The sequence below is a fragment of the Mycobacterium zoologicum genome (genome assembly GCF_020181635.2).
GTDB classification, from domain to species: domain Bacteria; phylum Actinomycetota; class Actinomycetes; order Mycobacteriales; family Mycobacteriaceae; genus Mycobacterium; species Mycobacterium zoologicum.
Genome location: NZ_JAYJJS010000004.1, coordinates 1 through 230,686, shown reverse-complemented (window position 1 = coordinate 230,686; position 230,686 = coordinate 1). Strand labels below are relative to the sequence as shown.

Here is a 230,686-nt window from a genome sequence, read left to right as displayed (position 1 = left end):
TCCGGCTTCCAGGAATCCGTCGATGTCACCGTCGAGCACCGCCGACGGGTTGCCGACCTCGTATTCAGTGCGCAGGTCCTTGACCATCTGGTAGGGGTGCAGCACGTAGGACCGCATCTGGTTGCCCCACGAGCTGCCGCCGTCGCCCTTGAGCGCGTCCATCTCGGCGCGCTCCTCGGAGCGCTTGCGTTCCATCAGCTTCGCCTGCAGCACCCGCATCGCCGAAACCTTGTTCTGCAGCTGCGATTTCTCGTTCTGGCAGGTGACGACGATCCCGGTGGGGATGTGGGTGAGCCGCACCGCCGAGTCGGTGGTGTTCACCGACTGCCCGCCCGGCCCGCTGGAGCGATAGACGTCGACCCGGACGTCGCCCTCGGGGATCTCGATGTGGTCGGTGGTCTCCACCACCGGCAGCACCTCGACCTCGGCGAACGACGTCTGCCGACGGCCCTGGTTGTCGAACGGGCTGATTCGAACCAGCCGGTGGGTGCCCTGCTCCACCGACAGGGTGCCGTAGGCGAACGGCGCGTGCACCGCGAACGTCGCGCTCTTGATCCCGGCCTCTTCGGCGTAGGAGGTGTCGAACACCTCGACCCCGTACTTGTGCTGCTCGGCCCAGCGGATATACATCCGCATCAGCATCTCGGCCCAGTCGGCGGCGTCCACCCCGCCCGCACCCGAACGAATGGTGACCAGCGCCTCGCGCTCGTCGTACTCGCCGGAGAGCAGGGTGCGGACCTCCATCGCGTCGACGTCCTCGCGTAGCTTGGCCAGCTCGGCGTCGGCCTCGGCGACCTCGTCCGCACCACCTTCTTCGGCGGCCAACTCATACAGAACCGGGAGGTCATCGACGCGTTGGCGCAGTTCCTCGACCCTGCGCAGCTCGGCCTGGGCGTGCGACAGCTCGCTGGTCACCTTCTGGGCGCGGGTCTGGTCGTCCCACAGGTTCGGATCCGAGGCGTCGCGTTCCAGATCGCCGATACGACGGCGCAGTCCGTCGACGTCGAGCACCCGCTCCACCGTGGTCAAGGTGGCGTCGAGGGCGGCGATGTCGGACTGGCGGTCAGGTTCCACGAACGCCAAGGTTACCGGCGCCGGTGAATCCGGTTGTCACGGACCGATGCCGACCTGTATCGCCCGGACCCTGTGTGCGTTTAGCATCAGCGGGACAAGCCCCGAACAGAAAGCTGGTGCGGATGCGTCCCTACCACGTCGCCATCGTCGGCTCCGGCCCGTCCGGGTTTTTCGCCGCGGCCTCCCTGCTCAAGCTCGCCGCCGGGGGTGACGTCGACGTGCGGGTCGACATGCTGGAGATGTTGCCGACGCCCTGGGGGCTGGTGCGCTCCGGTGTGGCGCCGGACCATCCCAAGATCAAGTCGATCAGCTCGCAGTTCGAGAAGACCGCTGCCGATCCCCGGTTCCGGTTCTTCGGCAACATCACCGTCGGCGAGCACGTCACGCCGGCCGAACTCGCCGAGCGCTACGACGCCGTGGTCTATGCCGTTGGGGCGCAGTCGGATCGACACCTGGGCATCCCGGGTGAGGAGCTGCCCGGCAGCGTCGCCGCGGTGGATTTCGTCGGCTGGTACAACGGCCATCCGCACTTCGCCGACCATGCCCCTGACCTGTCCGTCAAGCGTGCCGTCGTGATCGGCAACGGCAATGTGGCGCTCGATGTGGCCCGCATCCTGATCACCCAGCCGGATGAACTGCGCCGCACCGACATCGCCGACCACGCCCTGGAGCGGCTCGGCCCGCGCGACATCGAAGAGGTGGTGATCATCGGGCGTCGCGGCCCGCTGCAGGCCACCTTCACCAGCCCGGAACTCCGGGAACTCGGTGAGCTGGCCGGCCTCGACGACGTCGACGTGGTGATCGAGGCGGCCGAGTTCGCCGGCATCACCGACGAGGACGTCGAGACGGCAGCCAAGCATCCCAAGCAGAACGTGAAGGTGCTGCGCACCTACGTGGGACGCGAGCTCCACCCCGGGCACCGTCGGATCGTGTTCCGATTCGCCACCTCGCCGATCGAGATCCGCGGCGACGGGCGGGTGCAGGAGATCGTGCTGGGCCACAACGAACTGGTCACCGACGACGAGGGCCGGGTCAGCGCCCGCGACACCGGTGAACGCGAGGTACTGGCGGCCCAGCTGGTGGTGCGCTCGGTGGGCTATCGGGGCGTGCCGACGCCGGGGCTGCCGTTCGACGAGCGCAACGCGACCATCCCGCACACCGACGGACGCATCGACGGCACCGACAACCAGTACGTGGTCGGCTGGATCAAGCGCGGGCCGTCGGGGGTGATCGGCAGCAACAAGAGCGACTCCCAGGCGACCATCGACACGCTGGCCGCCGACCTGGCAGCCCGGGACCTACCCGACGTCGGGTCCGACTACGAAGCGCAACTGCAGGCCTGGCTGCTGTCCCGGCAGCCGGAGCTGATCACCGACGAGCACTGGCAGCGGATCGACGACCATGAGCGGTCCGCCGGCGAGCCGCACGGCCGGCCGCGGGTCAAACTGGCCAGCGTGGCGGAGATGCTGCGCATCGGGCGCAACTGAGAGTCAGGGTTGATGCGGCGGTCGGGCCACCAGGTTCCAGTTGTCGGGGTTGCGCGGCGAATACACCACCGGCAGCAGGTCACCGATGCTCGGCCACCTGCTGACGTCGACGGCGAGGCGCTGGTAAACCTCGTGCTCGTCGAGGGTCGGGCCGTGCAGAATGCCGGCGATGGTGACGAACTGCTCTCCCTCGGCATCGGGCCGCGGGCTCACACCGGTGACTAGAAGGGTGCCCTCCTGCGCCGACCCGCCCGGGCCCGGCCGGAAGAATCGCGGTGCGACGAACATCGCCAGGATCGCCAACAGCAGCAGCAGTGCCCCGATCTCCCACATGGCGCCATGGTAGGACTGCACCCATGGCGCACAGCAACACCAAGCTTGACGATGACCTGGCCCTGGCCCTGACCCTGGCCGGCCGGGCGGACGAGATCACCCTGGATCGGTTCGGCGCACTCGATCTGCGGGTGGACACCAAACCGGACCTGACGCCGGTCACCGATGCCGATCAGGCGGTCGAGACCGCGCTGCGCGAGGTGCTGGCGGCCGAGCGGCCCGACGACCAGATTCTCGGCGAAGAATTCGGCGGCACAGCGATTTTCAGCGGCCGGCAGTGGATCATCGACCCGATCGACGGCACCAAGAACTTTGTCCGCGGAGTCCCGGTCTGGGCCACCCTCATCGCGCTGCTGGAGGACGGCGTGCCGCAGATCGGGGTGGTCAGCGCCCCGGCTCTGCACCGGCGGTGGTGGGCCGCGCATGGCCAAGGCGCCTTCGCCCGCGTCGGCAACGGTCCGGCGAAGAAATTGTCGGTGTCCTCGGTGGCCGATCTGGATGCGGCCAGCCTGACGTTCGCCGGACTGACGACCTGGGTGCACCGCGGCCTGCGCGAGCAGTTCCTCGACTTGACCGAGGCGGTGTGGCGGGTGCGCGCCTACGGCGACTTCTGGGCGTACTGCCTACTGGCCGAGGGCGCGGTGGACGTCGTCGCCGAGCCGGCGGTGTCGGTGTGGGACCTCGCCGCGCTCGACGTGCTGGTGCGCGAAGCGGGCGGGCAATTCACCGACCTGACCGGTGCATCGGGGCCGCACGGCGGCAGCGCAGTGGCCACCAACGCGGTGCTGCACAAACAGGTGTTGGGGCGTCTGACCACGGGCTAGGCTGCGCGCTGAGGGTTTCGTCACACCTTACTACCGAGTCACCTTACTTCGGAGTAAGGTGGAGCCATCCACGCTTGCTGACCAGTGAGGCTCTGACATGACTGACACCGCACCGGCGACCACCGGATCCAAGGGCCGTACCCGGCGGACCGGCCCCTCAAGTGCGATCGGACTCGGCTCGCACAAGCGGTCCCCGATCGCCACCGCGCTCGCCATCGTCACACCGCTGGTGGGCCAGGAGTTCCTGGACCGCCACAACCTGCGCAGCCCGCTCAACCGCGCCCTGAACTACGGGGTCAAGACCGTGTTCTCGGTCGGCGCCACCGCCGGTCGCGAGTTCAAGCGTGTTCAGACGCTGGGCAAGTCCCCCACCCGACTCAAGGCCAGCGGTAAGGACTACTTCGACCTGACCCCCGACGACGACCAGCAGATGATCGTCGAGACCGTCGAGGAGTTCGCCGCCGAACTGCTGCGTCCGGCCGCCCACGACGCCGACGAGGCCGCCGACTATCCGGCAACGCTGCTGACCAAGGCCGCCGAGCTGGGCGTGACCGCGATCAACATCCCGGAAGACTTCGACGGGATCGCCGCACAGCGCTCGGCCGTCACCAATGTTCTGGTCGCCGAGGCACTGGCCTACGGCGACATGGGCTTGGCGCTGCCGATCCTGGCACCGGGTGGCTTCGCCTCGGCGCTGACGCACTGGGGCAGCGCCGACCAGCAGGCCACCTACCTGCCCTCCTTCGCCGGCGAGAACGTCCCACAGGCCTGCGTGGCGATCACCGAGCCGCACCCGCTGTTCGACCCGACCAACCTCAAGACCACCGCGGTGCGCACCCCCAGCGGCTACCGCCTCGACGGGGTCAAATCGCTGGTCCCAGCGGCCACCAGCGCCGAGGTGTTCATCGTCGCCGCGCAGCTGAGCGGCAAGCCGGCCCTGTTCATCGTCGAGTCCTCGGCCAAGGGCCTGAGCATCAAGCCGGACCCCAGCATGGGAATCCGTGCCGCCGCCCTCGGCCAGATCGAGCTGAACCAGGTCTCGGTGCCCCTCAGTGCCCGCCTCGGCGAAGCCGACACGACCGAAGCCGATCACGCGACCAACTATTCGGAAGCCATTGCGCTGTCCCGATTGGGTTGGGGCGCACTGGCCGTCGGCACCAGCCACGCGGTACTCGACTACGTGATGCCCTACGTCAAGGAGCGCGAGGCGTTCGGTGAGCCGATCGCCCGCCGGCAGTCGGTGGCCTTCATGTGCGCCAACATCGCCATCGAGCTGGACGGGCTGCGCCTGGTGGTCTGGCGCGGAGCCTGCCGCGCCGAGCAGGGCCTGCCGTTCATCCGCGAGGCCGCCCTGGCCAAGCGGCTCGGCACCGACAAGGGCATGCAGATCGGCCTCGACGGCGTGCAGCTGCTCGGCGGCCACGGCTACACCAAGGAACACCCGGTCGAGCGCTGGTACCGCGACCTGCGGGCCATCGGCGTCGCCGAGGGCGTCCTGGTGATCTAAAAGCAGTTACCTGACCTCTCCCCGAATACCCAGACGAAAGATCTGTCATGGCAATCAATCTGGAACTCCCCAAGAAGCTGCAGAGCGTCATCGAGATGACCCACGCCGGTGCCGCCGAGATCCTGCGCCCCATCTCACGCAAATACGACCAGCGCGAACACGCCTACCCGGTCGAACTGGACACGCTCGAGACCCTGTTCGACGGCGTCTCCAAGGCGGGCGGCAGCGACCTGGCCGGCGCGGAGGCATTCCGCGACACCGCCGCCGCGGCGGGCAACCGCAACGGCGCCAACATGGCGGCGATGCTGCAGGTGCTCGAAATGAGCTGGGGCGACGTCGCTTTGATGCTCTCGATCCCCTATCAGGGACTGGGCAACGCGGCCATCTCCGGCGTGGCCACCGACGAGCAGCTCGAGCGGCTGGGCAAGGTGTGGGCGGCAATGGCCATCACCGAGCCGAGCTTCGGCTCCGACTCGGCCGCCGTGACCACCACCGCCACCCTCGACGGCGACGAGTACGTGATCAACGGCGAGAAGATCTTCGTCACCGCCGGATCGCGGTGCACCCATATCGTGGTGTGGGCCAGCCTGGACCGCTCGCTGGGACGCGCGGCCATCAAGTCGTTCATCGTGCCGCGTGAGCACCCCGGCGTCATCGTCGAGCGCCTGGAGCACAAGCTCGGCATCAAGGCCTCCGATACCGCGGTGATCCGGTTCGACAACGCCCGCATCCCCAAGGGCAACCTGCTGGGCAGCCCGGAGATCAACACCGAGAAGAGCTTCTCGGGGGTGATGGAGACCTTCGACAGCACCCGGCCGATCGTCGCCGCCATGGCGGTCGGAATCGCCCGCGCCGCACTCGAAGAGCTGCGCAAGGTGCTCGTCGACGCCGGGATCGAGATCTCCTACGACAAGCCGGCACACGCCCAGAGCGCACCGGCCGCAGAGTTCCTGCGGATGGAGGCCGACTGGGAGTCGGCGAATCTGCTGACGCTGCGTTCGGCGTGGCAGGCCGACAACTCCATCCCCAACTCCAAGGAAGCCTCGATGGGCAAGGCCAAGGCCGCCCGGATGGCCACCGACGTCACCCTCAAGACCGTCGAGTTGACCGGCACGCTGGGCTATTCCGAGCAGACCCTGCTGGAGAAGTGGGGCCGCGACTCGAAGATCCTGGACATCTTCGAGGGCACCCAGCAGATCCAGCTACTGGTGGTGGCCCGCCGGCTGCTGGGCCTGAGCTCCGCCGAGCTGAAGTAGCCTTCCCCGCGAGCGTGCAGAAGGGTCCGGCAAACCCGCAGGTGGGCCCGGACCTTGGTGCACGCTCGGCGCGAGTGAACCCTTGCGTCGGCCCGGCACAAAAAGTAAAATCAGTTTCACTTTTTGTGTCGAGCCTTGGGAGTCGCCGATGGAATCCTTCGTCCACCTGCGCAAAGGCACCACCCCTCGCCGCCTGCACGCCGACCTCGACGGCCTCAAGGACGACGAGCTGGGCCGCGGCGGCTTCACCGGACGCACCGCCAACCTGTACCGGCTGGGCGACCCGACCGCGTACCGGGCCGAGGGCCCGCTGCGGCCGATCGACGTGCTGTCGACTCAACTCGAGCCGGCCGACGCCACCGACCCGGCGGGGCACCCGCTGCGGTTGTTCCACAACGACGACTGCCGCATCTCGCTGTCCCGGCGCTCGGCGGAGATGCCGTATCACGTGCGCTACGTCGACGGTGATCTGTTGTTCTTCGTGCACACCGGATCCGGGCACTTGGAGACCGAGTTCGGGCCGCTGGACTACCGCGAGGGTGACTGGGTGTACCTGCCCAAGGCCACCACCTGGCGGCAGGTACCCGCGGCCGAGACGACGCTGCTGCTGATCGAGGCCACCGACGAGTTCCGGGTACCGCCACCGGGCCCGCTCGGGCGACACTTCCCATTCGATCCGTCGCAGGCGGTCATTCCCGAACCGGCCCCCATCGACGACGACGGTCGCGAGGAGTACGAGGTCCGGCTGATCCACGACGGTGGACCGACAACGCTGTACTACCAACACAATCCGATCGACGTGGCGGGCTGGCGCGGCGACAACTTCGCGTTCAGCTTCAACATCGCCGACTACAACGTCGTCACCTCCGACAGCGTGCACCTGCCCCCGACCGTGCACCTGTTCATGCAGGCCACCGGCGTGTATGTGATGAACTTCCTGCCCAAGCCCGCCGAAGGGGTGCCGGGCACCGAACGCACCCCCTGGTATCACCGCAACGTCGACTACGACGAGATCGCCTTCTTCCACGGCGGATCGCTCTATGGGATCCCGATGCCGCCGGGCCTGATCAGCCATGCACCCCAAGGTGTGCACCACGGCGCCCCGGAGGCCGCCCGCGAACGCGCCCGCCGCAAGTTCGACGACTATCCCCGAGTGGACTGGCAGGTGATCGCGATCGACACCCGCCGTCGCCTGGCTCCATCACCGGAAGTTCTCGCCAAAGACCTGGGACAGCACGCATGAAACACGACTACGAACGCATCCCCTATCTGATTGCCTACCAGAATGATTCGGGGGTCCGCGATGTCTACGGCGGGGTGGCCGAGCTGGTGGTGCTGGAGAGCTATCTGTTGCGCCCCAAGGACACCCCCAGCGACACCGTGCTGGTGTTCATGCACCCGATCGGCGGAGGCGCCTACCTGCCGATGGTCAATGCCCTGGCGCGCGCCGGACACCATGTCATCTACTGCAACAGCCGCTTTCGGGGCACCGACTCCGCGCTGCTGATGGAGAAGGTGGTCCAAGACCTCGGCGAGTGCATCAAAGACGCCAAGAACCGGCTCGGCTATACCAAGGTGGTGCTGGCCGGCTGGAGCGGCGGCGGCTCACTGTCGCTGTTCTACCAGCAGCAGGCACAGCACCCGACCGTGACGGCCAGCCCGTCCGGCGACGGCCCCGACCTGACCAAGCTCGGGCTGATCCCCGCCGACGGGGTCATGCTGCTGGCCGCCCACATCAGCCGGCACGGCACCATGACCGAATGGCTGGATGCCTCCATCCTCGACGAGACCGACCCGACCAAGCGTGACCCGGAGCTGGATCTCTACGACCCGGCCAACCCCAACCAGCCGCCCTATACCGCCGAGTTCCTGGACCGCTACCGGGACGCTCAGATCAACCGCAATCGACGGATCACCGAGTGGGTCAAAGAGAAACTGGCCGAGCTGAAGGCTGCCGGGCGTCCCGATGATGAGTTCGCGTTCGTGGTGCACGGCACCATGGCCGACCCGCGCTGGCTGGATCCGGCCGTCGACCCCAACGACCGCGTACCGGGTACCTGCTATCTGGGCGATCCGCAGGTGGTGAACATGAGCCCGGTCGGCCTGGCCCGGTTCTGCACGTTGCGCAGCTGGCTGTCGCAGTGGAGTTACGACGACGCCAACGGCGACGGGCTGGACTGCGGTGCCGACATCGCAGTGCCCACCCTGGTGATCGGCAACACGGCCGACGACGCCTGCACCCCCAGCCACACCCGGCGGCTCTTCGAGGCGATCGGCACCGGCGACAAGGAGATGCACGAAATCGCCGGGGCCAACCACTACTACGCCGGTGTCGACCAGCGCGGGGCGCTGCGACAGGCCGTCGGCACCGTCACCGATTGGCTGACCCGACATGACTTCGTAAGCTCAACCCTGTGACTGCGACGGGCGCACTGGACGGAATCCGGGTCGTCGAACTCGGCACCCTGATCTCCGGGCCGTTCGCCGGGCGCCTGCTCGGCGACATGGGCGCCGAGGTCATCAAGATCGAGCTGCCCGGCAAGCCGGACCCGTTGCGTACCTGGGGGCAGGCCGAACTCGACGGACACCACTTCTTCTGGACCGTGCACGCCCGCAACAAAAAAGCCGTCACGCTGGATCTGCGCAGCGAGCAGGGCCGCGAGCTGTTCCTCGAGCTCGTCGAGCACTGCAACATCGTCATCGAGAACTTCCGCCCCGGCACCCTGGAGCGTTGGGGATTGGGCTTCGACGTGCTGCGCCAACGCAACAAGGGCATCATCCTGGTGCGGGTCTCCGGCTACGGGCAGACCGGTCCGGACGCCGGCAAGGCGGGCTACGCCTCCGTCGCCGAGGCCGCCAGCGGACTGCGGCACATGAACGGCTTTCCCGGCGGGCCACCGCCGCGGCTGGCACTGTCACTCGGTGACAGCCTGGCCGGCATGTTCGCCGCGCAGGGCGCGCTGGCAGCGCTGTACCGCCGCACCGTCACCGGCGAGGGCCAAGTCGTCGACGTGGCGCTGACCGAATCGTGTTTGGCCATCCAGGAATCCACCGTCCCCGACTACGACGTCGGCGGCGTGGTGCGCGGGCCGTCCGGCACCCGCCTGGAGGGCATCGCCCCGTCGAACATCTATCAGTCCGCCGACGGCAGTTGGGTGGTGATCGCCGCCAATCAGGACAGCGTGTTCGCCCGGCTGTGCAACGCGATGGACTCCCCCGAGCTGGCAACCGACCCCCGGTTCGCCGATCACGGTGCGCGCGGCCGTAACCAGGACGTGCTGGACGACATCATCGGCGCGTGGGCCGCCCAGCGGGCGCCCGAGGACATCATCGCGACGCTCAGTGCGGCCGGGGTCATCTCCGGGCCGATCAACACCGTCGCCGACGTCGTCAAGGACCCGCAGCTGCGGGCCCGCGGCATGCTCGCCGAGCACTGGGACGAAGGCGCCGGGCGGAAAGTGTTGGGGCCGGGTGTCATTCCAGTGCTCTCCGAGACACCCGGCACCATCCGCAACGCTGGGTCGGCGCGGCCCGGTCAACACAACGCCGAGATCTACGGCGGGCTGCTGGGCAAGACCGACGCCGAACTCGAAGCCCTGCGTAGCGAGGGAGTGCTGTGATGACGCTGCCCGGCAAGGTCGCGATCCGCGAGGTCGCACTGCGCGACGGCCTGCAGATCGAGGAGCCGATCCCGTTGAGCGCCAAGCTGGAACTGCTGGCCGCGATAGCCGCCACCGGCGTCCGCGAGGTCGAGGTGACGTCCTTCGTGTCGCCGACCAAGGTTCCCGCACTCGCCGACGCCGCGGAGCTCGCCGCCGAACTGTGGCGCTACCCCGACACCGAGTTCTCCGCGCTGGTCGCCAGCCCGGGCGGGGCGGCTCGCGCGGTGGCCGCCGGGCTGACCTCGATCGAGTACGTGGTGTGCGCCTCGGATGCGTTCAGCACCGCCAACGTCGGCCGCTCGAGCGCGGAGGCCACCGCGGCGATCGCCGACATCGCCGGCATCGCCCACGACGCCGGCGCGACTGTCGAGGTGATCATCGCCACCGCGTGGGACTGCCCCTTCGACGGGCCGACTGCCCCGCGGCGTGTCAGCGACATCGCAGCCAAGGCAACAGAATTCGGAGTCGACCGGCTGGCCATCGCCGACACCATCGGCACCACCACCCCGCGACGGGTCACCGAACTGATCGCGGCGGTCCGGCCGATCATCGGCGGGATACCGCTGGGCGCGCACTTCCACAACACCCGCGGCGCCGGGCTGGCCAGCGCGTACGCCGCGGTCAGCGCCGGCATCACGCGGCTGGACTCGTCTGCGGGCGGCCTCGGGGGCTGTCCGTTCGCACCCGGAGCCACCGGCAACATCGCCACCGAGGATCTGGTCTACCTGCTGCACGATTGTGGTGTCGAGACCGGGATCGACCTGCAGGCCGCGATCGGGGCGGCACAGGTGGCCGGTTCCGTCGTCGGGCACGGCCTGCCCAGCGCGCTGCTGGCCGCCGGGGACCGGAAGCGGGACTGAGCCGGAGATGGCCGGCCAGCGGGAGCTCAGTACGAAGGGCCGCCAGACTCGCGGCGCGATCGAACAGGCTGCCCGGAAACTCTTCGCCGAGCGCGGCTTTCACGGCACCACCCTGGCCGACATCACCTCGGCGGCCGGCAAGTCGACGGCGGTGCTCTACCGATACTTCACCGACAAGGAGGACCTGCTGGCCGCGCTGGCCGAGTCGTTCCTGACCGACGTGGTGGAGCCGTCGGGCCTGAAGATGCGGCTACCGGACTCTCCCCCGCAAGCGGGAGGTACCCCCACGGGCGACACCGAGTTCTTCACCTCGGTGGTCAGCGCCTACTGGTCGATGTTCAAGCAGAACATCGGCGTCATGATCGCCGTGGCCCAACTGGCCTCCACCAACGCGCGATTCTCCGCGCTGCAGAACGAGTTCCGCCGCTTCGGCATGGACATCGTCGCCGCCTCGGTGCGGCACGCCCAGCAGCACGGCCACGGCCTCGACCTCGATCCCGACCACACCGCGGCGGCCATCGCCCTGCTGTTCGAGAACTTCACCGTCGTCTTCGTCGGCCCATCCGGTCCGGGATGGCGAATCAGCGACAGCGACGCAATAGCGACGCTGGCGACGATCTGGCGAAAAACCCTGTACGGCAACTGAAGGAGACGCAATGGACTTCACCCTGCCCGCCCACCTGCCGGACGTGCTCGCCGAGATGGACGCCTTCATCGAACGCGAGATCGCTCCGCTGCAGGCCGAGAACATGCAGTACTTCGACCATCGCCGCGAATTCGCCCGTACCGACATCGAGCAGGACGGCATCCCGCGCCGGGAGTGGGAGGACCTGCTCGCCGAGATGCGCCGCCGGGCCGACGCCGCGGGATGGCTGCGCTACGGGCTGCCGTCGTCGCTGGGCGGCCGCGACGGCACCAACATCGACATGGCCGTGATCCGGGAACATCTGGCGCACAAGGGACTCGGCCTACACAACGACCTGCAGGACGAGTCGTCGATCGTCGGGAACTTTCCGCAGGTCATCATGATGGAGCGATTCGGCACCGACGAGCAGCGCCGCGAGTTCTCCCAGGCCATGATCACCGGCGAGCGGTCCATGGCGTTCGGCCTCACCGAGCCGGCGCACGGTTCGGACGCCACCTGGCTGGAGACCCGCGCCGAGCCCGACGGTGACGGCTGGGTGATCAACGGCGCCAAGCGATTCAACACCGGAGTGCATCGGGCCACCCACGACCTGGTGTTCGCCCGCACCTCCGGAGAGGCCGGCGCCGCGACCGGCATCACCGCATTCCTGGTACCCACCGACACGCCCGGCTTCACCGTCCCGTTCTACTGGTGGACGTTCAACATGCCCACCGATCACGGCGAGGTCGAGCTCGACGACGTCCGGGTACCGGCCGCGGCGGTGCTCGGCGAGGTCGACCACGGCCTGGAGGTCGCCCAGACCTTCTTGCACGAGAACCGCATTCGTCAGGCCGCTTCCAGCCTGGGTGCCGCGCAGTACTGCATCGACCGGGCGGCCGAATACGCCGTACAACGCCGGGTGTTCGGCAAGCCACTGTCGATCAACCAGGCCGTCCAATGGCCGCTGGCCGAGCTGCAGACCGAAGCACAGATGGTGCGACTGCTGGTGTACTACGCAGCATGGCATCTGGACCGTGATCACCACCTGGAGGTCTCCGACAAGGTGTCGATGGCCAACTACCGCGCCAACCGGTTGGTGTGCAACGCCGCCGACCAGGCGATCCAGACCTTCGGCGGGCTCGGCTACACCCGGCACCAGCAGTTCGAGCACATCTATCGTCACCACCGCCGGTACCGGATCACCGAAGGAGCCGAGGAGATTCAGATCCGCCGGGTCGCGCAGCGGCTGTTCGGGTTCGACCGCCGACGATGACTTCTGACGAGTTGGCCGACAAGCTGGCCACGGTACTGGCACCGGAACTCGGCCCGGTCACCGTCGAGGGACTGCGCACCCTGACCGGCGGCGCCAGCAGAACCACCTGGGCCTTTGACGCCGTTGCCGCCGGCGATGCGCCGCAACGCCATGCGCTGATCCTGCGCACCGGACCACCCGATGAGATCCACGCCGGCATGGAGCTCGAAGCGGATGCCCAACGCGCCGCGCAGCGGGCGGGAGCCCCGGTGCCGACAGTTCTCATCGCCGACGATTCCACGGCGGCGCTGGGCAATCCGTTCCTGATCTGCGACGAGATCGCCGGCGAGACGGTGGTCCGCCGTATCGAGCGCCAGCTCGACGACACCGGCCGCGCATATCTTCTGGATCAGTGCGCCCGGGCGCTGGCGGCCATTCATCGGGCCGACCCGGCTGGCGTCGCACTGAGCTCTGAGGACCAGTTGTCGGCCTGCCGTGCGCAGCTGGATTCGATGCACGACACAACGGCCGTCTTCGAGTGGGCGTTTCGGTGGCTGGAGAGCAGACGACCTTCGCCTGCGCCCGCACAGCTGGTGCACGGTGACTTCCGGATGGGCAACCTGATCGTCAACGGGTCGACGCTGGCCGCGGTGCTGGACTGGGAGCTGGTGCACCTCGGCGACTCGTGTGAGGACCTGGCCTGGTTCTGCCTTCGGGCTTGGCGGTTCGGCGCTCCGCCGGAACGCGCCGCAGGCGGTCTGGGCGACATCGGCGGTTTCCTGGCCGCCTACGCCGACGCCGCCGGAACCACCGTCGATGAGGACCGTTTCGCCTGGTGGCTGGTGTTGGGCACGCTTCGCTGGGGCATCATCTGCCGCTACCAGGCGGAACGACATCTGAGCGGGCAGAGCCGATCGGTGGAATTGGCGACCATCGGCCGTCGGGTCAGCGAAACCGAGTGGGACCTGCTGCGACTGCTCGATCAGGTGCCGGCATGATCGGCCGTCGCCCCACCGCCGCCGAACTGGTTACCGCGGTCGCCGAGTTCCTCGACAGCGCATTTGCCGGCGGCGACGCCGGCACGCAGGGCCAGGTCAGGTTCCACGCCCGAGTGGCCGCCAACGCTTTGCGCATCGTCGAACGCGAACTGTCCGACACGTCCTCGGATGCGCCAGCACTGGCCGCACTGGGCTTCACCGACGAGGCCGCGCTGGCGGCGGCCATCCGGGCCGGTGACCTCGACGACCGTGCCGAGGCGCTCACCGACTGCCTCTACACCCTGGTCCGGCACCGGTTGTCAATAGATCATCCGGGGTACGACCAATAAGTGGCTGCGCGCCAATCACTTCGACGGCACTGTCCAAACCCGCTGATTTCCCTCGTCGCCGGATCTCTTGCTCGCGGAACTACACCGCTCGCCGAATCCGCCGAATCGCCACGACTCGCGCAGTAGCATCGGCCCCGTGTCTGACTCCACCGCCAAGCTGCGGATTCTTGTCTACAGTGACGACGCTTCGACCCGCGCGAAGGTGACGGCCGCGCTGGGCAAACAGCTGCATCCCGACCTTCCGGAGCTCAGCTATGTCGAGGTGGCCACCGAGCCGGTGGTGATCCGGCAGATGGATGCCGGCGGCATCGACCTGGCGGTGCTCGACGGCGAGGCCACCCCGGCCGGCGGTATGGGTGTGTGCAAACAGCTCAAGGACGAGATCACCCCCTGCCCGCCGATCGTGGTGCTCACCGGCCGCGCCGACGACGCCTGGCTGGCCCGGTGGTCGCATGCCGACGCCGCCGTGGCCCACCCGGTGGACCCCATGGCGCTCAGCCGCGCGGTCCTGGGTCTGCTGCGCACGGGTTAGGGCACCCTCAGGCGCGAAATCCCCTGTCGCCGTTGACCGGTGCGGGTGATGCCCGTCACAGTTGTCGGCAATTTCGGATTCTTCGCAACCGCCTGGTTGCCGCGGACTAGGCTGTGCGTGAACTCACATCGACGCCCCGGAAGGGAACAACGTCACAGCGCATGAACCTGTACCTGCCGATCCTCGCGCTCGCGGCACTCGCCGCCGGTTTTGCCGTATTTTCCGTGGTCGCAGGGGCGCTTGCCGGCCCGTCGCGCTACAACCGGTCGAAGCTGGAAGCCTACGAGTGCGGTATCGAGCCCACCGACCAACCGGTCAGCGGTCCGCATGCACCGCCCGGGCAGCGTTTCCCGGTGAAGTACTACCTGACCGCGATGCTGTTCATCGTCTTCGATATCGAGATCGTCTTTCTCTACCCCTGGGCCGTCGCCTTCGACGGGCTCGGGGTGTTCGCCCTGATTGAAATGGTGCTGTTCGCCGTCGTCGTCTTCGTCGCGTACGCGTACGTGTGGAGGCGCGGCGGCCTTAGTTGGGATTGAGTGGGCGGGGCTTTGCGATGGGACTAGAAGAACAACTGCCGAGCGGGCTCCTGCTGTCCACGGTGGAGGACCTGGCCGGGTACTTCCGCAAGGGATCACTGTGGCCGGCGACGTTCGGCCTGGCGTGTTGCGCCATCGAGATGATGTCGTCGATGGCGCCCGACTACGACATCTCCCGGTTCGGCATGGAGGTGTTCCGCGCCTCGCCGCGGCAGGCCGACCTGATGATCGTGGCCGGGCGGGTGAGCCAGAAGATGGCGCCGGTGCTGCGGCAGATCTACGACCAGATGGTGGAGCCCAAGTGGGTGCTGGCCATGGGCGTGTGCGCCTCCTCGGGCGGGATGTTTAACAACTACGCCATCGTGCAGGGGGTGGACCATGTCGTCCCGGTCGACATCTATCTGCCCGGGTGTCCGCCCCGGCCGGAGATGCTGATGTACGCAATCCTCAAGCTGCACGAGAAGATTCGCCAGATGCCGCTGGGAGCCAACCGGGAACAGGTGATCACCGAGACCGAGCAGGCGGCATTGTCGGCACCGTCCACCTGGCAGATGAAGGGGTTGCTGCGGTGAGCGAGGACACCACCGGTGACGGCCCGGACACCTCTGCCGACGTGATCAAGGTTCGCCACGGCCTGTTCGGTGCGGCCGGCAGCGGTGACACCTCCGGCTACGGACGCCTGGTGACCGAGACCGCGCTGCCCGCCGAGACACCGCGCCCCTACGGTGGCTACTTCGACGAACTGGTCGACACCCTGGCCGCGCGACTGCAGGCCGATGGTGTCGAATTCGCCGACGCCGTAGAGAAAGTCGTGGTTTATCGCGGCGAGTTGACGCTCCACATCCACCGGGCGCAGCTGCCGACGGTGGCCCGACTGCTGCGCGACGACCCGGACCTGCGTTTCGAACTCAGCCTCGGGGTCAGCGGAGTGCACTACCCCGGTGACACCGACCGTGAGCTGCACGCGGTGTATCCGCTGCGGTCCATCACCCACAACCGCAAGGTGCGCCTGGAAGTCACTGCCCCGGACGCGGATCCGCACATTCCTTCGCTGTTCGGGATCTATCCCACCTGCGACTGGCACGAACGGGAGACCTACGACTTCTTCGGGCTCGTCTTCGACGGCCATCCGTCGCTGACCCGCATCGAGATGCCCGACGACTGGCATGGCCACCCACAGCGCAAGGACTACCCGCTGGGCGGTATCCCGGTCGAGTACAAGGGCGCGCAGATTCCGCCGCCGGACCAGCGGAGGGCCTACAAGTAATGAGCACCGATACGCCCCGCACCGTGCTGAACGTCGGCGGGCAGGAATGGGACCAGGTGGTCGAAGCGGCCAAGGCCGCCGACCCGGGTGAACGCATCGTGGTCAACATGGGGCCCCAGCACCCGTCGACGCACGGCGTGCTGCGCCTGATTCTCGAACTCGACGGCGAGACGGTGACCGAAGCCCGTTGCGGCATAGGCTATCTGCACACCGGCATCGAGAAGAATCTGGAGAGCCGGTACTGGACCCAGGGCGTCACGTTCGTGACCCGGATGGATTACCTGTCACCGTTCTTCAGCGAGGTCGCCTACTGCCTCGGGGTGGAGAAGCTCCTCGACATCACCGACGACATTCCGGAGCGGGTCAGCGTGATCCGGGTGCTGATGATGGAACTCAACCGGATCTCCTCGCACCTGGTGGCACTGGCCACCGGCGGCATGGAACTCGGTGCGCTGTCGGTGATGTTGTTCGGCTTCCGGGAACGTGAGCTGGTACTCGACATCTTCGAGGCGATCACCGGGCTGCGGATGAACCATCAGTACATCCGGCCCGGCGGGGTGTCGGTGGATCTGCCCGACGAGGCGATCCCCATGATTCGCGACTTCCTCAAGCTGATGCCCAAGCGGCTCAAGGACATCGAGGACCTACTCACCGAGAACTACATCTGGAAGTCCCGCACCAAGGGCGTGGGCTATCTGGATCTGACCGGGTGCATGGCGCTGGGCATCACCGGTCCGGTACTGCGGTCCACCGGCCTGCCCTATGACGTGCGCCGCGCGGAACCGTACTGCGGCTACCAGGACTACGAATTCGATGTGATCACCGACGATGGCTGTGATGCTTACGGCCGCTATCTGATTCGCATCGCAGAGATCAAGGAGTCCCTGAAAATCGTCGAACAATGTGCAGACAGGTTGGTCAAGTCGCACGGCCAGCCGGTCATGGTCGCCGACCGCAAGATCGCCTGGCCGGCCGACCTGACTATCGGCCCGGACGGGCAGGGTAACTCCAAGGAGCACATCGGCTGGATCATGGGCCACTCGATGGAAGGCCTGATCCACCACTTCAAGCGGGTCACCGAGGATCTGTGGGTACCGCCGGGGCAGGTGTTCGTCTCGGTCGAGTCGCCACGCGGCGAGCTGGGGGTGCACATGGTCTCAGACGGCGGAACCCGGCCCTACCGGGTGCACTACCGGGATCCGTCGTTCACCAACCTGCAGGCGGTCGCCGCGATGAGCGAAGGCGGGCTGGTCGCCGACGTGATCGCCGCGGTCGCCAGTCTCGACCCGGTGATGGGCGGGGTGGACCGGTGAGCGAGACGGGCGGACAGGTCAGCAAGACCGGGCGGGGGCGGCTCATGCCGCCGACCGCCGGCACCGACGGCAACCGGGTGTTCCTGCAGCTGGGCCGGCCGCCGGAGGAACCCAATCAGTTCAACCACCCCGACGCGCCCCGGGCCTACTCCGATGAGGTGCGTGCCCGGCTGGAGGCCGATGCCAAGGAGATCATCGCCCGCTACCCGCAGCCGCGCTCGGCGATCATTCCGCTGCTGCATCTGGTGCAGGCCGAGGACTCCTACATCACGCCCGCCGGCATTTCTTTCATCGCCGAGGTGCTCGGAATGACCGGCGCCGACGTAGCCGGGGTCGCCTCGTTCTACTCGATGTACCGGCGCAAGCCCACCGGCGAATACCTGGTCGGGGTGTGCACCAACACACTGTGCGCGGTGATGGGCGGCGACGCCATCTACGACGCTCTCAAGGAGTACCTGGACGTCAACGATGAGCAGACCACCGCCGACGGCAAGGTCACGCTGGAGCGCATCGAGTGCAACGCGGCCTGCGACTGTGCGCCGGTGATGATGGTCAACTGGGAGTTCTTCGACCAGCAGACACCTGAGTCCGCGCGCGACCTCACCGACGCGCTGCGTTCGGGTGCCGAGGTTCGGCCCAGCCGCGGCCTGCCGCTGACCAGTTTCCGCGAAACCGCCCGGGTGCTGGCCGGTTTCGCCGACGGCCGTCCCGACGACGGCCAGGGTGGCCCGGCCGGGCCGACGCTGGCGGGGCTGCGGTTCGCCCAGGAGCACGGCATGGCAGCACCGGATTCCGACGGGAGCGCACAGTGAGTCCCTCACCGACCTCCCCGACTGCGGCAACCGCACTGACGCCGGTTCTGAGCAGCTACTGGGACGACCCCGAGTCCTGGACGCTTGCGACCTACCGCCGGCACGGCGGCTACCTGGGCATGCAGCGGGCGCTGGCCATGACACCCGACGACGTCATCGAGCTGGTCAAGGACTCCGGGCTGCGCGGGCGCGGCGGTGCCGGCTTCTCCACCGGAACCAAGTGGTCCTTTGTCCCGCAGGGCAACGACGGAGCGGGCGCCAAACCCCACTACCTACTGGTCAACGCCGACGAGTCCGAGCCGGGCACCTGTAAGGACATGCCGCTGCTGCTGGCAACACCGCACGTGCTCATCGAGGGCATGATCATCTGCTGCCACGCGATCCGGGCCCGGCACGCCTTCATCTATGTGCGCGGCGAGGTGCTGCCGATCCTGCGGCGGCTGCAGAACGCGGTGGCCGAGGCGTATGCGGCGGGTCTGCTGGGCACCGACATCGGCGGCACGGGCTTCGACCTGGACATCACCGTGCACGCCGGTGCCGGCGCCTACATCTGCGGTGAGGAGACCGCGCTGATCGACTCGCTGGAGGGCTACCGGGGCCAGCCGCGGCTGCGCCCGCCATTCCCCGCGGTCGCCGGTCTGTACGCCTCCCCCACGGTGGTCAACAACGTCGAATCCATCGCCAGCGTTCCGTCGATCCTGCGCAACGGGCCGGAGTGGTTCCGGTCTATGGGCACCGAGAAGTCCCGCGGCTACACACTGTATTCGCTGTCGGGGCATGTGAATCGGCCCGGCCAGTACGAGGCACCGCTTGGTATCACGCTGCGGGAACTGCTGGACTACGCCGGCGGGATCCGCAACGGCCACCGGTTGAAGTTCTGGACGCCGGGCGGATCGTCCACGCCGCTGCTGACCGAGGAACACCTCGACATCCCGCTGGACTACGAGGGCATGGCCTCGGCCGGTTCGATGTTGGGCACCAAGGCCCTGCAGATCTTCGACGAGACCACCTGCGTGGTGCGCGCGGCCCGGCGCTGGTCAGAGTTCTACAAACACGAGTCCTGCGGCAAGTGCACCCCGTGCCGCGAGGGCACCTACTGGCTGGTGCCGATCTACGAACGGCTCGAGACCGGCCGCGGCACACCCGAAGACCTCGACACACTGCTGGATATCGCCGATGTGCTGTTCGGGAAGTCGTTCTGCGCCTTGGGCGATGGTGCGGCTATGCCGGTGAAGTCATCGATCGAGTACTTCCGTGACGAGTACATCGCCCACCTCGACGGGGGCTGCCCGTTCGACCCGAAAGCGAGCATGTTCGTGCCAAACGGAACGCAAGGCGGTGCGGCATGACCGGGCAGCCGGAGAACCCGGAGTCGGTGACGTTCACCATCGACGACCGGCAGATCACCGTTCCCAAGGGCACCTTGATCATTCGGGCCGCCGAGCAACTGGGCATCGAGATCCCCCGGTTCTGCGACCACCCGCTGCTGGACCCGGTGGCCTGGTGCCGTCAGTGCATGGTCGAGGTCGAAGGTCAGCGCAAGCCGCAGCCGTCCTGCGCGGTGGCCGCCGCCGAGGGCATGGTGGTGCGCACCCAGCACACCTCCGCCGAAGCCGACCGGGCTCAGCATCTGGTCATGGAGCTGCTGCTGATCAACCACCCGCTGGACTGTCCGACCTGTGACAAGGGCGGCGAGTGCCCGCTGCAGAACCAGGCGATGACCCACGGCCGCACCGAGACTCGCTTCGAAGAGGCCAAGCGGACCTATCCCAAGCCGATCAACATCTCCTCGCAGGTGCTGCTGGACCGGGACCGTTGCATCCTGTGCGCGCGCTGCACCCGGTTCTCCGACGAGATCGCCGGCGACAAGTTCATCGAGATGATGGAACGCGGCGCCCTGCAGCAGGTCGGCATCTACACCGACACCCCGTTCGACTCGTACTTCTCCGGCAACACCGTGCAGATCTGCCCGGTCGGGGCGCTCACCGGCGCCTCCTACCGGTTCCGGGCGCGGCCGTTCGACCTGGTGTCCACCCCGAGCGTGTGTGAGCACTGCGCGTCGGGCTGCGCCCAGCGCACCGACCACCGTCGCGGCAAGGTGATGCGCCGGATGGCCGGCGAGGACCCGGACGTCAACGAGGAATGGAACTGCGACAAGGGCCGCTGGGCATTCACCTACGCCACCCAGCGCGACCGGATCACCACCCCGCTGGTCCGCGACGCCAGCGGGACCCTGGTGCCCACCTCCTGGCCGCACGCGCTGGCGGTGGCGGCGCGCGGCCTGGCGGCGGCCCAGGGCCGCACCGGCGTGCTGGTCGGCGGACGGGTGACCGCCGAGGACGCCTACGGTTACGCGAAATTCACTCGGGTGGCGCTGGGCAGCGACGACATCGACTTCCGGGCCCGCCCGCAGTCCGCCGAGGAAGCCGCATTCCTGGCGGCCCGGGTGGCCGGCCGTGGAATCGGGGTGAGCTACGCCGATCTGGAATCCGCACCGGCGGTGCTGCTGGCCGGCTTCGAGCCCGAGGAAGAGTCACCGATGGTCTTCCTGCGGCTGCGGAAGGCGGCCCGCAAGAAGGACACCAAAGTGTTCAGCGTGGCGCCCTTCGCCGATCGCGCGCTGACCAAGATGTTCGGCACCCTGCTGCCGACGGTGCCGGGCAGTGAGGCCGCGGTGCTGGACGGACTGCATGACGGCGAGGTCGGGCAGCTGCTGCGCCGGCCTGGCGCGGTGGTGCTGGTCGGCGAGCGGTTGGCCAGTTCACCGGGGGCGTTGTCGGCGGCGGCACGGCTGGCCGAGGCGACCGGCGCCCGGCTGGCCTGGGTGCCGCGGCGCGCCGGAGAGCGCGGCGCGTTGGACTGCGGTGCACTGGCGGGTCTGCTGCCCGGTGGCCGTCCGCTGGGTGATGAGTCCGCGCGGGCCGAGATCGCACGGACGTGGGGTCTCGACGGCCCCGGCGATCTGCCGGCGCAGACCGGCCGCGACACCGACGCCATCCTGGCGGCCGCCGCGGACGGCACGTTGGGGGCACTGCTGGTCGGCGGGGTCGAACCGGCCGATCTGGCCGACCCGGAGGCGGCGTTGATCGCGCTGGACACGGTGGATTTCCTGGTCAGCCTCGAGATGCGCCCCGGTGAGGTCACCGAGCGAGCCGATGTGGTGCTGCCGATCGCAGCGGCAGTCGAGAAGACCGGCACGTATCTCAACTGGGAAGGCCGGCCGCGCCGTTTCGGTGTCGCGTTGGGTGAGCGCGGTACCTTGTCCGACGTCCGGGTGCTTGACGCCATCGCCGAGGAAATGGGTGTGGCACTGGGGCTTTCAACAGTGGAGGCGGCTCGCGACGAACTCACCGGCCTGGGCACCTGGGACGGTGCGCGGGCGGACGGGCCTGATGTAGCCGCCGGCACCGCGCTGCAGCCCGCCGCGGGTACGGCCGTACTGGCCGGCTGGCGCATGCTGCTGGACAACGGATCGATGCAAGACGGCGAACCGAACCTTGCCGGCACCGCCCGTAAGCCGGTTGCCCGGCTGTCGGCGGCGACCGCGGAAGAGATCGGGGCGGCACCAGGGGATCCGGTCACCGTGAGCACCGAGCGCGGCCACGTCACCCTGCCACTGGTGGTCACCGAGATGCCGGACCGGGTGGTGTGGCTGCCGTTGAACTCGGCGGAATCGGCGGTGCATCGAGAACTGGGGGTCACCCCAGGCGCGGTGGTACAGATTGGACGCAGACCATGATCGATCCCCTGTGGTTGATGCTGGCAAAAGTGCTGTGCGTCTTCGTCTTCCTGGTGCTGACGGTGTTGTTCGCCATCGTCATCGAACGAAAGGTGCTGGGGCGCATGCAGATGCGTCCGGGCCCCAACCGGGTCGGACCCAAGGGCTGGCTGCAGAGCCTCGCCGACGGCATCAAGTTGGCACTCAAGGAGGACATCACCCCCGTCGGCGCCGACAAGGTGATCTACGTGCTGGCGCCGATCATCTCGACGGTGCCGGCGGTCACGGCGTTCGCGGTCATGCCGTTCGGCCCCGAGGTGAGCGTCTTCGGTCACCACACCACGCTGCAACTGGCCGACCTGCCGATCTCGGTGCTGTTCATCCTGGCGATGTCCTCGATCGGGGTGTACGGGATCATCCTGGGCGGCTGGTCGTCGGGTTCGGCCTACCCGCTGCTGGGTGGGATCCGTTCGACAGCGCAGGTGATCTCCTACGAGGTCGCGATGGGTCTGGCGTTCGCGTCGGTGTTCCTCTATGCCGGGACCATGTCGACGGCGGGCATCGTGGCCGCCCAGGACCGAGTGTGGTTCGCGTTCCTGCTGATGCCGGCCTTCCTGGTGTACCTGACCGCGATGGTCGGTGAGACCAACCGGGCCCCCTTCGACCTTCCCGAGGCTGAGGGCGAGCTGGTCGGCGGGTTCCACACCGAGTACTCGTCGCTGAAGTTCGCGTTGTTCTTCCTCGCCGAATACATCAACATCACCACGGTGTCGGCGCTGGCCGTCACCCTGTTCTTCGGCGGCTGGCACGCACCGCTGCCGCTGAGCCTCCTGCCCGGCGCCAACCAGGGCTGGCTGCCGCTGCTGTGGTTCACCGCCAAGGTGTGGGGATTCATCTTCATCTACATCTGGCTGCGGGCCACCCTTCCCCGGCTGCGCTACGACCACTTCATGGCCCTGGGCTGGAAGATCCTCATCCCGTCGGCGCTGATCTGGGTGCTGTTCGCCGCAGCGATGCGCAGCCTGGGCAACCACGGCTACCCGCACTGGGAAGCGATACTCGCCGCCGTCAGCACGCTGGCCACCGTGGTGGCAGTGGTGTTGCTGCATCGCCAATTCAGTGCGGTGCGCGGCGACAACTACGAACCGCTGCCGCCACCTGTCGCCACCTACGAGGGTTCATTCCCGACACCACCACTACCGCAGCGCAATTCGCCGCGGCTCAAGGAGGACGTCAATGGCTAGCCTGCGCGACGCCCTGGCCGGGTTCGGCGTCACCCTCAAGACGATGTTCAAAAAGCCGATCAACGACGGCTACCCCGAACACAAGAAGCCGACGGCCAAGCGCTACCACGGCCGCCACCAGCTCAACCGGCACCCGGACGGGCTGGAGAAGTGCATCGGCTGTGAGCTGTGCGCCTGGGCCTGTCCGGCCGACGCCATCTACGTCGAAGCCGCCGACAACACAGACGAGCAGCGTTTCTCCCCCGGCGAACGCTACGGCCGCGTCTACCAGATCAACTATCTGCGGTGCATCGGTTGCGGCCTGTGCATCGAGGCCTGCCCGACCCGCGCGCTGACGATGACCAACGAGTACGAGATGGCCGCCGACAACCGGGCCGATCTGATCTGGGAGCGCGACCAATTGCTGGCGCCACTGGAACCGGGAATGACCGCTCCGCCGCACGCGATGCCGCCGGGCGCGACCGACAAGGACTACTACCTGGGTCGGGTCAGCCCCGACGGGCTCGATGAGAACCCGGACCTGTTCGTGATGCTGGACCGCAAGAAACAGGGCAAGGCCTGATGAACACCGTGCAACTCGCCTCCGACGTCGTCATCCGCACCTCCACCGGTGAGGCGGTGGCGTTCTGGGTGCTGGGCACGCTGGCCGTCGTCGGCGCGCTCGGCGTCGTCACCGCCGCCAAGGCGGTGTATTCCGCACTGTTCCTGGCGATGACGATGCTCATCCTGGCGGTGTTCTACTTCGCCCAGGACGCGATGTTCCTGGGCGTGGTGCAGGTCATCGTCTACACCGGCGCGGTGATGATGCTGTTCCTGTTCGTGATGATGCTGATCGGCGTCGACTCCCCCGAATCACTGCGGGAGACGCTGCGGGGCCAGCGAGTCGCGGGAACGCTGGCCGGCACCGCCTTCGGAATCCTGCTGATCGCCGGGATCGGCGGCGCCACCATGCATCTGCGCCAGGTCGGTGCTCCGGGCGCAGCGGTCGACAGTGGCCAGGAATTGAATCAGAACAACGTGGAGGGCCTGGCGGCGCTGATCTTCACCCGCTACCTCTGGGCGTTCGAGCTCACCAGCGCGCTGCTGATCACCGCGGTGGTCGCAGCCATGGTGCTCACCCACCGCGAGCGGCTCCAACCGCGGATGACGCAGCGGGAGTTGTCGATCCGGCGATTCCAGGCCGGTCACCACCCGACCCCGCTGCCGACGCCCGGCGTGTACGCGCGCCACAACGCCGTGGACATCGCCGCGAGACTGCCTGACGGCTCGTTCTCGGCGCTGTCGGTGTCGGACACCTTGACGCACCGCTGGGTCGGCGCCAGCGGGAATGCCGCGCACGCCGACGGGGAGGGTTCGAACCAGTGAATCCGGAGAACTATCTGTACCTGTCGGTGATGCTGTTCACCATCGGCGCCACCGGAGTGTTGTTCCGGCGCAACGCGTTGGTGATGTTCATGTGCGTCGAGCTCATGCTCAACGCCGCGAACCTGGCGTTCGTCACCTTCGCCCGGCTGCACTCCGAGCTCGACGGCCAGATGGTGGCGTTCTTCACCATGGTCGTCGCCGCCTGCGAGGTGGTGATCGGGCTGGCCATCATCATGACGATCTACCGGGCCCGGCGTTCGGTGTCGGTCGACGACGCGAACCTTTTGCGCGGCTAGGGATTTGGGGAGCTCTATGACGAATCTGGGCCAGCTGAGCTGGCTTCTGGTGGCGCTGCCCGCGGTAGGTGCGCTGGTCCTGCTGGTCGGAGGACGGCGAACCGACCGGTGGGGCCATCTGCTGGGAACCGCCACCGTGCTCGGGTCATTCACGATCGGGCTGGGGCTGCTGGTCGACATGCTGGGCCGAGCGGGCGACGACCGGGCGATTCACACCCACCTGTTCAACTGGGTTCCGGTCGGTGCACTGCAGATCGACTTCGGGTTGCTGATCGACCAGCTGTCGATCTGCTTCGTGCTGCTGATCAGCGGGGTGGGCGCGCTGATCCACATCTACTCGATCGGCTACATGGAGCACGATCCCGACCGCAGACGCTTCTTCGCCTACCTGAACCTGTTCGTCGCGTCGATGATGCTGCTGGTGGTCGCCGACAACTACCTCGGCCTCTACGTCGGCTGGGAAGGCGTCGGCCTGGCGTCCTACCTGCTGATCGGCTTCTGGTACGCCCGGCCGTCCGCCGCGACGGCCGGTAAGAAGGCGTTCGTGTCCAACCGGGTCGGCGACTTCGGGCTGTCGCTGGCCATGTTCGTGATGTTCGCCGGGTTCGGCACGCTGTCCTACGACGGCCTGTTCAGTGCTGTCCAGGCCGACGGCCCGAGCGGTCTGACCACCGCCATCGGACTGTTGCTGCTGCTCGGCGCCTGCGCCAAGTCCGCGCAGGTTCCGTTGCAGGCCTGGTTGTTCGACGCGATGGAGGGCCCGACCCCGGTGTCGGCGCTGATCCACGCCGCCACCATGGTGACCGCCGGGGTGTACCTGATCGTGCGGTCCGGACCGGTCTATGACCTGTCCGCCGACGCCCGGCTGGCGGTCATCGTCGTCGGCGCGGTCACCCTGTTGTTCGGTGCGATCATCGGCTGCGCCAAGGACGACATCAAACGGGCTTTGGCGGCGTCCACGGTCAGCCAGATCGGCTACATGGTGCTGGCGGCGGGTCTGGGCCCGGCCGGCTACGCGGTCGCGATCCTGCACCTGCTCACCCACGGCTTCTTCAAGGCCGGCCTGTTCCTGGGCTCCGGCGCGGTGATGCACGGCATGAACGACGAGCAGGACATGCGGCGCTACGGCGCGCTGCGGACGTTCATGCCGGTGACGTTCGTGACGTTCGGAATCTGCTACCTGGCGATCATCGGGGTGCCGCCGTTCGCCGGGTTCTATTCCAAGGACGCCATCATCGAGGCCGCACTGGCCTCGGGCGGGACACGTGGCTGGGTGCTGGGCGCGGTCACCATCGCAGGTGCGGGCATCACCGCGTTCTACATGACCCGGGTGATGTTGATGACGTTCGGCGGCGAGCGGCGGTGGGCGGCGAACGAGAGCGAAGTGAGCGCCGAGCGGGCACTGCAACATCCGCATGAGGCGCCGCGGGTCATGACCTGGCCGATCATCGTGCTGGCCGCCGGCGCGGTACTCTCCGGCGGCGTGCTGGCGATCGGAGGGCGCCTCGAGCACTGGCTGGGTCCGGTAGTGACCCCGATCGCCGAGTTGGCCGAACATGAGGCGGCCCATGCTATCCCGGCCTGGCTCACCGGCGCCGTCACCCTGGGCGTCGTACTGCTCGGGTGCGCGGTGGCCTACCGGATGTACGGCCGAAAGCCGATACCCATCACCGCGCCCACCGATGTGTCCGTCCTGACGGTGGCCGCCCGCGAGTATCTCTACGGCGATGCCGTCAACGAGGAGGTTTTCATGCGTCCGGGTAACCGACTGGCGCAAGTCCTGGTCGACGTCGACGACCGCGCGGTGGACGGCTCGGTCAACACCCTGGCCGGTCTGGTCGCCGTCGGGTCGATCCTGGTGCGGCGCCTGCAAACCGGCTTCGTGCGCTCGTACGCGCTGACCATGCTCGCCGGAGCGGTGCTGGTCACCGCCGTAGTGCTGGCGGTGCACCTGTGAACGCAAACCTGCCCTGGCTGAGTCTGCTGTGGCTGGTGCCGCTGGTCGGTGCCGGACTGGTGATCGTGCTGCCCGGCGGCGCGACCCGGCTGGCGAAGTTCACCGGACTGCTGGTGAGTCTGGCGACGCTGGCGGTGGCGGTCGTGATCACCGTCGGCTTCGACACCACCCCGGTGGCGGCACCGTATCAATTCGTCGAATCCCATTCCTGGATACCGGCGTTCGGGGCCAGCTACACCCTGGGCGTGGACGGTATCGCGGTGATTCTGGCGCTGCTGACCGCCGGACTGATTCCACTTCTGATGCTGGCCGCCTGGAACGACGGAGGTGAGCGAAGTCGCGGCCCGCACGCCTACGTCGCTCTGACCCTGACCGTCGAATCCATGGTGCTGATCTCGCTGGTCTCGCTGGACGTGCTGCTGTTCTACGTGTTCTTCGAGGCGATGCTGATCCCGATGTACTTCATGATCGGCGGCTTCGGCAACGGCGCCAAACGATCGCAGGCCGCGTTGAAGTTCCTGCTGTACAACCTGTTCGGTGGCCTCATCATGTTGGCCGCGGTCATCGGGGTGTACGTGGTGAGCGCCCAGGAGGGCACTTCCGGCGGCACCTTCGACTTCCGCGAACTGGTCTCGGCGTTCTCGCCGGGAACCACCACCGTCGACCCGGGTGTGCTCAAACTGTTGTTCGCCGGCTTCATGTTCGCCTTCGCGGTCAAGGCCCCGTTGTGGCCGGCGCACCGCTGGCTGCCCGATGCCGCGGTGGAATCCACCCCGGCGACCGCGGTGCTGATGATGGCGATCATGGACAAGGTCGGCACCTTCGGCATGCTGCGCTACTGCCTGCAGCTCTTCCCCGACGCCTCAATCTATTTCCGGCCGGCGATCATCACGCTGGCGGTGATCGGGGTGGTCTACGGGGCGATGGTGGCGATCGGCCAACGCGACATCATGCGCTTGATCGCCTACACCTCGATCTCGCACTTCGGCTTCATCATCCTGGGCATCTTCGTGATGACCAGTCAGGGCCAGAGCGGCTCGACGCTGTACATGCTCAACCACGGGCTGTCGACCGCGGCGGTGTTCCTGATCGCTGGATTCCTGATCTCGCGGCGCGGCGGCGCCCGCAAGATCGCCGACTACGGCGGCGTGCAGAAGGTGGCCCCGGTGCTGGCCGGCACCTTCCTGGTCGCGGCGATGGCCACCCTGTCGCTGCCCGGCCTGGCGCCGTTCATCAGTGAATTCCTGGTGCTGATAGGCACATTCAACCGGTACTGGGTGGCTGCGACAGTCGGCACCACCGCCCTGGTGTTGTCGTCGATCTACATGTTGTGGCTCTACCAGCGGGTGATGACCGGCCCGATGACTGCGGGCAACGAACGCATCCGCGACCTGGTGCCCCGCGAGCTCGTCGTCGTCGCACCGTTGATCGCGCTGCTGCTGTTCCTGGGCTTCTACCCGAAGCCCGCGCTGGACATCATCAATCCGGGCGTCGACCACACCTTGACCACGATCGGTCAGACCGACCCGGCACTGCTGACCGCCGAGGGAGCGCATTGATCATGTCGAGCATGCCCACCCCATCCATCGAATACGCGCTGGTGCTACCGCTGTTGATCGTGTTCGGCACCGCGGTGCTCGGCGTGCTCGCCGAAGCGTTCGTCGGGCGCCGGGGGCGCTACCTGACGCAGGTGCTGCTGGCCGTCGCCGGATTGGCCGCCGCGTTCGCCGCAGTCGTCATGGTGGGCCGTGAGACACCCGCCGCAGGCCGCCTCGTGGTGCTGGGTGCGGTGGCAATCGACCGCCCGGCATTGGTGTTGCAGGGCGTCATCCTGCTGGTCGGGATCATGGCCGTCATCTTCATCGCCGAACGCAGTATCGGTACCGGTCTGCCGGAGGGGCCCGGTGCGGCGATCGCTCCGGTTCGCCCGCAAGCGGGTCTGGATTCGTTCACCCCGCAGGCCTCGGCCGTCCCGGGCAGTGTCAACGAGCTGGACGCGGCACGTACCGGGGTCACCCAGACCGAGGTCTTCCCGCTGACCATCCTGGCGGTCGGCGGCATGCTGGTGTTCGTGGCCGCCAACGACCTGGTGACCCTGTTCGTCGCCCTGGAAGTGCTCTCGCTGCCGCTGTATCTGCTGTGCGGGCTGGCCCGCCACCGTCGCCTGCTGTCACAGGAAGCGGCGCTGAAGTACTTCCTGCTCGGGGCGTTCTCCTCCGCGCTGTTCCTGTTCGGGATCGCGCTGATCTACGGCGCGACCGGGGCGCTGGCCCTGCCGGAGATCGGCGATCAACTGTTCTCCCACAGCGCTGATCCGTTGGCACTGATCGGCGCGGCACTGGTATTGGTGGGACTGTTCTTCAAGGTCGGCGCGGTGCCGTTCCACTCCTGGGTTCCCGACGTCTATGTCGGTGCGCCGACCCCGATCACCGGATTCATGGCGGCCGCAACCAAGGTCGCCGCGTTCGGGGCGATGCTGCGTATCGTCTACGTCGGATTGCCTGCGCTGCACGATCAGTGGCGTCCGCTGCTGTGGGTGATCTCGATCTTGACCATGCTGGTCGCCACCCTCGCGGCCATCACCCAGACCGACGTCAAGCGGATGCTGGCCTACTCCTCGGTCGCCCATGTGGGTTTCGTGCTGACCGGCGTGCTCTCGGCGATCCCGGCGGGAATCTCCTCGACGCTGTTCTACCTGGTCGCCTACAGTTTCTCGACGGTGGGTGCGTTCGCCGTGGTGAACCTGGTCCGCCGCTCCGGCGGTGCCGAGGAACTCGACATGTCGCAGTGGGCCGGCTTCGGCCGTCGTTATCCGATTGTGGGCCTGCTGTTTTCGATGTTCCTGCTGGCATTCGCGGGTATTCCGCTGACCAGTGGGTTCGTTAGCAAGTTCGCCGTGTTCTCCGCCGCCGCGCAGGGCGGCGCCGCCCCGCTGGTGGTGATCGGTGTGATCACCAGCGGTGTGGCCGCCTACTTCTACGTCCGGGTGATCGTGCTGATGTTCTTCACCGACAGCCCCGACGATCCGCCGCAGCTGGTGCCGCCCAGTGTGTGGAGCAAGGCAGCCATTGCGCTGTGCGCGGCGATCACCGTGACGTTGGGCGTGCTGCCGCAGCCGCTGCTCGAACTGGCCGACGCCGCGACACAATTCGCGCGCTGACAGCTCAGCTCGGCTGGCGCAACGGCAGACCGACGACGCGGTAGATCGCATCGATGACGGTCATGTTCTCGATCGCATCCGCAGGTGTCGTCCGCACCGGCGCTCCACGCAGTACACTGTCGGCGAAAGCGTCGAGTTGGTAGGCGTAGGACGCCTTGTGGTCGAATCGCTCGACGCGCTTGCCCTGCTGCGACTGGACCTTCAGCCGATGGAAGTACTGCGGCATCAGCGGGTTGAACGCCCGCAGTTCGCCGCGGTCACCGATCACCCGGGCACTGACCTTCAGCAGGCTCGACGACCACAGCGAACAGCTGATGGCGCCGGTGTGCCCCGCCGGGAAGCGCAACTGCGCGGTCATGGCCCGATCGATCGACGGGCCACGCAGTTTCGCCTGGGCGGCAACGACTTCCGGGGTGCCCCCACCGAAGGTTCGGAGCATGTGAATCGGATAGCAGCCGGCGTCCATCAACGCGCCGCCGGCGAGCGGGTACTGAAAGCGGATGTCAGAGGACTTGGGCACCGGGAAGCTCAGCGCGGCCTCGACCCGCTGCAGTGTGCCCAACTCCCCCGAGGCGATGATCTCCTCGATGCGCAGGGTCATCGGGTGGTAGCGGTAGTGAAACGCCTCCATCACCACCCGGTCGCTGCGCGCCGTCACCGCGGCGACCTCCCGGGCTTCGTCGGCGTTGGCGGTGAACGGCTTCTCGCAGAGCACATGTTTGCCGGCGGCCACCGCGGCCAGGGTCCACCGCCCGTGCAGGTTATTCGGCAGCGGGATGTAGACGGCGTCGATGTCCGGGTCGGCGATAAGCGCGTCGTAGCTGTCATGCACCCGGGCGATGCCGTGCTTGGCGGCGAAGGCTCGCGCCCGGTCGGGGTCGCGTGCCGCCACCGCGCTCACGACCACCTCGGCATTGGCGGCCGCGGGCTTGATCAGCGAGTCGGGCGTGATCCGCGCGGCACCGATCACGCCGATACGCAGTTGCCGGTCGGGTCCGCTCATCGCTGGGTGCTCCGCTGCAGGATGAATCCGGCCGCCGGCCCGCGCGCGTGACCCGACGTCGTCATCGCGACCACGGCGCCGGCCTGTTCGCGCACCGGGGTGGACGGGTCGAGTACCGACAGGTAGACCTCGTGCGCGGCCAGCGAATCGACTGCCGCGTCGAGGTAGTCGCCGACCATCTCGGCATGAGTGGGTTCCGGCCCGTTCTGGAACAACCACGGCGGCGGGTCCGCCAGCGAGTCCCAGGCGTCGGTGACCGCGGCCGCGAACTCGATGTGATCGCGTTGGTTGGGCGCTCCCGGCCTAAACTCCGCGCCGCCGTATATCGTCACCACCACGTCGGGCCGGACCTCGCTGATCACCGAAGCGATCTTGCCACGCAGCGCCGCCGTGTTGTGGATCTTGCTGTCCGGAAATCCCCAGAAGTCGACGTCTCCTACCCCCACGATCGCGGCGGCCCGCCGTTGCTCGTCCTCCCGCAGCGGCCCGGCCTGCTCAGGGGCCATACCGGCGATGCCCACTTCCCCGCTGCTGGCCAGGGCGTAACGCACGGCCTTGCCGGCGGCGGTCCATTTCGCAACCGCGGCGGCCGTGCCGTATTCGGGATCGTCGGGGTGCGGGACCAACACCAGCAGCGAGTCCCAGTCGGCCGGAAAGGGCAGTGGTGCGGCGGGCGCGACAGGCGTCGACATGGCCCTAGACCGCGACGCCGTGGGTGATGATGGCGGCGGTGCGCTCCACCCAGTCACCGTCCAGATCCTCACCGGGGCGCAGCATCATTCCCAGCAGTGTTGCGCCACCGATCAATTCGACCAGTCGATCGGGGTCCACGTCTGCGCGTGCGTCACCGCGGCCGATCGAGTCGGCCACCCAGTAGCGCATCACCTCGAACAGGCCCGCGAAGCGCTCCATGATGCGCGCGGTCAGCTCGGCGTTGCCGGCCATGTCCGCGATCAGACCGGGCAGGGCGGCCCGGACGACCGGGTTGGTGAACGAATCGCGCGCGCCTGCCATCATCGCCCGCAGGTCGCCGGCCACGTCGCCGGGCGGCGCGGTCACCGCACTCGGCGGCACCGCGAATGCGGCCTCGTGCACCAGTTCGGCCTTGCTCGGCCACCGGCGGTACAACGCGGTCTTGGTGGTCCCGGCCCGTTCGGCGACGGCCGCCAGGCTCAGATTCGAATATCCGACTTCGACAACCAGTTCCGCAGCGGCCCGCAATATGGCAGCGTCGATACGAGGGTCCCGAGGCCTGCCCGCCCCGGGTCCCTTGTCAACCGATGAAGCTTCTGGTTTCATAACGCTACCTGTCGTATCGTAATTAACTGACGGAGGATCAACCCGTGGTCGACCAACCGACTGTGGAGAAGGACGTCGGCCGGATCCAGCGTTCCAGCCGCGATATCACCACCCTGCCCACCGTAATGTCTCGCTGGCTTGCCACACAGTTGCCCGGCGGAATCACGCCGGAGATCACCGTGGAAAGCGGCGTCGACACCAACGGCATGTCGTCGGAGACGATCATGCTGACCGGCCGCTGGCAGGCCGACGGGAGCCCGGTCACCCAGCGTTGGGTCATGCGGGTGGCACCGTCTGACGAAGACGTCCCGGTGTTCACGTCCTACCGGCTGGACCACCAGTTCGAGGTGATGCGCCTGGTCGGTGAGCTCACGGATGTTCCGGTGCCGCAGGTCCGCTGGATCGAGAACACCGGCGAGGTGCTGGGCCGGCCGTTCTTCCTGATGGACCGCGTCGACGGCGAGGTCCCCCCCGATGTCATGCCCTACACATTCGGCAACAACTGGTTCGCCGACGCGACCGCAGCGCAGCAACGCACCCTGCAGGACTCCACCATTGAGGTTCTTGCCACCCTGCACTCGATCCCCGACGCGGTGAAGACATTCGGCTTCCTCGACGAAGGCGACCGCAGCGGGCCGACCGCGCTGCACCGGCACTTCGACCGAATCCGGGCGTGGTACGAGTTCGCGGTACCCGACATCGGCCGCTCACCGCTGCTGGACCGCAGCTTCGCGTGGCTGGAGGCGAACTGGCCGGCCGAGGCGGCCGCCGGCGACACGGTGCTGTGCTGGGGCGACTCCCGGATCGGCAACGTGCTCTACCGCGACTTCAGTCCGGTTGCCGTGCTGGACTGGGAGATGGTCTCACTGGGGCCACGCGAATTGGACGTGTCATGGCCGATATTCGCCCACGCAGTGTTCGAGGAACTCGCCGGACTCGCCGGATTCGCCGGACTGCCCCAGGTGATGCGCGAAGACGACGTGCGAGCCACCTACCGCAAGCTCACCGGCGTCGAACTCGGTGACCTGCAGTGGTTCTACGTCTACGCGGGCGTGATGTGGGCGATCGTGTTCATGCGCACCGGGGCCCGCCGGGTGCACTTCGGGGAGATGGACAAGCCGGAAGACCCCGAATCGCTCTTCTACCACGCCGGGTTGCTGAAAAAGCTGATCGGAGAACAGAACTGATGCTGGGCCCCCTCGACGAATACCCCGTTCACCAACTGCCGCAACCGATCGCCTGGCCGGGTTCATCGGACCGCAACTTCTACGACCGCTGCTACCTCAACGCCCACGACCGCACCGGCGACATCTTCTTGATCACCGGCTGCGGCTACTACCCCAACCTCGGCGTCAAGGACGCCTACGTGCTGGTTCGCCGCGGCGACACCCAGACCGCGGTGCACCTGTCCGACGCCATCGATCAAGACCGGCTCAACCAGCGCATCGGCAACTACCGCATCGAGGTCACCGACCCGCTGCGCTGCCTGCGGGTGGTCATGGACGAGACCCAGGGCATCGCACTGGATCTGCGCTGGGAAGGCCTGTTCGACCCGGTGCAGGAGCAGCGGCACATCCTGCGGACCGGCACCCGGGTGACCCTGGACGCGCAGCGCTTCGCCCAATTGGGCGCCTGGAGCGGGCAGATCGTGATCGACGGTGAGGAGATCGCCGTAGACCCCGCCGTCTGGATCGGCTCCCGGGACCGGTCCTGGGGTATTCGTCCGGTCGGCGAACGCGAACCCGCGGGCCGGCCCGCCGACCCGCCGTTCGACGGCATGTGGTGGCTGTACGTGCCGATGGCGTTCGAGGACTTCGCGGTGGTGATGATCATCCAGGAGGAGCCCGACGGCTTCCGCTCACTCAACGACTGCACCCGGGTCTGGCGCGACGGCCGCGTCGAGCAACTGGGCTGGCCGCGGATCTCCACCCGTTACCGCTCGGGCACCCGCATCGCCACCGGTGCCACCATCGAGGCCACCCGGCCGGACGGCACGCCGGTCCTCTTCGAGGTGGAATCCAAACTGCCGGTGCCCATTCACGTCGGCGGCGGGTACGGCGGCGACGCCGACTGGCTGCACGGCGAGTGGAAGGGCGAGAAGTTCACCGAACGACTCACCTACGACATGACCGATCCCGGCATCATCGGGCGCACCAGCTTCGGGATGATCGACCACGTAGGGCGCGCGGTGTGCCGCGACGGCGACGCCGCCCCGGTGGAGGGCTGGGGGCTCTACGAGCACGGTGTGCTGGGCCGCCACGACCCGACGGGATTCCCCGACTGGGTCACCATGGCGCCCTGACGCAGCCCTAACCGAGGTTGGCGACGATCTCGCCGATCACGGCCGGGGCGACCGGCGCGGCCTGGTAGACGCAGACGGTGTCGGAGATGCCTTCGACCCGGTCACGGATGTGGGCGGCCACCTGCGCGGGGGTGCCGCACGCGGCGATGGTGTGCAGCACGTCGTCGTCGATCAGCTCGCCCATCTGCGCCCAACGGCCCTGCTTGGACAACGCGTTGAGCTCGGGCTGCAGGTCTTCCCAGCCGTGCGCGGCGAGCACCGGTGCGTAGGCGGGGGTGGAGGCGTAGAAGCCGAGCAGCTTTCGGGTGGCGGCTTCGGCGGCTCGCAGTTCGGCGTCGGTGGCCCCGGTGGCCACGATGATCTCCGGGATCACCGCAAAGTCGTGCGGCCTGCGGCCGGCCCGGGTCAGCCCGGCATTCACCGCTGACATCGTCGAGTCTCGCAGGAATCGCTTGCTGGAGAACGGCATCACCAACAGCCCGTCGGCGTGCGCGGCGGCGGCACGGGTCAGGCGCGGGCCCAGCGCGCCGACGTAGATCGGCGGGGCACCGTAGGGGTTCGGCCCAGGACTGAAGGTGGGGGTCATCAGGGTGTGCCGGTAGTAGTCGCCGCGAAAGTCCAAGCGGGCACCGGTGTTCCACGATTCGAAGATCGCCCGCAGCGCCGCGACCAGTTCGACCATGCGATCCACCGGGTGGTCGAAGGCTGCGCCGAATCGCTTCTCGATCTGGGCGCGAATCTGGGTGCCCAGCCCCAGCGCGAATCGCCCGCCGCTGAGCAACTGGTGGTCGTTGGCCTGGTGCGCCAGGTGAATCGGGTTGCGCGGGAACCCGATCGCGACGTTGGTCATAAGGTCCAGGCCACCCACACCGGCGGCCAGGGTCAGCGGCGCGAACACGTCATGCGGGCCTTCGAAGGTGAAGACGCCGCTGACGCCGGCATCGCGCAACTGGGTCGCCTGCTCGACGACACCGGTCAGTCCGCTCAGCGCGGTGAGAACCCTCAACGCCGCTACGAGCCGACTTCGCGCTCGTCGGCCAGGCCGTCGGCGAATCCGGTGGCCAGCTCAACGAGGCCGCGAAGTTCCTTATTGACCGCCCCCGGGTGCTCGAGGATCGAGCAGTGCCCCCCACTCATCTCAACGAACTTGGTGAGACTCGGTGCGGCCGAGGCGATTCGCCGCGATGCGGCGATCGGCAGCAGCCTGTCGCGGGTGCTGCCGATGACCAGGGTGGGCACCGTGAGTCCCGCCAGGCTGATGTGCGACGGTCCGAGCGCGTCGACCAGCACCCGCACCCAGTGACCGCGGCTGGCGGCCGGGGTCTTGGCGAACAGGTCGCAGATCAACGCCGACACTGTCGGGTCCGCCTCGCCACCGACGGCGAGCATGTGCACGAACTGCCGGACCGCGAGGTTGGCCGGCCCGACGATCGGGACGCTGCCGAAAGCGAGCAGCGCTCGGCGTGCCGCCTGAACCCGGGTCTGCTGCAACGGCGGCGGCACCGGGAAGAGCTTGACCAGCTCGAGCAGCTCGCCGGTGGTGGTGTTGATCAGCGCGACCGCGTCGGCGCGCTCGGAAACCCGGTGCCGGTAGCGGTCCGACCAGGCGCTGATGGCGATACCGCCCATCGAGTGTCCGGCGATGACGGCGCGCTCCCCCGGCGCCAACGTGGCTTCGAGCACCGAGTCGAGGTCCGATGCCAGGTGGGTCAGGCTGTAGCCACCGCTCTTGGGCACCCCACTGCCGCCATGGCCACGGTGGTCGTAGGCGATCACCCGGAAATCGGAGCTCAGATCGGCGATCTGATGCCCCCAGACCCGGATGGCGCAGGTGATGCCGTGTGCCAGAACAATCGGATACCCGTCGGAGGGCCCGAAGACCTGGGTATGCAGTTTGGTTCCGTCGGCGGCGCGAACCGCAATGGTGCGACCGGGCGGCAACGCCGCCGAGGTCTTCTCATCACGGACCCGCCGACGGGATTTCGGAGAACTCATTGCCACCTCATCAGAGCTGCGGCCACACTGCCGCCTCGTGAGTCTACGCCCGGTGGTCTAGGTTTTTCGGTAGCCACTGCTGTCCGGCCGACGAAGGGACCCCGATGCGCGCGGTACAGATTTCCCAGCTCGATGGACCGTCGGCCGCCCGGGTGGTCGATCTCGATGAACCCGCCGACAACGGGGCCAGTGACGTCGTGGTCGTAGAAGTCCACGCCGCAGGGGTGGCGTTCCCCGACGTGCTGCAGTCCCGCGGGCTGTACCAGCACAAGCCCCCACTGCCCTTCGTTCCCGGCGGGGAGGCAGCCGGAGTGGTCCGCAGCGCTCCGCCGGGCGCCCATGTCCAAGCCGGTGACCGGGTGGCGGCGCTGACCATGCTCAACGGAGCGATGGCGCAGGTGATCGCGCTGCCCGCCGAGCAGGTGTTCAAGCTGCCCGACACGGTGTCGTTCGAAGCCGGAGCGGGTCTGCTGTTCAACGACCTCACGGTGTTGTTCGCGCTGACCACGCGCGCCGGGCTGACCGAGGGCCAGACGCTGCTGGTACACGGCGCCGCCGGGGGGATCGGCACGTCGACATTGCGACTGGCCGGGCCGCTCGGCGCGTCGCGGGTGATCGCAGTGGTGTCCACCGCGGCCAAGGCCGAGACCGCCCTGGCCGCCGGCGCCACCGACACGGTGCTGGCCGACGGGTTCCGCGAGGCGGTGTCCGGGCTGACCGGTGGGCGGGGCGTGGATCTGGTGCTCGACCCGGTCGGCGGCGACCGGTTCACCGACTCGCTGCGTTCGCTGGCCCCGGGCGGGAAACTGCTGGTGGTGGGCTTCACCGGCGGCGAGATCCCGACGGTCAAGGTGAACCGGCTGCTGCTCAACAACATCGACGTCGTCGGCGTCGGCTGGGGCGCCTGGGTGATGTCTCATCCGGGCGAGCTGCAGCGGCAGTGGTCGACGCTGGAGACGTTGTTGGCATCGGGGAAGGTGCCCGCTCCCCAGCCGGACGTATTCGGCCTGGAGCAGGCCGCAGATGCCTTGGCGGCGTTGGAGAACCGCACGGCGGCCGGCAAGGTCGTGCTGCGGATGCGCGACTGACCCCCATCCCGCACACGAGTTGACCAACAATATTGACCAACCTTGGTCAACCACCTAGCATCGGTGTCATGAAGCAGGTCAAGGTCCAGTATGCGAAGACACACCTGTCCGCGATGATCGCCGCCGTCGAGGGCGGCGAAGAATTCGTCATCGCCCGCGGCGACCACCCGGCCGCCCGACTGATCCCGCTCGCCAGCCCAGGCGACCGCGAACTCGGCTTCGTCGCTTATGTGGTTCCCGAGGCGTTCTTCGACCCACTGCCCGAAGAAGAACTCACCGCATGGCAGTGACGTACCTGCTGGACACCCATGCTGTGCTGTGGGCGCTCACGGCCCCGGCCCGCCTGGGACGCGAGGCTCGCGAAGTCCTCACCGACCGATCCGTCCCCATCGTTGTGTCGACGGTGTCAGCCTGGGAACTGTCCACCAAGCAGCGGCTGGGCAAGCTTCCTCAAGCAGACGCAATCCTTGGCGCCTATTCCAGGCATCTTGACCGCTTAGGCGCCACCAGATTGCCGATCACCGAGGAGCACGCACTCCTGGCCGGACGACTCGACTGGGACCATCGGGACCCGTTCGATCGCATGCTCGCGGCCCAGGCAATCATCGGATCCATGACCCTGATCACCGGTGATGCCGCATTCGCCGGCCTTGCCGGCGTTCCGGTGTTGTGGTGAGATCACGGGCCCGCCGGACCAGTACCTAGATCTTCGAAACGAGAGGAACCGCGATGCCGGACAGTAGTTTTCCGCATAGCTCCAGTGCGTTGCTCGACGCCGTCGAACAGTCGCCGAAGGCAGTTGCAGTACACGATAAATCGGCCTGGGTCGGGCTCTTCGCCGCCGACGGGCAGGTGAACGACCCCGTCGGGTCGACTCCCCATGTCGGCCCGGAAGCCATCGGGCGTTTCTTCGACACCTTCATCGCACCGAACACCATCGAGTTCGACGTCGCCAACGATGTGGTCGCGGGGATGTCGGTGTTTCGAGACCTCACGGTGCGTACCACGATGTCCACGGGTGTGACCATGCACATCCCGATGCACCTGCGCTATGACCTTGTCTCCGAAGGGCCGGACAACGCGCCGAAGATCCAGCGGCTGTTCGCTCATTGGGAACTGCAGAAGATGATCGGGCAGCTGCTGACCTCAGGTGGTCGTGGACTGTTGGCGTCGGTCATCCTGGGCCCGCAACTGCTTCGTCATCAGGGGCTCTCCGGCTGCGCCGGCTTCCTCCGCGGCCTGTCCGGGGTTCGCAAGCGTGGCAAGCGCCGGGTCGAGGATCTGGTCGCGGCACTGGGCCGCACCGATGTGCCAACGGTTTCCGCCCTGCTGGCACCGAACGCCACGCTGAGCACCGACGGCGTCACCAAGGCCACGGTTGCCGAGTTCGTCTCAACTGCACAGCATCTCGCGGTCGACAAGCTGCTTGCCGCCGGACACACCGTGACTGCCACGGTGCGGCTGAACGGCAGGCGCGGGGTGGGGTTGTTCGAGTTCGCTCGCGACTCCGCTGACCGGGGCGCGATTTCGGCTGTGCGCCTTTATATCTAGAGCAGGCCCGGGATGAGTGCCTTGCGGTTGGGCGGGTAGTCGGGGAACTGCTGCCGGTACCACTTGTGGGTCGCCATCGCCCGTGGGCCCAGGTTGGCGATGGAGAAGAGCAGGAAGATCAGGCCGGGAACGGTCCAGGCCATGATCGCCCAGCCCGCCCACAAGATGAGCTCACCGAAATAGTTGCCCGAGGACACCCAGCGATACACCCCGCCGTACGGGATGCTGTACCCGCTGCTGCCGTCGGCGCGCAGCCCGATCAGGATGCGGTCGGCCTGGAAATTGATCGCCCAGCCGATCACCGCGATCACCAGCCCCAGGATGAATCGGGGGTCGACGAACCAGCGCTCCTGCTGCAGGTGCGGGGCCAGCGCCACCGCGTAGCCGTTGGCGAAACCGTTGACGGCGTTGAAGATGAAGCCGAAGGCGATACCCGAGATGGGGAACCGCTTGCCATCGCCCTTGCGGCTGAGCGGATAGAGCAGTCCGCGGTAGAGGTAGTGGCACTGCCACAGCGCGTACAACACGACCGCCGGCGGTCCATGCCGGTGCGCCACGAGCCAGAACGTCACGGTGAACGCCCACCACTGCGGGCATTCGAACATCAGCCAGCTGATCTTGCCGGGCAGCGTGAAGCGCTGATCCGGGCCGGCGAACCGGCCGTAGGGATTGGTGAACCAGAAGCTGCCGGCGAAGGTGACGATCGTCAGGACGATCAGGAAGATGAGCGCGGCGTGGTAGAGACCGGCCATGGTGGAACCTTTCGTCCGGGGCGCTAGGCAGCGGGGTCTTGGCGCCTGCCCGGCGCGAAATGGTCGAAGGCGGCGCGCATGTCGGCGATGTTCCCATCGGTGTTCTGCAGCGTGACCGAAACGTCACCAAAGGTTTTCGTCCCCAGTCCCCGGGTTGCCCGTCGGATCCAGCCCGCGACGCCGTCGGGCGGGTGGTTTTCCGGGTCGTTGAGGTACAGGTAGGCGATCTGGATCCGGCCCATGTCGACGGTGGCTATGCGTTCGATCGCGCTCCACGGAATCACCCGTTTGCAGTAGCGCCGCCCGTAGACACCTTCGGCGTCGATGCGAACCTCGACGCCGGACTGGAAGAGCTGCGGAACCATCATCACCAGGCCGAGACCGAAGAACACGATCCCGATCCAGCCGATCACGTGCAGGGTTTCGGGTGGAACCCCACGCACCGCGTCGATCGGCCCGAAGCCTCCCGCGAGCCGCACCCCGCCCAGCAGCAACGCCACCGCGAGGGCGACTAGGCGCGCGACCCGCCAACGATTCAGATGTGCCTCGAACGGCATGCGCCCTCCCGGTATGTCGATGGGACGACCCTAGTGGACGTGCAACTGTGAGGTGACTATGAGTCACCGTCGGTATCGGCGATGCGCGCCTTGAACTCTGGGCACTCCACCAGCGGCGTGTGGGTACAGGTGACGGCATGGGTGAGGCTGTCGCGCATCCGGGTGAGACGCGCGATCTCCTCGTCGAGCTGACTGGCTTTCTCGGCCATTCGGACCCGCAGTTCGGTGTCGCTGGGTGTGGCCGACAGGAATCGCTCGATCTGGGCCAGGGTGAACCCGGCCGACTTGGCGCAGCCGATCAGCGCGAGCCGGTCGAGCACCGCCGGCTCGTAGGTGCGGCGCAGACCGTTGCGCTCCCCCGAGGTGATCAATCCACGCCGCTCGTAGAACCTCAGGGCCGATGACGCCAGGCCCGATCGCTTGGTCACCTCGGCGATGTCCAGCAGCATTGTCCGTTCCTTGACTTGAAGTGTGGTTCAAGTCAGATACTAGCGACACCCCCGCCCCCAGCGAAAGGAAACCTCCATCATGACGCTACATCCGCAGGTCAAAGCACATCTCGATCGACTGGCCGGCAGCAACTTCGCCGACCTGCACGACTTCACCCCGGAGCAGGTTCGCCAGGGTATGCGACTCATGACCCAAGCCCTGGGCCCCGGCGAAGCCGTTGCCGCCGTGCAGGATCACGTCATTGCCACCCCATCCGGTGAGTTGGCGATCCGGATCTATCACCCGCAGCCGGACCGGGCGCTGCCTGTCCTCGTCTTCTTCCACGGCGGTGGCTACGTACTCGGCGACCTGAACACCCACGACAGCCTGGCCCGAGCACTGGCCAACCGCACCAGTCGCGTCGTCGTCTCCGTGGACTATCCGCTGTCCCCGGAGCAAAAATATCCGGCCGCGATCAATGCCGGTTTCGCCGCCACGCGCTGGGTGGCCGCGCACGCGGCGGACTTCGGCGGCGACGGTACGAACCTCGCGGTCGCCGGCGACAGTGCCGGAGGCAATCTCGCGGCGGTGGTCGCACTGCTCGCCCGCGACGCCGGTGGCCCCGAGATCGCAGCCCAAGTGCTGATCTATCCCGACGTGGATTTCCGGCGCAGCAACGTCTCCATCCGGGAGTTCGCCGGCAAATACGGCAACATCAGCCGACCGACGCAGCAGTGGTTCATGAACCACTACCTCAACGCCGAGCATGAAAAGCTGGACGGACACGTCTCGCCGCTGCTGGCCACGGCACTCGACGGACTGCCACCGGCGCTGATCATCACCGCCGAATACGACGCATTGCGCGACGAAGGCGAGGAATACGGCACCCGGCTTCGGGCTGCTGGAGTTCTCACCACCGTCATCCGCTACCCGGGCATGATCCACGAGTTCATCCGCTGGCCCTTCGACGACGCCGCCCGCGCACTCGACGACATCGCTGCCGCGCTGCGGACGGCTGCAGTGTCTCCGCGTTGACCCGCCCCGGGCAGCCGCGGCATCTATCGTTGGCGCGATGACCGAGCTGCGAACCCGACGTCGGGGCGTCATGCAATCGCTCACCGGGCTCAGCGTCCGCTACGTCGAGCGCCTGATGCCCGACCCGTATCTGTTCGCGGTGATCCTGACGCTCATCGTCGCCGGGCTGGTCGCCGCGCTGGTGCCCGGAGCATCCGCCCACGGCATGCTGACGGCGTGGTACTCCGGCGTCTGGGGGCAGGCGAATATCTTCACCTTCGCCTTCCAGATGGCGCTGATCCTGGTGACGGGATACACGCTGGCCGAGGCACCGGTTCTCAAGCGAGCCATCGTTCGCGCCGCCGCGCTGCCGCGCACTCAGGCGCAGGGCGCGCTGCTGTGCTTCACCGTGAGTGCCGTTGCCTCCCTGCTGAACTGGGGCCTCGGACTGGTTGCCGGAGCGCTGGTGGCCCGGCAGCTGGCGCGGCGTTTCCCCGACTCGCATTTCGGCTACCTGATCGCCGCGGCGTTCATGGGTTTCATCGTCTGGACGCAGGGGCTCTCGTCGTCGATCGCGCTGGCGAACACCGATTCGGGCAGCCCCATCAACGTGATCCACAAGATCGCCGGCTTCACCGTGCCGTTGAGCCAGACCATCTTCCAGCCGTACAGCTGGTTGTCGGTGATCCTCGTGCTGGCGATACTCGGGCTCGCGGTGTGGCGAATGGAACCCTCCGAGAGCCTGGCCCCCGATCCCGCGGTGTTCGAAGACGAAGCAGCCGTTGATGTATCGGCCGGCACGACGTTCGCCGAATGGCTGGAGAACCAGTGGATCCTCAACGTGCTGCTGTTCGCCGCGGGCATCAGCTACTTCGTGGCCAGTGGTTTCGCGCTGAACATCTCGTCGATGATCATGCTGTTCACCATCACCAGCGCCCTGCTGCACCACACCCCGATCCGGTTCATCCGGGCGTTCACCGGCGCCGCGAAGGTATCGGGCCCGCTGCTGCTGCAGTATCCGCTGTACGGCGGCCTGGTCGGCCTGCTCGCCTATCAGGGCTCCGAGGGCTCAAAGCCGTTGCAAACACTGCTGGCCCAGATGCTCGTGACCGGCGCGACGCAGTACACGCTGCCGTTCTTGACGTTCCTGGGCTCGGTGATCATCAGCCTGTTCGTGCCGTCCGGCGGAGGGCACTGGGCGGTGCAGGGCCCGATCGCGGTCGACTCCGCGCTGGCGATCGGGCAGCAGTCGCCGGCCTATCTGGGATTGATCTCCATGGCTGTGGCCGTCGGCGAGGGCGTGGCGAACATGATCCAGCCGTTCTGGCTGCTCCCGCTACTGGCGATCGCGAAGCTCAATGTCCGCCAGGTGATGGGGTTTACGGTGGTGGCTTTCGTCATCGGGCTGGCGGTGTTGGGGGCGATGACATTGATTGCGCCGTGGGTGATTTGAGTGAGGTGGTTTCCACACCCCGCGCAACGATATCGACTGCTATCATCGTGAGATGAGCGATCTCCTGATCCGTGACGTTCCCGACGACGTGATCGCCCGCCTCGATGCACAGGCCGAGCGACTGGGCCTCTCCCGCGTCGAGTACGTGCGCCGCCAATTGGCGGCCACACCGGCCGCCCCGCGGCGGTCGATCACATCCGAGGACATGGAGCGATTCGCGCAGAACTGCGCCGCCCTCGCTGACGAGGAGCTGATGCGTAAAGCGTGGGGCTGGTGACCGAGCAGCAGTGGCTGATCGACAAGTCGGCCCTGGTCCGACTGTCGGCCTGCGCCGACCCCCGACTCTGGCACAACCGCATCGGACGAGGCCTCGTCCGAATCAGCACCGTCACCAGACTGGAAGTGGGCTTCTCCTGCCAGACCGGCGACATCGCCCGCCGCGAACTGCGTGAGCCACCGGTGTCTTTGATTCCGGTGGAGTATCTGCAGCCGCGAATCGAGGACCGCGCCCTCGAAGTACAGACCTTGCTGGCTGACCGCGGTCAGCACCGTGCTCCGTCGATCCCCGACCTTCTCCTCGCCGCGACTGCCGAACTCGCCGGGCTGACTATCCTGCACGTCGACAAAGACTTCGATCTGATCACCGCGATTACCGGGCAACCCACGGAGCGATTGCAGCTGGCCTGAGCTCGCCGCTCAACATCGAAGCCGCTGCTGCACCCACCCCCAGTCGATGCGCTCCTGCTCCAGCCTCACACGCTCCCCCAGCACGTCGGAGACCAGGTCGGCATACAGCTCTTGCTCGTCCGTCGCCAGCCGGGTGAGAGCCGAGTGGGCCGGCCGGTCCTCGGTCACCCACCGATCACAGTGCGCCAGCAGTGTCTCCCGGTCCATTAGCACCGAACGCGCCAAAGGCAACCAAGCCCGTAGCCGGTCGAGGATGGCGAACCCGTGCGTGTCGATATCGCCCCAGTACACGACGTCGGCTTCGGCCAGCCACGGCAATCGGCCCACGGCGTCTACCTCGAAACCCTTGCCCCAGATCACCACCCCGTCGTCGGGAACCTCAAGGCTCAGGTAGCTGATCTCGTTCTCCACGATGATCACGATCCCCGGTTGCACGTCCAGCCGCGCCAGCTCCTCGGAACGCAGCGCCAGCTCAGTCAACGATGTCGGGAACCCCAGTGACGGTGCGGGCCGCAGCCGCACCAACCCGGGTTTAGCCCGAAGTCCAAGCCCGGAAAGGAATCCCGACGCCGACGAAGGGACGCCCAGCATCGCCGCCAGAGCCGAGCGGTGCCGCTCGGCGAACTTGGTGTCCACACCGGGTGCGCTGATCTCTCGCAGATAGCGCTGCGAGCCCCGGTTCGTGTCCAGCCACTCGTAGGCGGCGATCAGCTGCGGCAGCTGCGACCCCAGGTCGAGGGCACGATGCGGATTGTCGACGATCCAGTGCCGCACCAGCGGATACCCTTGCGCGAGAGCCAAAAGCCCGTCGAACCGGCGCACCGATGCCGCCACCCCCAGCAGCACCCAGGCCTGCTCAATACCTGACACCACCGCACGAAGCGGCAGACGGTTGCGACCGACCGCCCTGCCGCCGATCGACTGCCAGACCAGCGTGTACCTTGTGTCGTCGCGCCGACCGGCATCCAGGGCCGCCACCCAGGCGCGGGCGGCGGAGATGTCGTCGCCGATCTGCGAGGGTTTCGGGCCGCGCAGCGGCACCTCGATCGGCGCGAAGGGCTCGCCGTCGGCGTAGCCGCGCAGTAGCGATCCGTCTGCCCAGCGGCGTCGGACCTTAGCGGCGATGTCCTCTGGCGTGGTCCACCCCATTAATGCCGTCCGTCGCGGCGGGTCCGGTACTCCTCGATCGTCATCGTTTGCAGCCGCGAGAACGTACCGCTCGGGTTGTCGACGAAACCGATAGCCTTCACGTACGGCTCGATGACGTGCACCTTCTGCAACGGGGTGACGATCAACAGCTGCAAGCCCAGCGTCGCGAAGAGATCAAGCGCGTAGCGGGTCGAGACGTCCGAGCCGCGCCCGAACGCCTCGTCGATGACCGCGAACCGGAAGTCGCGTGATCGTTCGACACCCCATTCCAGACCGAACTGGTACGCCAGCGATGCCGCGAGGATGGTGTAGGCGAGCTTCTCCTTCTGGCCGCCGGACTTGCCGTCGGAGTCGCTGTAGTGCTCCCACTCGATATCGGTGTCGGCGTCGCGTTCGGAGGCGGAGAATGCGAACCAATTTGCGTACATCGGTGACGCGCCGAGTCCAGTTCTTGTCGGATTCGGCGTAGCCGTCTCGGCCGCGGAATCGCTCGATGATCCGTTTGACATCGAGGAAGCGCTGCTCGGAGTACTGGTCCCCGTCGACGGCGAGGCTGTCGTTGGTCAGGTTGCGCAGCTCCGAACGGAACTGCGCAACATCGCTGTTGGTGGTGGGCTCTTTCTCCAGCTTGATGTAGCGGCCCGGGTTGTAGGGCACCGCACCGAGCGCTTCGTTGATGCGGTTGACCCGCTCGTCGATGGCCGCGGCCTGCCGACCCAGCCAGTTGTTGAACCCGGCCAGCTCCTGGATGGCGTTCTTATTGAGCTGCTCTTTGAACTCGGCTTCGAATCGCGGCAGATCGTCGTTGGCGACGCGGTCACGCAGCGCCAGGAAATCGGCGCGGGCCTCGACGGTGGCGTCCATGTCCGCACGGAACTCGGGCCAGCGGCGCAGGACGTCGCTCATGTACTGCCCCAGGTTCAGGGCGTGACCGTTGAGTTGGCCGGTGCGACGCTCGATCCGGCGGTGCAGATCCGCTGAGAGCGCGACCTCGGTGTCCGCGCAGTCGACCGCACGCACCGGACGGTTTTTCCCGAGCCGCTCACCAAGGGCCGGATACGACGCCTGGGCGGCGATCAGTTCCTCTTCGGGCCGGCCGGCCACGAAGTCGTCGTCACGCTTTTTGCCTTGCTCGGCTTGGATTTTCGTAGCCTGCGCGGTGGCCAGTTGTCCGGTGATCTTGTCGATCAACTCCCCCACCACGCGGGCCTGCTCGGCGTTATCGACGAGGGCTCGAGTGATTTCCGCCAGTCGTGATGACCCCTGCTGTAGTCGGACCCGTTCGGCGTCATGGTCTTTCGCACGCAACTCGGCTTCGTCGGCATCCAGGTCGGTCCAGGAGCCGAAGGTCTCCAGCCGGGCCAGCGCTTCCAAACCCGCTTGCAGCCCGTCACGCCGCGACATGAGCTGCGCGAGTCCGGCGGCCACACCGGCAAGCTCATCTTCGGCCTCGGTGCGTTCGGCGTACAGCGCGGCGATCTTTCGTTCGTTGGCCCAGCCCAGCACCCACCGGCGCGGGTCGTCGTGGCGGTGCCGGTCGTCCTTTTCGTGGCGCTCACCGGAGCGCACCTGGCCCTCGCGGGTAACGGCACGCTTGCAACTGCGGAACTCCGCCAGGTCAGCCGCGCAGCGGTGGTCGGCGCGCTTGGTCAGTTCATCGACCAGGTAATCCCGGAACGGTCCGTCCTTGACGTCGAGGCAGTCGGCGAGTATCAGCCTGTCGCTGACCGGTCGTTGCAGCCGAACTCGTTGCCGGGGAACCCGTTCGTAGACCAGCTTGGCGCCGGTCACCTGTCCGCCGCGGCCTCGGAAGGTGAGCCGTCGGCCGTTCACCCAGCCGGTGACGGCGTCGTAGTGTTGTTGCGGCACCAGCAGCGACAGCGCGAACCCGCGCAGCACCCGTTCGGCGGCGCCCCGCCATGGCGCGTGTTCATCGGCGACGTCGATGAGCTCACCGGCGTAGGGCAGATCTTCCGGTGTCAGTCCGAGGTCGGCGCAGAGTTCCGCGCGCACGTCGACCTGTTCGACAGGCAGGTTGCTGGTGCGGTTCTCCAAGCTGGTCAGTTCGGCGGCGAGCAGGTCACATCTCCGCTGCAGGTCCTGCTCGCGGCCGATCTGCTCGGAGGTGGCGGTGTCGAGGGCACGCTTGTCGTCGAGTCGATGCGTGCGTTCGGTGGGCAGCGCAGCGGTCAGCGCCGCGAATTCCGCACTGCCGGTGACGGGTTTCAGCCCCGCGGCGTCGACGGCCGCGTCGAACAGGGTGCGGGCACCGCGACGTTTGTCGGCTTGGGTTTGCGCCTCGCGGGCCAGCCGCTCCAACTCGCCGATACGGTCCCCGCCAGCCTTGGCACGTTCTTCGATGAGCGATTCGCGTTCGTCGGTCATCACCTGTTGCCGGGCTTTGGCGGTGTCCTGCTCGGCCAACAGCGCCGCGCCTTTGACCTCTAGATCCGCAATCTCGTCGGCGAACAGACCGGCGCGAAGTTCGGCGATGAACAGTGCGACCGCGGATCGTTCGCGATCGAGTGCGTCGCGTTCAGCAAGCGCGGCATCGTATTTCGCGGCGGTCGCCGCGATGGGCTCCAGAGCTTCCAACTGCTCGCGGGCGCGCTTCACGGCGTCGTGGGCCTTGGTCAGGTCGTCGAAGTGGGCGATGATGTCCGCGACACGCGCACTGGCGTCGCTGGGTTCGAGCATGTGGTCACGCACGAAGTCGTTGAGGTTGCCGACCGATTTCATCGAGACCGTCTGGTGGAACAGCTCCAGCGCCTGCTCCGAGCGCACTCCCAGTAGGCGACGCAACGACGTTGCGTATTTGGGGAATTCGTCGAAGATCTCGGTCCCCGACGCTCGCAACCTTTTGCGAAGATCCCGCAAGTCGGTGCCGAAGTCGGCGAAGTCCGTGGCGACCGAGAGTTCCTTGGTCGCAGTGACGTAGAAACGGTAGGGCTGGCCGGTGGGCTCCCGCTGTTGAAAGACCTGCGCCAAGGTCACTGTCTCGTTGTGTCCGTGGTTGATGAATACGCCGAGAATCACCGAGTAAGTGCGGCGGTTCTCCCGCAGTCCCTTGGGACGCGACTTGCTGGTGGCCTCGACCCGTTCCGACTTGTAGTGGCCTTCGACGTAGGAGCGCAGGGTGCGTTCCTTGGCGTCAGCGCCGGCGGCCTTGTTGTAGGCGGCCTTGTGGGCCGGCACCAGCAGTGTGGTGAGCGCGTCGACGACCGTCGACTTGCCTGAGCCGATATCGCCGGTGAGCAGGGAGGTTTCGGTGCCGGGGGTGAACCGCCAGATCTGATTGTCGAAGGTGCCCCAGTTGTAAACCTCCGCGTAGGCCAGGCGGTAGCCGGCCCGCGGGGCGGGGCCGAGCTCGACCGCGGAGAACAGTCCATCACTCATCGTCTACTCCCGCCCCGGCGTATTCCTCCAGTTTCGCCGCGAAGTTCGACAGCGTCGCAGCGTCGACATACGCCTTAAGGATTCGCCGTACCTCCCAGTGGTCACGCTGCCCGCGCATTTGCCGCAGAAAGCCCAACTCGGCCGTCTTCTTGATGGTGGTCTCCGCCTGGTCGACGACGCGGGCGTCGTTGGTGGACTCGGCCTGGAACAGCCGCAGCATCTCCACGATCTGCTCGGTGGTCAGCACCAGCCTGCCTTCGGCGCCGATGGTCTCGAATTCGACGAGCCGCTTGCGCAGCAACACCAGCAGCAGGCTGACGTTGTAGGTCAGTGCGCGCCGCCGGACCAGCCGAGGCAGCACGTCGTCGCCGTCATCCTGCGATCGGGACCGCAAATAGGCATAGCCTTCGGCGTCGTCAATGACCACGTCGACGCCGATGGTGGCGAAATGATCGCGGACACCGGCGCCGAGCCGTTCCAGCGTCACCCAGGTGTCCTCGTCGGACTCGCGGTAGACGACACCTTGCATCAGCCGGATGATCGCGCTGGCAACCGCGTGTTCATTGCTCATCGGCGTCGCACCGTCACTTTCGGCAGCCGCGCCCGCTTGATTACTTCTGGATCGGCGGGGTCGACGTAGTCCAGCAGCGTCTCGTCGTCCGCATCCATCTCGACCGCCACGTCGTCGTCGGCCAGCGCAAGGTAGCCGACGATCTCGGCCGCACCCTTCTCGATCGGATGGATCGCAACCACATCCGACAGTAGCGCCGAGGAACCCTCAGGCAGGACGTCGCGGATGATCTCGGTCAGGCGGGCCTGGTCGATGAAGGTCTGAGAGAACAGCAGATCGGCGTCCACTTCCTCGGTCCCCTGCTGGATCTTGCTCTCGACCGCTACGGCGACGGGGGGCTGATACAGCGGGCGCTCGAAAGGCAGTGCGATCTCGATGCCCGGCTGGTCGACTTCGAGGCCGAAGGGCGGAGGGTTGCCGCGAAGGTCAAGGGCGACAACCTCGACAGCCCGGACCAATTCCAGGACGCGCCGGTTCTCCAGCCAGACCTGGTCATCGAGGAAGCGGCGCAACTGTTCGGAGATCTGCCGGACGGTGCGCTGCGCGCGATCGGCGGCTTCCGACCAGTCGTGGTGAATGCCGCGGATCCGGTCATCGGCAGCGATCGCGTCCAGGGCTGACACCTTGGCGAGCAGCTCGGTGAGCTCGATCTGACGCGACTCCGACAGCAGGAATTCATAGAACGATCCGAAGCTGCGGCCCTGATCGGAGCCAGCGATCTGGGAGCGGCTGCCGACCAGCTCGGCCAACAATTCGCCCTTGGAGCCGTCCCAGGCGGCAATCTTCTCCCGTGCCGCGCGGTCGAGCAGCCGGAAGTTCTCCTCCACCTCACGGAAATCGGACAGCAGCTCGCGCGCGGTGGCCGACAGTTGCTGGTAGCGGTCGCGCACCGCCGTCGCATCCAGCAAGGTCAGCACGCCGGATTCCACCGCCGCGATCTGCGCATCGATCTCCTCGCGGCGACGGCGCAGCTCGGCTAGGCGCACATCGGCCTGCTCCTCGGTGCCGTGCACGATCTGCCGCAACAGTTCGACCACGGTGTGCAGCCGCGATTCGGTGCCCACGAAGGACCGTCCCTGTAGTGAGGTAACCCATGCGTAAGCCTTCTCGAACGCGGGCGTGACCTCGTAATGCACGTCGTCATCGCCGGGCGGGTAGTAGCGCCTCAGATAGCCGGCGTCGGTGGCCGCCCAATCCTCCAGGTAGGACCGCGGCTCTTTCGGAAAGCGCTGCTCGACATCATCACTCGCGGTGTTCAAGGCGTATAGGTGATCCCCCAGCGCCGCCGCGACCTCACCAGCCGGGCAGCCGCCCCGGTTGCTCTCGACGAAGAACGCGCCGAGGAAAGACAAGATCAGCGTGGCGTTGCCGGCGCGCAGCAGCCGCCACGCGGGGTGCCGCTCTCGCAGCGCGTCGATCGCCGGGTAGTCCACGTCCCCAGCGTAGGGAATGGCACCGACATTTAGCGTGTGAGTGGGTCCGTGGGCGGAAACGTTGTCGATGGCGGCAGTTCGTCGGCGTCGAACCTGCGTAGAGCCGTACCTGGGGCGCTACGCTGCTGTCTCGTGCAGCGGACACGCCTGGACACTGCCCGGATCCGAGCGGCCCGCGGGGTCATCGATCCGGCTTTTCTCGATACCCCGCTGTACCGCTGCGACGGGCTGGAAGCCGAACTCGGGTGCGCGGTGAGCATCAAACTCGAAACACTGAACCCGGTCCGCAGTTTCAAAGCCCGCGGTGCCGAGGTCGTCGCGAGCCGCCTCGTCGAGGACGGCGCGCAGGCGGTGGTGTGCGCCAGCGCAGGCAATCTCGGCCATGCCCTCGCCTGGTCCGGTCGACGCCGGGGACTCACCGTCACCGTCGTGGCATCGCATGCTGCGCCGGCCGCCAAGCTTGATCGCATCCGCGAATTGGGCGCCCGGCTGGAGTTGGTGGACGGTGACTTCGATGTGGCACGCGAACGGGCGCAGACCATCGCGCGCCACGAGGGCATCCGACTGGTCCAAGACACCGTGGACATCGAGACCTGCGAAGGCGCGGCGACCATCGGGCTGGAATTGGTGGACGCCGCAACGTCATTCGACGCGGTCTTGATCGCACTCGGCGGAGGGGCACTGACCATCGGTGTCGGTCATGTGATGAAGGAGCTGGCGCCCGGCGTCGAGGTGATCGGTGTTCAGCCGTTGGGCGCGCCTGCGATGACGTACTCGTGGCAGCAACGGCGCGTCGTCACCACGGACTCGACCACCACTATCGCCGACGGCGTTGCCAGCCGCAGCCCTATCCCGGCCGCATTGGACGATCTCCTGCAAGTCGCCGACGACGCCGTCCTGGTCCGGGAGAGCTCGATCATCGCCGGTATGCGACTGCTTCTCGATCATGCGGGTCTGGTCGTCGAACCCTCGGCCGCACTCGGTGTCGCCGCGATCCTGGAGGATCGCTCCCGCTTCGCCGGTCGGCACGTCGTCACCATCGTGTGCGGCAGCAACGTCGATGTGGCGACGTACCGTCGCTGGGTCGGCGTCGGGCCGTAGGAAGCTGAAAAAGTGGCCCCCGGAAACTTCTCCGGGGGCCACCTTCCACTAGTAGCGGGGACAGGATTCGAACCTGCGACCTCTGGGTTATGAGCCCAGCGAGCTACCGAGCTGCTCCACCCCGCGTCGGTAGGTACGAGGTTACCGAATAGGCGGCGACCGCGCCAAATCGCCTGCTGTCGAAGCCCTCGCCAGCCCGTCGTGGGAACGCAGCGGCTCAAATCGGCCTGTAATCAAAATTAACTAATCTGGGGCCCGCATCCACTTCTACCCAGCGCGTCCTGCGACTATCGAGGGCAAAATCGGGAATGCAAAATTAACTTTCCTCTTGCAGCGCGGCCTCGGCCGTGGCATGCTTCTCGCACAAGCCAATTGAGTCCTGCATCACATCCCGCTGCGGCGGGACCAGAAGAGTCGGGAGAACTTTCAGATGCCAGGCATTGTCGACGGCATTGGCCGTCTACTCAGCTATCGGATGAGCGTCGGTGAACTGATCGGCATGGGCCTGATCATCGGCACGCCCTACCTGATCATCGGGTTGGTCTGGTCGTTGACCCACACCGCGCACCTGCACGAGATGCAAGGACTTGACCTGATCGTGTCCTTCCTAGGGTCGATCGTGTCGTGGCCGGTGCTGCTGGTCTCCAACGTGTGCATGCAGTGACCCGATGGCCACACCGGATTCCGCGCGTCGGCTGATCCAACTCGCCGACCGACAACTGGCCGGCCGAGCAGGCCTGCGCGCCGTCGTCGACTGGCTCGTGCAGTACCTGCAGAACCATCCGATCCAGTCGCTGGGCACCGGCGGCAGCCAAGTGGTACTGGGGGTGCGAGCCGTCCAGTACCTGTTCGTCGACCTGTTCACCGGCCGGCTGCTGCTCGGCGAGTTCATCGACCAGACGGCGTTCGTGGCCGGCGCCGCTTTCCTGCCAACGGTTTTCGTCACCATCCCGGTGGGAGTGACACTCTCGATCCAGTTCAGTGTGCTAGCCGGCCAAGTCGGCGCCTCATCACTGGCCGGCGCGGCCACCGGGCTGGTCATCATCCGCCAGGCGGCTCCCCTGGTCGCCGCGATGCTGCTCGCGGTGGCCGTCGGTTCCGCGGTCTGCGCCGACCTGGGCTCACGGGCCATGCGCGAAGAGATCCAGGCCATGGAGGTCATGGGCGTCTCACCGGTGCGGCGTCTGGTGGTTCCGCGACTGGCCGCCCTGATGACCGTCGGCGTACTGCTCACCGGCATCACCTTTTTCGTCGGCTACGTCGCCGGCTACATCTTCAACGTTTTCCTGCAGAACGGGACCGCCGGCTCGTTCATCGCCACCTTCTCGTCGTTCTCCGACGTCGGAGACATGTGGCTGGCATTCGCCAAATCGATCGTCTTCGGGATGATCGTCGCGATCGTCAGCTGCCAGAAGGGCCTCGACAGCCACGGCGGACCCGCCGGCGTCGCCAACTCGGTGAACGCCGCCGTCGTCGAGTCCATCCTGCTTCTGATGTTCGTCAACGTCTTGATGAGCCAGCTCTACGTGATCCTGTTCCCCAGGCAGGCGCTGTAGACAATGGTCATTCCCAGCGCTTTTGAGATACCCGGGCTGCGGTCGGTCACCGGTCTGTTCAGTGGCGTGTTCTTGGCGGTGGCCCGCGCCGGCCATCTGGTGCATTTCTTCGGCCGAACCCTCGCCTCGATACCGACCATGCTGCGTCACTATCGGCGCGAGATGCTGCGACTGCTCTCCGACATCGCCTGGGGCAACGGGTCGATCGTGGTGGGCGGTGGCACCATCGCCGTCGCACTGGCACTCGGGGCGATCGCCGGTGCGCTGGTCGCCGTCGAGGGCTACAACGTGCTGGACCTGCTCGGCCTGGGACCCGCCACCGGCCTGATCTCCTCGTTCGCCACCACCCGCGAACTCGCCCCGATCATGGTGGGGATGGCGTTCATCGCCCAGGCCGGCTGCCGCTTCACCGCCCAGCTCGGCGCCATGCGCATCAACGAGGAGATCGACTCGCTCGAAGCGATGGCGATCAACCCCATCCCGTTCCTGGTCACGACCCGGGCCGTCGCATCGGTGATCGCGGTGGTCCCACTGTTCCTGGTGGCGCTGGGCATCGCCTACGTGTCCTGCCAGTTCTCCGTCATCCTGATCTCCGGGCAGTCCAACGGGTCCTACCTGCACTACTTCTCACTGTTCGTCAACGGCCGCGACGTGCTGTACGCGACGTTCAAAGCCACCGTGTTCGTGTTCGTGTCCTCGACCATTCAGAGCTACTACGGGTTCGTCGCATCGGGCGGCCCGGCAGGGGTCGGGGTGGCCGCCGGACGGGCGATGCGCACCAGCGTGACCGCGGTGGTTGTGGTCAACATGTTCATGACCATGGCGCTGTGGGGCGTCGAATCCGGCGCCAGGTTCGGGGGTTAGGCGATGCCCAACTCATTCGACACCGATCCGCGCGGGCCCTCCAACCTTCGGGTGTTCGTGCTGGGCGTGGTGTTCATCATCGTCGCCGTCGCCATCGCGACGCTCATGGTCGCCAAATCCCAGGGCCGCCTGGACAACCTGGTGCGAGTCAACGTGCGGCTGACCAACATCGGCGACGGCCTGCCGCCTCGCTCCGATGTGAAGTACCACGAACTGCTGGTCGGCTCGGTCTCCGACATCACCCCGTCCACGCACGGGCTGCCCAACGAAGTTCACATCGTGCTCAAACCCGAACATGCGGTCAACATCCCCGACACCGTTACCGCCCGGGTCGTACCGGCCAACCTGTTCGCCGTGTCGGCGATCCAGCTGGTGGACAATGGCATTGCCCGCGACCACCTCCGCTCGGGTGCCGTGGTCCTCGAAGACGAGTCACTACCCACCGTGCTGTTCCAGAACGTACTGAACAAACTCCGGCAGTTGATCAGCCCTCTGGGCCGCAAACCCGACGACACCACCGTCGGCGTGATCGCGGCCCTGGGCACCGCCACCCACGGGCGCGGCCAGGAACTCACCGACACCGGACACAACCTGAACGAGATTCTGGCGCAGCTGAACTCCGTTGTCGCCGAGGATGACGCCGGGCCGACCACCTTGTCCGCACTCACGGCGGCAGCCGAAGGCCTGCAGCAGGCGTCGCCCGAACTGTTCGATGCACTCGACCGGTCGATCCGGCCGATGGCCACCATCGCCGAGAAGGGACCGCAGCTGTCCAGTCTGCTGGCTGGCGGAACCGACACCGCGACCACGCTGGCCGGCGCCCTGGAGAATCAGTCCGAGCGGATGATCACGATCACCAGTCAATTCACCCCCGCTCTCGGGGTGATCGCGGATCACGCCGATGAATTCCACGGCGTGTCAACCAAGTTGCAGACTCTTGCCGATCGGATCTACGACATAATCTGGGATCCGAACGAGAATCTGCTCCAGGTCAAGGCGGCGATCGCACTGACGCCGAGCCGCACCTACGTCCGCGCGGACTGCCCACGTTACGGCGAGCTGGCCGGGCCGAGCTGCGCGACCGCACCGGAGGTGCCCACCGCGCCGGACCTGTTCCCAGCGCTGGAATCTCAGGGCGTATCACCCACCCCGGGCATGACCGAGAATCGCCCAAACGTCACCCCACCGCGGCACTCCATGCCGGGCGATCCGCAGGGGCCACCGATCCCCCCGCCGCCGGGACCCCCGGCCGAGGTCCCGGCCGCCGAGCCGCAGGGGGCGGTCGCAGGCGGCAACGTCGGACTGGTCGGAAGTCCGCAGGAGAAGCAGCAGATCAGCCTGATCGCCGGCAGCGCCGATACCCCCACCGTGCTGCTGCTCGCCCCGTTGCTGCGCGGTAGCACGGTGCACCTGTCCCAGACCGCGAAAGAAGGTGGCCGGTGAGGCAACGCAGCAGATCGGTGATCGGCATGGCCATCTTCACCACCTTCGCCCTGACCGTCACCTGGATGGTCTACAACACGTTGCGCCGCGACATCGCCGGGCCCACCTACACCTATTCGGCGATCTTCAGCGACGCCTCCGGCATGCGCCCCGGCGACGACGTCCGTGTCGCCGGTGTGCGGGTCGGGCGCGTCGACCGGGTCAGCCTGCAGGGCACCACCGCCAAAGTGCAGTTCCGGGTGCAACGCGACCAGCGGCTCTATCGGAACACGGTCGCCTCGGTGACGTATCAGAGCATCATCGGGCAGCGCTACCTCGGTCTGGCCCAGGGGCCCGGTGACAACCACGACACCCTGCCCGACCACGGCCAGATACCGATCGAACACACCAATCCGTCGTTGGACGTCTCCTACATGCTCAATGGATTCGAGCCGCTGTTCGCCGAGCTCGACCCCGAGCAGATCGACAACATCAGCAATGCGACAGTCCTTGCGCTACAGGGCAACAAGTCATCGATGCTGACGCTGATCACCCAGGCCTCGCAGATGGCCGAGACCTTCGCCGGACCCGACGAGGTGCTCAGCACGCTCATCGTCAACCTGGACCGGCTGATGGCAGACCTGGCCGGCCAGAGCACCAACCTGGAGAGGATGATCCGTCAGTCCCGCGACACCATGGTCACCCTGGCCAACCAGCGCGAGCCGCTGATCGACTCGGTGGGCTCGATCAATGCCACCATGGCACGACTGTCGACCATCGTCGACAACATCTCACCCGATCTCGAAGAGTTCATCGGGCGCCAGCCCGGGCTGCTCAACTACGGGGTGAACGACGGCCGTGAACGGTTCGCCTACATGGCGGCGAACCTGCCGTATGTCCTGCAGGGGCTTGCCCGGGTCACCCAGAGCGGCACCTACAGCGACGTCTATGCCTGCGAGCTCGACTTCGGCCTGTGGCGCGGGTTGTTCAACTGGTTCCGGGCGTTCGTCGGCGCGGCCACCGCGAGCGAAGGCCTCGCCCACCAGCACTCGGCGGCGTGCCGATGAGCCCCTTTCCGGCCGCGCTCAAACGCCCCATCGAGTCCTTCAGCAGGCCGTGGCTGGGCGTGGTCTCGATCATCGTCATCGCCACGGTGCTGCTCGCCACCGTCGTCTACTCCGGCCTGGGCGTTGGAAGGACCCGCTACCAAGGCGAATTCGCCCAGGCGGCTCAGATCCGTTCCGGTGCGGTGGTGACCATCGCCGGCGTCAAGGTCGGCACCGTGGAACGCGTCAAGCTGGCCGGCGACCACGTGGTGGTCGGATTCAACGTCGAGCGCGGCATCCCCCTGGGCGCCGATACCCGCGCCGCGATCAAACTCACGACCATCCTGGGATCGCGCTACCTGGAACTGTCACCGGCGGGCACCGGAGCACTGACGAATCGCCGCATCACCCTGGCGCACACCGAGGTTCCCTACGACTTGCAGCGAACCCTGGCAGGGGCGACCCGCACCTTGGGACCGGTTGACGCCGACCGATTCGTCGACTCGCTGAACACGCTCAACGCCAACCTCGGCGGGGTCGCGCAGGAACTGCCGCAGAGTTTGAAGAACCTGCAGGCGATGGCCGACATCATCGCCGACCGCCGCGACCAACTCGGCACCCTGTTGACCAACACCGAGACGTTGACCACGATGCTGCGCACTCAGCGGGCCAACCTCGGTGCGCTGGTGCTGCAAGGCCGGGATGTGCTGCGCGAGATCGCTACCCGGCGTGCGGCCGTGCAGCAGCTGTTCGCCAGCGCCACGCTGCTCATCGACCGCGCCCACGGGATCTTGGGCGACGAGGCGGGCGTCAATCAGATGATCGGTGACTTCGGTGAGTTCATGAAGATGACCGCCGACCACGACGCATTGCTGCGCAGCTTCCTGCAGTCCACCCCGGTGGCGCTGCGCAACTTCACCAACGCCACCGGCAGCGGCAACGCGGTCGACGTCTTCCTGCCGGCCGGTGTCTTCGTCGACTCCTGGATGTGTGCCCTCAGTGGACGCGCCCGGCAGTTCAACCTCGTCGAGTACTTCAAGGACTGCGAATGAGCCGGGCCCTCAAGCTCTACACACTCGCCGGCGCGGCGGCGATGGTCCTGGCCGTGACCGGCGCCGCGGTGGTCCCCCAGCTGATCCCCGACCTGCCCCGGATAGCCCTGCACAAGACCCGGGTGACCGCCCAGTTCTCCGACGCCGTCGGCCTTTACATCGGCAACGGAGTATCGGTGCTGGGAATGGACGTCGGCAAGGTCACCGGCATCACCCCCAGGGGCGGCTACGTCGAGGTCGAGCTCGCGATCGACGCCGGGGTGGACATCCCCGCCGACGCACAGGCCGTCACCGTCTCCTCCTCAGTGCTCACCGACCGCCACGTCGAACTCACCCCGGCATACACCGGCGGCCCCAAATTGCGTAACGGCGATGTGCTCAGCACCGACCGCACCCGCACACCGGTCGAGTTCGAACGCACCCTGGCGATGATGCACAAGCTGGGCAGCGCACTGCGCGGGGACGACAAGAACTCGGGACCGCTCGGTGAGTTCGTGGCGCTGGGATCACAGATCACCGTCGGCAACGGGCCGGATATCAAGGCGACGTTGGGTCGGCTCTCGCAAGCCCTGCAGGTCGGATCGGACAAGGGCGAACATAGCAAGAAGACCATCCAGACGATCATCACCGGCGTTTCCGAACTCAGCGAGGCCGCGTCCCGAAATGACGCCGCGCTACGCGAATTCGGCTCCTACGTACATCAACTCAGCGGGATACTGGCCGCGGAGAACCTCGGCTCCGGCAAGACCGGTGCCAAGATCAACCGGCTGCTCGCCGAGACCTCGCGGCTGCTCGAAGGCAACCAGGACCGACTGCGCGACGCGTTCTCCGATGTCCGCACGGTGGCCACCACGCTGACCGACAACGAACGCGACCTGCGCGAAATCCTCGACGTAGGACCACTGTTCGTCGACAACTTCTACAACATCATCGACGACCACGCGGGCAGCCTGCGATCCCACCTGCTGCTGGGCAAGACACTGTTCAACAGCCAGTTCGGCAAGGAGATCTGCAACCTGATGGGGCTGAAGCAGCTGGCGTGCGCGACCGGAACGCTGGCCGACTACGGGCCGGACTTCGGGCTGGGCAGCATGCTCGACCTGATGCAGGACGGGATCGGTGACCAACCGTGACGCGGCGTGTGATGCGCGCGCTTCGCGCCACGCTGGCGTTCGCAACGGCGTTGCTGACGGTCGGATGCGGCCTGGACCTGCAGAGCGTGGCCCTGCCCGCACCCGGTGGCGGCGGGCCCTACTACACCATCACCGCGGTGTTCTCCGATGCCCTGAACCTGCCGGAGAAGGCCAAGGTCCGGTTGTACGGCGCGCAGATCGGTGAGGTCGAATCGATTCGGGCGCAGGACTTCAACGCCTACATCACCATGCGGATCAAATCCGATGTGCCGCTGTATGCCGGCAGCACCGCCGAACTGCGCTCGGCCACCCCGCTGGGCGACATCTTCGTCCAGATCTGGCCGGACAAGAACCGGCCCGCCGACGCTGCGCTGCTGCGCAACGGAGCCACGCTTGCGCTGGACGCGACCGCCAACGCACCGACCGTCGAGGAACTGATCAGCTCGATGGCGATGCTGGTCAACGGCGGCACGGTGCGCCATCTGGTGTCCATGCTCAACGGTGCGGGCAAAGCAGTCGGCGGGCGCGGCGAGAAGCTCGGCCTGCTGCTGGACCAGACGGCGACGCTGCTGTCGCGGATGAGCGCCCGGTCGACGCAGTTGGACCTGACGCTGCGCAAGTCCTCGGATCTGGCCGCGACCATGTCGGAGCGTCAGGCCACCTTCGACGACGCACTGACCCACCTGGCACCGGCGCTCAACGTCATCTCCGACAACACCTCCGGCTTGATCGATCTGGTCGACACCGGCGCGCGGATCACCCGGCAACTGTCCCGTTTTCCGTCGTTGCAGGGCACCGACACCCGCAGCCTCACCGCCGACATCAACAAGATGGCCGGTGTATTCAACGACATCGCCACGGACCCGGAATTGTCTTTGGTGTCGTTCAACCGGTTCTTGGGGATCTTGATGAAGACCTTCAACGGCCCCGCCGCCCACGTCAAAGGAGAGATCGACAAGATCACGCTGGTGCCCTGGCCCGACAAGAACTACCCGGGCGACCCCGAATTCCATTGGTCAGACGGCACCGACTGGCATCTGATGATCGGCGACCTGCGCTACGAGTGGAACATCCTGCTCTCCCGAATCTACGGAGCGCAGCGGTGAGACCGTTCCTCGACCTCCTCGACCTATTCGCCAGGCTGGGCGTCTGGCTGGTTCAGGTCGGCCATCGGCAACGCATCCTGTTGTCCGGCATAGGTTTGGCGCTCACCACGGTGGTTGCCGCGGCCTACGTGACGATCGTCGGCGTCGGGATCAATCCGGCGCAGAAGACGATCTCGGTGCGGGTGCTGCTTCCGCAGTCGGGCGGTCTGCTGGTCAATCAGGACGTCACCGTGCGCGGCATCCCGATCGGCCGGGTCACCGACGTACACCTGACCGCAGCGGGAGCCGAAGCGGTGGTGTCGGTGCGCGCCGACCGCCCGATTCCCCGCGACACCGCCGTGCGGGTATCGGGCCTGTCGGTCGCCGGTGAGCAGTACCTCGACTTTCGCCCCGAGCACGAGAACGGGCCCTACCTGACCGACGGCTCACTGATCGGTCAGGAACAGACAGGCGTGCCGGTGTCGCTGCCCCAGATCATCGACGACAGCCGTGGCGCGCTGGGCCAGGTGGATGCCGAGAAGCTCACCGCGGTCTTCAACGAACTGCGGGTCAGCCCGGAAGGCGGCAAGAAGCTGTCCGCGCTGTTGGACGGCACTGTGTTGCTGGCCTCGACACTCGACGGCGTACTGCCCGAGACCGTCAGCATGCTGCGCAACACCCGGATCACGTTCACCACCTTCGGCGACGTCGCCCCGGGACTGCGTGGAACCAGCAAAGACCTGCAGCAGATCCTCGAGGGCGTCAACACGATGGACGGCGGATTCCGCACCCTGGTCGACCTCGGCAGCACCGAACTCGGGCAGGTCGACGGCTTCATCGGCGACAACCGCGAGAACGTCTACGCCCTGCTGGGCAACCTCACCACCCTGTCGCAGATCTTCTATCTGCGGGTACCTGCCCTGCAGGACCTGTGGCGCCCCGACCACGGATCCCTGGTGGATCGCCTGGCCGGCACCGTGCACGACGGCGGGGTCTGGGTGATCGCCGACATCTACCCGCGGCATCGCTGCGACTACGGCCTGCCGCGCAAGTCGCCGTCGGCGGTGAATTTCCCTGCCCCCTACCGCAATACCTATTGTCCCGATGACGACCCGTCCTTGTTGGTCCGCGGTGCCCGCAATGCGCCGCGCCCCCCGGGGGATGACACCGCCGGCCCGGTGCCCGGAAGTGATCCGCTGGCGACTCTGGATCCGCCGCCGGTCTACCCGCCCTACACCCTGCCCACTCCCGACGGCGGTCCTGCGCTGCCCGCATGGATCCCCAACTGATGAGAAAGCCGAACCCCATGGGAAATGTCGCCGAGCCCGACATCTTCGACCAACTCCTCGAGGAGTCCGTCACCGATCCCGCAGAGACCGAGACCGAGACCGCCACAGCCGATCCCGTGGAATCCACCGTGGAATCGGGTGCGCCGTCGGCGCGGCGAAACCGGGCAGCAGCGCTGGTGGCCGCGCTGCTCATCGCGGCACTGGCCTATTCGGGCTACGCCGGATGGCGCCTGCACCAACTCGATGCACGCGCCGCCGCGGCGCAGTCCGCCTTGGCGGCCGCCAAGGACTACGCCATCGCCCTGACCACCCTGGACACCGCCGACATCGACGGAAACTACGCCCGCGCACTCGACGGGGCGACCGGAGCGTTCAAGGAGGCCTACAGCCTGGGAGCCAAGCAGCTACGCCAGATCCTGATCGACAACAAGGCGTCCGGGAAGGGCGTCGTCATCGACGCGGCGGTCAAATCGGCCACCACGAGCCGGGTTGAGGTGTTGCTGTTCGTCGACCAATCCATCACCAACGCAGTCCGTTCCGAACCGCGTATCGACCGCAACCGGATCCAGATGACCATGGAACGCGTCGACGGCCGATGGCTGGCCGGTCAAGTCGACCTGATCTGAGGAAAGAAGATGGCACCCATGACCACCCGACTGCGGCGCATCGTGAAGCCGGCAGCGGCGCTCGCCGCGATAGCCGTGCTCAGCGGCGCCGGATATCAGGGTTGGCTGCTCCACCAACACTATCGATCCGGTGTCGCCGCGCGCGAGGCTCTGGACGCCGGAACGCAATACGCGGAGATCCTGACCACCGCGAACCCCGGCACCATCGACCGGCAGATCACCAGAATCCTCGACGGGTCGACCGGCAAGTTCCACGATCGCTACGCCAAGCAGAGTTCGGATCTTCGGGCGCTGCTGCTCGCCAACCAGGTGACCACCCGCGGCAGCGTGGTCAACTCGGCGGTGAAGTCAGCTGATGCCCGCAGCGCCACCGTGTTGTTGTTCGTGCAGCAGACCTTCAGCAGCGCCAAGGTGAAGGGCGCCCCCGGTGATCCGCCGGCCGACGTCACCCCGATGGCGATCACCCTGCAGAAGGTGGGCGGGCGCTGGCTTGCCAGTGACGTCGCTGCCGCGGAGCTGAACCCGTGACCGGGCGCTTCGCCGCCGCGGCAGCCGCGACGGGAACCGTTACCGCGCTGCTGTTCTGCGCACCGGCGCCTGCCGGCTCCGCCGCGGGGTTCTGCGGCGAACTGCAGGCCGGCTGGGACGGTCAGCGTTGCAGCACCCTGGTCACCTCACCGCGAAAAGCCGAGCGCTACATCGCCTTCGACCTTCCCGAGCCGATGCTGGACGACGCCGCGGCGGGCCCCGTGGTGCGCGACTTCTACCAGCGCCTGATGAACGGGTGGCGCAGTTCGGGCGCCGAGGCTGTGCGGGACAGCAGCGCGATCGCCTATTACCAGAGCTTTTCCGGGCCGGGACCAGTGCAGTCACTGGTCGTTCATGAATGTCTGGAACCCTTTGGGATGCAGGCCAACAACGCCTACCGCACCTTTGTCTTCGACATGGCCTCCGGCCGCCGGCTCGGCCTGGCCGACCTGTTCAAGCCGGGCGTCGACCCGATGAGCGTCATCCCGACCGCAGCGGCCCCGGTACTCCCGGCGGCCCTGGACGCCGCGGCACCCCCACATACGCCGAACACCTATCCGTTCACCGCGGAGGAGTTCGCGCCCGGCCCCCGCGGAAGCGGATACACCGGCGACTACCGGGCCTTCGCGCTGTCCACCGATCACCTGGTGCTGTACCTGCCCGATGCCCCGATGCTGCGGGAGAAGCCACAACCCGCCGACCGGTTGGTGTGGTCGATGGACGGCGGGGCGGTGGTGGTCCGGGTGCCGCTGGAAGCACTGTCGGGTGCCCTGCGCCCGGAATACGGTGGAACATGAACCGCACACTGATTGGAGGACCCCGCCGATGATGGTTCTGGTGAGGCTCATCGACCTCGTCGTCAGCTTGCTGCGCTACCTGGCCTCCCCCGAAGGCCGGTTGTTGCGCGTCGGCGTACTGGTGGTGCTCTTCTTCGGTGCACTGGTGGGGGTTGCCGGGCTCATCTGGGGACTCGCCCAACTACCGCACTACCTGGCCGGACCGTAGCCCAATCGAAAGGATCGCGGAGTATGTCCACCCTGCATGAACTCACCACCGACCAGACCCGGATCAGCGTCGAGACCTACACCCCGCGCTGGGACGACGAACCCGTCAACCTCACCGAGGCACTGGACTTCTGGTCGGCCGCCGCATCGGCCGCCAACGTCGTCATGCAGATGAGCATGCCCGGCGTCGGACACGGCGTCGTGGAGAGCCGGGTGGAATCCGGTGCACTGATGGAACATCCGTGGAAGCGGCTGCGCACCACCGCGCAATACATGGCGGTCGCGGTGCTGGGCACCGACCAGGAACGCGCCGCCTACCGCGATGCGATCAACGTCGCGCACCGGCAGGTCCGCTCCACCGATGAGAGTCCGGTCAAATACAACGCCTTCGACAGGGACCTGCAATTGTGGGTCGCCGCATGCCTTTTCGTCTTCTACGAAGACACCTATCAGCTGCTGCGCGGCAAGATGACCGAGGAACAGGCCGAGGAGTTCTACCACCACGCCTGGCCGCTGGGCACCACCCTGCAGGTCACCGCCGACCAGTGGCCGGCCACCCGGGCCGAATTCGACACCTATTGGAACACCACCTGCCGAACACTGGAGATGGACGAAGCCGTCCGCGAGTTCCTGCTGCGCCTGATCGGATTGAAGATGGTCAACCCGATCATCCGGGTGCTGTTCGCTCCACTGTTGCGGTTCTTGACGATCGGTTTTCTCTCACCGGTCTTTCGTGAGCTGCTCGGTGTCGAATGGTCGGCTACCGAACAGCGCCAGTTCGAGAACCTCTTCCTGTTCGTGTCATTCGTCAACCGCTTCATCCCCCGATTCATCCGCACCGCGAACTACGCCGTGCTGATGGGCGATCTGCGGTATCGCCTCCGCCGGAACAAGTCGCTGATCTGATCATGTCGCGGAGCCACGACGACGGACTGGGTCCCCAGAGCATCCTGTGGCATGTCCTGGCCGACCGGCGCTACCTGTTCGTGCTGCCCCGGGCGGTGTGTCTGCTGATGCTGCATCCCGGTATCGCCGCCGGGATCACCGAGCATGCCCTGATGCGGGACCGCATCTGGCTGCACAAGCGGCGCACCGTCACCCAGGCCGTCAACTACGCCTACTCCGATCGCGACATGAGCCCGCAGATGCGGTTCTCCCACGAGCACGTCAAGGGCGTCGACGCCTTCGGACACAAGTACCACGCGCTGAATCCCGATACCTTCCATTTTCAGCACAGTGCCTACGTAGAGTCGCTGTTCGTCATGGTCAACACATTCATCCGCAGGCTCGACGCCGACGAGCACGAGCAGCTCTACTCCGAATGTTGCAGCTGGTATCGCCGGTACGGCGTATCCACCCGGCCGATGCCGGCGACCTGGCCGGAGTTCGGCGATTATTTCCAGGACTACTGCCGCTCAAACCTGATGTCCGGCCCGCACTTCGAGCCGTTCCGCGAACAGATCTTCGCCCCCACCGACTGGTGGATGCGCGCAGTCCCCCAACCCGCGATCCGCGCACTGCAGCATCCCCTGGCCCGCGAGCTCGCCGGAATCGACGTCAGCGCCGCCGACCAATGGTCACTGCGGCAGTTCGTCCGGTTGAGCCAGATTTCGACGCTGGCCCCGAGACACCGCTGGAACGCCCGGGCGCGCACCGCCCTTCGCAACGCGGCCCACCACAATCCCACGACACCGCTGGGCGCCACCCATGACTGACGCCGCGCCGACCGTCCGGCGACGCCCCAAGGACCGCAAAGACCAGATCGTGCGGGCCGCCGCCGAATCGTTCAGCAGCCAGGGCTATCACACGGTCGGCGTGGAAGACATCGCCACCGAGGTCGGCATCTCGGCTCCGGCCCTCTACCGGCACTACGCCAGCAAGTACGACCTGTTCAGAGTCGCGGTGTTGGCGCTGAGTCAACAACTGGTCGACGGCACCGACATCGAACCCGACCTCGACGCCGGCCCGGCCGGTGCACTGGATCAGCTCATCGCGGCCCTGATCGACACCGCGCTGCGCAACCGGGAATCCGGCGGCCTCTACCGATGGCAGGCCCGCTACCTGCGCGACGACGATGCCACCCTGCTGTTGGATCAGTTGCGGCTGGTCAATCAGCGCCTCCAGCTGCCGATGGCCGAGCTGCTGCCGGAATCCCCACCGCTGCATCATCAAATGCTGTCGGCGGCGGTGCTCAGCGTTGTCGGCGGCATCACCGACCACCGGCTGCGCGCCCCCGCCGAGCAGATCAAAGAGCTGCTGATGCAGGCGTCGTGGGCAATGCTGAACACTCCCCTGCCCACCCCGGACAACTTCACACCCGGGGTGCGCGGGGAACGCATCTTCACCGCGGATGCCGGAGTCTACGAAGCGGTGCTGCACGCCGCGATGACGTTGTTTCACCGGCACGGCTACCCCGAGACCAGTGTGGCCCAGATCGCCAAGCTCGCCCATCTTCGAGCATCGGGCATCTACCGCTACTTTCCGGGCAAGGCCGACATCCTCAGCACCGCGCTGCGACGCTCGTCGGATCGGCTCTCCGCGGAGCTGTCGGTGGTCAACACCAATCGTTCCGAACCGCGAGAAGCACTGACACAACTGGTCGACATCTACGTCGCCACCTCGTTCGCCAACCCGGAGCTCGCCTCGATCTACTACAGCGAGCAGGTCCATCTCTGCGAGATCGACCGCACGCTACTGCGCAACGTTCAGCGATCCACCATCGACTCCTGGGTCGGGTTGCTGCTGGCCGTGCGCCCGGATCTCAGCGCGATGACTGCGCGATTCCTGGTCCACGCGGCGATGGGCTTGGTGGTCGACGTCGGGCGGCTGGTGCACTACGACCGCACTGAGGATCACAGCGAGCCGGAGCAGTTCAACTACGCGCAGGCGTGCGTGCGCACACTGATGCACGCCGTACTGTTCGGCGCCTGAGCCGCCTCCCGCGCCCTACTTGGCGTTGTTGTACTTGGCCATGGCGTCGTCGAGGCGTTGCAGCGCAGCCCCGTAGCCGGCGAAGTCGCCCCGGCGCTGGGTGTCGCGCACCGCGCTGATCGCCGCGTCGATCTCGCGCAGCGCGGCCGCCTTCGCCGGCGACAGCCCCGCGGCACCCGACGGCGGTGGCGGCGCCGGCACCGCTGCGACGGGCGGGGCGGCCGGCGGCTTCTGCTGCTGGGCCCCGCCGCCGTCGGTGGGTGTGATGTCGGTGGCCGCGGCACTGGCGCCCGGTCCGAACAGGCCGGTCAGCGCATCGGAGACCGTCGGCCCGTAACCGATCTTGTCGTTGTACATCATCGCCACCCGAATAAGGCGCGGGTAGGACGACGCGGCGTCACTGGAACCCGGTGAGGCATAGACGGGCTCGACATAGAGCAGGCCGCCCTGGGCCACCGGCAGCGTCAGCAGATTGCCCCACCGGATTCGGTTCTGGTTGTCGCGCCCGATCACACCCAGGTCCTGGCTGACGGCGGTGTCGGTGGTGATCGCGTTGTTGGCCAGCTTGGGACCGTTGACCTGACCGGGAATGGTCAGAACGGTGATCTTGCCGTAGGTGTCCGGGTCGGAGCTGGCCGAGATGTAGGCCGCCAGGTAGTCGCGCTTGAACCGGTTCATCGCGCTGGTCAGCTGGTACGAAGCCGAACCATCCTCTTTCACAAGGTTTTTCGCCACGATGTAGAACGGCGGCTGGAAGCTGCTGGCGGTCGGGTTGGGGTCCAGCGGCACATCCCAGAAGTCCGACGTGGAGAAGAAGGTCACCGGGTCGTTGACGTGATACTTGGCCAGCAGCATGCGCTGCACCTTGAACAGGTCCTCGGGATAGCGCAGGTGGTCGGCCAACTCGGGCGAGATGTCCGCCTTGGGCTTGACCGTTCCCGGGAACACCTTCATCCACGCCTGCAGCACCGGGTCCTGCTCGTCCTGGGCGTAGAGGTGCACCGTTCCGTCGTAGGCGTCGACGGTGGCCTTGACCGAGTTGCGAATGTAGGACACCCGCCGATCCGGCAGCAGCCGGTTGAACTCCACCTCTTTGGAGTCCATGGTCGCCGACGACAGTGACGTCAGCTCCGAGTACGGGTAGTTGTCCAAGGTGGTGTAGCCGTCGATGATCCACACCAGCCGCTTGTTGACGATCGCCGGGTACACCGTCGAGTCGGTGGTCAGCCATGGTGCCACGGCCTGCACGCGGCCGGCCGGGTCACGGTTGAACAGAATCTTGCTGTCCGAGCCGATCACATTGGAGAACAAGAAATTTCGCTCGGCGAACTTCGCGGCGAACACGCTGCGGGCCAACCAGTTTCCGATGTCGACCCCGCCGGTACCGGTGTAGGTGTAGTTCTTGGTCTCGGTGTTGGTCTCGTAGTCGTATTCGCGGTCGTTGCCATTGCGCCCGACGATCGCGTAGTCCGCGAGGGTGTCGGCGATCACCGGTCCGTAGTAGACGCGCGGCTGGTCCAGGCGGGCCGGCCCCTGGGAGACCACCCCGCCGTTGGCCCCGACGACGTTGGCCAGGAACTCCGGGTAGCCGCCGTTCTGGTTGGGGTCGTTGGCGATTCCGCGCACCGTGTTGGCAGGCGAGGCGATGAACCCGTTGCCGTGGGTGTAGACGGTGTGTCGGTTGATCCAGTCGCGCTGGTTGTCGATCAACCGGTCCGGGTTGAGCTCTCGGGCGGCGACGACATAGTCGCGCAGCTGGCCGTCGTCGTCGCGGTAGCGGTCGATGGTGAGCTGGTCGGGGAAGAAGTAGAAGTTCTTGCCCTGCTGGAACTGCGTGAAGGCCGGACTGACGATCGTCGGGTCCAGCAGCCGGATGTTCGATGTGGTGGCCGCGTCGGCGCCCACCTGCGCGGCGGTGGCCCGGGTATCCGAGCCGTAGTTGCGGTAGGTCACCACGTCCTCAGTCAGCCCGTAGGCGTGCCGGGTCGCCGTGATGGAACGCGAGATGTACTCGCTTTCCTTCTGTGCCGCGTTGGGTTTGACGCTGAACTGCTCCACGATCAGCGGCCAGCCCGCGCCGACGATCACCGACGACAGCAGCAACAGCACCAGACCGACCGCCGGAATCTGCAAGTCGCGCAACACGATCGCCGAGAACACCGCCACCGCGCAGATCAGCGCGATCGCCAGCAGGATCATCTTGGCGGGCAGCACCGCATTGATGTCGGTGTAGCCGGCGCCGGTGAAGGGTTTGCCGGCCCGGGTGTGGCTGAGCAGTTCATAGCGGTCCAGCCAGTAGGACCCGGCCTTGAGCAGCACCAGGGTGCCGACCAGGCTGACCACCTGAATGCGGGCCGGACGGCTCAGCGCACCGGCGCGGCCGGACAGCCGGATTCCACCGAAGATGTAGTGCGTCGTCAGGTTCGCCAGTGCGGCCAGGAAGAACGTCACCAGCAGCAGCCCGAGCACAAGTCGGTAGAACGGCAGATCGAAGGCGTAGAAACCGAGGTCCCTGCCGAATTGCGGATCCGCGATACCGAATTCACCGCCGTGCAGGAACAGCTGGATGCGCACCCAGTAGCTCTGCGCGACGATCCCGGCCAGCAGGCCCACACCCGCCGGGATCCCGAATCCGACCGTCCGCAGCCGCGACAGCACGACGGTGCGGTAGCGCGCCACCGGATCGTTGGCACCGTTGGTCGGCACGAACACCGGCCGGACCCGAAACGCCATCGCCATCCCGGCGAACACGATCCCGCCGACCACCAGCGCCACCACCACGAAGGCGACCAGACGGGTCAGCAGCGTCGTGACGAACACCGACCGGTAGCCCAGCTCCCCGAACCACAACCAGTCGACGTAGCCGTCGATCATCCGCGGCGCCACCAGCAGCAGCAGGATCACGGTGATGGCACTGCCGACCATGATCCGGCTGCGCGGGGTCAGTTTCGGCATCCTCGCGGTGGGTCGCATACCCACAGGCCACGCTCCTAAATCGGTTGGGTGCTGATGCGCCCACTGTAGCCAACACCCCGCTCAGCAGGACGGTGGCTGACCTCCGTCGGCGAGGGTCTTCAACGCATCCACCGCCCGGGCCAGACTGTCGACCTTGACCAGCTGCAGGCCGACATCGTCCGACCGCGCCTCGTAACAGTTGTCGGTCGGCACCAGGAACACCGTCGCGCCGGCCTCCTTGGCCGCGATCATCTTGTGGGTGATGCCGCCGATCGGGTCGACCTGGCCGTTCGACTTGATGACACCCGTTCCGGCAATGAATTTCGGCCCGGCCAACTCCCCGGTGGTGAGCTTGTCGATCACCGCCAGGGAGAACATCAGCCCCGCCGACGGCCCACCGATGTTGGCCAGGTTGAACTCGATGGTGAACGGCGCCCACGGCGCATCGAGCACCGAGACACCCAGAAATCCGTTGGCGCGGTCCTTGTTCTCTCCCAGCGTAATCCGGGCGGTTCCGGGCGCGGCGTTCTTGCGCCGGTAGTCGATCACCACCTTCTCACCGGGCTTGGTGGCCGCCAGTCGCTTGGTGAACTGCTCCACGGTGTAGACGGGTTCACCGTTGACCGCATCGACCGCGTCGCCACGCTTGAGGGCACCCGCAGAAGGGCCCGGGTCGTGTACGTCGGCCAGCGTCACCGCGCTCGGGTAACGCAGGTAGCCCAGCGCGGCGTATTCGGCGCTCTGCTCGGAGGCCCGGAAGTCGTCGTCGTTGTCGCGGTCCACCTCCTCACGGGACTTGTCGGGCGGATAGACCAGGTCACGAGGCATCAACTGCTCGCGACCGGACAACCACAGCGTCAGCGCCTCGCCGAGGGTGAGCCCGTCGCGCTGCGACACCGTGGTCATGTTGAGGTGGCCGGTGGTGGGGTGCGTCTCGGTGCCCTGGATATCGACCACCTGCTTGCCGTCGACCGTGCCGAGGGTGTCGAAGGTGGGCCCCGGGCCCAGCGACACGAAGGGCACCGTCACCACCGCCAGCAGCGCGCCGAACACGACCATCGGCAGCACCGCGGCCAACAGCGTCACAATCCGCCTGTTCACCCCGGAAATGGTAAACGGCCCCCGTCGAGACCGGGGCAAGCCCGACCATCGACGACGTAGGTGCCACGCCGGCCGATACAGATCGGTACCGTTGGGTCCATGGCTGATCTGCCCTTCGGATTCTCTACCGGGGACGACCCCGACCGCGACCGGTCCGGTTCGGGCCCGGGTCCCAGCGATCCGTTCGGCATGGGCTTTGGCACCGGCGGGGCGTTCAACATGGGCGACCTGGGCCAGATGTTCACCCAACTCGGCCAGATGTTCAGCAGCGCCGGCCGCGTCGGCGCGGACGGAAAGCCGGCCGGGCCGGTCAACTACGACCTGGCCCGCCAGGTCGCGGCCAAGTCGATCGGTTCGGTGGCACCCGTCACCGACTCGACCAACACCGCGATCGGCGACGCGGTGCACCTGGCCGAGACCTGGCTCAACGGCGTGACCTCGCTGCCGGCCGGCACCACCGCCGCCGTCGCCTGGACTCCGGTGGACTGGGTGGAGCACACCATGGCCACCTGGCAGCGGCTGTGCGACCCGATGGCCGAGCAGGTCTCGTCGGTGTGGGCGTCGGCGCTGCCCGAAGAGGCCAAGAGCATGGCCGGTCCGCTGCTGTCGGTGATGTCGCAGATGGGCGGGCTGGCGTTCGGATCGCAGCTCGGCCAGGCCCTGGGCCGGCTCTCCGGAGAGGTGCTCACCTCCACCGATATCGGACTTCCCTTGGGCCCCAAGGGAACCGCCGCCCTGCTGCCCGGCGCCATCGAGGAGCTGGCCGGCGGGCTGGAGCTGCCGCGCAGTGAGATCGTCACGTTCCTGGCAGCGCGCGAGGCCGCCCATCACCGACTGTTCACCCATGTGCCGTGGCTGGCCGGCCAGCTGTTGAACACCGTCGAGGCCTATGCGCGGGGCATGAAGATCGACATGCGCGGCATCGAGGAACTGGCGCAGGGCTTCGACCCGATGTCGATGGGCGATCCGTCGGCGATGGCGGAGCTGCTCAACCAGGGCGTGTTCGAACCCAAGTCGACCCCCGAGCAGCTGGCCGCCCTGGAGCGATTGGAGACCCTGCTGGCCCTGATCGAGGGCTGGGTGCGCACGGTGGTGACCGCCGCACTCGGCGACCGGATCCCGGGAACCGCGGCGCTCTCGGAGACGCTGCGCCGCCGCCGGGCCACCGGTGGACCGGCCGAGCAGACCTTCGCCACCCTGGTGGGTCTGGAACTGCGTCCGCGCAAGCTGGCCGAGGCCGCGGTGCTGTGGGAGCGGCTCACCGACGCCGTCGGGATCGATGCCCGCGACCAGGTCTGGGCACACCCCGACCTGTTGCCCAGCGCCGCCGACATCGACGCCCCCGCCGCGTTCATCGACCGGATCATCGGCGGGTCCAGCGAGGTCGACTCGGCCATCGACGCCGCGATCGCCGAGTTCCGGCGGGAAGCCGACGAGGGCGGCAAGACCGGCGACTGAGGCGCCTGTGGATGACTGAGTGGACGTCGCCGCCGCGGATGCCAGGCTCACGTGCATGGCCACCCAGACCGCTTACGCGTTGGACCCCGCGCTGCCGGTGCTGCTGCGTCCCGACGGTGCCGTACAGGTCGGCTGGGACCCGCAGCGTGCGGTACTGGTGCAACCGCCCAGCGGCCTGAGCACGGCCGGACTGGCGGCGGTGCTGCGCAGCATGCAGACCCCGTCCACGGTGGCCGCCGTGCGCCGTGAAGCCGCTCGGCACGGGCAAGTGGACATCGAGCAGTTGGACCGCCTGCTGGCCGCGCTCGTCGAGGCCCGGGTCGCCGCGTGCGACACCGGTGCGCCGCCGTCGCGCCGGGCGGCGTCGCTGCGGGTGCACGGCCGCGGGCCGCTGTCGGATCTACTGGTCGAATCACTGCGCTGCTCGGGTGCGGTGGTCCGGCGCACAAGCCACCCGCACGCCGTGGTCAGCGGCTCCGGAACTGATCTGGTGGTGCTCGCCGATGCCCTGGTCACCGAGCCGCGGCTGCTGCGCGAACTGCACGCCGAGCAGGTGGCCCACCTGCCGGTGCGGGTCCGCGACGGCACCGGCGTCGTCGGCCCGCTGGTGCTACCTGGCCGGACAAGCTGTTTGAGCTGCGCTGATCTGCATCGCCGCGACCGCGACGCCGCCTGGCCGGCCCTGGCCGCCCAACTGCGCGACACCGTCGCACACGCCGGCCGCGCGACGGTGCTGGCGACCGTCGCGCTGGCGCTGAGCCAGATCGAGCAGGTGATCGCCGCGGTGCGCGGCACGGCCACCGACCGCCGGCTGGCGCCGCCCCCGACGCTCGACGCCACTCTGGAGGTGGACCCGGCCACCGGCTCGATCATGACGCGACGCTGGGCCCGCCACCCGCTCTGCGATTGCTGACGCCGTCGATTGGCTACGCGGTGACCCCGAACACAACACCGTCATGGATGATGGACACGTGTCAGAGATCAAGCGTGGGAGCGTAGCGCGAAACGCGAAGCTGGCCAGCCTGCCGGTCGGCTTCGCCGGCCGGGCCGCACTGGGCCTCGGCAAACGGCTGACCGGCAAGTCGAAAGACGAGGTCACCGCCGAACTGATGGAGAAGGCCGCCAACCAGCTGTTCACCGTCCTGGGTGAACTCAAAGGCGGGGCCATGAAGGTCGGCCAAGCGCTGTCGGTGATGGAGGCGGCCATCCCCGAGGAGTTCGGCGAGCCCTACCGGGAGGCGCTGACCAAGCTGCAGAAGGACGCCCCGCCGCTGCCCGCCGACAAGGTGCACCGGGTGCTCGACGGCCAGCTGGGCACCAAATGGCGGGAGCGGTTCAGCTCCTTCGACGACGAGCCCGTCGCCTCGGCCAGCATCGGCCAGGTGCACCGCGGGGTCTGGGCCGACGGCCGGCAGGTGGCGGTCAAGATTCAGTACCCCGGCGCCGACGAGGCACTGCGCGCCGACCTCAAGACCATCCGGCGGCTGACCGGCGTCTTCAAGCAGCTGGCCCCCGGCGTGGATGTGCAGGGCGTGGTCGACGAGCTGATCGAGCGCACCGAGATGGAGCTGGACTACCGACTGGAGGCCGACAACCAGCGGATCTTCGCCAAGGCCTACAAGGACCACCCGCATTTCGTCATCCCCAACGTGGTGGCCTCAGCGCCCAAGACGGTAATCCAGGAGTGGATCGAGGGCGTCGGGATGGCCGAGATCATCCGCAACGGCACCGTCGAGCAGCGTGACCTGATGGGCACCCGGCTGGCCGAGTTCACCTGGGACGCCGCGCGCCGGCTGGAGCTGATCCACGGCGACGCTCACCCCGGCAACTTCATGCTGATCGACGGCACCAAGATGGGCGTCATCGACTTCGGTGCGGTCGCCCCGATGCCGGGCGGGTTCCCGGCCGAACTGGGTGCTGCGGTGCGCTACGCCCGCGACAAGGATTACGACCAGGTCATCGCGACGATGCGCCAGGGCGGCTTCATCCAGAAGGGCCAGGAAGTCTCGGTCCGCGAGATCGACGAGATGCTGCGCCAGTACGTCGAGCCGGTGGAAGTCGAGGTGTTCCACTACAGCCGCAAATGGCTGATGCGGATGGCCGGCAAGCAGTTGGAGCGTCCCGTCGAGCAGCTCAAGACCGCGCGTCAGCTCGACCTGCCGCCCAAACTGGCGATGCCGATGCGGGTGCTCGTCTCGACCACGGCGATCATGTGCCAGCTTGACGCCCACGTGCCGGTCAAGCGCCTGTCCGAGGAGTACGTGCCGGGCTTCACCGCCTGATCGCTTACGCCGCCAGCGGTTCCTTGCGCGGCCGCCCACGCGGCCGTTTGCGGCCGATGACGGTGCCGCGGTCGAGGATCTCGCCGCCCCACACCCCCCACGGTTCGGCGCGCTGCAACGCCACCGCCAGGCACCGCTGACGGATCGGGCAGTCGCCGCACAGCGTCTTGGCCCGCTCCAGGTCGGCGGGGTTCTCCGAGAACCACAGGTCGGGTGCGGTGCGACACGGCAACCGCAATCGGTTCTTCATCGGGATGCTCCTAGCTGGAAAATGAAAAATGGCCACGGATCCTCAGGGGGGTCCGCGGCCATCGGGTCGGTCAGTTGACGGGCTAACCGAAACCACGATGCACGGACACGCCGGCAGCGGCATGCGCTGCGGCGGGTGCGGCGGCTACCGCGACCGTGCTTCGGGTGGTCATGGTTAGGCAGGTTAACGGTTGAGCCGCGGGATGCACAACCGATTTTCTGACCTGCGGATTCAGCCGCGGTTGCGGACCAGCTCCAGCACGTCGGAGCCGAACTGTTCCAGCTTGCGCGCACCGATGCCCGGGATCGCCACCAGCGCGGCCTCGTCCACCGGCAGCATCTCGGCGATCGCGGTCAAGGTGTTGTCGGAAAAGACGATGTAGGCGGGCACTTTCAGCTCGGTGGCGGTGCGCAGCCGCCAGTCCTTGAGCGCCACCAGCAGCTCAGTGTCGACATCGGCCGCGCAGGTCTCGCACCGGCTCAACATGATGGCGGCCGGGGTGGCCAGGTCCTTGCTGCAGACCCGGCAGCGTTTCGGGGCGCCGCGGGCCCGGCGCTTGGCCGGAGTGGCGGCAACGTCGGCCTGCGGCGCGATCCCCTGCAAGAACCGCGACGGTTTGCGCGACGCCCGCCCGCCCGGGGCGCGGGCCAGCGCCCAGCTCAACGCCAGGTGAATGCGCGCGCGGGTAACACCGACATAGAGCAGCCGGCGTTCCTCTTCGACGGCTTCGCTGTCCGGGCCGTGCGCCAGGGCATGCGAGATCGGCAGCGTGCCGTCGGCCAGGCCCACCAGGAACACCGCGTCCCACTCCAGGCCCTTGGCGGCGTGCAGCGACGCCAGCGTGACGCCCTGAACGGTCGGTGGGTGCCGGGAGTCGGCGCGCATCCGCAGCTCGGCCAGCAGCGCAGGCAGGTCCAGGTCCGGGCGCTGGGCCACTTCGTCGTCGACGAGCTCGGCCAGCGCACCGAGGGCCTCCCAGCGTTCCCGCGCCTGGGCTCCGGCGGGCGGCTCGGCGGTCAGCCCGAGCGGCTCCAGCACCGCACGCACCAGCACCGGCAGGGCCTGGCCTTCGGTGTCGCGCTGGGCGACCCGCTGCAACGCGACCAGCGCCTGGCGGATCTCCTGGCGGGTGAAGAATCCCTCTCCCCCGCGCACCTGGTAGGCGACACCGGCCTCGGTGAGCGCCTCCTCGTAGACCTCCGACTGCGCGTTGATCCGGTACAGCACCGCGATCTCGGCCGCGGCGGTGCCGCCCTGGATCAGCCGGGCGATCGACTTGGCCACCGCGGTGGCCTCGGCGACCTCGTCGAGGTGCTCCCGGAAGGTGGGCGTCGGGCCGGACTCGCGCTGACCGATCAGCTTCAGCTTGCTGCCCGCCACCCGCCCGCGGGCGGCGGCGATCACCCGGTTGGCCAGTGCTACCACCTCCGGGGTGGAGCGGTAGTCACGTTCGAGGCGCACCAGCGCGGCGTCGGGGAAGCGGCGGGTGAAGTCGAGCAGGTAGCGCGGCGAGGCGCCGGTGAACGAGTAGATGGTCTGGTTGGCGTCACCGACGACGGTCAGGTCGTCGCGCTGGCCCAGCCAGGCCGACAGCACCCGCTGCTGCAGCGGGGTGACGTCCTGGTATTCGTCGACGACGAAGCAGCGGTAGCGGTCCCGGAACTCCGCGGCCACCGCCGCATCGTTCTCGATGGCGGCGGCGGTGTGCAGCAGCAGGTCGTCGAAGTCGAGCATCGTGACTTCACCGCGGACCTTCAGCGCCTCATACCCGGCGTAGACCTGCGCCAGCTGCGCGGCATCCACCGGGGTGTCGCGGCCGGCGGCGGCGACGGCCTCGGGATACTGCTCCGGGGAGATCAGGGACGCCTTGGCCCACTCGATCTCACCAGCCACGTCGCGCACGTCGTCGTTGGACAGGCGCAGCCCGGCATGGCCGGCGGCGCGGGCCACGACCCCGAACTTGCGGTCCAGCAGCTCCCAGGAGGTATCGCCGACCACCCGCGGCCAGAAGTAGCGCAGCTGTCGGCGCGCGGCGGCGTGGAAGGTCAGCGCCTGAACGCTGCCCACGCCACTGCCACCGTTGACCGCGTTGCCCAGCGCGCGCAACCGGGAGCGCATCTCCCCGGCGGCACGCTGGGTGAACGTGACCGCCAGCACCTGCCCGGCCGCGACATGACCGCCGGCCACCAGCGCTGCGATCCGGTGGGTGATGGTGCGGGTCTTGCCGGTCCCGGCGCCGGCCAGCACACACACCGGCCCGCGCGGCGCCAGCACGGCGGCACGCTGCTCGTCGTCCAGTGCGGCGATCAGCGAGTCGGCCATGGTGACCATCTTGACAGGCACCTCTGACTCGCCTTCGACTAGTTTGGACAGCTATGACCGTTAGCGATCCGCCGCTCATCATGTACACCACGCAGTGGTGCGGGTATTGCCGCCAGCTCAAGAAGTCCCTGGAGAAGTTCGAGATCGCCTACGACGAGATCGACATCGAGATGGACCCGACCGCCGCGGAGTTCGTCGCCTCGGCCAACGGCGGCAACCGGACGGTGCCGACGCTGCGTTTCGCCGACGGCTCCACGCTGACGAACCCGACCGGGCGTGAGGTCAAGGCGAAGCTGGAGCGGCTGGGCGGCTGAACCCCGACTCAGCTCCCGGCTTCGGCCCAGGATTCGATGATGGTCCGGGCGATCGAGATCGAGCCGGGCAGTAGCAGTTTCGCGTCCGCGTTGCCGCCGTCCCAGGCACCGGCGGCCAGGGCGGCCCGCACCTCGTCGCGGGTGAACCAGTTGGCCTCGGTGATCTCGCCGTCGCTGAAAACAAACTCCTCGCCCCGGTCGGCGACCGCGTGAAAGCCCACCATCAGCGAGCGCGGGAACGGCCAGGGCTGGCTGCCCAGATAGGTCACCTCCCGCACCGACAGTCCGACCTCTTCGCGCACCTCGCGGGCCACGCAGGCCTCGAACGACTCGCCCGCCTCGACGAATCCGGCCAGCAGCGAGAACATCCGGACCGGCCAGTTGTGCTGGCGAGCCAGCACCACCCGATCGGCGCCGTCATGCACCAGGCAGATCACCGCCGGATCGATCCGCGGGAACTCCTCGGCACCGGTGAGCGGATTGGTTCGCGCCCACCCGCTGCGCGCCGAGCGGGTCGCTGTGCCGTCGACCGGCGAAAACCGCGCGCTGTCATGCCAATTCAGTAGAGCTATGGCTGAGGACACCAGCTGGGCGCTGGCGTCGTCGAAGATGTCGCCGGTCGCACGCAGGTCCAGCACGCTGACATCGGAGCCGGGCGGGGCCTGCAGCGCGCCGCGGACCGCCCAGACATGCCGGCCGTCGTCGATACGGCCGAGGAAGACCGCGTCGGCCGGCGGGGTTGCGCCGAGTTCGCGCGCGTCGTGCAGCACCACCCGGCCGTCGGCGACCAGCACCTGATTGCGCGGGTCCACCCGCATCAGCGCCGCGGCCGACCAGCCCGCGACGGCGGCGTCGGTGTCGGAACGCAACTGGTCGGCCCGATCCGCCCCGACCCGCGACAGCAGGGGCACCTGGTGCAGCCGGAAGGTCACTGGTTGCCCATCGTTCGCACATAGAGCAGCCGGTCGCCGTCCTCAATGGCGTCCACGTCCGGGGTGTCCAGCCGCAACAGCCGGCCTTCCCGGACCACACCGAGCACGATCTCATTGAGGTGCTTGGCCGATGCGCCGACCTCGTTGCGCTCCACCTCCCGTTCGGCGATGGCGTAGCCGGCGTCCGGGGTGAGCAGATCCTCGATGATCTCGACCACGTTGGGCGTGGTGGTGGCGATGCCGAGCAGCCGCCCGGCGGTCTCGGAGGACACCACCACCGAGTTGGCGCCGGACTGCTCCAGCAGGTGCTGGTTCTCGGCTTCGCGGATGGCCGCCACGATGGTTGCCTCTGGAGCGATCTCGCGGGCGGTCAGGGTGACCAGCGCCGCGGTGGCATCCGAGCCGGTGGCCACCACGATCGCCGACGCGCGCTGTGCGCTGGCCAGCCGCAGCACATCCGACCGGGTCGCATCGCCGTCGACGGTCACCAGCCCGGCGGCTTTGGCGCGGTCGAGGACGGCCTTGTCGTTGTCCACTACGACGATGTCACTCGGGGTGGTCTCGTCGTCGCCGAGCATGGCGGCGATCGCCGTCTTCCCCTTGGTGCCGTAGCCGATCACGATGGTGTGGTCTTTCACTCTTTTCCTCCAACGCTGAATCCGGAATGCCTGCTGGGAGGTCTCGGTGAACGCCTCCACGGTCGTTCCGACCAGCAGGATCAGAAAGGCGATCCGCAGCGGGGTGATGATCAGCACGTTGATCATGCGGGCGAACTCGGTGACGGGTGTGATGTCGCCGTACCCGGTCGTCGACAGGGTCACCGCCGAGTAGTACAGGCAGTCCAGGAAAGTCAGCCGGTCACCCTGCACATCCTGGTAGCCGTCGCGGTCGGCGTAGACGAACAACGCGGACACCACCAGTGCCGCCAGCGCGATGAGGCTTCGCTTGTAGACGGTACGGCCGGGACTGGACTGCCCTTGTGGGATGCGCAGTACGCCGACGAGCGCGTGGCTGGGTTGGGCGGTCAGCGACTCGTCGAGCCGACGCAACCGCCGCCAGCTAGCTCCTGCCACGACGAACGGTCATCGGTCGCACCTGATGCACGGACCCACTGTAACCACACGGGTGGTCAACAGTTCAGCAGTGCGGCGAGCTCGGTCAAACCGGGCAGCTCGTCGGGGACGACGGTGGTGCCGCTGCGCACGTAGTGGAAGGCCGCCCGTACCTGCGATTCCGGGCAACCGGTCAGTGCCGCCCAGGCCAGCCGGTAAACCCCGAGCTGGACGGTGGCGTGTCGGCGTGCCTCGGGCCCGTCGGGGGCGGCGCCGGTCTTCCAGTCGACCACGGTGACCCCGCCGTCCGGGTCGGCGAACACCGCGTCGATACGGCCGCGCACCAGGGTCTGCCCGACGGCCATCTCGAAGGGCACCTCGACGTCGGTCGGGGTGCGGGCGGCCCATGGCGAATCCAGGAACGCCGTCTGCAGTGCGGCCAGGTCCTGCGCGTCGGCCCGGGCCTGGTCGGCGTCGGCGGCACCGGGCAGGTCGTCGAGTTCGAACAGCCGCTCGGCGCCGTAGAGACGCTGCACCCACTCGTGAAATGCGGTGCCCAACAACGCATGCGGGTCGGGGCGATTCGGCAGCCGGCGGGTGAGCCGCTGGGCGGCGCCGTCCGGGTCGCGACTCAGCTCGACCAGGTTGCTCACCGAGACCTGGCCGGGCAGGAGGCGTTGCGGCGGCTCGGCGGCGCGGGCCCGCTCGGCCAGCAGCGCCTCGACCTCGACAGACCATGAGCCGGCCTGCCGGCCCTCGGGCTCGCCGGCGGCCAGCGCCCCGGCGACCAATGCCGCACCGCGCTCGACATCACTGCGCCGGCCGGCCAGCGGGTCGGCCGGCCAACTGGCTTCGACGGCGACCTCCGACAGGGGGTTGGGCTCACCGGGGGCGGGTTCCGGCGCCCACTGGTCGACGGTTCCGCAGGGCGATCCGGCGGCGGCCGAGTCGTCGAGGACGGCCTTGAGCTCGGTGAGGAACTCCGACGGACCGCGCGGCGTAGCCTCACCCGACCCCCAATGGTGGCCGGAGACCAGCAGGGTGTCCTCGGCGCGGGTGACCGCGACGTAGAGCAGTCGGCGCTCCTCGTCGACCCGGCGTTGGTCCAGCCGGCGCTGATGCCCCTCGATGGACTCCTGCAGTTGCTTGCGGTTGGTGACCGCCTCGACGTCGAGCAGCGGGACGCCGTGATCGCCGGATCGGGCCCGGTCGCCACGCAGCAGCGGCGGCAGTTCGGCGGCATCGGAGAGCCAGTTGCGCCGCGACGCGGTGGAGGGAAACACCCGAGACACCAGATGCGGCACCGCCACCACCTGCCATTCCAGGCCCTTGGCAGCATGCACGGTGAGGATCTGTACCCGGTCTGCGGCAACCACGGGGGCCGCGGGCGCCAGCCCGTTCTCCGCATCGGCGGCCGCCGCTAGGTAGCCCAGCAGGCCAGACAGGCTGGCCACTCCCCCGCCGCCGGGTTCGACATAGCCGGCGACCACATCGGCGAACGCGTCGAGCTGCTCGGTGCCCGACGCCTCGCCGGTCACCGGCTGCCCGGCACGCACCTCGGTGTCCAGGCCGAGCACCCGGCGCACCTCGGCGACGAGGTCGGGCAGCGGATGCCACAGGTGGCCGCGCAGCACCCTCAGTTCCTCGGCCAGGGCGACGATACGGCGGTGCCCGGCGGCCGAATACCCTTCGGCGGGGCCGGGATCGGCGAGTGCGTCGGCCAGGCAGGCGGTGTCGGAGTCGACTCCGGCCGCGGCGGCGATCTCGGTGGCCGATTCACCAGGATGGCCGGGCCGGGCCAATTGTGTTGCGCGCCGCCACAATGCGGCCAGGTCAGCAGCCCCGATCCGCCACCGCGCACCGGTCAGCACCCGCATCGCCGCGGACCCGGCGGTCGGCTCCTGGATCAGCCTCAGCATCGCGACCAGGTCAGCGACCTCCGGCACCGACAGCAGGCCGGCCAGTCCCACCACCTCCACCGGGACACCGCGGGCCCGGATCGCCTCGGCCAGCGGCGCGGCATCGGCGTTGCGCCGCACCAGCACTGCCGCCGTCGGCGGGGCGACACCCTCGGCGGCGGCCCGCGCATAGTGCTGCGCCAACTGGTCGGCGACCCACCGCTGTTCGGCGTTGACGTCAGGCAACAGGGCAAGACGCACATCGCCCGGCGGTGCATCCGGGCGGGGCCGCAGCGACTGCACGGTGACCGAGCGCTGCCGGGCCTGCGCGGAGATCTCATTGGCCAGGTGCAGCACCTCCGGCGGGTTGCGCCAGCTGGTCCGCAGTTCCAGGGTGGGCGCGGGACTGCCGTCGGACAGCGGGAAGTCGGTGGCGAATCGGGGCAGGTTGGTCGCCGAGGCGCCGCGCCAGCCGTAGATCGACTGGATCGGGTCGCCCACCGCTGTGAGCGCCAGGCCGTCGTCGGCACCACGGCCGAACAACGCCGACAAGGCGATGCGCTGGGCGTGTCCGGTGTCCTGGTACTCATCGAGCAACACCACCCGGTAGGTGGCCCGCAGCCGGGCGCCGACGGCCTCGTCGGCCTGTGCCAGCCGGGCAGCGGTGGACATCTGGGCTCCGAAGTCCATCACCCGCTCCGCGCTCATCCGCTGGTGCAGGGCGTCGATGAGCGGTACCAGTTCGGCGCGACCGGTCTGGGTGTCCAGCATTTTCAGCAGCGCCTGGTTCGGTTCGACGCGCTGACGCGGGCCCGGCGGCAGGGTGTGGACCAGACGCTCCAGCTCCAGGTGGGTGTCGCGCAGTGCATCGGTATCCACCAGGTGCTCGGCGAGCTGGCCGGCCAGCCCCAGCACCGCCCGGGTGACCGCGGCCGGGTCCCGGTCGGTGCGCAGCTCGCCGGGATGGCTGTTGACCACGTCGAAGGCCAGCTGCCACAGTCCGGTCTCGGTGAGCAGCCGGGTGTCGGGTTCGATCCCCAGGCGCAGCCCGTGCTCACGCAGCAACGCACCGGCGAAGGCGTGATACGTGCTGACGGTGGGAGCCGCCGGAGCGGCATCGGGCCCGGCGCCGACTGGTTCGGGGATCACCAGCCCGACCCCCGCGAGCCGGGCCAGGCGGGAACGGACCCGGCGCAGCAGCTGACCGGCGGCCTTGCGGGTGAACGTCAGCCCCAGCACCTGGCCGGGGTCGGCGTGGCCGTTGGCCACCAGCCACACCACCCGGGCTGCCATGGTCTCGGTCTTGCCGGCGCCGGCGCCGGCGATCACCACCAGCGGGCCCGGCGGGGCGGCGATCACCGCGGCCTGCTCGTCGGTGGGCTGGTGCAGCCCGAGCGCGGACGCCAGTTCGGCGGGGTCGTAACGATGCGTCATGCGTCGCTCCCTGTGTGGGCGGGGCAGATCGGCCGGACCGGGCAGTGCCGGCAGCCGAGGTTGACCCGGGCGGTGAACTCCGGGCCTGCGGTGGCCGCGGCGGCCTCGGCGATCCGTTCCCGCCACTGCTGACTGGTGTCGGGGGTGAGCGGGTCCTGGTCGCGTTCGGTGGCGCCGCCGTCGCGGGGTTTGGCCGGGTAGACCAGCCGGGCGCCGCCGGGCACTTCGCCGGATCCGACCAGGCCGGCTTCCACGGCGAGCTGGTAGACGGCCAACTGGGCGTGCTGTTGCGCGTCGTCCTTGGTGGCCGGGCTCTTGGCGGTCTTGACGTCGACCACCACCAGCCGGTCGGCGGCATCGCGTTCGACCCGGTCGATGCGCCCGCGCAACCGGACCCCGTCGCCGGCGTCGATCACCCCGTCGAAGGCGATCTCGGTGCCGACTTCGGTGAACTGGTCGCGGGTCTGCGCCCGCCACTCCAGGAAGGTTTCCAGCATGGCGCGGTGCCGGTCACGCTCGTTGGCCGCATACCACTGCGCGTCGAACGGCAGCTGCTGCCAGGCTCGGTCCAGTTCGGCGAGCAGCTGTTCGCGGGTACCCGACGATTGGGCGACCAGCGCGTGCATCACCGATCCGATGGTCGAGCGCAGGTCGCGGCCGTCGGCGCCGCCGTGCCGTTCGGCCAGCCAGCGCAGCGGGCAGTCCAGCAAATTCCCCAGCGCCGACGGTGACAGCGTGACGGGCGGCCCGGTCCCGGTGTGCCACAGCGGTTCGGTGGAGCTGACCGGCGTGGTGCCGTACCAATCGTCCGGGTCGGCGCCGGGCACCCCAGCCCGAGCCAACCTGGCCAATTGCGTTGCTGCCTGGGATCGTTCATCATCACCGACCGCGTCATCCGGCGCGCAGACCACGGCCCGAAGCCGTCCGACGAGCCCGGCCGCCGACAGCACCGGCGGGGCCACCACCGGCGGCACCCGCACGGCCCTCTCCCCGGTCGTGCAGCCGAGAAGTTCGGTGAGGAACTCCGACGGGATCTGCTCGTCACCACCGGCCTCCCCGTCGACCGCGGTGACCATCAGACTGCGCCGCGCCCGGCCCATCGCGGCCACCAGCAGACGGCGCTCCTCGGCGAGCAGCGGCGCCCGGGCCGAGACGTCGTCACCGAGACCGCGCAGGGCGTCCAGCAGCCGCTGGGTTCCCAGCACTCCGCCGCGCGGAATGGTATTGGGCCACAGTCCCTCCTGAACGCCGGCTATCACCACCAGGTCCCATTCGCGTCCGAGCGCGGCGTGCGCGCTGAGCACATCGACCGTCTCGGTGCCCGTTGCCGGTTCGGCGCGCGGCGCCACCAACTGCATGGCGGTGACGTACTCGATGAGTCCCGCCAAGCTGGCCCCGGCAGTGCGCGCCGCATACTGCTCGGCCAGGTCGAACAATGCGGTCACCGCGTCCAGGTCCCGACCGGCCTGCGCTCCGGCCGGGCCGCCCCGCTCGGCGGCTGAGAGCCAACGTTGTTGCAGCCCTGAGCGATTCCATGCCTGCCACAGGGTGTGGTGCGGGTCGTGGCCCTGGGCATGGCTGCGTGCCGCGGCCTGCAACACCGCGTGCACCCGGCGCAGCGGCCGGATATGGCCGGCCGGCAGCGAGCCGGTGTCGCCGCGCAGCGCCGCCGCCAGCCGGTCATCCTGCTCGTCGCCACCTCCCCGGCGCAGAGCCCGCTGCAGCTGCCGCAACGAGATCGGGTCCACCCGGCCGATCGGCCCGGTGAGCAGTGCCAGCGCCCGGGGCTCGTCGACCCCGCGGGCCGTGCATTCCAGCACGCTGAGCAGCGCGGCCACCGCCGGCTGTTCGGCGAGCAGCCCGCCGCCTGCCGGAACGCTCACCGGGATACCAGCGGCGGCCAGGACGCGGGGCAGCCGGGCGGCCGCGCGCGGCACCGAGCGGACGATCACCGCCATCTGCGACCACGGCACCCCGTCGATCAGGTGGGCGCGGCGCAGGGTGTCGGCGATCAGGGCGGCCTCGGCGTGCCCGGTGGCCGCGGTGCGCACGGTCACCGATCCGGCATCGGACCCGGTGCCCTCCAGGCGCCGGGTGGCGCTGATGCCGGGCAGCCGCCGGCCGACGGCGTTGACGGCCGCGACCACCGCCGGGGCGCACCGGTGCGACGTCGTCAAAGCAACCACGGGCACCGTGGCCCCGTCAGCCAACAACGCCGCGGGTTCGGCACCGCGAAATCCGTACACCGCCTGATCCGGATCCCCGGCGATCACGGTGCTCTGGACTCCGGCGGCCAACACCCGCACCAGCCGGGCGGCCTGCGGGTCGAGTTGCTGGGCGTCGTCAACCAGCAGCAGCCGGATGCGGCTGCGCGCCTCGGCCAGCAGCTCGGCGTCGGCGGCGAACGCCTCCAGGGCGGCCCCGACCAGCTCGGCGGCGCCCAGCGCCGGCGTGGTCGCCTGCGGTGCGGCGGTGCCGACCGCGGCCCGCAGCAGCATCACCTGCTCGTACTGCTGAGCGAAGCGGCCAGCGGCCGTCCACTCCGGGCGGCGGTGCTGTTTGCCCAGCCTGATCAGCTGCGCGGGGTCGACGCCGCGTTCGGCGCAGCGCGCCATCAGGTCCCGCAGTTCGGTGGCGAAGCCGTCGGTGGCCAGCGCGGCGTGCAGCGACGCCGGCCAGGCGCCGGCGCCGTCGCCGGCGAGCAGTTCGCGGATGACGCTGTCCTGCTCGGCGCCGGTGACCAGCCGGGGCGGAGCGGCCTCGGCCCGCCGGGCGGCGCGCTGCAGCACCGCGAACGCATAGCTGTGCACGGTGCGCACCACCGATTCGCGGATCACCGACCGGCCGGCGGGGCGGGCACCCAGCAGTGCCGCCGTCATCGCCGCACGCGCAGCGGTGCTGACGCGGCCGGGGGTGAGCAGCAGCACCGATTCCGGGTCGACGCCGCCGGCTACATGGGCGACGGCCGCATCCACCAGCAGGCTGGTCTTGCCGGTGCCGGGCCCGCCCAGGACGCGCAGCACCCCGCGCCGCGCCGGGTCCAGCGCGGCGCACGCGTCGGGACTCCAGCGTTGCGACATGCCGACATCACAGCATTGGGGTGTGACAAGTCCCGGTCGGCGCAGCGTCGACGCGCCGCGGCTGGCAGCATCACCGAGGTGAGCGATCTCCTGCATGTGCACCGCTACGGCCCACCCGGACCGGTTCGAATCCTGGCGATTCACGGCCTGACCGGCCACGGCCAACGCTGGCAGCATCTGGCCGATGATCACCTGGCCGAGTTCGGGGTCGTCGCACCGGATCTGCTCGGACACGGCCGTTCGTCGTGGGCGGCCCCGTGGAGCATCGACGCCAACGTCGCCGAGCTCGCGGCACTGTTGGAGACGGCCGCCGATCAGCCGGTCGTAGTGGTGGCGCATTCGTTCGGCGGCGCCGTCGCCCTGCAGCTGGCCGCCGCCCGCCCGGATCTGGTGGCCGCGCTGGTCCTGCTCGACCCGGCGGCCGGCTTGGACGGCGCCTGGATGGCGCGGATCGCCGACGCGATGCTGGCGTCCCCCGACTACCCCGACGCCGCCGAGGCACGCGCGGAGAAGGAGCACGGCTCCTGGTCGGATGTTCCGGCGGCCGTACTCGACGCCGAAGTCGACGAACACCTCATCACGTTGCCCAGTGGACGCGTCGGCTGGCGGATCAGCGTGCCGGCGATGATGTCGTACTGGAGCGAGTTGGCCCGCCCGCTGGCACTGCCCGACGCGACGCCGACGACACTGGTGCGGGCCACCCACACATCGCCGCCGTATGTGAGCCAGCAGCTCATCACCGCGCTCGAAGAGCGCCCAGGAACGGATTTCCGGTTGGTGGACATCGACTCTCAGCACATGGTGCCGCACGCCCAGCCGGCCGCAGTCGCGGCGCTGATCCGCGAGCGGTTGCCGGTGATCTGATGGCCCCGGTGACCGAAGACCAGGTCGAGCTGGTGCGCGCGCTGGCCGCCGCGATACCTGCCGGCCGGGTCGCCACCTACGGTGACGTCGCCGATGCCGCAGGGCTTTCCAGTCCGCGCATCGTCGGATGGATCATGCGCACCGATTCCGCCGACCTGCCCTGGCACCGGGTGATCCGGGCATCGGGGCGACCGGCGGCGCACCTGCAGACCGCGCAACTGGAACGCCTGCGCGCCGAAGGAGTGCTGGCCGACGACGGGCGGGTCCGGCTCAGCGAGGCGCGGCACCGGTTCTGAAAGAGCAGCCGCTACAGCGCCAGACGCACCAGCGCCGCGGTACGCGCCAGGCCTGGGAACGCCTCCGCCGTCGACCGCGGATGCAAAGCATGCACCGCGAGCCGGAACATCAAGGCACGCAACAACATCTGCGGCCACTCCGGCAGCGTCTCCCAGCGCTCGATCAGACCGTCGTCGGCGTCGCCCCAGGACAGCGCGTCCACCACCACCACCCCGGCCGCCCACGACGCCGGTCGCCAGTAGGGGGTGATGTCGGTGATGCCCGGTGCGGCGGCGCCGGAGAACAGCACCGTGCCGTACAGGTCGCCGTGCACCAGCTGGCTGGCGCTCTTGGTCGGTTTACGAAGCGTCGCAAGCTGATTGATCAGGTCGATCGACCGCTGGCCGTCCACCGAACCCGGGGCCAGCCGAGCGCCGCCCTGCAGCGAGGCGAACGGACGGTCCTCCCACGCGGCCCGGTCCGCAGCGATGAACACGTCGACGTCGGCCCACGGCGCCACCGGCGCCTGGGTCAGGAACCGGGGCCGCTCCATCTTGGAGGTGGCCTCGTGCAGCCTGGCCGCCGCCGACACCACCTCGTCATGGCGGGGTTCGGGGCTGCCGGCGACGAAGGTGTCCGCGCGCCACCCCGACACCACATAGCGTCCGTCGGTGGAGCGCACCGGACGGGCCAGCCGGATTCCGTCGGCGAACAGTGTCTCGCGCACCTTTGCCGACCAGGCGGCCCTGGCGTGGTCGGCAACCATCGACAGCACCACTTCCCCGCACTTCCAACCGTCTTCCCAGCCGGCGCCGAGTGGGGTGGGTGTGACATTGCGGATGCCGAAGGTTGCCAGCACATGCTCGGGCGGCGGCTCGACTGTCACGCGATAAGAGTAACCGCGGTGATCGCGAGCGCGGCGGAGCCGGGCGCGGCGGGTCACCGCCATCAACACGGCGTACTACGTTCAGAGCGTTAGTACATGACCATGTCGGGCTGCATCTGCTTGGCCCACGCCACAATTCCACCCTGCAGATGGACCGCGTCGGCGAATCCCGCCTTCTTCAGAGTGGCCAAGACCTCCGCGGAGCGCACACCGGTCTTGCAGTACAGCACCGACATCCGGTCCTGCGGCACGCTCGCCAGACCTGCTCCGGTGTTGATCACCGACTGCGGGACCAGCACTGCACCCTCGATGTGGTTGATCGCCCACTCCCCGGGTTCGCGCACGTCGATCAGCGCCGGAGGCCGGTCGGAGTCGAGCAGTTCACGCAGCTCGGCGGGGGTAATAGTAGACCCGGCAACCGCCTCGCCGACCTCCTCGGGGACGACGCCGCACCACGCCTCGTAGTCGGTCAGCTCGGTGATCGGCGGCGTGGCCGGATCCTTGCGGACGGCGATGGTGCGGTAGCTCATCGCGAGCGCGTCGTAGATCATCAGCCGGCCCAGCAGCGACTCACCGATGCCGGTGATCAGCTTGATCGCCTCGGTGCCCATCACCGACCCGACGGAAGCGCACAGCACACCCAGCACGCCGCCCTCCGCGCACGACGGCACCGTTCCCGGCGGTGGGGGTTCGGGGTACAGATCGCGGTAGTTCAGGCCCCGTCCGTCCGGGGCGTCCTCCCAGAACACCGACACCTGGCCCTCGAAGCGGTAGATCGATCCCCACACGTACGGCTTGTGCGCCAGCGCGGCGGCATCGTTGACCAGGTACCGGGTGGCGAAGTTGTCGGTGCCGTCGAGGATCAGGTCGTAGGACTCGAACAGCTCGACAGCGTTGTCCGCGGTCAGCCGCACCTGGTGCAGCCGAACCTGCACCAGTGGGTTGATCGCGGCGATCGAGTCGCGGGCGCTCTCGGCCTTCGAGCGACCCACGTCGGAGACCCCGTGGATGACCTGGCGCTGCAGGTTGGATTCTTCGACGACGTCGTCATCGACGATTCCGAGGGTGCCGACGCCGGCCGCGGCCAGATACAGCAGGGTGGGCGCACCCAGGCCGCCGGCGCCGATGACCAGTACCCGGGCGTTCTTCAGGCGCCGCTGCCCGAGCACGCCGACGTCCGGGATGATCAGGTGGCGGCTGTAGCGGGCCACTTCGTCGCGGGTCAGTTCGGCTGCGGGTTCCACCAACGGTGGCAGTGACGGGGACATCGGCTCAGGCGATCGGGGACGGCCAGGGATTGAATCGGCAGGTCTTACCGTCGGGCTTGACCCATTCCGGATCGAACTTCGCCGCGTCGTCGTTGGACGTGCCGAACGTCTGCTGCATCATCACCGGCGCGAGGCCGTCCTGCTTGTCGCAAGGTTCGTGATGCGAATAGCCGATGGCGTGACCGACCTCGTGGTTGATCAGGTACTGCCGGTAGGACCCGATGTCGCCCTGGAAGGGCACCGCGCCGCGCACCCAGCGGGCCTCGTTGATGAACACCCGCGGCTCCGACTTCGCCCCGTAGGACGGGTTGTAGCAGGACGCCTCCAGCTCGATCTCGTAGCCGCAACCCTCCCGGACCGTCATCGGCGAGGTCAGCGAGATACGGAAGTCAGGTTCGACGCCGCTGGCGGCGTCCACCCGGACGAAGCCGATCTGGGGGGTGTGCGTCCAGCCCTTGGGGTTGCGCAGGGTCTGGTCGACCATCTGAGCGAAGCCCTCGTCGCCGCCGAAGGTGGTGGTGTCGACGCCGTTCTCGACCTCGATGGTGTAGGCGAACACCTTCTCGGTGCCCTGCCCGAACTCCTGCCCGGCGCCGGGTATCACATGCCAGGTCATGTTGCCGGCCACGCTGACCGGCCCGCCGTCGGGCAGGACTCCGGTCGGCAGGTTGACGTCGAACTGGGTCAGGCCGCGCGGCGGCGCACCGATGATCGAGGTGCCGGCCGATCCGATCGTCGGCGGGCTCGAAATCCCGTCTTCGACGTCGTGGGTGCGCACCCCGGTACCGGTCACGGTCTGGTAGACCACCACCACGGTCAGCGCCAGCAGCACCGGAAGCGCGTAGGCCCGCCAGCCGTAGGTGGACACGAACCGGCCCAACCAGCTCTGCTTGCGCCACTGGCGGTGGATGTCGCGCTCAGAGCGCACCCGCCCGGCACCGGCCGCCAGCGGGTCACGCTGGGCGCGCAGCGGTTCACGGAAGCGATCCCGAAGCACCGGGGTTCGACCGCCGTGCCGCCCCGGGTCGTAGGTCACCGTCCCAGGATGACACAGCCACCGCGAGCTGGGACTCTTCGCCGCGCCAACCGGGGGTCATCCGGAGCACCCCGGAAGACGGCCCCGAAGGTATCCGACGTGGCATTGGCGGATGTCGATGGCGGATGTGACGGTCACGGCGCGTAGTCTCGCTGTCACGCACCGGCCGTCGAGTGAGCATGCCCGACGGTCGGCAGAACCGGAGATTGAGGAGTCGATGAGCAAACCGATCGACACGGCTGAGCGCGCCGCCGCAAAGTCGGCCGGGCGCGGCTCTGGCGCTGTCAAGGCAGCGACCGGCAACCGCCGGGGCAGCCGACTGCCCCGTGACGAGCGCCGTGGCCAGCTGCTGATCGCCGCCAGCGAGGTGTTCGTCGACCGTGGCTACCACGCCGCCGGGATGGATGAGATCGCCGACCGTGCCGGTGTCAGTAAACCGATCCTCTACCAGCACTTCGCCTCGAAGCTGGAGCTGTACCTCGCGGTGCTGGCCAAACACGTCGAGAACCTGGTCTCCGGTGTGCGCCAGGCGCTGCGGACCACCACCGACAACCGCCAGCGGGTGCGGTCGGCGGTTCAGGCGTTCTTCGATTTCATCGAGCACGACGGCCAGGGCTACCGGCTGATCTTCGAGAACGACAACGTGGCCGAGCCGCAGGTGGCGGTCCAGGTTCGGGTGGCCACCGAGTCCTGCATCGACGCGGTTTTCGATCTGGTCAGCCACGATTCCGGCCTGGACCCGCACCGCTCCCGGATGGTCGCGGTGGGGTTGGTGGCGATCAGCGTCGACTGCGCCCGCTACTGGCTGGACAGTGACCGCCCGATCTCCAAAGAGGACGCCATCGACGGCACGGTGGCGTTCGCCTGGGGCGGGCTGTCACACGTGCCGCTTATGCGCTAGCGGCGTCCGCGCCGATCCCGAACCCGACCCGGCGGCTGTCCGCGACGCCGATCTCCACGTAGGCGATCTTGGCGGCCTGCACCAGGTAGCGGCGGCCCTTCTCATCGGTCAGGGCGAGCAGTTCCGTGCCCTTCCCCAGCGCGGCGGAGACCAGTTTCTCGACCTCGTCTGGCGTCTGCGAGCTGTTGATGACCAGTTCGCGCGCACTGTCGGTGACCCCGATCTTGACCTCCACGCCGGCCCCTTTCGTTTCGCGGTGGGCGTTGTAAGCAGGCTAGTGGACGGCGTCGCGGTTGGTGCGCACCGGCCGTTCGCCGTCGGCGATAACGCCGGATCCCGTACGTCCCAGCTCTATCAGGCCCGGCGCCTGCGGCGAGCGCTATCGCCGGCGATATCCGATCCGTAAAGATCTCACCCCACCAGCTCAGAGGCCAAAGTTATTCAGGATGCTCTTGTGACACCAGGGATTGGGACGCCGCTTCAGGCCAGCCCGAGTTCGCGCATCCGTTCGTCATGGGTGTGCTGGACCCGGTCGAAGAACGCCGCCAGGTGGCTGAGCCCCGCCGAGCCCGACACCACCAGGTCCACGAGTTCATCGTGGTCGGCCAACACGTACTGGGCCTGGGTGATCGCCTCGCCGAGCAGCCGGCGCGACCACAGCGCAAGCCGGCTGCGCTGTTTGGCGCTGGCCGTCACCGCGCTGCGCACCTCCTCCAGCACGAACTGGGAGTGGTGGGTCTCGGCGAGCACGGCGCGCACCACGTCGGCCGCCTCATCGGGGAGCCCGTCGGCGATATGCCGGTAGAGGTCGGCGGCCATCGCGTCACCGACGTAGGTCTTGACCAGAGCCTCCAGCCAGGTGCTGGGCATGGTCAGTCGATGGTAATTGTCCAGGGCGGTGGCGTATTTCGACATCGCGGCCACCACGTCGACGCCACGGGAGTGCAGTGCCGCACGCAGCAGTTCGTAGTGCCCCATCTCGGCTGCGGCCATGGCCGCCATCGAGATCCGACCACGTAGGTCGGGCGCCATCCGGGCCTCGTCGGTGAGCCGGTAGAACGCCGCCACCTCGCCGTAGGCCAGCAGCGCGAAAAGCTCGTTGACACCGGGATGATCGGCGGACAACCGCGGCTTTTCAGCCTGCGCCACCGGGTCGGCCGAGGGAACCGAATTCATCACCACACTGTAGGCGTTGCGCTGCGATAGGCGGATGTCCGGCCCGACCAGGTACTATGACCAGCAGGCAGTGCCGTTCTCGGCGCTGCCGCGCAATATGCGTGCACGCGGGTGGCCCGCCTCCTCAGCGAGTGTGAGGCCCCGAATCGGCAAGGTATCGACTGTCGCAGTGTGTGCGCCCGAACCACACCGCGATCGACCGACATACCGCGCCGACTTCGAAAGGCATCTGCCAGCGCATGACCCCGCTTATCTCCACCACCACCCCGACCACTCCCCCGAGCTTCGCCGAACTGGGCGTCCGCGATGAGATCGTGCGCGCCCTGGCCGAGGACGGCATCGAGCATGCCTTCGCGATTCAGGAGCTGACGCTGCCGCTGGCCCTGGCCGGCGACGACCTGATCGGCCAGGCCCGCACCGGCATGGGTAAGACCTACGGCTTCGGCGTCCCGCTGCTGCAGCGTGTGACCACCAGCACCGACCGGCCGCTGTCCGGCATTCCGCGGGCGCTGGTCGTGGTGCCCACCCGTGAGCTGTGCATCCAGGTCTCCGGCGACCTCGCCGACGCGGCCAAGTACCTGACTGCCGGAGAGCGTCCGCTGTCGGTGCAGGCCATCTACGGCGGCCGGCCCTACGAGCCGCAGATCGAGGCGCTGCAGGCCGGCGCCGACGTGGTGGTGGGCACCCCGGGCCGCCTGCTCGACCTGGCCCAGCAGGGCCACCTGCAGCTGGGCGGCTTGGCGGTCCTGGTACTCGATGAGGCCGACGAGATGCTGGACCTGGGCTTTTTGCCCGACATCGAGCGCATCCTGGCCCGCATCCCCGACGACCGGCAGTCGATGCTGTTCTCGGCGACCATGCCCGGCCCGATCATCACGCTGGCCCGCAGCTTCATGAACCAGCCCACCCACATCCGCGCCGAGGCGCCGCACTCCTCGGCGGTGCACGACGCGACCGAGCAGTTCGTCTACCGCGCCCACGCGCTGGACAAGGCGGAACTGGTCGCCCGGGTGCTGCAGGCCCGCGGCCGCGGCGCGACGATGATCTTCACCCGCACCAAGCGCACCGCGCAGAAGGTCGCCGACGATCTGGGCGAGCGCGGTTTCAAGGTCGGGGCGGTGCACGGCGACCTGGGTCAGGTGGCCCGGGAGAAGGCGCTCAAGCAGTTCCGCGGCGGTGAGATCGATGTGCTGGTGGCCACCGACGTGGCCGCCCGCGGTATCGACATCGACGACGTCACGCACGTCATCAACTACCAGTGCCCCGACGACGAGAAGACCTACGTGCACCGGATCGGCCGCACCGGCCGGGCGGGCCGCACCGGCGTCGCGGTCACGCTGGTGGACTGGGACGAGCTGGCCCGCTGGACGATGATCGACAAGGCATTGAACCTGTGCTGCCCGGACCCGGCCGAGACCTACTCCAGCTCCCCGCATCTGTTCACCGAGCTCAACATCCCCACCGATGTAACCGGCAGCATCGGCAAGCCGCGCCGCGCACCGGCCAAGCGGGAGGACGGCGAGCGCCGCGAGACCTCCGCCGACCGCCGGCGCGAGCCCCGCAACCCGAACCGGTCACGGCGGCGCACCCGCGGCGGCCAGGGCGACGGCACCGCACCGCAGACCACTGCCGAGACCGCAGCGGCCACTGACGACAACGGCCAGGCCGCGCCACGGCGTCGTCGCCGCCGGCGGCCGAACAAGCCCGCCGTCGCGGCCGCGAACGGCAGCTGAGCGCAGGTCCGATGGTCCGACCGGAACGCCGCACCAGAGGCGATCTGATGGCTGCCGCAGCGATAGCCGCCGCGGTCGTGATCGCCGGGGCGGCCATCTGGTGGACCAGTGACGCCCGCGCCACCGTCCTCCGCCCGGCATCGGACATCTCAGCCAACCCGCAGTCGGCGGTCATGGTGCCGACGGCACTGAGCCAGCGCTGGACCGCGGCCAGCCCGGCCACCGGTTCCCCGGTGGTGGTCTCCGGCACGCTGATCACCGGCGACGGGCCGCAGATGACCGGGCGCGACCCCAATACCGGCGAGCAGCGCTGGAGCTATGCGCGCGGGGTCGACCTGTGCGCGGTGTCGTGGATCTACCGTCAGGCCGTCGGGGTGTATCCCGACTCCCGCGGCTGCGGCCAGGTCAGCACCGTCACCGCTGCGACCGGCATGCGCGGGCCGTCCCGGACCAGCTACGCCGACAAGACCGTCACCGTCACCTCGGAGGGCAGCGCGGTGCTCTCGGCCGGGCGCACCCGCCTGGAACTATGGCGCTCGGACATGGTGCGGGTGCTGTCCTACGGCGAGATCGACGCCCGGGTGAAGCCGTCGGCCCGCGGCCGCGGCCAGGGCTGCATCCTGGTGTCGGCGGCGGCGTCGTCCGCGGCGGTCTCGGTGCTGGAGTCCTGCGCCGGCCAGGCAGATCTGCAATTGACGCTGCTGCGCCCCGCCAAGGACGAGGACGAACCCGAACAGCAGCATGTCCCCGACCTGGGGGTGGCCGCCGACTCCGGGGCCCGGGTGCTGGCGGTCACCGAATCCGACACCGGCACCAACACCGCGGTGTACCTGCCCACCCCGGAGCCGCGGGTCGAGGTCTTCGACCAGACCGGCACCGTGATCGCCAAGACACTGCTGCCGGCCGAACCCACCGCCGCCAGCGCCGCCGTGACGGTGTCGCGGCCCACCGGGTTGATCTGCTGGTGGACCGGCGACGCGGTGCTGGTGTTCGATTCGGGCACCCTGGCCTACCGGTACACCATCGGCGCGTCCGGGCCCGCGGTTCCGCTGGGGCCCGCGGCGATCATGGCCGATCGGCTGCTGATTCCCGTCACCGGCGGCGTCGGCGTCTACGACCAGAAGACCGGTGCACCCGAACGCGTTATCCCGGTCAGTCGTCCGGCCGGGGTGTCCTCGGTGTTTCCGGTGGTGTCCGGCCCGATGATCCTCGAACAGCGCGACGACACCGTGGTGGGGCTGGGCTGAGTTTTCCCGGGCTAGACCTCCGGGGTGAAAGTCGGCAGCGCCTTGCCGTTCTTCCAGTGCTTGAGCAGCGCCTCGGCCAGCTGCCGGTAGGCCTGCGCGCCCTTGTTCTTGCGCCCGGCCATCACCGAGGCTCCCGACGCGCTGGCCTCGGCGAAGCGCACCGTGCGCGGGATCGGCGGGGCCAGCACCGGCAGGCTGTAGCGGTCGGCGACGTCGAGCAACACGTCACGGCTGTGCGTGGTGCGCGAGTCATACAGGGTGGGCAGCGCCCCGAGCAGACGCAGCTTCGGGTTGGTGATCTGCTGGACGTCGTTGACGGTGCGCAGGAGCTGCCCGACGCCGCGGTGCGCCAGGGTCTCGCACTGCAGCGGCACGATCACCTCGCCGGCCGCGGTGAGCCCGTTGAGGGTGAGCACCCCCAGTGACGGCGGGCAGTCGATGATGGCCACGTCGAACTGGTCGTCCAGTTTGGCCAGCGCCCGCTGCAAGGCGTACTCGCGGCCAGCCCTCATCAGCAGCATCGCCTCCGCGCCGGCCAGGTCGATGTTGGCCGGCAGCAACGTCATACCTTCGCCGGTCGGCACCAGTGCGGCGCTGGGTTCGACATCACCGAGCAGCACCTCGTGCACCGATACCGGCAGCTTGTCGGGGTCGTGTCCCAACGAGAACGTCAGGCAGCCCTGCGGGTCGAGGTCGACCAGCAGCACCCGCCGGCCCAGCTCGGCCATCGCCGCGCCCAGCGAGGCCACGGTCGTGGTCTTGGCCACGCCGCCTTTCTGATTGGCAACCGCCAAGATTCGCATGCCCGTCACACCGACATACTGGCACGCCCGGTGACCCGACAGTCTGCCGTCGGGCAGAATCGGCAGGCGTGGGGATCGACGGGCACCGCCTGCTGCTGCTGCGCCACGGTGAGACCGAGTGGTCCCGCAGCGGCCGGCACACCGGACGCACCGACCTGGATCTGACCGACATCGGCCGGCGTCAGGCCGTCGCCGCCCGCGCGACGCTGACCAAGCTGGCGCCCGACAACGCGCTGGTGATCTGCAGCCCGCGCCGGCGCGCCCAAGTGACCGCCGAACTCGCCGGCCTGCATGTCGATGAGACCTCCGAGGACCTCGCCGAATGGGACTACGGGCGCTACGAGGGACTGACCACGCCAGAGATCCGCGAATCGGAATCCGATTGGCTGGTCTGGACACACGGCAGCCCCGGCGGCGAGACCGTGGCCCAGGTCAGCGACCGCGCCGATCGGATGGTGGCAGTCGCGCTGGCGCAGTTGGCGACCCGCGACGTGGTGTTCGTCGGGCACGCGCATTTCTCCCGGGCGGTGATCACCCGCTGGCTGGATCTGGCACTGGCCGACGGCGCCCGGTTCGCGATGCCGCCGGCGTCGGTGGCCGTCTGCGGATTCGAGCACGGAGTACGCCAGCTGGCGGCACTCGGCCTGACCGGGCCGGAAGCACCGTGAGCACACCGGCATTCGTGCTGTCCGGACCGGGCGGAACGCTGTGGGCCGATGAGGTGGCAGCCGGCTTCAGCGACGTCGCTGACGCGCGAGCCGCACTGGCCGATGGCCGAGCGTCAATTATTCTGGGCGCGTTGCCTTTCCGACCGGGCGCCGCGACCGCGCTGTTCACCCCCCATCGGGTGTACCGCACCGATGCCCTGCCACCGCAGGCGGATCCGGTGATGCCTGCGGTGCACATCGCCGGGGCCCTGCCCGAGCCCGAGGAGCACCGAGCCCGGATTCGCCGGGCACTCGACGAGCTGAGGGCACCGCGAGCGGTGCTGCACAAGGTGGTGCTGGCCCGCGGGCTGGCGCTGGCCGCCGACGCACCGCTGGACGCCGGCGCCGTGTTGCGCCGCCTGGTGGCCGCCGACCCGAGCAGTTACGGCTACCTGTCCGACCTGAGCGCGGCCGGCGGTGAGCACACCGGCACGGTGCTGGTGGGCGCCAGCCCCGAGTTGCTGGTCGCCCGCGACGGCGACCGGGTCACCTGCCGGCCGTTCGCCGGCTCCGCACCCCGCTCTCCCGACCCGGACGTCGACGCCGCCAACGGCGCCGCGCTGGCCGAATCCGGCAAGAACCGCCACGAGCACCAGCTCGTCGTCGATCAGCTGCGGGCCGTGCTGGAACCGCTCTGCGCCGAGTTGGACGTCGCGCCCGCTCGGCTGACCGGCACCGCAGCGGTGTGGCACCTGAGCACCCCGATCAGCGGCCGGCTGCGCGACACCTCCACCACGGCACTGGATCTGGCGCTGGCGCTGCACCCGACCGCCGCGGTCGGCGGCGTCCCTACCGCCGCCGCGGTCGACCTGATCACCGAACTGGAAGGCGACCGGGGTTTCTATGCCGGCGCGGTGGGCTGGTGCGACGCCGACGGTGACGGCGCCTGGGTGGTGTCGATCCGCGGCGCGCGGCTCTCCGCTGACCGGCGATCCGCACTGGCGCACGCCGGCGGCGGGATCGTCGCCGAATCCGATCCGGCCGACGAACTGGCCGAGACCGTGACGAAGTTCAGGACGATCCTGACGGCGCTGGGCGCCCAGCTGCCCAGCGCAGCGCCGCCGGACTGAACAGCGCCGCCAGCACCGCCAGCGCCACCACCGCGACCGCCACGCCGTAACCCCAGCGCTGCGATCCGACACCCAGATACCAGGCGACCGGCAGCAGGGTCAGGTTGGTGATCACCGCGACGCCGCGCCCGGCCCGCCGTCCCCGCAGCAGAGTCCAGCCGGCGGCCAGCACCGCGGCACCGATCAGCGCGAACCACACCGCAGTGCCGTAACCGCTGACCACCTGCTGATCCGCGCCTGCCAGGCCGCGCACCACCAGCACCGCCGCCACCGCCAGCGCGGCCGCCCCCTGAGCCGCGACGATCCCGCCGGCAACGAGCACGGCGGGCGGCCGGTCGGCGTGGTCGGTCACGCGGCCAGCCTAACCACGCCCCGACCACCCGCCGATTGCCCATAGACTCTTACCTTGTGCGTGCCGTGCTGATCGTGAATCCCAATGCCACCTCTACCACCGCGGCCGGCCGCGATCTGTTGGCGCACGCCCTCAAGAGCCGGCTCGAGCTGACCGTCGCGCACACCGACTACCGCGGCCACGCCATCGAGATCAGCCAGGCCGCCGCCCGCGATGGGATCGACCTGGTGATCGCCCACGGCGGCGACGGCACCGTGCACGGTGTGGTCAACGGTCTACTCGGCGAGCCCGGCTCCGCGCCGCCGCCGCACCTGCCCGCGGTGGCGGTGGTGCCCGGCGGGTCGGCGAATGTCTTCGCCCGTTCACTCGGGATGGCCGCCGACCCTATCGCGGCTACCAATCAACTGATCGAGTTGATCGAAGATGTTGACAGACACCCGAATTGGCGTCGAATCGGGTTGATCGACTGCGGTGAGCGGTGGTCTGTGCTCAACGCCGGCATGGGCCTCGACGGTGCGGTTGTGGCCGCGGTCGAGGCCGAGCGCGAGAAGGGCGGCGATGTCAGCGCACTGCGCTACATCCGCGCGGCGGTCCGCACGGTGCTGGCCGCCACCCGGCGTGAACCGACCCTGACCCTGCAGATCAACGACGCCGACCCGATCACCGGCGTGCACTTCGCCTTCATCTCGAACTGCAGCCCGTGGACCTACGCCGATCAGCGGTCGGTGTTCACCAACCCCGACACCACTTTCGAGTCGGGCATGGGCTTATTCGCTACCACCAGCCTGAAGGTGCTGCCGACCCTGCGACTGGTCCGCCAGATGCTGTCGAAACGACCGAACCCGCGCGCCAAACAACTCATTCGCGATGACAATGTGGCCACTTTGCGCGTCGACGCGGGCGACACGCCTATCGCCACGCAGATCGACGGCGAGTACCTCGGGCTGCGTACCTCGATGACGTTCCGCGCGGTCCCGGACGCTTTGAGCGTGGTGGCGCCGCCGGCTAAAATACTTTGCTGAACTGCGGAGATGGCGAACATTCCGGTGACGAGCGCACAGAGGGTCTCATGTTAGTACATCCCTGCGGAATCTCCGGGAGCAGCCCCGCGCGGACGTGACGTCGGCCACGTGATAAAGCGCACCCTTGACATCTGTCCAGGTTGTGAAACGATCAATCGATCGGACGTAAGCCGTAACCATTTCTTGCGCCGCACATAACAGTTAAGAAACATCGTTGCGCACGCCGCTGCGCCCAGAGTGAGGAGTTGGAGACCTATGGATTGGCGCCACAAGGCGGTCTGTCGCGACGAGGACCCGGAGCTGTTCTTCCCGGTGGGAAACAGCGGTCCCGCGCTTGCTCAGATCGCGGCCGCGAAGCAGGTCTGCACCCGGTGCCCAGTGGTCACCGAATGCCTCACGTGGGCGCTGGAAACCGGTCAGGACGCCGGCGTGTGGGGCGGCATGAGCGAAGACGAGCGGCGTGCGCTCAAGCGCCGCAACGCCCGCACTCGGGCACGCAGCGGGGTCTGACCCGCCAAGCACTGCCAGACGGCGCGGCCCCGACCTTCCCGGTCGGGGCCGCGCCGTTTCGCATCGGGTTCTACAGCGCCTGGCGGGGCCGTCGGCTCCCGACCGGCACCCGCAGCACCATCTCGGTCCCCCCGCCCGGGGCGTCGCGCGCGGTCAGCGAACCGTCGAGCTCCCCGGACACCAGGGTGTTGACGATATGCAGCCCGAGCCGGTCGGAGTTCTCCAGGCTGAAACCCTCCGGCAGTCCGTGACCGTCGTCGTGCACCACCACGTCGAGCCAGCGCGCTGAGCGTTCGGCCCGGATCATCACACCGCGCGGATGCTCGCCGGCGTCGAAGGCGTGCTCAATCGCGTTCTGCACCAGCTCGGTGATCACCATGATCAGCGCGGTGGCCCGGTCGGCGTCCAGCGCGCCGAGAACACCCGTCCGGCTGACGTGGATCGGGGTGTCCACGCTGGCGACGTCGTTCATCATCGGCAGAATCCGATCGATCACCTTGTCGAGGTTCACCACCTCATCGACCGCCATCGACAGGGCTTCGTGGACCAGCGCGATGGACGCCACCCGCCGCACCGACTCCAACAGTGCCTCGCGTCCCTCGGTGCTGGCGGTGCGGCGGGCCTGCAGGCGCAGCAGTGCCGCGACGGTCTGCAGGTTGTTCTTCACCCGGTGGTGGATCTCGCGGATCGTCGCATCCTTGGACAGCAGGGCGCGGTCCCGGCGCTTCACCTCGGTGACATCACGCACCAGCACGGCGGCCCCGGTCGGCTCGCCGTTCGCGATCAGCGGCAGCGTGCGCAGCAGTACAACCGCGCCGCCGGCGTCGACCTCGAAGCGCATACTCGCCCCGCCGGACAGTGATTCGCCGACGTGCTCGGCCAACTCGCGCGCCTCGAACGGGTCCGAGATCAGGGGTCGGGTGACGGCCACCAGGTCGTGCCCGGCCAGCTCCGCGTCCAAGCCCATCCGGTGATACGCCGACACCGCATTCGGGCTGGCGTAGCGCACCGTGCCGTCGACCCCGACCCGGATGAAGCCGTCACCGACCCGCGGACCCGAGTGCGACACCACCAGGTCACCGGTTCCCGGGAAGGTGCCCTGGGAAATCATCTGCAACAGATCCGCCGCGCAGTCCAGGTACGCCGCCTCCAGCCGGCTCGGTTCGCGCCCGGAGGCGTGCGCGTGCTGATGGGTCAGAACAGCCACCACCCGATCCTCGAACCGGATCGGGACGGCTTCAATATTGTTTGGGGACTCTTCTTGCACGACAATGCTTTCCGAGATCTCAACGTCGGCTCTCTCTATCGTTTCCGATGCGAAGGCCGCCACCACCAACGGTAGCGCTTCGGCGGCGACGACGGTGCCGACGGCGTCGCTGAGCAGCACCGTGGAGGCGGTGTTGGGCCGGCACTGCGCCACGCAGACCAGCGGCTCACCGGCGTCGGCGTCACCGCGCACCCACATCAGATAGTCGGCGAACGACAGGTCCGCCAGCAGCTGCCACTCCCCGACCACGACGTGCAGATGATCCACCGCCCTGCCCGGCAGGACGGTGTGCTCGGCCAGCAGGTCACCGAGGGTGGACATCGTTCATTCGCGTGGAGCGAATGCCGGGATCAGCTGATGACGGCAATCAGGTCGCCGGCCTGGATGACGTCACCGACCTTCACAGCCACCTTGCTGACGGTGCCGGCGTTCTCGGCCAGCACCGGGATCTCCATCTTCATCGACTCGAGCAGCACCACGGTGTCGCCCTCGTTGATCTGTTCGCCCTCGCGGACCACGACTTCGAGCACGCTGGCCACGATCTCCGCGCGAACATCCTCGGCCATCTTCACCTCGTTCATCACCTGGTCGCCCTGATCGGAGAAAATCCTTGGTCTTTATGGAACCACAACACCCCCGGACGTTGAGCACGGCGCTCGGGTAAGCGAACTCCAAGATCTCTAAGAGGACGTAGAGAGTTCCGAACGTGACAGTGTCGTGTTTCTCCTGTGACATTTGCATAGCACCGTTACTCGAGTGTTTCGAACGCGTGACGTATTCGCCGTGGCGCGAGACGAGTCGAAGTCGAACTTGAGGAGTAGTGCCTTGTTTGTTTCCCGGTCTGTTGCCTGGTCCGTTGCCCCTTGGTCTGTCGCCCAGTCCCGTTCCCGGTCCTTTCCCCGGTCCCTTCCCAGCATCTCCGACCCGCGGGTCCGGTTGCCCCTGGTGTGCGTCAGCGCCATGACGGCGGCCACCCTCGGATTCGGTGTCGCCTCCGCCAAGGCCGCCCCGACCCTGGTCGACGACCCGATGCCGATCCCGGCCCCGATCAGTGCCCCGGCGTTGCCCGGTGCCGCAGCGTTGCCCGGGGTGCCCGGTGTGCCCGGTGTGCCCGGAGCCGCCGTGGGAAACTCCTCGGCCGGCGTCAACGCCGCCAACTCCTTCCTGCAGGTGCTCAACGGCATGCTCAACAAAGTGGTGCCCGGCGTCGGCTCGATCATGCCGTCCGATGTCAGCTCCTTGACGCCGCCGGCCGCCGGGGTCCCGGGTGCACCCGCCCTGGAGACGCCGCCGGTCGGGACGCCACCCGCTGCCGCCGCGCCGGCGCCGGGGTTCGTACCGCAGACCCTGGCGGGGTCGCGGACGTTCAGCGGATCCAAGAACTAGCTCGACGGGGCGCGGCGGCGGGGCGGCCTTACGGCCCCGCCGCCCGCGTCACACCCGGCGGTATGAGAGACTGTCCAGCCGGAATACCTGCTAGGAGGGTCAATCATGGCAAAGCGTGGCCGCAAGAAGCGCGATCGTAAGCACAGCAAAGCCAACCACGGCAAGCGGCCCAACGCCGGCTCGAAGGCCGTGAAGTAGGCGCTTCTACTCGTAAGTCCGGATGATCGTGGTCTGGCTGATCTCCAACCGCACCCGCTCGTAGAGCTTCGGCGGCGCCTTGTCGCCACTGCATTTGGTGGCGATCAGCGCCTTGATCCGCTCCTCGACCCCGTAATGCCGCAGGCAGCCCGGGCATGCTTCGAGGTGCTCCCGCAGCCTGGCCTTGCTCTCAGCGGTGCACTCACCGTCCAGCAGCGTCCACACCTCGGCGATCACCTCGGAACAGTCCACCATCGACTGATCCGGGTTCGGCGTGCTGTGCCCGTGTTCGGTCACGACGACATCTCCTCGGGTGCGTGCCCGTCGCGGATGAAACCGCGGTCTCGGGCCACATCTGCCAATAACGTGCGCAGCTGACGCCTGCCGCGGTGCAGTCGCGACATCACCGTGCCGATCGGTGTATCCATGATCTCGGCGATCTCCTTGTAGGGGAATCCTTCGACGTCGGCGTAGTACACCGCCATCCGGAACTCTTCGGGCAGCTGCTGCAGCGCCTCTTTGATCTCGGTGTCCGGCAGCGACTCCAAGGCCTCCACCTCCGCGGAGCGCAGCCCCGTCGAGGTGTGCTCGGCGGTGGCCGCCAGCTGCCAGTCGGTGATCTCCTCGGTGGGGTATTCCGCCGGTGAGCGCTGCTTCTTGCGGTAGCTGTTGATGTAGGTGTTGGTCAGGATGCGGTACAGCCAGGCCTTGAGGTTGGTGCCGTCGCGGAACGAGCGGAACCCGGCGTAGGCCTTGACCATGGTCTCCTGCAGCAGGTCCTCGGCGTCGGCGGGATTGCGCGTCATCCGCAGCGCACCCCCGTAGAGCTGGTCGAGCATCGGGATCGCGTCGCGCTCGAAGCGCGCGGTCAGCTGCTCGTCGGTTTCGTCGGTACGCACGGGGGTCTTGGTGCCTTCGGCGTCAGCCATGTCGATTGCAGCGGTCCCTTCTCTCGCGATGCTCACGTCCAGTGGCTCGATTTCCAGCAGACCGACCGCCGTTGACATCGACGACTCCTTCCGATCCTAGGACCGTGACCGGCAGCATATGCAGCGACCACACGTCTGCCTTGCTCAACAGCGTGAGCCATACGGCTATTTCCGGCCGTTATCCTGGCCCGGTGAGTCGCGCGGCAACCCGGGCCATTGCGGCCCTGGTCGCCGCACAGGTGCCCCATGAGGTGCTGCGCTACCACCACGATCCCCGCAGCCAGACCTTCGGCGACGAAGCTGTCACTCAAGGCGGTCGCCGCCGCCCTCGGGGCGGCCAAGGCCGCGATGGCCGATCCGGCGACGGCGCAACGGTCGAGCGGGTACGTGCTGGGTGGCATTTCGCCGCTCGGGCAGCGTAAGGCGTTGCCGACGGTGGTGGACTCCTCGGCGCTGGGCTTCGAGAAGGTGCTGTGCAGTGCCGGGCAGCGCGGCTGGGACGTGGCGCTGGCACCTGCGGATCTGATCGCGCTGACCGGCGCGGTGACCGCCGATATTCGGGCTCGCTGAGCGCGCAGCCGCCCGGTGCGCCGTGGGCAGGCGCACCGGGCGGCGTGCTGGATCAGCTAATCCTTGAAGGCGTCTTTGATGTTCTCGCCGGCCTGTTTCAGGCTGGACTTGGCCTGATCGGCCTTGCCCTCGTTGCGCAGGTCGTCGTCGCCGGTGACATTGCCGACGGCCTCTTTGGCCTTACCTGCGATGTCCTGCGCGGCGTGCTTGGCCTTGTCTGCCAGTCCCATCGTGAAGCTCCTCCCTACTTATGACAGTGCAACACCGCAGGTACCCACGCCGGCCACCACGTAAACCTCGGCGGCCGGCTACTGTCCGGGCGCCTTGACGTCACTGGGGTGCGTTGCCAGCGGTGTCACCCGGATATCCATGTAGGCGAACAACGGCAGGCCCGAAAGAATCTCGTGGAGTTCGTCATTGGATTCCACGTCGAATATCGAGAAGTTGGAGTACTGCCCGGCGATCCGCCAGATGTGCGGCCACTTGCCGGACCGCTGCAGCTCCTGCGAGTAGGCCTTTTCGCGGGCGACGATCTCGGCGCACTGCCGCGGGTCGAGATCATGCGGGATCCGCACATCCATCCGGACGTGAAACAGCATGGCCTCAAACCCCCGGGTCGAGGACGAAGTCATAGCGCAACGTGAAGCTGCCGTCGGGTTGCTCCATCGGGTTGAGCATCAACTCCGGCTTCACCGCGGTGGCGACATCGTCGTCGTTGTGCGGGTCGCCGGGGAAGTACAGCTGCGCGGTGAGCAGTTCGTGCCCCGGAGCGGACACCTTGACGTGCAGGTGCGCCGGGCGCCACGCGTGCCAGCCTGCCGCGGCGATCAGTTTGCCGCAGGCGCCGTCGGTGGGAATCTGGTACGGCGCGGGCCGGATCGTGGTGATCTCGAATCTGCCGTCGGCACCGGTGCAGAACGTGCCGCGCAGATTCCACTCCGGCAGCCCCGGCGCGTACTGCGAATAGAAGCCGTCGGAGTCGGCGTGCCAGAGCTCGACCTTGCCGGCGAGGGGTTTGCCGTCGGTGCCGGTGATGGTGCCCTGCCACACCAGCGGTCTGCCCTTCTCCTCCGGCCGCATCGGGACGGCGCCGCGGGCACCGCGCTCGGGCGCATCCGGCACGTAGTACGGCCCCTCGATGCTGCCCTTGTTGCCCTGCCGGCCAGATGTGGCGACCTCCTCGATGACGTGCTCGACCCAGACATCGAGGAACAGCGGCCATTCGCCGTCGGCGCCGACCTGGATCAGCCAGGCCTTGAGCGCGTTGTACTCGTCATAGCTGACCCGGTGGCGCCGGATGGTCGCGTGCACCGCGTCGAGCACCTCGCGGGCCAGCATGTCCACCCGTTCGACCGGGGTGTCTTTGACCTTCGCGAACGCGGATTTATCAAGGCTGAATCGTTCGGTCGCCGCATTGCCCGACGCTGCGGCGGTCGCCTGCGAGGTATCCATCGTGGTCATCGTCTCTTCTCCTCGGTAACTCAGGAATCGGTTCGGTAGCGTGCGAGCTTGTCGGGATCGATCGCCACCCCGAGTCCGTTTCCGGGCGGCACGTGCAGGACGCCGTCGCGGATCTGCAGCGGTTCGGCGAGCAGGTCGTCGCTCATGTCCAGGAAGTTGGACAACTCCCCGGCGCGGCGCGACGTCAGCTGGTAGGCGGCGCCGAACGTCACCGCGCAGGCCGTGCCGAGCTGACCGTCGATCTGGTTGCCCATCACCACCTCGACGCCGAGCCCCTCGGCGAGGTGGTGCACCCGCTGCGAGCCGGTGAACCCGGTGCGGGCGGTCTTGATCGAGATGGCGGTGGCCGATCCGCCGAGCACCTCGCGGGTGACCTCGGCCGGGGTGGGCACCGATTCGTCGGCGATGAACGGCACGTCGAGCCGGCTCACCAGCCAGCGCCGGCCCAGCACGTCGTCGGCCGGGCACAACTCCTCGGCGAAAAGCAGGTCCAGATCGGCCATCTCTTTCATCGCGCGCAGCGACTCCGAGGCCGTCCAGCCGCGGTTGCCGTCGACGTAGAGTTCGATGGCGTCCCCGAATCTCTCCCGCAGGGCGCGGACGACGGCGGTGTCCAGGGCGACCGGCCGGCGCCCCACCTTCACCTTGAAGGTGGTGATGCCGTAGGTATCCCGCATCCGCTCGGCGTCGGCGACCATCACCGCCGGGTCGTCGAAGCCGAGCATGTGCGACACCCGCATCCGGTCGGTGAAGCCGCCGAGCAGTTCGCTGACCGGCAGCCCCAGCGTCTGCCCCAACGCATCCCAGATCGCCATGTCGACCGCGGCTTTGGCCGTCGGGTTGCCCACCGTGCGGGCCAGCCGGGCACCGGCCGTCTCGCGGTCGAGCAGGGTCAGCCCGATCAGCTGCGGCGCGAAGATCTGCTCGATCACCGCGATGATGCCGTCCTGGGTCTCGCCGTAGGTGAACGGCCGCGGCGGCGCCTCGGCGACACCGACCACGCCGTCGTCGGTGTGCACCCGAACCAGGACGTGCTGGGCGACGTGCACCTCGCCGGAGGCGAACTTGAGCGGCTTGGTGTACGGGATGGCGAACGGAATCGCCTCCAGCGCAGTGATTTTCACCCCACACCTCCGGTGGTCAGCATCGGAAACGCGGCCCGGACGACGCTGACGACCGCGTCGATGACCGGGTTGTCCTCGCCTGAGCGCCAGGCCAGCGACAGTTCGATGGTTCCGGCGTCGAGCAGTTCGCGGAACACCACGCCCTCCAGCGGCAGCCCACGCACCGATTCGGGCACCACGGCCACCCCGAGGCCCGCGGCCACCAGCGCCAGCAGCACCGCGGTGCCCGGGGCGAGATGTTCGCGGTGCGGGACGAATCCGGCTTGGCGGCAACTGCGCAGCACCGCGTCGTTGACCGCCGACTCGCGGCTCTGATAGGCGACGAAGTTCTCATTGCGCAGATCCGACAGCGAGACCACCGGCTCGACGGCGAGTCGATGATCGGCGGAGACGGCCAGCACCAGCGGCTCGACGGCGATCGTCTGCAGTGCGAGTCCCTCGCCGAGCGCCGGGGGCCGCAGCACGCCCAGATCCAGCGCGCCGGCGCGCAGCGCATCGCACTGCGCCGGGGTGAGCATGTCGGCACGAATCTCCAGATCGACGCCGGGCAGCTCGGCCTTGACCGCGCGGGCCAGCCGCGGCAGATGCGAGAACGCGGCCGTGCCGGTGATGCCCAGCCGGATCAGTCCGCTGCGACCGTCGGCGATCCGCCGCACCCCGCGGGTGGCCGCGGACACGCCCGCCAGGATGCGCACCGCCTCGCCCTGGAGGAATTCACCGGCGGGGGTGAGTGCGACCTGTCGGGTGGTCCGGGTGAAGAGGCTGACGCCAAGCTCGGCCTCCAGCTGCCTGATCGCGTACGACAGTGCCGGCTGCGCGACGTGGAGCTGGTCGGCCGCCTTGCCGAAATGGCAGGTCTCGGCCACTGCGCAGAAGTAGCGTAGGTGCCGCAGCTCCATGGTTTTCGCTCCTTATTCGCCCAAGGTGACGGGCGATACATGTTCAGACTATGGCCGATATCCATACAGAACAAGGATGCGTATTCCGGTTATTAATAACCAGAATTCATGAATCGATGCCCAGTACACGACTAGGCATTTGCCTGGTGTGACCGTCGACACGCGGTGCGAGGGTTGAGGGATCAGACCGATGGAGGCCCCCATGAGCGCACCGACCACATCTCGACTCGACCGCCTGGCGAGCATTCTCGACGACGCGGTGATCGACGACCCCGAAGCCGGCAACTACCGGGTGCACCGGCAGATCTTCACCGACCCGGAGATCTTCGAGCTGGAGATGCGCTACATCTTCGAGGGCAACTGGGTCTTCCTGGCGCACGAGAGCCAGATCCCCAACCCGGGCGACTACTTCACCACCGACATCGGCCGCAGCCCGGTGGTGATCACCCGCGACAAGGACGGCGAACTGCACTGCCTGATCAATGCATGCGCACACCGCGGGGCCCTGCTGTGCCGGCGCAAGACCGACAACCGGTCGACGTTCACCTGCCCGTTCCACGGGTGGACGTTCCGCAACGACGGCAAGCTGCTGAAGGTCAAGCTGCCCGAAGGCGCCGGCTATCCACCCGAGTTCGACACCAACGGATCCCACGACATGACCAAGGTCGCCCGCTTCGAGAGCTACCGCGGCTTCCTGTTCGGCAGCCTCAACCCCGACGTGGTGCCGCTGACCGAATACCTCGGTGACTCAACCAAAGTCATCGACCTGCTGGTCGACCAGTCACCCCAGGGACTGGAGGTGCTGCGCGGCACGTCCACCTACACGCTGCACGCCAACTGGAAGGTGCAGATCGAGAACGGCGCCGACGGCTACCACGTGACCTCGGTGCACTGGAACTACGCCGCCACCACCTCACGGCGCGCCACCGGCGACTCCGCCAACGAGACCAAGGCCCTGGACGCCTCCAAGTGGGCCGAAGAGGGCGGCGGCTACTGGGCGTTCCCGAACGGCCACATCTGCCTGTGGACCCAGGCGGCCAACCCGCAGGACCGGCCACTGTACAGCGAGATCGACCGGCTCCGGGAAACACACGGAAAAGCCAAGGGCGAGTTCATGGTTTCCGGATCCCGCAACCTGTGCCTGTACCCCAACGTCTACCTGATGGATCAGTTCTCCACCCAGATCCGCCGGATCAAGCCCATCTCGGCCGATAAGACCGACATCACCATCTACTGCATCGCCCCCAAGGGTGAGAGCGCCGAGGCCCGCGCCAACCGGATCCGCCAGTACGAGGACTTCTTCAACGCCAGCGGGATGGCGACCCCCGACGACCTGGAGGAGTTCCGCTCGGTGCAGACCGGCTTCGGGGCCCGCACCGCGCCGTGGAACGACGTCAGCCGCGGTGCCCAGCACTGGATCTCCGGCCCGGACCCGGTCGCCGAGTCCCTGGGCATGCACCACGTGGTGTCCTCGGGGGTCAAGGCCGAGGACGAAGGCCTGTTCGTCGTGCAGGACCAGTACTGGCTGGAGGCGATGCGCGACGCCGTGCAGCGCGAACGCGCCAAAGAACTCGCCGGGACCAACGGATTCGACCGCACCCCCTGCGGCCACTGAACGAAGGCATCGACATGACGACCACCGAATCCCCGCAGACCGCCACCAAGCACATCACCCAGAACGCGATCGAGGCGTTCCTGTACCGGGAAGCCCGCTACCTCGACGACCGCGAGTTCGAGAAGTGGCTGGAGTGCTACGCCGACGACGTCGTGTTCTGGATGCCCGCCTGGGACGTCGACGACCGCCTCACCGAGGACCCGCAGACCGAGATCTCGCTGATGTACTACGCGAACAAGGGCGGCCTGCACGATCGGGTCTTCCGGATCCGCACCGAGCGTTCGTCGGCGACGTCGCTGCCCGACCCGCGCACCAGCCACAACATCGCCAATGTGGAGGTCATCGAGCGCCGCGGCGACGTGGTGGACGTCCGGTTCAACTGGCACACCATGTATTACCGCTACGAACAGGTCGACCCGTACTACGGGACGTCGTTCTACACCATCGACTTCTCCGGCGAGCAGCCCCTGATCCGGCGAAAGACCGTGGTGCTCAAGAACGACTACATCGACCACGTCGTGGACATCTATCACATCTGAGGACTCGAATATGACCGTCACATCGCACCCGCAATCCTCGGTGGACTCCGCGAACGGCGCCAAGCTGCACCAGGTGGCGCTCGGTTTCGAAGACGGTGTCACCCGCTTCGTCGAGTGCGCCGAGGATCAGACGGTCGCCGGGGCGTCCTACCGCCAACGGGTGAACATCCCGGTGGACTGCCTGGACGGCGTGTGCGGCACCTGTAAGGCGTTCTGCGAGTCGGGAAGCTACGACCTGGGCGGTTACCTGCCGGACGCGCTCACCGAGGACGAGGCCGCGGCCGGCTACTGCCTGCCGTGCGTGATGAAACCGCGCTCGGATCTGGTGCTGCAGATCCGCAGCACCTCCGAGGTCGCCAAGACCCAGGCCACCTCCTACACCGGCACCCTGGCCCAACTCGAACGACTGTCGGCGACCACCATGGCGATCGGGGTGGCGATCGAGCACCGGGCCGAGCTGACGTTTCTGCCCGGCCAGTACGCCAACATCGCGGTGCCGGGCACCGACCAGACCCGGTCGTATTCATTCAGCAACGCCCCCAACGATGACCGGCTGACGTTTCTGGTCAAGCTGACGCCCGGCGGGGTGATGTCGACCTACCTCACCGATCGCGCCGCGGTCGGTGACCGCCTGGAGTTCACCGGACCGCACGGGTCGTTCTTCCTGCGCGAGACCGAACGCCCGGTGCTGCTGCTGGCCGGCGGCACCGGCCTGGCCCCGGTGCTGTCGATTCTGCGCAAGCTGCGCGACGACGGCAGCCGACGCCGGGCCCACCTGATCTACGGGGTCAGCACCGACACCGACCTGGTGGCGCTCGACGCGATCGCCGAGGTCGCCGACGGACTGCCCGGATTCAGTTGGGATTACTGCGTTTCTGACCCGCAGAGCACCGCGCGCAACCGCGGGCCGGAGCGGGCGCACGTGATGAGCCTGATCTCCCCCGAGCACCTCTACGACGGCGACGTCGCCACCTACGTCTGCGGCCCACCGCCCATGGTCGAGGCGGTGCGCAAACACCTCACCGACGCCCAGGTCCCGCTGACCGGCTTCTACTACGAGAAGTTCGCCCTGGCGGCGCCGGCCGCCGCGGAGGCGCCCGCCGCCCAACCGGAGGCTCCGGTGAGCCCGGCGGCCAGAGCGGTCCGCACCGAGGACCTGGTGCCCGCACCCGACGCCCGCGCCGTGATCGGCCAGCCGATGCTGCCCGCCGCCGACATCGCCCCGTGGCCGGGCGCCGTGGTCACCACCGCCGAGGGCGACATCGCGTACCGGGTGCTGGGCCAGCTGCTGACCCCGGCCGGTGCCGGTGGCGACGTCGGCCTGGACGAGGACGGCGACCTGCTGCCGGCCTTCGAGGGCCGCGCCGTGATCGGCCAGGAGCTCTTTCCGGCCGCACCGCCGGAGATCACACCGCCCGAACCGGCGCCCGCCACCGTCGCCCCCGACGGTTATCAGATCGGCGAAGAGCATCCCGCGGTGCACGAATCCGACGCGATCTTCGAGGCGCGCGAGGCCCTGGAACTGGGCGCGGTGGAGCTGACCCTGGGCCGGCTCAGCGGCGGACAACTCACCGGCTATCGGCTGCTGGCCGAATCCACGCTGCCCTACGTCGACGGCGACCGACTCGTCGACGCCGCCGCGTACACCGATACGAACGCGGCCTTCCACGAATATCTGTTCACGATGACCGGTAACGAGCATCTGCTGCAGGCGTATCAGGCACTGGGGGTGAAGGGCCGGATGGGCGAGGTGTTGCGCAACGCCACCTGGTGTCACCCGCTGTGCGCCCGCGACCACGTCGACATCGTCACCGCCTTCGAAGCCGGTGACCGCGCCGGCGCCCGAGCACTGATCTCCGCACACGCCGACCGGGCCAAGCAGACCATGCGCCGCGCCATGGCCGACACGCTGGCGGCCCGCCGGCCCAAACTCATCACCCCCGGACGTTTCGACGGCCAGGTCGTTGTCATCACCGGGGCGGCACAGGGCATCGGGGAACGCACCGCCCGACGAATCCATGCCGAGGGCGGGACCCTGGTGCTGGCGGATCGCTCCGAGCTGGTCGCCGGTCTGGCCGCCGAACTCACCGACACACCGGTCCCCGGCAATGCCCCGGCGCTGGCCGTCACCGTCGACCTCGAGCAGGCCGAAGGCGCCGCCGCCCTGGTGCGACAAGCACTTTCGCGGTTCGGTCATATCGACGTACTGATCAACAACGTCGGCGGGGCGATCAACTTCAAACCGTTCACCGAATTCACCGACGCCGAGATCCGCGCCGAGGTGGATCGCTCGCTGCTGACCACCCTGTACTCCTGCCGGGCGGCGCTGCCGGCCATGGTCGCCCGCGGCAGCGGTGTGATCGTCAACGTCTCGTCGGCCGCGACCCGGGGGGTGCACCGCATTCCGTATTCGGCCGCCAAGGGCGGGGTCAACGCCATCACGGCCTCGCTGGCCATGGAGTACGCCGACGCCGGGATCCGGGTGTGCGCCACCGCGCCCGGGGGCACCCAGGCGCCGCCGCGGCGGATCCCGCGGGGCACTCCAGAGCTCACCGGCGACACCGAGCAGGCGTGGTTTCAGGCCCACATCGACCAGACGATCGACTCGTCGTTGCTCAAGCGCTACGGCACCCTCGATGAGCAAGCCGCGGTGATCTGCTTCCTGGCCTCGCAGGAGGCGTCCTACATCACCGGCACCGTGCTGCCGGTGGCCGGTGGCGATCAGGGCTGAGCGCCACCGGTGAGTCCGAGGGTGTACGAGGCCATCGACAGCGATCCGGCCGCATACCCGTCCACCAGTGGGCTCAGTGGTTCGGTGTCGGCGAGCCCGGCGATGTAGAGCAGCGGCAGGAAGTGGTCGGGGGTCGGCACGGCGCTGCGGAAATCCGGGTGGGCGTCCAGCTTCGTCACATCGGTCGGTGCGCTCGCCAGGATTTCGCGTGCCGCGGTGTCGAAGCGACGAGCCCACTCATACCCGAAGTCCGGCTTGGCGAAGTCCAGTGCACGCAGATTGTGCACGATGTTGCCGCTGCCGATGATCAGCACACCGTCATCGCGCAGCGGTGCCAGCCGCCGGCCCAGTTCCAGGTGCTCGTCGGGACCACTGAAGGCGTTGAGCGAGAGTTGGACCACCGGAATCGTCGCTCCCGGAAAAGCATGCACCAGCACCGACCAGGCGCCGTGGTCGATGCCCCAGCTGTCCCTGTCGGCACCGACCCAGGTGGGTTTTACCGTGTCGGCGACCTGTTCGGCCAGCTGGGGTAGCCCCGGCGCCGGGTAACAGACGTCGAACAACTCCTGCGGGAACCCGAAGAAGTCGTGGATGGTGCGCGGCTTCGGCATGGCGGTGACGGCGGTCGCGCCGATGTACCAGTGCGCCGAGATCATCAGGATCGCTCGCGGCCGGCCGACGGCGGCACCGAAGGCGCGCCAGGCTTCGGTGTACCGATTGCGTTCCAGGGCGTTCATCGGGCTGCCGTGTCCGATGAACGCGGCCGGCATCCGGGTGATGGTCACAACTGCGACGGTAATACCTGCTTTGGTTCCCGCGCGGGCGCCGGATTGTGGTCTGCTGGATTTCTACTATCGACCTCGACGGACAGGGGTTAGGTGCCGATGGTCTCCGGGCCCGTGACCTTCGTCGGACGTGATCGCCAGCTGAGCGAGCTGGCTTCCCGGTTCGGGACGTCGGCTCGGGGCGCAGCGATGGTGTGCCTGCTCGGGCCGCCCGGAGTCGGCAAGACCGCGCTGCTGCATCAGCTGGGCGACTCACTCGGCACGACAACCTATGCGGCCCAGGCGATGGACTGGGAAACCGGCACCCCGGGCGGCGTGCTGCGTCAACTGCTGGCTGACACGCCGCCGCTGGATCCGGTCACCGCGGCGGATTGGCTGGCCGACCGGGTCGGCGGCGGGACCCCGGTGCTGGTCACCGTGGACGACGCACAATACGCCGATCCGGTCTCGCTGCAGGCGTTGAGCAGTCTCACGCGGCATCATCGGGCGCTGCCGCTGCTGGTGGTGCTTGCCTCGGCGACGTCGACCCCCCTGCTGAGCTCGTTAGGCGCCGACGAATTGCCCCTGCCGGGGCTGGATTCCGCGGCAGTGGTGGAGTTGGCGCGGCTGCGCGGCCTGATGCTGCACCCCGTGATGGCCGCCCGGCTGACCCGCCACACCGACGGCAATCCGCGTGATGTCCTCGCGCTGCTCGACGAATTGCCGACGTCGGTGTGGACGCAGCCGGACGCCCCGCTGCCCGCCCCGGCCTACCGCACCGCTGAGGTAAGCACCCGGCTCGACCGGTGCACCGAGGCGACCCGCACGCTGATCGAGGCGCTGGCGATCCTGTCGACAAGCGAATCTCTGGATACCGCAGTGCAGTTGGCCGGACTGGTCGACCCACTCACCGCTATAGACGACGGCGTCGCTGCCGGGTTGGTCTCGATTGCGGCCGAGTACCGGCCGCGCCTACATGATCCGATGACTGCCGCCGCTGTCATCACGCTCATGGGCGTTCACGCCGCCGCCGAAGCGCACCGTCGAGCGGCTGAGATCGTCACGGACCCGACCCGGCGACTGCGCCACCTGGTTGCCGCAACTCCGACAACCGATCCCGCGCTGGCCGACCGGGTCGACGAATCGGCGCACGACCGGGCCGCGGCCGGGTCGTGGGCATTGGCGGCGAAGCTGTTCCGTGACGCCAGCCGGCTGACCGCGGATCCGCTGCTGCACGACGACAGGCTGACCCGATCGGTGGACGCCCTGGTGGCGGCCGGTGACTGCGTGGGGGCCGGGGCGATGGTTCCGGCGGTGGAGAGCCTGCGCGAGACACCGCTGCGCGACGCCGTGCTGGCCTACCTGGCCGTGGTGCGCGGCCGCGGCGCCGAGGCCCAGGTGCGACTCGACCGCGCCTGGGACATCGTGAACACCGAACGCGACCCGGCGACCGCCGCCCTGATCGCCCAGCGCTACGTGCTGCACTCGCTGATGCGGTGCCGGGGAGCAGAATTGGTCACCTGGGCGGATCGCGCGATCAAGTTGGCCGGCGACCAGTCACCGGCCGGCGTCGAGGCCGCCGCCATCCGCGGCCTGGGGCTGGCCGCCACCGGTGGGGCCCGGGAGGCGATCGCCGGCTATGACGACCTGGCGGCCCGTGTCCGGCACGGCGCCCAAGCCCAGCGCGTCACGATGGGACGCGGCTGGCTGCAACTGGCCACCGACGACTTCGACGGCGCCCGCAGCAGTCTGGAGAGCGCAGTGGCCATGGCTGAACTGGGCGGTTCGACGCGGATCACGCTGTGGGCACTGGGCTGGCTGGCTCGGGTCCAGTTCGCGATCGGCGACTGGGATCGAGCGCTGCACAGCGTGGATCGCGGACGCGCCCTGGCCGCGGCCAGCGGGATCGTGCTGGTCGGTCCGCTACTGGAGTGGACGGCGGCGCAGATTCACACGCTGCGCGGCGACCGGGCGGCCACGGCCGCGGCGGTGACGGCTGCCGATGCTGTCGGCGGCGACTACGAGCTGATGCGGCTCCCGGCGCTGCTCGCCCGCGCCCAGGTCGCCGAGGCCGACTCCGACCACCCGACGGTGCAGCGGGTGCTGGAACCGCTGTCCCGGATGCCATGGGACACCGCGCTGCATCAGCCTGGCTTGTGGCCGTGGGCCGACGTGCTGGCGACGGCCCTGGTCGCCAACGGCCGCCTGGAGGTCGCCGAGACCGTATTGGATACCCACGAGGAGGCCGCTCGCGGCCACCGTTCCGCGACCGCCCGGCTGCGTTCGGCTCGTGGCCGACTGCTCGGCGCCCGGGGGGACCTGCCGGGCGCGATCCGCTCCTTCGACGAGGCGATCGCACTGCTCGACGGTCTGCCGCTGCGCTACGACCTGGCTCGGGTCAACTTCGCCTACGGCCAGACGCTGCGCCGGGCCGGCAAACGGCGTGACGCGGACACCGTGATCAACGCCGCCCGCGAGCTGTACCTGTCAGTCGGTGCGCGCTCCTTCGTGGAGCGGTGCGAACGCGAACTGAAGGCCGGTGGTGTCCACCAGATCCGCGGCCCGCGCAGCAACGTCGAGCTGACGCCACAGGAAGATGCGGTGACATCGCTTGTGGTCCAAGGACTTTCAAACCGGGACGTGGCCGCCGAACTCTACATCTCCCCCAAGACTGTGCAGTATCACCTGACCCGGGTCTACGCCAAGCTCGGGGTGCGCTCACGCACCGAGCTGGCCGCGCTGCGGCACTGACCATCGCGAGACCGGCTACCGGTCGGGAATTCGGTTGGCGCGGTACAGCCGTACCTCGCCGCGGACTCCTTTGAGGCGGCGCCGCCGGGTGGGGGTGAACTCGATACCGGCCATATCGCCGATCGCGGCGCAGGCCGCCTGCTCGACCACGATGGATGCCGGGGCCGCGACGCCGGTGACGCGGCTGGCGAGGTTCACCGGACTGCCGTACCAGTCGCCGGCCCGGCTGACGGCTGACCCGAAGGCCATGCCGACCCGCAACCGCGGCAGCCGCGCCGCAGCGGCCGCCTCGAGCACCGCGAACACCGACCTCAGCAGGGCCTGCGGGTCGGGGCTGACCAACATCACGGCATCGCCGATCACCTTGACGAATTGGACCGGCCGCTGCACCACACCGCGGGCAAGGTCAGCCAATCGCACGGCAACCATGATCAGCTCCTCGGGTGGCAGGGCCTCGCCCAGCCGGGTGAATCCGACCAGGTCGGCGAACGCCACCCCGACCAGGCGGGCGCCCGGCAGCTCACCGGCCATCCGCTCGTCGGCCGCTATCGCCTCCGTTTCGGCGAACTGCCGCAACGCGTAGCGAAACAGCTCACCGGCCAAGGAGTCCAACAGCGGCTGCGCGTCGTGCGCCAGGGCTTCGAAGGCCTGGGCCAGTTCACGTTCGGTCGAACCCGGACGCAACAGCACCTTCAGCCCCGCCTGGCGTATCGTGATCGCCGCCTTGCGGCAACCGTCAGCGAGCAGTCGCACCACCAGCGTCAACTGCTGCGCGTCGAAGCCGAGCTCGGCCAGACGCGCCGCAGGCACGACCGATTCGACATCGGCGCGCGATTGAAGCGCCGCGTCGGGATCCTCGCCGCCGGGCAGGCCGATGGCCTCATGCAACTGTCGGAGCAACTCCATCGGGACTCCGCTGGACTCGGCGACCTCACGCGGTGACCGCAGCGTGCCGTCGTCACCGAGTACCCTCTGGGCGCCCAACAGGATGGGGCTGAGCGCACCGCGTATCCGGTCGATGCCGAAGCCCTGGCCGAGCAGCCATTCGATCAGCTCACGACGGTCCTCGCGGGCCGAGCCCGAAAGATCGCTGAGCAGCCCCGACGCATCCAGATCGACGTCCGTCGCCATGCGGTCAACTTACCGCCTGACAGCGCTTGACACCCGATCCGGCAGAAATATACATTCGGCGGAATTGAATGATCATTCATTGTTGATGAACAATCTCTCATCGGCCCGACTCAGGAGATCCTGTGACCGTCTACGAAGACATCACCTACGAGGTCGACGGCCCCGCCGCCGTCATCACGATCAACCGCCCGCACCGCTACAACGCCTTCCGGGGCCAGACGGTCGAAGAGCTGATCAAGGCGTTCCGGGCGGCCTGGGCCGATACCCGGGTCGCGGCGATCATCTTGACCGGGGCCGGCGAGAAGGCCTTCTGCACCGGCGGTGATGTCAAGCAGCGCGCCGAGACCGGTGACTACGGCCCCACCGAGAGCGGCATGTTCGAGATCGGCTACCTGCACAAGCTGATTCGCGATGTGCCCAAGCCGGTGATCGCCGCGGTCAATGGTGTCGCCGTCGGCGGCGGCCACGTGCTGCACGTGCTCTGCGACCTCTCGATCGCCTCACCGAACGCGAAGTTCGGCCAGGCCGGCCCCCGCGTCGGATCGTTCGACGCCGGATTCGGGTCGGCGTATTTGGCCCGGGTCGTCGGGGAGAAGCGGGCGCGGGAGATCTGGTATCTGTGCCGCCAGTACGACGCCGCCACCGCCGAACGCTGGGGGCTGGTGAACTGGGTGGTCCCGGCCGAGCGCCTGCTCGACGAGGCGAAGGCGGTTGCCGCCGAGATCGCCGAGAAGAGTCCGACCGCACTGCGTTTCCTCAAGCAGTCGTTCAACGCCGACACCGACCACCAGGCCGGATTGAGCAACATGGCGATGTCGGCACTGGAGATCTTCGTCCACACCGATGAGGGCAGGGAGGGCGCCGCGGCGTTCGCCGAGAAGCGGCCCGCGGACTTCGGCCAGTTCGTCACGGCCTGACAACGAGAACAGGAGCACCCCCATGAGCGCAACGATTGCCCTGGTGACCGGCGCCGGCTCGGGCATCGGCAAGGCGATCGCGCTGGCCTTTGCCGCGCAGGGCGACCTGGTGGTCGCCGCCGATCTGGACCTGGCCGCCGCCGAAGCCACCGCCGGGCAATATCCGGGATTGATCACCGCGCTGCCGGTCGATATCGCCGACCGCGCCCGGGTGAACGAGCTGCGGGACCGTACCCACGCCGAAGTCGGCGTGCCCACCGTCGTCGTCAACGCCGCCGGCTGGGATCGCACCGACCAGTTCCTCAACGCCACAACCGAATTCGCCGAGAAGGTGGTGGCGATCAACTACCTCGGTCCGGTGCACGTGTGCAGCGAGTTTCTGCCCGGGATGATCGAGGCCGGCGGCGCCGGGCGGATCGTGAACCTGGCCAGCGACGCCGGGCGGGTCGGCAGCGCCGGTGAGACGATCTACGCGGGCGCCAAGGGCGGTGTCATCGCGCTGACCAAGTCGTTGGCCCGGGAGATGGCGCGGCACCAGATCACCGTCAACTGCGTCTGCCCCGGCCCCACCGACACCCCGCTGTTCGCCGCCCAGCCCGAGAAGCTGAAAGAGGCTCTGGTCAAAGCGATTCCGTTTCGGCGACTGGCCCGGCCCGAGGAAGTCGCCGCGCCGGTGCTGTTCTTCGCCTCGGACGCCGCGTCGTTCATCACCGGTCAGGTGATCAGCGTCAGCGGCGGCCTCACCATGGCCGGCTGATGCGACCATGACCGCCGGCTACGACCCGAGCGTCTACCGGACGTTCTTCGAGCGGGACTTCACCTATCTCAACGGGTTTCGCCGTAACACCGCCCGGTACGGCGACCGCCCGGCGCTCTGCGATCCCGACAGCGGGTATCAGCTGACCTACGCCCAGCTCGGCGCCCGGGTCGACCGACTTGCCGCCGGGCTGCTGGCCGTGGGCGCCGGACCCGGCGAGGTGATCGCCTACCAACTGTTCAACGGCCCGGAGTTCGCCGAGCTCTATCTGGCCACGCAGGCCGCGGGAAGGGTCGGATCACCGATCAATTACCGGCTGGCCGCCGGCGAGGTGGCCCACATCCTCGACACCAGCCGGCCGGGGGTGTTCGTCTACGACGGCCGGCAGGCGCCGGTGCTCGGCGAAGCGCTGGACCGTGCGACGCATAGGCCGGCGGTGATCGTGGCCGTGGGTGACGCCGAGCCGATCCGGGTTTCGGGCTCGACGGTGCTGCGCTACGCCGAACTGCCCGCCGACCAGTCGCTGCCCGACTGCGGTCGTACCGTCTGGGATGAGACCACCCGGCTCTACACCTCGGGGACCACCGGCATGCCGAAAGCGGTGCCGCTCAACGGCATGATCGAGATATTCTCCGCCCACGACGTGATCATGCACTTCCCGCTGACCGCCGAGGACGTCACGCTGAACATGACGCCCTGGTTTCATCGGGGCGCATTGTATTCGGGCGGGCCCAATCCCACGTTCTACGTCGGCGGGCAGGTCGTCTCGATGAGCGGTTTCGACGCCGACCGCACCCTGGACGCGGTCGCCGGGCGCGGCGTCACGTTCCTGATCGGTGCGCCTACCAATCTCGCGTTGCTGGCCGCGGCGCAGCAGGACCGCCCGCGGGATCTATCCAGCCTGCGTGGAATCGTCACGATGGGCGCCCCGCTGGAGCGCGACGCGGCGCTGCACTACCAGCAGGTGCTGCACCCGCGGATCTTCAACGGCTACGGCAGCACCGAGGGTTTCTGGAACACCTTCCTGCGTCCGGCCGATCTGCCCGAGCACGCCGGCAGTGCCGGACGGGCCTGCACCGACGACGACGTGCGGGTGGTGCGGCTGCACCCGGATCGGCTGGCCGGCCCCGACGAGCTGGTCGCAGCCGATGGCCACGATGTCGGCGAGGTGATCGTGCGCTCACCCAAGTGCAGCGTGACCTATCTCGACGCCTCGGAGTCACAGCAGCAGAAGTTCCGCAACGGGTGGCTGCACATCGGCGATCTGGCCACCTGGGACACCGACGGATACCTCACGATCGTGGGCCGCAAGGACGACATGTTGGTCTCCGGCGGCGAGAACGTCCACCCGATTGCGGTCGAGGAAGCCATCAACACCCATCCGGGAGTGCGGGATTCACTGGTGGTCGGGGTGCCGCACCCGAAGTGGGGGCGGATGGTGGTGGCCTACATCGTCGCCGGCCGGCCGGCTCCCAGCGCTGAGGACCTCGACGACTTCTGCCGCAACCATGCAATGCTGTCGACGTTCAAGCGACCCCGCGCCTACCGTTTCGTCGACATGCTGCCGGTGTCGGCCACCGGCAAGAAGCTGCACCATCAGGCAACCGTCAGGGCCGCCGAGGAATTCGCCGCCGGCGAGTTCATCCGGCCCACATCCACAGTAAGGACGCCCCGATGACCACCCCCTCCTTCGACGCGCTCGACCCGCTGAGCCTGGATTCGCTGCTGTCCGACGACGAGATCGCGGTGCGCGACACCGTCGCGAAGTTCTGCGCCGAGCACGTGTTGCCGCACGTCGGCGAGTGGTTCGAGATCGGCGACCTGCCCGCCCGCGAGCTCGCGCGGGAGTTCGGCAAGCTCGGTCTGCTGGGGATGCACCTGCACGGTTACGGCTGCGGCGGGGCCTCGGCCGTGCACTACGGACTGGCCTGCACCGAACTCGAGGCCGCCGACTCCGGCATCCGCTCGCTGGTGAGCGTGCAGGGCTCGCTGGCGATGTTCGCGATCTACAACAACGGCTCCGAGGAGCAGAAGCAGCACTGGCTGCCGGGCATGGCCAGCGGGGAGCTGATCGGCTGTTTCGGGCTGACCGAACCCGACGTCGGCTCCGACCCGGCCGCCATGAAGACCCGGGCCCGCCGCGACGGCTCCGACTGGATACTCAACGGCCGCAAGATGTGGATCACCAACGGATCCATCGCCGACGTCGCGGTGGTATGGGCAGCCACCGACGACGGCATCCGCGGCTTCATCGTGCCCACCGACACCCCCGGATTCAGCGCCAACACGATTCACCACAAACTGTCGCTGCGCGCCTCAATCACCAGCGAACTGGTGCTCGACGACGTGCGACTGCCCGCCGAGGCGATGCTGCCGCAGGCCCGCGGCGTCCGGGGCCCGCTGGAGTGCCTGTCCGAGGCACGTTATGGAATCATCTGGGGCGCAATGGGTGCCGCCCGATCCGCCTGGCAGGCCGCCCGCGACTACGCCACGGCGCGCATCCAGTTCGGCAAGCCGATCGCCGGTTTCCAGCTCACCCAGGCCAAACTCGTCGACACCGCCGTCGAGTTGCACAAGGGCCAGCTGCTCTCGCTGCACCTGGGGCGACTCAAGGACTCCGTCGGGCTACGACCCGAGCAGGTCAGCTTCGGCAAGCTCAACAACACCCGCGAGGCGATCGAGATCTGCCGCACCGCACGAACCATCCTGGGCGGCAACGGGATATCGCTGGAGTACCCGGTGATCCGGCACATGGTCAACCTGGAGTCGGTGCTGACCTACGAGGGTACTCCCGAGATGCACCAGCTGATCCTCGGCAAAGCCTTCACCGGGCTTGCGGCATTCGACTAGGAGCAACTGCCATGGCACTGACCTACACGCCCGAACATCAGCACTTCCGCGAGATGGTCGCCGACTTCGTGCAGCGGGTCGTCGTCCCGGCCCACGAGGACTGGGAACGGTCCAGCGCGTGGGACCGGTCGCTGTTCACGCGGGCCGGCGAACTCGGCCTGCTGGGCTTCCCGGTTCCCGAAGAGTTCGGCGGGCCGGGCGTGCACGACTACCGCTACCACGCGATCGTCATCGAGGAGTTGCAGCGCGCCGGAGCCGCCGCCGAGGCCATCGCGATCTCGCTGCAGAACGACGTGGTGCTGCCGTATCTGACCGATCTGACCACACCCGAGCAGCAGCGGCGCTGGCTGCCCGGGGTGGTGACCGGCCAGACCGTGCTCGGTATCGCGATGACCGAGCCCGGCACCGGCAGCGACTTGGCGGGTATCCGCACCACCGCCCGCCGGGACGGTGACGAGTACGTGGTCAACGGCGCGAAGACCTTCATCTCCAACGGCCAGACCGGTGATCTGTTCGTGGTCGCGGTGCGCACCGGCGAAGACCGGCACCGGGGCCTGTCGCTGCTGGTGGTCCCCGGCGACACCCCGGGCTTTCACCGCGGACGCAATCTGGAGAAAATCGGCCTGCACGCCCAGGACACCTCCGAGCTGTCGTTCACCGACATGCGGGTGCCGGCCGACAACCTGCTCGGCGCCGAAGGCCAGGGCTTCTATCAGCTGGTGCGCAACCTCCCGCAGGAGCGGCTGTCGCTGGGGGTGGGCGCGGTAGCCGCGGCCGAGGGTGTACTCGCCGAGACCCTCGACTACGTCAAGTCGCGCCAGGCGTTCGGCTCCCCCATCGCGAGCTTCCAGAACACCCAGTTCGTGCTCGCCGAGATCGCCACCGAACTCGATGTGGCCCGCACCTTCCTCGACGACTGCATCGCCGAACACCTCGACGGCAGGCTCACCGCGGCACGGGCCGCCAAATTGAAGTGGTGGACCACCGACCTGCAGTTCCGCACCGCGGACCGCTGCCTGCAACTGTTCGGCGGCTACGGCTACATGCGCGAGTACCCGGTATCACGGGCGTTCGTCGACGCCCGCATCCAGACCATCTACGGTGGCACGAACGAGATCATGAAGACGATCATCGCCAAGGATCTGGGAATCTGATGACCACCGACTATGGCCGGCTGCCAGTCGAGGAGGCGGTGCGCGCGGCACGCACCGATTCACGGCGCCGCCAGATCCTCGATGCCGCGGTCAAAGTCATGCAGCAGACCGGGTTTCACCAGATGTCGATGCAGGACCTGGCTACCGAGGCCGACGTCAGCGTCGGGCTGATCTACAAGTACTTCGGCGGCAAGGAGGATCTGCTGCTGGCCACCATCGTGCGGATCCAGGAGGCGTTCTCCGATCAGCTCGCCCCGGTGATCGCCGCGGCCGGTCCCGATCCGGTCGCGCAGTTGACCGCCGGCATCCGGCGCTACATCGAGATCGTCGACGAGAATCTGGACGCGGTGGTACTGACCTATCGAGAAAGCCGCACCCTGGACACCGCGGGGCGTGCCCAGATCAAGGAACTCGAAATCGCCAGTGCCGCACCGCTTCGCGGCGTGATCGAGGCGGGGATCGCCGCGGGAACATTCTCCAAGGTCGATGTGGATCTGATGGTCTTCGACATCATGCTGCTAGCCCACGGTTGGGCGCTCAAGCACTGGCACTTCGGCGAGTTGTACAGTCTCGACGACTACATCGGCCTGCAGACCCGCTACGCGCTCAATTCGCTGCTGCGCTGAGGCGTGACCGGTGCCCCGGTTTTCGCCACCACGTCGTCGTAGCTGACCCCCGGTGCCAGTTCCACCACCGCGAAACCGCTGCCGGTGACGTCGAACACCCCGAGGTCGGTGATCACCCGGCTCACCACGCCGCGACCGGTCAGCGGCAAGTCGCAGCTGGTAACCAGTTTGGCGGCACCGGTTTTGGTGACGTGATCGGTGAGCACGATCACCCGTTCTACACCGCTGACCAGATCCATCGCGCCGCCCATGCCCTTGACCATGGCGCCGGGCACCATCCAGTTGGCCAGGTCGCCGTTGGCGGCGACCTGCATGGCGCCCAGCACGGCCGCGTCGACGTGTCCGCCGCGGATCATCGCGAAGCTGGTCGCCGAGTCGAAGAACGATGCCCCGGGCAGCACGGTGACGGTCTGCTTGCCGGCGTTGATCAGGTCCGGGTCGACGTCGTCGTCGTACGGGAACGGTCCCACCCCGAGGATGCCGTTCTCGGCGTGCAGCGTGATGGTCGAATCCTCGGGCAGGTAACCGGGTATCAGCGTCGGCAGCCCGATTCCGAGGTTGACGTAGTCGCCGTCGCGCAATTCGCGTGCCGCCCGGGCGGCCATCTGGTCGCGAGTCCAGCTCATCGGGTTGCCTCCCGCGCCCGTGCCTGATTGCCCGCCTCCTCAGCGGGCTCGTGCCTCGCCCGCGTCGTCACCGGCCGGATCGTCCGCTTCTCGATGTCCTTGCGGGCGGCCTGCTGCGGGGTCAGCTCCAGGATGCGCTTGACGAAGATGCCCGGCAGGTGGATCGAATCGGGTTCCAGCTCACCGACTTCCACGACCTTTTCCGCTTCGACGATCGTGATCCGACCGGACATGGCGGCCGGCGGATTGAAATTGCGTGCCGCCGCATGGAATCGGCAGTTGCCGGCCTTATCGGCCACCGCCGCGCGCACCAGCGCGTAGTCGGTGACGATGCCCTCTTCGAGCACCATGTCGGTGCCGCGGAAATTGCGCACCTCCTTGGGAGGCGAGGCGATGGCGATACCGCCGTCGGTGCCGTACCGCCAGGGCAGGCCGCCGTCGGCGACGGCGGTCCCGACCCCCGTGGGGGTGAAGAAGGCGCCGATGCCGCTGCCGCCGGCGCGCATCCGTTCGGCCAGGGTGCCCTGCGGAGTGAGTTCGACGGTGAGTTCACCGGACAGGTACTGGCGGGCGAATTCCTTGTTCTCCCCGACGTAGGAGGCGATGACCCGGCTGATGCGCCGCGCGTCGAGCAGCAGGCCCAGTCCGGCGCCGTCGACCCCGCAATTGTTGGACACGATGGTCAGATCCGTTGCGCCCTGCGCCAGCAGCGCCTCGATGAGAAACCACGGGATGCCGGCCAGCCCGAAACCACCGACGGCCAGGCTGGCGCCGTCGCCGATGTCGGCGACCGCCGCGGCAGCCGAGTCCACCACTTTGTTCAGTGTCATGACTGCTCCAGGTGTTCGATGAGGGCGGGCGTGATGATCTCGGGCCGTTCGGCGTTGGCCAGATGCGCGGCGCGGGCAACGACCAGCAGTCGGCCGTCTTGGACACCGGTTGCGATCTCGTCGAGTTTGTCCGGCGGGGTGGCCGGATCGTCGGCGCCGGCGATGGCCAGGGTGGGCGCGGCGATGGACGCCAGGTCGGCGCGTAGATCCATGCCGGCGATCACCTCGCAGCATCCGGCATACCCCTCGGCCGGTGTCGCCGCGACCATCGCCTCGCTCTCGGCACGCACATCCGGGTGCGCGGCAAGGTATTCCGCGGTGAACCAGCGCTGCACGACGGCGGCGGCGACACTGCCGCTTCCGTTGGCACGCACCGTCGCGGCCCGTTCCTGCCATGCCGTTGCCGGTGCTAGCTGAGCCGCCGTGCACAACACGGCCAACCGGTCGACCCGCTCGGGGTTGCGGGCCGCTACCCGCATTGCGGTCATCCCGCCCAGGGACAGTCCGACCAGGTGCGCGCGTCGCACATCGAGGCGGTCCAGCAGGGCGATCACGTCGTCGGCCAGGTCGTCGATCGTGTACGGGCCGGCCGGCACCGGGGAGCCGCCGTGGCCGCGGGTGTCGTAGCGCACCACCCGGAATCGCCGCTCCAGTTCGGACACTTGGGCGTCCCACATCCGATGGGTGGAGCCCAGCGAGTTGGACAGCACCACCACCGGGCCGGCTTCGGCGCCGCTGATGACCGCGTGCACCGCGACGGGGCTCATCGGAGCGCCTCGAAGACCGCGGCCAAGCCCTGACCGCCGCCGATGCACATGGTCTCCAGGACGTAGCGGGCATCGCGGCGGCGCGCCTCGTGGGCTGCGGTGGCGAGGATCCGGGCGCCGGTGGCACCGATCGGGTGACCGAGGGAGATCCCGGATCCGTTGGGGTTGAGCCGCTCGTCGAGCGGGTCGACTTTCCATTCCGCCAGTACCGCCAGCACCTGGGCGGCGAATGCCTCGTTGAGTTCGATCAGGTCGATCTCGTCGAGACTGAGCCCGGCCCGGTCCAGCGCAGCGGCGGTGGCATCGACCGGACCGATCCCCATGGTCTCGGGGGAGCAGCCGGTGACCGCCCACGATCGCAGCGCCAGAAGCGGTGTGAGGTCGCGCTTTTCGGCCTCGTCGGCAATGGTGACCACGCACATCGCGGCGCCGTCGTTCTGTCCGGAGGCGTTGCCGGCGGTGACGGTGGACGCCGGATCGGCCCCTAGCCGGATCGGCCGCAGCTTCGCGAGCCGCTCGACGTCGATGTCGGCGCGCGGATGTTCGTCGTGGTCGACGAGCACGTCGGGTTCACCCCGTTTGCCGGCAATGGTCACCGGGACCAGTTCGTCACCGAAGCGGCCCTCCTGGTGCGCCACGACGGCCCGCTGGTGCGAGCGCACCGCCAACTCGTCCTGCTCGGTGCGGGAGATGTCATAGCGGGCACGCAGGTTCTCCGCGGTCTCGATCATGCCGCCGGCGATCGGGTGGTTCGCACCGCCGGCCGTTTCACGCGCCCGGTCCAGGCGGTCCATCAGCGCGATGCCGCCCTGCCGGACCCGCGAGCGCAGCCCCACCGCGTAGTGCTCGACGTTCGACATCGATTCCGCGCCGCCGGCGATCACCAGCCGGGCCGCGCCGGTGGCGATCTGGCCGGCGGCGTACAGCACCGCCTGCAGGCCGGCGCCGCAGCGGCGGTCGACCTGGGCGCCGGGCACGCCGACACCGAGTCCGGCGTCCAGTGCGGCGATCCGGCCGATCGCCGGTGCCTCGCCGCTGGGATAGCCGTTGCCGAGCAGGACGTCATCGACGTCGCCTTCGCCGAGTCCGGTGCGGCGTACCAGCTCGCGCAGGACGGTGGTGGCCAACGCGGTCGCCGACAGTGCCGCCAGCGCCCCGCCCATCCGGCCGACCGGAGTTCGCAGCGGCTCGCAGATCACAATATCGCCGGACTTGGTCATGCATCCACCGTAACTACCAGCGGTAATATTTTAAAATATTAATTATTGGTGGATTGATAGAAATTATTTATCATTCTTCGGTTGGGAGCTGCGCCACCGTCTTACCCCCGGAAGATCCCTATTGCCCGAACTTCTCGCGCTTGGAGTGCGACGCCCTGCATGGTGTCCGCGAGATGCTGGGGGCAGTACGCGTGCAGGGCAATCGCGATGAACAGCCGCGCACGTTCTGACGTCAATTCCTCGTTGTGCTTCTGCAGCGTCGCAACCAGCGCTTTTTCCGACTTGCCCTGATCGGCGTAATCGCACATCGTCTGGCCGGCTGTGATGCTCTTCCCCGCGTCGCTGTAGGTGATTCCGGCTGCGTGCAGAGCGGCGAGAAAAGCCGCGTCGACGGCGGTGGACGGGTCGTCGTCGGGGGAACCGTTCGCCGGCGCGACGGCACCGATGACACCGGGCACAAACAGGAGTGCCAGGACGCAGTTCAGCAGGATCCGGGCAAAACAACGGCCGCGCGATATTTCCGCGGTGGCGACCGCACCGCCGATGGTGGGTCTCATGCGTTGCCCGCCTTCACTTTTCTGATGACTGACGCCGCCGAACTTCTGAGCCGGTCGCGCCGCACCCTCATTTCGGTCACCTTCCAACGCAGGTGGTTGAGCTCGTCGCGCTGGCGCTGCACGTCCTGTTCGCCTGCCGCCGCCGCGCGGTCTTCTTCCCCGCCGGCCGTCGCGAGGGTCCGTGCGCCCGCGGCGCCGGTACGCGTGTCGGCGCCCCGGCCCGCGTTCACCAGGCCGCCCATCGGCGGGATGGCGCCTATCGAGCCCATCGTCGCCTCGGGCAGGCCCCCGATACCGGCCATTGGCAGTGCGGCGGCGACCTGGCGGATCCCCTGGGGCACTGCACTCCACGCCTGCGGCACCGACAGGCCGCCGGCCGACGCGGCGCGACCCAGACTCGCCGACACCTCGGCTCCGCGTGCAGCCCACCCGGCGCTGCCTTCCGCAACGGCCGTGCCCGCGAGGGTGGCGGCGGGCGACGCCGTCCCGGACACCGACGATGTCAGGCCGACGGCCCACGGATTCAGCGCAGTCCAGACATAGTTCGCCAACGTCGCCCCCGCGGTGGGAAGCAGCATGGAGCCGAACTCGGTGCCGACCGAGTTGAGCCCCAGGCTTTGCATGAAGCTCATGAACGGTCTCATCTCGCCGGTGAATTGCTCGAACCCCTGAACGAGCGGACTGGTCAGGAACTCCAGCAGGGTATTCGCGTCAGCCGCGGTCCCCGTTGCGGCCGACTGGGCGACTGCGCCGGCTTGGGCGCCGGCACCGGCCGGGTTGGTGGTCTGCGGGGCCGCGCTCAGCGCACCCGAATCAGGGGTCGCCGCAGCGGAACCGGCCGCATACGTCTGCATCGCGACCACATCCTGCGCCCACATCTGCTCGTAATCAGCCTGATTCGCAGCGATCGCAGCATTGTTCTGCCCAAGGATGTTGCCACTCGTCAGCGACGACAACGCAGCCCGATTAGCAGCGATCACCGGCGGCGGCACCGTCGCCGCAAACGCCGCCTCATACGCCGCCGCCGCAACCCTGGCCTGCCCAGCAGTCACCGCAGCCAGCGCAGCCGTAGCATCCAACCACGCCGAAAACGGCTGCGCCGCAGCCGACATCGCCACCGCCGAACCACCCTGCCACGGCCCATCAGTCAGCGTCGTCGTCACCGACCGATACGAACCCGCCGCCGACGTCAACGCCGCCGCCAACCGATCCCACCCCGCCGCAGCCGCCAACAACGGCGCCGAACCCGCCCCGGAATACATCCGCGCCGAATTCACCTCCGGCGGCAACACCGCAAAACCGGTCATCAGCGCATCGCCTTCCGCATCAGGCGCTCCATCGCGTCGTAATTCATTGCCGGATAGTCCAACTCATCGCAAATCTGGTACGGCACCGGCGGGTTTCTCGGTGCGGCCGGGCGGTTGCCACGGCCACACCGAGACCCACGTGCTGCGTTCCGAGACATCAGGCCCAGCTGGAGCCGACGCTCGCGTCGGTGTTGGCCATGTTGTTGCCGGCCGACTGGACCTTCTGGCCGTGGGAGTTCGCCTGCTCGTAGATCACCGCGAAGTTGCGGCCCAACTGCGTCACGAACTCCTGGCAGGCCACCGAACCGGCGCCGCCCCAGAAGTCGCCGGCGGCGAGCACGTCGTGCACGATCGCCTGGTGCTCGGCCTCCAGGGAGGCCGCCTGGGCGCGGATCAGCGCACCGTGGGCGTCGACGTCACCGAACTGATAATTGATGCTCATGTCGTGAATTCCTTTGCTCAGCTGGACAGGATCTGCTGCGATGCAGCTTCCTGGGACTCGTAGTGGTTGGCGTCGCGGATCAAACCGTCACGCACGTTGTGCAGCATGTTCACAATGTTGCGGAACGCGGTCTGCATCTGGCCCATCGTGTCCAGCGACCGCATCGACGCCTGTCCGCTCCAGCCGGCGCCGGCGATGTTCTGGCTCGACGCCCACATCCGGCGGGACTCGTCCTCCACGGTCTGCGCATGAACGTCGAAACGCCCCGCCATTGAACGCATTGCGTCCGGGTCGGTCATAAAACGTGTTGTCACTTCTTCTTCTCCCTAAATGTGTTGGTGTGGAAACTGATTACCCGGCGGCGGCGGCGTTTGCGGCTTCGGCCGCCGCATAGGATCCGGCGCTGGTGTGCAATGTTGCGACGAACTGCTCGTGGATCGCCGTGGCCTGGGCCATGATCGACTGATACAGCTGCGCGTGGGCGGCGAACTGCACGCTCGTCATTGCCGACACCTCGTCAGCGGCGGCGGGCGCAATCTGAATCGTCGGAGTGGCTGCCGCCGTGTTCTCGCTGAGCAGTATCGAACCGATGTTCTGCAGCTGACCTGCGGCCTCGTCGAGAAGCTCGGGCTGCGTGGTGACAAACGTCATGATTTTTCCTTTCGAAATTGTCGCTGGTCTGTTTCGAGCCGATTGGTCCGTCGTGTGGCTGTCGCTTCGAGATCGACGGACAGTGCGCCGCGGACGTCAATGATTAGCGATATGTCATCGGCCTCCCGCCTTGATCATCGAAGCGACGGAGCACTCCAGTGCCTCTTGCTGTTGCGACATTTCGGCCACCGCACGCCGCATTCTGTTCAGTTGATCGCGCCCGCTCAGTGCGTTCTGGACGTCCTCGACCAGGGCCGACCGATACTCGGCATCGGCTTCCAGGCCCGCCGTTCCGGCAGCCGGCCTGGCCGATGCGGCACCGGTTCGCCTCCTGGACCGGGCGTTTCGCGGGACGTTGACCACACCGACCATCGGGGGGACATGACTGAGCCAGCCATGTTTGGTCTCCAGCCCCGCTGCGGGCAGGGCGGTCAGACTCGCCGGTAGCGTTGCGGAGGCGAGCCGGACGCCCTGCGCCGACCCGGCCCAGGACGGGGGGACCGACAGCTCACCGACCGGCGCTGCGCGGCCCGCCGCCGCCGACACCTCGGCAACGGTCACCCGCATCGCGGGGGGTGCAGCCGCCGGGGACGCGGCGCCGGCATACGAACCCGCCAAGGTGAATTGCTGTTTACCCCCGGATGTCGAGGACGCCAGCTCCGGCATTCCTGACGTGATCATCATGAAGGAATGCATGGCGGCGGTAGCCCCCATCGCGGGTGTCGTCGAGGCCATCGACAGGGCACCGCCGAGCCCGGTTGCTCCACCGTAGGCCATCGTGAAGCCGTTGAGGTGTCCCCACAGCGACTCGGCGCCGGTGACGAAGGGGCTGTTCAACATCGATTCCAGCGGGTTGTTGTTCAAGAAGTCCGCGAGCGAGTTGTCCGCGGTGCTGGCCGCCGGGGCGGCGGTGCCGGCCTGACTGCCGGCGGGGTTGGTGGTCTGCGGGGCCGCGCTCAGCGCACCCGAATCAGGGGTCGCCGCCGCCGAACCGGCCGCATAGGTCTGCATCGCGACCACATCCTGCGCCCACATCTGCTCGTAATCAGCCTGATTCGCAGCGATCGCAGCAGTGTTCTGCCCAAGGATGTTGCCACTCACCAGCGACGACAACGCAGCCCGATTAGCAGCGATCACCGGCGGCGGCACCGTCGCCGCAAACGCCGCCTCATAGGCCGCCGCCGCAACCCTGGCCTGCCCAGCAGTCTGCGCAGCCTGCGCAGCCGTAGCATCCAACCACGCCGAAAACGGCTGCGCCGCAGCCGACATCGCCACCGCCGAACCACCCTGCCACGGCCCATCAGTCAGGCTCGTCGTCACCGACCGATACGAACCCGCCGCCGACGTCAACGCCGCCGCCAACCGATCCCACCCCGCCGCAGCCGCCAACAACGGCGCCGAACCCGCCCCGGAATACATCCGCGCCGAATTCACCTCCGGCGGCAACACCGCAAAACCGGTCATCAGCGCATCGCCTCCCTCGTCAGGCGCGCCAACTCATCGCAACCCGTTGCCAAATCGGCCAACTCACCACGGAGCTTGTGCAGCTCGTCTTGTTCCCGTTGGTTCAGTCCGGTGACGGTGAGTGCTATGTCCAGCACCGACCGGTTCTGCTCGGCATCATCGGCGTCGGCTGCACCGGGGTGTCGCACCGGCACGGTGCCGCCGGCGCCGGCGCGCTGACGCCCGGCGGCTTTCACCGGGCTGTTGACCATGCCGGCCACCGGTCCACCCATGACCGGCGGAACCATCCCCGCCGACGGCAAGGCCGGTGTCGACACGATCGGTGAACTCGCGGCGGGCATCGCCGCACCGGCAAGCCGGACATCACCGGACGCCACCCCCCATGACGGCGGCACCGACAGTTTGCCGACCGGCACCGCACGGCCCGTACTCGCCGATGCGGCCGGTGCGGCTGCGTTGGCCAGGGTGGCCACCGACCCGCCGGTGGTCGTCGACGAGGCCAGCCCGGCTCCGGTCGCCGCTCCCATCGCGGCCGTGGGTCCCAGCATCGTCACTTTCCCGCTGAGCAGATATAGCGGGAACATCGCCAGTTGGGAGCCCTCACTGGAAAGACCTGTTCCCGTCGTCTGAAGCAGTAGGGCCCCGGCGCTGTTGAAGAAGCCATCCAACCCCTGCACTGTCGCGTTCTGCAGCAGCGGGCTGTTCGCCATCTCCCCGAACGGATTCCAGTCCAGGATCGATGATCCGGTCTGAGCGGCCGCACCGGCTTGGGTACCGGTGCCGGCGGAGTTGGTTGTCTGCGGGGCCGCGCTCAGCGCACCCGAATCAGGAGCCGCCGCAGCGGAACCGGCCGCATAGGTCTGCATCGCTGTGACGTCCTGCGCCCACATCTGTTCGTAATCCGCTTGATTCGTCGCGATCGCAGCGGTGTTCTGGCCGAGAACATTGCCGTTCACCAGCGTCGACAACGCAGCCCGATTGGCAGCGATCACCGGCGGCGGCACCGTCGCCGCAAACGCCGCCTCATACGCCGCCGCCGCAACCCTGGCCTGCTCCGCAGTCACCGCAGCCTGCGCAGCCGTAGCATCCAACCACGCCGAAAACGGCTGCGCCGCAGCCGACATCGCCACCGCCGAACCACCCTGCCACGGCCCATCAGTCAGCGTCGTCGTCACCGACCGATACGAACCCGCCGCCGACGTCAACGCCGCCGCCAACCGATCCCACCCCGCCGCAGCCGCCAACAACGGCGCCGAACCCGCCCCGGCATACATCCGCCCCGAATTCACCTCCGGCGGCAACACCGCAAAACCGGTCATCAGCGCATCGCCTCCCGCATCAGGCGTGCCATCGCGTCGTAATCCGTTGCCAGATAGTCCAACTCATCGCGGAGCCGCAGCATCTCCTCTTTTTCGCGATCGCTGAGTCGGCCGGCGACCACCGGGACGCCCTGCGTCCACCGGTTCGAGCCGGCTTCATCGGCACTGGTCGTGCCGCGACCTTGCGGCGTCGCGGTGAAGTTGGATAGGGACCGCACGCGGGCGTCGGATTTCTGCGGGGTGTTGACCATGCCGCCCACCGGTCCGCCCATGACCGGCGGGACCATCCCGGGCGACGTCATGGGCGGTGCGGCCAGGGCCGGTGTGCCCGGAACCGGCGTCGCCACCGCGACGAGCCGGACATCCTGCGCCGCCGTCGCCCACGACGACGGCACCGACAGCTTGCCGAGCGGCACCGAGTTGCCCACACCCGCCGACACGGGCGGCTGCTGCACGCCGGCCAGGGTGCCGATCGAGACGCCTTCGGTCGTCGCCGAGGCCAAGCCGGCGCTGCTCGCCGCTCCCATCGCGGCTCCGGTTCCCAGCATCGCCACCTTGCCGGTGGTGAGGTAGAGCGGGATGAAAAACGTCTCGACGGCGAACGCGAGCAGCCCGGGCGGCGCACTCTGCAGAAGCAGCGCCCCGACCTCGTCGAAGAAGCCGTTCAGGCCCGCGATCGTCGGGTTGTTCACCAGCGGACCGTTGACTATCGGCGAGAACGGGTCCCAGTCCAGCAGCGATGACATGGATTGGGACGCTGTCGCGGCGGCGGACTGGGCGACCGAATGCGCGGCGGCCGCGTGTCCACCAGCGGCGGTGGGGCTGGTGACCTGCGGTGCGGCGCTGAGCGGGGTCAGCTGGGTGGCAGCCGCCGAGTTACCGCCGTAGCTGTACATCGCGGCGGCATCCTGAGCCCACATCTCGGCGTACTCCGCTTGGTTCGCCGCGATCGCCGGCAGGTTCTGCCCGAAGAAGTTCGTCGCCACCAGCACGGCCAGCGTCGTACGGTTGGCGGCGATCGCCGGCGGCGGCACCGTTGCCGCGAACGCCGCCTCATAGGCGGCGACCGCTGACCATGCCTGGCCGGCGACCGCCTCGGCCTGCGTCGCGGTCGCTGTCATCCAATCCGCGTAGGGAATGGCGGCGGCCGCCATCGAGATCGAAGCCGGACCTCGCCAGGAGTTCTCCCCCAGCTCCGATATCACCGTCCGATATGCGGCTGCCGCTGAGCCCAGCGCCGTCGCCAACCGATCCCAGGCCGCCGCCGCCGCCATCATCGGAGCCGAGCCCGCTCCCACATACATCCGCCCCGAGTTCACCTCGGGAGGCAGCATTGCGTAATCCAACATGACCGTTACCGGATCGCCTCTCTGATGGAACGGGCTGCCGCATCTCGCCGCTCCATCGATTCCGCCACCGCACGACGCAGCTGCTCAAGCTCCCGCAGTTCGCGTTCACTGAGCCCAGCCGCCGCGTCTTCGGCACCCAACGCCGACTGCTGTCGGGCACGCTCACCGCCGCCGCCCTCCCTGGCGAGCTGTGGAATCACGGTGGCGTTGTCGGTGCGTACGCCCGGGGCGCCGACGCTCGGTGCGCCGGCGATGCCGCCCATCGGCGGGATTCCGCCGAGCCAGCCGCCCGGTGCGGCCATCCCACCGCCGAGCGCACCCGCCGAACTCGCGGTCGCCGACGCAAGGCGCACCGCGCCGGCCGGCGCTGCAGGCCACGCCGGTGGTGCGGAAAACCCACCGACCGCTGTGGCTCGCCCCATGCCGGCCGACACCCGGCCGCTCTCCGCGCCGGAAGCGTTGAGTGCGGGTCCCGGTGAGCTCGCCAGGGTGAACTGCTTCCCCCCCTCGGACACCGCAGACGCCGCGAAGACCGGGACCGCGCCGGTGGCACCGAGAAATGTCTGGAATCCGGAGATTCCGGGGATAGCGGCGAACCCGGATGCGCTCAGTGCCGCCTCGGCCAGCGGGGTCGGAATGGACAAGCCGAGCGTGCCGTAGAACGGATCCAGCACGGGGAAAAGCGTATTGAAGGCTTGGACGGCGTCGCTGTCGAGGAAATCCTGTATCGGGTTGTCGTTGTTCAGGAGGTCTGCCAGTGCGTTGGACGCGGTGCCGGCCGCTGGGGCGGCGGTGCCGGCCTGACTGCCGGTGGGGTTGGTGGTCTGCGGGGCCGCGCTCAGCGCACCCGAATCAGGGGTCGCCGCCGCCGAACCGGCCGCATAGGTCTGCATCGCGACCACATCCTGCGCCCACATCTGCTCGTAATCAGCCTGATTCGCAGCGATCGCAGCAGTGTTCTGCCCAAGGATGTTGCCACTCACCAGCGACGACAACGCAGCCCGATTAGCGGCGATCACCGGCGGCGGCACCGTCGCCGCAAACGCCGCCTCATACGCCGCCGCCGCAACCCTGGCCTGCCCAGCAGTCACCGCAGCCTGCGCAGCCGTAGCATCCAACCACGCCGAAAACGGCTGCGCCGCAGCCGACATCGCCACCGCCGAACCACCCTGCCACGGCCCATCAGTCAGGCTCACCGTCACCGACCGATACGAATCCGCCGCCGACGTCAACGCCGCCGCCAACCGATCCCACCCCGCCGCAGCCGCCAACAACGGCGCCGAACCCGCCCCGGAATACATCCGCGCCGAATTCACCTCCGGCGGCAACACCGCAAAACCGGTCATGATCATCGCCGTCCCGCGGTCGGCCGCAGACCGGCCATTCCGAGCAATGAGTCGGCCGAACGCTCGAGCGCGTCGCGTTCCTTCGCCAAATCCGCCAGCAGTTCACGCAATTGGTCGAGTTCCGCACGCTCATCCGGCGTGTGCTCATCGCCGGCGGCTTGGCCGGACCGCGCCGGGCGGCCCGCGGCGTCACCGGCCGGCTTGGCCTGCTCCGGATGTCCGCCCGCGCCGGATCGCCCTGCGGGTCGCGGCTGGCCGCCACCTGCGGAGTTGACCATGCCGGCCACCGGCGGTATGCCGCCGAGCATGCCGCCCGGGGCAGCCGCTCCGACTTCCGCGACGCCCGCAGCCGGCAGCGCCTTCGCTGCAAGGCGAATCGTTTCCGGCGCGGTGGCCCACGTCGGTGGCACCGACAGTCCGCCGACCGGCGTCGCCCGGCCCAGTCCTGCCGACATGGCCGATCCGTAGGAGGCCGCGGAGGTGGGCGCCGACGCACCGACCAGCGCCTGAGCCGGCGCGGCGGTGGTCACCGACGAGGACAGGCCGACGCCGGCACCGCCGGCCATCACTGTCGTGCCGAAAGCCTTTGCGGCCGTCTCGGCGCCGGCGATGGTCGGAGTCAGAAACATCAGTTCCCAGAAGGAGAACCCATCTGCGCCGATGGGGAGGTCTTCCCAGGCGGTCACGCTTCCGATGAACGGACCCAGCGCCGCGAGGGTGGGATCGGAGGCGATCTGCTGGGCCCACTGGGTCAGCGGGCCCGGGTCGGCTGCGGCGGTGCCGGCCTGACTGCCGTTGGGGTTGGTGGTCTGCGGGGCCGCGCTCAGCGCACCCGAATCAGGGGTCGCCGCCGCCGAACCGGCCGCATAGGTCTGCATCGCGACCACATCCTGCGCCCACATCTGCTCGTAATCAGCCTGATTCGCAGCGATCGCAGCAGTGTTCTGCCCCAAGACGTTGCCACTCACCAGCGTCGACAACGCAGCCCGATTAGCGGCGATCACCGGCGGCGGCACCGTCGCCGCAAACGCCGCCTCATACGCCGCCGCCGCAACCCTGGCCTGCTCCGCAGTCACCGCAGCCTGCGCAGCCGTAGCATCCAACCACGCCGAAAACGGCTGCGCCGCAGCCACCATCGCCACCGCCGAACCACCCCGCCACGGCCCATCAGTCAGGCTCACCGTCACCGACCGATACGAACCCGCCGCCGACGTCAACGCCGCCGCCAACCGATCCCACCCCGCCGCAGCCGCCAACAACGGCGCCGAACCCGCCCCGGCATACATCCGCCCCGAATTCACCTCCGGCGGCAACACCGCGTATTCCATCGCAGCGTCTATCTGCTAACTGGACGGAATCTGCTGCGGCGCAGATTCCTGCAGCTCGTAATGGCCGGCGGCGCGAGTCAGCCCATCGCGTTCCGGCTCGGTTGTGACGAACATTTGCTGATCCCTTCCGTTCGGCACCCGTTCCTCCAGCCCGCCGCATCAGCTGTGTCCTGGAGCACCCTGGAATGCAAAAGTAGTGCAGTCCACTTTGAACTGTCCAAGAGCTAATTCAACGTGATTCATAAATAAATTTGATCAATTGACGACCGGTGTGAAGGCGCGGGACACCACCGACGACGCCCCGACCCGGCCCCTGGACGGTCGCGGCGACCGGTTGAGGCCGATGACGCAGGTCACAGATTGCGATATGTCTGCACGAAATCATGTTTGCGTCGACATACCCCACCACTAAAATTACTTAGGTAGACGAAGTGTCGAATTCAAAAAATAATTCTATGAATAGGTTAACTCAGATGAAATCAATCACACGGACTCAACTGGCGTTGGCCGGCGTCGCCAGTGCATTAATGCTCATCCCCGCCCTAAACAGCCCGAACGCAATCGCCGACGATAACGCCATAGTCAACGAAGTCGGTGGATCGTCCCAGCCGACAGCCCCGGGTGAACCCTCGAATGGACCACGCAGCGAAAGCGTTGAAAACCAATCCCTCGATCGGACGCAACCGTCGAGTCCCGTCATCAACATCGGCCGTAATCCTGGACGTGACACCGCCCCCGTCCGCGCGCCCAGGTCTCAGTGCGAGCTGGGTTTCAGCGCCGCCTGGTCAACACCCCTTTGGACTTGCCCCTAGCACCATGTCCGGGGACTTTACCGACCGTGCGAAGCAAGCAATCCAAGTAATTTCAGGTCGGTGACGTACTTGAGAATCAGCGCCGGCGTTACGTGCGGAATGTCGCCGCCGGCGCCGATCCGCGTCGCCCGAACGGCGGCGCGGAACCGGGCCGTCGACGCCACGGAACCGCACACCGGCGCCTGTGGCTTCTCGTAGCTGTGCAGCAGGGGTAGCAGCGAGAACCGGCGCTGGGCGTCCGGCAGCGCCCGCAGCGCCGTTGCGAAGCGCTGCAACCACTGGTCGTAGTCGGCCACCCGGCTGATCGGCTGTCCGGCGTCGATAAGCCAGTCGACGTACTCGTCGAGTCCGATGCCGTCATCGTGCGGATTCATCACGTGGTAGGTGAGAAATCCGCCGTCCGTCGAGGCGCCCAGTGTGGTGATCGCCTCGGCGATGAATCCGACCGGGAGCCCGTCGTAGTGCGCCCGTTGCCGGTTTCCGTGGGCGTCGAGTTCATAGAACGATCCCGGGGCGATGCCGCTGGCAGCCACACTCAGGATCAGCCGGGTGAACATGTCCGGCACATTGAGCTGGCCGCGGTATTCGGTGTCGGACAGGATCAGATCGCAGCGAAACACCGTCACCGGCAACCCGAACCGGGAGTTCGCCTCGGCCAGCAGCACCTCGCCGGCCCACTTGCTGTTGCCGTAGCCGTTGGCGTAGGTGTCGTCGATGGTGCGGTGCGGGCTCGCCGTCCGCACGTCGATGTCCTCGACGAACTGCGACGCCTCGATCTGGTCGCCGACACTGATCGTGGAGACATAGGTGTAGGGCTTGCGCGTACCGGTCAACGCCAGCCGGATCAGCTCAGCGGTGCCGACCACGTTGGGCCCGAACAGTTCTCGATAAGGAAGCACATGGTTGACCAGGGCGGCCGGGTCGACAATCAGGTCCACCGTGTCGGCCAGCCGCCGCCAGGTGTCGTCGTCGAGGCCGAGTCGGTGCTCGCCCTTGTCGCCGGCGATCACCTCCAGGTGGCCGGCGGCCAGTTCGGTGTAGCGGTGCAGCAGGTGCGGTTCGGTGGCGAAGACCGCGTCAAGCCGCCGGCGGGCGTCGGCGTCGGAGGTGGCCCGGATCAGGCAGATCAGCCGGCCACCGGTGGCCGACAGCCGCTGCAGCCAGTCCAGCACCAGCCGGCGCCCGAGGAATCCGGTGGCCCCGGTCAGCAGCACCGTGTGCACTGTCGTGGCGGTCGGCGGCAGCGTGGCTGCCGCCGAAAGCGTGTCGAGGTCAAGGAATTTCTCCAGCGTCAGGTCGGCGGCAGCCAGCACGGTGGCGCCGTCGCCGTGCACGTCGGCGAACGTGGGTCGCCGGGCACCCGGCTGCCGCTGCGCCTCGACGTAGTCGGCCAGGGCGCGCAGGTCCGCAGTCGGCGCCACGATGACGCCCACCGGCACCTGCACCCCGAAGATCTCGCGCAGCAGATTGGCGAATGTCAACGCCGACAGTGAATCTCCGCCCAGGTCGAGGAAGTGCGCGTCGGGCGACAGCCCGGCGACACCACCGCCGAGCACCGCCGTCGCGGCACGTGAAATCGTCTCCAGCACCGGTGCCGCGTTTCCGGATTCGATCAGCGTCTGCAACTCGGCGGCCTGGCCGTCGGCGAGCGCGGTGTAGAGCCGCTCCAGCCGTTCGCCGTAGTGCTGCTTGAGTTTCGGCCGCCCCAACTTGGCGATCCCGGTGAGTAGTCCGTTGTCCGAGCTGAACGGTGTCGTCTCCACGATGAAGTCGCGCGGGATCTCATAGGACTGCAATCCGGCTGCGGCCGCCGCCTCCTGCAGGGACGCGCTGATCGCCGGTTTCAGGTCATCGGGGTTGCCGACGCTCGCCAGCGCCTCCGGCGTGGGCACGATGACCGCCAGCAGATACGAGCGGGTGCTGTTGCCGTAGACGTAGATCTGCCGGATCACCGGGCTGGTGCCGAACACCGCCTCCAGCCGCGAGGTCGTGACGAACTCCCCGTGGGAGAGCTTCAGCACGTTGTTGCGCCGGTCCAGGTACCGGACGTGGCGCGGACCGACCTCGGCCATGATGTCGCCGGTGCGGTAGTAGCCGTCGTCGTCGAACACCTCCGCGGTGACCTCGGGGCGCCGGTAGTAGCCGGCGAAGACGTTCTCGGTTTTGAGCAGCAGCTCACCGCGCGGATACGGCCGGTCGGTGTGGAAGTAGCCCAGTTCCGGCACGTCGATGAGTTTGTAGTCGGTGACCGGGGGGCGGAACACCCCGTCGTAGAGCACGATCGTCGCCTCGGTCGAACCGTAGGCGTTCACCAGCGGGATGCCGAGAACGGATTCGGCAAACTCCCGCAGCGCCGCGGAGATCGGGGCGGAGGTGACCCATGCGGCACCGAATCTGCCGCCGAGCACCTGAGTCCGCAACTGCTCGGTGACCGCTGCCTGCACGGTCGCGCGATCGGCGCCGTCGGCGCAGGCCCGGTCCACCTCGCTCTGGAACTCCTGGAAGAGCATCTCCCAGATCCGCGGGACGAACATCAGCTCGGTGGGCCGCACCAGCGCCAGGTCATCGAGGAAGGTCGACAGGTCACCGCGGGCGGCGAAGTACGCGGTGCCGCCGTTGCCCAGTGTTCCGTAGAGCACCGTGCGCCCCACCACGTGGCTCATCGGGGTGAAGTTCAGCGTGACCGACGGCTCACCGCTGGGTTCGCCCCAGGCCCGGGCGGCGGTGCGCCAGAAATTGGCGACCAGGCGCCGGGTGAGCATCGCGCCCTTAGGGGCGCCGGTGCTCCCGGAGGTGTAGATCAGCAGGGCCAGGTCGTCGTCATCGCGGCACGGCACCGGCTGCTCGCCGAGCGCGCACCCGCGATCGATGACGTCGGCGAGGGTGTCCAGCCGGACCGGGCCCTCGGCCAGCCGGGTCCGCGCGGCGTCGAACACGTCGCGTTCATCGTCGACGTCCGGGTGGTAATCGAAGACCAGCACGCATTCGGGGCCGGCGCCGTCCAGAGCCAATTCCACGGCATCGGGGAGGTTGTCGATATTCGTTGCCAGCAAGCGCGGCGCGGCTTCGCCGATGACCGGGCGCAGGCGGTCCGCCGAAAGGCCGCTCTGCAGCGGAACCGAGACCGCGTCGAGCAGGATTAGCGCCATGTCGACGGTGGTGTAGTCGACGCTGGTGAAGCCCAGGATCGCGACCCGGTCCCCGGGGGTCACCGGATCACCAGACAGGGCGGCGGTGACCGCCAGGACCCGATCCCACAGCTGCCGGTAACTCCAGGTCTCGAAGCGCGGCTGCAGCTCAAGCATGGTGCGGCCGGACTGCGGGTGCTCGACAGACCGCACCGCACGCTGACCCACGGCGGGGCGGTTCGCGTAACCGACCAGCACGGTGCCGACCAACTGCGCCAGTCCCATCCCCGGCTGATCGATCGCCTCGCTGATCACTGGATCGGGCCCCAACGGCACCATCGACATGGTTGCATTCCTCTCTCATGTCGTGACGGCAGACACCGAATAACCTGACGTTCAGTCAGCGCGATATCGACATTAGTGCACCCCCTGCGCAATTCATCATTGTTAATTAATCGATATATATCGACACAATTTCATTCATAATGAATTCCTCTGGATTCGTCATTCCTCCCGGCGGATCTCGGGCGTTTGCGAACCGGCCGGTGCGAGCCGAGGGAGTCTCGGCATAGGCTGACCGCTATGCCCAACACCGCACCCCTTTCCGGCAAGACCATGTTCATCTCGGGCGCCAGCCGCGGTATCGGCCTGGCCATCGCCAAGCGGGCCGCCGCGGACGGCGCCAACGTCGCGCTGATCGCCAAGACCGCCGAGCCGCATCCCAAGCTGGATGGCACCATCTACACCGCGGCGGCCGAGATCGAGGAGGCCGGCGGCCAGGCGCTGCCCATCGTCGGCGACATCCGCGACGGCGATTCGGTGGCCGGCGCGGTGGCGGCGACCGTCGAGCGTTTCGGCGGAATCGACATCTGCGTCAACAACGCCTCGGCGATCAACCTCGGGTCGATCCTGGAGGTGCCGCTCAAGCGCTTCGACCTGATGAACGGCATTGAGGTGCGCGGTACCTACGCGGTGTCGCAGGCCTGCATCCCCCACATGATCGGCCGGGAGAACCCGCACATCCTGACGCTGTCCCCGCCGATCCGGCTGGAATCCAAGTGGCTCAAGCCGACCGCCTACATGATGGCCAAGTTCGGGATGACGCTGTGTGCGCTCGGCATGGCCGAAGAGCTGCGCGAGCATCAGATCGCCTCCAACACCCTGTGGCCGCGAACCCTGATCGCCACCGCCGCGGTGCAGAACCTGCTCGGCGGCGACGAGGCGATGGCCCGTGCCCGCACCCCGCAGGTGTATGCCGACGCCGCCTACGCGATCCTGACCCGGCCGGCGACGTCCTACACCGGCAACTCGGTGCTGTGCGAGGACGTCCTGATGGAGTCCGGCGTCACCGACCTGTCGGTCTATGACTGCGTACCCGGCGGCGAGCTCGGTGTGGACCTGTGGGTGGACGAGGTCAACCCGCCGGGGTACGTGCAGGCCTGAGGCCGGATCACACCGACGCGGCGATCAGCCCGAAATATCGCCCGGGCCCGGCTGCTGCGCCCGCAACGGCAGGACCAGCAGGAAGCGGGCGCCGCGGTCGTGGGCGACACAGCTGAGCCGGCCACCGTGCGCACCGGCCAATGCGCGGGCGATCGGTAGGCCCAAGCCGGCCCCGCCGCGCTGACGGCCCCGGTCGGTGTCGAGGCGCACCAGCCGATCGAAGATGCGCTCGGCATCCTCGGCAGCGATTCCGGTTCCGCTGTCGGTGACGGTGATTTCGGCGGCACCCGCCCGGCATTGCACGTCGACGCCGATGCTGCCGCCGGGCGGAGTGTAGCGGCGCGCGTTGTCCAGCAGGTTGGACAGGATCTGCGCGACCCTGGTCGGATCCGCCTGCACGGTAAGGGTTTCCAGCCCGGAGCGGGTCAGCTGCAACTGCGGGGCCAGCAGAGTCGCGCGATCGAGCTGGGTGTCGACGAGCCCGATCAGGTCGACGTCCCTGACCTCCAGCGGCAGCCCCGCGTCTATGTAGCTCAACTCGAGCATGTCGGTGACGAGCCGGGTGGCTCGGCGGGCCTCGGTGAGCAGGAGGCTGGCGCGGCGGTGCTGACGAAGCACCTCCGGTTCTGCGGTGTCGGGCCCGAGGGCGTGGCCGACGTTGCCGGCGATCTGTTCGGCGGCCGCCTGGATTCCTGCGATCGGGGTACGCAACTCATGGGCGGCGTCGGCGAGAAAACGCCGAACCGCCGCTTCGGCCCGCTGCGCCTTCTCGGCGGCGCTGCGAGCACGCTCCTCGGAATCCTCCAGCTCATCGAGCATGTCATCGAAAGCGCTTGCCGCGCGACCGAGTTCGGTCTTCGGACGGTCGGGACGCAGTCGGCGCCCCCGGTCTCCGGTGGTGATGTCGCGGGCCAGGTCGGTGAGCCGGTCCAGCGGCGCGAGCATGGTCCGGCTCACTCCGGCCAGCATCATCGCCGCGATCACCAAGGTCCCCAGCCCGGCCTCGAGCATCAATCGGCGCAAGCGGCGCAGCGTCTCACGGGATTCGGTGCTGTCGGCGACCAGGATCACCCGGGCACCGTCGGGTAACGGGTGCACCAGCACCGTGGCGGTCTCTTCGGGTTCCAGCGGCGGCGGCGCGATGCGCGATCCGGTGGTCGCGTCGGGCTCGATGGCCGGATCGCCGTAGCTGGTCCCGTCGGCGGTGACCACCAGCGCTCCCACGATACCGCCGTTGAGCTCCTCGGCCAGCTGTTCAGCGGTCGCCCCCCGCGCCGCCAGGCTGTCGGCACGGGCGGTGGCCGCCGAAAGCCGTTCGTGCAGACTGCGATCCGACACCGTGGTCAAGGTGGTGTTGATCACCAGCCCCATGGTCAGCATCAGCAGTGCGAGCAGGGCGAGCACCGTGACGGTCAGCCTGCGCCGCAGCGACGGTGTCGCGGTGCGGGCGCTCATGCGCCCTGTTGGAGCTGGATGCGGTACCCGATACCGCGCACGGTGTGCAGAATCCGTGGCCCGTGCGCCTCGAGCTTCTGCCGCAGCCCGCTGATGTGGACCTGAACCAGGTTGGGGTCATTGGCCTCATACCCCCACACCGCGTTGAGCATCTGCGCGGTGCTGACGATCCGTCCCCGCTGCTCCACGAGATAGACCAGCAGCCGCAATTCGGTGGCGGTCAGACCCAACGGAGATCCGGCGCGCGACGCGACCCCGGCGTCGACGTCGACCATCAGGTCGCCCAACTGCACGGCGGCCGGCATCCGGCCCCGCCGACGCAGCACCGCCCCGACGCGCGACACCAGTTCGGCGAGCTCGAACGGTTTGACGACATAGTCGTCTGCCCCGCCGTCGAGCCCCCGCAACCGGTCGGGCAGGCCGTCGCGGGCGGTCAGCAGCACCACGCCCACCTCCCCCCAGCTCAAAATGGCCTCCATCAACGCGAACCCATCGCGGCCGGGCAGCATCACGTCGAGCACCACCAGGTCCGGCCGGAATCCGTCCAGCGCCTGCTCCAGCCCGTCACCGTCAGGCCGGGACTCAGTGAGGTAGCCGGCATCCGAAAGTGCCTCGCTCACCATTTCGCGGATGGTCTCGGAGTCCTCCACCACCAGCACCCGGGGGGTTCCCACGCTGAAGGAACTGCCACCGCGACGTTCGGTGGACCGGGATTCGGCCATGGTCCATTGATAACACCATCACGCCCGAACCGGGAGGTCACACCGGTCTTCAGGTTCACTTCAAGTTCAGGTTCTACCGTCACCGCAACCGACTTCGGAGGGTTCCTCATGCCTGCCATCTACCGGGCCGTCTAGCAATGGATTTCGCTGCGCTTCCACCCGAGATCAACTCGAGCCGAATGCACGCCGGTGCCGGTGCCGAACCCCTGCTGGCCGCCGCCACCGCGTGGAGCGCACTGGCCGCCGAACTGAACACCGCCGCGCTGGCCTATGACTCGGTGATCGATGAGCTGTCCGGCGGTTGGGCCGGGCCGAGCGCCGCCGCAATGGCCGCTGCCGCCGCGCCCTACGCCCAATGGATGCATGCCACCGCGGCCCAGGCCGAACAGACCGCCTCGCAGGCCAGGACCGCCGCCGCCGCCTATGGCTCGGCGTTCTCCACGACCGTTCCGCCGCAGGTCGTCACCGCCAATCGCTCCCAGCTGATGACGTTGGTGGCCACCAACTACCTGGGCCAGAACGCCGCCGCCATCGCCGCCACCAACGCCGCGTACTACGAGATGTGGGCGCAGGACGCCTCGGCAATGTACGGCTACGCCGCCGGCTCCGCCGCCGCGACACGCCTCGCCCCGCTCACCCAACCACCGCGCACCACCAACCCCGCCGGGGCTGCGAACCAGTCCGGTGCGGTGGGCCAGGCGACCGCCGGCGCGGCCGGTAGCCAGGCCACCAACGTGACGTCGACAATCAGCCAGGTTTTGCAGGGGCTCAGCGCGCCGGGCTCGGCGGCGGCCGGTTCGAATGCGTCGCTGACCGGTTCGATCGGCTCGGCGGCGGCCCTGGAGCCCGGTCTGGCCGCTTCCTATGCGGCGCTGGCTTCCAGCCTGTTCGGCACCTTCGTCATCGACTCGGCCGGCACGTTCGGCATCGATGCGGCCGGCACCTTCGGCATCGACCTGATCGGCGTCGGCGAGATCGAGAGCGAACTGCTACCCGAGATGGCCCTGGCCAGTGCGGTCAGTCCGGTGGCAGCCGAGATGGGTGAAGCCGCCACGCTCAGCGGCCTGTCGGTGCCGCAGACCTGGGCGAGCGCCAGCCCGACCGTGATCCAGCAGATCGGCGGTGCGCTGCCGACCGCTGCCGAAGGCGCCCTTCCCGCTGTGGCGGCCAGTGCCACCGCGCTGCCGCTGGCCGCGATGGGCGCCGCCGGGTTGGCCGGCCGGGCCACCGCCGGAGTCGGCCGGGCCCGCGGCGCCGGCACGGCGCCGAAGGCAGCCGGGGCCTCGGCGGCCAAGGCCCCGAAGAGACCCCGACCGATGCCGAAGAGTCCCGACGTGCCGAAGCAGCCGGAGTCCCGGCCGTTGACCGGCCCGATCACCCGGATCGCCGGTGAACTGCGGGAACTGGCCGACCTGCGGGATGCCGGGATTCTGACCGAAGAGGAGTTCACCCAGGAGAAGCGGCGCCTGCTGGGGCGGTAGCACCATGGATTTCGCATTTTTGCCGCCGGAGGTCAACTCGGGCCGGATGTATACCGGCGCGGGCGCGGGCCCGATGCTGGCCGCCGCCTCGTGCTGGGACGCCCTCGGCGCCGAGCTGAACTCCGCCGGCCTGGCCTACGAATCGATACTCGCCGAGCTGTGCACCAGCTGGACAGGTCCCAGCGCCCAGACGATGGCCGCCGCGGCGGCGCCGTATGCCCAGTGGATGCGCGCCGCCGCAGTCCAGGCCGAGGAAACCGCGCTGCAGGCCAGGGCCGCCGCCACCGCCTACGAGACGGCGTTTTCCATGACCGTGCCGCCGCCGGTGATCGCCGCAAACCGCACCCTGCTGATGACCCTGGTCGCGACGAACTTCCTCGGCCAGAACGCACCGGCGATCGCCGCCGCCGAAGCCGACTACGCCCGGATGTGGGCGCAGGATGCCACGGCCATGTTCGGCTACGCGGCCGGCGCTGCGAGCGCCACCAGGCTCACCCCGTTCGCCGCGCCGCCGCGCACCACCGATCCGGCCGGCGCCGGCGCGCAGGCCGGTGCGGTGGGACAGGCGGCCGCGACCGCCGTCGAGGGCCAGGGCTCCGACGGCATCACCGCGATCACCCAGGCTCTGGCCGGCTCAACGAGTTTGGCGGAGGCCGTCGGCGCCGGCGCTGCCGAGATCGGCACACCGGCGGTCGAACTGGCCATCGCCGGCGTCGAACTGGTCGTCGACTCGGCTGGGACGTTCGGCATCGATGCGCTCGGCACGTTCCTGATCGATGCGATGGGCGCCGCCGAGGTGGGCCAGTCGCTGCTGCGGGCGGCGATGGCCGGGGCGTTGCCGATGACGGCCGAGTTTGCCTCGGCGACCTCCATCAGCGGGCTGTCGGTGCCGCTGGCCTGGGCTTCCGCGGCGCCGGAGATGGCCGCGCAGGTCGGAATGTCGTTGGCGGCCAGTGCCGCCTCCGGCGGTGCGTCCGCCGTTCCCGCCGCGGCGGCCGGCGGGGCGGTGATTCCGGCGGTGGGGATCGCTGCGGCCGGCCTGGCAGGCCGGGCGAGCGGCCGGGCCCGTCCCGCAACGGCAAAAGGCATCACTGCGCCACCGGCCAAGCGTGGGGCCCCAGAGCTGCCCGGGGCACTGCCGGAGATGCCGGCGGAGTCGGTTTTCGGCATGCTGATGGGCGCCGACATCGAGCTGCGCGAGCTGGCAGAACTGCACCACGCCGGCATTCTCACCGACGAGGAGTACATCGCCGAGCGACGCAGTCTGGTCGGGCGTTAGAGCAGCGTTGCCTGCTCGGGCTGCGACGGAGCCGCCGCGATCAGCTCGGGTGAGTTGTTGCGCACACTGTTGACCAGCGTGGAGACCTGACGCAGTTCGATTCCGGTGACGTCCGGCGGGCCGGCCAGTAATGCGGTGTCGGCCGGGGCGTCGGGGTCCAGCCAACGGTCCCAACGGTTTTCGGGCAGCAACAACGGCATCCGGTGGTGAATCGTGGCGAGCTCCCCGACCGCTTCGGTGGTGATGATGGTGACGCTGAGCAGCGGGTCGAATCGCCGGTCCGGCCGCCACACCGACCACAGCCCGGCTGCGAACAGCATCGCGCCGTCGCGGTGGAAGTAGAACGGGGTCTTGGGTGACTCCGCATTGGCGGGTCGCCACTCGTAGTAGCCGTCCATCGGCACCAGGCAGCGCCGATGCTCGGCGGCCGAGCGGTACGCCGGCGAGGTGGTGACCTTGTCGGCGCGGGCGTTGATCAGCAGCGGCCCACCTTTTGCGGGTGCGCCGTCCGGGCCCGGCTTGGTCCACGGCGGCACCAGCCCCCACCGCATCAGCCGAATCCGGCGGCTGGGTTCATCATCGGGGTGTGCGTGCCGGCTGACCACGGTCGCGACGCTGTCAGTCGGGGCGACGTTATAGCTCAGCGGCGATTGGTCGGCCGGCACCTCGTTGATCGCATCGATCTCCTCGGCCAGCAACGCCGGGTCGGTGGTTACCGCGAAGCGCCCGCACATTCCTTCATGGTGACAGCCGCAGCTATGAACCCGGAACTCGTCTCACCTACGGGAAGTGTCGTGCGGCGAGCTCCTCAAGGTTGGTGAGGTCGTAGTCGCGTCTGAGGTCTTCGAGGGCGGCGTCATAGTCGAAGTCACCGGGCTGGGGGCCATCCGGCCAGGATTCGTCGTCGGGCCATTGTTCGGGCCAGTCCGGCTCGGGGTCATTCGGCGGCGGCTGTTCGGTATCGCGCGGTCGCCGGAGCGGGGTATCGATGATGGTTTCGATGAAGTGGTAGGGGTTGGTGCGGGGTTGGCCGCGATCGAGTGCCGGTGGTGGGAACCATTCGACGCGGCCGGTCTCGCCCAGTTGGGTAGTCCAGCCTTGTTCGGTGGCCATCCGATTGTCCGGAGCACATGCCAGGGTCAGCTCGTCGATGTCGGTGTGGCCGTTGTCGCCCCATTCGTGCATGTGATGGGCCTGGGTCAGATATCCCGGGACTGTGCAGCCCGGGCAGGTGCAGCCGCGGTCGCGGGCGTGCAGCACGATGCGCTGATCGCCGGTGGCCAGGCGTTTGGTCCGCCCCAGCCACAGGGCCCGGCCTTTCCCGTCGAAGATGCTCAGGTAGTGGTGGGCATGCGAAGCCATCCGCAGTAGGTCACCCATCGGCAGCAGGGAGCCACCGGCGGTATGGGCCTTGCCGGTGGCGGCCTGCAACTCGGCCAGAGTGGTGGAGACGATCACGGTGACCGGCAGCCCGTTGAGCTGGCCGAGATCCCCACACGCCAGCACCGCCCGCGCCGCGGCCAGCAACGCATCATGCGCCCGCTGATCGGGCCGGCGGTCATCACGCTCGATCTGCTCGGCGGTGGGTGTCCCACTGACACAGGGGTGCTCATCAGCGGAGTTGCACATCCCGGGTGCGGCCAGTTTCGCCAGGATCGGTTCCAGGGTGGCCCGCAGCTCCGGGGTGATCTTGCCTGACAGGGTGCTCATCCCATCCGTGCCTTGGCGGCCCAGGCGCAGGCTGCGGTGGGCCTGGCGTTCGGCGTCGCTGAACTGCCCATCCTGATTCAGCAGCATCAGCAGACGATCAGCCAACTGTTGGAAGGTTTCCGGGTCGAACTGTCCGGCCAACACCGCCAGGTCGGCTTCGGCGCGCTCCCGATCGGCGGCAGGCACCGCCGCCGGGATCTTGGCCATGGTCTTGCGGGCGATCACCACATGCTCGGGACCCACCCGACCGCCGGCCTGCGCGGCCGCCAGCTCCGGTAGCACCGGCGCCAGGGGTTCCCCGGAGACTGCGGTGCGCGGACCCAGATCGGCGGCCTCGGCGACCCGCCGCCGCGCCACCGCAGCACTGATCCGCAGCCGCTCACGCAAGGCCTTGGGCAGCGAGGCGGCCCCCAACAGCCCCGACACATCCTCGATGGCCAGCCGCGCCAGGATCTGGTGATCGACCACCGGCGCCCGCCACGCCACCGCCTCCCGGCGGGCCAGCACCTCCATCAACTCCTGCGCACTCAACGCGTCGAAGCAGCAGTCCTCCAACACCGCGTGGCCGGCCTCGATCGCGTTCAGAGCAGCACCGATCCGCTCCCGATCCGCCATCGCATCCCTACCCACATATCGAACACTAGTGCGACCGACCGACAGAAACGGGCCCAGATCCGGCCCCGAAAATTGAGAGATCAGTAAGAAAATGCGGCCGGCTATCCGACCCGGGTGGCGGCCACCGCCCAGAACGGCATGTGGATCACGTTGTCCACCAGCAGCGGTTGCAGGATCTGATACCTCTGCTGCAGCGCACGAACGCCGTCGAGCAGGTCCTCGCGTCCCAGCGCCTCCATCACCGAGATCATCTCGGTGAACGAGTTGGGGTCGAAGCTGCCCTGATAGGCGGTGGTTCCGATGTGGTCGATCCGCCACCCCGCCTCGGCGAGCAGCGGGCCGAATCGCTCGGGATCGGGGCCATCCAACTGCCAGCCGTTGATGTTGTGCCGTCCGGCTTCGAACATGAACAACCGCGCCTGGGGTTTGGTGGCCCGATGCAGATTGCGCGCATAGCGCAGTTGGGTCTCCTCGTCGTCCTGGAACAGGTGATAGAAGGCGCTGTCGACGACGGTGTCGAAACGGCCGTCGAATCCGGCAAGCTCGACGGCATCGGCGACCTGGAAGTTCACCGTGACACCCGCGTGCGCGGCATTGTGTTGCGCTTGTGTGATCGCGGCTGGCGAAAGATCGATTCCGGTCGTCGAATAGCCGTGGGCGGCATAGTGAATCGCGTGGTGACCGGAGCCGGTTCCGGGATCGAGCACCTCTCCGCGCAGCGCGCCGTAGGCCACCAGCTGCTGTACCGCCGGCTGTGGACGGCCGATATCCCACGGCTCGGGCGGCGGGGCCCCCGGGACGGTGTCGGTGCTCATCGCGTCCCACTGTGCGCGATTCCGGTTAACGAAATCCGAACACCCGGTGTACGCCCGGCGACGGCCCGCCCGCGATGGCAAGATCGCCGCTGTGCGCCTCTCAGTGCTCGACCTCGCACCGGTACGCACCGACCAGTCCAGCGCGGACGCGCTGGCCGCGTCGATGCGCCTGGCGGCCCTGGCCGACGATTTGGGCTACACCCGGTACTGGGTCGCCGAGCATCACAACGTGGCGTCGGTGGCCGCGACCAGCCCGGCCGTTCTGATCGCGATGATCGGCGCGGCCACTTCGCGGCTGCGGATCGGCTCAGGCGGGGTGATGCTGCCCAACCACGCACCACTGGCGGTGGCCGAGCAGTTCGCGCTGCTGGAGGCGGCCTACCCGGGCCGCGTCGATCTGGGCATCGGCCGGGCCGCCGGAGCCGACCCGGTGACGTCGATGGTGCTGCGCGGACCGGTCGGTCGCAGCGATCGTGATATCGATGCGTTCCCAGACCATCTCGACGACGTGATCGGCCTGCTGGGCCCCGCCGGGGTGTCGGTTCAACTGCCCGACCGCCAGTACGTCCTGCGCTCGACGCCGCGGGCGCTGACGACGCCGCGGGTGTTCGTGTTGGGCTCTTCGTTGTACTCGGCGCAAGTGGCCGCGGCCAAGGGTCTGCCGTACGTGTTCGGCCACCATCTGTTCGGTCAGCACACCGCCGAGGCACTCGCGCTCTACCGGTCGCAGTTCGTGCCGAGTGAGACGGCACACGAACCGGTGTGCATTGTGACCGTCAACACGGTTGTCGCCGAAACCCGTTCGGAAGCAATGACTTTGGCTCTCCCCCACCTGCAATTGCAAGCCCAGGCCGTCGACGGCGCTCCGGCGGGCAGGCTGGACCTGGCCGACGACGCCGGGCACACCTCACTGACCGCACAGCAGAGCCAGATCGCCCAGGCCGAACTGGAACGCGCCGTGGTGGCTACGCCGGCCGAGGCGATGGCGCAGCTGCGAGAGTTGGCGGCCCGCTTCGAGGTCGACGAGGTGATGCTCAACCCGGTCGCCTCGACCCGGCGGGGCAGCGATCCGGCAACCGCTCCGGAGCGTGAATCCACGCTCCGGCTGCTGGCTGGCTCGATGAACGAAAGATGAACTCGCGGTGATGAGAACTGAACGGCCAGGGGTGTTTCGGTGAATGATCCGGATGCGGTTCCGAACGGTCGGTGAACAACTGCTGACACTCTCCGAAAAGGCCCCTTCGTGGCTGGGACGTGGCGTTCAGATCGCCTAGCGTCGGTGGTGCGCCCAAAGCGCAGTGCGACCCGCCTCCCGGTGGGAAGCCCACAACGTCGAGGACTGTACGAGGAGCGTCATGTCGTTCGTAACGACACAGCCCGAAGCCCTGATGGCGGCCGTCGCCAGCCTGCGGACCATCGGTTCGTCGATGGCAGCCCACAGCGCAGCAGCAGCCGCACCCACCACCGGCGTCATCCCCGCCGCCGCAGACGAGGTCTCGGCACTGACGGCGGCGCAGTTCGCCGCACACGCCCAGGCCTACCAGATGGTCAGTGCCCAGGCCGCAGCCGTGCACGAGATGTTCGTGAACGCGCTGAGCAACGGCGCCAACGCGTACGCCGCCACTGAGGCTGCCAACGCAGCCGCGGCCGGTTAGGACACGACGATGGACTACTTGAGTTCACCGCCCGAGGTGACCTCCACCAAGATCTACTCCGGCCCCGGCTCGGAACCGATGACGGTGGCATCCTCGGCCTGGAGCGCACTGGCCGCCGAGCTGAAATCCGTTGCGGCGTCCTACCGTGCGGTCATCAGCCAACTCACCACCGAGGAGTGGTTGGGGTCGGCGTCGGCGACGATGGCGACCGCCGCGGCACCGTATGTGGCCTGGATGGAGCTGACCGCCGCGCAGGCCGAGCAGGCCGCCGGCCAGGGCCGGGCCGCCGCGGGCGCCTACGAGACGGCACGCGCCACGATCGTGCCGCCGACGGCGGTGACCGCCAACCGTCAGCTGCTCCAGCAGCTGGTGTCCACGAACATCCTCGGGCAGAACACCCCGTCGATCGCGGCCACCGAGGCTGAGCACGGCGAGATGTGGGCGCAGGACACCCTCGCGATGTACGGCTACCACGCCCAGTCCGCGGCGGCCAGCAAGCTGAGCGACTTCACCACGCCGCCGAACCCGACCAACCCGGGCGACTCCACCGGCGCCGCGGTAGCCCAGGCGACCAGCGGAGCCTCGGCCACCAAGGCGTCCAGCACGCTGCAGAACCTGTTCAGCTCGCTGACCGCCAATTCGGCCGAGAGCACTGGCAACCCGGCGCAGGACATCCTCAACGACCCGAACTACAACCTGAGCAACCAGCTGATGACCCAGCTGGTGACCGGGTCGAACCTGCAGTCGAACAACATCTGTGCGGTCTGGCGTGGTGTCAGCGGTGTGCTCGGCCTGCAGAAGTTGGGGGCCGACGCCATGAAGGGCGCCTCCAGTGCCGCGAGCGGCGCTGCGAGCGGCGCCGCGAGCGCTGCCTCGGGTGCCGCGGGTGCCGCGGCGAACCTGGGCGGCGCCGGCGCGATCGGCGGACTTTCGGTTCCGACGAGTTGGGTCCCACCGATGCCGGCGGCGTCCACGTTGGGCCCGGTCTCCGGCGGCTCGTGGGTTCCGGTCGGTCCGGCCGCCACGGTCCCGTCGGCCGCCGGAATCCTCGGCACCACCCCGATGGCGCCGCCGGCGGGCATGCCCGGTATGGCCGGAATGCCCGGAGTTCCCGCCGCTGGCGCGGCCGGCGCCGGTTTCCGCGGGTTCGGCGGGCCGCGTTACGGCACCGCGTTGACGGTCATGCCTCGTCGGCCCTTCGGCGGATAGCACCAAGGGGCCAAGTGATCGACTACGGGGCACTGCCACCGGAGATCAATTCCACGCGCATGTACACGGGCGCGGGTTCCGGCCCACTGTTGGCAGCTGCGGGAGCCTGGGACGTGTTGGCCCAGGAACTGAGCGTGACCGCTGCGGCGGTGGACATGACGATCGCGGATCTGACCAGCGGTCCGTGGCGCGGGCCGTCGGCCACCGCCATGGCGGCCGCGGCGCTGCCGTTCACCACCTGGTTCAAAACCACCGCCGCGCAGGCCGAACTGGCAGCCAGCCAGGCCAAGGCCGCCGCGGCCGCGTTCGAGGCCGCGTTCGCGATGACCGTTCCGCCCCCGGTGGTGCTGGCCAACCGGATGCAGCTGATGGCCCTGATCGCCACCAACTTCTTCGGCCAGAACACCCCGGCCATCGCGGCGACCGAGGCCCACTACGCGGCGATGTGGGCACAGGACGCCACCGCGATGTATGCCTATGCGGGTGGTTCCGCGGCGGCAACTCAACTGTCGGAGTTCACCTCGCCGCCGCAGACCACCAATCCGGCTGGGCCCGCCGGGCAGGCCACCGCAACCACCCAGGCCATCGGCAACTCCGCGGCATCGCAATCGCTGACCACGGCGCAGTCGCTCACGCAGGCGGGCGCCGCAACCGGGTCGCCGGTCGCGCCGGGGGGCAGCACCGTGCCACCTACCACGGCCGTCATGCAACAGTGGGTCAATCAGCTGACGACCTACACCCGCCTAGCCAACTCGGCCATGGGGGTCTTCCGGATCAGCGACAGCGTCGGCCAGGGACTCAACGGCTGGGAGGTGTCCGGCCCGGCCATAGCCGACTCCAAGGCCTTCCTGGCAACGTTGGCGCCGGTCGCCGAGGCCGCGAAGGTGGGCACCGCAGCTGTCCAGACGCCGGGTTTCGGGGCCGCTACGCCGTCGGCGGCCCTGAGCAAGGGCATCAAGATCGGCGCCTTGTCGGTGCCGCAGAGCTGGCCCGTCACGCCTGCTTCGGCCAATCCGTCCGCGGCCACCCTGGTGTCCAGCCGGATCGCAGCGACAGCCGCCTCGGAAGCCGGCGTGACGCCGCGGGCCGGAATGGCCGGCATGGCAGGAATGGCCGGTCTGCCCGGGGCCAGTGCAGCCGCCGGGGCCAGCGGTATGCGGTTCGTGCCCCGCTACGGCTACCGCCACCGGGTGATGAACCGGCCGCCCAGCGCCGGGTAGCAGCCCCGAGTCAGATCACTGCGCCCAGCAGGGCCAGCGGCAGGATCCCGGCGTCGAAGGCCAGCATGGTGCCGATGGCGTCGAAGATGTTGCCGCCGGCCAGTTCTGAGCTGAAGATGTCGTAGTTGACCTGCGGCAGATTGAACAGCAGTGCTGTGCCCACGTCCAGGAAAGGGATACCGGTGTGCGGCGGGAACGTGCCGAAGAGATCCTGCTCCGTGGGGAAGTAGGAGAAGAACTGAGCCAGCTGAGTGTCCGAGATCGCGTTGATGGAACTCTCCAACTCGGTCAAGAATGCCGGTGGGGTGTCGCTGGGGTGGAAGATGTCGTTGACGAATGCCGTAATGCCTTGCTGCACACCATTGTTCAACGCGTCGGGAAGTTGCTGCAGGAGTGCGGTCATGGTCGCCGAGTCCGGCATGAACCCCAGCGGCGTCGCCACGTCGGCGGGGCCCTGGCTCCAGCCGTGCTCGATGTTGCCGTAACCCAGATTCACCAGGATCCTGGTGACCGGTTCAAGCAGATCGTAGAGCGCCTGTCCCCCATTGCCGAAGAACAACAACGGATACAGCAGCGGCAGCCCGCCGGCCGGAATCATGTAGTAGTCGGTCAGCGAATCACCGGCGGTCGGCAACAGCACCGCATCGGCGATCTGCTCGGATGTCAGCCCCAGATAAGTGGTGTGCTGGAAGGCGATTCCCATGATCGCGTTGAGCACCGACAAGAAGTTCAGCGGGTACTGCGGGAAGTCGGCGAACCCGTCGTACTCCCGGGTGTAGATCTCGGCCGGGTACAGATCCGACGCCCCGGCGCCGCTGAACGTGATACCCAGGCTGGGCAGGGTGGGCTGCGAGTCGTCCGGCAGGTTGAACCGCTCAAGCATCCCGCCGTTGGGCGCACTGACATCACCGACCATCACGAAATGCACGTTGTCACTGGGCACTCCGGCATCGGCGAGCTGATACTGCAGCAGCGTCTCGACGATGGCGCCCTGCGACCAGCCGAACACCACCGCGGGGTTCTCGGCACTGAGTTCGCCATTGTGGTACGGCGCCATGATCGCGTCGAAGAGGTTCTGCCGGCCCTGTGCGAGCGAATCGTCGAGCTTTCCGCCGAACGGGCCCAGGAACGGGTAGAGCTGTTCGGGGGTGGTCACCGCCTGCGTGGTGCCGGTGAAGCCGTGCGGCGCCAGGTACAGGTCTTTGACCGCCTCCACATAGGACGGACCGGGGGTGGCCAGGCTGCTGCCACCGATGATGAACGCCGTGCCGCCGCCCAGCGAAGACGCCGTGGTGAAGGCCCGCGAGACCGCGCCCGCCGAAGCATCGGGCTGGGCCACCGGCGCGACACCGATCAGACCGACCATGACCGCACCGATAGTCGAGCAGGCACTACGGGGGGATGGCATGGCTTTGCGCTCCAAAACTTTCGGGCAACTTTGAATTTTCCGAAAGTAACATAGGCCCAATGCCTAAAGAGTCACCTACTCAGGCCGGCTTGACCGGCTTGATCGGTTTGGCGGCATCGACCGACGGATCGATGCCCGCCGGTATGTCGCCGAAGCGACTGACCACCACCGGAACCCAGACCTGGGCACCGCGCTGGCCGCACTCGTTGGTCTCGACCGTGGCGACCATCGCGCCGTGCATGACACCGGGGATGGTCGGCTCCAGCGTCAACTCCTGCAGGGTGGTCTGGGTGCCCGGCTGACCGCTGGCGCTCACGCAGGCGGCATCGAGCTTCTGCGGCCGAGAATGCCAGGCACCGTCGCGGTACTCCAGAGTCATGTCCGAGCCGCCGTCGGGCAGCTTCACCGCCTTGTGGTGATCCTTGATGTCGAGCATGGTCGCGGTGGCGGTGCACTCGGTGCTGTCGCACGTCGACTTCACGGCCCACCAGGTGCTGACGTTGGGCGGGTGGGGATTGGGCACGCCGTTGTACTTCTCCCCAGCCCGGTTTGCGTCCACCCGATAGGTTCCGTCGAACTCCGGAGCCGCGATCGGCGTGGCCACCACGGCGGCGGGCGCCGTCACTGCGGCAGAGGCGTTTTCGGCCGGGATCCTGCCCAGCAGATGCGGGACGATCGCGGCAACAATGCCCACCGCCACAATGCCGACCGGTATCAGAATCGCCGGCTGGGCCAACGGGGCCAGGCGGCTCGGCGGGGGCTCGGGAAACGCCTGGCGCGGAATACCGCGCACCATCGTGCTGGCCGCATCCGATGGCTCGTCGGCATCCGGGTGGCCGAGTTGCTCCGAGAGCGCCGTCACGAATTCCGAGCAGGTCCGGAACCGTTCGGCGGGATCCTTGGCCAGCGCCGCCGCCATCACGTCGTCGAACGCCTCCAGATCCGGGCGCCGATCGCTGAGCAGAGGCGGTGGGGTGTTCAGATGATGGCTGATCACGGTTACCGGGTTCTCGTGCTGGAACGGCGGAACGCCGGTCAGCACATGGAATGCGGTGGCCGCCAGCGAGTACTGGTCGGCGCGCTCGAGGCCTTCGGAGCCCATCAGCTGCTCGGGGGCGGCGTAGGCGATGGTGCCGATCGCCAGATTGCTCGCGGTCAGCCCGGTGGGGCCGCTGAGCTGCCGCGCGATGCCGAAGTCGGCCAGCACCGCCGTCAGGTCGTCCTCGCTGCCCTCTTCGGGAAGCGGCACCAGGATGTTGCTGGGCTTGACGTCGCGGTGCACCACCCCCTGGCGGTGCGCGTAGTCGAGCGCGTCGGCGATGTTGGCCAGGATCGGGAGCGCGATCTCGGCGGGCATGCCGGCCGGGAATCGGCGGCAGATCAGCTCGCCGAGTGTCTCGCCGTCAACGAATTCCATCGCGATCCACAGCCGACCGCGGTACTCGCCGCGGTCGTAGACCCCCACGATGTTGGGGTGCACCAGGACCGAGGCGGCCTCGGCCTCGCGCCGGAACCGCTCCTCATACTCCTCGTCGGCGCTCAGCGAACGGCGCAGCACCTTCACCGCTTCCAGGCGAGGCAGCCGAGGGTGCTGCGCGAGGTAGACCTTTCCCATCGCGCCCGCACCGAGAAGTTTGAGGATGGTGTACTCAGCAAAAACTGAGCCCGCCGCAAGAGCCATGCCAGCGATGGTAAACACCCCAGGTAAACGGTTGGGTGACGCAAAGCGGCCAACCGGCAAAGAACCTAGGGGTTGCTGTGAGCACCGGCGCTGGCAGGATGAAACCCGTGACGACTTGGCCGGCGCCGACCACCACCACGCCCGTCGACGCCTCGGTCGCGGTACCGGGATCGAAGTCCCAGACCAACCGGGCACTGGTATTGGCAGCGCTGGCGGCCGCCCGCGGCGGCGGGGTCTCGACATTGTCGGGAGCGCTGCGCAGCCGCGACACCGACCTGATGCTCGACGCGTTGCGGGCGCTGGGCCTACGGATCGAGGCATTGGCTCACCAGGTCACGGTCAGCGGTCGCCTCGACCCGGAGCCCGACACTCGATTGAACTGCGGGCTGGCCGGCACCGTGCTGCGGTTCGTTCCGCCGCTGGCCGCGCTGGGCAGCGGCGCCGTCACCTTCGACGGCGACGAGCAGGCCCGGACCCGGCCGATGACGCCCCTGCTGGACGCGATGCGCAACCTGGGCATCGCCGTCGACGGGCAGGGCCTGCCGTTCACGATCCACGGCGCCGGCGCGGTCGCCGGCGGCACCGTGGAGATCGATGCCTCGTCGTCATCGCAGTTCGTCTCCGGACTGCTGCTGACCGCCGCGGCGTTCGACGCCGGGCTGACCGTGGTGCACACCGGTGCATCGCTGCCGTCGGCGCCGCACATTGCGATGACGGTGGCGATGCTGCGCCAGGCCGGAGTCGGCGTCGACGACAGCACCGCCAACCGCTGGCAGGTGCTGCCCGGGCCGGCGGCGGCCCGGCACTGGGAGATCGAACCGGACCTGTCGAACGCCACCCCGTTCCTGGCTGCGGCGGTGGTCACCGGCGGCACCGTGCGCGTGCAGGGGTGGCCGGCGGCCGGGGTGCAGCCGGGCGAGGCCATCACCGACATCTTCGGCAGGACCGGAGCCACGGTGCGCCTGACCTCCTCCGGTCTCGAGGTCGCCGGACCGTCGGCCTATCCCGGGTTCGACGTGGATCTGCGTGCGGTGGGTGAACTCGCCCCGACGGTGGCGGCGCTGGCGGCACTGGCCGAACCGGGATCGGTGTCGCAGCTGCGCGGGATCGCGCATCTGCGCGGCCACGAGACCGACCGGCTGGCGGCGCTGACCACCGAGATCAACCGGCTCGGCGGCCAGGCCGTCGAGACCCCCGACGGCCTGGTGATCACCGCGGCCCCGCTGCACGGCGGCACCTGGTACTCCTATGCCGATCACCGGATGGCCACCGCCGGGGCGATCATCGGGCTGCGGGTCCCCGGCGTCGAGGTGGACGACATCGAGACCACCGCCAAGACCCTGCCCGCCTTCCCCCGGATGTGGGCCGAGATGCTGGCAGCTTCGGGGTCCGGCGCTTGAAAGCCGGCGGTTAACGAGGCTCGACGGAGGAGAGGCGAAGTTGGACCGCCGAATCAACACCGGCGACTACGACGAATCCGACGTCAAGGTCCGTTCCGGGCGTGGCTCGCGGCCGCGCACCAAGATCCGTCCCGAGCATGCCGACGCGCGATCGGCGATGGTGGTCAGTGTCGACCGGGGCCGCTGGGGATGCGTACTCGATGACTCCCCCGATCAGGTCACCGCGATGCGCGCCCGTGAGCTGGGCCGCACCCCGATCGTGGTGGGCGATCGTGTCGACGTGGTCGGCGACCTGTCCGGCCGCCCCGACACCCTGGCTCGCATCGTCCGTCGCGGGCCGCGGCGAACGGTGTTGCGGCGCACCGCCGATGACACCGACCCCACCGAGCGGGTGGTGGTCGCCAACGCCGATCAGCTGCTGATCGTGGTGGCACTGGCCGACCCGCCGCCGCGCACCGGTCTGGTCGAGCGCACGCTGATCGCCGCGTACGCGGGAGGCCTCAAGCCGATTCTGTGCCTGACCAAGACGGACCTGGCCGACCCGGGACCGTTCGCCGGTCAGTTCGCCGACCTGGAGCTCACCGTGGTCACCGCGGGCCGGGAAGACCCGCTAGACGCCGTCGCCCCGCTGCTGGAATCTCAGGTCACGGTGCTACTGGGGCACTCCGGCGTCGGAAAATCCACTTTGGTGAATCGCCTTGTCCCCGAAGCTGATAGGGCGGTCGGGCGGGTAACCGACATCGGACGGGGCCGGCACACCTCCACCCAGTCGGTGGCGCTGCGGCTGGCCGGGTCCGGCTGGGTGATCGACACCCCGGGCATCCGCTCGTTCGGCCTGGCCCACATCGCACCCGACGACGTGCTGCTGGCGTTCTCCGATCTCGCCGAGTCCATCGGCGAATGCCCGCGCGGCTGCGGACATCTGGGACCGCCCGCCGATCCGGAGTGCGCCCTGGACACCTTGACCGGCCCGGCGCAGGGCCGGGTCGCAGCAGCGCGCCGGCTGCTCACGGTGCTGCGCGAAAGTTAGGCCGCCAGGTCGGTCTTGTCGCGGCGCCAGCCCCGCACGGCCGCGATCGCGGTCTTGAGCCCGCGCCGGCGACCGGTGGCCGGATCGATGCCGACGAATCCCGGTTCCAGCTCGGCGAACATCTTCTCGCTTCGGGTCTCGGGGGCGTCATCGGCAGTGTCGGTCAGGAAGCGGTCCGGCAGTGACAGTTTCGCGATGGTGCGCCAGGTTTTGCCGTACTGCACCAGAAACGGCCCGGTGGTGTAGGGCAGGTCGTACTTGACGCACACCGCACGCACCCGCTCCGCGATCTCCGGGTAGCGGTTGCTCGGCAGATCCGGGAACAGGTGGTGTTCGATCTGGTGCGACAGGCTGCCGCTCATGAACCGCATCGGTTGTCCGGCATCGATGTTGGCGCTGCCCAGCAACTGGCGCAGATACCACTGGCCGCGCGACTCGCCGACCATGTCGGTCTTGGTGAACTTCTCGGCACCGTCCGGGAAGTGGCCGCAGAAGATGATCGCGTTCGACCACACGTTGCGGATGATGTTGGCGATCACGTTGGCTTTCAATGTCGAGGAGAACGTCGCACCGGGCGACAGCGAGGTCACCGCCGGGAAGGCCACGTAGTCCTTGAACACCTGTCGGCCGGCTTTGGCGCCGAACTCCCGAATCCGTACCAGGGTTGCCTGACGGTCGCTACGCCCCTTGAAGATCTTGCCGATCTCCAAGTGCTGCAACGCGATTCCCCACTCGAAGCCAAGGGCGAGCACCAGGTTGTACACCAGGTTGAATACGTTGAAGCGCTGCCACCGCTGATCCCGGGTCACCCGCAGCACGCCGTAGCCGACGTCGTCATCCATGCCCAGGATGTTGGTGTACTTGTGGTGGGCGAAGTTGTGGGTGAAGCGCCAGTGCTTGGCCGCGCCCGACATGTCCCACTCCCAGCTGGTGGAGTGGATCTCCGGGTCATTCATCCAGTCCCACTGACCGTGCAGGACGTTGTGGCTGATCTCCATGTTCTCGACGATCTTGGCGACCCCGAGGGTCACCATGCCGGCCCAGCGCGCCGAGCGGCGCGAGCTCGCCGCCAGCAGCACCCGGCCGGTCACCTCCAGCGCGCGCTGGGCGGCGATGGTGCGGCGGATGTAGCGGGCGTCGCGCTCACCGCGCGACTGTTCGACGTCGCTGCGAATGGCGTCCAGCTCGGCGGCGAGGTTCTCCACGTCGGCGTCGGTGAGGTGCGCGAACACCTCGACGTCGGTAACCGCCATCAGACCGCCTTTCGGGCTTCGGGTACTTCGATCAACTTTGACCGACACCATCGTAACCTACGCTTCCGTAGGTTACCAGCGGGTAACTGTCAGACGTCCAGTTGGCAGTCGCCTGCAGCGGTGCACACGCAGGTCTGGATACGGGTGCCCGGCTCGCGGTCTTCCCCGGTACGCAGGTCCCTGACCTGGCCTTCGGTCAGCTCGACCACACAGGACTGGCAGATCCCCATCCGGCACCCGAACGGCATTGCGACGCCGGCGCTCTCCCCCGCCTCCAGCAGCGTGGTCGCAGCGTCGGTGACGACGCTCTTGCCGCTGGCGGCGAAGGTGACGGTCCCGCCGCCCCCGGACACCGCCGTGCGGGCGATCGCGAAGCGCTCGATGTGCAGCCGGTCGGCGATCCCGGCGTCCGCCCAGATCCGCTCGGCGTCGCCCAACATCGCCGTCGGCCCGCAGGCCCAGGTCACCCGCTCCCGCCAGTCCGGCACCTCGGCATCCAAGGCCTGAATGCCCCCGGGTCCACCGAGCTCCAGCCGGCCCTCGGTGCGGGTGGCCCGCAGCCGCAGCCGATAACCGGAGTGCTCGCGCGCCAGCGCCGCCAACTCGTCGGCGAACAGCGATTCATCAGCGGTCGGTGCCGAGTGCAGGTGAACGACATCGGTGACACCGCCCCGGCGAGACAGAGTGCGCAGCATCGACATGATCGGGGTGATACCGGACCCGGCCGTCACGAACAGCATCGCGGCCGGCGGCGGGTCGGGCAGCACGAATTCGCCGCGCGGCGCGGCCAGCCGGACGATCGTGCCAGGAGCCACACCGTCGACCAGGTGGCTGGACAGGAATCCCTCGGGCATCGCCTTGACCGTGATGGCGATGGTGCGCGCCTGGCTGACCGGAGTCGAGGTCAGCGAGTAGGACCGCCAGCGCCAACGGCCGTCGACCTGCAGACCGATGCCGATGTACTGGCCGGGCTGATAGTCGAAGTGAAAGCCCCACCCCGGCTTGATGACCAGCGTCGCCGAGTCCGCCGTCTCGCGCCGCACCTCCAGCACCCGGCCGCGCAGTTCACGCGCCGACCACAGCGGATTGGCCAGCCGCAGATAGTCGTCCGGCAACAGCGGAGTGGTGATCTGTGTTGCGATGCGACGCAACACATTCCACCCACGATGAAGGTCAGCTCCGACTACGGTCGGTCGCCTGGTGTCGCCGATGCGCGCGGTGATCGCCGAATGTTTCTTACTCACAGTGAACCTACGGTAGCGTAACTTCTCGCTCCGCCCGCATCACAGCAGGTCAAGCAGGAACGGCAGCTCCTGGGTGGCATACCAGGCCAGGTCGTGATCCGCGGCGTCGCCGACCGTCAGCTCGGCGTCCTCGTCGCCGAGGTCGGCGTCGTCGATCACCGCCATCGCCGCCAGCACCGCCGGCTCGGCGGCGGCATTGTCCACGTAGGCCGCGACCACATCGCCGATCAGCACCGGCCCGGCCAGCCGGACCACCGCGGCATCCAGGTCGGGACGCACGGTGGCGCCTTCGGCTTCGGCGACCAACACCGCCCGGCGAGTGGGCAATGCGGTATCCGAGTCGTCGGCGACCCCTGCCGTTTCGGCACCCAACAGCCGCAGCGACGCCAGCGCCGCCTCGGCCAGCGCCACCTCGGCCAGTTCGTCGTCGTCGCCGTGGGCGTAGGACTCCCGCAACGCCGGCGTCACCGCGAATGCGGTGCCGCTGACCGCCGGCAGTGACCCGTCGGCGACCAACCGGGCCAGCATGGCCAGCGTCGCGGGTATGTAGACCCTCACGGCTCACCCAACAGCGTTGCGGCGTAGTCCGGCACATAGCGGTACAGCGCCCGGTCGGGGCGCTCGTAGTCACCGGTCACGTTCGCGCGGTCCGGCAGATCCACCCGTTCCTGCTTCACCTCGGTGTAGGGAATCGTGGACAGCAGATGCGCGATCATATTCAGCCGGGCGTGCTTCTTGATCTCGGACTCCACCACATACCAAGGACTTTCATCGACATCGGTGTGCGCCATCATCTCGTCCCGGGCCCGGGAGTAGGCGTCCCAGCGGTTCACCGACTCGAGGTCCATCGGCGAGAGCTTCCACCGCCGCAGCGGATCCTTGCGCCGACTGCGGAAACGCCGCAACTGCTCGTCCTGCGAGACCGAGAACCAATACTTGCGCACCAGGACCCCGTCGTCGATCAGCAGCCTCTCAAAGACCGGAGCCTGCTGCAGGAACAGCGAATGTTCCTCCGGTGTACAGAAACCCATCACCTTCTCCACCCCGGCCCGGTTATACCAGGACCGGTCGAACAGGGTGATCTCACCGGCGGCCGGCAACTGCGCGACATACCGCTGGAAATACCACTGCCCGCGTTCACGCTCGCTGGGCGCCGGGAGCGCCGCGATGCGCACCACGCGCGGGTTGAGGCTCTCGGTGATGCGCTTGATCGCACCCCCCTTGCCGGCGGCGTCACGGCCTTCGAAGAGCACCACGACCCGAGCGCCGGTGCTGCGCACCCATTCCTGAAGCTTGACCAGTTCGATCTGCAGGCGCAGCAGTTCGCGCTCGTACACCTCGTCGGAGATCTTGTGTTTCGCGTCCCGGTCGCCGGTCACTTCGCCGCCTCCAGCAGTTCGGCCAACGCCTCATCCAACAGTGCCGAGACCACCCCGACGTCACTCATCGCCTTGCGGTCGGCGTTGACCCCGTAGTACAGCGTGCCGTTGTAGGACGTCACCCCGATGGCCAACGCCTTATTGGGCAGCAGCGGCGGAACGTTATAGGTCTCAAGAAGTTTCGCCCCGCACACATACAGCTGCCGCTGGGTTCCCGGTGCGTTGGTGATCAACAGGTTGAACACCCGCCCGGAGAATCCGGAGAACGCCGTCGCCACCCGAACACCCATCGCGTGCAGCGTGGGCGGGGCGAACCCCGACACGGTCAAGATGGTGCGGGCGTCGACCAGGCCGGTCGGCGTGGGGTGCGATTCGGTGGCGTAGGCGATCTGCGAGAGCCGGACCACCGGATTGGGTTCTCCGACCGGCAGGTCCACCAGAAACGGTGTCACCGCTCCGATCGGCTGACCCGCGGTGTCCAACTCATGGTCCGGATGCACCGACAGCGGCGCCATGGCCCGCACCGTCCGGGTGGAGGACACCGGCTCGCCGCGGGACAGCAGCCAGTTCCGCAGTGCGCCGGTGATCACCGCGAGCACCACGTCGTTGATGGCGCAGTCGTAACGGGCCCGCACCGTGCGGTAATCCTCGAGCGAGCCCCGGGCCACCGTGAAGAGCCGGTTCTGCGAGACCTGGGTGTTGAGCGGGCTGCTCGGTGCGGCGCCGCGCACGACGGCCCGGGCGGTATCGGATACCTTGCGGCCCAACCACATCACTGGGCCGCCGACGGTCGAGCCGACCGCTTTGAGCTGTGCCTGCGGAGCCCCCACCCAGTCCCCGACCGCGTCCAGAACCAGTTCGACGGCACCGGGCTCGCGCCGGGGCACCCAGATGTCCTCGTCGAACGCCGGTGGGCGCTGCGTCCGGTCGACCAGGACGTGCGCGAGCGCCGGTGCCGCCATCCCGTTGACCATCGACTGATGCGACTTCACATACAGCGCGACCCGGTTGTCGGCGAGCCCCTCGATCAGATACAGCTCCCACAGCGGCCGGAACCGATCCAGCGGCTGCTGGGCCAGCTGGGCGATCAGCTCGTGCAACTGCCGGTCGGATCCCGGTGAAGGCACCGCGAGATGCCGCACGTGATAAGTGATGTCGAAGTCATGGTCGTCGACCCACACCGGCCGCGCCAGGCTCAGCGTGACTTCACGGATCTTCTGCCGGTAGCGCGGCATCTGCGGCAACCGCTGCTCCACGGTGGCCAGCAGCTTCTCGTAGCCGAGCCCGCCGCGCGGATTGCGCAGCAGATACAGCGACTGCACGTACATCGGCGTCGTCGTGTTCTCCATCCGGTAGAAGGACGCATCCGTCGCCGACAGTCGATTCACCATCGCGGCCGACCACCTCCTTCACCTCCGAAATTCTGCGCTCACCGTAGCCCGCCGCCACCGCGAGACGCACGCGCACACGGCTGCGTCGCGATTGTGCGATGATCGCCGCACCCCGCCTGCCACTCTCCAGCAGGTCCATCCGTCGGATACGAACCTGGAGAACAGCCGTGAGCACCGACTCAGTCACACCCACTCCGGTCGCGCCGGTGATCGACTACGAACCACCGGCCCGCGCCGCGACGCCGCGCCGGTCCGCTCCGGCGCCGACAACCCGGCACCGCCATGCTCACCCGCCGCAACTGCGGCCGGACCGGCCACCGCACACCGCACTGCCCGCCGGGCTGCAGTCAGCGGCGATGTTCGCCGACGCCGCGTTGCGCCGGGTGCTTGAAGTCGTGGACGGGCGCCGCCCGCCGAAGCACCTGCACGCGCTGCTCTCCGCCGGGCTGGCCGAGTCGGTGCGCTCGGCTCGGGTGTCCAACTCGCCGGAACGGGCCGGGCCGGCGACCCTGCAACGCGTTCGCGTCCGGCCCGCCGAACCGGCCGGCGCCATCGAGGCCTTCGGCACCTACCGGCGCGGCCGGCGCACCCACGCGCTGGCCTGCCGCCTCGAATCGGTACCGGCACGCAGCGGTGTGTCCGGCACGTCGTGGCGGATCGTCGCGCTGCACATCGGCTAGCACCGATCCCAAGCGGGTGAGCCGCAGGCGTCAGCCCTTGGGCGGCGTCTTGGGCATCCGGGACCCACGGCCTTCGCGGCGGGCCGCCTCGCGCCGCTCACGGCGAGAGACGTTGCCGGCCGGCTCGAGGTCGCGGTTACGCCGAACCTTTGCCGAACCGTCCTCGTCGGGGCCTGAATAGGTCAGACCCGCCGCGCCGTCGGCACCCTTGGCGCCGTCGATTCCCTTGGCACGCAGTCCGGCCGGAGCGTCCATCGGCGCGACCGACTGCTGCGGCGCGGCTTGAACCGCGACGTTGAACAGGAAGCCGACCGACTCCTCTTTCAGGCCGTCGAGCATGCCGGTGAACATGTCGAAGCCCTCGCGCTGGTATTCCACCAGCGGGTCGCGCTGGGCCATCGCCCGCAGACCGATGCCCTCCTTGAGGTAGTCCATCTCGTAGAGGTGCTCGCGCCACTTACGGTCGATCACGCTGAGCAGCACGCCGCGCTCCAGCTCCCGCATGGATCCGGGGCCGGCGGTGGCCTCAACCTCGGTTTCGCGTGCTGCATAGGCGTTCTCGGCATCGGCGATCAGCGCGTCGAGCAGTTCCTCGGGAGTCAGGTCATCGGCCTCACCGACCTCGTCGGCGTGCAGCAGCTCGTGATAGTCGATGCCGACCGGGTAGAGGGTCCGCAGGGCGGTCCACAGCTGTTCGAGGTCCCAGTCCTCGGCGTATCCCTCGGCGGTGGCGCCGGTGACGTAGGCCTTGATCACGTCGACGAGCATGTCGTGCGCCTGCTCGGCCAGGTTCTCCCCGTCCAGGATGCGCCGGCGCTCTGCGTAGATCACCTTGCGCTGCTGGTTCATCACCTCGTCGTACTTGAGGACGTTCTTACGGATCTCGAAGTTCTGCTGCTCCACCTGGGTCTGGGCGCTCTTGATCGCCCGGTTGACCATCTTGGCCTCGATCGGCACATCGTCGGGCAGGTTGAGCCGGGTCAGCAACGACTCCAGGGCCGCGCCGTTGAAGCGCCGCATCAATTCGTCGCCGAGCGACAGGTAGAACCGCGACTCGCCCGGGTCACCCTGCCGGCCGGACCGACCGCGCAGCTGGTTGTCGATACGGCGCGACTCGTGCCGCTCGGTGCCCAGCACGTAGAGACCACCGGCCTCGATCACCTCGGTGGCCTCGGCGGCCGCCTCCGCCTTGATCTGCGGCAGCACCTCATCCCAGGCCGCCTCGTACTCGTCGGGAGTCGTCACCGGGTCCAGGCCCTTCGACCGCACCCGGTCATCGGCCAAAAAGTCCGGGTTGCCGCCCAGCACGATGTCGGTACCGCGACCGGCCATGTTGGTGGCCACCGTGATGGCACCGCGGCGGCCCGCCTCGGCGATGATGTGCGCCTCCCGCTCGTGCTGCTTGGCGTTGAGCACGTTGTGCGGAATGCGGCGCTTGGTCAGCTGCTTGGACAGGTACTCCGAGCGCTCGACGCTGGTGGTGCCGATCAGCACCGGCTGGCCCTTCTCGTACCGCTCGACGAGGTCGTCGACGACCGCGAGGAACTTAGCCTCCTCGGTCTTGTAGATCAGGTCGATCTGGTCGGTGCGCGCCATCGGCTTGTTGGTCGGGATGGGCACCACGCCGAGCTTGTAGATCTCGTGCAGTTCGGCGGCCTCGGTCTCGGCGGTGCCGGTCATCCCGGCGAGCTTGTCGTAGAGCCGGAAGTAGTTCTGCAGGGTGATGGTGGCCAGCGTCTGGTTCTCGGCCTTGATCTCCACCTGCTCCTTGGCCTCGATGGCCTGGTGCATGCCCTCGTTGTAACGCCGGCCCACCAGCACGCGGCCGGTGAACTCGTCGACGATGAACACCTCGCCGTTGCGGACGATGTAGTCCTTGTCGCGGTTGAACAACTCCTTGGCCTTCAGCGCGTTGTTGAGGTAGCTGACCAACGGCGAGTTGGCGGCCTCGTAGAGGTTGTCGATGCCGAGCTGGTCCTCGACGAACTCCACTCCCAACTCATGCACGCCGACGGTGCGCTTGCGCAGGTCGACTTCGTAGTGGACGTCCTTGTTCATCATCGGCACGATCCGGGCGAACTCGGTGTACCAGTTCGAGCTGCCGTCGGCCGGGCCCGAGATGATCAGCGGGGTGCGCGCCTCGTCGATCAGGATGGAGTCGACCTCGTCGACGATGGCGAAGTTGTGCGGGCGCTGCACCAACTGATCCAGCGAGTGCGCCATGTTGTCACGCAGGTAGTCGAAGCCGAACTCGTTGTTGGTGCCGTAGGTGACGTCGGCGTTGTAGGCGACCCGCCGCTCATCCGGGGTCATCTGGGACAGGATCACCCCGACCTCCAGGCCCAGGAAGCGGTGCACCCGGCCCATCCACTCGCTGTCGCGCTTGGCCAGGTAGTCGTTGACGGTGACGACGTGCACGCCCTTGCCGGAGATCGCGTTGAGGTAGGCCGGCAGCACACAGGTCAGGGTCTTGCCCTCACCGGTCTTCATCTCCGCGACGTTGCCGTAGTGCAGGGCCGCGCCGCCCATCAGCTGCACCTGGAACGGCCTCTGGCTCAGCACCCGCCAGGCCGCCTCGCGGGCCACAGCAAACGCCTCCGGCAGCAGGTCGTCAAGGGATTCACCCTCGGCGTGACGGCTGCGGAACTCATCGGTCTTGGCGCGCAGCTCCGCGTCGGTGAGGCTCTCGATTTCCCCTGACAGGGTGTCGATGTAGTCGGCGACCTTCCTGAGTCGTTTGACCATGCGGCCTTCACCAAAACGCAGCAACTTGGACAGCACTAGCTATGTCCCCTACTCAGTCTTCATCCATTACGAGCGCCACCCATCGTAGGTGACGCCGCGCACAGCGGCGGCCCCGCCGCGGTCGGGCCGCCGGTCAGACCAGTCGGATCAGTCCGTAGTCGTAGGCGTGCCGCCGGTAGACCACCGAGGGCTGTTCGGTCTCCTTGTCGTGAAACAGGAAGAAGTCGTGCCCGACCAGCTCCATCTCATAGAGCGCGTCATCGACGGACATCGGCGTGGCGGTGTGCTCCTTGGTGCGCACGATCCGGCCCGGTTCGTGGTCGTGCTCGGCCCCGTGACCGTCGGCCGCCGCGTGGCGGTGGTCGGGTTCGGCGGTGCCGTCGCGATTGAACGCCGCGGCGAGCAGCTCCGGGGCGATGGCGGCCCCGGTCGCCTCGGCCACCGACAGCGGGGTCTTGTCGCCGTAGGAGACGTTGCGCCGGTCCTTGCCGCGGCGCAGCCGGCCCTCCAGCCGGTCGATGGCGGCCTCGAAGGCCGCGTAGAAACTGTCGGCGCGGGCTTCACCGCGTACCACCGGGCCGCGGCCGTGCACGGTGATGTCGATCTGCTGGCAGGACTTTCGCTGCCGACGATTGTTGGCGTGCTTGAGTTCGACGTCGAACAGTCGGATGGAGCGGTCCAGCCGTTCCAGGCGGGCCAGCTTCTGCGCCACATAGACCCGGAAGTGGTCCGGGATATCGACATTGCGGCCCTTGACCACGATCTCGGCGCCCGGCCGAGCCTGACCCTCCGAGTGGTCGGATGTACCGCTGGTTTCCACGAATTGACTCGTCATGCTCGACACTTCCTTCTTGTTGTCTCGACCACGTTGCTGCAATGTTCGCCTGACCTTGATGACGACCGTAGCCATGCCGCCGGATACTCGCCACCGGTTTGACATTGCAAATTCATACCGCCGCAATCACCAGCGCCGCCGACACCGAAATTCCACCCGCCCGAAGCACCCGCACCGACTCGGCGAGGGTGGCCCCGGTGGTGACGACGTCGTCGACGAGGAGGACATCACCGGCGCTCTTGGGGATCGAGCGGTGCCGCAGCAGCACCCCGCCGGCCAGGTTGCGTTCCCGGGCGCCGCTGCCCAGACCCACCGAGTCCCGCGTCAGTGCCCGCATCCGCAGCGCCGGCGCCACCGTGATCCCGGGATGGCCGGCCGTTGCCCCGGCCGCGATTCGTGCGATCGGGTCACCACCGCGCCGACGGGCCGCACTGCGCCGGGTGGGCGCGGGGACGATGGTCAGCGGCGCGTCGAGCATCCCCCAGCACAGCAGCCGGTGCAGGGCTCCGGCCAACGGCACCGCCAGCGGCGCGATCAGGTCGGTGCGGCCGCGTTCCTTGACCGCGACGATCGCCTGGCGCCGGGCCCCGGCGTAGCGACCCAGTGCGAACACCGGCACCTGCGGGTCCAGCCGCGGGCTGACCAGTCGCGGTTCATCCGGGGCGACCGCGAGCTGTCCGGCGCACACCGCACACCAACGGGTGTCGGGCGCACCACAGCCACCGCATCGCAGGGGAAGCACCGCATCGAGCACACCCGCAGGGTGCCACCGGCCACCGACAGTCGGCCCCCGCAAATTTCTACTACGTCACGTCGTACTTTGATGTCAAGGGCCGTTGGTCGGCAGCGCCGATGACCGCGGACCCCAGTCGCAGTGACCTCGCTGACAGAATTACCAACATCGCCTCGCGATGCTGTTACCGTCCCGACCCATGACCTCCGAATCAACTCAACTGGGTACGCCCACCAGCGACTCCGGCCGCAGCGCGGCACTGGTCGGCAAGGGCTGGGCCCAGGGCGTGGCCCTGGTGATGATCTTCGGATTCCTGGTGATGGGAATCCTCGCGATTCGCACCTACACCGCTTCGATGCCGATGCCCGACAAGGTCGTCTCCGAGTCCGGGCAGCAACAGTTCACCGGCAAGGACATCACCAGCGGCCAGACGCTGTTCCAGGCCCGCGGACTGATGCAGTACGGCTCCGTGCTGGGCCACGGCGCCTACCTCGGCCCGGACTACACCGCCGAATACCTGCGGCTGGCCACCGAAGACGTGGCGGATCAGTTCCAGGCCCAGGGCGTGGCGGACCCGCACACCCAGGTGGTCACCGAATTCCGGACCAACCGCTACAACGCCGACACCAAGACGCTGGTGTTCACCGACAAGCAGGTCCAGGCGTTCAACAACATCGAGAAGCACTACGCCGAATACTTCGGTGAGCCCACCACCAAGTACGGCCTGCTGCCGGAGATGATCACCGACCCCGGCGAGATCCGTGACCTCACCGCGTTCTTCGCCTGGACGGCCTGGGCCTCGGCGGCCGACCGGCCCGGCCACAGCTACAGCTACACCAACAACTGGCCCTCGGAGCCGCGCGTCGACAACGGCCCCACCGGCTCGGTGGTGGTGTGGTCGGTGCTGTCACTGATCGTTCTGCTCGGCGGCATCGGGGTCATGTTCACCGTCTACGGCCGGTGGAGCCAGAACATCGGCTGGCACGGCTCGGAGATGACCAAGCTCGAGTTCCGCCAGCCCGGCGACGTGCCGCTGACGCGGTCGCAACGGGCCGCGATCTGGATCTTCGCCGTCGTCGCCGTGCTGTTTTTGATCCAGACGCTGCTCGGCGGCGCCGTGGAGCACTACCGCGCGGACCTGTCGGCGTTCTACGGGATCGACCTGGCCAAGCTTCTGCCCTACAACCTGGCCCGTACCTGGCACCTGCAGCTGTCGCTGTTCTGGACCGCGGCGGCATTCCTGGCCGGCGGAATCTTCCTGGTGCCGTTCATCACCCGTCGCGAGCCCGCCAAACAGTCGTGGCTGGTCTACGGCCTGCTCGGTGCGCTGGCCGTGGTGGTCTTCGGATCGATGGCATTCGAGGCCCTGTCGATCTTCGGCAAGGTCGAGCCCGGCACCGTGATGTCGCAGCAGTGGGAGTTCCTGGACCTGCCGCGGGTGTTCCAGCTGCTGCTCATCGTCGGACTTTTCCTGTGGATCTTCATCATCTGGCGCGGCATGCGCGCCAAGCTGGCGACCACTTCGAAGATGAACCTGCCCTGGGTGTTCTTCTTCACCGGTCTGGCCATCCCGACCTTCTACGCGGTCAGCCTGCTGGCCGGCACCGAGACGCACTTCTCGGTCGCCGACTTCTGGCGGTTCTGGATGGTGCACCTGTGGGTCGAGGACTTCCTGGAGCTGTTCACCACGGCGATGGTGGCCTACCTGTTCGTCCAACTCGGGGTGGTGCGCGAGCGCGTCGCACTGCTGGTGATCTTCCTCGACATCATCTTGTACTCCGCCGGCGGCGTGATCGGCACCATGCACCACCTGTACTTCTCCGGAACCCCGGTGGAGCACATGGCCATGGGCGCATTCTTCTCGGCCGCCGAGGTCATCCCGCTGACCTTCCTGACCGTGGAGGCGTGGGCCTTCCTACAGTTGGGGGCCCGCCAGGAAGCCGGTGGTGAGCACAACTTCCCGGCACGCTGGGCGGTGATGTTCCTGGTAGCTGTCGGGTTCTGGAACTTCCTGGGCGCCGGCATCTTCGGCTTCCTGATCAACCTTCCGGTGGTGTCGTACTACGAGATCGGTACCGCGCTGACGGCCAACCACGCCCACGCGGCGATGTTCGGGGTCTACGGCATGCTCGCGGTGGCGCTGGCGATGTTCGCCTTCCGCTATGTCATCCCGGCCGACAAATGGCCGAACAAGCTGGCCCGACTCTCGTTCTGGTGCATGAACATCGGCCTGGCCTGGATGGTGTTCGTCACGCTGCTGCCGCTCGGTGTGCTGCAGCTGTTCCACTCGGTCAACGCCGGCTACTTCGAGGCGCGGTCGCTGGGCTACATCACCCAGCCGGGCAACGCCCTGCTGGAGTGGCTGCGGCTGCCGGGCGATGCGATCCTGATCGTCGGCGGGGTGGTGCCGTTCTGCTGGATCGCGTGGACGGCGCTGCGCAACTTCCGCTCCGGCGAGACGGTCGACGAACTGCCTGAGTACCCGCTCTACCAGCCGGTTGCCGCCGACGTCGAGACCACCGCGAAGGGCTGAGGACACCGATGACGATGCCGGGAGCGTGGGTGTGGCTGATATCCGGCTACGCCCTGCTCCTGCTCGTCTTCGCGTGGGGCTTCGACGCCATGGCCAAGCGGACCTCCGAACGCGCCGCCCAGTGGCGCACCGGAAAGTTCGTCTACCACGAGGATCACGACGCCTGGAAGTGCCCGGAGGACCAGTGGCTCTGGCCGACCTCCTTCGACCCGGACAACCGGGTGATGCGGTACCAGGCCACGCCGTCGATCTGCAACGCCTGCCCGGTCAAGGACACCTGCACCACGTCGAATCACGGCCGGCAGATCAGTCGGCCGGTGGACCCGTGGCCGCATTCCGAGGCAGGTCGGTTCCACCGCGGTATCGCCTGTGCGGTAGCAGGTTTCGGGGTGGTGATGCCGCTGGCGGCGCTGATCGCCAATCACGGGCCCTCCGACGTGCTGGTACTGGGCACGGCGATCCTGATCGTGGTTGCCGGCGGGTCCCCACTGGTCCGCCATCTGTGGAACACTCCGGCGAACGCCCCGGCGATCACCATGGCCGGCGCCGAGGAGCAGATCGCGAACGCCGAAGCGGCCATCGACCGATACTCCACCCGGTGGGGCGGCTCGTACGCCGGCACTTCAGACAAGGAGAAGGCACGTTGAGTGAGGGCGTCATCACCGTGTTGGTGATCGTGATCGCGACACTGGGTGCGCTGGCCTACTTCTCCGTCAAAGTCCTGCCGGAGTACGAACGCGGCGTGGTGTTCCGGCTCGGCCACGCCCGCCCGCTGTATCAGCCCGGGCTGCGGTTTCTGATTCCCTTGGCGGACAAGATCATCCGCGTCGACGAACGGGTTGTGACGCTGACCATCCCTCCGCAGGAGGTCATCACCCGCGACAACGTGCCGGCCCGGGTGAACGCGGTCGTGATGTTCCAGGTCGTCGACCCGCTCAAAGCGATTCTGGCGGTGGAGAACTACGCGGTGGCCACCTCGCAGATCGCCCAGACCACGCTGCGCTCGCTGCTGGGTCGCGCCGACCTCGACACCCTGCTGGCGCACCGCGACGACCTCAACGCCGACCTGCGCAACATCATCGACAAGCAGACCGAGCCGTGGGGCGTGCAGGTGCGGGTGGTCGAGATCAAAGACGTGGAGATTCCCGAATCCATGCAGCGCGCGATGGCCCGCGAAGCGGAGGCCGAGCGCGAGCGCCGCGCCAAGGTGATCAACGCCCGCGGTGAGCTGCAGGCCTCCGAAGAGCTGAGCCAGGCCGCCGAGACACTGTCGAAGAACCCGGCGTCGCTGCAACTGCGTTACCTGCAGACCCTTTTGGAGCTCGGCGCGGATCAGAACTCCACGGTGGTGTTCCCGCTGCCGGTGGACATCATCACCCCGTTCCTCGGTGGCGCCAAGCGGGGATAGGCGTCAAGAGGCCTTCGCCTAACGCGCGACCATTCCGCCGTCGGCGTGGATGGTCTGCCCGGTGATGTAGCTGCCCGCATCGGAGACCAGAAGCAGCACCGGTCCGACCATTTCGTCGGGATCGGCGATGCGCTGCAACAGCGTCGCACCGCGCAGCGCCGCAATGAACTCCGGCGGGTTGTTGCGCACCATATCGGTGTCGACCGGCCCGGGAGCGATCGCATTGACCCGGATCCCCGACGGCGCCAGCTCAGCCGCCATCGACCGAGTGTATGAGACCAGCGCAGCCTTGGCGGCGGAGTACATCGACGTCGCCGGCGAGAACACGAAGGCGCCGGCCGACACCACGTTCACGATCGCGGCGTGCCCGCTGCGGCGAAGATGCGGCAACGCCGCCTGAACCAGCAGTACCGGCCCCTGCAGGTTGACCGCGAACGACTTGTCCAACGCCGCGGGGGTGATCTCCCCGAACGGCAGCGCAAGCGCATTGGCGGCGTTGTTGATCACGATGTCGACCCCGCCGAACCGCGCGACGGCGGCCTCGACCAGCTGCCCGATCGCGTCGGCGTCACCGAGATGGGTGGGCACCCCGATGGCCTGCGCACCGGCCTGACCCAGCTGCTGCGCGGCGCGCTCGCAGGCGTCGGGCTTGCGGCTGGCCACCACGACATTGGCTCCGGCGGCCGCCAGGCCGTGCGCGACAGCCAATCCGATACCACGGGTGCCGCCGGTGATGATGGCGGTGCGTCCGGTCAGGTCGAACAACGCGTTGAGGGCGGCGGCGTCCACGGGTGCAGCGTAATGGCTTAATACCCTGTGCATCCACCGGTCGCCCCGGATAGCGTGGACACAACTGCGTGCGGACGGCTTGGGCGAGAGGACGTGATGTGGTCAGGGTGTTCCTGGTGGACGATCACGAGGTGGTGCGGCGCGGGCTGATCGACCTGCTCGGCGCCGACCCGGAATTGGACGTGGTCGGCGAAGCCGGTTCGGTGGCCGAGGCGATGGCTCGGATTCCCGCACTGCGACCCGACGTGGCGGTGCTCGACGTGCGACTGCCGGACGGCAACGGCATCGAGTTGTGCCGAGACCTGCTGTCGCGCATGCCGGAACTGCGCTGCCTGATCCTGACCTCGTTCACCTCCGACGAGGCGATGCTCGACGCCATCCTCGCCGGCGCCAGCGGCTACGTCATCAAAGACATCAAAGGCATGGAGCTGGCCCGCTCCGTCAAGGAAGTCGGCGCCGGGCGCTCCCTGCTGGACAATCGGGCGGCCGCCGCGCTGATGGCCAAGCTTCGCGGTGCCGCCGCCGTGCCCGATCCGCTGTCGGGGCTCTCCGACCAGGAACGCACGTTGCTGAAGCTGCTCACCGAGGGGCTGACCAACAAGCAGATCGCCGACCGGATGTTCCTGGCGGAGAAGACCGTCAAGAACTACGTCTCACGACTGCTGGCCAAACTCGGCATGGAACGCCGCACCCAGGCCGCGGTCTTCGCCACCAAGCTCGAACGTACCCAGAATGGCTGACAGCGAACCAACCGACAGCCGCAATCCCCTGCGCGACAGCCTTTCCCAGCTGCAACTGCGCGAGCTACTGGTCGGGGTCCAAGACCGGGTGGAGCAGATCGTCGAGGGCCGCGACCGGCTGGACGGCCTGCTGGCGGCCATGCTGGTGGTCACCTCAGGCCTGGAACTGGACGCGACACTGCGGTCGATCGTGCAGACCGCCACCAGCCTGGTCGACGCCCAATACGGTGCCCTGGAGGTGCATGACGCCGACCGCCGGATGCTGGAGTTCGTCTACGAGGGCATCGACGACGAGACCTACCGCCGGATCGGCCGGCTGCCCGAAGGCAACGGCGTGGTCGGACTGCTGATCGAGGATCCGCATCCGCTTCGGCTGGCGAACATCACCGAACACCCTGCCTCCGTGGGCTTTCCACCCGGCCATCCGATGATGCGCAGCTTCCTCGGCGTGCCGGTCGGGGTGCGCGACGAGGTGTTCGGCAACCTCTACCTCACCGAGAAGGCCAACGGGGGCGCCTTCACCGAGGACGACGAGGTGCTGGTGCAGGCGCTGGCCACCGCGGCCGGCATCGCGATCGCCAACGCCCGGCTCTACGCCCAGGCCAAGGCTCGACAGTCCTGGATCGAGGCGACCCGGGACATCGCCACCGAACTGCTGGCCGGAGCCGAACCCACCACGGTGTTCCGGCTGATCGCCGAGAAGGCCACCGAACTCACCGGCGCCGACTCGGCGATGGTGGCCATCCCACTCGATGACGACGCATCGGATGACGAGAAGCTTATTGTGGTCGAAACCGTCGGCGAGGCAATGGATTCCATCGCCGGTGAGACCATCGCGGTGTCGGGCACCGCGGTCGGCGAGTCCTTCACCAAGCAGGTTCCGCGCCAGGTGGACGATCTGCGGCTGACCGGGGTCGCGGCCCGCGGACCGGCGCTGATCCTGCCGCTGCGCGCCACCGACGCGGTTGCGGGTGTGGTCGTGGTGCTGCGCCACGGCAGCACGGTCTTGTTCAGCACCGAACAGCTCGACATGATGGCCGCGTTCGCCGATCAGGCCGCGCTGGCCTGGCAGCTGGCCACCACACAGCGGCGGATGCACGAACTCGATGTGGTCACCGACCGGGACCGGATCGCCCGAGATCTGCACGACCATGTGATCCAACGGATTTTCGCCGTCGGACTGGCGCTGCAGAGCACCATCGCGCAGGCGGGGTCGCCAGCCGTGCAGGAACGCCTGACCGATGCGGTGGACGATCTACAGGAGATCATCGGCGAGATCCGCACCACGATCTTCGACCTGCACGGTGGCTCGTCGACGGTGACCCGGCTGCGCCAACGGCTCGACAACGCGGTCACGCAGTTCTCCGGGTCCGGCCTGCACACCACCGTGCAGTTCGTCGGCCCGCTGTCGGTGGTCGAACCGGCGCTGGCCGATCACGCCGAGGCGGTGGTCTCCGAGGCGGTCAGCAACGCCGTCCGGCATTCCGGCGCCAGCACCCTGACCGTTCAGGTCAAGGTCGAAGACGAGCTGTCGATCGAGGTCCACGACAACGGCTGCGGCATTCCGGACGGGATCACCTGCAGCGGGCTGACGAACCTTCGGCGGCGCGCCGAGCAGGCCGGCGGGACCTTCGAGATCACATCCCCGCCGGACGGCGGCACCGTGTTGCGCTGGTGCGCACCACTTCTCACACAGTGACTCTGGCGCCGAGCCACTCGACGGTGTCGTCGAGGGCACGGCGCGGGGTGGCCGGCAGAGGGTCGGCGTTGATCGGGGCCCAACCCACCCGCAGCAGCATCTGCGGATAGCCGCCGGTTCCGAAGACGTCGCGGCGCACCGCGGCACGGGTTTCGGCGATCTCCAGCGGCTCGGTGACCGGACACCCGGCCAGCCCCAGCGCCGTCGCGGTCAGCAGCACCAGGCTGGTGGCCTCACCGGACCGCAACTGGGCCAGCCGATCGTCGGTCTCGGTGCCCAGCGCGAGCATCACGGCCCGGTCGTCGGCCCCCGTCGCGCCGGCCGGTTGAGACAGCGCCGGACCGGCGAACACCCGGCCCGGGATCGCAGCATCAGCACTCGGCGGGGGCACGCTGCGGGCGGGAACGCCGGCCACCGACTTGTAACGGCCGCTCCAGACGGTCAATTCGCTGAGGTAGTCGTAGTCGCGGTCGTGTTCGAAGACAGCCCGGGCGACCACCGCGTTGAGCCGGTCCAGCTCGTCGACCCGGCGCAGCATCACCCCGGCGCGGGCGGCGCGAGCACCCATCAGTGCGATGTCGGCGGCGGCCACCGGCCAGTCGCTGAAGTAGCGGCGATCGGTGCGCCGCCGAGGGATCGCCGCGGCCAGGCTGATGTCCACCTGCTCGAGCTCGTGGGCCGGGCCGCTGTGACACAGTTCGATCGAAGCCAGGTGATCCGGGTTGCCCGGATCGGGCAGCCGGTGGACCTTACACCGGCAGCCCAATGCGGCCAGCGCGACCACCAGATGATGCAGCGCCGCACCGCAACTCAGGACCATGCCGCGGCCATCGGGGTCGACCTGGCGCAGCTGCAGGCCGGGGTCGACGAACAGATCCACCGTGGCCGCCGTCGAGGACTCGTGCACCCGCCAGCGCCACGGCTGAGAATTGTGCACCGACGGCGCGCGTGCCGCCAACAACAACGCAGTCCGAATGGTCTCCCGGACGGCTTCGGCGTCGCGGTTACCACACTGATCGTCCACGGTCCCGGCCCCTTTCGTCGGTCACCGGTGTCTATCTCACGGTCCCCCGAACCGGTCCGGAGAGACAGGGCACGAATACCCCGGCTTCGAGGACTTTGTGCCGCCGGAGCCGCTTCGGGACTTCTGGCCCTGCCGACCCGCCCCGCACCGGCGGATCATTAGATGCGGGCGCAGGTAGGAGGTCCGATCGTGGAGCAATTGACGACACTGGACGCAGGTTTCCTGGAAGCCGAAGATTCCGACCGCCACATCAGTCTGGCGATCGGCGGTCTGGTGGTTCTGGAGGGGCCGCCGCCCGACTACGCATCGCTGGTGTCGGTGTTGGGTGCCCGGATCAGCGGCTGCCGACGATTCGTCCAGAAGCTGGAGACGCACCCGCTCGACCTCGTGCCGCCCCGGTGGGTGGACGACCCAGCCTTCGATATGCACCATCACGTGCAACGGGTGGGGCTGCCGAGTCCCGGTGACGACGCCGAGCTGTTCCGCTTCGTCGCCGACCAGATGGCGCTGCGCCTGGACCGGGACCGGCCGCTGTGGCACATCTGGATCATCGAAGGGCTGCCCAATGACCGGTGGGCGATGCTGATCAAGGTGCACCACTGCATCGGCGACGGGATCGCGGCGTCGCACCTGTTCACCGGCCTGTGCGACGACAGTGTCGGCGACATCGCCAGCTTCGCCGGCCACATCCACGGTTCCCACAAAGCCTCGTCCGGCCCGCCGCACCTGTCCGGCATCAACGTGAACCCGGTGAATTGGCTGACCGACCTGTGGAACGTCTCCACCGCGATCGGCAGCACCGCGTTGCGGGCCGCGCGGGGCACCGTCGAGCTGTCGGTCGGGCTGCTGCACCACGGCATCGCCACCTCGCTGAACGGACCGATGTCGGCGATGCGCCGGTACAGCTCCGCCAAGGTGCCGCTGGAGCAGGTCAACCAGATCTGCCAGGCGTTCGACGTGACCCTCAACGACGTCGCATTGGCCGCCCTGACCGAGGGCTACCGCGGCATGCTGGCCCGCCGCGGCGAGCAGCCCCGCCCCGAGACGATGCGCACCCTGGTTCCGGTGTCGACACGTGCCCGCGATGCCCTCCACCAGACCGACAACCGGGTCTCGGTGATGCTGCCCTACCTGCCGGTCGAGGAGGAGAACCCGGTGCGCCGGCTACGGCTGGTGCACTCCCGGTTGACCAGAACCAAGAGCACCGGACAGCGGCAGGCCGGCAGCGCGTTCGTCTCGGCGGCCAACTACCTTCCGTTCCCGCTGACCGCGTGGGCGGTCCGGCTGCTGACGCACCTGCCGCAGCACGGCGTCACCACCATCGCGACCAATGTGCCGGGACCCTCCGACACGCTGCACATCATGGGCCGCAAGGTGCTCGACGTGCTGCCGGTGCCGCCGATCGCGCTGCAACTGCGCACCGGGGTGGCGATCTTGAGCTACGCCGAGAACCTGTCCTTCGGAATTCTGGCCGACTACGACACCATGCCCGACGTCGACGAGTTCGCCCGCAGCATCGAGGCCGCGGTGGCGAAGCTGGTGGTCAGCGCCAAGCGGCGCAAGACGGCCCGACACCACGGCGAGCTGTCACTGGTGGCCGGCGGCTAACCTGGTAACACCGGTACCGCGCCGGCCGTCATGAACGGCGCCACCGGCGACCAGCTTGGCTCGTCCTCGGCCGCCGAGGACGACAGCGCCAGCACACCGCGCTGATCAGCGACGTATACCGCCGACGGGTCGGCGACGATCGTCGACACCGGCTGCTGCAGATTGCCGTTGGGCGCATCGGAATTCACCCCGTCGATGTTGACGAAGGACACCGGGTGCTTCGGGTCGGACCGGCTCACCACGATGTCGTCACCGGTGCGCCAGCTCAGCGACACTACCGACGAGCCCAGCCCGAAGCCGAGCCGGCGCGGGTAGTTCAGCACGAACTGACCGGCCGGGGTCTGCACCACCCCGGCCAGAATCACCTGACCGCCGATCACCATCGCCGCCCGGGTGCCGTCACGGGACAACTGCAGCTCGCTGATCGGCCCGGGGAACCTGGCATTGACCGCGCCGGAGTCCACCGGGATGCGGGCGGGACGGCCCGAGGCCACCTCCTGGATGGCCCGCAGCACGTTGTTGCCGTCGACCACCACCCACACCGCTTCGTCCAGCGACCAGCTCGGCCGCGACAGGGTGTGCCCCTCGGCGGCCTGCACCGCCTCACCACCGAGGTCGCCGATCCACAGCGTGGCCGCCGGGTCGGGACCGCCGGGATGCACCACCACCGACGCCACCTGATGCCCGTTGCGCGACAACGCCGCCGACTCCTGGTCGGGTTCCCGGCCGAATGCCCCGGGCACCCGGTTGGCGTACTGGCCGTCCAGAACGAGCAGCGAGCCACCCACCAGGGCATGCACGCCGGCCCCGGCGCCGTCGGAGGCGCCCGGGTCGGTCGTGGCCACGTCCGAGGTCGTCCACCCGTCCGGGAACCGGTCGTCGAGTGCCGCGCCGTCGGCGTCGATCACGTAGGGCCCCTTGATATCTGCCCGGGCCAGTGTCCAGATCAGTTGGGCGGCGAGTAGTTGCCGACTGTTCGGGTCGGTGGTGGACAGACTGTCCAGGTCGACCTTCGCCCCACCGTAGCCGCGACCGACCCCGCTCTTGCCGCCGTCTGCGCGAGTCACCGGTCCGCGCAACCGAAGTGGTGCCGCCAGCAGGTTGCGCACGCCGGCCATCTCTGGGCGCGGCCCGGCGATCAGCTTGGACACCAGCTCGGTGGCCAGGTGATCGGGGTCGGACACCGCGACGTAGCGCGGATCCGGAACCACCGTCTTGCCGGTCGGGTCCACGAAATACAGCGTGTTGCGCTTGTAGGTGGCCTGGAACTGCTGCCAGTCCAGGAACACCCCGTTGGGCAGCCGGTCGATGCGCCAGCCGTCGGAGGTCTTGAGCAGTTCGATCGCCTCCGGGCCCGGCAGTGCGCCCTCGGCCGTTTCGAAGACGCCCATATCCGACAGCGAGCCCAGGATGTCGGCCCGCATCGTAACCGCAACCCGGTCGGCACTGCGGGTTTCGACGAACACCACGTTGTCGATCAGCAACGCGCTGCCGGCGTCGTCCCACGCGTCCGAGGCCGACTGAGTGAGGAACTGGCGCGCCGCGCGATGCCGGTTGGCCGGATCCGCTGTGGCCTTGAGGAATTCGCGCAACAGCACATCGGGGTCCATGGCCGGGGTGGGCTTGGGCAGCACCGACGGCGGTGGCGAGTCCACGGTGCCGATCGCCTGCGGCGCCGAGGTACTGGGCACCCCGGCGCAACCGGCCAGCGCCACAGCCAATGCCAGTGGGACAACCACACCGAGGCCCATGATCAGCCGGCGCATCACCCGCTCCGCTCGGCGTGTTCACGGGCCCGCGGGCGCCCGTCGCGGCGCTCGGCGGGATTCACCGGTTTCATCGGAAGCGGGCTGGTGGTGACCTTGTGTCCGCGCACCAGCGGCAGGGTGAGCCGGAAGCAGGCGCCCTGACCGGGTTCACCCCAGGCCTCCAGTCGGCCCTGGTGCAGCCGAGCGTCCTCGACGCTGATCGCCAGCCCCAGTCCGGTCCCGCCGGAGCGCCGCACCCGGGACGGGTCGGCACGCCAGAACCGGCTGAACACCAGCTTCTCCTCCCCCGGCCGCAACCCCACCCCGTGGTCGCGGACCGTGACGGCCAGGGTGTCGTCGTCGGCGCCCATCCGGATCACCACCGGCTTGTGCTCGGCGTGGTCGATGGCGTTGGCGATCAGGTTGCGCAGGATCCGTTCCACCCGGCGTGGGTCGACCTCGGCGATCACCGGTTCGCCGGGCATGTCCACCTTGAGTTCAACGCCTGCCTCGGCGGCCAGATGGCCGACGTTGTTCAGAGCGCTGTTGACCGTGGAGCGCAGGTCCACCGATTCCACCGACAACTCGGCCACACCGGCGTCGTGCCGGGAGATCTCCAGCAGATCGGCCAGCAGTGACTCGAACCGGTCCAGCTCACTGACCAGCAGCTCGGTGGAGCGCCGCAGCGACGGTTCCAGGGCATCGCTGTGATCGTGAATGAGATCGGCGGCCATCCGCACGGTGGTCAGTGGGGTGCGCAGCTCGTGGCTGACATCGGAGGTGAAGCGGCGCTGCAGGTTGCCGAACTCTTCGAGCTGGGTGATCTGGCGGGACAGGCTCTCGGCCATGTCGTTGAACGACACCGCCAGCCGGGCCATGTCGTCCTCGCCGCGGACCGGCATCCGTTCGGACAGATGCCCCTCGGCGAAGCGTTCGGCGATTCGCGAGGCCGACCGCACCGGCAGCACCACCTGCCGCGACACCAGCAACGCGATACCGGCCAGCAGCACCAGCAGCACCAGGCCGCTGGTCACGAGGGTGCCCCGCACCATGCTGATCGTGTTGCGCTCGGTGCCCAGCGGATAGATCAGGTAGAGCTCCAAGTTGGTGATCCGCGAGGTCGTCGGCGTCCCGATCACCAGGGCGGGGCCGGAGAATCCCTCGACGTGCACGGGGGCGTACTGGTAGCTGACCTGGCCGGCCTTGACGAACTCGCGCAGCGCGGCGGGAACCTGTTCGACCGGCCCGACGGCAGTGGCCGCCCGCGGCCCCTCGCCCGGCACCACCAGCACCGCGTCGAATGCGCCGGCTGTTCCGCTGCCGGCGGCCGGATCGGTTTTGGACATCAAGGTGTTGCGGGCCAGCTGCAGGCTCGAGGTCAGTGAGCGGGCCTCCTCACCGCCGACGATGCCGCCGGCCGTGACCCGGGCGCGGGCGATCTGCTCGGTGGCCGCCCGGACCTTGACGTCGAGCACCCGGTCGGTGATCTGGCTGGTCAGCACGAAACCGAGCGCCAGGATAACCGCCGCCGACATCCCCAGCGTCAGCACCACGACCCGCAACTGCAGGGAACGCCGCCAAGCAACCTGCACCGCGCGGCGCAGCGTGTTGACGCCGAGCAGCAGCGGACCCGAGCGCCGGGGGCGTCGTTTGGAGCTGAAGATCACGCGCGCCGCTCCCCGGTGGGGATCACGGAGGTCCGGCCTTGTAACCCACTCCTCGAACGGTCAGCACAACTGTCGGGTTCTCCGGGTCTTGCTCCACCTTGGCCCGCAGGCGCTGGACGTGGACGTTCACCAGTCGGGTGTCGGCCGGGTGCCGGTATCCCCAGACCTGTTCGAGGAGCACCTCACGAGTAAACACCTGGCGCGGTTTGCGGGCCAGCGCCACCAGCAGGTCGAACTCCAGCGGGGTCAGCGAGATCTGTTCCCCGCCGCGGCTCACCTTGTGCGCCGGCACGTCGATGTCGATATCGGCGATCGAGAGCATCTCGGCGGGCTCGTCGTCGTTGCGGCGCAGCCGGGCGCGCACCCGGGCCACCAGCTCCTTGGGTTTGAACGGCTTCATGATGTAGTCGTCGGCACCCGACTCCAGCCCCAGCACCACGTCGACGGTGTCGGTCTTGGCCGTCAGCATCACGATCGGCACACCGGAGTCCTTACGCAGCACCCGGCACACGTCGATGCCGTTCATACCGGGCAACATCAGGTCCAGCAGCACCAGGTCGGGCCGCAGTTCGTGCACCGCGGTGAGCGCCTGGGTGCCATCGCCCACGACCGCGGTGTCGAAACCCTCCCCGCGCAGCACGATGGTGAGCATCTCGGCGAGCGACGCGTCGTCGTCGACGACAAGAATCCTTTGCCTCATGGCGTACATGGTGTCACCAGAACGAGACAAAATGCTGCTACCACACGCGTGTTTTGCCGAGTTAACCGCGCAGGTCGGCCGCCAGCTCTGCCGCCGCAACCGTCGGGCCCACCACCTGCCACCGCCCGCCGAAGCCGCCCGTGGCCAGCCCGCGGTACACCTCGCCGGTGCGGCGCTGCAGGCCGTCGTCGCGCTCGTAGGCATCCCGGGCCCGCGCGGCGTCATGGTCCTCGCGGTGCCGGGCGCGCTGCGCGGCGAGCTCGGTGGGCACATCCAGCAGGATCTGCCAGTCCGGTGCGGGCAGCCCGAATCGGACGAACTCCAGTTCCCGCACCCAGCCCACCACGTCGCCGGCGGCGTCCTGGTGCAGCCGCGCGGCGCTGTAGGCGGCGCTGGAGGCGACGTAGCGGTCCAGGATCACCACGTCGTTGTCGCGGCACAGTGCGGCGATCTGGTCTTTGGCGCCGGCGCGGTCCAGTGCGAACAGCATCGCCATGCCGTACACCGAATCCGCCAGGTCACCGTGGCGTCCGCGCAGCGCCTCGGCGGCCACATCCGCGGTCACCGAGACCCCGTAGCGCGGGAAGGCCAAGGTGGCCACCGACTTGCCGGCGGCCTCGAACGCCGTCCGCAACCCGGTGGTCAGGGTGTTCTTGCCGGCGCCGTCGACGCCTTCGATCGCGATCAGCACGGCGCGAGTGTGCGGTTTCGTACGCCACCTACGGTGTGTTGTGTACGAAACCGCACGGTCGGCATGAGGTCAGTACCGGTAGTGGTCCGGCTTGTACGGGCCCTCGACGTCGACGCCGATGTACTCGGCCTGGTCCTTGGACAGCTTGGTCAGCGTGCCGCCGAGGGCCTCGACGTGGATGCGGGCCACCTTCTCATCGAGGTGCTTGGGCAGCCGGTAGACCTCGTTGTCGTACTCGTCGCCCTTGGTCCACAGCTCGATCTGCGCGATGACCTGGTTGGAGAAGCTGTTGCTCATCACGAACGACGGGTGGCCGGTGGCGTTGCCCAGGTTGAGCAGCCGGCCCTCGGAAAGCACGATGATCGACTTGCCGGTGTCGGGGAAGGTCCACACGTCGACCTGCGGCTTGACGTTGTCGCGGGTGGCGCCGGAGGTCTCCAGGGCGGCCATGTCGATCTCGTTGTCGAAGTGGCCGATGTTGCCCAGGATGGCCTGGTTCTTCATCGCCTTCATGTGCTCGAGGGTGATGATGTCCTTGTTGCCGGTGGTGGTGATGACGATGTCGGCGTCGCCAATGGCCTGCTCGACGGTCTGCACGTCGTAGCCCTCCATCAGCGCCTGCAGGGCGTTGATCGGGTCGATCTCGGTGACGGTGACCCGCGCACCCTGCCCCTTCAGCGACTCCGCGCTGCCCTTGCCGACGTCACCGAAGCCGCAGACCAGGGCCTTCTTGCCGCCGATGAGGGCGTCGGTGCCGCGGTTGATGCCGTCGATCAGCGAGTGCCGGCAACCGTACTTGTTGTCGAACTTGCTCTTGGTGACCGAGTCGTTGACGTTGATCGCCGGGAACACCAGCTCACCCGCGGCGGCCAGCTGGTACAGCCGCAGCACGCCGGTGGTGGTCTCCTCGGTGACACCCTTGACCGACTCGGCGATCTTGGTCCACTTGTTCTTGTCGGTCTCGAAGCGGCTCCGCAGCGTGCCCAGGAAGACCTTCCACTCGTGCGAGTCGCCGTCCTCGGCGGGCGGCACGACGCCGGCCTTCTCGTACTGGGCGCCGCGCAGCACCATCATGGTGGCGTCGCCGCCGTCGTCGAGGATCATGTTGGCCGGCTCGCCGTCCCAGGTCAGGGCCTGCTCAGCGCACCACCAGTACTCCTCCAGCGACTCGCCCTTCCAGGCGAAGACCGGGGTGCCCTTGGGCTCCTCGGCGGTACCGTGTGGCCCGACGACGACGGCCGCGGCGGCGTGGTCCTGGGTGGAGAAGATGTTGCATGAGGCCCAGCGGACCTCGGCACCGAGGTCGACCAGGGTCTCGATGAGCACCGCGGTCTGGATCGTCATGTGCAGCGAGCCGGTGATCCGGGCGCCCTTGAGCGGGTTGACGCCGGCGTATTCGCGGCGCAACGACATCAGGCCCGGCATCTCGTGCTCGGCCAGCCGGATCTCCTTGCGGCCGAAGTCGGCCAGCGACAGGTCGGCGACCTTGTAGTCGATGCCGTTGCGGGTGTCCGCGGTCAAACTCATGTGTAACGCCCCCGTGGGTTCGGTGAATTGGCTCCGGTACAAGCTACCGGCGCGGGTGCGGGGCAGCTCGGGCGGGTCAATCGATGTCGATGACGCCGAAGGTCTCCGCGGCGGGCGTGAACAGCCGGGCCAGGTCGGCGGCCACGTCGTGGTCGGCTTCCGGCGGCATGGATACGTAGCTCATGGCGAGCCGGACCACCGCGCGGGCCAGGATCCCGGCGTCTTCGTCGCTGGCGCGAACCCAGCTGTGCATGAACGACGACGTGAGCTGTTGCGAACAGCGGGTGATGATCGGGCCGCTGTCGGTGGTGATGATCTGCAACAGGTCGGCCTTGGCCGCGCCGGTCAGCAGCGAGATCACCAGCGGGTCGGCGGCCGACTCGGTGAAGAAGGTCCGGAAGCCCTCCAGGAACGCGGCGTGGATATCGCCGACGTTGCCGTTGATCGCGTCGTCGACGGCGTTGACGAGCCGGTCGGCAAGCCGGACCGCGTAGCCCTGCGCCAGTCCCTGACGCGAACCGAATTCGTTGTAGATGGTCTGGCGGCTGACCCCGGCCGCCTCGGCCACCGCGGCCAGCGTGATCGACGACCAATCCCGGGTGGTGAGCAGTTCGCGCATCGCGTCGAGCACCGAGTCGCGCAGCAGCGCCCGGGATGCCTCGGCGTAGGGGATGCGTTTCACCAACGCGAGATTAGCCGCTGCCATCAGGCCGCCGCGGGTTCGGCGGCGCCGTGGCGGGCCAGAATTTCCGCCCGGCGCCGCGGTGCGATGTTGACCCGGGTGATATCGCCGCCGTAATGCGCCAGCACCCGGTGGTCCATCAGCCGGCGCCACAACGGCGGGAGGTAGGTCAGCCCGATCAGTGATGCGTATCCGCTGGGCAGGTTCGGGGATTCGGCCATGCTGCGCAGCGTCTGGTAGCGCCGGGTGGGGTTGGCGTGGTGGTCGCTGTGCCGCTGCAGGTGGTAGAGGAACAGGTTGGTCACGATGTGGTCGGAGTTCCAGCTGTGTTCGGGTGTACAGCGCTCGTAGCGGCCATTGGCGCGGGTGCGGCGCAGCAGACCGTAGTGCTCGATGTAGTTGACCGACTCCAGCAGCGAGAACCCGTAGACGGCCTGGATGACCAGGAACGGGATCACCGCCGGACCGAACGCCGCGATCAGTGCGCCGAACAGCACCACCGACATCAGCCAGGCGTTGAGCACGTCGTTGGACAAGAGCGCCTTCGGGCTCCAAGGGCTCAAGCCGAGCCGGCGCAGCCGCGCGGTCTCCAGTTCCCAGGCCGAGCGCAGCCCACCGACGACACTGCGCGGAAAGAACGTCCAGAAGCTCTCGCCGAACCGGCCCGACGCCGGGTCCTCGGGCGTGGCCACCCGCACGTGATGGCCGCGGTTGTGCTCGACATAGAAGTGCCCGTAACCGGTCTGCGCCAGGGTGATCTTGGACAGCCAGCGCTCCAGGCGGACCTTCTTGTGCCCGAGCTCGTGGGCGGTGTTGATGCCAACACCGCCGAGAGCGCCCACCGACAGAGCCAGCCCGATCTTGGCGAACCAGCTGAGTGACCCGTCGACACCCAGCCAGCTCAGATCGGTAGCGGTGAACAGGTAGGCGCCCGCCACCAAGCTGGCGTACTGGCACGGGATGTAGGCGTAGGTGCAGTAGCGGTAGTAGCGGTCGTTCTCCAGGGCCTCCATCACCTCGTCGGGCGCGTTCTGGCCGTCGGCGCCGAAACGCAGATCCAGCGCCGGCAGCAACACATAGATCAGGATCGGCCCGATCCAGAACGGCAGCTGCGCGGCGACGTGCCAACCGAGCCTGTTCAACCCGGCGATGATCGGCAGCGCGATGAACAGCGCGGTCGGGGCGATCAGGCCCAGCAGCCACAGGTAGCGCTTCTTGTCCCGCCAGACCTGCGTGTCCCCTGCGTTCACCGATGCCCCTTTCGCCGTGTTCCGCCGCCGTCGCGCTTGGACATTACCTTGGCACCCGTCTGTTGTCTAGACATTTACTATCTATTTGTAAACTAGGGTTGGTTGGTGCCTGTGACCCAGCTCCCAGGTACGTGCCACACTCGGGACGTGGTTTATGCGATCGCCCGCCCCCAGATCGAAGGCAAGATTGCCGTCGGAGAAGACCGCCAGCTCGGGTTCGCCGAGTTCGGCGCCCCCCAAGGCCGGGCCATGTTCTGGCTGCACGGCACCCCCGGAGCGCGCCGGCAGATTCCGGTCGAGGCCAGGCTCTATGCCGCCGAGGCCAACATCCGGCTGATCGGAGTGGACCGGCCCGGCATCGGCTCCTCGACCCCCTACCAGTACGAGACGGTGTCGCAGTTCGCCGTAGACCTGCGCACCGTGGCCGACACGCTCGGCATCGACAAGATGGCGGTGATCGGCCTGTCCGGCGGCGGCCCCTACACGCTGGCGTGCGCGTCCGCGATGCCCGATCGGGTGGTGACCGCGGGCATCCTTGGCGGTGTCGCCCCGGCCGTGGGCCCCGAAGCCATCGACAGCCCCTTGATGACGCTGGCCCGGATCGCCGAGCCGGTGCTGGAGCGCGCCGGACGCCCGATCAGCATGCTGGCCACCGGACTGATCCGGATGATCCGCCCCGTGGCCTCACCGGCCCTGGAGCTCTACGCGCTGATCTCCCCCGAGGGCGACCGCCGGCTGCTGGGCCGCCCGGAGTTCAAAGCCATGTTCCTCGACGACCTGCTCAACGGCTCACGCAAGCAGCTGGCCGCACCGATCGCCGACGCCGTACTGTTCGCCCGCTACTGGGGTTTCCGGCTCGACGAGATCACGGTGCCGGTGCACTGGTGGCACGGCGACGCCGACCACATCGTGCCCTACTCCCACGGCGAGCACGCGGTCTCACTGCTGCCCGACGCCACGCTCTACACACTGCCCGGCGAGAGCCATCTGGCCGGCCTGGGCCGCGCCGAGGAGATCCTGCGAACCCTGTCCGCGGTCTGGGACGACATCGAAGCGCGCTGACCGAGGCCATGACCGCACCCCAATCGATCCGGGAGTTGTTCGCCCAGCTCGGCCTGCAGGAAGTGGCCTCGGCCGCGGGCACCCTGACCATGGAGATGCCGGTCGACGAGCGGGTGGTCAACACCGCCGGCGGCCTGCAGGGCGGGTTGATCGCCACCATGGCCGACGTCGCGGCCGGACAGCTGGCCGCCCGCAGCACCGCGTTCGGCAACGGCATCGCCACCACCGATCTGTTCATCCGCTACCTGCGGCCGATCACCGTCGGCCCCGCCCGGGCCGTCGCGTCGATCCTGCGCACCGGGCGGCGCTCGGTGGTGGCCCAGGTCGACATCTACCGCGGCAACGACGACCAGCTGGCCGCCACCGCGACGGTGAACTTCGCCGCCATCGAGCTGCCGGGAGGATAGCGGCGCACGATGTCACGATCGTCCGTGATTGCGCAGTGGGGCCCCCGCTCCGATTCGGTCGACGACGCCGCAGATCGCCTTTCGCACTTGCTTTCAGCATTGGCATCGACCGATCCTGCACTGACGGGCTGGCGCAACCGGGCCAGCTCCAGACGGCAAGCACTCGCTCAGCCAGTCGTCACCACGGAACGCGACGACCTGGTGAGGCGCCTTCTAGCGGGCCGCAATCGAACCGACATCGGCAATCACAGCATCTCGGCCGCAAGGCCACAGATGCTGATTGCACCCGGAACCGCGAGCAACGTCACCGCCGCGGTCAACCAGCTGCTGCGTCGCCTACCCGCCGACCAGGACTGGCACAGCAGCCGAAGGCTGCTCTAACCCATAAGACCTCAGCGCGCCGCGCTGCGGCGGGCCTCGATGAAGTGCGGCAGCCGGAACCGGCGCGGCTCGGAGACGGCGGGCTTGTCTACCGCCACTCCCCCGTTCAGTGCCGCGTTGTAGGCCGCCGAATTGCCGGTGACGGCCAGCACCTGACCGCGCCAGGTGATGTCGGCTTCGCGGTAGGCCTGCTCCAGCGCGTGCTCCAGCAGCGCGTCGGCCTGCTCGATCGAGAGCGCCGGCAGCTCGACGAACTCGCCGTCGCGGGCATCGAGCTTGAACGTGGTCCGGCCGGTCTCGACCAGGTCGCAGTTGGCCCGGATGCTCAGCTCGGAGTTGGAGCGCGCCAGTCCGGCCAGCGCGTAGGCCGCCAGCAGCGCCCGGGCCGCCTCGTCGCCGGCCGGCCCGCTGTCGAACCGCAGCTGCCGCAGCGCCGCGAAGCTGAGCACCTGGGTGCGGATGATCCGCGCGCAGCACACCCCGTGCTCGGCCGCCGTGCGGGGATCGGCCGGCGCGCCGTCGACGAGCACGCCGATGATCTCGCCGGACAACACGCCGCGAAACCGGCTCTGGCCGGTGCCGCGGGCGGCGTCGATGGCGCCGAACGCCAGGCTTCCCGGGCTCAATTCCATGAGGGCGCGGGCGTTTTCGGTGGTGGCCTCGCGCGCCGTCCGGTAGCGCGGATGGGCGATCGCGGGTTTGCCGTCGATGGCGCCGGTCAGGAAGTGCCCGTCGAAGATCCGCTGCGGCAGCTCCAGATCGGTGTAGAGAAGCCGGCCGCCCTCGTAGGAGACCTGCATGTGCGGCACCCGGCTCAGCAGCGGGTGCCGGTCCCGGATCCCCTGCAGGATCGCGGCCTCGACCCGCTGGATCTGGCTCTGGTTGTCGTCGATGACCACCGTGGCCGTCGGCTCACCGTCGATCAGACGGGTCTCCCGGGCGATCGCCGACGGGCCGCGGCCCGCGCGGTGCGCCGGGCTGATCGCGGCGTGCGGACCACCGGCGGGGGCCAACGGGGTGGACACGCTCAACGTGCTGGCACCGCCGGCCTGGCAGGCCGCGGCGAGCTGTTCGTAGGTGAAGCTGGACAAAGCGATCAACCTTTCTGCTCCAGCGAGTCTGGCACAGGTGTCCGGTCCAGGTCCGGCTCGATATAGATGACGCGCACCGAAGCCACCGCCGCCCGGATGGCGGCTTCGGCGCTATTGATGGTCGCGGCCACGGCGGCCAACGCCAGATCGGGAGCCATCGCGACCTTGGCTCCCACCAGCATCTCGTCGGGACCGAAGTACTGGGTCCGCAGGTGAATCAGCCGGTCGATGTTGTCGGTGCTCTCCAAAGCCGCACGAATGGCCTGGTCCTCGGCGGGGGTGGCGCCCTCGCCGATCAGCAGGCTGTGCATCTCGGTCATCAGGAACACCGCGACCACGGCCAGCAGCACGCCGATCGCCAGCGTACCGATGCCGTCCCACACCGGGTTGCCGGTGAGCACACTCAGCCCCACCGCCAGCAGCGCCAGCGCCAGGCCGATCAGCGCCGCGGTATCCTCCAGCAACACCACCGGAAGCTCGGGATTGCGCGAGTTGCGCACGAAGCGCAGCCAGCTGCCCTGGCCTTTGAGCGGCCGCGACTCGGCCATCGCGGTACGGAAACTGTAGGTCTCCAACCCGATTGCGACCACCAGGATCACGATCGCCACCAGCGGCGACGTCAGCTCGACGGGGTGCCGGATCTTCTCGTAACCCTCGAACAGCGCGAACAACGCCCCCAGGCTGAACAGCACCAGCGCCACCACGAACGACCAGAAGTACCGGCTGCGGGCGTGCCCGAACGGGTGCAGCGCGTCGGGCGCCTTGGCCGCGGCCCGCTGGCCGAACAGCAACAGCGCCTGGTTGGAGGTGTCCACGACCGAGTGCGCCGCCTCGGCCAACATGGCGGCACTGCCGGTGATCACATAGCCGGTGAACTTCGCCAGCGCGATCCCGAAGTTGGCCACCAGTGCGGCCACGATCGCCCGGGAACTGCCCGAGGCCGACATGTCAGAGCCCAATCGTGGCGCGGAACAACGACGCCGGTTTCTGCGCGAGCAACCGGATCGGCCCGTCGTCGCTGGACACCCAGGCCGACTCCCCGCGCTTCAGCGTCAGCGACCCGGACTTGGCGTGCACGGCGACCGATCCCTGCGTGCACAGCAGGATCTGCGGGCCCTGACGGTCGCAGTGCCGCGACGGCGCGTCCACCTCGTGACCGAGATAGTCGCCGTCGAGGGTCACCCGCGACACGGCGAACTCCTCGGCGGGCGTCTGGTAGATCAGCTCCGGCCCCTCCACCCGCGTCACCGGCCGCAGCGACTCCTCGGTGGTGGGAGTGAAGTCGAGCACCCGCAACAGTTCGGGGACGTCGACGTGCTTGGGAGTCAGCCCGCCACGCAACACGTTGTCGGAGTTGGCCATCACCTCCAGCCCGACACCGTGCAGATAGGTGTGCAGGTTGCCCGCCGAGACGAAGATCGCCTCACCGGGCGCCAGGCTGATCCGGTTGAGCAGCAGCGCGGCCAGCACACCGGCGTCGCCCGGGTAGCGCTCACCGAGTTCGAGCACCGTCTTGGCCTCCGCGGCGAACTCGCCGGCATCGGTGCTCAGGTAGTGGATGGCGCCGTCGAGCACCGCGGGCACCAGCACATCCAGGTCGGGTTGCGGCGCGGTGATCCAGGTGGTGAACACCGCGCGCAGGCCGTCGGCGTCGGTCTGATCGCTCTCGGGGTGGCCGGCAAGCAGGTCGATGAACGGGTCCAGATCCGAGACCGCCAGCGCCCGCAGCAGCTCGATGGTGCGCGCCACCGGCCGGAACCCGGCCAGCGCCTCGAACGGCTGCAGCGCCACCAGCAGCTCCGGCTTGTGGCTGGTGTCGCGGTAGTTGCGGATCGGCGAGTTCACCGGAACACCGAGCCGCTTCTCACGCTGGTAGCCCTCCAGGGCCTGCACGGTGCTGGGGTGGGCCTGCAGCGACAGCGGCTCGTCGGCGGCCAACACCTTGACCAGCATCGGCAGCCGGTCACCGAAACGGGCCAGCGCGACCGCGCCGAGTTGGCCCTCCGGGTCGGCGTTCAGCACGTCGAGCAGCGACACCTCGCCGTCGTCGGTCTCCAGGCGGGCCGGGTCGCCGGGGTGCGCCCCCAGCCACAGCTCGGCTTCCGGGTGCGCCGCCGGCACCGGCCGACCGGTGAACTCGGCGATCGCGGTCCTCGACCCCCAGGCGTAGGTCCGTATCGCGCCACGCAAGTGATCCACTGTCTTCGTCAACCCCGCAAAATCCGCACGTAGGCCGCGGCCATCTCCAATCGCACCGCCAACACCGCAAGCTGCTGCTCGATCCGGCCCGGCGTCAGCTCTCCCGATTCCCCCGGCGCCACCGGCACGTCTGCGGCAGCGACCAGGTCGACGTCGTCCAGACCGCTGGTCCGAGCCGCCACCACTGTACGTTCGGCGGCCAGCGTCAGCGCCAAAACCCGCAGCCGGTCGGCGGCCGGGCCGTCGATCTGGTCGTCGTGGAAGATGTCGGCCGACCCGGAGGCGGCCTGGTCGCGCAGCGCACTAACCGCGTCGGCCAGACCGGCCGAAGCCACCGCCGTCCGCCCCACGCGCAGCATCATCGCCGAACCGTGCCGGGCCAGCGCCAGCGTCGCCGCGCAGTCACCGACCAGCGCGACATCGCGGCCGACGATGCGATCCGCCAATATCTTGGCGGGGTTGGTGAAGTGCTCCCGGGCGGCGCTGTTGCGCAGCGCCTCGGCGTCGAGTTCGTCGGCCAGCGTGGCGAGGTCGACGCGGCCGTCGGCATCCCCCAGCCCGAGGGCGTCCAGCACGGCCAGGCCGACGGCCAGATAACGGGGAAGTCCGAACTGTGCCGGCACACCGATCCGCGGCTCCAGTACCGCGGCGCGGCCGGCGGTGGCGTCGCGCAGCGGGCCCTCATAAGGAGCGGCCACCACCACCCGCGCACCTCGTCGCACCCCGGCGGCGGCTGCCGCGACCAGCGCCGGATCACCCGGGTCGTCACCGGCGATCACCAGCACGTCCAGCGAGCCGATCCATGCCGGGGCCTCGGCGGCCGGCACCAGTGGCGCCCGCCCAGAATCGCCGCGCGCAGCCGCCAGCAGACTTCCGGCCGTCGACGCCGCACCGCGGGTGGACACCCAGATCACCGTGCGCGGCGGATAGTCGCCGGCATCGCCGCGCACCTCGTCCAGAGCACCCTCGTCGACCATGGATGCGGTGGCCCGGACCTGCGCCCCGGCCATCGACGCCGCCCACAGTGCCCCGTCGTGGTCCGCGGCCAGCAGCGCCTCGGTGTCGTCGAGGTCGATGGTGGTTCCCGGAATCGCTCCGGAATACCCGGTCACGACCGGGCGATCTGCTCGGCGACCTGTGACACCACCGCAGCCACGGTGGCGTCGTCGGGCGCTTCGACGTTGAGCCGCAGCAGCGGTTCGGTGTTGGAGCTGCGCAGGTTGAACCAGCTGCCCCCACCCAGGTCCACGGTGACGCCGTCGAGGCGATCGAGCGAGACCACCCGCTCGTCGAAGGACGCGACCACCGCGTCGACGCACGCCTGGGCGTCGGTGACGGTGTAGTTGATCTCGCCGGACGCGGCGTAGCGCTGGTAGTCCGCGGTCAGCTCCGACAGCGGGCGCTGCTGTTCGCCGAGCGCGGCGAGCACGTGCAGGGCGGCCAGCATGCCCGAGTCGGCGCCCCAGAAGTCCCGGAAGTAGTAGTGCGCCGAATGTTCCCCGCCGAAGATCGCCCCGGTCTGCGCCATCAGCGCCTTGATGTAGGAGTGTCCGACCCGCGATCGCAGCGGGGTGCCGCCGCGCTCGGCCACCAGCTCCGGCACGGCGTGGGAGGTGATCAGGTTGTGGATGACGGTGGCACCGGGCTCACGCGCCAGCTCGCGGGCGGCGACCAGTCCGGTGACCGCCGACGGGGAGACCGGCTCACCGCGCTCGTCGACGACGAAGCAGCGGTCGGCGTCGCCGTCGAAGGCCAGGCCGATATCGGCGCCGGTTTCGCGGACGAACCTCTGCAGGTCGACGAGGTTGGCCGGGTCCAGGGGGTTGGCCTCGTGGTTGGGGAAGTTGCCGTCCAGCTCGAAATACAGTGGCAGCATCGTTATCCCACCGACTGAGCCGAACACCGCCGGCGCGGTGTGCCCGGCCATGCCGTTGCCGGCGTCCACGGCGACCCGCAGCGGGCGCAGTCCGGTGATGTCAACCAGCGAGTGCAGGAACACCGCGTAGTCGGCCAGCACGTCTTGGTCGGTGACCGTGCCGCGTTTGCCGTGCTTGCCGGGGGCAGACGGGTCGACGCCGTCGATGAGCTGGTCGCGGATCACGCTCAGTCCGGTGTCGGCGCCGACGGGCTTGGCGCCCGCCCGGCACAGTTTGATGCCGTTGTAAGCGGCCGGGTTGTGGCTGGCGGTGAACATCGCACCCGGGCAGTCCAGCTTCCCGGACGCGAAGTAGAGCTGATCGGTGGAGGCCAAACCGATCCGGACCACGTCCAGACCCTGGGCCACCACCCCGTCGGCGAACGCCGCCGACAGCGGCGGCGAACTGTCCCGCATGTCGTGGCCGACCGCCACCCGGCCGGCGCCTTCGGCGGCCATCAGCCGGGCAAACGCGGCGCCGACCTCGGCAACCAGGGATTCATCGATTTCGGAACCGACCAAGCCACGCACGTCGTAAGCCTTGATCACACGGTGGACAGCCGCAGCGGGCCGAGACATGGACAGGGCTCCTGACGAAGTGGACTCTGGACGCTCCAGCCTATCCCGTAATCGGAGATCAGTCCGACGGGTCCGGCAACACCCGCAGGTGACCACGCCGCCGGCCGTTGTTCTTGCCCGACGGCCCGGGCGGGGCCAGTACTCCGCCGCCCAGGGTGGTCACCGGCGCGCCGCGCGTCGCGGTGTCCGTCGGCGCGGCCTGCGGGTACCAGCCGTTGACCGGGGCGGCAACGCTCTTCTGGCCCTTCTCGCCCTCACGGACGGCTTCGGCCAGCGCGATCAGGTCGTCCTCTTCGGGCGACACCCACGGGCCGGGGTGGCGCACCAGTTCCCAGCCCCGCGGGGCGGTGATGCGGCCGGCGTGACTGAAGCACAGGTCCCAGGAATGCGGCTCGGCGGCGGTGGCCAGTGGGCCGACCACGGCGGTGGAGTCCGAGTAGACAAACGTCAGGGTCGCCACCGCGTAGTGCGGGCATGCTGGCCGACAGCAGCGACGCGGAACGTTCACGCCCGTGAGGCTATCGCGGCCCTGCACCGCCGCGGCGGCGGACACGCGCAATGGGCGGGCACCCTATGCGCAACCGTTACCATCGCTGCGTGATCGCCACGCGTCGCCGCCGGCGCGGCCGCGAGCCCCGCGGGCCGCTGCTGCCGCCTACCGTGCCGGGCTGGCGCACCCGCGCCGAACGGTTCGACATGGCGGTGCTGGAGGCCTACGAACCGATCGAGCAGCGCTGGAAACAACGACTGTCGGCTGTGGACATCGCCGTCGACGAGATTCCGCGGATCGCTGCGAAGGATCCCGACAGCGTGCAGTGGCCGCCCGAAGTGGTCGCCGACGGGCCGATTCCGCTGGCGCGGTTGATCCCCGCCGGGGTGGACGTTCGAGGTAATCCGACTCGGGCGCGAATCCTGTTGTTCCGCAAGCCGATCGAGCAACGCGCAAACGACAGCATCGAACTCGAGGACTTGCTGCACGAGATTCTGGTGGCGCAGGTCGCCACCTATCTGGATGTCGAGCCAGGCGTCATCGACCCGACGATCGACGACTGAATATCCCCGAAGGCTCAGGTTCTCAAACGCTCAGATGATGCCGCGCTTGAGGCGGCGGCGCTCACGCTCGGACAGCCCGCCCCAGATACCGAAGCGCTCGTCGTGGGCCAGCGCGTACTCCAGGCATTCACTGCGCACCGAGCAGCGCTGGCAGATCTTCTTGGCCTCCCGAGTCGAGCCGCCCTTCTCCGGAAAGAAGGCCTCGGGGTCGGTCTGCGCGCACAAGGCGCGCTCCTGCCATTCCTCGTTGGTGGCCGAGTCGGCGTCGAACGAGTCGAACTCGTCGTAGCCCTCGGGCTCGGGAACCAGACTCAGATGCGGCCGGTTACGGACCGGCTCGGCTCCCATCGATGTCATGTCGGTACCGGCATGCGGTGTTTCCCCCATTACGCCCCAAAGGTGCTCATAGGACATGCCCCGCCTCCTCACCTCGTTGCGCCAATCCTGCTCCGTCGCCCGCATATTGGGATGCAGCACATCTCAATTCGAACATGTGATCGAATCTCGGTCTGCGACACCAGAATCGGCTGGCCAACCGGGAAATGACACTGTTGTGATTAGACACGGGTTAGCTGGCTCGGTCAAGCCGAATGGCCAAATTCCTTACCATCTCGTGATCGATTTTCGATGTGTCCGAGACCGGCGAGTCCGTGTCATCTAACCCACACCGCCGCGTCGGCGTGTCCTACCGGGGCCCGCGGGGCGGCCGTTGGCCCGGTCCGCCGCCGCGAGCACCCCTTCGTCGAAGGTACTGTCGTGCGCTGTGAAGATCACGGTTCTCGTCGGCGGGGTCGGCGGCGCCCGGTTCCTGCTCGGCGTCCAGAAACTGCTGGGTCTGGGCCAGTTCGCCGACGAGTCCGCTGGTGTCGAACACCAGTTGACCGCGGTGGTCAACGTCGGCGACGACGCCTGGATGCACGGCGTGCGAATCTGCCCCGATCTCGACACCTGCATGTACACCCTGGGCGGTGGCGTGGACCCCGACCGCGGCTGGGGCCACCGCGACGAGACCTGGAACGCCATGGCGGAGTTGAACAGCTACGGCATGCAGCCGGACTGGTTCGGCCTCGGTGACCGCGACCTGGCCACCCACCTGGTGCGCACCCAGGCGCTGCGGGCCGGCTACCCGCTGACCGAGGTCACCGCGGCACTGTGCGACCGCTGGAAGCCGGGCGCCACCCTGCTGCCGGTCACCAACGACAGCTGCGAAACCCACGTCGTCATCACCGATCCCGACGACGACACCCAGCGCGCCGTCCACTTCCAGGAATGGTGGGTGCGCTACCGCGCCGCAGTGCCCACCCACGGATTCGGGTTCGTGGGCTCCGAGAAGGCCACCGCGACACCGGAATCACTCGAGGCCATCGCCGGAGCCGACGTGGTGCTGCTGGCGCCGTCCAACCCGGTGGTGAGCATCGGCGCCATCCTGGCCATCCCCGGTATTCGGGCCGCACTGCGCTCCACGCCCGCGCCGATCGTCGGGTACTCGCCGATCATCGCCGGAAAGCCGTTGCGCGGCATGGCCGATGTCTGCCTGAACGTGATCGGTATCGAATCCACCTCGCAGGCCGTCGGCGAATACCACGGCGCGCGAAGCGGAACCGGCATCCTGGACTACTGGCTGGTGCACGACGGTGAGGACGCCCCCGGCGTAGAGGTCCCCGGTGTGAGGGTGCATGCCGCACCGCTGCTGATGACCGATCCGGCGGCGACGGCCGAGATGGTGCGCACCGGACTGGATCTCGCGGGCCTCCGATGAGCGAGCACGGCAGCGCGGCCCGAGTCGAGATCCTGCCGGTAACCGGCCTCGGCGAGTTCCGGCCGGGTGATGATCTGGCCGCCGCACTGGCCCAGGCCGCACCGTGGCTGGCCGACGGCGACATCGTCGTGGTCACCAGCAAGGTGGTGTCCAAGTGCGAGGGCCGGATCGTGCCCGCGCCGCAAGACGCCGAGGCGCGGGATGCGTTGCGCCGCCAGCTGGTTGAGGCTGAAGCCGTGCGAGTATTGGCCCGCAAGGGTCGCACGTGGATCACCGAGAATCGCCTCGGTCTGGTGCAGGCCGCCGCCGGGGTGGACGGCTCCAACGTCGGCTCGTGCGAACTCGCCCTGCTGCCGGTCGATCCCGACGCCAGCGCCGCGGCGTTGCGCGTCGCGCTCGCCGATCACCTGGGTGTCGGTGTGGCGGTGCTGATCACCGACACCATGGGCCGCGCCTGGCGCAACGGGCAGATCGACGTCGCAATCGGGGCATCGGGCCTGTCGGTGCTCAACGGCTACGCCGGATCCGTCGACCGGCACGGCAACGAGCTGGTGGTCACCGAGGTGGCCGTCGCCGACGAACTCGCTGCGGCCGCAGACCTGGTCAAGGGCAAGCTCACCGACGTTCCGGTGGCCGTGGTGCGCGGATTCTCCAGCTCCGACGACGGCTCCACCGCGGCGGCACTGGTGCGCTCGGGGCCCGAGGACCTGTTCTGGCTGGGCACCGCCGAGGCCATCGAGACCGGTCATCGCCAAGCCCAGCTGCTGCGCCGCTCGGTACGCACGTTCGCGCACGAACCGGTGCCGGCCGAGCTGATCACCGGCGCGATGGCCGAGGCCCTGACCGCCCCCGCCCCGCACCACACCCGGCCGGTGCGGTTCGTCTGGCTGCAGACCCCGGCCGTGCGCACCCGGCTGCTCGACGCGATGGCCGATCAGTGGCGCGCCGACCTGGCCGGCGATGGCAAGTCGCCGGAGTCCATCGAGAAGCGTGTCGCACGCGGCCGGATCCTTTACGACGCACCGGAAGTCGTCATCCCGATCATGGTTCCCGACGGTGCTCACCACTACCCCGACGCCGCCCGCACCGACGCCGAGCACACCATGTTCACCGTGGCGGCCGGCGCCGCCGTTCAGGGGTTGCTGGTGGCGCTGGCAGTACGCGGCGTGGGCAGCTGCTGGATCGGGTCCACCATCTTCGCCGCCGACCTGGTACGTGCGGAGCTGGGTCTCCCCGACGATTGGGAACCGTTGGGCGCCATTGCGATCGGCTACCCAACCGAGCCTCCCGAGCCACGTGATCCGACTGACGTGGGCGACCTTCTGGTGCGGCGATGAGCCTGCACGGCTCCGCGGTGGCGGCGTTGCGGTCTTGGACGGCACCGGATTCCGGTCAGGACTCGCTGCGGCACGCGGTACTGGCGTTTCTGGACGCCCGCAGCGATGCGTGCGAACGCGCTTGCGTGCCAGGACACATCACCGCCTCGGCGCTGGTGCTCGACCACACCGGCGAGACGGCGCTGCTGACCCTGCATCCGCGGGTCGGCCGTTGGCTGCAGCTCGGTGGGCACTGCGAGGCGACCGACGCCGACATACACGCCGCCGCGCTGCGCGAGGCCACCGAGGAGTCCGGCATCACCGGGCTGCGGCTGGATCCGCAGCTGGCGGCCGTGCACGTGCATCCGTTGACGTGCTCCCTGGGTGTGCCGACCCGGCACCTGGACCTCCAATTCGTGGCGCACGCGCCGGCCGGCGCGCAGATCAGTATTAGCGACGAGTCGGTGGACCTGCGCTGGTGGCCGGTGGATGCACTGCCGCCGGATGCCGACGACGCGGTGACGCATCTGGTGGGCGTGGCGACTGATCGGTTTTGAGCCCGGCGGTTATCCCGAGCTGCCGGCTTGAATTCCGGCTTGAGTTTCAGACCCGTCATGGTAGGTCGCGGCGAGCCGGCGGCGGGGCGATTCTCGGACGCGGAGAACGGCAGGCCCCCGTTCGCTGCCCGAGGTCGGGGCCGGTTGTGGAGCAAGTACGGGATACCACTGATGTTTTCGACATCCGACCTGGTCACGCTGGCTAGCATGATCCAAGCGGATGTTTTGGCGGATGGAAACGACGTGGGCATGAGCGGGTTGCTGCCGACGGGCACGGTGACATTGCTGCTGGCCGACGTCGAAAGTTCGACGCGGCTGTGGGAGACCCGGCCCGACGAGATGACGGCGTCCTTCGCGCAGCTTGATGCCGCTTTGACGGCTCTGATCGCCGAACACGACGGCGCGCGCCCGGTTGAGCAGGGTGAGGGTGACAGCTTCGTGCTTGCCTTCGCCCGGGCCTCCGACGCCGTGGCATGCGCGCTGGCGCTGCAGCGGATTGCCTTGGGCCCGATCCGGTTGCGCATCGGTGTGCATACCGGCGAGGTGCAGTTGCGCGACGAAGGCAACTACATAGGGCCGGCCATCAATCGGGCCGCACGCCTGCGGGACCTGGCGCATGGCGGCCAAACCGTGCTGTCGGGCACCACCGAAGGCCTTGTCGCCGACATGCTTCCGCCCGACTCGTGGCTTCTCGATCTGGGTGGCCATGAGCTGCGCGGAGTTTCGCGACCCGAACGGGTGGTTCAGCTGTGCCACCCCGAATTGTGCAACGAACATCCGCCGTTGCGTGCGACCGAAGGCCGCGCCGCCGGCGGCCTGCCGGCGCAGTTGACCAGTTTTGTGGGACGCGTGACCGAGATCGATGAGGTCCGCGGCATCCTCGCCATCAATCGGCTCGTGACCCTGGCCGGTGCTGGTGGCGCGGGCAAGACCCGCCTGGCCATCGAGGTGGCAAGTCGCGTGGCCGAATCCGAAGCACCCGGGTATGTGGACCTGGCGCCGATCACCAACCCCGATCTGGTGCCTGTGGCCCTAGGGCGCGTTCTAGGCCTGCCAGACCAACCGGGACGCTCGATGATCGACGCGATCATCCAAACCGTCGCCGGCCGCCAGATGCTGATTGTCCTCGACAACTGTGAGCACCTGTTGGACGCCTGCGCCGAACTGGTGGTCGCGGTACTGGAGAGATGCCCGCGGCTGCGCCTGCTGGCGACAAGCCGCGAACCCATCGGGGTGCCCGGCGAAGCCGTCTGGAAGGTCCCGTCACTGTCGCTGGCCGACGAGGCGATCGAACTGTTCGCCGACCGGGCGCGCCGGGCCCGGTCCGACTTCGCAGTCACCGACGCCAACGTCGAGCTGGTGACCGAGATCTGCCGTCGCCTCGACGGGATGCCGCTGGCCATCGAACTGGCCGCGGCTCGGGTCCGGGCATTGTCGCTGGCGGAGATCGCCGGCAGCCTGCACGACCGGTTCCGGTTGTTGACCGGTGGATCACGGACGTTGGTGCGGCGACAGCAGACGCTGCGCGCGTCGGTGGACTGGTCGCATGCGCTGCTCACCGAACCCGAGCGGACGTTGTTCCGCCGGCTCTCGGCGTTCGTGGGAGGGTTCGACCTCGACGCGGCGCAGGCCGTGGCCGCCGACGGTGACGTCGAGCGCTACCAGGTCTTCGATCAGCTCACTCTGCTGGTCGATAAATCGTTGGTCATCTCCGAAACCACCAGTGGCACAACCCGCTTTCGCTTTCTGGAGACGGTACGCCAGTATGCGCTGGAGAAACTGGGCGACTCCGGGGAGGCCGACACCGTCCGGACGCGCCACCGGGACCACTACGCAGCACTGGCCGCCGTCCTCGACGCGCCAGCGCACACCGGGCATACCAATCTCGTCGAGCAGGCCGAAACCGAGATCGACAATCTGCGCGCGGCACTGGCCTGGTGCCGCGAAAGCGGTGACACCGAAGCCCTGTTACGGCTCGCCTCGTCACTGCAACCGCTGTGGCTGGCACGGGGCCACGTCGTCGAAGGCATGACCTGGCTGGAGTCGGGACTCCGCGAACCTTCGGCGCAGCAGGTGACGCCGACGGCACGAGCTTTGGCGCTCGCCACGAAGGTGACGCTGCTGGGGTGGACGGGGACCGCGGGCAGCGTCGAGGAGGCCGAGCAGGCCCTGGCCATCGCCCGCGACGCCGATGAACCGGCACTGCTGGCGCGGGCGCTGTTGGCCCGCGGCTCAGCCAGTCTGGCCGACCCCGAGATGTCCAAAGCGTACTTTGACAAGGCCGCCGACGCCGCCCGCGAACATGGCGACCCGTGGTTGCTGTGTCAGAGCCTGAGCCGGCTGGCCAATATCGCTGTGATCCGCGGAGATTCGGCCGGGTGGGCGCATGCGGCCACGCTCGAAGGGCTGCAGGCCGCTCAGCTGATAGGCGACCGGTTCACCTCCCGGTTCCTGCGCTGGGTACTGGCGTACATGCACACCATTCGGGGTGAACTCGTCGAGGCGCTCGCCGGGCTGCGTGAGGTCACCGCGGAGTCGACGGCCGAACACGACGCCCTGTTCCGGCTCTACGGCCTGGTGATGCAGGGCAATGTGCTCGCGTTCCACGGCGAGGCGTCCGCAGCTCGGGACGCGGCCGAGGAGGCACTGCGCGACTGCGCGGAGTTGATCGAATCCTACGAGCCGGCCTGCTACGCCGCCGTTGGGGTGACTCACTTGGCCGGCAACGATATCGCGGCCGCACTGCGGGCCAACGAGGCCGCCTGGCAACGCCGTGACGAGAATCCCGCGATGTCGGGCATGTACGTGTGGTCGCCGTTGGCGCCGCTGGCATCCGGGGACCTGGTGACGGCCCGAGCGTGGGCAGACGATGCCGTGGAGCTGGCCAGGGGCTGGTTCCGCGCGAGCGCGATGGCAGCGCGCGGCCGAGTCGAGTTGGCGCAGGGCCAGCACGACGAGGCCGAACGCGACGTGCACGAGGCACTGGGCATCGTCGCCGAAACCGGTGGGCGGCTGGTGGTTCCGGACTTGCTGGAGTGTCTGGCCTACCTGGCGAGCAATGCCGATGACGACCGGGAGGCGGCGCGGCTGCTGGGGGCCGTCGACGCCATTCGTCAACGTATGGGCGCGGTCCGGTTCAAGGTGCTCGACCCGGCGCACCAGGCCGTTGTGGACAAGCTGCGAGATGCCCTGGGCGGCGACGAGTTCGACACCGCCCGGACCGAGGGCTCGGCGATGTCGACCGACGAGGCGATCGCGTATGCCCAGCGCGGCCGCGGCCAACGTAGGCGTCCGGCCACCGGTTGGGCCTCGTTGACCCCGACCGAGCGAGACGTGGTCCGGCTGGTCGCAGAAGGTCTGTCCAACAAGGAGATCGGCGCGAGGTTGTTTATCTCGCCGCGCACGGTGGAGACCCACCTCACCCACGTCTACGCCAAGCTCGACGTCAGCTCCCGTGTCCAGCTGGCCCAGCAGGCCGCCGGGCGGGCCGACCCGCAGCGCTGACGCTGCCCTCAGAGGTGGCGTGCTTCGCGTGCGGTGCAGCCGTCGTCGAGGAAGGTGTATCGGCGCGGGTAGCGCAACGGCGCGGGGCGCAGCTGGGGCTGCGGCAACACCCGGCGGATCGCCGCCCGCAGAGCTCCGGTGGTCCTGGTCGCGTTCATGGTCGGTCCTTTCTACGAGGATTTCTGCTTCAACGATGCGGCGCCGCGGGGCTGGATCCATCGGCGCGTGCGCGTAAATTCGCCGGCAGGGAGTCGTAGGGCGACGTGGCGTGCCCGGTGGTCTATCCGCAATTGTGCTGATGTTTTCCTCGGCGAACAGGGCCGTACAAACCCATCTCACTCGGACCGACACCAAGCTGGAGTTCAGTCAGAGATCCGCGGGGAGGATTCGGAATGCGTGCAGGCCGGCGGTGAGAGGCGTGATGGCGCGGTAGTCGCGTTGATCGAGAGTGAGAATCCGATCCGTCTTGTACCGGTCGGCCAGTACCACCCCGACCGCGTCGGCCAAGTCGAGATGCAGCGCCTCATACATTACGCGAATACCCTGGGCCGCAACGATATCGCTTGGCTTGAGTTCCGCTAGCCGGTACTGCCCTTGCGTCATCCGACGGGCCAGCGCGTCGACGACCTGCACGGCGGCAGAGAACCCGAGTTCGCGGTGCACCAAGCGATCGAGCTCGGTGATCACCAGCGGCGATATCGCCAGCGTTTCGGTCTCCATGATGGCGGCGATCCGTGACTGCTCAGGCTGGTCGGCGTCGAATCCGGCGAACAACGCCGAGGTGTCGGCCACGATGATCATCGCCGGGCCGCACGCTCCTTGATGTGCGCATAGAGGTCGTCGTCCATGTCTTGGGCGTCGCGCACCCGGCCGCTGCGAAACACCGGCAGTGGAATTCGCTTCGATTTCGGCGATCCGTCCAGCACCATCGAGATACCGCGCCGGATCAGTTCCGCCTTGCTGACCCCGGAAGCCGCCGAGTGCGCGTCCAGGCGAGCTTCAAGCTCAACGTATGGTGCCATACGTACGGACCTGGGTCAGGTTCGGCGACTATTCCGAGCCGCTCGACGCCACATTCGTCTGCGAGTCGGATACCCGCGTCCAGGGCTGACAGTTCTGCGACTCGAAGGCCCTGACCGTGGCGGGAATGCTCGCATACATCGGGCCGATCGACGTATTGGCCTGCACGACATGGTCTTTGGCCGCATCAGGTGTGCTGTAGGTGAACCATGAGCACATCGACTCCTGGGTCGGCACATTATTGATCCACACGCCGAAAGTCGATCCCGTCCCGCCGGTGTGATACAGGCCGGGTGCGATATCGGTCCCGACCACAAAGACGCCGTTGCCGGGAATCGGGTCAAGCGGATCCGCGGCGGCCGGAGCCGCCATGGCAACTGCGGCGAAGCACGCGGCGAACACCCTGGCGAACATGGCTATGACTATCCCCGTTGACACTGCGTGTACGGCGGAAAAGTTCAAGAATGGCGCGCCCTGAGCGCAGAGTCGGCGAGAAAACCGGCTCAGATGTCGCTGGAGTACCGGATCCCGCAGTCCGGGATCGACACTCCCGGCCACACCCGCGCCCCGCGCAGCAGCTCGCAGCGCGCCCCGATGTCGGCGCCGTCGCCGATCACCCCGTCGCGGATCAGCGCCCGCGGCCCGATCCGGGCGCCGAAGCCGATGATGGAACGCTCGATCACGCTGCCCGCCTCGACTTTCACGCCGTCGAAGATCACCGCGCCGTCCAGCCGGGCACCAGGGCCGATCTCCGCGCCGCGGCCCACGACCGTGCCGCCGATCAGCACCGCTCCCGGAGCCACCGAGGCGCCGTCGTGCACCCGGGCCTCACCGCGCTGGCCGCTCAGCGCCGGCGACGGCGCGATGCCGCGCACCAGGTCCGCCGAGCCGCGTACGAAGTCCTCCGGGGTGCCCATGTCACGCCAGTAGCTGGTGTCGACGTAGCCGCAGACCTTCACACCGTCGGCGAGCATCGCCGGGAACACCTCGCGCTCCACCGAGACCGGCCGCCCGCGCGGGATTGCCTCGATCACCCTGCGGGACAACACATAACAACCGGCGTTGATCTGGTCGGTCGGCGGGTCCTCGGTCTTCTCCAGGAACGCGGTGACCCGGCCGTCGGTGGTGGGCACGCAGCCGAACGCCCGCGGGTCACCGACCCGGACCAGGTGCAGGGTGGCCTCGGCGGCCTGCTCACGGTGGTAGGCGTACAGCTCCCCCAGGTCCGCCCCGGACAGCACGTCACCGTTGAACACCATCGCGGTGTCGTGGCGCAGGTGCGAGGCCACGTTGGCGATACCGCCGCCGGTGCCCAGCGGCTCCTCCTCGGTGACGTAGTCGATCTGCAGTCCCAGCGCGGATCCGTCGCCGAACTCGGTGGAGAACACCTCGGGCTTGTAGGAGGTACTCAGGATCACGTGCTCGATGCCCGCGGCGGCGATCCGCGACAGCAGGTGCGTGACGAACGGCAGCCCTGCGGTCGGCAGCATCGGCTTGGGCGCCGACATCGTCAGCGGCCGAAGTCGAGTTCCCTTGCCTCCCACCAGAACAACGGCATCGACTTGCTGCAACGTCATGGACGTCCTTTCGTCAGCCTGCGGCGGGCGCTGCGCACGGCCAGCCCGGATCGCACCGAGAGCGCGCCCCGCATGGTCGCGCGCAGCGGGGCCCGCCACCAACCGGTGTGCCGGTCGGCGAGGTAGGTGTAGGTGCTGCGGTGATGTGCCGCCAGGTTGGCCGCCGGGTCCTTGCCGGTGGCGTGGCCCTTCTGGTGCAGCACTTCGGCGCTGGGCACGTAGACGTTGAGCCAGCCGGCCTTGGCCAGCCGGTCCCCGAGGTCGACGTCTTCCATGTACATGAAGTAACCCTCGTCGAAGCCGCCGACCGCGTCGAATGCGGCGCGGCGCACCAGCAGACAGGCCCCGGACAGCCACCCCACCGGGCGTTCGCTGGGTTCCTGATGTTCCTGGCGGTAGGCCCGGGACCAGGGGTTGTTCGGCCACAGCGGACCGACGACGGCGTGCATTCCGCCGCGGATCAGGCTGGGCAGGTGGCGCGCCGACGGGTACACCGAGCCGTCAGGATCCCGGATCAGCGGTCCCAGCGTCGCCGCGTTCGGCCACCGGGAAGCCGCCTCCAGCAGGGCGTCGATGCTGCCCGGGCCCCATTGGACGTCGGGGTTGGCCACGATAAAAAACTCACCGTATTCGTCGCCCGCCAGCAGGGTCACCGCGCTGTTGACCGCGCCCCCGTAGCCCAGGTTGGACCCGGTGTCGTGCAGCCGGACGCCCGGGTAGCGCTGCACGGCTTCCTGCGGTGCGCCGTCGGTGGAACCGTTGTCGGCCATCACCACCTGCACCGGGCGGTCGGTGGCCAGCGACAGCGACGCCAGGAATCGGTCCAGGTGCCACCCCGGTGAATACGTCACCGTCACCACCGGCAGGGCCTCACTCACGGCTAGAGATTATGCCGGAGGTCATCCGACGAGCGCGGCGGACAGCGCATCGCGCCACCCGCGCAGGGGCGCCAGGCCGGCTCGGGCCGACTCGACACCCGACAAGGCGGAGTACGGCGGCCGGGCCGCCGGACGTGGGTACGCGTCGCTGCTGACCGGACTCACCAGGTCCGGGTCGGCGCCGACGGCGGCGTAGACCGCACGAGTCTGCTCGTACCGGCTGGTCTCCCCGGCATTGGCGGCGTGCAGCAGCCGAGCAGTGGGCCAGCCATCTGCCAGGGTCAGCAGCGCCTCGGCCAGGTCCCGGGCGTAGGTCGGTGAGCCGACCTGGTCGTCGACCACCCCCACAGCTGCGCCTGCGGCGGCCTTGCCCCGCATCACCGAGACGAAGTCGGTGCCGCCGGGGGCACCGGTGTAGACCCAGGCGGTGCGCGCCACCACGGCGTCCGCCGACCCCGCCAGCACGGCATTCTCACCGGCCAGTTTGGTGCTGCCGTAGACCGACAGGGGCCGGGTGGCATCGCCCAGCTCGTACGGGCGCGGCGGCGCACCGTCGAAGTCGCCGTCGAAGACGTAGTCGGTGGAGATGTGGATCAGTCGCGCACCGGCCTTGCCGCACGCGGCGGCCAGCAGGCCCGGCCCGGTCGCGTTGACGGCGTAGGCCCGGTCGGGATCGGCCTCGGCGGCATCGACTGCGGTATAGGCCGCGCAGTTGACCAGCACGTCCGTGGGGCGCAGGTCGACGGCGTCCACCGCTGCGGAATCGCTGATGTCGCACTGGGCGGAGGTGAACGTCAGCAGCTCGCGGCCCTGTTGCGCGGCGCGGGCCGCCAGAAGTGTGCCGACCTGGCCGCCGGCTCCGGTGATCACGATTCGCTGCCCAGAAGTCATAACCGTCGAGCTTATGCGACGGTTCCAGCTTCACCTGGCACGCCGGGGTCCGGCTACCGCCGTTACCGCTGTGACACAAGTAGCCTGAAGTGATGCCTGTGCATCGTGTGGCCCGCGTGATTGCCACGGTGGCGGCCGTCTCCGTCGTTCTCGGCACCGGAGTGGCCTGGAGTCGCGTCCGATCGTTCGAGGACGGCATCTTCCACGTCGCCTCGGCGGCCCTGGGCAAGGGCGGCTCCGACGGAGCGGTCGACATCCTGCTGGTCGGGATGGACAGCCGCACCGACGCCCACGGCAACCCGCTGACCCCCGAGGAGTTGGCGTCCCTGCGCGTCGGCGACGACGACGCCACCAACACCGACACCATCATCCTGGTCCGGATCCCCAACAACGGGAAGTCGGCCACCGCGATCTCCATCCCCCGCGACTCCTACGTCGACGCGCCCGGCCTGGACAAGACCAAGATCAACGGCGTGTACGGCGCCACCAAACTCGAGACCGCCGACGCGCTGTTCGAGGGCGGCATGGATGCCCAACAGGCTCAGGCGCGCGGCACCGAGGCCGGCCGCGAGGCGCTGATCCAGACCGTGGCCAACCTGACCGGTGTCACCGTCGACCACTACGCCGAGATCGGACTGCTCGGCTTCTCCCTGATCACCGATGCGTTGGGCGGCGTCGACGTCTGCCTCAAAGAGCCGGTGTACGAAGAACTTTCCGGCGCGGACTTCCCCGCCGGCTGGCAGCGTCTCGGTGGCGCGCAGGCGCTGAGCTTCGTCCGGCAGCGCCACGAACTACCGCACGGCGACCTGGACCGGGTCCGCCGCCAGCAGGCGGTGATGGCGGCCCTGGCACACCAGGTGATCTCCGGCAAGACACTGTCCAGCCCGGCCACCTTGACGCGGCTGCAGGAGGCGGTACAGCGGTCGGTGGTGCTCTCGGCGGGCTGGGATGTGATCGACTTCGTCACCAAGGCTCAGGATCTGGCCGCCGGCAAGGTCGCGTTCGCCACCATCCCGGTTCTCGAGGAGTCCGGCTGGAGCGACGACGGCATGCACAGCGTGGTGCGCGTCGACCCCGCCCAGGTCTCGCAGTGGGTGGCCGGGCTATTGCATGACCAGGAGTCGGGCAACACCGAAGCCCTGGCCTACGACCCGGAGCACACCACCGCCAGCGTGGTCAACGACACCGACATCAACGGCCTGGCCGCGGCGGTGTCAGGTGTGCTCAACGCCAAGGGATTCGGCACCGGCTCGGTGGGCAACAACGAGGCCGGTCACGTGCCCACCAGCCAGGTCCAGGCAGCCAATACCGACGACCCCGGCGCTCAGGCGGTGGCCCGGAACCTGGGCGGGCTGCCGGTGGTGACCAACGAGGCGGTGCCGGCCGGGGCGGTTCGGGTGGTGCTGGCCGGCGACTACACCGGACCGGGATCGGGACTGGGTGCCGGGGACCGCGCGCAGCTGGCCGGCATCTCCGGGACCGGGGACGACGATCCGGCGCCCCAAATCGCTGCGCCGTCACCGATTCTGACGGCAGGTTCCAACGACCCGCAGTGCGTGAACTAACGTCGCTGGGGTGACCAACCTCGGCTCGGCGATCCTGGACCCCATCCTGCGCGCCGACCCGGTGGGGCCACGAATCACCTATTACGACGACGCCACCGGCGAACGCATCGAGCTGTCCGCGGTCACCCTGGCGAACTGGGCCGCCAAAACCGGCAACCTGCTGCGCGACGAGCTCGGCGCCGGGCCCGACAGCCGCATCGCGGTATTGCTGCCGGCACATTGGCAGACCGCGGCGGTGTTGTTGGGCGCGTGGTGGATCGGCGCACAGGTGCTGCTGGAATCAGACGGTGACGCCGACGTCGCGGTGTGCACCGCGGCCCGGCTCGACGAGGCCGACGCAGCGGTGGCCGCTTCCGGCGGCGAAGTGGTGGTGGCGTCGCTGGACCCGTTCGGCCGGCCGGTGCCGGATCTGCCGGTGGGCGTCACCGACTACGCGACTGCGGTGCGGGTACACGGCGACCAGCTCATCCCGGAGCCGCACCCCGGCCAGGCATTGGATGGGCTGTCCAGCGACGAGGTACTGGCGGCCTGCGAGAAATCAGCGGCCGCAACGGGTTTGACGTCCGCGGATCGGATCTGGTCGGCCAGCGATTGGGACACACCGGCCGCGCTGATCGACAACATGCTGGCGGTGTTCGCCGCCGGCGGGTCGCTGGTACAGGTCGCCAACCCGGACCCGGGGGCACAGGAGCGACGCCGCGCCACCGAGAAGGTGACCCGCTCACTGGGCTGATCAGCATCAGCCGCTGCGATACATGCATAGATGCTTATATGGTGATAGCCTTGGCGGCACCAATCGAACGTGAACAAGGGGATCACTCATGGCGGTACAGGGACTGCTGGCAAAGGCGGCCGGAACGGTCTTCACCGGACTGGTCGGGGTCAGTGCCTACGAGCTGGCACGCAAAGCGTTGGAGAAGGCACCGCTGCACCAGGCCGCGGTGACCGCCACCGAATGGAGCCTGCGCGGAACCCGCCGGGCCGAGGAGGTTGCAGAGTCGGCGCGCCTCAAGGTGGCCGACGTGGTCGCCGAGGCCCGCGAACGCATCGGCGAGGAGGCCACCCCGCCGGCGGCGGCCGTCGGACACGACCACGACCACTGACCGTGGCCATGAACGGCACCGATGAACTGACCGTCGTCTCGGATGCCGCCGGGCGGATGCGGGTGCAGGCCGCCTGGGTGCGCTGCGACTCCCGGCGCGCGGTGGCCGCCGAAGAGGCGGCCGGGCGGGTCAACGGGGTGCGCACCGTGCACGCCTACCCGCGCACCGGCGCCGTCGTGGTCTGGTACTCGCCGAAGCGGTGCGACACCGCCGAGATCCTGGCCGCGATCGCCTCGGCGGCCACCGTCGCCGCCGAGCTGATCCCGGCCCGCACTCCGCGCTCGGCGGACATCCGCAACACCGACGTGCTGCGCATGGTGATCGGCGGCGCGGCATTGGCGCTGCTGGGTGTGCGGCGCTATGTGTTCGCCCGGCCGCCGCTGCTCGGGCCGAGCGGGCAGCTGGTGGCGACCGGGGCGACGGTCTTCATGGGCTATCCGTTCCTGCGGGGCGCGCTGCGCTCGATCCGCTCCGGTAAGGCCGGCACCGACGCGCTGGTGACCGCCGCGACCGTCGCCAGCCTGGTGCTGCGGGAGAACGTCGTCGCGCTGACCGTGCTGTGGCTGCTCAACATCGGCGAATACCTGCAGGATCTGACGCTGCGCCGGACCCGGCGCGCCATCTCGGATCTGTTGCGCGGCAACCAGGACACCGCCTGGGTCCGCCTTGCCGACGGAACCGAAGTCCAGGTGCCGATCGACACCGTGCAGATCGGTGACGAGGTGATCGTCCACGACCATGTGGCGATCCCGGTCGACGGCGAGGTCGTCGACGGCGAGGCCATCGTCGACCAGTCGGCGATCACCGGGGAGACCCTACCGGCCAGCGTCGCGATCGGAGCAGTCGTGCACGCCGGCTCGGTGGTGGTGCGCGGCCGGATCGTGGTGCGTGCCACGGCGGTGGGCAATCAGACCGTGATCGGCCGGATCATCAGCCGGGTCGAGGAGGCGCAGCATGACCGCGCACCGATCCAGACCGTCGGCGAGAACTTCTCCCGGCGCTTCGTGCCGGCGTCGTTCGTCCTCTCGGCGCTCACCCTGGCGCTCACCGGCGACGTCCGTCGAGCGATGACCATGCTGCTGATCGCCTGCCCGTGCGCGGTGGGACTGTCCACCCCGACCGCGATCAGTGCCGCGATCGGCAATGGCGCCCGGCGCGGCATCCTGATCAAGGGCGGCTCGCATCTGGAGCAGGCCGGCCGGGTGGACGCGATCGTGTTCGACAAGACCGGCACGCTGACCATCGGCCGCCCAGTGGTGACCAATATCGTTGCGATCCACAAGGATTGGCAACCCGAGCAGGTGCTGGCCTACGCCGCCAGCTCCGAGCTGCACTCCCGGCATCCGCTGGCCGAAGCAGTCATCCGTTCCACTGAGGAACGCCACATCAGCATCCCGCCGCATGAGGAGTGCGAGGTCCTGGTGGGCCTGGGCATCCGCACCTGGGCCGACGGACGCACCCTGCTGCTGGGCAGCCCGAACCTGCTGCGCTCGGAGAAGGTCCGCATCCCGAAGAAGGCCTCGGAGTGGGTCACCAAGCTGCGCGCCCAGGCCGAGACCCCGCTGCTGCTGGCGGTCGACGGCACCCTGGTCGGGCTGATCAGCCTGCGCGACGAGGTCCGCCCCGAGGCTCACGAAGTCCTCAGCCAGTTGCGCGCCAAAGGAATTCGCCGCATCGTCATGCTCACCGGTGATCACCCGGAGACCGCCGCCGCGGTGGCTTCAGAGCTCGGCATCGACGAGTGGCGCGCCGAGGTGCTCCCGGAGGACAAGCTCCAGGTGGTCCGGGCATTGCAGGACGAGGGCTACGTGGTCGGCATGGTCGGCGACGGCGTCAACGACGCGCCCGCGCTGGCCGCCGCCGATATGGGGATCGCGATGGGGCTGGCCGGCACCGACGTGGCGGTGGAGACCGCCGACGTGGCCTTGGCCAACGATGATCTGCGCCGGTTGCTCGATGTCCGGGACCTGGGCGGCCGTGCCGTGGAGGTGATTCGGCAGAACTACGGTATGGCGATCGCGGTCAACGCGGCCGGGCTGCTGATCGGCGCCGGTGGTGCGCTGTCACCGGTGCTGGCGGCGATTCTGCATAACGCGTCGTCGGTGGCCGTGGTCGCCAACAGTTCGCGGTTGATCCGGTACAAGCTGGACCGCGAACCGATGGCATCCGGGGACGCCACGGCGTAATGTGTGACCGTCCCGACTGTCCCTGTCGAGCAACACCACCAGCTCCAGGGCAGTCGGGACTTTATTCGCCCCCGGTCAGCACCCGCAGCCCTCGCCGCGCCAGGACCGAACGCCCTGCCAGGCCGACACCGCCGCCACACCGAGGCCGATCACCGGGTCCAGCCACCAGAAGCCCGACCATTGCGCGGTGAGCGTCAATCCGATCAGTACCGCCACGGCCTGGGTCGCGCACAGGTAGTTCTGTACACCCTCGCCGACGGTGGCCGCCGAACCCAACCGGACCCCGAGCCGCCGCTGGGCGCGACCCAGAATCGGCATCACCAGCACCGCCGCTGCGGTGAGGGTGATGCCGATGACGCTGCTCTCGGAGCGGTGCTCGCCGAACAGGTGGTTCACCGACGCCGCGGCGATATAGGGGGCGTTGATCCAGAACGACACCGCCACCCCGATCTGGGCGCGCCGTTCGGCCGTCGGGGACAGGGTGCGCGAACCGGTGAACCGCCAGATGACGATGGCGCCGGCCAGCGCCTCGGGGACGGCACCCAGCGCCCAGCCGGTCAGCGCGATCGAACCGGCGGCCAACCCCTGCCACAGCCCCACCACGCCCTCCACGCCCACCAGCAGCATGCTGACCCAGGCCAGACGACGCGCCCACCCGGCCGCGCGGTGCCAGCCGGCGTCATAAACCGGGTCGTGGTCGTGGTCGTGGTCGTGGGAATAGCCGTGCTGGACCGCATGCTCGACGACGCCTACCGATTCGGGCTCGGAGCTGCGACTGTCCACCCCGAAATCGTACCGTCCGCCACGCCCCTCAGCCCGGATCGTGGGTCAGGTCTCAACCGTTGGCGTGGTCCATCTTGACCACTCGGTCATTGCCGCGGTCGGCGATGTAGACGTCGCCGCTCTTGCTCACCGCGACGGCCAACGGTGCGTTGAGGCCGGTGAACGGCAACACCGCCGGGATGGCCGCGCCGGTGCCGAGCTTGACGACCTTGTTGCGGGTGCGCTCGGTCACGTAGACGCTCCCGCCGTCACCCACCGCGATGCCCCACGGCGCGACGATTCCGGCGAAGGGCAGTACGACCTGCTCATTGGTGGCCGACATGACCTTGAGCACCCGGTTGTTGCCGGTGTCGGTGACATAGACGTTGCCCGCCGAGTCGACCGCCACCCCTTCGGGCTTGTTGAGGCCCGCGAAGGGCACCGTGGTCTGCAGGTTCGACCCGGCTTCCAGCCGCAGCACGACCTCATTGACGCGGTCGACGACGTAGACGTTGCCGCCGGAATCGACCGCCACCCCTTGGGGCTCCGCCAGGCCGGTGAAGGGCAGCGCGACATGGGAATCGCCGTCGGCGGAGATCTTGACCACACGGCTGTCGGCGTCGGAGAAGTACACGTTGCCGCCGGAGTCCACCGCCAGCCCGCGCGGCTGGTATTGGTCGCTGAACGGCAACACCGTCGAACGATCCGAGCCGTCGGCCAGCTTTACCACCCGACCTTGCATGCCCCCGCTGGTGACGTAGACACCACCGTCGCCGTCGAGCGCCACCGCATCCGGCGACAGCCGGTAGTCGAGGTCGTTGAACGGCAGCACGCCCTGCGGCGGGGCCGCCACCGGCGAGGCCGACGACGTCTCGCTCACCAGGTTTCCGACCCCGACGACCACCGCGACGACAGCCGCCGCGGCGGCCACCACCAGCACGGGTTTGCGCGGCATCCGCAGCCGGCGCCGCGTCGCCACCGGGATGACCCGCGCGTCGGTGCGCTGCAGCAGCGAGGTGATCGGGAATGCGTCCGAGGACAACGGCGAGCCACCGAGCCCAACACCGGCCTCCGAATCGGGCGGCGTCCAGCCGGTCCAGCCGTGGCCGTCGACCACCGGGCGCGGCGTGCCGTCGGTTCGGCTGTCGGCCTCCAGACCACCGGGAAGGTGCAGGGCGGGCTCGCCACGCCGCAGGATTCTGGCGACTTGGTGGCGTTCCGGCTCGGTCAGCGCCGCGTAGGCGGCCGCGGCCAGTTCACCCGCGCTGCTGTATCGGTCTTCGGGCCGCTTGGCCAGCCCACGTGCCAGCACGTCGTCGACGCCCGCCGCTATGCGCCCTGGCCGCAACTTGCTGGGCCGCGGCGCTTCGGCGGTCAGGCGTTCTGCCAACGCATCTTCGACGGTGTCAGCGGAGAACGGCGGCACCCCGCTCAGGCACTCGGCCAGCACGCAGGCCAGCGAATAGATGTCGGCGAGGTGGGTGACCTGTTCGCCGGCCAGGCGCTCGGGCGCCATGTAGTGAACGGTGCCCGGGTCCGGTTCGGCGATGGCCGCGGCGACACCGAAGTCCGCCAGATGGGCCAGGTCGTCGTCGGTGAGAAGGATGTTGTCGGGTTTGACGTCGCGGTGGATGACGTCGGCATTGTGCGCGGCGTCGAGCGCCGCCGCTACCTGACGCACGACCGCGACCGCCCGCGGCGCGCTCATCGGGCCGCCGTCGGCCAGCACGGTGGCCAGATCGGTGCCGTCGATCAGGCCCAGTTCCAGATAGAGCCGGTCCTCGATCTCCCCGTACGCGCGGATCGGAACCACGTGCGGTTCGGTCAGCTGACCGGCGGCTTCGGCCTCGTCCTCCAGCCGGCTGCGGAACGCCTCATCGACGGAGAGGTCCTCGGAGATCAGCTTGAGCGCGACCGTTTCGTCGTTGCGGGTGTCCTCGGCCCGGTACACCTCACCGACAACGCCGTGCCCGAGCAGTCGCTCGAGCTGATAGGGACCGAATCGCGAACCCACCCGCGATCCCGGCTCGGCGCTGTTCACCGACGACGCTCCCTTCACCCAACTGTTGAGCCCTGCTGAGCCGCGATTCCGCGGCGAAAGTCCGCCCACCAGCCTAACCGGCGGCGGCCCGGCCGGTGCTCACGATATGGCGTTGACCGCCGTCAGCAGCCTCGATTTGACCGCCGAGGGCAACGGAATGGCCCCGTACTGGTCCAGTCCGTCCTGGCCGGGGCCGATCGCAGACTGCAGGAACGCCTTGACCGCCGACCCGACGGCCGCGTCCGAGTACGTCGAGCAGACCACTTCGTAGGTCGCCACCATGATCGGGTAGCTGCCGGCCTCGGTCGGCTTGTACAGCGACGCCAGGTCCAGCACCAGGTCGTTGCTCTGCCCGGAGCCCGACACGAATTTCGCCCCGGCGATCGTCTGGCCGACCGACTCGGCCGAGATGCCGACCGGGCGCGCCCCGTCCGAGGCGATGATCTGCGCCATCGGGAGCTGCTTGCCGACCGCGAACGACCACCCGGTGTAGGTGATGGCGCCGTCGGTGTTCTGCAGGGCCGCCGACGTGCCGCTGTCCCCGGCGGCTCCTTCGCCGACGCCGCCGTTGAAGAACTCACCGGAACCGCCGTACCAGGCGCCCTCGGAGGCGCTGTCGAGGTACTTCTGGAAGCTGGCGGTGGTGCCCGACCTGTCGCTGCGGTAGACGACGTGGATCGGCAGCGAGGGCAGCGCCACGCCTGCGTTGAGCGCCTTGATCGCGGGGTTGTCCCAGGTGCCGATGGTGCCGTTGAAGATCTTCGCGACGGTGGGGCCGTCCAGGTTCAGGTTGGTGATCCCGTTGATGCGGTAGGCCAGAGCTATCGGGGTGAACACGACCGGCAGGTGCCATGCGGGTGAGCCACAGCGCTCCGCAGCCCGGTCGGGCTGCCCCCTGGATAGGTCGAGCACCACATCGGTGCCGGCGAGGTCGGTCGCGTTGGCCAGGAAGTCGTCGACCCCGGCCGCCGAGCCGTTGGCGTTGTAGGTCAGGGATTGGCCCGGGCAGGATCGGTTGTAGGCGTAGGCGAATTGCTCGAACGCCGCCTCCTGCGCTGTGGAACCGCCGGCCCGCAGATCCTGTTTGCCGCCGCAGTCCACCGCCACGTCCGGGGCGCCGACCAATGCGGCTCCGCCGGCGTCGACGCCGCACGCCGAAACCGTCAGCGCGCCAGCAACGAGCAGAACCGGCAACACGGTCGATCGGCCGAATCTCACAGGATTGGACTTTACCGTGGCGGCCCTTAGGGGATCGCGGCATCGCCGGAAGCCTCCCGTGCGCCCCTGACTTATCGGATCGCGAGGCTCTAGGGTTGCGGGATATTCGTCGATCGGAGGGCACCGGATATGGCCGACGGCCCCAAACCACTGGACGGCTTCCGGGTCGTGGACTTCACCCAGAACGTGGCCGGGCCGCTGGCCGGTCAGGTGCTGGCCGATCTGGGTGCCGAAGTCATCAAGGTGGAGGCACCCGGCTGCGACGCCAGCCGGCAGATCACCTCGGTGCTGCCCGGCCGCCCCCCGCTGGCCGTCTATTTTCTGCCCAACAACCGAGGCAAGAAGTCGGTGACCGCCGATCTGCGGACCGCCGAGGCCGCCGAGAAGATCCTGGCGCTGGTCGAGGGCGCCGACGTGGTGTTGGAGTCCTTCCGGCCCGGCGTGATGGAGCGGCTCGGGCTGGGCCCCGACGAATTGCGCCTCCGCAACCCGAGGCTGATCTACGCGCGACTGTCGGCGTACGGCGGCAACGGGCCCAACGGCGACCGCCCCGGGGTCGACCTGATGGTGGCCGCGGAGGCGGGCATGTCCTCCGGGATGCGCACCCCCGACGGCAAGCCGCAGATCATCCCGTTCCAACTGGTCGACAATGCCAGCGGCCATGTGCTGGCGCAGGCGGTGCTGGCCGCGCTGCTCAACCGGGAACGCCACGGCACCGGCGACGTGGTCGAGGTCGCGATGTACGACGTGGCGGTGGCGTTGCAGGCCAACCAGCTCACCGTGCACCTGAACCGCCCGGCAGAGGCCCGCGCCGCATCACCGGCTGCCGCGCCGGCCAAGCGACGCAAGGGAGTCGGGTTCGCCACCCAGCCCTCGGATGCGTTCCGCACCGCCGACGGCTACGTCGTGATCAGCGCCTACACGCCCAAACACTGGGACACGCTGTGCCGCACCATCGAACGGCTGGATCTGATCGCCGATCCGCGGTTCGCCGACCAGCGCTCCCGGTCGATCAACTACGCCGAGCTCATCACCGAGCTGGAGTCCACCCTGACCACGGCGACGTCGGAGCAGTGGGTGGATCGGTTGCAGCGCAACGGTTTGATGGCGTGTCTGGCCAACACCTGGAAGCAGGTGGTGGACACCGCGCTGTTCGCCGAGAATCAGCTGGCCCTGCGAACCGGCGAGGGTGACACCGCGATCACCGTGGTGCGCACCCCGGCGCGCTACCGCTCGTTCGATGCCGCCGTCACCGGCGCTCCCCCCACACCGGGTCAGCACAACGACGAACTGCTGGGCTGAGCGGCCAACGCACGGGCACCCACCAGTGCGGCCAGCATCACCGCTACGCATATCAGCCCATCGTCTTTGAGCCCCCATTTGATCGCGACCAGTGTCGCGGCCCCGGCCACCATCAGCAGCAACCCGACTAGCCCGCTGCGCCCCGGTGCTATCGCCACCGGGGAGTCCCAGCCCGGCAACGGGTTGTTCTCCAGCGGGCGCAGCACCACGAACAGCACCGCCATCACCGCCGCCACCAAGAGCACCTGTATGACGCTGAGCGCCACGAAGTGTGGCAGACCCGGGTAACGCGGCAGGCCGAGGCCGTCGAAGAGCAGGTGCACGCCGAGCAGCACCGGAATGTGCCACAGATACAGCGTCATCGCCCCGGAGTTGCCGATCGCGGTCAGCCACCAGACCCGGGGCCGCTGCGCCCACCGGGTGATCGCCGGCGCCGCCCAGATCGCCAGGGCGCTCATGATGACCGCATGGCCGGCCAAGAGCAGCGACGGCGGGCTCGTGTTGGACAGCTGGTGATCGCCGGTGCCGACCAAACTCAACTGATAGGGCCCGAACCGCATCAGAACCACGTTGACCGCCAGCAGCGCCGCCGCCACGACCAGCGCCGCGGGCCGGGCCAGCAGGCCGCGCCGGTAGGCCACCCCGAACATCGCCGGTATGAGCCAGACGGCGAGGTTGAGATATCCCAACGGCGCCAACGCCGGCCAGTGCAGCCGCAGCGCGTCCACGGCGGCGATACCGGCGTAGACAGTGCCGACGCCGACAGCCAGCCGAGCGGGCGTGGCGATCCGGTACAGCACCGGGATCGCGGCCAGCACCAGAACGTAGGCGCCCAGGAACCACAGCAGCTGAATGCTGACCCCGGCCACCGGTTCGTAGACGTGCCGAGGCAACACCGGGTACAGCACGGTCAGCGCGCAGGCCCAGAACGCCAGGTAGTAGAACACCGGGCGGAACAGCCGCAGGCAACGCTTCATCAGCCAGCCGCCCCAGTCGGCACCCGGCTGCCACGACGTGAGGCAGGCCGCCGCGCCGGCGAAGAAGAATAGCGGCATGATCTGGAAGATCCAGGTCAGTGCGGCAAACGCCGTCGACGTGGTGAGCAGGTTGTCCCAGATCAGCACGCCGTCGCGGATCACGCTGGTGGCCATCACGGTGTGCCCGACCACGACGCCGATCAGGGCGGTGATCCGCATGACGTCGACGGCGCGGTCGCGCTCGGCCGGTGTTGCCGCGGCGAGTTCGGCGGGTCCGGGGAAGCCCAGCAGATTTGTCATCGTCTGTTGCCTTTCTCGAATCAACTCTGTCCGCCGGCGTCCTGTTGCGCCAGGCTGCGGGCGTAGCCGGTGCCCATGCCCAGTAGCAGCAGGCCGGCGACGATGAATGCTGCGACCCGCACCATGCCGTCGAGGGTGCCCAGGTCGAACAGGAACAGCTTTGCGGTGGCGGCTCCGGTGAGCGCCAGTCCGGCGGCCATCGGCAGGGTTCGGGCGTCGCGGTCGGTCAGGCGTAACGCGTAGCGGAACAGGGCGGCCGCCATCGCGATCCAGCACAGCGTGGCCGCCATGTGGCCGGCCAGGAATCCGCCGGTACCGCCGATCGCGACACCGAGGGTGACGGTGAAAGCGGTGACGGCGTAGCCGATCAGCGCCCCGCCGGCCGTGGCCAGGATCGGCGCATCGGCGGAGTTCGCGCCTTGGCCAACCCCGCCGGCGGCGTATGCGCGTGCGGTGGCGGCCACCAGCGCGATGAGCAGCAAGCTGGCGATCAGCGTGGACACTGTGTCGGCAGCCGACATCGCCGTCGCGATGATCAGGCTGGCCGGTGACGCGTAGCTGAGGTATACGATTCCGCCGGCGAACCCGAATCCCGTTGCTACCCAACGTGCCACACCGCTCTGTCGGCCGGCGACGGCGACGATGACGGCCGTGGCCAGCAGTATTGGGGCCAGCACCGAGCCGTGGAAAGCCGTGGTGATCGCGATCAGTGCGGCGACCGCGGACAGCGCCGCGAAGACCTGCACGACGACCGGCGGCAGTGCCCGGTGAATGAGGATGACGGCGAGCATGGCCATCGAGAGCGCCGCCGCCAGCACGGTGGCCGGCCCCCGGTCCATCGCGGCCCCGGCGGCCAGCACCGGCAGGGTTCCGGCGGCGGTCAGCAGCGCGAGTGGACCCGGCCGGGTGGTGGTCGGCAGCAACAGCAGTCCGCTGACGACGGCCAGAATCGCCGCGACGCCGCAGGCGCCGCCGATCAGCCATCGGTCGTGCCCGCCGGACAAGGCCAGTGCGGCCAGCAGCGGCAGCGTCGCCGCCGCGATGCGGGCCGCGAACATCCCGGTCCAGTCCCTGCCCAGCTGAACCGGCAGCGCCGCCGCCGACAGTGCCAGCAGGAAACCGATCAGCAGTAGGTCGACGTCACCGCTGATGATCGGGGCCAGCACGATCAGCGGGACCAGCACCAGCAGTGCGAGAGGTTCGGAGTCCCAGCGTCGCGCCAGGGCCAGGCCGGCGCCGCCCACCGCGGCGGCGACCGCCAACCCGACCGGTGCCGGCACCCACTGGTAGTGCGCGGTGATCGCGACCAGGTCCAGGTAGGCCGCGGCGATCCCGGTGGCGGCCAGCGCGATGGCCCCGATCCGTCCGCCCGGCCGGGTGCGCAGCCGGCATGCCACCCCGACCAGCCCAGCCGACAGCGCGAAGCCACCGGCGACCCGAATCTCGGGGCGCAGGACGCCGGCCTGGGCGGCCAGCACCAGCAGCAGTACCACCCCGACCAGGGTCACCGCGACTCCCGCGACGGCCAGCAGCTTGCCGACCCAGCCCGAGTCGCCCACGGCGGGCGCCGGTTTCGGTTCCGTGTGGGTCGGCCACGGTGCGGGCGGCGGTGGGGCCGCCGGAACAACCGGAACAACCGGAGCCGGTGCGCTGCCGAGTATCCGATCGAGTTCGGCGAGTTCCCCGGAAACCCGGTTGAGCTGCCAGGACAGTGCGTGGCATTCGGCGGAGAGCCGGTTGATGACGGCTCGCGGTTCGGTCATATCGGCCACGATGCCGGGTGAATGGCCCCAGCGGATGAGTAGGACTACCTGATCCGATCCGTTATTCGTCCAACCCGTGCTCGATGGCGTACCGAGTGAGCTCCACCCGGTTGGCGACCTGCAGCTTGCGGAACGTGGCCTGCACGTGGTTCTCGACGGTGCGGTGGCTCAGCGACAGTTTCACCGCGATCTGCTTGGCGGACAGGCCCTTCGCCACATGGCGCAGCACCTCGGTCTCCCGCTCGGTCAGGGCGGGGGTTGCGGGCCCGGCGTCCGGGCTGCGCTCGAGTCGGCGGTATTCACCCAGCACGAGTCCGGCCAGCCCGGGGGTGAACACCGCGCGTCCGGCGGCAGTGGCTTCCACGGCGGCGTTCAGCTCGTCGCGCGAAGCGCTCTTGACCAGATAGCCGGTCGCCCCGGCTTTGACGGCCTGCAGCACGTCGTCCCGTTCGTCGGAGGCCGACAGCACCAGCACCCGCGTCGACGGCGAGACCTCAAGCACCGCGGTCGTTGCCGCGACTCCGTCGCCGTCACCGAGCCGCATGTCCATCAGGACTACATCGGGTCTGACCACCTCGGCCCGGCGGCGCGCCGCGGCCACCCCGTCGGCGGTGGCCACCACAGTGAACCCCGACTCGGCGAGGTCTCGGGCCACGGCGTCCCGCCAGATCGGATGGTCGTCGACGACCATCACCGTCGGATGCTGAGTTCCCACTCGGTTCCCTCCCCGACATCGGTGTGCAACACGGCGCTGCCGCCCAGTGCTGCGAGCCGGCCGACGATCGACTTCGAGACTCCGACGCGTCCCTGTCGGGCCGCCTCCTCCAGCCTGCCCGCGGCGATGCCCACGCCGTCGTCCCGCACGCTGACGGTGACGATGTCGCCGAGGTCTTCGCACAGCACGAATGCCCGCGCATCCGGGCCGGCGTGGCGACGCACGTTGTCCAGCGCGTTGCCGATCGCCGCGTCGAGTTCTGTTGCGGTGCCGCGCGGCAGCATCACCGGCGTGGCGGGCAGGCTCAGCGACACCCGGTCGTCCTCACGGAGGCTCAACAGGGCGCGCAGGTCGGCTTCGCCGGCGACCGTGTCTTCGGTCGCGGCGAACTCGACCGAACTGACCAACCTGCGCAGCGCGCGTTCCTGCTCTCCGGCCAGATCCGCCAACTCCGCTGCTGCACCGCCGATTTCACGGCCGCGCCGGGCGACCAGCGCCAACACCTGCATGACGCCGTCGTGGACATGCCGGGCCAACCGTTCGCGTTCCTCGGTCGCCGCCGACAGTCGGGCCGCGCGTTGCAGCTCGTCATGGGCGCGCCGTGCCGTCTGGGCGGCCATGCCCACCGCCAGCGCGAGCGCCAACTCGATGACCACTGTGGCGTTGCGGCCGAAGTTGAGGCTCAGATAGCCCTTGACGAACGCACTGGCGGCGGTGACCACGATCGCGGCCGGCATGCCGCCGGCGGGGCCGAACTGCAGTGCCGCCGAGATGACGGCGTTGCTGGCCCACAGCGTCGTCGGCCAGGTCTGGTTTTCGAGCGCCCACACCCGGGAGGCGACCACCTCGGTGGACAGCATCAACGCCACCACGGCAGCCAGCTCGGCGATCACCCAGGCCGGGCGCCGGCCGAAGCCGCGCAGGTAGGCGATCGCGCAGGCGGCACTCCACGCGATCAGCACCGCGAACAGCAGCCAGCTGACCCCGGGCCGGGCCAGGTCGTCGTTGATCGCGATCTGAAAACCCAGGGCGTAAAGGCAGCTCAGCAGGCGGAACAGCTGTGCCGCACGCCACAGCGGTGCGGTCGCATCCGAATCCCGCATCACGGCCGTTACACGAACTCCCAGGCGGCGCGGGCGATCGCCAGCTCCTCATTGGTGGGAACCACCAGGACGGTGCTGCGTGAGGCATCGGCGGAGATGATCCGCGCGCCCCTGCCGGAGCGGTTGCGCTGCGGGTCGACGATGATGCCCAGCCCGTCCAGGCCCGCCAGCGCATCCTCGCGCACGTCGGGCACGTTCTCTCCTACCCCGGCGGTGAAGGCGATCGCGTCGACGCGGCCGAGCACCGCCAGGTAGGCACCGACGTACTTGCGCAGCCGGTGGATGTAGACGTCATAGGCCAGCCCGGCCGCCTCGCCCGGCGCGCCGCCGGCCGCCCGCTGCCCGAGCAACTCCCGAAAGTCGTTGATCCCACTCAGTCCCTTCAGCCCGGATCGGCGGTTCAGCAACTCGTCGAGTTGCTCAACGCCGAAGCCGGCGGTGCGGTTGAGGTGGAACAGCACGCCGGGGTCGATGTCACCGCTGCGGGTGCCCATCACCAGCCCCTCCAGCGGGGTCAGCCCCATGGACGTCTCGACCGCCTTGCCACCGCGCACGGCCGACGCCGAGGCCCCGTTGCCCAGATGCAGCACGATGGTATTCAGCTCGGCCGGATCGCGACCCAGGACCGCGGCGGTCTCCCGCGAGACGTATTCGTGCGAGGTGCCGTGGAATCCGTAGCGGCGGATGCCGTATTCGGTGGCAACGTCGTGATCGATCGCGTAGTGGGCGGCAGCCGGCGGTAGCGAATGGAAGAAGCCGGTGTCGAACACCGCCACGTGCGGCACGTCGGGAAAGTCTTTGCGGGCCACCTCGATTCCGATCACGTTGGCCGGATTGTGCAGCGGCGCCAGCTCGGCGAGCCGTTCCACCTCGGCCACCACCGCATCGGTGATCAGGGTGGGCGCGAAGAACCGGCTGCCGCCGTGCACCACCCGATGCCCGACCGCGCGCACGGCGGTGAGGTCGACGCCGGAGTCGATGAGCCGCCGGTGGATCAGCCGCAGTCCGGCGGCGTGATCGGCGACCGGCCCGTCGGGCTCGCCGATCTGTTCCACGAGTCCGGAGACCACCGCGGTTCCGGCCTCCGGGTCGACCAGCTGGTACTTGATCGATGACGAGCCCGAGTTGAGTACCAGGACCAGGCCGGCGTCGCTCACGATGTGGCTCCCTGTGCCTGAATCGCGGTGATCGCGACCGTGTAGACGATGTCATCGACCAGTGCGCCCCGGGACAGGTCGTTGACCGGTTTGGCCAATCCCTGCAGCACCGGCCCGATCGCCACGGCGCCGGCGCTGCGCTGCACCGCCTTGTAGGTGTTGTTGCCGGTGTTCAGGTCCGGGAACACCAGCACGGTGGCCCGCCCGGCCACCGGCGAGTCCGGCATCTTCGCGGCCGCAACCCCCTCGTCAACCGCGGCGTCGTACTGAATCGGGCCGTCGGCCAGCAGGTCGGGGCGTCGCTCGTGCACCAATTGCGTTGCGGCACGCACCTTGTCGACTCCCGCCCCGGATCCGGACTCACCGGTGGAGTACGACAGCAGCGCCACCCGGGGTTCGATACCGAACGCATCTGCGGTGGCCGCCGAGGAGATCGCGATGTCGGCGAGTTGCTCGACAGTCGGATCGGGTACCACCGCGCAGTCGCCGTAGGCCAGCACCCGGTCCGACAGGCACATCAGGAACACACTGGACACCGTCGACACTCCGGGCGCGGTGCGGATGATCTCGAACGCCGGACGGATGGTGTGCGCGGTGGTGTGCGCAGCACCCGACACCATCCCGTCGGCGATCCCCAGCTGCACCATCATGGTGCCGAAATAGGAGATGTCCCGCATGATCTCGCGAGCGCGGTCCTCGGTCATCCCCCGGTGTGCGCGCAGTCGGGCGTATTCGGCACCGAAGGATTCGAGCAGGCCGCTGCTGCTCGGGTCGATCACCTGCGCGGCGTCCAGATCCACCCCCAGTTCGGCGCCGCGCCCGCGCACCACGTCCTCGACCCCGAGCAGCGTCAGGTCGACGATCCCGCGGGACAGTAATCGCCCCGCCGCCAACAGGATCCGGTCATCCGATGCCTCCGGAAGCACGATATGGCGGCGGTCGGACCGGGCTCGTTCCAGCAGCCGGTACTCGAACATCTGCGGTGTCACCACCGTCGACGCCGGAACCCGGATCCGTTCGGCGAACTCCGCGCGGTCGACGTGGGCGGCCATCACCGCCAGCGCGGTGTCGATCTTGCGCAGCGAGTCGACGGTGATCCGGGATCCGGTGTGCGACACCTGCTCGGCGGTGTCGTAGGTGCGGTGGCTGGTGGCGATCAGCGGCAGCTTGGGCCGCATCCCCTTGACCAGTTTGTCGATGGCCGGATGCGGCAGCAGACCGCCGTTGAGGATGATCCCCGACAGCGACGGGAAGCCCTGTGCCTCATGCGCGTTCAGCAGTGCCAGCAGCACGTCGGAGCGGTCGGCCGGCACGATCACCACCTGGCCCTCGCTGAGGCGCTCGAGGATGTTCTCGGCCGTCATACCGCCGACCATCACGCTGAGCGCCTCTCGGCGCATCAGCTCGGGGTCGCCGCTGTAGACGGTGCCGCCCAGGGCTGTGCACAGTTCGGCCATCGTCGGGGCCGACAACAACCGCACTTCCGGAACCGCGAACGCTGGCACGTCGATTCCCGCCAAAGCGGTGGTGACCTCCGCGAGCCGGTCGGGATCGCAGCGGTTGGCGATCACCGCGGCCGGCCGTGCATGCACCGAAGCCACATCGGCCAGGCAGCGCGCGGTGATCTCGGAGATGGACTGCGGGTCGCGATTGTGGCCGTTGACGGCCAGGACCAGCGGTGCACCCAGATTCACGGCGACGCGGGTGTTGAAGCTCAACTCACTCGGGTTGACGACGTCGGTGAAGTCACTGCCCACCACCAGCACGGCATCACATTGCCGGGCGACCTCGTGGAAGCGCGAGACGATCTCACTCAACGCGGCTTCGCGGTCGGCGTGGACCTGCTGAAAGGTCACGCCGCGGCAGCCGGTGTGGTCGTCGAGCTTGGCGGTGGCGTGCGCGAGCAGCAGTTCGAGTTGCTCGTCGGTCTCCTCAAGCGACCGGACGATCGGCCGGAACACCCCGACCCGTGAAGCGGATGCGGCGAGCAGGTGCAGCAGCCCCAGTGCGATCACGGTCTTTCCGGTACCGCCTTCGGTGGCGGCCAGATAGATACTCGACGTCGGGGTGTCAGAGGTCGGCTCGCTCATGATGAGTTCAACCTAATGGGAATCGATCAGCGTGTCCTTACCGGGGATCTTGGTTCTTGAGCGGGAGGCTGATCACCGAGCCGCCGGCCGGTGAGCACTACTTTGACCTGGAGTGATGCTCGACTCCTGGGGTTAGATCGTGCCCCGGCCGGTTGGTGAGGTCATCTGTAGCGCTCACTGGTCTACCTTCCTGAGGTCATCGCTTCTAGATGAAGCGTTGATGCACCCGAGGTGCCACCAGGTCACTGCCCTGCTCGCTTGACGCAATTGATGTCCATCATGAGATCTGCAGGACCTGGTGGTTGCCCGGGGCGTGCCGACCGTCGATAGGGCTGAGCGCCAACGCCACCTGTGGCCGCGAGCGCCGATCAGTGAGCGAACCGGCAACCACGCCCCGGCGCCAACGGCACCGACACAAATGGGTGCCTCCCCACTGGAGCAAGCAGCGAGGAGGCTGACATGAAGTCTGCCAGTAACACCCCCACCGATTCCATGAGGTTGCCCGAGGAACCGCCCGGCGGGGTGACCGCCGGCCTGGACTGGGCCCGAGACGACCATGCGGTCAGCGTCGTCGATGATCGCGGGCGCGAGCTGGCCCGATGCACACTGACCCACACCGCTGCCGGGCTGCGCGAACTCGTCAAGTTCCTCGGCCGTCACCAGGCCGTGGAGGTCGCTATCGAACGCCCCGACGGCCCGGTCGTCGACACCCTGCTCGCCGCCGGGGTCACTGTGGTGGTTATCTCCCCGAATCAGGTCAAGAACCTGCGCGGCCGCTACGGATCGGCCGGCAACAAAGACGATCGGTTCGACGCCTACGTGCTCGCCGACACCTTGCGCACCGACCGGGCTCGCCTGCGCCCGCTGATCCCCGATACCGATGCCACCGTCGCGTTGCGCCGCGCCTGCCGAGCCCGCAAGGATTTGGTGAATCATCGTGTGGCCGTGGCTAATCAGCTGCGCGCCCACCTGCGCAACGTGCTGCCCGCCGCCATCGGATTGTTCAAGGATCTCGACTCCGCAATCAGCTTGGCGTTTCTGACCCGCTTCGACACCCAGGACAAGATCAACTGGCTGACCCCCAAGCGGCTCGGCGACTGGCTGTCCAAACAGGGCTACTCCGGCAAGGTCGACCCCACCGTGCTGCACCAACGCATCCTGGCCGCCGCTCCCGGCGCCACCGGGATCCACGGGACCACCCAGGCCCACATCACCGCCAGCTACGTCGCGCTGCTGCACACCCTGGTGGCGCAGATTAAGGCGCTCTCGGCCCAGATCAACACCCAACTCGACGCCCACGCCGACGCCCACATCTTCACGTCCCTGCCACGGGCCGGACGCGTGCGGGCCGCCCGGCTGCTGGCCGAGATCGGAGACTGCCGCGCCCGTTTCCCGACGCCCGAATCCCTGACCTGCCTGGCCGGCGCAGCACCCTCGACCCGCCAATCCGGCAAATCCCGCATCGTCGGATTCCGCTGGTCCTGCGATAAACAACTGCGCGATGCCGTCACCGACTTCGCCGCCGACACCCGACTGGTCAACCCCTGGGCCGCCGAACTTTACGACCGCGCACGAACCCGCGGTCACGACCATCCCCACGCCGTGCGCATCCTGGCCCGAGCCTGGCTCCACGTCATCTGGCACTGCTGGCACGACAACCTTGCCTACGACCCCAACAAACACCGCGCACTCCAGCGCATCCTCGCTTGACGCGAGGCGGCTTGACATAGGGCTTCTCATGGGATGTCGTGCCGGCTGAGCACTGATCCATTAGGTCGCCGCCGGGTGTCCTTCGGCTCGAACAGGATTCACCCACGCTGAACCGAGGGAGGCCCATCGATGCTGTTCGTCGGAGACGACTGGGCAGAAGACCATCACGACGTGTATCTGATGAACGACACCGGCGACAGGCTGGCGTCGCGGCGACTGCCCGAAGGCCTGGCCGGGATCGGGCGGTTGCACGAGATGATCGCCGAGCATGCCGAGGAGCCCGAGCAGGTGGTGATCGGCATCGAAACCGACCGCGGTCTGTGGGTGGATGCCTTGACCGCAGCCGAATACCAGGTGTTCGCGGTCAACCCGCTCGCGGCGGCCCGCTACCGCGACCGCCACCACATTTCGGGAGCCAAGTCCGATGCGTCTGACGCGAAGTTGTTGGCCGATCTGGTGCGCACCGACCGGCACAACCATCGCCCGATCGCCGGTGACAGCGGCAAGGCCGAGGCGATCAAGGTGCTGGCCCGGGCCCACCAGAATCTGATCTGGGCGCGCACCCGCCACACCAACGGTTTGCGCTCGGCGCTGCGCGAGTACTACCCCGCGGCGCTGGATGCCTTCGATGATCTGGCCGACCGTGACGCGCTGGCCATCCTGGGCCGCGCCCCAACCCCCGCCGACGCTGGACGCCTGAGCCTGTCAAAGATCCGTGCTGCGCTCAAAGCCGCTGGACGCCAACGCAACCTCGACACCCGTGCACAACACATCCAGGTCGCCCTGCGCACCCCGCAGCTCACCGCTCCCGCCGCAGTCACCGCCGCGTTCGGGGCCAGTACCCGGGCTGCGGTCGGCATCATCGTCGAGCTCAACCACCAGATCGCCGATCTTGAGGCCGAGCTGGCAACACATTTTGAGGCACACCCGGACGCCGACATCTACCGCTCCCTGCCAGGACTTGGTGTCATCCTCGGCGCCCGGGTGCTCGGTGAATTCGGGGACGACCCGAACCGCTACACCACCGCCAAGTGTCGCAAAAACTACGCCGGAACATCACCCCTGACGATCGCCTCAGGCCGCAAACGCGCCGTGCTCGCCCGCCACGTCCGCAACCGCCGCCTCTACGACGCCATCGACCAATGGGCCTTCTGCGCCCTGACCACCAGCCCCGGCGCCCGCACCTTCTACGACCAACACCGCGCCGCCGGCGACCTGCACCACCAAGCCCTACGCGCCCTCGGCAACCGCCTCGTCGGCATCCTGCACGGCTGCATACGCCACCACAGCACCTACGACGAACACAAAGCCTGGGCACACCGCCAAACCAACCCCGATACCCGGGCCGCTTGACAACTTACGACCCTGGGATGTCTAACCGGCCGACTCCTCGGTTGGGTCGGCGAATCATGGAACAGGGCCGCAGGCCCGGACGGCTCGCGGCTACTTGCCGGGCATGCAGGCGGCGGCGAAGACGTTGAACCACACCACGTGGCAGCCGGCCGGCGGTGTCGCCGGGCCGGCGGGCGCCGAAGCGCCGGCCATCATCGGCGCCGCAGGCACGATGGGCGCGGGTTGCGCGCCGCCACTGGGGCCGGCCGAGGTGGTGACAACAGCACCAGCTCCCGGTGCCGGAGTGGCACCGTCGGCGTCGGGGGCGGCGAATGCCACGCCGGCCGGCGCAATGCCGACCGCCAGCAGTCCGGCGGCGATAACGCCCAAAGGATGCACAATAGAATTGCTCATGTGAATTTTACTCATGTGAATTCAAGCCTTCCAAAAATAAATATTATCGCGTCCGTTAATCTACATTTCTTGAACGCGATGGAATTAATCGTATATCGGCATACGAGTGAATTCAACGCGACAGCGCGTGACGTTCGACCAGGAATTCAATAGCTGTGACGGCCGTCTCGATCTTCGGAGGCAGACTCACTACGGTGCGCCCACCTGGTGACCGGCAAAGCCCTCGCCAGGCGGCGCGGGCCACCGCAACTACGGCATGTACTGGGGGCAGTACGCCCGGTAGGCGATATCCATGAACGTATTGGCGCGCGCATTCGACAGATTGTCATTATGCTTCATCAATACCGACAGGATCCGACGAGCATCACGGGAAGTGCCCGCGAAACACCCTCGGTGCATCACGTAAAAATGCCCGCGAAACGGTGATCGTCGTGGGGCATGGGAAGTGGGCTGTCGATGTCGTCTCGTGCTGAGATCACCGCGAGGTTCGCCCAGGCGTACGTGAAGGCGCCGAAGGCGGACAAGTGCCAGATTCTGGATCAGGTTGTGCAGGTCACCGGCTGGTCGCGTGACAACGCTCGGCGGCGGTTGAGAGCCGCGGCCCGGCCGCCGGGAGTGGGTCGGCAGGTCGCCAAGCGGCCTCGCCGGCAGCGTGAGCCGAAGTACTCCTACGACGCGTTGAAGGTGCTGCAGAAGGTCTGGGCGGCCTCGGGTGGGCAGTGCGGGCGCTACCTGGCCGCCTCGATGGCCCTGCAACTGGCGGCCTTGGAGCGCCACGGTGAGCTGGTGAACGGCCAGGACCGCTACAGCCCCGACGTGCGCGGCGAGCTGTTAGCGATG

At 68.4% G+C, this 230,686-nt stretch carries 212 protein-coding genes, 1 tRNA gene and 3 pseudogenes (1 of these 216 cut by a window edge); 112 read left to right on the top strand and 104 right to left on the bottom strand.

What is annotated here, in order from left to right; all coding sequences use genetic code 11:
• Positions 1-1,074 carry the 5' portion of a peptide chain release factor 2 gene (gene prfB, locus K6T84_RS05320; protein ID WP_224861636.1) on the bottom strand. Its footprint begins 33 nt before the window's first position, so the window shows 1,074 of its 1,107 coding nt (coding positions 1-1,074); it begins with the start codon at positions 1,072-1,074; its stop codon lies off the left edge, out of view.
• A gap of 122 nt (positions 1,075-1,196) precedes the next feature.
• Here prfB and K6T84_RS05315 point away from each other — a divergent pair, with 122 nt between their 5' ends.
• Positions 1,197-2,561, top strand: coding sequence for an FAD-dependent oxidoreductase (locus K6T84_RS05315; RefSeq protein ID WP_224861638.1), 1,365 nt, complete (start codon positions 1,197-1,199; stop codon positions 2,559-2,561).
• Positions 2,562-2,564: 3 nt separating this feature from the next.
• Here the strand turns inward: K6T84_RS05315 and K6T84_RS05310 are convergent, their stop codons facing one another.
• On the bottom strand, positions 2,565-2,894 hold the full coding sequence (locus K6T84_RS05310; protein ID WP_224861640.1) for a hypothetical protein: 330 nt from the start codon (positions 2,892-2,894) through the stop codon (positions 2,565-2,567).
• A gap of 23 nt (positions 2,895-2,917) precedes the next feature.
• Here K6T84_RS05310 and hisN point away from each other — a divergent pair, with 23 nt between their 5' ends.
• The 26 genes from hisN (at position 2,918) to nuoN (ending at position 30,410) form a co-directional block, all read left to right on the top strand.
• Positions 2,918-3,718 carry a histidinol-phosphatase gene (hisN, locus tag K6T84_RS05305; RefSeq protein WP_224861642.1) on the top strand — a complete coding sequence of 267 codons (801 nt, stop codon included), beginning with the start codon at positions 2,918-2,920 and terminating at the stop codon, positions 3,716-3,718.
• Positions 3,719-3,815: 97 nt separating this feature from the next.
• Entirely contained in the window at positions 3,816-5,225 is a 1,410-nt protein-coding gene (locus K6T84_RS05300; RefSeq protein WP_224861644.1) for an acyl-CoA dehydrogenase family protein, read from the top strand.
• A 47-nt stretch (positions 5,226-5,272) separates the two neighbouring features.
• Positions 5,273-6,481, top strand: a complete 1,209-nt coding sequence (locus tag K6T84_RS05295; RefSeq protein WP_224861646.1) for an acyl-CoA dehydrogenase family protein — start codon at positions 5,273-5,275, stop codon at positions 6,479-6,481.
• Positions 6,482-6,629: 148 nt separating this feature from the next.
• Positions 6,630-7,724: a homogentisate 1,2-dioxygenase gene (locus K6T84_RS05290; protein ID WP_224861648.1), complete on the top strand. Its 1,095-nt coding sequence runs from the start codon at positions 6,630-6,632 to the stop codon at positions 7,722-7,724.
• Complete coding sequence (locus tag K6T84_RS05285) at positions 7,721-8,899, top strand: alpha/beta hydrolase (RefSeq protein ID WP_224861650.1); 1,179 nt, start codon at positions 7,721-7,723, stop codon at positions 8,897-8,899. The genes K6T84_RS05290 and K6T84_RS05285 overlap by 4 nt, the downstream gene beginning before the upstream one ends.
• Complete coding sequence (locus tag K6T84_RS05280; protein ID WP_224861652.1) at positions 8,896-10,101, top strand: CaiB/BaiF CoA transferase family protein; 1,206 nt, start codon at positions 8,896-8,898, stop codon at positions 10,099-10,101. Before K6T84_RS05285 ends, K6T84_RS05280 begins: the two co-directional genes overlap by 4 nt.
• Positions 10,101-11,003 (top strand): hydroxymethylglutaryl-CoA lyase, encoded by a 903-nt coding sequence (locus K6T84_RS05275; RefSeq protein ID WP_224861654.1) that lies wholly within the window; start codon positions 10,101-10,103, stop codon positions 11,001-11,003. The genes K6T84_RS05280 and K6T84_RS05275 overlap by 1 nt, the downstream gene beginning before the upstream one ends.
• A 7-nt stretch (positions 11,004-11,010) precedes the next feature.
• Positions 11,011-11,649, top strand: a complete 639-nt coding sequence (locus tag K6T84_RS05270) for a TetR/AcrR family transcriptional regulator (protein WP_225400402.1) — start codon at positions 11,011-11,013, stop codon at positions 11,647-11,649.
• A gap of 10 nt (positions 11,650-11,659) precedes the next feature.
• Positions 11,660-12,901, top strand: a complete 1,242-nt coding sequence (locus K6T84_RS05265) for an acyl-CoA dehydrogenase family protein (protein ID WP_224861658.1) — start codon at positions 11,660-11,662, stop codon at positions 12,899-12,901.
• The gene (locus K6T84_RS05260) at positions 12,898-13,878 is read left to right on the top strand and encodes a phosphotransferase family protein (protein ID WP_225396712.1); all 981 of its coding nucleotides are present in this window, start codon (positions 12,898-12,900) and stop codon (positions 13,876-13,878) included. Before K6T84_RS05265 ends, K6T84_RS05260 begins: the two co-directional genes overlap by 4 nt.
• On the top strand, positions 13,875-14,207 hold the full coding sequence (locus K6T84_RS05255; RefSeq protein ID WP_224861661.1) for a DUF6285 domain-containing protein: 333 nt from the start codon (positions 13,875-13,877) through the stop codon (positions 14,205-14,207). The genes K6T84_RS05260 and K6T84_RS05255 overlap by 4 nt, the downstream gene beginning before the upstream one ends.
• Positions 14,208-14,343: 136 nt before the next feature.
• Positions 14,344-14,739 carry an Rv3143 family two-component system response regulator gene (locus tag K6T84_RS05250; RefSeq protein WP_225400403.1) on the top strand — a complete coding sequence of 132 codons (396 nt, stop codon included), beginning with the start codon at positions 14,344-14,346 and terminating at the stop codon, positions 14,737-14,739.
• Between the two features lie 161 nt (positions 14,740-14,900).
• Entirely contained in the window at positions 14,901-15,278 is a 378-nt protein-coding gene (locus tag K6T84_RS05245; protein ID WP_225400404.1) for an NADH-quinone oxidoreductase subunit A, read from the top strand.
• Positions 15,279-15,295: 17 nt separating this feature from the next.
• On the top strand, positions 15,296-15,850 hold the full coding sequence (locus K6T84_RS05240; RefSeq protein WP_224861667.1) for a NuoB/complex I 20 kDa subunit family protein: 555 nt from the start codon (positions 15,296-15,298) through the stop codon (positions 15,848-15,850).
• Positions 15,847-16,545, top strand: coding sequence for an NADH-quinone oxidoreductase subunit C (locus K6T84_RS05235; RefSeq protein WP_224861669.1), 699 nt, complete (start codon positions 15,847-15,849; stop codon positions 16,543-16,545). Before K6T84_RS05240 ends, K6T84_RS05235 begins: the two co-directional genes overlap by 4 nt.
• On the top strand, positions 16,545-17,858 hold the full coding sequence (gene nuoD, locus K6T84_RS05230; RefSeq protein WP_225400405.1) for an NADH dehydrogenase (quinone) subunit D: 1,314 nt from the start codon (positions 16,545-16,547) through the stop codon (positions 17,856-17,858). Before K6T84_RS05235 ends, nuoD begins: the two co-directional genes overlap by 1 nt.
• Before the next feature lie 44 nt (positions 17,859-17,902).
• Positions 17,903-18,670: an NADH-quinone oxidoreductase subunit NuoE gene (nuoE, locus tag K6T84_RS05225; RefSeq protein WP_225402038.1), complete on the top strand. Its 768-nt coding sequence runs from the start codon at positions 17,903-17,905 to the stop codon at positions 18,668-18,670.
• Positions 18,667-20,019, top strand: coding sequence for an NADH-quinone oxidoreductase subunit NuoF (nuoF, locus tag K6T84_RS05220; protein WP_225400406.1), 1,353 nt, complete (start codon positions 18,667-18,669; stop codon positions 20,017-20,019). Before nuoE ends, nuoF begins: the two co-directional genes overlap by 4 nt.
• Positions 20,016-22,409 carry an NADH-quinone oxidoreductase subunit G gene (locus K6T84_RS05215; RefSeq protein WP_225396714.1) on the top strand — a complete coding sequence of 798 codons (2,394 nt, stop codon included), beginning with the start codon at positions 20,016-20,018 and terminating at the stop codon, positions 22,407-22,409. Before nuoF ends, K6T84_RS05215 begins: the two co-directional genes overlap by 4 nt.
• Positions 22,406-23,632 carry an NADH-quinone oxidoreductase subunit NuoH gene (gene nuoH, locus K6T84_RS05210; RefSeq protein WP_224861676.1) on the top strand — a complete coding sequence of 409 codons (1,227 nt, stop codon included), beginning with the start codon at positions 22,406-22,408 and terminating at the stop codon, positions 23,630-23,632. Before K6T84_RS05215 ends, nuoH begins: the two co-directional genes overlap by 4 nt.
• A complete protein-coding gene (nuoI, locus tag K6T84_RS05205; RefSeq protein WP_224861678.1) occupies positions 23,625-24,194 on the top strand; it encodes an NADH-quinone oxidoreductase subunit NuoI in 570 nt (189 codons plus the stop codon). The genes nuoH and nuoI overlap by 8 nt, the downstream gene beginning before the upstream one ends.
• The gene (locus K6T84_RS05200; protein WP_224861680.1) at positions 24,194-24,997 is read left to right on the top strand and encodes an NADH-quinone oxidoreductase subunit J; all 804 of its coding nucleotides are present in this window, start codon (positions 24,194-24,196) and stop codon (positions 24,995-24,997) included. Before nuoI ends, K6T84_RS05200 begins: the two co-directional genes overlap by 1 nt.
• A complete protein-coding gene (gene nuoK, locus K6T84_RS05195; RefSeq protein ID WP_225396716.1) occupies positions 24,994-25,293 on the top strand; it encodes an NADH-quinone oxidoreductase subunit NuoK in 300 nt (99 codons plus the stop codon). The genes K6T84_RS05200 and nuoK overlap by 4 nt, the downstream gene beginning before the upstream one ends.
• A gap of 16 nt (positions 25,294-25,309) precedes the next feature.
• A complete protein-coding gene (nuoL, locus tag K6T84_RS05190; protein ID WP_225400407.1) occupies positions 25,310-27,250 on the top strand; it encodes an NADH-quinone oxidoreductase subunit L in 1,941 nt (646 codons plus the stop codon).
• Positions 27,247-28,809 (top strand): NADH-quinone oxidoreductase subunit M, encoded by a 1,563-nt coding sequence (locus tag K6T84_RS05185; RefSeq protein ID WP_224861686.1) that lies wholly within the window; start codon positions 27,247-27,249, stop codon positions 28,807-28,809. Before nuoL ends, K6T84_RS05185 begins: the two co-directional genes overlap by 4 nt.
• Positions 28,810-28,811: 2 nt before the next feature.
• The gene (gene nuoN, locus K6T84_RS05180) at positions 28,812-30,410 is read left to right on the top strand and encodes an NADH-quinone oxidoreductase subunit NuoN (RefSeq protein WP_224861688.1); all 1,599 of its coding nucleotides are present in this window, start codon (positions 28,812-28,814) and stop codon (positions 30,408-30,410) included.
• Between the two features lie 4 nt (positions 30,411-30,414).
• Here the strand turns inward: nuoN and K6T84_RS05175 are convergent, their stop codons facing one another.
• Genes K6T84_RS05175 through K6T84_RS05165 form a run of 3 tightly spaced genes read right to left on the bottom strand, consistent with a single transcriptional unit; the run spans position 30,415 to position 32,712 of the window.
• Positions 30,415-31,413, bottom strand: a complete 999-nt coding sequence (locus K6T84_RS05175) for a Gfo/Idh/MocA family protein (RefSeq protein ID WP_225396717.1) — start codon at positions 31,411-31,413, stop codon at positions 30,415-30,417.
• Positions 31,410-32,105 (bottom strand): PIG-L deacetylase family protein, encoded by a 696-nt coding sequence (locus tag K6T84_RS05170; RefSeq protein ID WP_225400408.1) that lies wholly within the window; start codon positions 32,103-32,105, stop codon positions 31,410-31,412. Before K6T84_RS05170 ends, K6T84_RS05175 begins: the two co-directional genes overlap by 4 nt.
• A gap of 4 nt (positions 32,106-32,109) precedes the next feature.
• Positions 32,110-32,712 carry a TetR/AcrR family transcriptional regulator gene (locus K6T84_RS05165; protein ID WP_224861694.1) on the bottom strand — a complete coding sequence of 201 codons (603 nt, stop codon included), beginning with the start codon at positions 32,710-32,712 and terminating at the stop codon, positions 32,110-32,112.
• A gap of 44 nt (positions 32,713-32,756) precedes the next feature.
• On the opposite strand from K6T84_RS05165, the gene K6T84_RS05160 reads away from it, so the two are divergent.
• Both K6T84_RS05160 and K6T84_RS05155 read left to right on the top strand, forming a co-directional pair.
• On the top strand, positions 32,757-33,899 hold the full coding sequence (locus tag K6T84_RS05160; RefSeq protein ID WP_224861696.1) for a phosphotransferase family protein: 1,143 nt from the start codon (positions 32,757-32,759) through the stop codon (positions 33,897-33,899).
• The gene (locus K6T84_RS05155) at positions 33,899-35,014 is read left to right on the top strand and encodes an Rv3169 family protein (protein WP_225400409.1); all 1,116 of its coding nucleotides are present in this window, start codon (positions 33,899-33,901) and stop codon (positions 35,012-35,014) included. Before K6T84_RS05160 ends, K6T84_RS05155 begins: the two co-directional genes overlap by 1 nt.
• Positions 35,015-35,021: 7 nt before the next feature.
• On the opposite strand, the gene K6T84_RS05150 is transcribed toward K6T84_RS05155, so the two are convergent.
• Together K6T84_RS05150 and K6T84_RS05145 are read right to left on the bottom strand one after the other, a co-directional pair.
• On the bottom strand, positions 35,022-36,020 hold the full coding sequence (locus tag K6T84_RS05150; RefSeq protein ID WP_225400410.1) for a TIGR03617 family F420-dependent LLM class oxidoreductase: 999 nt from the start codon (positions 36,018-36,020) through the stop codon (positions 35,022-35,024).
• A 5-nt stretch (positions 36,021-36,025) separates the two neighbouring features.
• Positions 36,026-37,009: an alpha/beta fold hydrolase gene (locus K6T84_RS05145; RefSeq protein ID WP_225400411.1), complete on the bottom strand. Its 984-nt coding sequence runs from the start codon at positions 37,007-37,009 to the stop codon at positions 36,026-36,028.
• 104 nt (positions 37,010-37,113) lie between these two features.
• On the opposite strand from K6T84_RS05145, the gene K6T84_RS05140 reads away from it, so the two are divergent.
• The 4 genes from K6T84_RS05140 (at position 37,114) to K6T84_RS05125 (ending at position 39,648) form a co-directional block, all read left to right on the top strand.
• Complete coding sequence (locus K6T84_RS05140) at positions 37,114-38,097, top strand: NADPH:quinone oxidoreductase family protein (RefSeq protein WP_224861703.1); 984 nt, start codon at positions 37,114-37,116, stop codon at positions 38,095-38,097.
• 68 nt (positions 38,098-38,165) lie between these two features.
• Positions 38,166-38,387, top strand: coding sequence for a type II toxin-antitoxin system Phd/YefM family antitoxin (locus K6T84_RS05135; protein WP_224861705.1), 222 nt, complete (start codon positions 38,166-38,168; stop codon positions 38,385-38,387).
• Positions 38,378-38,773 carry a type II toxin-antitoxin system VapC family toxin gene (locus K6T84_RS05130; protein WP_224861707.1) on the top strand — a complete coding sequence of 132 codons (396 nt, stop codon included), beginning with the start codon at positions 38,378-38,380 and terminating at the stop codon, positions 38,771-38,773. The genes K6T84_RS05135 and K6T84_RS05130 overlap by 10 nt, the downstream gene beginning before the upstream one ends.
• Positions 38,774-38,826: 53 nt before the next feature.
• Positions 38,827-39,648 (top strand): nuclear transport factor 2 family protein, encoded by an 822-nt coding sequence (locus tag K6T84_RS05125; RefSeq protein WP_225396725.1) that lies wholly within the window; start codon positions 38,827-38,829, stop codon positions 39,646-39,648.
• Here K6T84_RS05125 and K6T84_RS05120 read toward each other — a convergent pair.
• From K6T84_RS05120 to K6T84_RS05110, 3 genes are read right to left on the bottom strand one after another with little or no spacing between them, the layout of a single operon-like run.
• The gene (locus K6T84_RS05120; protein WP_225400412.1) at positions 39,645-40,400 is read right to left on the bottom strand and encodes a DUF1295 domain-containing protein; all 756 of its coding nucleotides are present in this window, start codon (positions 40,398-40,400) and stop codon (positions 39,645-39,647) included. The genes K6T84_RS05125 and K6T84_RS05120 overlap by 4 nt on opposite strands.
• A gap of 23 nt (positions 40,401-40,423) precedes the next feature.
• On the bottom strand, positions 40,424-40,957 hold the full coding sequence (locus tag K6T84_RS05115; protein ID WP_225400413.1) for an STM3941 family protein: 534 nt from the start codon (positions 40,955-40,957) through the stop codon (positions 40,424-40,426).
• Between the two features lie 56 nt (positions 40,958-41,013).
• Positions 41,014-41,406, bottom strand: coding sequence for a MerR family transcriptional regulator (locus tag K6T84_RS05110; protein WP_224861714.1), 393 nt, complete (start codon positions 41,404-41,406; stop codon positions 41,014-41,016).
• A 79-nt stretch (positions 41,407-41,485) separates the two neighbouring features.
• On the opposite strand from K6T84_RS05110, the gene lipP1 reads away from it, so the two are divergent.
• Genes lipP1 through K6T84_RS05090 form a run of 4 tightly spaced genes read left to right on the top strand, consistent with a single transcriptional unit; the run spans position 41,486 to position 44,540 of the window.
• Positions 41,486-42,421 carry a LipP1 family hormone-sensitive lipase gene (lipP1, locus tag K6T84_RS05105; RefSeq protein WP_224861716.1) on the top strand — a complete coding sequence of 312 codons (936 nt, stop codon included), beginning with the start codon at positions 41,486-41,488 and terminating at the stop codon, positions 42,419-42,421.
• A gap of 37 nt (positions 42,422-42,458) precedes the next feature.
• Complete coding sequence (locus K6T84_RS05100; RefSeq protein WP_225400414.1) at positions 42,459-43,853, top strand: TIGR00366 family protein; 1,395 nt, start codon at positions 42,459-42,461, stop codon at positions 43,851-43,853.
• A 52-nt stretch (positions 43,854-43,905) separates the two neighbouring features.
• A complete protein-coding gene (gene vapB / locus K6T84_RS05095; protein WP_224861720.1) occupies positions 43,906-44,130 on the top strand; it encodes a type II toxin-antitoxin system VapB family antitoxin in 225 nt (74 codons plus the stop codon).
• A complete protein-coding gene (locus K6T84_RS05090; protein WP_225396727.1) occupies positions 44,127-44,540 on the top strand; it encodes a PIN domain-containing protein in 414 nt (137 codons plus the stop codon). The genes vapB and K6T84_RS05090 overlap by 4 nt, the downstream gene beginning before the upstream one ends.
• Positions 44,541-44,549: 9 nt before the next feature.
• Here K6T84_RS05090 and K6T84_RS05085 read toward each other — a convergent pair whose 3' ends face one another.
• The 4 genes and pseudogenes from K6T84_RS05085 to K6T84_RS05070 all read right to left on the bottom strand — a co-directional run bounded on the left by K6T84_RS05085 (position 44,550) and on the right by K6T84_RS05070 (position 51,089).
• Positions 44,550-45,689, bottom strand: coding sequence for a Wadjet anti-phage system protein JetD domain-containing protein (locus K6T84_RS05085; RefSeq protein ID WP_224861724.1), 1,140 nt, complete (start codon positions 45,687-45,689; stop codon positions 44,550-44,552).
• A pseudogene (locus tag K6T84_RS05080) lies at positions 45,689-49,085 on the bottom strand (ATP-binding protein). Before K6T84_RS05080 ends, K6T84_RS05085 begins: the two are co-directional and overlap by 1 nt.
• On the bottom strand, positions 49,078-49,656 hold the full coding sequence (locus tag K6T84_RS05075) for a DUF4194 domain-containing protein (protein ID WP_225396729.1): 579 nt from the start codon (positions 49,654-49,656) through the stop codon (positions 49,078-49,080). Before K6T84_RS05075 ends, K6T84_RS05080 begins: the two are co-directional and overlap by 8 nt.
• A complete protein-coding gene (locus tag K6T84_RS05070) occupies positions 49,653-51,089 on the bottom strand; it encodes a DUF3375 domain-containing protein (protein WP_224861730.1) in 1,437 nt (478 codons plus the stop codon). The genes K6T84_RS05075 and K6T84_RS05070 overlap by 4 nt, the downstream gene beginning before the upstream one ends.
• A 132-nt stretch (positions 51,090-51,221) precedes the next feature.
• On the opposite strand from K6T84_RS05070, the gene K6T84_RS05065 reads away from it, so the two are divergent.
• Positions 51,222-52,190: a threonine ammonia-lyase gene (locus tag K6T84_RS05065; RefSeq protein ID WP_224861731.1), complete on the top strand. Its 969-nt coding sequence runs from the start codon at positions 51,222-51,224 to the stop codon at positions 52,188-52,190.
• A 52-nt stretch (positions 52,191-52,242) separates the two neighbouring features.
• Here K6T84_RS05065 and K6T84_RS05060 read toward each other — a convergent pair.
• A tRNA-Met gene (locus K6T84_RS05060) sits at positions 52,243-52,316 on the bottom strand.
• 313 nt (positions 52,317-52,629) lie between these two features.
• Between K6T84_RS05060 and K6T84_RS05055 the strand changes: the two genes are divergently transcribed.
• From K6T84_RS05055 to K6T84_RS04980, 16 genes are read left to right on the top strand one after another with little or no spacing between them, the layout of a single operon-like run.
• Positions 52,630-52,854 carry a hypothetical protein gene (locus tag K6T84_RS05055; RefSeq protein WP_224865886.1) on the top strand — a complete coding sequence of 75 codons (225 nt, stop codon included), beginning with the start codon at positions 52,630-52,632 and terminating at the stop codon, positions 52,852-52,854.
• Positions 52,855-52,858: 4 nt separating this feature from the next.
• Entirely contained in the window at positions 52,859-53,746 is an 888-nt protein-coding gene (locus K6T84_RS05050) for an MlaE family ABC transporter permease (protein WP_224861733.1), read from the top strand.
• 3 nt (positions 53,747-53,749) lie between these two features.
• A complete protein-coding gene (locus tag K6T84_RS05045; RefSeq protein WP_224861735.1) occupies positions 53,750-54,610 on the top strand; it encodes an ABC transporter permease in 861 nt (286 codons plus the stop codon).
• Between the two features lie 3 nt (positions 54,611-54,613).
• Positions 54,614-56,053, top strand: coding sequence for an MlaD family protein (locus K6T84_RS05040; RefSeq protein ID WP_225396730.1), 1,440 nt, complete (start codon positions 54,614-54,616; stop codon positions 56,051-56,053).
• Positions 56,050-57,099, top strand: a complete 1,050-nt coding sequence (locus K6T84_RS05035) for an MlaD family protein (RefSeq protein ID WP_225400415.1) — start codon at positions 56,050-56,052, stop codon at positions 57,097-57,099. Before K6T84_RS05040 ends, K6T84_RS05035 begins: the two co-directional genes overlap by 4 nt.
• Positions 57,096-58,130, top strand: coding sequence for an MlaD family protein (locus K6T84_RS05030; protein WP_224861741.1), 1,035 nt, complete (start codon positions 57,096-57,098; stop codon positions 58,128-58,130). Before K6T84_RS05035 ends, K6T84_RS05030 begins: the two co-directional genes overlap by 4 nt.
• Positions 58,127-59,263, top strand: a complete 1,137-nt coding sequence (locus K6T84_RS05025) for an MCE family protein (RefSeq protein WP_224861743.1) — start codon at positions 58,127-58,129, stop codon at positions 59,261-59,263. The genes K6T84_RS05030 and K6T84_RS05025 overlap by 4 nt, the downstream gene beginning before the upstream one ends.
• The gene (locus K6T84_RS05020; RefSeq protein ID WP_224861745.1) at positions 59,260-60,369 is read left to right on the top strand and encodes an MlaD family protein; all 1,110 of its coding nucleotides are present in this window, start codon (positions 59,260-59,262) and stop codon (positions 60,367-60,369) included. The genes K6T84_RS05025 and K6T84_RS05020 overlap by 4 nt, the downstream gene beginning before the upstream one ends.
• Positions 60,366-61,637, top strand: a complete 1,272-nt coding sequence (locus K6T84_RS05015; protein WP_225396731.1) for an MlaD family protein — start codon at positions 60,366-60,368, stop codon at positions 61,635-61,637. Before K6T84_RS05020 ends, K6T84_RS05015 begins: the two co-directional genes overlap by 4 nt.
• Complete coding sequence (locus K6T84_RS05010; protein WP_225396732.1) at positions 61,637-62,263, top strand: Rv1363c family protein; 627 nt, start codon at positions 61,637-61,639, stop codon at positions 62,261-62,263. Before K6T84_RS05015 ends, K6T84_RS05010 begins: the two co-directional genes overlap by 1 nt.
• An 18-nt stretch (positions 62,264-62,281) precedes the next feature.
• Positions 62,282-62,791, top strand: coding sequence for an Rv1363c family protein (locus tag K6T84_RS05005; RefSeq protein ID WP_225396733.1), 510 nt, complete (start codon positions 62,282-62,284; stop codon positions 62,789-62,791).
• On the top strand, positions 62,788-63,588 hold the full coding sequence (locus K6T84_RS05000) for a hypothetical protein (protein ID WP_225396734.1): 801 nt from the start codon (positions 62,788-62,790) through the stop codon (positions 63,586-63,588). The genes K6T84_RS05005 and K6T84_RS05000 overlap by 4 nt, the downstream gene beginning before the upstream one ends.
• A gap of 28 nt (positions 63,589-63,616) precedes the next feature.
• On the top strand, positions 63,617-63,796 hold the full coding sequence (locus tag K6T84_RS04995; RefSeq protein WP_225396735.1) for a hypothetical protein: 180 nt from the start codon (positions 63,617-63,619) through the stop codon (positions 63,794-63,796).
• Positions 63,797-63,819: 23 nt separating this feature from the next.
• Positions 63,820-64,701, top strand: a complete 882-nt coding sequence (locus K6T84_RS04990) for an oxygenase MpaB family protein (RefSeq protein WP_225396736.1) — start codon at positions 63,820-63,822, stop codon at positions 64,699-64,701.
• Positions 64,702-64,703: 2 nt separating this feature from the next.
• A complete protein-coding gene (locus tag K6T84_RS04985; RefSeq protein ID WP_225396737.1) occupies positions 64,704-65,510 on the top strand; it encodes an oxygenase MpaB family protein in 807 nt (268 codons plus the stop codon).
• Positions 65,503-66,726, top strand: a complete 1,224-nt coding sequence (locus K6T84_RS04980) for a TetR/AcrR family transcriptional regulator (protein WP_225396738.1) — start codon at positions 65,503-65,505, stop codon at positions 66,724-66,726. Before K6T84_RS04985 ends, K6T84_RS04980 begins: the two co-directional genes overlap by 8 nt.
• A 15-nt stretch (positions 66,727-66,741) precedes the next feature.
• Here K6T84_RS04980 and K6T84_RS04975 read toward each other — a convergent pair whose 3' ends face one another.
• Together K6T84_RS04975 and K6T84_RS04970 are read right to left on the bottom strand one after the other, a co-directional pair.
• The gene (locus K6T84_RS04975) at positions 66,742-69,705 is read right to left on the bottom strand and encodes a UPF0182 family protein (protein ID WP_225396739.1); all 2,964 of its coding nucleotides are present in this window, start codon (positions 69,703-69,705) and stop codon (positions 66,742-66,744) included.
• Positions 69,706-69,762: 57 nt separating this feature from the next.
• Positions 69,763-70,782 carry a YlbL family protein gene (locus tag K6T84_RS04970; protein ID WP_225396740.1) on the bottom strand — a complete coding sequence of 340 codons (1,020 nt, stop codon included), beginning with the start codon at positions 70,780-70,782 and terminating at the stop codon, positions 69,763-69,765.
• Between the two features lie 99 nt (positions 70,783-70,881).
• Between K6T84_RS04970 and K6T84_RS04965 the strand changes: the two genes are divergently transcribed.
• From K6T84_RS04965 to K6T84_RS04955, 3 genes are read left to right on the top strand one after another with little or no spacing between them, the layout of a single operon-like run.
• A complete protein-coding gene (locus K6T84_RS04965) occupies positions 70,882-72,240 on the top strand; it encodes a zinc-dependent metalloprotease (protein WP_225400418.1) in 1,359 nt (452 codons plus the stop codon).
• A gap of 55 nt (positions 72,241-72,295) precedes the next feature.
• A complete protein-coding gene (locus tag K6T84_RS04960; RefSeq protein WP_225400419.1) occupies positions 72,296-73,153 on the top strand; it encodes a TOMM precursor leader peptide-binding protein in 858 nt (285 codons plus the stop codon).
• 43 nt (positions 73,154-73,196) lie between these two features.
• A complete protein-coding gene (locus K6T84_RS04955; RefSeq protein WP_225400420.1) occupies positions 73,197-74,522 on the top strand; it encodes a macrolide-binding ATPase MABP-1 in 1,326 nt (441 codons plus the stop codon).
• Positions 74,523-74,526: 4 nt separating this feature from the next.
• Here K6T84_RS04955 and K6T84_RS04950 read toward each other — a convergent pair whose 3' ends face one another.
• Both K6T84_RS04950 and K6T84_RS04945 read right to left on the bottom strand, forming a co-directional pair.
• Positions 74,527-74,772, bottom strand: a complete 246-nt coding sequence (locus K6T84_RS04950; RefSeq protein ID WP_225400421.1) for a WhiB family transcriptional regulator — start codon at positions 74,770-74,772, stop codon at positions 74,527-74,529.
• Positions 74,773-75,003: 231 nt separating this feature from the next.
• The gene (locus K6T84_RS04945) at positions 75,004-77,103 is read right to left on the bottom strand and encodes an ATP-dependent DNA helicase UvrD2 (protein ID WP_225402039.1); all 2,100 of its coding nucleotides are present in this window, start codon (positions 77,101-77,103) and stop codon (positions 75,004-75,006) included.
• A 44-nt stretch (positions 77,104-77,147) separates the two neighbouring features.
• On the opposite strand from K6T84_RS04945, the gene K6T84_RS04940 reads away from it, so the two are divergent.
• Positions 77,148-77,408 carry a mycoredoxin gene (locus tag K6T84_RS04940; RefSeq protein ID WP_225400422.1) on the top strand — a complete coding sequence of 87 codons (261 nt, stop codon included), beginning with the start codon at positions 77,148-77,150 and terminating at the stop codon, positions 77,406-77,408.
• A gap of 8 nt (positions 77,409-77,416) precedes the next feature.
• Here K6T84_RS04940 and nudC read toward each other — a convergent pair whose 3' ends face one another.
• The 4 genes from nudC to K6T84_RS04920 are packed head-to-tail and all read right to left on the bottom strand — an operon-like array spanning position 77,417 to position 85,804.
• The gene (nudC, locus tag K6T84_RS04935) at positions 77,417-78,340 is read right to left on the bottom strand and encodes an NAD(+) diphosphatase (protein ID WP_225400423.1); all 924 of its coding nucleotides are present in this window, start codon (positions 78,338-78,340) and stop codon (positions 77,417-77,419) included.
• Positions 78,337-79,413, bottom strand: coding sequence for a potassium channel family protein (locus K6T84_RS04930; protein ID WP_224861806.1), 1,077 nt, complete (start codon positions 79,411-79,413; stop codon positions 78,337-78,339). The genes nudC and K6T84_RS04930 overlap by 4 nt, the downstream gene beginning before the upstream one ends.
• Positions 79,414-79,469: 56 nt before the next feature.
• Complete coding sequence (locus K6T84_RS04925) at positions 79,470-82,724, bottom strand: ATP-dependent helicase (protein ID WP_225400424.1); 3,255 nt, start codon at positions 82,722-82,724, stop codon at positions 79,470-79,472.
• Positions 82,721-85,804, bottom strand: a complete 3,084-nt coding sequence (locus K6T84_RS04920) for an ATP-dependent helicase (RefSeq protein ID WP_225400425.1) — start codon at positions 85,802-85,804, stop codon at positions 82,721-82,723. The genes K6T84_RS04925 and K6T84_RS04920 overlap by 4 nt, the downstream gene beginning before the upstream one ends.
• A 78-nt stretch (positions 85,805-85,882) precedes the next feature.
• Between K6T84_RS04920 and K6T84_RS04915 the strand changes: the two genes are divergently transcribed.
• Both K6T84_RS04915 and K6T84_RS04910 read left to right on the top strand, forming a co-directional pair.
• The gene (locus K6T84_RS04915; RefSeq protein WP_224861812.1) at positions 85,883-86,668 is read left to right on the top strand and encodes an alpha/beta fold hydrolase; all 786 of its coding nucleotides are present in this window, start codon (positions 85,883-85,885) and stop codon (positions 86,666-86,668) included.
• Positions 86,668-86,964, top strand: coding sequence for an MGMT family protein (locus K6T84_RS04910; RefSeq protein ID WP_225400426.1), 297 nt, complete (start codon positions 86,668-86,670; stop codon positions 86,962-86,964). The genes K6T84_RS04915 and K6T84_RS04910 overlap by 1 nt, the downstream gene beginning before the upstream one ends.
• Before the next feature lie 11 nt (positions 86,965-86,975).
• On the opposite strand, the gene K6T84_RS04905 is transcribed toward K6T84_RS04910, so the two are convergent.
• From K6T84_RS04905 to K6T84_RS04895, 3 genes are all read right to left on the bottom strand, one after another.
• Positions 86,976-87,830, bottom strand: coding sequence for a TIGR02569 family protein (locus K6T84_RS04905; protein WP_224861816.1), 855 nt, complete (start codon positions 87,828-87,830; stop codon positions 86,976-86,978).
• Positions 87,831-87,919: 89 nt separating this feature from the next.
• Positions 87,920-89,098: an adenylyltransferase/sulfurtransferase MoeZ gene (gene moeZ, locus K6T84_RS04900; RefSeq protein WP_225400427.1), complete on the bottom strand. Its 1,179-nt coding sequence runs from the start codon at positions 89,096-89,098 to the stop codon at positions 87,920-87,922.
• 4 nt (positions 89,099-89,102) lie between these two features.
• Positions 89,103-90,134 (bottom strand): DUF3152 domain-containing protein, encoded by a 1,032-nt coding sequence (locus tag K6T84_RS04895; RefSeq protein ID WP_224861820.1) that lies wholly within the window; start codon positions 90,132-90,134, stop codon positions 89,103-89,105.
• A 217-nt stretch (positions 90,135-90,351) separates the two neighbouring features.
• On the opposite strand from K6T84_RS04895, the gene fasR reads away from it, so the two are divergent.
• The gene (fasR, locus tag K6T84_RS04890; protein WP_225400428.1) at positions 90,352-91,035 is read left to right on the top strand and encodes an HTH-type transcriptional activator FasR; all 684 of its coding nucleotides are present in this window, start codon (positions 90,352-90,354) and stop codon (positions 91,033-91,035) included.
• Here the strand turns inward: fasR and K6T84_RS04885 are convergent.
• On the bottom strand, positions 91,025-91,270 hold the full coding sequence (locus K6T84_RS04885) for a DUF3107 domain-containing protein (protein WP_224861824.1): 246 nt from the start codon (positions 91,268-91,270) through the stop codon (positions 91,025-91,027). The two genes, fasR and K6T84_RS04885, sit on opposite strands and share 11 nt — an antisense overlap.
• 245 nt (positions 91,271-91,515) lie before the next feature.
• On the bottom strand, positions 91,516-92,211 hold the full coding sequence (locus K6T84_RS04880; RefSeq protein ID WP_224861826.1) for a ferritin-like fold-containing protein: 696 nt from the start codon (positions 92,209-92,211) through the stop codon (positions 91,516-91,518).
• Between the two features lie 239 nt (positions 92,212-92,450).
• On the opposite strand from K6T84_RS04880, the gene K6T84_RS04875 reads away from it, so the two are divergent.
• Together K6T84_RS04875 and K6T84_RS04870 are read left to right on the top strand one after the other, a co-directional pair.
• Entirely contained in the window at positions 92,451-93,944 is a 1,494-nt protein-coding gene (locus K6T84_RS04875; RefSeq protein ID WP_224861828.1) for a DEAD/DEAH box helicase, read from the top strand.
• Between the two features lie 11 nt (positions 93,945-93,955).
• Positions 93,956-95,191 (top strand): Rv3212 family protein, encoded by a 1,236-nt coding sequence (locus K6T84_RS04870; protein ID WP_225400429.1) that lies wholly within the window; start codon positions 93,956-93,958, stop codon positions 95,189-95,191.
• An 11-nt stretch (positions 95,192-95,202) separates the two neighbouring features.
• Here K6T84_RS04870 and K6T84_RS04865 read toward each other — a convergent pair whose 3' ends face one another.
• Positions 95,203-95,994: a ParA family protein gene (locus tag K6T84_RS04865; protein ID WP_408066055.1), complete on the bottom strand. Its 792-nt coding sequence runs from the start codon at positions 95,992-95,994 to the stop codon at positions 95,203-95,205.
• Between the two features lie 68 nt (positions 95,995-96,062).
• Between K6T84_RS04865 and K6T84_RS04860 the strand changes: the two genes are divergently transcribed.
• Positions 96,063-96,662 (top strand): acid phosphatase, encoded by a 600-nt coding sequence (locus K6T84_RS04860; protein ID WP_224861834.1) that lies wholly within the window; start codon positions 96,063-96,065, stop codon positions 96,660-96,662.
• Positions 96,659-97,771: an isochorismate synthase gene (locus K6T84_RS04855; RefSeq protein ID WP_225400431.1), complete on the top strand. Its 1,113-nt coding sequence runs from the start codon at positions 96,659-96,661 to the stop codon at positions 97,769-97,771. Before K6T84_RS04860 ends, K6T84_RS04855 begins: the two co-directional genes overlap by 4 nt.
• Here the strand turns inward: K6T84_RS04855 and K6T84_RS04850 are convergent.
• Complete coding sequence (locus K6T84_RS04850) at positions 97,713-98,123, bottom strand: hypothetical protein (RefSeq protein ID WP_224861838.1); 411 nt, start codon at positions 98,121-98,123, stop codon at positions 97,713-97,715. The two genes, K6T84_RS04855 and K6T84_RS04850, sit on opposite strands and share 59 nt — an antisense overlap.
• Before the next feature lie 56 nt (positions 98,124-98,179).
• On the opposite strand from K6T84_RS04850, the gene K6T84_RS04845 reads away from it, so the two are divergent.
• Positions 98,180-99,145, top strand: a complete 966-nt coding sequence (locus K6T84_RS04845) for a diacylglycerol/lipid kinase family protein (protein WP_224861840.1) — start codon at positions 98,180-98,182, stop codon at positions 99,143-99,145.
• Positions 99,146-99,400: 255 nt separating this feature from the next.
• Positions 99,401-99,655, top strand: coding sequence for a WhiB family transcriptional regulator (locus K6T84_RS04840; protein WP_224861842.1), 255 nt, complete (start codon positions 99,401-99,403; stop codon positions 99,653-99,655).
• A gap of 70 nt (positions 99,656-99,725) precedes the next feature.
• Here the strand turns inward: K6T84_RS04840 and pdtaS are convergent, their stop codons facing one another.
• Both pdtaS and K6T84_RS04830 read right to left on the bottom strand, forming a co-directional pair.
• Positions 99,726-101,243, bottom strand: coding sequence for a two-component system sensor histidine kinase PdtaS (gene pdtaS, locus K6T84_RS04835; protein ID WP_224861844.1), 1,518 nt, complete (start codon positions 101,241-101,243; stop codon positions 99,726-99,728).
• A 29-nt stretch (positions 101,244-101,272) separates the two neighbouring features.
• Positions 101,273-101,488 carry a biotin/lipoyl-binding carrier protein gene (locus tag K6T84_RS04830; protein ID WP_224865888.1) on the bottom strand — a complete coding sequence of 72 codons (216 nt, stop codon included), beginning with the start codon at positions 101,486-101,488 and terminating at the stop codon, positions 101,273-101,275.
• A 394-nt stretch (positions 101,489-101,882) separates the two neighbouring features.
• Between K6T84_RS04830 and K6T84_RS04825 the strand changes: the two genes are divergently transcribed.
• A complete protein-coding gene (locus K6T84_RS04825; RefSeq protein ID WP_225400432.1) occupies positions 101,883-102,308 on the top strand; it encodes a hypothetical protein in 426 nt (141 codons plus the stop codon).
• Between the two features lie 105 nt (positions 102,309-102,413).
• Positions 102,414-102,506, top strand: coding sequence for a 50S ribosomal protein bL37 (locus K6T84_RS23870; protein ID WP_014208825.1), 93 nt, complete (start codon positions 102,414-102,416; stop codon positions 102,504-102,506).
• Positions 102,507-102,512: 6 nt separating this feature from the next.
• Here K6T84_RS23870 and rsrA read toward each other — a convergent pair whose 3' ends face one another.
• The gene (rsrA, locus tag K6T84_RS04820; RefSeq protein ID WP_224865890.1) at positions 102,513-102,761 is read right to left on the bottom strand and encodes a mycothiol system anti-sigma-R factor; all 249 of its coding nucleotides are present in this window, start codon (positions 102,759-102,761) and stop codon (positions 102,513-102,515) included.
• Between the two features lie 38 nt (positions 102,762-102,799).
• Positions 102,800-103,435, bottom strand: coding sequence for a sigma-70 family RNA polymerase sigma factor (locus K6T84_RS04815; protein ID WP_224865892.1), 636 nt, complete (start codon positions 103,433-103,435; stop codon positions 102,800-102,802).
• Positions 103,436-103,626: 191 nt separating this feature from the next.
• On the opposite strand from K6T84_RS04815, the pseudogene K6T84_RS04810 reads away from it, so the two are divergent.
• A pseudogene (locus K6T84_RS04810) lies at positions 103,627-104,005 on the top strand (YbaK/EbsC family protein).
• A 56-nt stretch (positions 104,006-104,061) separates the two neighbouring features.
• Here K6T84_RS04810 and K6T84_RS04805 read toward each other — a convergent pair.
• The 5 genes from K6T84_RS04805 to K6T84_RS04785 all read right to left on the bottom strand — a co-directional run bounded on the left by K6T84_RS04805 (position 104,062) and on the right by K6T84_RS04785 (position 107,489).
• On the bottom strand, positions 104,062-104,235 hold the full coding sequence (locus K6T84_RS04805; RefSeq protein WP_224861848.1) for a CsbD family protein: 174 nt from the start codon (positions 104,233-104,235) through the stop codon (positions 104,062-104,064).
• A 78-nt stretch (positions 104,236-104,313) separates the two neighbouring features.
• Positions 104,314-104,604, bottom strand: coding sequence for a muconolactone Delta-isomerase (gene catC / locus K6T84_RS04800; RefSeq protein ID WP_224861850.1), 291 nt, complete (start codon positions 104,602-104,604; stop codon positions 104,314-104,316).
• 4 nt (positions 104,605-104,608) lie between these two features.
• Positions 104,609-105,466: a catechol 1,2-dioxygenase gene (gene catA / locus K6T84_RS04795; protein ID WP_225400433.1), complete on the bottom strand. Its 858-nt coding sequence runs from the start codon at positions 105,464-105,466 to the stop codon at positions 104,609-104,611.
• Between the two features lie 20 nt (positions 105,467-105,486).
• Complete coding sequence (locus tag K6T84_RS04790; RefSeq protein WP_225400434.1) at positions 105,487-106,590, bottom strand: mandelate racemase/muconate lactonizing enzyme family protein; 1,104 nt, start codon at positions 106,588-106,590, stop codon at positions 105,487-105,489.
• Positions 106,587-107,489 carry a LysR substrate-binding domain-containing protein gene (locus tag K6T84_RS04785; protein WP_225400435.1) on the bottom strand — a complete coding sequence of 301 codons (903 nt, stop codon included), beginning with the start codon at positions 107,487-107,489 and terminating at the stop codon, positions 106,587-106,589. Before K6T84_RS04785 ends, K6T84_RS04790 begins: the two co-directional genes overlap by 4 nt.
• Positions 107,490-107,691: 202 nt before the next feature.
• Between K6T84_RS04785 and K6T84_RS04780 the strand changes: the two genes are divergently transcribed.
• The 3 genes from K6T84_RS04780 to benC are packed head-to-tail and all read left to right on the top strand — an operon-like array spanning position 107,692 to position 112,374.
• A complete protein-coding gene (locus K6T84_RS04780) occupies positions 107,692-109,104 on the top strand; it encodes a Rieske 2Fe-2S domain-containing protein (protein ID WP_225400436.1) in 1,413 nt (470 codons plus the stop codon).
• A gap of 14 nt (positions 109,105-109,118) precedes the next feature.
• Positions 109,119-109,643: a benzoate 1,2-dioxygenase small subunit gene (gene benB, locus K6T84_RS04775; RefSeq protein WP_224861860.1), complete on the top strand. Its 525-nt coding sequence runs from the start codon at positions 109,119-109,121 to the stop codon at positions 109,641-109,643.
• A gap of 10 nt (positions 109,644-109,653) precedes the next feature.
• On the top strand, positions 109,654-112,374 hold the full coding sequence (benC, locus tag K6T84_RS04770) for a benzoate 1,2-dioxygenase electron transfer component BenC (protein ID WP_225400437.1): 2,721 nt from the start codon (positions 109,654-109,656) through the stop codon (positions 112,372-112,374).
• Here benC and ygiD read toward each other — a convergent pair.
• Positions 112,365-113,144, bottom strand: coding sequence for a 4,5-DOPA-extradiol-dioxygenase (ygiD, locus tag K6T84_RS04765; RefSeq protein WP_225402040.1), 780 nt, complete (start codon positions 113,142-113,144; stop codon positions 112,365-112,367). The two genes, benC and ygiD, sit on opposite strands and share 10 nt — an antisense overlap.
• A 114-nt stretch (positions 113,145-113,258) precedes the next feature.
• On the opposite strand from ygiD, the gene K6T84_RS04760 reads away from it, so the two are divergent.
• Positions 113,259-115,889: a helix-turn-helix transcriptional regulator gene (locus tag K6T84_RS04760; RefSeq protein ID WP_225400438.1), complete on the top strand. Its 2,631-nt coding sequence runs from the start codon at positions 113,259-113,261 to the stop codon at positions 115,887-115,889.
• Positions 115,890-115,904: 15 nt separating this feature from the next.
• Here K6T84_RS04760 and K6T84_RS04755 read toward each other — a convergent pair whose 3' ends face one another.
• Positions 115,905-117,020, bottom strand: coding sequence for an adenylate/guanylate cyclase domain-containing protein (locus K6T84_RS04755; protein WP_225400439.1), 1,116 nt, complete (start codon positions 117,018-117,020; stop codon positions 115,905-115,907).
• Between the two features lie 122 nt (positions 117,021-117,142).
• Between K6T84_RS04755 and K6T84_RS04750 the strand changes: the two genes are divergently transcribed.
• The 6 genes from K6T84_RS04750 to K6T84_RS04725 are packed head-to-tail and all read left to right on the top strand — an operon-like array spanning position 117,143 to position 123,324.
• Positions 117,143-117,937: an enoyl-CoA hydratase-related protein gene (locus K6T84_RS04750; RefSeq protein WP_225400440.1), complete on the top strand. Its 795-nt coding sequence runs from the start codon at positions 117,143-117,145 to the stop codon at positions 117,935-117,937.
• 22 nt (positions 117,938-117,959) lie between these two features.
• The gene (locus K6T84_RS04745) at positions 117,960-118,694 is read left to right on the top strand and encodes an SDR family NAD(P)-dependent oxidoreductase (RefSeq protein WP_225400441.1); all 735 of its coding nucleotides are present in this window, start codon (positions 117,960-117,962) and stop codon (positions 118,692-118,694) included.
• A gap of 7 nt (positions 118,695-118,701) precedes the next feature.
• Complete coding sequence (locus K6T84_RS04740) at positions 118,702-120,372, top strand: class I adenylate-forming enzyme family protein (protein ID WP_225400442.1); 1,671 nt, start codon at positions 118,702-118,704, stop codon at positions 120,370-120,372.
• Positions 120,369-121,544 (top strand): acyl-CoA dehydrogenase family protein, encoded by a 1,176-nt coding sequence (locus tag K6T84_RS04735; protein ID WP_225400443.1) that lies wholly within the window; start codon positions 120,369-120,371, stop codon positions 121,542-121,544. Before K6T84_RS04740 ends, K6T84_RS04735 begins: the two co-directional genes overlap by 4 nt.
• 11 nt (positions 121,545-121,555) lie before the next feature.
• Positions 121,556-122,698, top strand: a complete 1,143-nt coding sequence (locus tag K6T84_RS04730) for an acyl-CoA dehydrogenase family protein (RefSeq protein ID WP_224861874.1) — start codon at positions 121,556-121,558, stop codon at positions 122,696-122,698.
• Positions 122,698-123,324 carry a TetR/AcrR family transcriptional regulator gene (locus K6T84_RS04725; protein WP_225400444.1) on the top strand — a complete coding sequence of 209 codons (627 nt, stop codon included), beginning with the start codon at positions 122,698-122,700 and terminating at the stop codon, positions 123,322-123,324. Before K6T84_RS04730 ends, K6T84_RS04725 begins: the two co-directional genes overlap by 1 nt.
• On the opposite strand, the gene K6T84_RS04720 is transcribed toward K6T84_RS04725, so the two are convergent.
• From K6T84_RS04720 to car, 15 genes are all read right to left on the bottom strand, one after another.
• Complete coding sequence (locus K6T84_RS04720) at positions 123,297-123,950, bottom strand: CoA transferase subunit B (RefSeq protein ID WP_224861878.1); 654 nt, start codon at positions 123,948-123,950, stop codon at positions 123,297-123,299. The two genes, K6T84_RS04725 and K6T84_RS04720, sit on opposite strands and share 28 nt — an antisense overlap.
• Entirely contained in the window at positions 123,947-124,780 is an 834-nt protein-coding gene (locus K6T84_RS04715; protein ID WP_225400445.1) for a CoA transferase subunit A, read from the bottom strand. Before K6T84_RS04715 ends, K6T84_RS04720 begins: the two co-directional genes overlap by 4 nt.
• Positions 124,777-125,547 carry a 3-oxoadipate enol-lactonase gene (gene pcaD / locus K6T84_RS04710; protein ID WP_225400446.1) on the bottom strand — a complete coding sequence of 257 codons (771 nt, stop codon included), beginning with the start codon at positions 125,545-125,547 and terminating at the stop codon, positions 124,777-124,779. Before pcaD ends, K6T84_RS04715 begins: the two co-directional genes overlap by 4 nt.
• The gene (locus K6T84_RS04705) at positions 125,544-126,767 is read right to left on the bottom strand and encodes an acetyl-CoA C-acetyltransferase (RefSeq protein WP_225400447.1); all 1,224 of its coding nucleotides are present in this window, start codon (positions 126,765-126,767) and stop codon (positions 125,544-125,546) included. Before K6T84_RS04705 ends, pcaD begins: the two co-directional genes overlap by 4 nt.
• 101 nt (positions 126,768-126,868) lie before the next feature.
• Positions 126,869-127,324, bottom strand: coding sequence for a DUF732 domain-containing protein (locus tag K6T84_RS04700; protein ID WP_225400448.1), 456 nt, complete (start codon positions 127,322-127,324; stop codon positions 126,869-126,871).
• Complete coding sequence (locus tag K6T84_RS04695; RefSeq protein WP_329786652.1) at positions 127,321-128,631, bottom strand: PPE family protein; 1,311 nt, start codon at positions 128,629-128,631, stop codon at positions 127,321-127,323. Before K6T84_RS04695 ends, K6T84_RS04700 begins: the two co-directional genes overlap by 4 nt.
• A gap of 157 nt (positions 128,632-128,788) precedes the next feature.
• A complete protein-coding gene (locus K6T84_RS04690; protein ID WP_329786651.1) occupies positions 128,789-129,073 on the bottom strand; it encodes a WXG100 family type VII secretion target in 285 nt (94 codons plus the stop codon).
• A 17-nt stretch (positions 129,074-129,090) separates the two neighbouring features.
• Positions 129,091-129,387 (bottom strand): WXG100 family type VII secretion target, encoded by a 297-nt coding sequence (locus K6T84_RS04685; RefSeq protein ID WP_329786650.1) that lies wholly within the window; start codon positions 129,385-129,387, stop codon positions 129,091-129,093.
• Positions 129,388-129,424: 37 nt separating this feature from the next.
• The gene (locus K6T84_RS04680; protein ID WP_329786649.1) at positions 129,425-129,724 is read right to left on the bottom strand and encodes a PE family protein; all 300 of its coding nucleotides are present in this window, start codon (positions 129,722-129,724) and stop codon (positions 129,425-129,427) included.
• Between the two features lie 114 nt (positions 129,725-129,838).
• A complete protein-coding gene (locus K6T84_RS04675) occupies positions 129,839-131,188 on the bottom strand; it encodes a PPE family protein (RefSeq protein WP_329786648.1) in 1,350 nt (449 codons plus the stop codon).
• Positions 131,188-132,507: a PPE family protein gene (locus K6T84_RS04670; protein ID WP_329786647.1), complete on the bottom strand. Its 1,320-nt coding sequence runs from the start codon at positions 132,505-132,507 to the stop codon at positions 131,188-131,190. Before K6T84_RS04670 ends, K6T84_RS04675 begins: the two co-directional genes overlap by 1 nt.
• The gene (locus K6T84_RS04665; protein ID WP_225400450.1) at positions 132,507-133,856 is read right to left on the bottom strand and encodes a PPE family protein; all 1,350 of its coding nucleotides are present in this window, start codon (positions 133,854-133,856) and stop codon (positions 132,507-132,509) included. The genes K6T84_RS04670 and K6T84_RS04665 overlap by 1 nt, the downstream gene beginning before the upstream one ends.
• A 5-nt stretch (positions 133,857-133,861) precedes the next feature.
• Positions 133,862-135,202: a PPE family protein gene (locus tag K6T84_RS04660; protein WP_329786646.1), complete on the bottom strand. Its 1,341-nt coding sequence runs from the start codon at positions 135,200-135,202 to the stop codon at positions 133,862-133,864.
• A 2-nt stretch (positions 135,203-135,204) separates the two neighbouring features.
• A complete protein-coding gene (locus K6T84_RS04655) occupies positions 135,205-136,530 on the bottom strand; it encodes a PPE family protein (protein WP_329786645.1) in 1,326 nt (441 codons plus the stop codon).
• An 829-nt stretch (positions 136,531-137,359) separates the two neighbouring features.
• Positions 137,360-140,815, bottom strand: a complete 3,456-nt coding sequence (gene car, locus K6T84_RS04650) for a carboxylic acid reductase (RefSeq protein ID WP_225400453.1) — start codon at positions 140,813-140,815, stop codon at positions 137,360-137,362.
• Between the two features lie 237 nt (positions 140,816-141,052).
• On the opposite strand from car, the gene K6T84_RS04645 reads away from it, so the two are divergent.
• Positions 141,053-141,913 carry an SDR family oxidoreductase gene (locus K6T84_RS04645; protein ID WP_225400454.1) on the top strand — a complete coding sequence of 287 codons (861 nt, stop codon included), beginning with the start codon at positions 141,053-141,055 and terminating at the stop codon, positions 141,911-141,913.
• A gap of 24 nt (positions 141,914-141,937) precedes the next feature.
• On the opposite strand, the gene K6T84_RS04640 is transcribed toward K6T84_RS04645, so the two are convergent.
• Complete coding sequence (locus K6T84_RS04640; protein WP_225400455.1) at positions 141,938-143,368, bottom strand: sensor histidine kinase; 1,431 nt, start codon at positions 143,366-143,368, stop codon at positions 141,938-141,940.
• Complete coding sequence (locus K6T84_RS04635) at positions 143,365-144,090, bottom strand: response regulator transcription factor (RefSeq protein WP_225400456.1); 726 nt, start codon at positions 144,088-144,090, stop codon at positions 143,365-143,367. Before K6T84_RS04635 ends, K6T84_RS04640 begins: the two co-directional genes overlap by 4 nt.
• A 137-nt stretch (positions 144,091-144,227) precedes the next feature.
• On the opposite strand from K6T84_RS04635, the gene K6T84_RS04630 reads away from it, so the two are divergent.
• Together K6T84_RS04630 and K6T84_RS04625 are read left to right on the top strand one after the other, a co-directional pair.
• On the top strand, positions 144,228-145,571 hold the full coding sequence (locus tag K6T84_RS04630) for a PPE domain-containing protein (protein WP_224861892.1): 1,344 nt from the start codon (positions 144,228-144,230) through the stop codon (positions 145,569-145,571).
• A 4-nt stretch (positions 145,572-145,575) separates the two neighbouring features.
• Complete coding sequence (locus K6T84_RS04625; protein WP_304621272.1) at positions 145,576-146,850, top strand: PPE domain-containing protein; 1,275 nt, start codon at positions 145,576-145,578, stop codon at positions 146,848-146,850.
• On the opposite strand, the gene K6T84_RS04620 is transcribed toward K6T84_RS04625, so the two are convergent.
• The 3 genes from K6T84_RS04620 to K6T84_RS04610 all read right to left on the bottom strand — a co-directional run bounded on the left by K6T84_RS04620 (position 146,847) and on the right by K6T84_RS04610 (position 149,990).
• Entirely contained in the window at positions 146,847-147,584 is a 738-nt protein-coding gene (locus tag K6T84_RS04620) for an SOS response-associated peptidase (protein ID WP_225400457.1), read from the bottom strand. The two genes, K6T84_RS04625 and K6T84_RS04620, sit on opposite strands and share 4 nt — an antisense overlap.
• A gap of 46 nt (positions 147,585-147,630) precedes the next feature.
• Positions 147,631-149,190, bottom strand: a complete 1,560-nt coding sequence (locus tag K6T84_RS04615; protein WP_224861896.1) for an HNH endonuclease signature motif containing protein — start codon at positions 149,188-149,190, stop codon at positions 147,631-147,633.
• Positions 149,191-149,276: 86 nt separating this feature from the next.
• A complete protein-coding gene (locus tag K6T84_RS04610; RefSeq protein ID WP_224861897.1) occupies positions 149,277-149,990 on the bottom strand; it encodes a class I SAM-dependent methyltransferase in 714 nt (237 codons plus the stop codon).
• Between the two features lie 91 nt (positions 149,991-150,081).
• Here K6T84_RS04610 and K6T84_RS04605 point away from each other — a divergent pair, with 91 nt between their 5' ends.
• The 4 genes from K6T84_RS04605 (at position 150,082) to K6T84_RS04590 (ending at position 154,074) form a co-directional block, all read left to right on the top strand.
• Positions 150,082-151,125 carry an LLM class flavin-dependent oxidoreductase gene (locus K6T84_RS04605; RefSeq protein ID WP_225400458.1) on the top strand — a complete coding sequence of 348 codons (1,044 nt, stop codon included), beginning with the start codon at positions 150,082-150,084 and terminating at the stop codon, positions 151,123-151,125.
• A gap of 220 nt (positions 151,126-151,345) precedes the next feature.
• A complete protein-coding gene (locus tag K6T84_RS04600; protein WP_224861901.1) occupies positions 151,346-151,645 on the top strand; it encodes a PE family protein in 300 nt (99 codons plus the stop codon).
• Positions 151,646-151,654: 9 nt separating this feature from the next.
• On the top strand, positions 151,655-152,854 hold the full coding sequence (locus K6T84_RS04595; RefSeq protein ID WP_224861903.1) for a PPE family protein: 1,200 nt from the start codon (positions 151,655-151,657) through the stop codon (positions 152,852-152,854).
• 17 nt (positions 152,855-152,871) lie between these two features.
• On the top strand, positions 152,872-154,074 hold the full coding sequence (locus tag K6T84_RS04590) for a PPE family protein (protein ID WP_225402041.1): 1,203 nt from the start codon (positions 152,872-152,874) through the stop codon (positions 154,072-154,074).
• A gap of 10 nt (positions 154,075-154,084) precedes the next feature.
• Here the strand turns inward: K6T84_RS04590 and K6T84_RS04585 are convergent, their stop codons facing one another.
• Together K6T84_RS04585 and K6T84_RS04580 are read right to left on the bottom strand one after the other, a co-directional pair.
• A complete protein-coding gene (locus tag K6T84_RS04585) occupies positions 154,085-155,440 on the bottom strand; it encodes a PE-PPE domain-containing protein (protein WP_224861905.1) in 1,356 nt (451 codons plus the stop codon).
• A gap of 121 nt (positions 155,441-155,561) precedes the next feature.
• On the bottom strand, positions 155,562-157,163 hold the full coding sequence (locus K6T84_RS04580; protein ID WP_225400459.1) for a serine/threonine-protein kinase: 1,602 nt from the start codon (positions 157,161-157,163) through the stop codon (positions 155,562-155,564).
• 107 nt (positions 157,164-157,270) lie between these two features.
• On the opposite strand from K6T84_RS04580, the gene aroA reads away from it, so the two are divergent.
• Positions 157,271-158,563 carry a 3-phosphoshikimate 1-carboxyvinyltransferase gene (gene aroA / locus K6T84_RS04575; protein WP_225396818.1) on the top strand — a complete coding sequence of 431 codons (1,293 nt, stop codon included), beginning with the start codon at positions 157,271-157,273 and terminating at the stop codon, positions 158,561-158,563.
• A gap of 52 nt (positions 158,564-158,615) precedes the next feature.
• Complete coding sequence (gene rsgA / locus K6T84_RS04570; RefSeq protein WP_225399846.1) at positions 158,616-159,593, top strand: ribosome small subunit-dependent GTPase A; 978 nt, start codon at positions 158,616-158,618, stop codon at positions 159,591-159,593.
• Here rsgA and K6T84_RS04565 read toward each other — a convergent pair.
• From K6T84_RS04565 to K6T84_RS04545, 5 genes are all read right to left on the bottom strand, one after another.
• A complete protein-coding gene (locus K6T84_RS04565; RefSeq protein WP_225396819.1) occupies positions 159,590-160,846 on the bottom strand; it encodes a fatty acid desaturase family protein in 1,257 nt (418 codons plus the stop codon). The genes rsgA and K6T84_RS04565 overlap by 4 nt on opposite strands.
• 89 nt (positions 160,847-160,935) lie before the next feature.
• Entirely contained in the window at positions 160,936-162,090 is a 1,155-nt protein-coding gene (locus tag K6T84_RS04560) for a ferredoxin reductase (protein ID WP_225396820.1), read from the bottom strand.
• A gap of 39 nt (positions 162,091-162,129) precedes the next feature.
• On the bottom strand, positions 162,130-162,618 hold the full coding sequence (locus K6T84_RS04555; protein ID WP_225399847.1) for a DUF6912 family protein: 489 nt from the start codon (positions 162,616-162,618) through the stop codon (positions 162,130-162,132).
• Positions 162,619-162,644: 26 nt separating this feature from the next.
• Positions 162,645-163,469 (bottom strand): polyphosphate kinase 2, encoded by an 825-nt coding sequence (gene ppk2 / locus K6T84_RS04550; protein WP_225396821.1) that lies wholly within the window; start codon positions 163,467-163,469, stop codon positions 162,645-162,647.
• Positions 163,466-164,860, bottom strand: a complete 1,395-nt coding sequence (locus K6T84_RS04545; RefSeq protein ID WP_225396822.1) for a WS/DGAT/MGAT family O-acyltransferase — start codon at positions 164,858-164,860, stop codon at positions 163,466-163,468. Before K6T84_RS04545 ends, ppk2 begins: the two co-directional genes overlap by 4 nt.
• A 167-nt stretch (positions 164,861-165,027) precedes the next feature.
• Here K6T84_RS04545 and K6T84_RS04540 point away from each other — a divergent pair, with 167 nt between their 5' ends.
• Complete coding sequence (locus K6T84_RS04540; RefSeq protein WP_225396823.1) at positions 165,028-165,540, top strand: Rv3235 family protein; 513 nt, start codon at positions 165,028-165,030, stop codon at positions 165,538-165,540.
• 30 nt (positions 165,541-165,570) lie between these two features.
• On the opposite strand, the gene secA is transcribed toward K6T84_RS04540, so the two are convergent.
• The 3 genes from secA to K6T84_RS04525 form a co-directional block, all read right to left on the bottom strand.
• Positions 165,571-168,321 carry a preprotein translocase subunit SecA gene (gene secA, locus K6T84_RS04535; protein WP_225396824.1) on the bottom strand — a complete coding sequence of 917 codons (2,751 nt, stop codon included), beginning with the start codon at positions 168,319-168,321 and terminating at the stop codon, positions 165,571-165,573.
• Positions 168,322-168,418: 97 nt separating this feature from the next.
• Positions 168,419-169,120, bottom strand: a complete 702-nt coding sequence (hpf, locus tag K6T84_RS04530; protein ID WP_225396825.1) for a ribosome hibernation-promoting factor, HPF/YfiA family — start codon at positions 169,118-169,120, stop codon at positions 168,419-168,421.
• 112 nt (positions 169,121-169,232) lie between these two features.
• Positions 169,233-169,874: a ComF family protein gene (locus K6T84_RS04525; protein WP_225396826.1), complete on the bottom strand. Its 642-nt coding sequence runs from the start codon at positions 169,872-169,874 to the stop codon at positions 169,233-169,235.
• Positions 169,875-170,052: 178 nt separating this feature from the next.
• On the opposite strand from K6T84_RS04525, the gene K6T84_RS04520 reads away from it, so the two are divergent.
• The 3 genes from K6T84_RS04520 to K6T84_RS04510 are packed head-to-tail and all read left to right on the top strand — an operon-like array spanning position 170,053 to position 173,794.
• Positions 170,053-172,386 carry a nitric-oxide reductase large subunit gene (locus tag K6T84_RS04520; protein ID WP_225400460.1) on the top strand — a complete coding sequence of 778 codons (2,334 nt, stop codon included), beginning with the start codon at positions 170,053-170,055 and terminating at the stop codon, positions 172,384-172,386.
• Positions 172,387-172,394: 8 nt separating this feature from the next.
• A complete protein-coding gene (locus K6T84_RS04515; protein WP_224861928.1) occupies positions 172,395-173,033 on the top strand; it encodes a hypothetical protein in 639 nt (212 codons plus the stop codon).
• Between the two features lie 17 nt (positions 173,034-173,050).
• Entirely contained in the window at positions 173,051-173,794 is a 744-nt protein-coding gene (locus tag K6T84_RS04510; RefSeq protein ID WP_408066054.1) for a slipin family protein, read from the top strand.
• 18 nt (positions 173,795-173,812) lie between these two features.
• On the opposite strand, the gene K6T84_RS04505 is transcribed toward K6T84_RS04510, so the two are convergent.
• Positions 173,813-174,583, bottom strand: coding sequence for an SDR family NAD(P)-dependent oxidoreductase (locus tag K6T84_RS04505; RefSeq protein ID WP_224861932.1), 771 nt, complete (start codon positions 174,581-174,583; stop codon positions 173,813-173,815).
• 98 nt (positions 174,584-174,681) lie between these two features.
• On the opposite strand from K6T84_RS04505, the gene dosR reads away from it, so the two are divergent.
• Together dosR and K6T84_RS04495 are read left to right on the top strand one after the other, a co-directional pair.
• Positions 174,682-175,323 (top strand): hypoxia response regulator transcription factor DosR/DevR, encoded by a 642-nt coding sequence (gene dosR, locus K6T84_RS04500; RefSeq protein WP_224861934.1) that lies wholly within the window; start codon positions 174,682-174,684, stop codon positions 175,321-175,323.
• The gene (locus K6T84_RS04495) at positions 175,316-177,022 is read left to right on the top strand and encodes a GAF domain-containing sensor histidine kinase (protein ID WP_224861936.1); all 1,707 of its coding nucleotides are present in this window, start codon (positions 175,316-175,318) and stop codon (positions 177,020-177,022) included. Before dosR ends, K6T84_RS04495 begins: the two co-directional genes overlap by 8 nt.
• Here the strand turns inward: K6T84_RS04495 and K6T84_RS04490 are convergent.
• Positions 177,012-178,046, bottom strand: coding sequence for an Acg family FMN-binding oxidoreductase (locus K6T84_RS04490; protein WP_224861938.1), 1,035 nt, complete (start codon positions 178,044-178,046; stop codon positions 177,012-177,014). The genes K6T84_RS04495 and K6T84_RS04490 overlap by 11 nt on opposite strands.
• A gap of 189 nt (positions 178,047-178,235) precedes the next feature.
• Between K6T84_RS04490 and K6T84_RS04485 the strand changes: the two genes are divergently transcribed.
• Positions 178,236-179,654 carry a WS/DGAT/MGAT family O-acyltransferase gene (locus tag K6T84_RS04485; protein ID WP_224861940.1) on the top strand — a complete coding sequence of 473 codons (1,419 nt, stop codon included), beginning with the start codon at positions 178,236-178,238 and terminating at the stop codon, positions 179,652-179,654.
• On the opposite strand, the gene lpqB is transcribed toward K6T84_RS04485, so the two are convergent.
• The 7 genes from lpqB to K6T84_RS04450 form a co-directional block, all read right to left on the bottom strand.
• The gene (gene lpqB / locus K6T84_RS04480) at positions 179,651-181,405 is read right to left on the bottom strand and encodes an MtrAB system accessory lipoprotein LpqB (protein ID WP_408066053.1); all 1,755 of its coding nucleotides are present in this window, start codon (positions 181,403-181,405) and stop codon (positions 179,651-179,653) included. The two genes, K6T84_RS04485 and lpqB, sit on opposite strands and share 4 nt — an antisense overlap.
• A gap of 14 nt (positions 181,406-181,419) precedes the next feature.
• Entirely contained in the window at positions 181,420-183,069 is a 1,650-nt protein-coding gene (gene mtrB, locus K6T84_RS04475) for an MtrAB system histidine kinase MtrB (RefSeq protein ID WP_224861944.1), read from the bottom strand.
• 22 nt (positions 183,070-183,091) lie between these two features.
• Positions 183,092-183,778: a two-component system response regulator MtrA gene (mtrA, locus tag K6T84_RS04470; protein WP_013829915.1), complete on the bottom strand. Its 687-nt coding sequence runs from the start codon at positions 183,776-183,778 to the stop codon at positions 183,092-183,094.
• A 52-nt stretch (positions 183,779-183,830) separates the two neighbouring features.
• Positions 183,831-184,460, bottom strand: a complete 630-nt coding sequence (locus tag K6T84_RS04465; RefSeq protein WP_224861946.1) for a dTMP kinase — start codon at positions 184,458-184,460, stop codon at positions 183,831-183,833.
• Between the two features lie 69 nt (positions 184,461-184,529).
• Complete coding sequence (gene ahcY / locus K6T84_RS04460) at positions 184,530-185,987, bottom strand: adenosylhomocysteinase (RefSeq protein ID WP_224861948.1); 1,458 nt, start codon at positions 185,985-185,987, stop codon at positions 184,530-184,532.
• 76 nt (positions 185,988-186,063) lie between these two features.
• Entirely contained in the window at positions 186,064-186,693 is a 630-nt protein-coding gene (gene alkX, locus K6T84_RS04455) for a TetR family transcriptional regulator AlkX (RefSeq protein WP_225400462.1), read from the bottom strand.
• Positions 186,693-187,919, bottom strand: coding sequence for an alkane 1-monooxygenase (locus tag K6T84_RS04450; RefSeq protein WP_225400463.1), 1,227 nt, complete (start codon positions 187,917-187,919; stop codon positions 186,693-186,695). The genes alkX and K6T84_RS04450 overlap by 1 nt, the downstream gene beginning before the upstream one ends.
• 147 nt (positions 187,920-188,066) lie before the next feature.
• Here K6T84_RS04450 and K6T84_RS04445 point away from each other — a divergent pair, with 147 nt between their 5' ends.
• Genes K6T84_RS04445 through K6T84_RS04435 form a run of 3 tightly spaced genes read left to right on the top strand, consistent with a single transcriptional unit; the run spans position 188,067 to position 189,769 of the window.
• The gene (locus tag K6T84_RS04445; RefSeq protein WP_225400464.1) at positions 188,067-188,981 is read left to right on the top strand and encodes an alpha/beta fold hydrolase; all 915 of its coding nucleotides are present in this window, start codon (positions 188,067-188,069) and stop codon (positions 188,979-188,981) included.
• Positions 188,982-188,989: 8 nt separating this feature from the next.
• Positions 188,990-189,388, top strand: a complete 399-nt coding sequence (locus K6T84_RS04440; protein WP_225400465.1) for a PaaI family thioesterase — start codon at positions 188,990-188,992, stop codon at positions 189,386-189,388.
• A 24-nt stretch (positions 189,389-189,412) separates the two neighbouring features.
• Complete coding sequence (locus K6T84_RS04435) at positions 189,413-189,769, top strand: Imm52 family immunity protein (protein ID WP_329786644.1); 357 nt, start codon at positions 189,413-189,415, stop codon at positions 189,767-189,769.
• Positions 189,770-189,780: 11 nt separating this feature from the next.
• On the opposite strand, the gene K6T84_RS04430 is transcribed toward K6T84_RS04435, so the two are convergent.
• The 6 genes from K6T84_RS04430 to K6T84_RS04405 are packed head-to-tail and all read right to left on the bottom strand — an operon-like array spanning position 189,781 to position 196,061.
• Positions 189,781-190,860: a type I-U CRISPR-associated protein Cas7 gene (locus tag K6T84_RS04430; protein ID WP_225400466.1), complete on the bottom strand. Its 1,080-nt coding sequence runs from the start codon at positions 190,858-190,860 to the stop codon at positions 189,781-189,783.
• 5 nt (positions 190,861-190,865) lie between these two features.
• On the bottom strand, positions 190,866-191,807 hold the full coding sequence (locus tag K6T84_RS04425; protein ID WP_224861959.1) for a cation diffusion facilitator family transporter: 942 nt from the start codon (positions 191,805-191,807) through the stop codon (positions 190,866-190,868).
• 1 nt (position 191,808) lies between these two features.
• Entirely contained in the window at positions 191,809-193,059 is a 1,251-nt protein-coding gene (gene manA / locus K6T84_RS04420; protein WP_225402042.1) for a mannose-6-phosphate isomerase, class I, read from the bottom strand.
• A gap of 8 nt (positions 193,060-193,067) precedes the next feature.
• On the bottom strand, positions 193,068-194,171 hold the full coding sequence (locus tag K6T84_RS04415) for a TobH protein (RefSeq protein WP_225400467.1): 1,104 nt from the start codon (positions 194,169-194,171) through the stop codon (positions 193,068-193,070).
• Complete coding sequence (locus tag K6T84_RS04410) at positions 194,168-195,553, bottom strand: phosphomannomutase/phosphoglucomutase (protein ID WP_225400468.1); 1,386 nt, start codon at positions 195,551-195,553, stop codon at positions 194,168-194,170. The genes K6T84_RS04415 and K6T84_RS04410 overlap by 4 nt, the downstream gene beginning before the upstream one ends.
• A gap of 58 nt (positions 195,554-195,611) precedes the next feature.
• Positions 195,612-196,061, bottom strand: coding sequence for a DUF3499 domain-containing protein (locus tag K6T84_RS04405; protein ID WP_225400469.1), 450 nt, complete (start codon positions 196,059-196,061; stop codon positions 195,612-195,614).
• Positions 196,062-196,126: 65 nt separating this feature from the next.
• Between K6T84_RS04405 and K6T84_RS04400 the strand changes: the two genes are divergently transcribed.
• The gene (locus K6T84_RS04400; protein ID WP_225400470.1) at positions 196,127-196,606 is read left to right on the top strand and encodes a metallopeptidase family protein; all 480 of its coding nucleotides are present in this window, start codon (positions 196,127-196,129) and stop codon (positions 196,604-196,606) included.
• A 30-nt stretch (positions 196,607-196,636) separates the two neighbouring features.
• On the opposite strand, the gene K6T84_RS04395 is transcribed toward K6T84_RS04400, so the two are convergent.
• Positions 196,637-196,963: a WhiB family transcriptional regulator gene (locus K6T84_RS04395; protein ID WP_225399848.1), complete on the bottom strand. Its 327-nt coding sequence runs from the start codon at positions 196,961-196,963 to the stop codon at positions 196,637-196,639.
• Positions 196,964-197,369: 406 nt separating this feature from the next.
• Here K6T84_RS04395 and cofD point away from each other — a divergent pair, with 406 nt between their 5' ends.
• The 4 genes from cofD to K6T84_RS04375 all read left to right on the top strand — a co-directional run bounded on the left by cofD (position 197,370) and on the right by K6T84_RS04375 (position 203,742).
• On the top strand, positions 197,370-198,365 hold the full coding sequence (cofD, locus tag K6T84_RS04390) for a 2-phospho-L-lactate transferase (protein WP_225400471.1): 996 nt from the start codon (positions 197,370-197,372) through the stop codon (positions 198,363-198,365).
• Positions 198,362-199,702, top strand: coding sequence for a coenzyme F420-0:L-glutamate ligase (locus K6T84_RS04385; protein WP_225400472.1), 1,341 nt, complete (start codon positions 198,362-198,364; stop codon positions 199,700-199,702). Before cofD ends, K6T84_RS04385 begins: the two co-directional genes overlap by 4 nt.
• Positions 199,699-200,238, top strand: a complete 540-nt coding sequence (locus K6T84_RS04380; protein WP_225400473.1) for an NUDIX hydrolase — start codon at positions 199,699-199,701, stop codon at positions 200,236-200,238. The genes K6T84_RS04385 and K6T84_RS04380 overlap by 4 nt, the downstream gene beginning before the upstream one ends.
• A 207-nt stretch (positions 200,239-200,445) precedes the next feature.
• Positions 200,446-203,742, top strand: a complete 3,297-nt coding sequence (locus tag K6T84_RS04375) for a helix-turn-helix transcriptional regulator (protein ID WP_329786643.1) — start codon at positions 200,446-200,448, stop codon at positions 203,740-203,742.
• 8 nt (positions 203,743-203,750) lie between these two features.
• Here the strand turns inward: K6T84_RS04375 and K6T84_RS04370 are convergent, their stop codons facing one another.
• The 7 genes from K6T84_RS04370 to rfbD form a co-directional block, all read right to left on the bottom strand.
• Positions 203,751-203,900: a hypothetical protein gene (locus K6T84_RS04370; protein WP_225400475.1), complete on the bottom strand. Its 150-nt coding sequence runs from the start codon at positions 203,898-203,900 to the stop codon at positions 203,751-203,753.
• 208 nt (positions 203,901-204,108) lie between these two features.
• Entirely contained in the window at positions 204,109-204,543 is a 435-nt protein-coding gene (locus tag K6T84_RS04365) for a PIN domain-containing protein (RefSeq protein WP_225400476.1), read from the bottom strand.
• Positions 204,540-204,764 (bottom strand): hypothetical protein, encoded by a 225-nt coding sequence (locus K6T84_RS04360; RefSeq protein WP_225400477.1) that lies wholly within the window; start codon positions 204,762-204,764, stop codon positions 204,540-204,542. The genes K6T84_RS04365 and K6T84_RS04360 overlap by 4 nt, the downstream gene beginning before the upstream one ends.
• Before the next feature lie 28 nt (positions 204,765-204,792).
• The gene (locus K6T84_RS04355) at positions 204,793-205,176 is read right to left on the bottom strand and encodes an Rv1352/Rv1906c domain-containing protein (protein WP_225402043.1); all 384 of its coding nucleotides are present in this window, start codon (positions 205,174-205,176) and stop codon (positions 204,793-204,795) included.
• An 89-nt stretch (positions 205,177-205,265) separates the two neighbouring features.
• Positions 205,266-206,339, bottom strand: a complete 1,074-nt coding sequence (manB, locus tag K6T84_RS04350; RefSeq protein ID WP_225400478.1) for a mannose-1-phosphate guanylyltransferase ManB — start codon at positions 206,337-206,339, stop codon at positions 205,266-205,268.
• Positions 206,336-207,217, bottom strand: a complete 882-nt coding sequence (locus tag K6T84_RS04345) for a glycosyltransferase family 2 protein (RefSeq protein ID WP_225400479.1) — start codon at positions 207,215-207,217, stop codon at positions 206,336-206,338. The genes manB and K6T84_RS04345 overlap by 4 nt, the downstream gene beginning before the upstream one ends.
• Before the next feature lie 21 nt (positions 207,218-207,238).
• Positions 207,239-208,108: a dTDP-4-dehydrorhamnose reductase gene (gene rfbD, locus K6T84_RS04340; protein WP_225400480.1), complete on the bottom strand. Its 870-nt coding sequence runs from the start codon at positions 208,106-208,108 to the stop codon at positions 207,239-207,241.
• A 92-nt stretch (positions 208,109-208,200) separates the two neighbouring features.
• Between rfbD and K6T84_RS04335 the strand changes: the two genes are divergently transcribed.
• The 4 genes from K6T84_RS04335 (at position 208,201) to ctpC (ending at position 212,962) form a co-directional block, all read left to right on the top strand.
• The gene (locus K6T84_RS04335) at positions 208,201-209,673 is read left to right on the top strand and encodes an LCP family protein (RefSeq protein ID WP_225400481.1); all 1,473 of its coding nucleotides are present in this window, start codon (positions 208,201-208,203) and stop codon (positions 209,671-209,673) included.
• A 10-nt stretch (positions 209,674-209,683) separates the two neighbouring features.
• Positions 209,684-210,406, top strand: a complete 723-nt coding sequence (locus K6T84_RS04330; RefSeq protein ID WP_225400482.1) for a TIGR03089 family protein — start codon at positions 209,684-209,686, stop codon at positions 210,404-210,406.
• Positions 210,407-210,494: 88 nt separating this feature from the next.
• Positions 210,495-210,776, top strand: a complete 282-nt coding sequence (locus tag K6T84_RS04325; protein WP_225400483.1) for a DUF1490 family protein — start codon at positions 210,495-210,497, stop codon at positions 210,774-210,776.
• Positions 210,777-210,784: 8 nt separating this feature from the next.
• Positions 210,785-212,962, top strand: a complete 2,178-nt coding sequence (gene ctpC / locus K6T84_RS04320) for a manganese-exporting P-type ATPase CtpC (RefSeq protein ID WP_224861994.1) — start codon at positions 210,785-210,787, stop codon at positions 212,960-212,962.
• 75 nt (positions 212,963-213,037) lie between these two features.
• On the opposite strand, the gene K6T84_RS04315 is transcribed toward ctpC, so the two are convergent.
• The 3 genes from K6T84_RS04315 to pstS form a co-directional block, all read right to left on the bottom strand.
• Positions 213,038-213,589 carry a cation diffusion facilitator family transporter gene (locus K6T84_RS04315; RefSeq protein ID WP_224865904.1) on the bottom strand — a complete coding sequence of 184 codons (552 nt, stop codon included), beginning with the start codon at positions 213,587-213,589 and terminating at the stop codon, positions 213,038-213,040.
• A gap of 208 nt (positions 213,590-213,797) precedes the next feature.
• Positions 213,798-215,765 carry a serine/threonine-protein kinase PknD gene (locus K6T84_RS04310; protein WP_225400484.1) on the bottom strand — a complete coding sequence of 656 codons (1,968 nt, stop codon included), beginning with the start codon at positions 215,763-215,765 and terminating at the stop codon, positions 213,798-213,800.
• Positions 215,766-215,864: 99 nt separating this feature from the next.
• Positions 215,865-216,983 carry a phosphate ABC transporter substrate-binding protein PstS gene (pstS, locus tag K6T84_RS04305; RefSeq protein ID WP_224861998.1) on the bottom strand — a complete coding sequence of 373 codons (1,119 nt, stop codon included), beginning with the start codon at positions 216,981-216,983 and terminating at the stop codon, positions 215,865-215,867.
• Positions 216,984-217,112: 129 nt separating this feature from the next.
• On the opposite strand from pstS, the gene K6T84_RS04300 reads away from it, so the two are divergent.
• Entirely contained in the window at positions 217,113-218,285 is a 1,173-nt protein-coding gene (locus K6T84_RS04300; RefSeq protein WP_225400485.1) for a CaiB/BaiF CoA transferase family protein, read from the top strand.
• On the opposite strand, the gene K6T84_RS04295 is transcribed toward K6T84_RS04300, so the two are convergent.
• From K6T84_RS04295 to pta, 6 genes are all read right to left on the bottom strand, one after another.
• Positions 218,258-219,562: an acyltransferase family protein gene (locus tag K6T84_RS04295; protein ID WP_225400486.1), complete on the bottom strand. Its 1,305-nt coding sequence runs from the start codon at positions 219,560-219,562 to the stop codon at positions 218,258-218,260. The two genes, K6T84_RS04300 and K6T84_RS04295, sit on opposite strands and share 28 nt — an antisense overlap.
• A gap of 20 nt (positions 219,563-219,582) precedes the next feature.
• Positions 219,583-221,325 carry a DUF2339 domain-containing protein gene (locus tag K6T84_RS04290; protein WP_225400487.1) on the bottom strand — a complete coding sequence of 581 codons (1,743 nt, stop codon included), beginning with the start codon at positions 221,323-221,325 and terminating at the stop codon, positions 219,583-219,585.
• A gap of 61 nt (positions 221,326-221,386) precedes the next feature.
• Positions 221,387-222,016: a response regulator gene (locus K6T84_RS04285; RefSeq protein ID WP_224977160.1), complete on the bottom strand. Its 630-nt coding sequence runs from the start codon at positions 222,014-222,016 to the stop codon at positions 221,387-221,389.
• Positions 222,016-223,143, bottom strand: coding sequence for a MacS family sensor histidine kinase (macS, locus tag K6T84_RS04280; protein WP_225402044.1), 1,128 nt, complete (start codon positions 223,141-223,143; stop codon positions 222,016-222,018). Before macS ends, K6T84_RS04285 begins: the two co-directional genes overlap by 1 nt.
• Positions 223,144-223,151: 8 nt before the next feature.
• Entirely contained in the window at positions 223,152-224,300 is a 1,149-nt protein-coding gene (locus K6T84_RS04275) for an acetate kinase (RefSeq protein ID WP_225400488.1), read from the bottom strand.
• Positions 224,297-226,390, bottom strand: coding sequence for a phosphate acetyltransferase (gene pta / locus K6T84_RS04270; protein ID WP_225400489.1), 2,094 nt, complete (start codon positions 226,388-226,390; stop codon positions 224,297-224,299). The genes K6T84_RS04275 and pta overlap by 4 nt, the downstream gene beginning before the upstream one ends.
• A gap of 459 nt (positions 226,391-226,849) precedes the next feature.
• On the opposite strand from pta, the gene K6T84_RS04265 reads away from it, so the two are divergent.
• Both K6T84_RS04265 and K6T84_RS04260 read left to right on the top strand, forming a co-directional pair.
• Positions 226,850-228,100 (top strand): IS110 family RNA-guided transposase, encoded by a 1,251-nt coding sequence (locus tag K6T84_RS04265; RefSeq protein ID WP_225400490.1) that lies wholly within the window; start codon positions 226,850-226,852, stop codon positions 228,098-228,100.
• A gap of 129 nt (positions 228,101-228,229) precedes the next feature.
• Positions 228,230-229,453, top strand: a complete 1,224-nt coding sequence (locus K6T84_RS04260; protein WP_225400491.1) for an IS110 family RNA-guided transposase — start codon at positions 228,230-228,232, stop codon at positions 229,451-229,453.
• A gap of 90 nt (positions 229,454-229,543) precedes the next feature.
• On the opposite strand, the gene K6T84_RS04255 is transcribed toward K6T84_RS04260, so the two are convergent.
• On the bottom strand, positions 229,544-229,846 hold the full coding sequence (locus tag K6T84_RS04255; RefSeq protein ID WP_224972559.1) for a hypothetical protein: 303 nt from the start codon (positions 229,844-229,846) through the stop codon (positions 229,544-229,546).
• Positions 229,847-230,302: 456 nt separating this feature from the next.
• Here K6T84_RS04255 and K6T84_RS04250 point away from each other — a divergent pair.
• Positions 230,303-230,686: pseudogene (locus K6T84_RS04250) on the top strand (integrase); the annotation flags it as partial.

Coding starts and splice junctions, on each gene's coding strand:
- K6T84_RS05315 (WP_224861638.1), top strand. CDS start 1,197: ATGCGTCCCTACCACGTCGCCATCGTCGGCTCCGGCCCGTCCGGGTTT.
- K6T84_RS05310 (WP_224861640.1), bottom strand. CDS start 2,894: ATGTGGGAGATCGGGGCACTGCTGCTGCTGTTGGCGATCCTGGCGATG.
- hisN (WP_224861642.1), top strand. CDS start 2,918: ATGGCGCACAGCAACACCAAGCTTGACGATGACCTGGCCCTGGCCCTG.
- K6T84_RS05300 (WP_224861644.1), top strand. CDS start 3,816: ATGACTGACACCGCACCGGCGACCACCGGATCCAAGGGCCGTACCCGG.
- K6T84_RS05295 (WP_224861646.1), top strand. CDS start 5,273: ATGGCAATCAATCTGGAACTCCCCAAGAAGCTGCAGAGCGTCATCGAG.
- K6T84_RS05290 (WP_224861648.1), top strand. CDS start 6,630: ATGGAATCCTTCGTCCACCTGCGCAAAGGCACCACCCCTCGCCGCCTG.
- K6T84_RS05285 (WP_224861650.1), top strand. CDS start 7,721: ATGAAACACGACTACGAACGCATCCCCTATCTGATTGCCTACCAGAAT.
- K6T84_RS05275 (WP_224861654.1), top strand. CDS start 10,101: ATGACGCTGCCCGGCAAGGTCGCGATCCGCGAGGTCGCACTGCGCGAC.
- K6T84_RS05270 (WP_225400402.1), top strand. CDS start 11,011: ATGGCCGGCCAGCGGGAGCTCAGTACGAAGGGCCGCCAGACTCGCGGC.
- K6T84_RS05265 (WP_224861658.1), top strand. CDS start 11,660: ATGGACTTCACCCTGCCCGCCCACCTGCCGGACGTGCTCGCCGAGATG.
- K6T84_RS05260 (WP_225396712.1), top strand. CDS start 12,898: ATGACTTCTGACGAGTTGGCCGACAAGCTGGCCACGGTACTGGCACCG.
- K6T84_RS05255 (WP_224861661.1), top strand. CDS start 13,875: ATGATCGGCCGTCGCCCCACCGCCGCCGAACTGGTTACCGCGGTCGCC.
- K6T84_RS05245 (WP_225400404.1), top strand. CDS start 14,901: ATGAACCTGTACCTGCCGATCCTCGCGCTCGCGGCACTCGCCGCCGGT.
- K6T84_RS05240 (WP_224861667.1), top strand. CDS start 15,296: ATGGGACTAGAAGAACAACTGCCGAGCGGGCTCCTGCTGTCCACGGTG.
- nuoD (WP_225400405.1), top strand. CDS start 16,545: ATGAGCACCGATACGCCCCGCACCGTGCTGAACGTCGGCGGGCAGGAA.
- nuoE (WP_225402038.1), top strand. CDS start 17,903: ATGCCGCCGACCGCCGGCACCGACGGCAACCGGGTGTTCCTGCAGCTG.
- K6T84_RS05215 (WP_225396714.1), top strand. CDS start 20,016: ATGACCGGGCAGCCGGAGAACCCGGAGTCGGTGACGTTCACCATCGAC.
- nuoH (WP_224861676.1), top strand. CDS start 22,406: ATGATCGATCCCCTGTGGTTGATGCTGGCAAAAGTGCTGTGCGTCTTC.
- nuoI (WP_224861678.1), top strand. CDS start 23,625: ATGGCTAGCCTGCGCGACGCCCTGGCCGGGTTCGGCGTCACCCTCAAG.
- K6T84_RS05200 (WP_224861680.1), top strand. CDS start 24,194: ATGAACACCGTGCAACTCGCCTCCGACGTCGTCATCCGCACCTCCACC.
- nuoL (WP_225400407.1), top strand. CDS start 25,310: ATGACGAATCTGGGCCAGCTGAGCTGGCTTCTGGTGGCGCTGCCCGCG.
- nuoN (WP_224861688.1), top strand. CDS start 28,812: ATGTCGAGCATGCCCACCCCATCCATCGAATACGCGCTGGTGCTACCG.
- K6T84_RS05175 (WP_225396717.1), bottom strand. CDS start 31,413: ATGAGCGGACCCGACCGGCAACTGCGTATCGGCGTGATCGGTGCCGCG.
- K6T84_RS05170 (WP_225400408.1), bottom strand. CDS start 32,105: ATGTCGACGCCTGTCGCGCCCGCCGCACCACTGCCCTTTCCGGCCGAC.
- K6T84_RS05165 (WP_224861694.1), bottom strand. CDS start 32,712: ATGAAACCAGAAGCTTCATCGGTTGACAAGGGACCCGGGGCGGGCAGG.
- K6T84_RS05155 (WP_225400409.1), top strand. CDS start 33,899: ATGCTGGGCCCCCTCGACGAATACCCCGTTCACCAACTGCCGCAACCG.
- K6T84_RS05145 (WP_225400411.1), bottom strand. CDS start 37,009: ATGAGTTCTCCGAAATCCCGTCGGCGGGTCCGTGATGAGAAGACCTCG.
- K6T84_RS05140 (WP_224861703.1), top strand. CDS start 37,114: ATGCGCGCGGTACAGATTTCCCAGCTCGATGGACCGTCGGCCGCCCGG.
- K6T84_RS05135 (WP_224861705.1), top strand. CDS start 38,166: ATGAAGCAGGTCAAGGTCCAGTATGCGAAGACACACCTGTCCGCGATG.
- K6T84_RS05130 (WP_224861707.1), top strand. CDS start 38,378: ATGGCAGTGACGTACCTGCTGGACACCCATGCTGTGCTGTGGGCGCTC.
- K6T84_RS05125 (WP_225396725.1), top strand. CDS start 38,827: ATGCCGGACAGTAGTTTTCCGCATAGCTCCAGTGCGTTGCTCGACGCC.
- K6T84_RS05120 (WP_225400412.1), bottom strand. CDS start 40,400: ATGGCCGGTCTCTACCACGCCGCGCTCATCTTCCTGATCGTCCTGACG.
- K6T84_RS05115 (WP_225400413.1), bottom strand. CDS start 40,957: ATGCCGTTCGAGGCACATCTGAATCGTTGGCGGGTCGCGCGCCTAGTC.
- K6T84_RS05110 (WP_224861714.1), bottom strand. CDS start 41,406: ATGCTGCTGGACATCGCCGAGGTGACCAAGCGATCGGGCCTGGCGTCA.
- lipP1 (WP_224861716.1), top strand. CDS start 41,486: ATGACGCTACATCCGCAGGTCAAAGCACATCTCGATCGACTGGCCGGC.
- K6T84_RS05100 (WP_225400414.1), top strand. CDS start 42,459: ATGACCGAGCTGCGAACCCGACGTCGGGGCGTCATGCAATCGCTCACC.
- vapB (WP_224861720.1), top strand. CDS start 43,906: ATGAGCGATCTCCTGATCCGTGACGTTCCCGACGACGTGATCGCCCGC.
- K6T84_RS05085 (WP_224861724.1), bottom strand. CDS start 45,689: ATGGGGTGGACCACGCCAGAGGACATCGCCGCTAAGGTCCGACGCCGC.
- K6T84_RS05075 (WP_225396729.1), bottom strand. CDS start 49,656: ATGAGCAATGAACACGCGGTTGCCAGCGCGATCATCCGGCTGATGCAA.
- K6T84_RS05050 (WP_224861733.1), top strand. CDS start 52,859: ATGGCCACACCGGATTCCGCGCGTCGGCTGATCCAACTCGCCGACCGA.
- K6T84_RS05045 (WP_224861735.1), top strand. CDS start 53,750: ATGGTCATTCCCAGCGCTTTTGAGATACCCGGGCTGCGGTCGGTCACC.
- K6T84_RS05040 (WP_225396730.1), top strand. CDS start 54,614: ATGCCCAACTCATTCGACACCGATCCGCGCGGGCCCTCCAACCTTCGG.
- K6T84_RS05030 (WP_224861741.1), top strand. CDS start 57,096: ATGAGCCCCTTTCCGGCCGCGCTCAAACGCCCCATCGAGTCCTTCAGC.
- K6T84_RS05025 (WP_224861743.1), top strand. CDS start 58,127: ATGAGCCGGGCCCTCAAGCTCTACACACTCGCCGGCGCGGCGGCGATG.
- K6T84_RS05010 (WP_225396732.1), top strand. CDS start 61,637: ATGAGAAAGCCGAACCCCATGGGAAATGTCGCCGAGCCCGACATCTTC.
- K6T84_RS05005 (WP_225396733.1), top strand. CDS start 62,282: ATGACCACCCGACTGCGGCGCATCGTGAAGCCGGCAGCGGCGCTCGCC.
- K6T84_RS04995 (WP_225396735.1), top strand. CDS start 63,617: ATGATGGTTCTGGTGAGGCTCATCGACCTCGTCGTCAGCTTGCTGCGC.
- K6T84_RS04990 (WP_225396736.1), top strand. CDS start 63,820: ATGTCCACCCTGCATGAACTCACCACCGACCAGACCCGGATCAGCGTC.
- K6T84_RS04985 (WP_225396737.1), top strand. CDS start 64,704: ATGTCGCGGAGCCACGACGACGGACTGGGTCCCCAGAGCATCCTGTGG.
- K6T84_RS04980 (WP_225396738.1), top strand. CDS start 65,503: ATGACTGACGCCGCGCCGACCGTCCGGCGACGCCCCAAGGACCGCAAA.
- K6T84_RS04965 (WP_225400418.1), top strand. CDS start 70,882: ATGGCTGATCTGCCCTTCGGATTCTCTACCGGGGACGACCCCGACCGC.
- K6T84_RS04960 (WP_225400419.1), top strand. CDS start 72,296: ATGGCCACCCAGACCGCTTACGCGTTGGACCCCGCGCTGCCGGTGCTG.
- K6T84_RS04955 (WP_225400420.1), top strand. CDS start 73,197: ATGGATGATGGACACGTGTCAGAGATCAAGCGTGGGAGCGTAGCGCGA.
- K6T84_RS04950 (WP_225400421.1), bottom strand. CDS start 74,772: ATGAAGAACCGATTGCGGTTGCCGTGTCGCACCGCACCCGACCTGTGG.
- K6T84_RS04945 (WP_225402039.1), bottom strand. CDS start 77,103: ATGGTCACCATGGCCGACTCGCTGATCGCCGCACTGGACGACGAGCAG.
- K6T84_RS04940 (WP_225400422.1), top strand. CDS start 77,148: ATGACCGTTAGCGATCCGCCGCTCATCATGTACACCACGCAGTGGTGC.
- K6T84_RS04925 (WP_225400424.1), bottom strand. CDS start 82,724: ATGACGCATCGTTACGACCCCGCCGAACTGGCGTCCGCGCTCGGGCTG.
- K6T84_RS04920 (WP_225400425.1), bottom strand. CDS start 85,804: ATGTCGCAACGCTGGAGTCCCGACGCGTGCGCCGCGCTGGACCCGGCG.
- K6T84_RS04910 (WP_225400426.1), top strand. CDS start 86,668: ATGGCCCCGGTGACCGAAGACCAGGTCGAGCTGGTGCGCGCGCTGGCC.
- moeZ (WP_225400427.1), bottom strand. CDS start 89,098: ATGTCCCCGTCACTGCCACCGTTGGTGGAACCCGCAGCCGAACTGACC.
- fasR (WP_225400428.1), top strand. CDS start 90,352: ATGAGCAAACCGATCGACACGGCTGAGCGCGCCGCCGCAAAGTCGGCC.
- K6T84_RS04880 (WP_224861826.1), bottom strand. CDS start 92,211: ATGAATTCGGTTCCCTCGGCCGACCCGGTGGCGCAGGCTGAAAAGCCG.
- K6T84_RS04875 (WP_224861828.1), top strand. CDS start 92,451: ATGACCCCGCTTATCTCCACCACCACCCCGACCACTCCCCCGAGCTTC.
- K6T84_RS04870 (WP_225400429.1), top strand. CDS start 93,956: ATGGTCCGACCGGAACGCCGCACCAGAGGCGATCTGATGGCTGCCGCA.
- K6T84_RS04865 (WP_408066055.1), bottom strand. CDS start 95,994: ATGCGAATCTTGGCGGTTGCCAATCAGAAAGGCGGCGTGGCCAAGACC.
- K6T84_RS04840 (WP_224861842.1), top strand. CDS start 99,401: ATGGATTGGCGCCACAAGGCGGTCTGTCGCGACGAGGACCCGGAGCTG.
- pdtaS (WP_224861844.1), bottom strand. CDS start 101,243: ATGTCCACCCTCGGTGACCTGCTGGCCGAGCACACCGTCCTGCCGGGC.
- K6T84_RS04830 (WP_224865888.1), bottom strand. CDS start 101,488: ATGGCCGAGGATGTTCGCGCGGAGATCGTGGCCAGCGTGCTCGAAGTC.
- K6T84_RS04825 (WP_225400432.1), top strand. CDS start 101,883: ATGACGGCGGCCACCCTCGGATTCGGTGTCGCCTCCGCCAAGGCCGCC.
- K6T84_RS23870 (WP_014208825.1), top strand. CDS start 102,414: ATGGCAAAGCGTGGCCGCAAGAAGCGCGATCGTAAGCACAGCAAAGCC.
- rsrA (WP_224865890.1), bottom strand. CDS start 102,761: ATGGTGGACTGTTCCGAGGTGATCGCCGAGGTGTGGACGCTGCTGGAC.
- K6T84_RS04815 (WP_224865892.1), bottom strand. CDS start 103,435: ATGGCTGACGCCGAAGGCACCAAGACCCCCGTGCGTACCGACGAAACC.
- K6T84_RS04805 (WP_224861848.1), bottom strand. CDS start 104,235: ATGGGACTGGCAGACAAGGCCAAGCACGCCGCGCAGGACATCGCAGGT.
- catC (WP_224861850.1), bottom strand. CDS start 104,604: ATGCTGTTTCACGTCCGGATGGATGTGCGGATCCCGCATGATCTCGAC.
- catA (WP_225400433.1), bottom strand. CDS start 105,466: ATGACCACGATGGATACCTCGCAGGCGACCGCCGCAGCGTCGGGCAAT.
- K6T84_RS04785 (WP_225400435.1), bottom strand. CDS start 107,489: ATGGAGCTGCGGCACCTACGCTACTTCTGCGCAGTGGCCGAGACCTGC.
- K6T84_RS04780 (WP_225400436.1), top strand. CDS start 107,692: ATGAGCGCACCGACCACATCTCGACTCGACCGCCTGGCGAGCATTCTC.
- benB (WP_224861860.1), top strand. CDS start 109,119: ATGACGACCACCGAATCCCCGCAGACCGCCACCAAGCACATCACCCAG.
- benC (WP_225400437.1), top strand. CDS start 109,654: ATGACCGTCACATCGCACCCGCAATCCTCGGTGGACTCCGCGAACGGC.
- ygiD (WP_225402040.1), bottom strand. CDS start 113,144: ATGCCGGCCGCGTTCATCGGACACGGCAGCCCGATGAACGCCCTGGAA.
- K6T84_RS04760 (WP_225400438.1), top strand. CDS start 113,259: ATGGTCTCCGGGCCCGTGACCTTCGTCGGACGTGATCGCCAGCTGAGC.
- K6T84_RS04755 (WP_225400439.1), bottom strand. CDS start 117,020: ATGGCGACGGACGTCGATCTGGATGCGTCGGGGCTGCTCAGCGATCTT.
- K6T84_RS04745 (WP_225400441.1), top strand. CDS start 117,960: ATGAGCGCAACGATTGCCCTGGTGACCGGCGCCGGCTCGGGCATCGGC.
- K6T84_RS04740 (WP_225400442.1), top strand. CDS start 118,702: ATGACCGCCGGCTACGACCCGAGCGTCTACCGGACGTTCTTCGAGCGG.
- K6T84_RS04735 (WP_225400443.1), top strand. CDS start 120,369: ATGACCACCCCCTCCTTCGACGCGCTCGACCCGCTGAGCCTGGATTCG.
- K6T84_RS04730 (WP_224861874.1), top strand. CDS start 121,556: ATGGCACTGACCTACACGCCCGAACATCAGCACTTCCGCGAGATGGTC.
- K6T84_RS04725 (WP_225400444.1), top strand. CDS start 122,698: ATGACCACCGACTATGGCCGGCTGCCAGTCGAGGAGGCGGTGCGCGCG.
- K6T84_RS04720 (WP_224861878.1), bottom strand. CDS start 123,950: ATGAGCTGGACTCGCGACCAGATGGCCGCCCGGGCGGCACGCGAATTG.
- K6T84_RS04715 (WP_225400445.1), bottom strand. CDS start 124,780: ATGACACTGAACAAAGTGGTGGACTCGGCTGCCGCGGCGGTCGCCGAC.
- pcaD (WP_225400446.1), bottom strand. CDS start 125,547: ATGAGCCCCGTCGCGGTGCACGCGGTCATCAGCGGCGCCGAAGCCGGC.
- K6T84_RS04705 (WP_225400447.1), bottom strand. CDS start 126,767: ATGACCAAGTCCGGCGATATTGTGATCTGCGAGCCGCTGCGAACTCCG.
- K6T84_RS04700 (WP_225400448.1), bottom strand. CDS start 127,324: ATGAGACCCACCATCGGCGGTGCGGTCGCCACCGCGGAAATATCGCGC.
- K6T84_RS04695 (WP_329786652.1), bottom strand. CDS start 128,631: ATGACCGGTTTTGCGGTGTTGCCGCCGGAGGTGAATTCGGCGCGGATG.
- K6T84_RS04690 (WP_329786651.1), bottom strand. CDS start 129,073: ATGAGCATCAATTATCAGTTCGGTGACGTCGACGCCCACGGTGCGCTG.
- K6T84_RS04680 (WP_329786649.1), bottom strand. CDS start 129,724: ATGACGTTTGTCACCACGCAGCCCGAGCTTCTCGACGAGGCCGCAGGT.
- K6T84_RS04675 (WP_329786648.1), bottom strand. CDS start 131,188: ATGACCGGTTTTGCGGTGTTGCCGCCGGAGGTGAATTCGGCGCGGATG.
- K6T84_RS04670 (WP_329786647.1), bottom strand. CDS start 132,507: ATGACCGGTTTTGCGGTGTTGCCGCCGGAGGTGAATTCGGGGCGGATG.
- K6T84_RS04665 (WP_225400450.1), bottom strand. CDS start 133,856: ATGTTGGATTACGCAATGCTGCCTCCCGAGGTGAACTCGGGGCGGATG.
- K6T84_RS04660 (WP_329786646.1), bottom strand. CDS start 135,202: ATGACCGGTTTTGCGGTGTTGCCGCCGGAGGTGAATTCGGCGCGGATG.
- K6T84_RS04655 (WP_329786645.1), bottom strand. CDS start 136,530: ATGGAATACGCGGTGTTGCCGCCGGAGGTGAATTCGGGGCGGATGTAT.
- car (WP_225400453.1), bottom strand. CDS start 140,815: ATGTCGATGGTGCCGTTGGGGCCCGATCCAGTGATCAGCGAGGCGATC.
- K6T84_RS04645 (WP_225400454.1), top strand. CDS start 141,053: ATGCCCAACACCGCACCCCTTTCCGGCAAGACCATGTTCATCTCGGGC.
- K6T84_RS04640 (WP_225400455.1), bottom strand. CDS start 143,368: ATGAGCGCCCGCACCGCGACACCGTCGCTGCGGCGCAGGCTGACCGTC.
- K6T84_RS04635 (WP_225400456.1), bottom strand. CDS start 144,090: ATGGCCGAATCCCGGTCCACCGAACGTCGCGGTGGCAGTTCCTTCAGC.
- K6T84_RS04630 (WP_224861892.1), top strand. CDS start 144,228: ATGGATTTCGCTGCGCTTCCACCCGAGATCAACTCGAGCCGAATGCAC.
- K6T84_RS04625 (WP_304621272.1), top strand. CDS start 145,576: ATGGATTTCGCATTTTTGCCGCCGGAGGTCAACTCGGGCCGGATGTAT.
- K6T84_RS04620 (WP_225400457.1), bottom strand. CDS start 147,584: ATGTGCGGGCGCTTCGCGGTAACCACCGACCCGGCGTTGCTGGCCGAG.
- K6T84_RS04610 (WP_224861897.1), bottom strand. CDS start 149,990: ATGAGCACCGACACCGTCCCGGGGGCCCCGCCGCCCGAGCCGTGGGAT.
- K6T84_RS04600 (WP_224861901.1), top strand. CDS start 151,346: ATGTCGTTCGTAACGACACAGCCCGAAGCCCTGATGGCGGCCGTCGCC.
- K6T84_RS04595 (WP_224861903.1), top strand. CDS start 151,655: ATGGACTACTTGAGTTCACCGCCCGAGGTGACCTCCACCAAGATCTAC.
- K6T84_RS04585 (WP_224861905.1), bottom strand. CDS start 155,440: ATGGTCGGTCTGATCGGTGTCGCGCCGGTGGCCCAGCCCGATGCTTCG.
- K6T84_RS04580 (WP_225400459.1), bottom strand. CDS start 157,163: ATGGCTCTTGCGGCGGGCTCAGTTTTTGCTGAGTACACCATCCTCAAA.
- K6T84_RS04565 (WP_225396819.1), bottom strand. CDS start 160,846: ATGGCGGTTACCGACGTCGAGGTGTTCGCGCACCTCACCGACGCCGAC.
- K6T84_RS04555 (WP_225399847.1), bottom strand. CDS start 162,618: ATGCTGGCCCGGTTGGTCGCCGACGGGTCACTGCCGGCGGTCAGCGGC.
- K6T84_RS04545 (WP_225396822.1), bottom strand. CDS start 164,860: ATGGTGAATCGACTGTCGGCGACGGATGCGTCCTTCTACCGGATGGAG.
- hpf (WP_225396825.1), bottom strand. CDS start 169,120: ATGACGAGTCAATTCGTGGAAACCAGCGGTACATCCGACCACTCGGAG.
- K6T84_RS04520 (WP_225400460.1), top strand. CDS start 170,053: ATGACCTCCGAATCAACTCAACTGGGTACGCCCACCAGCGACTCCGGC.
- K6T84_RS04515 (WP_224861928.1), top strand. CDS start 172,395: ATGACGATGCCGGGAGCGTGGGTGTGGCTGATATCCGGCTACGCCCTG.
- K6T84_RS04495 (WP_224861936.1), top strand. CDS start 175,316: ATGGCTGACAGCGAACCAACCGACAGCCGCAATCCCCTGCGCGACAGC.
- lpqB (WP_408066053.1), bottom strand. CDS start 181,405: ATGGGCCTCGGTGTGGTTGTCCCACTGGCATTGGCTGTGGCGCTGGCC.
- mtrA (WP_013829915.1), bottom strand. CDS start 183,778: ATGTACGCCATGAGGCAAAGGATTCTTGTCGTCGACGACGACGCGTCG.
- ahcY (WP_224861948.1), bottom strand. CDS start 185,987: ATGAGTTTGACCGCGGACACCCGCAACGGCATCGACTACAAGGTCGCC.
- alkX (WP_225400462.1), bottom strand. CDS start 186,693: ATGGCAGCGGCTAATCTCGCGTTGGTGAAACGCATCCCCTACGCCGAG.
- K6T84_RS04440 (WP_225400465.1), top strand. CDS start 188,990: ATGACCGCACCCCAATCGATCCGGGAGTTGTTCGCCCAGCTCGGCCTG.
- K6T84_RS04425 (WP_224861959.1), bottom strand. CDS start 191,807: ATGTCGGCCTCGGGCAGTTCCCGGGCGATCGTGGCCGCACTGGTGGCC.
- K6T84_RS04410 (WP_225400468.1), bottom strand. CDS start 195,553: ATGTCTCGGCCCGCTGCGGCTGTCCACCGTGTGATCAAGGCTTACGAC.
- K6T84_RS04400 (WP_225400470.1), top strand. CDS start 196,127: ATGCGCAACCGTTACCATCGCTGCGTGATCGCCACGCGTCGCCGCCGG.
- K6T84_RS04395 (WP_225399848.1), bottom strand. CDS start 196,963: ATGACATCGATGGGAGCCGAGCCGGTCCGTAACCGGCCGCATCTGAGT.
- K6T84_RS04385 (WP_225400472.1), top strand. CDS start 198,362: ATGAGCGAGCACGGCAGCGCGGCCCGAGTCGAGATCCTGCCGGTAACC.
- K6T84_RS04380 (WP_225400473.1), top strand. CDS start 199,699: ATGAGCCTGCACGGCTCCGCGGTGGCGGCGTTGCGGTCTTGGACGGCA.
- K6T84_RS04375 (WP_329786643.1), top strand. CDS start 200,446: ATGATCCAAGCGGATGTTTTGGCGGATGGAAACGACGTGGGCATGAGC.
- K6T84_RS04370 (WP_225400475.1), bottom strand. CDS start 203,900: ATGAACGCGACCAGGACCACCGGAGCTCTGCGGGCGGCGATCCGCCGG.
- K6T84_RS04365 (WP_225400476.1), bottom strand. CDS start 204,543: ATGATCATCGTGGCCGACACCTCGGCGTTGTTCGCCGGATTCGACGCC.
- K6T84_RS04360 (WP_225400477.1), bottom strand. CDS start 204,764: ATGGCACCATACGTTGAGCTTGAAGCTCGCCTGGACGCGCACTCGGCG.
- K6T84_RS04355 (WP_225402043.1), bottom strand. CDS start 205,176: ATGTTCGCCAGGGTGTTCGCCGCGTGCTTCGCCGCAGTTGCCATGGCG.
- manB (WP_225400478.1), bottom strand. CDS start 206,339: ATGACGTTGCAGCAAGTCGATGCCGTTGTTCTGGTGGGAGGCAAGGGA.
- rfbD (WP_225400480.1), bottom strand. CDS start 208,108: ATGACTTCTGGGCAGCGAATCGTGATCACCGGAGCCGGCGGCCAGGTC.
- K6T84_RS04335 (WP_225400481.1), top strand. CDS start 208,201: ATGCCTGTGCATCGTGTGGCCCGCGTGATTGCCACGGTGGCGGCCGTC.
- K6T84_RS04325 (WP_225400483.1), top strand. CDS start 210,495: ATGGCGGTACAGGGACTGCTGGCAAAGGCGGCCGGAACGGTCTTCACC.
- ctpC (WP_224861994.1), top strand. CDS start 210,785: ATGAACGGCACCGATGAACTGACCGTCGTCTCGGATGCCGCCGGGCGG.
- K6T84_RS04315 (WP_224865904.1), bottom strand. CDS start 213,589: ATGCTGCTGGTGGGCGTGGAGGGCGTGGTGGGGCTGTGGCAGGGGTTG.
- K6T84_RS04300 (WP_225400485.1), top strand. CDS start 217,113: ATGGCCGACGGCCCCAAACCACTGGACGGCTTCCGGGTCGTGGACTTC.
- K6T84_RS04295 (WP_225400486.1), bottom strand. CDS start 219,562: ATGACAAATCTGCTGGGCTTCCCCGGACCCGCCGAACTCGCCGCGGCA.
- K6T84_RS04290 (WP_225400487.1), bottom strand. CDS start 221,325: ATGACCGAACCGCGAGCCGTCATCAACCGGCTCTCCGCCGAATGCCAC.
- K6T84_RS04285 (WP_224977160.1), bottom strand. CDS start 222,016: ATGGTCGTCGACGACCATCCGATCTGGCGGGACGCCGTGGCCCGAGAC.
- macS (WP_225402044.1), bottom strand. CDS start 223,143: ATGCGGGATTCGGATGCGACCGCACCGCTGTGGCGTGCGGCACAGCTG.
- pta (WP_225400489.1), bottom strand. CDS start 226,390: ATGAGCGAGCCGACCTCTGACACCCCGACGTCGAGTATCTATCTGGCC.
- K6T84_RS04265 (WP_225400490.1), top strand. CDS start 226,850: ATGAAGTCTGCCAGTAACACCCCCACCGATTCCATGAGGTTGCCCGAG.
- K6T84_RS04260 (WP_225400491.1), top strand. CDS start 228,230: ATGCTGTTCGTCGGAGACGACTGGGCAGAAGACCATCACGACGTGTAT.
- K6T84_RS04255 (WP_224972559.1), bottom strand. CDS start 229,846: ATGAGCAATTCTATTGTGCATCCTTTGGGCGTTATCGCCGCCGGACTG.